Below are 230686 nucleotides of genomic sequence, written 5' to 3'. Positions count from 1 at the left end.
AAAATACTCTTCTATAAATTCCCTCTGTTCTTTCGTCAAATCGTGGAATGTTAAACGTTCAATCCCCTCTAACTCCAGCGCTGGCAACACATAATTTTTAAACGTATCATATTGTACAGTCATTAATTCATGGGCCTTTATCGCAATTTTATTTAATTGCTTTTTTGGTGTTAAGCCAGCCTTATTTTCTGGTTGGTTAAACCCAGCACTCACTTGATCCTTCAATCCTGCTACGCGTACCATAAAGAATTCATCTAAATTGGAACCGAAAATGCTAATAAACTTTAACCTTTCCAAGAGCGGATTTGTTTCATCCTGCGCTTCTTGTAGTACACGTTCATTAAATGCTAACCAACTTAATTCTCGATTATTGTAATAAGCTGTATCATTTAAATTCACTATATTCCCCATCAACATTTCCATCCTCTTCACACTTCCCCTGAAACTTTTTTACTATAATTTAGTTACTTTTATTTTAGCAAATTACAATATTCCAAGGTGTTAATTTTTTGTAAAGACATCCGTACAACTTAACGTTTTGATTCGAAGGATAAATTAATAGTCGTTTTCAACACTCTTTCCAGCTGCTTTTTTTGTTTTTCAGCTTGCACTTTTTCCGCTAATGCCGATTGCTCACATACAATTTTAAATGTTAATCCTTCTTTACTTTCTGTTATAGATATCGATTCAACAAGCGATCTTTGTCTTATATTCAGAGCTGCTGAAAACTGTAAAACAGCCCCTAATAGGCGGATTTTTTTTTGTTCATTTTTATCAAACCATCCTTCAAATGGGGACAAATGTTGTTTGAATAACATTTTTGATTTATAAGACGCAATAAGCGCTAATCTAACTCGCTCTTTATGCATCATCCCATCAATTGTTTTATTCGCTAATAAATAAAACGTATGTAAGCGGCTCGCTTCTTCGTCTATATATTTACCTATATTAAATACTTTCGCTGCTTGATGGAATACTTCCCAGTCTTTTACTGACATAGAAATCAGCCCTGTTTCTTCAAGTTGTTGACAAATGAGTCTTCCATGTTTAATAAGCTGCATTACAAATTCCATATCCATTTCATATTCATGTGATAATAAATACAAACTTTCTTCGACTACGTTCGGATAATATGAAATCCCCAAATCTTTTGTCAACTCTTCATAGAAAACACCTTCTCGTAACCCTTTTCTACTTAACACAAATGCTGGTGCCTCTATAACATTAACAAGCGTATGAAAAACTTCGACTGCTGGAATAATTGTATCTGCTCGATCTTTTGCCAATCCTTCCAATTTTTGAAGTTCTATGAACGACAATGCTTCCAATTCTTCTTTCACATTTTTAATATCTTCTTCTTTCATTTTATATAAATGTACCCCTGCTATAGGATAACAAATTAAATTTTGATGGATTTTCACTAAGTTCCTCGCACTACCACCAATTGCAATAAGAGGCAATTTCTTATCAATTAACCATGGTAATGTTCGAAATTGATATTCTAAGTACGTTTGAATCTTTTCCAACTCGTCTTCAGTAGGTATATCCTCTTTAATAAATTGTTGCTTTAAAGAAAGTGCTCCAAAGGGAAAGCTATGGTACTCTAGAATCTCTCTATTTCGAAAATATGTAACTTCTGTACTTCCTCCACCAATATCTACTGTAATTCCTTCAGAGAACGAAGTTGAATTCATAACCGCTAAATAGCCGTAACGTGCTTCTTCATATTCTGATAAGACTCTAAGAGTAAAGTCTGTTTGTCCTTCAACCAGTTTTTTAATTGCCTCTTGATTCTCAGCCTGTCTAATTGTTGCTGTTGCAACACAAAGTACATGATGCAACTGGTGGAATCGTGTACTTTCTTGAAATTGAAATAACGTTTGTAACAATACCTCTATTCCTTCTTCATTTAACACACCATCAATTAAGTAATTCCTTAGCCGAGCAACCACTTTCGTATTTTCAATCTCCTTATAAAAACCTCCGTTTTGCTTTTCATAAATAACTAAACGCATTGTATTAGATCCAATATCTATAATGGCATATTGCTGTTTTAATATTTCTTTCAAACTTCTCACTCTTTCATTATCAAATTTCTAAAACACGTTCTATTACTATTATACAAAATAGTTGTTTTTTGTAACAATATTGCTTTAATATTGAAAATATATACAATCACTTTTTGCATATAATAAAAACCTCTTTTATTTATGTTATAATAATGAAAAATTGAAAGGAGATTCAATATGAAGCCTTCACAACCACAATCTCAATTACAAAACCAACATTCTATTAATCGACTAGCTCAATCTATTTTCGTTGTGAATCGTCATGCTAAAGCTGCAACTAATCCGAAGTATTTATACTGGTTAAAAAAGACGGCTTTAGAACGCTTAATTGCTGAGAAAAAAGCTATTAAAGAAGGATTACATTTTTCTAGAAATCCACGTTTTAGCCAACAACAATCTGATGTTCTTATACGTTTAGGTGATTATTTTTTCCATATTCCTCCTACCAAAGAAGATTTTCGAATCCTACCACATCTTGGTCATCTTGAATCCTCCTATCGAAATCCGAAAACAACCTTATCTTTAACAGTAGCAAAAAAAACACTTCAAGATTATATTGGTCCTGAAGCATTGAAACAAGAAAAAAAATTAAGTGAACCTGTTCCATGGTATAGTCGTACTTATACAAAAAAATAAAACAGTTTGGCCAATTGTAGGCCAAACTGTTTTATTTTTTCTCTTCTTTAATTTTAATATTTGCTTGTTTATAAAAAGCTATTTTTTCTGTATTATAAGATTTCGTAAATTCATTAAACTTGTCTTTTTCTGATTCAATATCCTTATAAGATTGATTTACTACTTTTACCTTTTCACTAATATCTTTTAATTTTGTACCTTTATCTTGTAACATTGTATATAATTCTTTTTCTTGTTTTAACGATTTATTATAGCTATCATACATCTTGTTAAATGAATCTTGTCGTTTCTCATATGCGCTTTTCACTTTACCTGCTTGATCTTTCAATTTCTTATCTTCAATTTTCTTCACATATTTATCTACTGATTTCACTTCTTCTTGTGCCTTATTTAAAGATTCTTTTTCTTTTTTTAGCACTTTTTCTCGTTCATCTGTATTTTTCACTGCTTGGTTCAGTTTTTCCTTAACAGTTTGATTATTATCTTTTCCTTCTTGAACAATCTGGTTATATAATTCTTGTCCTTCTTTCTCTAAAGTTTCAAGTTTCTTTGCATCTTCAAACATTGTTTTTTCTTGCTTTGCAGCATTTTCAAACGCAACATATAATTCCTCTTCTGGTTTCGGCCCGAAACAACCAGCTAATAAAGTCATTGATAATGCAGTTACAATTGCTAATTTACTATACTTCAACATCTTTTTCCTCCTACTTATATACGATCATCGTGTAAAAAGCTATGAAAATTATATACCCTTCTATAAACTCCACACTCGCACCTTTTTTACGAAAATCATTGATATTATTTATTATACTTGTCAAATTGTATTACTTGAAATTACATTTTGCGTCTTTGAACTCAATAGCAGTTTCGTATCCATCTTTACATATACTTTTACTTGGTACTTTTTAAAACTTGTTCATACTATGTATTACATAAAAGTACAACGGAATTCATCACAGCCATAATAATTTGAAGAACAACAGTAATAATTCACCTGATAAAAGATGTTCGTTGTTCTCTCACGTCTATCATTCTATCATTCCCTTTCCGCTTTCTATCAAATAATTTCTTTGTTCATTTTACACAGTTTAAATGCTAACTTGCAACAACTTACAATTATTCTTGTCATTCCCTAAAAAGGAAAAGTGTAGAGCATGCTTCCCTCTACACTTTTAAAATGAAACACATTGTGCAAAATGCATTGACACATCCATCATAATTATATGCTTATTCCATATATTTTTAAAGACTTTTATTACAATAAAAGTTCTTTTTGTAATAAAAGTCAAAAAAATGTTACATTAAAAACTTCTTCATATCATATTTCTTTAAATCAAAGTTTCACTCATTTTCTTACAAATCCCTATGCTGGTACAATTGATTTTGTGCCTTTCTTAACAATTCTTCAAAAGTTTTTCCTCCTATTGGATAACTAGCAGCTCCAAATAATAGCGTCATACTTAACAAACCATTTTCTATTTCACTTTCAATATTTTTCATTAATCGATTTGTTATTGTCGACTTTTCATGTCCGTTATCAATCGCCACAATAACATACTTATTTTCATCCCACCTAGTAACGACATCTCCTTTACGAATTGTCTTTACAATCGTACTCTCCAATTTTTGTACTAACACCTCCAATTTTTTTTCTTGCACTGTTTCTTTTAGTTCTTTCCATTCTTTCACAGAAAGAATGTACACTGTAATATTATGAGAATCCCGTTCTGATAAAGCAGCTACTTTCTCAAAGAAATCAACTACAAAATCATTACTTGCCATTCCCCCTACTTCCGTATCCATACGCCCACTCGCTCTTTTATCATACCAATGTCCAAAATAATAGCTGAGTATCATTTGCAATATATAAATAATAAAGACGGTATAAAATGATCGCGAATCCAGTTTTGTAATTACATCCTGAAGCGCAATCCATTCTGTAACTGCCACTGTATTCCCAAGTAATAACCCACTAATTTTCCCTTTATGTTTCATACTTCCCCTCCTTTCTATACCAATATATGTTTCTATAACAATTATGTTTTTCTACAAAATAAAAAATGTACATATTGAGTGTACATTTCCGCTTAAGCTTGTCTACCATTTCTATTCTATTTCATATATATACTATATATCGTTTTAGAAAGAGGTGACTTATATGCTACAAAAAGAGAATCTATCAGATATTATACGTTTACTAGCAGGTTTTCTATTATCATTAAAATTACTGTTTAATTCTTTCGGAGTGAACTTTATTACAAACGATCAAATTGATGCTATTGTAAATGTTGCTTCCTTTCTTTTCATTTTATATTTTGGTTATAAAAATAATTATGTAGGAAAAAAAGGAATCGAGCAAAAAAAAGTACTCAAAAAACACAATCTTCATTAAAAAAGGAACCTTTCTTACAGGTTCCTTTTTATCATTGCCGCACAACAACTTCATTTGTTTGCAGTGGACCATATGATACTCCTTTATATTGAAATGTATATGTAGCCTGAAATAATGCGTTTTTAAGTGCTTTATCTTTATTTGCTTTTATTTTACAAATTAGTTCTACCTTCTCATTCGGTAATAAATTATCAATCCGCCACCTTACAAGCTGGAACAGGAACTCACTCATCCCCTTATCAGCCTTTAATGAGTTTGGAATATAGGCAAAATAATCTCGAATCATATGACTTACTACAACTCGTGAAATCATTTCCATTCCTTTATTTTCAACTTCAATTCGAATAATAAGTATGTCATTTACATCATAGGTCAGTTCATATGCAAATTTTTCTTTATACATACTACGGATTTGCAATGTAACTGCTACATTAGGACATTCGTTTTCTTTTTTTGAGCCATCAATCCATAACACCGGTTGTAGCGGCATTGAACGCCTACCTTGATCTGAAATTCGTTTCCAGATTTTCATAATAATATTCACCCCATTTCAGATGCATCATATCCATACGACCTTATTCTGCCTCTCCACACAATATTAATAAAGCTTGTTACAAACGATATATAGTTATTACTCTTTCTTTTATCCTATTCGACAATATAAAGAAAAAACCATTTTTCCTCTGTTAACAGAAGGTATTCTTACTGAAATATTTTTTTACAATTTCCTTCATTGACTTTAAACCAATACTAAGTATTGCTCACTCTTTCTCTGTCCATACAACAGAATATTTTGGCGGAAGAAAAAGTTTGCCTTTTAGTCAAATTTGACTATAATATTCTTTATGGCTTTGTCAGTGCACTTATGTAAATTAATTTTAAAAACTATATTTCAAATTTTTATGCGCTGCACTCAAAACTTCATATAGTTTACTTATTATTAAAGGAGGGTTATATTTGGAATCTCAATTATCAAAAAAAGACTCTAACAATACAAAATTTGTTGTTGCAGGTTTATTACTTGGTATTTTAATGGCGGCAATGGATAATACAATCGTTGCAACAGCAATGGCAACGATTGTTGGAGACCTAGGAGGATTTGACAAGTTTGTTTGGGTCACGTCTGCATATATGGTAGCAACAATGGCAGGGATGCCTATCTTCGGAAAACTTTCTGATATGTACGGACGGAAACGCTTTTATATTGGTGGTCTCATTCTTTTCTTATTCGGTTCTGCACTTTGCGGGACAGCATCTAGTATTGAGCAACTAAGTATTTATAGAGCAATTCAAGGGATCGGTGGCGGTGCTCTTATGCCTATCGCCTTCACGATTATGTACGATATATTCCCACCAGAAAAGCGAGGAAAAATGACAGGGCTATTTGGTGCGGTTTTCGGGACATCTAGTGTATTTGGCCCTTTATTAGGTGCTTATATTACAGACTATATAAGTTGGCATTGGGTCTTCTATATTAATATTCCATTAGGAATTATCTCCTTCTTCTTCATTACTAAATACTACAGTGAATCTCTAGAATTTAGAAAACAAAAAATTGATTGGGCTGGCGCTATTACACTTGTTATTAGTATCGTTTGCTTAATGTTCGCCTTAGAACTTGGTGGTAAAGAATACGCATGGAATTCCACTGTAATTATCGGTTTATTTACAACAGTTGTTATTATGCTTATTATTTTCTTCTTCGTAGAACGAAAAGCAACTGAGCCTATCATTTCTTTCCATCTATTTAAAAAACCTTTATTCGCAGCTAGCCAAGGCGTTGCCTTTTTCTATGGTGCCGCTTTTATTATCTGTACAGTTTATATCCCAATCTTCGTTCAAGGCGTTCTCGGTGGTTCAGCCTCCAATGCTGGATTAATTTTAACACCTATGATGGTTGGCTCTGTAATTGGAAGTCAAACAGGTGGACAGTTAGCTTCTCGAACAAGCTATCGTAACATCATGATGGTATCTGGCATTTTCTTCGTAATTGGTATTTATTTACTAAGCACTTTAACAATGGATACACCTCGTCTACTTGTAACGCTATTTATGGTTCTCACTGGACTTGGAGTTGGTTTCTCGTTCTCAGTTTTAAGTATGTCTTCTATCCACAAGTTAGAAATGCGAGACCGTGGTTCTGCTACATCAACAAACTCATTCTTCCGTTCACTCGGTATGACTCTTGGTGTAACGATTTTTGGTACAATTCAAAACCATATTTTTACTACTAAATTAAACACTGTGTTCCCTCCAGAACTAGCTAAATTAGCTCCAAAAGGCGGAGACACAAGTTTCTTATTATCACAAGGTGCTACCGAGAAGATTCCAGCTGAAATATTAACTGGTATTAAAGATGCTCTCGCTACCTCTATTGCCAGTACATTCTTCTGGGCACTGATCCCGGCTGTACTAAGTGTTATTTGTATTTTACTTATGGGAAATGAACGCCTCTTTACAGGTCCAAAAACGAAACAAAAACAAAAGCAAGTAAGTTAATATAGAGAAAAGAAACGGCATATCCCTTTATGAAAACGGATATGCCGTTTATACTATGTATAAAGTTTTTATTTATAGGAGTTGAGACAGCATGAGCATGAAACTAGTCATTCTCGGCTTGCTACTCGAAGGGGATAAACATCCATATGAAGTGCAGCACATCATGAAAGAACGACAAATGGATTGTTATATTAAATATGCAAAAGGATCACTTTACTACGCCTTCGAGCAATTAGAAAAGCAGGGTGCAATTCGTATTACCACGATTGTTCGGGATACGAATAGACCCGATAAAACAATCTTTCATATAACAGAAGAAGGTAAACGGTTATTTCACACGTTACTATTAAAACAATTCGAGGCAAAAAATCAAATATATAAACCAATTTATTCAGCACTCTCTTTCGCTCATTTTGGTGATGATCAAGAGTTAATTCCTATTTTAGAAAAAAAGAAAAATGATACCGTTCAATATTTACATAAAATGCAAACTATATATGATTGTAGTAAAGGACAAATTCCACGTGCACAACTATATATTTTACAAAGCGTTATTGAACATATTACAGTTGAATTGCAATGGTTAAACACCCTCCTTACAGATGCAGTTGCAGGGCGACTGTCGGAAATTGATATAGATACAAATTAAACTTATAAAGAAGAAACTGTAAAAAGACAATAAAGTTATTTCTTTTTACACCCTAAAACAAGCATAGCCCCGTTCTAATTTAGGACGGGGATGCTTGTTTTATTTTCGCTATAAGATACTTATTTCACTGCACTCAAAAATATAACAAAGATTTATTTATCACCGGCATCCCATAATAGAAGATTATTTCTTAAAATTCTATATAAAAAGGTTGTTGATTTTCATCCAAACTGTATTCAATTCTTTGTCTGAAATTCATAAAATTCACCATCTCTAACGCCTGCTCAATAGGATAGAACCCTACTTCCAAACTTTCTGGTGTAGTCGTTAGTTTACCTCCAACTGGTCTAGCTAAAAACAACGTATTACATATTGAATGGTTCACATTTTGGAATACTCCACAAAATTTTAAAACTTCAATATCAACACCTGTCTCCTCTTTAGTCTCCCTTATTGCAGCATCCTTCAAAGACTCTCCTTCTTCAACTTGTCCACCTGGCATTTCCCATCCTCTTCTAGGTCCCTTAATTAATAAGATTTCTTTTTGTTCATTAATTACAATTGTCGCTGCTGAAACTATATGTTTTGGTGGTGAATAAATATTTTGTGTACTTTGTTCCAATTGAAATTCCCCATTTCTATAAACTTAGTATATGTATCTTTATACAGAAACCTTTTTCTTTCTTGTGATAACTTACTATTTCAAAATGAACCATTCAATCCCCTTCCTTATTCCAGAATATGGATTAATTTTCAAGTAACATAACTAGCATCTTAGCTCTGTACAAGTACATACTTCTTTGTATGTTTAATCGTACTTACTTTCAATTCCTCTTACTTTTCTTCGCCTTATAAAAACCAGAATAATCCGAATAATAAAAATAAAAAACTTTAGAATTTTCTTATTTTAAAACAGTAGACAAAATTCCAAAAATTGTGTTAGAATTTGTTTCAATATCATATCGCTTGTTAACTTCCTTTCAAAAGGAAAATAGGTACACGAAAATTTTGTTTCGTGTTTAAAAGGGAAGCTTGGTGAAACTCCAACACGGTCCCGCCACTGTAAATGCTGAGATTTCTTTTCTATGCCACTGTGAAAACGGGAAGGTAAAAGAGATTATATGAAGCATAAGTCAGGAGACCTGCCTGTTTTAACAACACTGATAGATTCACGGATGATGATGAGGTGTTAAAACAAAAAGGAAGGCTTATTTTCTATGCCTTTATGCTTTTTGTTATAGGTATTTCCTAGTAAACGGAAATGCTTACTTTCAATTAGGGAGGAATTTAAAATGGCAATTCAAACAAGTAACTTAGGTTATCCACGTATCGGACTACAACGAGAGTGGAAAAAGACATTGGAAGCTTTTTGGTCCAATAAAATCGATGAAGAACAATTTTTAACAAAGATGAAAACAATTCGCCTTCAACACGTAAAAGTACAGCAAGAAAAAGGGATTGAACTCATTCCAATTGGCGACTTTACATATTATGATCACGTTTTGGATACTGCTTATATGCTAGGATTTATCCCATCACGTTTTTCTGAGTTTACATCTTACCTTGATGTATATTTCGCAATGGCGCGTGGCTCTAAAGATCACGTAGCTTCTGAAATGACAAAATGGTTTAACACAAACTATCATTATATCGTTCCTGAATATGAAGAGGGATTACAAATCTCTTTAAAAGATAATCGTCCACTTCGCTTATACGAAGAGGCAAAACAAGAATTAGGAGTAGATGGAAAACCTGTTATTTTAGGACCATATACTTTCTTAAAATTAGCTAAAGGCTACACACAAGAGCAATTTGCTACGATTTTAAAACAGTTAGTTGCACCTTACGTACAACTGATTTCAGAACTACATGCAGCTGGTGCACAAGTCATTCAAGTTGATGAACCGATTTTTGCTTCTTTAACGAAAGAAGAAGTTCAACAAGCAAAAGAAATTTATGAAGCTATTCGTAAAGAAGTTCCAAATGCGAATCTTCTTTTACAAACATATTTTGATAGTGTAGAAGAAAACTATGAAGAAATTATTACATTCCCTGTATCCGGTATTGGATTAGATTTCGTTCATGGTAAAGAAGGTAATCTAAATGCTATTTCAAAATATGGATTCCCAGCTGATAAAACTTTAGCTGTCGGTTGTATAGATGGCCGTAACATTTGGAGAGCTGACCTTGATGAAGTTCTTACGTTATTTACAACGTTACAAAAACAAGTCCAAACGAAAGATTTCATCGTTCAGCCTTCTTGTAGCTTATTGCATACGCCAATTGATAAAACAGAAGAAACTCACTTATCAACTGAGCTATTCGATGCGTTAGCATTTGCAAATCAAAAATTAGAAGAGTTAGTTCTTATTCATTCCGCTCTTACTCAAGGTACAGAAAGCATTAGTAATGAGCTGGAAACATACCGAAATGTACATCATACAATTCGTTCATCTGCTGCACGTAACCGAGAAGATGTTAAAGCAGCACGAACAGCACTAAAAGAAGAAGATTTTTCACGTCCTCTTCCATTTGAAAAACGATACGAATTACAACAAGTTGCCCTGGAGTTACCGTTATTACCAACAACGACTATTGGTAGCTTCCCGCAAACAACTGAAGTTCGTCAAACTCGAAAAGAATGGCGTAACGGTGTTATTTCAAATGAACAATATGAACAATTTATTGAAAAAGAGACAGAAAAATGGATTCGTTACCAAGAAGAAATTGGTCTTGATGTTCTTGTACATGGTGAATTCGAAAGAACTGACATGGTCGAATATTTTGGTGAGCGCCTTGCTGGTTTCTCATTCACTAAAAACGGTTGGGTACAATCATACGGTTCTCGCTGCGTAAAACCACCTGTTATTTATGGCGATGTTGCCTTTATTAACGGAATGACTATTAAGGAAACAGTTTATGCACAAAGCTTAACAGAGAAAGTTGTAAAAGGAATGTTAACTGGACCTGTTACGATTTTAAATTGGTCCTTCGTTCGAAATGACATTCCAAGAAAAGAAGTTTCGTATCAAATTGCATTAGCTCTTCGTCACGAAATTGAACTACTTGAATCTTCCGGAATTCGAGTAATCCAAGTCGATGAGCCAGCACTTCGTGAAGGAATGCCACTAAAAGAAAAAGATTGGGATGCTTATATTACATGGGCAGTACAATCCTTCCTTTTAGCAACTTCTTCTGTAGCAAATGAAACACAAATTCATACGCATATGTGTTACAGTAACTTCGAAGATATTGTTGATGCGATTCGCGCATTAGATGCAGATGTGATTTCTATCGAAACATCAAGAAGTCACGGTGAATTTATTGACACATTAAAACATACAACATACGAAAAAGGCATCGGTCTAGGTGTATATGATATTCATAGCCCACGTGTACCGAGTAAAGATGAAATGTATAAAATCGTAGAACAATCTTTAGAAGTATGTGATCCTAAATATTTCTGGATTAATCCTGATTGTGGTTTAAAAACGAGAAGAACGGAAGAAGTTATCCCGGCTTTAGAACACATGGTGCAAGCAGCAAAAGATGCTCGTTCCCTGCTAAAAACAAACGCATAACAAAAATGGGTTATCCTTTTTGAGGATAACCCATTTTTTATTCTTTACTTTCAAAAAAGAATTCGTATTGTATTTTATATAATTCATCATCCGTTGGTTCTTCAAGAGGAGTTGCCTGTAATACAACCGTATACTCACCATTCGGAATAGGGATTTGGAATTTATTCGAAAGAATACTTGTTACAACGATACATTCATTTTTAACTGTAAAAGGAACTGTAACCGTTCTAATCACCTCTTCTTTCTCAATATGTTTCCCAGGGGTCACTTTTACTTCACAAGTATAATCAGAGAGTGCTTCAAAAATAACAGTTCCATCCACCTTCGCATAACCTCTTTCAAAATCTTCATCCGTCCAGTCTACGTAAGGCTGATCACCGTCATAGTTCATCAACATTAATTGCGAATAAGAAATTGTTAACTCCATCGTTCCCCTTCTCCTTCATTATGAAATATGCAACTACTACTTTACGTCAAATTTCACACGCGTACCATCTGGGTATTTATCTAACTTATTTCCTACCCAAGACCCTGCTCCGCGGTTATCTGCTGGACTTATATATTCAATATGTGCCCCTTTTCCGCCTTCTTTACACATCGCCATTGGCCATTCATCACGATCATACCCTTTTTTTGATGGGTATGGAGCTAACGATAATTTTCTTCTATCCGCAGCACCACCACGGTCGATTGTACAAACTTCTGAATGTCCTTCTTTTATAGCATCCGTAATATGTTTCCCTGTCTCTGGATATCGCTCTTTCGGAAATTCTAGAACTTGATCATATGCATTCGTTTTTTTGATACTTGTTTCCTCTGGAACAAGTACTTCATAAACCGCTACTACAATAGAAAGAATTGCAATAATTGAAATGATAATACCTTTTAATTGCTTCATGTATACCTCCATGCTTCTACCAGTTTCTTTTCCTCAGTTATTATAACAAACTTCTCCTGTATATGTTTTCAGACATTATTTTAGCTCTTCTTCGCCATTCCGCCAAAAACTCTCATTTTTCTTCATCTTTTCACTAATGCTGTAGAAAACTAATAACCTTCCGACATTCTTTTTTAAAGGAAGTCCTCATAAAAGATTGAAATGATATATACGATACTTTTTGGGGAGGAAATAACATGGAAGCTATCTATAAAACGAAAGATGTCACGAATAAAACAGGCATCCCAAAACATATAGTCCGTAAATATAGCCAACTGTTAGAGGAACATGGTTATATCATTTCAAAAACAGCTGATGCTCGTATTTATAAACTGGATGATTTAAAACTATTGAAATCTATACATGAAAGAGCTGCTAAACTGCAAGAAGATATTTCAGAAACGATACCTATTATTTTAAAAGAAAAAGAGGCCCCGCCTGTACCCGCTATACAAGATAAGCAAGAAATACAAACGAAAGAAAAAGAAGATGGGCGTAACTTTGAGGAGTTCATGTTAAAACTTGAAATGCTCGCTCAATTAAATGAAGCAATTATTCATCAAAATTCTACCCTTATTACCCAAAATCGTTTAAAAGATGAAAAGCTAGATGAATTGATGCAACAAGTTTATGTAAAAGAAGGCTCTCAAGAAAAAATGCTACAAGAGTTAGTAGATCATGCCGCTCAAACAGATGCCCTGCAAAAAGAAAAGATGGACTTATTAATGAATCATATGTATAAACGAGAATCCAAGCAAGAGGAAAAAATGAATAAACTCGTAAATCAAATTTATAATAAAGACAGCAACCGGGATGCACAACTTATGCAAGTGATTCGCGAAATTCAAGAAACAAAAAGATTAGTCGCAGCTTCGAAAGAACAAAGTTTTTTTCAATCATTTAGAAGTTTATTTAGCCGATCAAAACAAGAAAAAACATCTGAATAAAATAATATTTTTTTCCTATATAAAATAAAAAGTTACCTTCCATCGGTAACTTTTATTCCTTATTTCTTACAGCTGGCAATATAATAATCGCTTCAGTTCCTTTCCCACTTTCGCTTTTATATTCCAGCGTACCATTATGCGCTTGTAAAATACTAAATGTTACCATAAGTCCTAATCCTGTCCCTTTTTCTTTTAAAGAATAATACGGTTGTCCCAGTCTTACTAACTGTTCTTTCGTCATTCCAACACCACTATCTTTAACTCTTATTACTATCGTTTCATCTTTTTGCATAGCCGTTACTTTTAAATATCCTTTATTTCCTTGGATTGCTTCAATACCATTTTTAACAACATTCATAATAGCTTGCTTCAATTTCGTCTTATCACCGATCGTATAAAGACTTTCAGAAATCTCAACTTGCAAATATACACCTTGCATCGCTGCAAATGATGACATAAGAGTTGTCATTTCAATTAATTGAGCGGATAAGCAAATGTGTTCTTTTTTCTCAATTTGCGGCCTTGCTAAATTCAAATAATCTGAAATAATTTGTTCTGCCCGATCCAATTCGGCTAATACGAGACGCATATAATCCTTATTCTTCACATCTTCCGTACTTTCTAACAATTGAATAAAACCACGAACAACAGTGAGCGGATTTCGAACCTCATGTGCAACACTTGCTGCCAACTCACTTACAATATTAAGCTTTTCTGACTTTTGCATCTCTGTACGTAATATTGCATTTTCGTTTAAATATTCTGTTAAGTACACTTGAAATACCATAGTCATAACCATAATAAGCGAAGCAAATATATATCCGCTATATAAGTGTGAAATGTGTGGTGTAAACCCCGTTTCTAACAGAACGTTAATCATACCAATCACTAAAGAAACAAGTACGTACAATGATGAAATCATAAATGCTAAAATTAGCTTCTTATCCCTTGAAAATAGAGACCATTTCTTTGATAAAAATAATGGAACTATCAATAGAAATATTACTTCTATGACCGGAAGAAGGCTCATTCCCTTTAGCGCCCATTCATATGCAACAAAAATAACGGCCGGGATTAAACCAACAATCCCACCATATAAAAAACCACTAACAATCGGGATTGGGTGAAAATTATACCCACAAATGTCACCAAAACAAATAGAGTATGTCATGGAGAGAATGAGTGTAATGCTGGATAAAAACATAATAAAGTAGCGGTTCGGCTTCGGAGGCATTTCTTGATAACGATTTAAACGAATCGCTTCATATAAAAATAGTGGCAAAATAATGATGGCAATTTGGATCATTAAATCACGGATCAGCTCCATAGCCTCTCATCCCCTATATGTATTTTGATATGATTATATCATTTTACGGGTTTATTTGTTTTAAAATTTTGATTTTTCTTAACATATTTGTTAATTCTTTGTTAACAGCACATAATAATTGTTACAGATTTTCGAAATGAATGTAAACCCTGTACCAAATTTCTGCCTGACAGTATACAATGAATACGGATTACAAAGAAAATAAAAAATACTTCATGAGACGGACAACTATAGCAAAATACAGCATATAATCCATACTATCTATGTTTACAAATAAGTGATCATTATTTTAGTAGGAGGAAGATAAATATGGCGGGTACTACGCTTGTTTTAAAAGAAGAAAATTTGGTCGTTCTAGAAAATGTTGAAAAATCAGTATATGAAGAGTTACAGCATAAAACCGGAGAAGAAAATTGCACATGTGCTGTGAATGAATCAGTTGTTCACCTTGGCAAAGTATCCTCTGTACTTTGGAATGAAGATGAAATAGATTGGGAGTACGGATATTAAAAAGTCGCTTACAGCGGCTTTTTTTCTATTATCCCTCTCTTTCTACATAACATATACGCAAGCGAAATCATAGAAAATATGTTAAAATGAACTTAATTTTCAAACGGAAGAAAGGGAGATACAATGGAACAATTCATTAATCCTAGAGTGAAAGACATCCAAATTTCTGGAATCCGTCAATTCTCTAACATGATTCAAAACTATGATAATCTTATCTCTTTAACAATTGGACAACCCGATTTCCCTACGCCTTCTCTCGTAAAAGAAGCGGCAAAACGGGCTATTACAGAAAATTATACAAGCTATACACATAACGCTGGTTTACTAGAATTACGCAAGGCAGCTTGTAACTTTGTAAAAGATAACTACGATTTACAGTATTCACCTGAAAACGAAACCATCGTTACAATCGGTGCTAGTGAAGCAATTGATATTGCATTCCGAACGATTTTAGAGCCAGGAACAGAAGTTATTTTACCTGCCCCTATTTATCCAGGATACGAACCAATTATTCGATTATGCGGTGCTACACCTATTTTTATCGATGTTCGTGAAACTGGCTTCCGTTTAACAGCCGAAGCGCTAGAAAATGCTATTACAGAAAAAACAAGATGCGTTGTACTGCCATATCCTTCTAATCCAACTGGTGTAACTTTATCAAAAGAAGAATTACAGGATATTGTAACTGTTTTAAAAGATAAAAATATTTTCGTCCTTTCTGATGAAATTTATAGCGAACTTGTATATGAACAAAAGCATACATCTATCGCTCATTTCCCAGAAATGCGTGAAAAGACTATCGTCATTAACGGTTTATCAAAATCTCATTCTATGACTGGCTGGCGTATCGGTCTATTATTCGCACCAAGCTATTTAGCAGGACATATACTAAAAGTTCATCAATACAACGTAACGTGTGCTACTTCAATCGCTCAATATGCTGCAATTGAAGCATTAACAGCTGCTAAAGATGCACCAAAAATGATGCGTCATCAATACAAGAAACGCCGCGATTATGTATATAATCGACTCATTCAAATGGGCTTAACAGTTGAAAAGCCAACAGGTGCATTTTACTTATTCCCATATGTTGGTCATTTAACATCTTCATCATTTGATTTTGCACTTGACCTTGTCAAAGAAGCTGGACTAGCTGTCGTTCCTGGAACTGCATTTTCTGAATATGGTGAAGGCTATCTTCGCTTGTCCTATGCGTATAGTATTGAAACTTTAAAAGAAGGCTGTGATCGATTAGAGGCCTTTCTACAACAAAAAGCTAAGAGTTAAACTCTCAGCTTTTTGTTGCATAATGATCGCAAGTTTGGCGCTTTAGTAATTTATGAGGAATAATAATACACTTTGCAGTAGACTCTGCATTCTCTACTTTATCCACTAAAGCTTTTGCTGCCTCATATCCTAGTTGATAAATATTCACATCAACTGTCGAAAGTGGCGGACTCGCAATTTCTGATAATAAAGCATTGTTAAAGCTTATAATGGAAACATCCTTTGGTACAACGAATCCTTTTTTAGAAAGAGCACTTAACACACCAAGTCCAATTAAATCATCCGTTGCCACAATTGCTGTCGGTGGTTGCTGTAGTCCCATTAACTCCTCAACGGCTTGTTGACCACTTTCCCTCGAAAAATCAAAATGTAAAATATACTCTTTTGGTAATACAATGTCCGCTAATTTTAAAGCATCACTCATACCAGCCAAACGATCTCTCGTTACAAGTAAATCTGATCCACCGCCGATGAACGCGATTTGTTTATGACCTAATGAAATCAAATATTCTGCTACTTCTCTTGCAGCTGTATAATTGTCATTATCTACATATGTAATTTCATCTTTTCGATCATACGGTTTCCCAATTAAAACAAACGGGAAATTTTGTTTATGCAAATATTGAATAATCCGATCATTCTCTCTTGAATATAAAAGAATAATGCCACCAATTTGGCGCCCCTGTACCATCTTTACAACACCATTAAAAATTTCATCTTCCGTCTCACCTGTCGACATATAAAGCGCATACCCTTCCACATGTGCAAATGAACTAATCCCTCTTATAACTTCTGGGAAAAACGGATTTTGAAAAGCTTTACTTGCAGAACTTGGCATAACAAGACCAAGTGTTTTTGTTGTTTGGTTAGCTAGGTTTCTTGCGTTTAAATTGGGATGATACCCTAGTTCACTCATTACTTTCCGAACACGACGCTTTGTTTTTTCACTTATACTTGGATTATCAGCAATTACACGAGAAACGGTAGATGGTGCTACATTCGCCTTCTTCGCCACATCTTTAATTGTAACTGTCATAAAAATCCCCCTCCTCTCACTTCTCTGCCATTTTGTTATATATTTTAATCTTGCACCCGTTGCAAGTAATAGGAGCAATCATAAACTTTCATTGATTCTATCTTGTAATACCTATCATATTCTCCCTCTCCATGTATTGTAAGGGATATAGCTCTTTTTTCCTATACTATAATATACTATTTATTTCACTTCTTTTCATATGTGATGTCAAATCTCTTTTCATCTCCCTATAAAGCTTTTTATAGGGAGATGAAAAGAAAAATGGGACATAATGTCCCATTTTTCATCCTTTCGTACCTCCAGCAGTTAAACCAGAGATAAAGTATTTTTGTAGTGATAGGAATAAAATTGAAATTGGGATTGCAATCAATACTGAACCCGCTGCGAACGTTGTGAATTCATTACCAAATTTCTTCGCTACCATTTCATATAACCCAACTGCTAACGTATAATTTTCTGGTGTGCGCAAAATAACACTCGCTAAAATGAAATCTGTAAATGGACCGATGAAAGTGAATAACGCCACAACCGCTACGATTGGCTTTGCAAGTGGCATAATGATTTGCCAAAAAATACGGAAATGTCCTGCCCCATCCATACGAGCTGACTCATCCAATTCTTTCGGAATCGTATCAAAATATCCTTTCATAAGCCATGTATTCATTGGAATTGCTCCGCCTACATAAATTAAAATTAATGCAAGGTGCGTATCGATTAACCCTGTTAACTGTGCTAATACGTATAGAGCGATTAGCGCCGCAAAGTTTGGAATCATTTGCAGAATTAAAAATGTTAATAAACCATTTTTTCTTCCAACAAAACGGTATCTTGAAAATGCATAAGCAGTAAAACTAATTGCTAACACTGAGAAAATCATCGTTATAACACTTACTTTTAATGTGTTTTTATACCATAGTAAATAATTACTATTCTCTAAATCTAATAACTTACGATAATGATCTAACGTTGCATTTTGCGGAATAATACTTGATCCAGATAAACTATCACCCGGATTAAACGATGAGCCAATAATCCATAATAATGGATAGAAAATGATGGCACACATTACGAAAATAACGAGATAACTTAATGAGAGACGTAACATCTTTTGTCTTTTAATATTCATTTACATCATATCCTCTTCTTGGAATGATTTTGTTCTCTTAAATTGCCATAACGCAACTGTAATAACGATTAACGATAAGATCATTGTAAGAGCTGCCGCTTTCCCGTACTGCGCCGAAGTCATCGTTAACTTATAAATCCATGAAATTAAAATATCTGTTCCACCTGCGTCTTGTCCAGCTACAGCAGGACCTCCGCCGTTAAATAGATAGATGATACTAAAGTTATTAAAGTTAAACGTATATTGCGTAATTAATATTGGTGCTGTTGCATATAGAACAAGTGGCAATGTAATTTTACGAAACTGTTGCCAAGCTGTAGCTCCATCTACTGTAGCAGCTTCATATAACTCCCCTGGAATCGATTGCAGTATACCTGTTGTCATTGCAAAGACGAACGGGAATCCAAGCCACGTTTGAATCATAATTAAAGCAATTTTTGCCCAAAATGGATCTGTCATCCAAGCAATCTTTTCGATTCCAAATAAAGCTAATACTTGATTGTTAATTGCTCCAAATGTCTCATTAAACATACCAGAGAAAACAAGAATAGATACGAATGCTGGAACCGCCCACGGTAAAATGAAGATTGTTCGAATAATTGCCTTCCCTTTAATACCAGGCTGATTTACGATAATCGCTAAGAAAATACCAAGCGCAACTTGTAATGTCGTTGCAACGAATGTCCAAATGACAGTCCAAGAAAATACGCTTAAAAATGTCTCTCTCCACATCGGTAATGTAAAGATATCAATAAAGTTTTTGAAGCCCACCCAATCTACTAATTTAGCTGGAGGAGAGTGGTATAAATCATAATTCGTAAATCCAATTAAAATTACGAAGATGATTGGAAATACAACTACAAAGATAAGTAATAGAAAACCTGGTGAAACCATTAAATATGGAAAACCTTGATCTAGTAAATTACGGTATTGCTCTTTTACAGAGTTTAAAGGTGTTCCTATATCACGCTTCTTCCCGTTTTGGTATGCATCATATAAATTAAATGCATATATTCCGAGTCCAAAAACGATGACGATGAGTGCCAAGATTCCTTCTACTAATAGAAAGACAGAATGATCACGTGGAACTTCTGTACCTAGCGTTACAATTCCCCATAATCCCATATTTAATAAATCAGCAAAGGCTACAATAAATGAACCTGTTAATACTAGAAAAATAAGCCCTTTTACAAATTGCTTATTATACATTTGGCCCACGCCTGGAATGATAGATAACATGGTTGCCATTTTCCTATGCTTTGAACCGTTTAAACCGTTTGCTGGTTCCATAGATGTTTGCATGTTCCTTCCCCCTTTTTTCTGGGAGAGAATTCATGCCCCTCATATGAGAGGCACGAATTTCACCTTATTTTTTCTTACTATGATTTGCCTCAATATTACCTTTAATTTGCTTCACTGCATTGTCAAGTGCTGCTTTTGGTGCCTCTTTTTCCGTAACAACTAATTGAAGCGCATCTCCAGCTGGTTTCCATACTTCTTGCATTTCTGGAATGTTCGGCATTGGAATTCCATTTTCAGATTGTGTTGCAACTGCTTTTGCAGCTTCATTATCTTTAATGATTGGATCTTCCATTACTGCTTTTACTGGAGGAATTTCTTTTGTTTTCTCAAATCGAATTTTTGCGTTCTCTTCATTTGTTACCCATTCAGTGAACTTTGTAGCTAAATCATTTTGTTTAGAGAAACTTGTTACATGCCACCCTTTAACCCCAACAAATGTTTTCATTGGTTGACCGTTTGGTAATTTCGGCATTGGAGCAACGCCATAATCAATTCCGTTCTTTTCCATTGCTTGGAACGCCCATGGACCATTCATGATAGATGCTGCTTTTCCTTCGTTAAATAGTCCATCAGCAGCAGGTCCACCCGATTCACCGATAATACCTTTCGGGAATAACTTTTCTTTGTACCATTTTTGAAGATATTCAGCACCTTGTACTGCCCCACTATTATTTAATCCAACATCACTTGCATTTGGCTTTCCATCTTTTTCACCAAACACATAACCACCCATACCTGCCATGAATGCATTAGCAAAGTAGAAGTTATCTCCTAGTGTTAAAAACCCATACTTGCCATCCTTCGTAAATTCTTTTGAGAAGTTAAACAGCTCGTCCATCGTTTCTGGTGCTTTTGGCATTAATTTTTTATTGTAAATAAAGACTGGTGTCTCAATTGCTTTTGGTAAACCATATAATTTCCCGTTATATGTCTGTGCTTCTATTGATGATTCAGTAAATCTACTCTTCACAGCATCATCAGCTTTCACTTCAGAAAGTAAACCTTCTGTTACTGCATTTCCAATTTGATCATGTGGCAATGTTACAACATCTGGTCCCGTCCCCGCTGGTCCATCAAGGCGTAACTTCTTCACTTGATCTGTCATTTGCATTTCAACGACTTTTACTTTTACTTTATATTTTTCCTCAAAACTTTTCACTGCTGGTTCTAAACCAACACCTTTTTTATCATCTTCCCAAACGAGAAGATCGTAATCTTTCTTCGCTTTACTTTCTTCTTTCTTCCCTGAATCTTTCGGTCCACATGCAGATAACATACCAATTGATAATGCTGAAACCGTTAATAATGATAATGCTTTCTTCATCCCAAAAACCTCCCTAAATTGTATATGTACCTTACTAATTGAAAACGTTTGCATTAAATGGTTTAATAGAAGCACAAACAATATCTCAATCTATGAAAACGTTTGCGCTATTTGTCTCTCATTATACATTCTTTTATTCATTTTGCAAATATTAATTTTAAAATATTATTACTACACTCCTTATACATTGACTTTATATGAAATGAATACTACTCTTATAAGCAATATTAAAGCTATGCAAAAAGCAATCGTTTGCAACATATACTTTATTATTATACTTAAGGTAACAATATGCATGGAGATATTAAAGGGGGATTTTCTATATGCTTAAAGAAGCTATTTATCATAGGCCAAAAGATAATTACGCATACGCTTATGATGAAAAAACGATTCATATCCGAATACGTACTAAAAGAGAAGATGTTCAAAGCGCCACTCTTATTTACGGTGATCCTTATGAATGGAAAGACGGGAAATGGATTACATCAAGCACACCGATGAAAAAAACTGGTTCTACTGCATTGTTTGATTATTGGTCCATTTCCATCGAGCCTAAATTTAAGCGCTTACGTTATGGATTCGAATTAAAAAATGATACAGAAACGCTTATTTATGCAGAGCGAGGATTTTTTTCCAGTATTCCAAATGATGACGTTGGTAACTTTTTCTGTTTGCCATTTATTCATGCAAATGATGTGTTTCAAGCACCTTCTTGGATTAAAGACACCGTTTGGTATCAAATTTTCCCAGAACGGTTCGCTAATGGAGATCGTGCACTAAATCCAGAAAACACTCTTCCTTGGGGAAGCGCTGAGCCAACTCCAACTAATTTTTTCGGCGGAGATTTTGCTGGTATTATTCAAAACCTCGATTACCTTGTTAAGCTTGGAATTTCGGGAATATACTTCACACCTATTTTCAAAGCACATTCAAACCATAAATATGACACAATTGACTACATGGAAATCGATCCGCAATTCGGGACGAAAGAAACGTTCAAAGAACTCGTTCAGGCATGTCATACACACGGTATAAAAGTAATGCTCGATGCCGTGTTTAATCATAGTGGATACTTTTTCGATAAATTCCAAGACGTACTAGAAAACGGTGAGAAGTCTGCTTATAAAGAGTGGTTCCATATTCATGAATTTCCAATTGTAACGGAGCCACTCCCGAATTATGATACTTTCGCGTTTACACCGTATATGCCTAAATTAAATACAGCACACCCAGATGTAAAAGAATACTTACTTGAAGTAGGGCGTTATTGGGTAAGAGAATTCAATATAGACGGTTGGCGCCTTGATGTAGCAAATGAAGTAGACCACAGCTTTTGGAGAGAATTCCGAAGTGAGATAAAGGCATTAAATCCTGAAGTATATATTTTAGGAGAAATTTGGCACGATGCACTTCCATGGCTACAAGGAGATCAATTTGATGCTGTAATGAGCTACCCTGTTACAAACGCTCTACTGTCTTACTTTGCTAATGATTCCATTAAAGCAAATGAATTTATGAAACAAATTACAGAATCTCTACATTCCTACTCTATGAATGTAAATGAAGCAGCGTTTCATTTACTAGACAGTCATGATACACCAAGAATATTGACAACATGTAACGGAGATAAAAATAAGTTACAGTTACTTTATGTATTCCATCTTTCCTTCATCGGCTCTCCTTGTATTTATTATGGAGACGAAATTGGTATGGACGGTGGTATGGACCCCGATTGTCGCAAATGTATGGTTTGGGATACGAAAGAACAAGATCATCTATTATTTACACATATACAAACATTAATTTCATTACGAAAGCAATATAAAGCATTTGGAGGACATGGTACTTTCCAATTCATCGAAGCAAATGATGAACATAATTATATTTCTTATACGAAAACATATGAAGATGAAACTATCTTTTTCGTTTTAAATCCGACTAATAGTGATGTTACAGCTTCACTCCCTCTCCATGTTACTGGAAAGAAAATTATTAACATTTATACAAACGAAGAATTTTCAGCGGAAGCAAGTGTATTACAAGTTACACTTCCTCCATACGGATTCTCAATCTTAAAATGGTAATAAAAAATCCTTATGCCAAGGTGTGGCATAAGGATTTTTCTTATTTTAATTTAAATACCATCGCTTCATATGGACGTAATACAATGTTATCTATCGATCCACTCTCTACGTCGTAATTGTGTATTAATAACTCTGATTCACTATAACTAATGTCCTTAGGCAATTCAAATACACATTCTTCCGCCGTAAAGTTTGCAATAACAAGAAGTTTTTCTTCTTCATATGTTCTTACGTATGCAAAAATAGAAGGATTATTATCTAATATTAAATCATATGATCCGTACACAACTATTTCATTATTTTTGCGTAGGTTAATTAATTTTTTATAGTAATAAAAAATTGAATCTTTATTTTGGATCGCTTGTTTCACATTGATTTCTTTGTAGTTAGGGTTTACCGTAATCCAAGGCTCACCTGTTGTGAATCCAGCATGATCTTTATCATTCCACTGCATCGGTGTTCTAGCATTATCTCGGCCTTTTACATAGATAGACTGCATCACTTTATCTATATCTTCACCGCACTCTATCACTTTTTCCTTATACATATTTAACGTTTCAATATCTCGATATTCATCAATCGACTCAAATCGAACGTTCGTCATTCCGATTTCTTCTCCTTGATAAATATACGGTGTTCCTTTCATCATATGAAGCACCGTCGCTAACATTTTCGCAGATTCAATGCGATACATTCCATCATTACCAAAACGAGATACAACGCGTGGCTGATCATGGTTATTCCAATACAGGCTATTCCACCCTGTATGCTCTAATGCTTTTTGCCACTTCGTTAAATTCTCTTTTAAAGTAAGAAGTGAGCATGGTTTTACATCCCATTTTCCGCCTTCTCCCGAATCTAAATCCATATGTTCAAATTGGAATACCATCTGCAGTTCTTTTCGTTCTTCTCCAGTATACATTTTCGCTTCTTCTGTCGTTACACCAGGCATTTCACCAACCGTCATAATATCATAATGAGACAATACTTCTTCATTCATTTCATGTAAATATTTATGAATGTTTGGACCGTTCATAAAATGCTTATGACCTGAAACATACCCCTCTTCTTCGGTTTCAACAGCTGGTAATCCCTCTTCTTTAGAAATAAAATTAATAACATCCATACGGAAGCCATCAATTCCTTTTTCTAACCAAAACTTCATCATTTCATAAACATCTTGTCTTACCTTTTCATTATCCCAATTTAAATCCGGCTGTTTTTTAGAAAACAGATGTAAATAATATTCATCTGTCATTTCATCATACTTCCATGCAGATCCACTAAAAGCTGCTCCCCAGTTGTTCGGCTCTTTTCCTTCTTTTCCAGGACGCCATATATAGTAGTCTCTATATTTATTATCTTTTGATTTACGTGATTCAATAAACCAATTATGTTCATCAGAAGTATGGTTAACAACTAAGTCCATCATAAGTTTCATATTACGTTCATGCATTTCATGTAATAGCTCATCCCAATCTTCCATTGTTCCGAACTCATTCATAATTTTACAATAATCACTTATATCATAACCATTATCATCATTTGGAGATTCATAGACCGGTGATAACCAAATGACATCAATCCCTAATTCTTTTAAGTAATCTAGCTTTGAAATAATCCCACGAAGATCCCCAATACCATCACCGTTACTATCCATAAAGCTACGAGGATAAATTTGATATACTACACTTTCTTTCCACCACTGTTTTTCCATTATGCTACCCCATTTCATTAATAATTCGATTTTCTCTATTTTAAGGCGCAAACGTTTTCATTAATGAATGATAACAGATTCTATCTTAATTTAAAATAGCGCTTACAACTTTTATTCTTATTTTTCTAAGAAAACATACGCAAATTACTAATATTCCTCTAATAAATGAAAACGTTTTATTTTTTTGTTTATTTTTTGAATCTATTAGTTTATAATGAACTCAAAGAAAACGTTTGCATAATTTTTTCTAGGGGGCAATACCATGGCAGAATTGAAATTAGAAAACATTTATAAAATATATGATAATAATGTAACAGCTGTAACAGATTTTAATTTACACATTCAAGATAAAGAGTTTATCGTATTTGTCGGTCCTTCTGGATGCGGAAAATCTACAACATTACGAATGGTCGCTGGACTTGAAGATATTTCAAAAGGAGAGTTTTCAATTGATGGTAAGCTAATGAATGATGTCCCTCCAAAAGATCGCGATATCGCAATGGTCTTCCAAAACTATGCTTTATATCCACATATGAGCGTGTATGATAATATGGCATTTGGATTAAAACTTAGAAAAATACCAAAAGATGAAATCGATCGTCGTGTGAAAGATGCAGCAAAAATTTTAGGACTGGAACAATATTTAGATAGAAAACCGAAAGCGTTATCTGGTGGACAACGTCAACGTGTTGCGTTAGGGAGAGCGATTGTTCGAGACGCGAAAGTATTCTTAATGGATGAGCCTTTATCCAACTTAGACGCTAAATTACGTGTTGCAATGCGCTCAGAAATTTCTAAATTACATCACCGTCTTGGAACGACAACAATTTACGTAACACATGATCAAACAGAAGCAATGACAATGGCTTCACGTCTCGTTGTTATGAAAGACGGAAAGATTCAACAAATCGGAACTCCAAAAGAAGTATATGAAACACCTGAAAATATTTTCGTTGGTGGATTTATTGGCTCTCCAGCAATGAATTTCTTCCGTGGTAAATTGACTGAAACCGATTTCGTTATAGATAATTCATTAAAAGTCAAAGTAACTGAAGGAAAAATGAAGATGTTACGTGAACAAGGCTATGTAAATAAGGAAATTGTTTTAGGTATTCGTCCTGAAGACATTCATGATGAACTATTATTTTTAGAAGCTTCACAATCTACTGCCTTCACAACAAAAATCGAAGTTGCTGAGTTACTAGGTGCTGAATCTATTTTATATATGAAACTTGGAGATCAAGATTTTGCAGCACGTGTTGATGCAAGACATACATTTTCACCTGGAGATCAAATTAAACTAGCATTTGATATGAATAAAGCGCATTTCTTTGATAGTCAAACTGAACAACGTATTCGTTAAAAAATAATTTTCCTCTGTATAACATACAAAAAAACCGTCCACATACTTTGAGGGCGGTTTTCATTATTATACGAGGGCTTCTACTGTATGAAATGATTGTCCTTTCGTGCCAATAATACCGAAAATCGGTAAGTCACTCAGCACCACTTCTTCTTGCTGTTTCATAAAAGATGACGTTAATTGTTTTATCTCTATCCAAACGTCATTAATACAAAGTACATTGGAATCGTTCTCTTGTTGGCGAGAAAAAATAGAATCTATTTTATATAAACCAGCATTTTGAAAAAGCATATCAATGCGACTAAATGCATTCAAAGTAATACTGATAACGCGTTGCCAATCTCCTTGCTTTCCCATATCATAGGATACAAAAAGTGCTTCTCCGCCTAGATTCGTAATTTCCTCCACTGTTGCTTGTCCACTTTCTTGATCAATGTCCGTCACAATTACTTTTGCGCCTTGTTTAGCCAACAAAAGAGCTGTATTACGTCCAATACCGATGCCACCGCCAGTTACGATAGCAACTTTTCCTGCAAGCTTCATTTTCATTACCCCTTCTATAAGTCTTACCGTCATTCAGTATACTCCTTTATGAGATTAGTCTGCAAGCAAGAAAAGTTGCTTATTAATTTGTAAGCGATTACTTTTTTACTCCTTCTTTTTTCTTACTATTACGCTGATCGAAAACTAAACCGATGAAAATTAAAATCCCCCAAAAGATTACGCTACCCCCAGTCATTTCAATTTCCCCCTTATTATATAATGATATTATTTTAATCATTATAACATTTTCTTAATTTTCAATCTATTGAAATCAAAAATGATATGGATTAACTTTTTCTTATTATATATCCTTTAAAATATATTTATATAATTAAAAAAGACCTTCTTATTTTATGTATAAAAAGGTCTCTGTTTTATTATACAAGACTTATCACTTTTGTTTTTGTAATTAAATCTTGAAAACCACAATTATCTTTGCGGAATAACATCATATATACGTTACATAATATCGGAATTCCAAGTAGCAATATGTTCGGTAATAACAATACAAAAAATCTTATAATTAATGTTTGTAATGTTAACTTTTCACTCTTCAATGAAATTAATTTTATTCTCGTTACCTTTTTACCAAGTGTAACACCGTTCCAAATAAAGGGTACCAAAATAAAATATATCGCCATTAATATAAAAACTACTGCGAGATCATATCTATAATCACCAAAACTAATATTAAAGCGATTAAAAATAGCACTATAATTTCCGGTCATAATAGCTACTACTGCACCATACATAACCGAGATTAAAAACATGTCAATTAGGGAAGCACCTATGCGATTCATTACAAGCGCTGGACGATGCATCTTTAACTTCATTTTATGTCGACTCCTTCATATCCTTCTTTACCCGTCTCATCGTACCACTTCTAAAAAACATTGTAAACTAGCGTTTCTCTTACTTTTCTTGTACAATGTGTTACAACAGCATTGTAAAGGAGGTTCCCATATTGAAAAAATGGATAATCCTATTCGTCGCATTCCTATTAGCCGGTTGTGCTGGAAATACAAATCATATAACTTATACGATTAACGATGAATACGAACTCATACGTACTTCTGGGAATGCATTTGAACTTTTCCCATCGCAAGATGCTGTATATGCCACACAATACATTCCTGCAAAAATTACAGACATAGCTTGGGATGATAAATACATTATTGCAAAACAAATTGAGGAAAAGTCAGATCCGAATAACCCTGACGGAGCAATTGCAAATAAAAAAAGTGAGCATTATTGGATTATTGACGTAAAGCATAATAAACGTTTTGGTCCTTATAATGAAAAGCAATTTAATGAACAAAAAGATGCATTTAAAATTAAGGTACCTTTTCAAAATGTAGATTCATACATAAAAGAAAAGAAAAAACAGTCAGCATAATATTTTTAACGCTGACTGTTTTTTCTTTTATGTTTTTAAAAATCCCCTACTCAGAAAGTGAGATATTAAAAGTTTGTGCCTCTTTTACAACATCTTGCGTTTCTGTATCTGCTGCGACTACATTATCTGTTGTAAACTTAATATCCTTTACCTTTTCTTTTCCATCATCAAGTATTAAGCCGATAATACCATCTCTTGTTTCACCAGGCTTATAGTCTTCCCTTGATACATTTTTTGTACCAACGAGCGTATCTTCATCATATAAAAAGTTTTGAGTTGCTACTTTAAAATGTTGCTTATCATTAATCGTAACATCATTCATAGAGAAAAATTGCATATTTTTATTCCCGCTATTTTCCACCTTATATGTAATTTCAACGTAACGAATCGTATCACTAATCTCTGTACCACTTATCGATGCATATAACTCCGCATCTTCTTGACTTACTTTATCTCCTAATCTACGCTTTACTTCTTCAGGAGTTAATGCCGTAAATACTTTTAATGCATTTTTTGCATCTTTACTCATCTGCGATAAAGAGATTACTTTTACATCTTGTATGTGAATTTTCATTGGTGCTACTTCAAATGTTTGATTTACAGATTGAATCTGTTCTAACTTAAAAGTACCCCACCCTGTTTCTTTCACTTTTTGTCCTACTTTTTTCAGCTCACGCCCACCATATTCTTTTGTTTCAGGAATAGATTCTTTCTTCTTCGGTTCAACTTTCTTTTCTTCTTGATGGAAGCAACCACTTAACATAAGAAGAAAACTACATAAAACAAAAATATTTTTCCATGCTTTCATCATATAATTTCTCCTAACACTATCATTCATTAATATAAATTAGTCCTTTGCTTTGTAGACTATAGAAACAATGAGAATTCCACAAAAGGAACTTGTCAGTCCAGATACTATTATACCCCCTATTTGGAAAATATGAAAATAGGGATCTACTAATGCGTGAACGATAAATACTAGAGCTGCGAAAATGATTGCCGAAACCCAATACTTCCTTTTTTCTGAAGCTATCATAAAATCTTTCCCTGTTTCATCTTTATACTTCCATAGTACGTATAATAGTAATAAGAAACCAACACATGTACTCCCGTGTTGCATATATTTATACACCGGGATACTATGTAATCCTCTTTGTAACAATGGTATCTTCGTAACAAAATAGCCTGTATTATGAGTAAATGCATCCCAAACGACATGCGTGAGCATACCAAATAAAGCAGAATAGCAAAATACAAAGAAATCCTTCCATGTATGAAGCCCCCACCTCTCATCTACTGCATATGCAAAATAGCCAGCAAATGGTTTAGGTAAATGTGTTATAAACGGCTTTTTTAAAATGTAATGATACATATATGCTAACAGAAATACAAGTGGTAAATTTAAATATAAGAATCCAAGCCATGTATGCCCAATAACACCATACGGTCTAAAGTGTAAAAAATATTCAAAATCAGGCGCCATACTGCCTAATATAAGAGCCGTTACTGAAATATATTGAGAACGCTTTTTCACAAAAGGAAGAACTGCTGCTGGATGCGCAAATGTAAACGGCATGTTTTAACTCCTTTTCATATCTTCAATAGAATACCATCTATCATAACGAGAGAATTGATCTTGATGCAATATTTATTTTCACATTGGAATATGATAGTTTACATGTTATAATCCACATGAAATATTCAGAAAATAAGGAGAGGTTCACGTGTCATTAACACTTGCCTTTTTTCTCATTCTGCTTATCTTCTTTGTACTTACATACATCGGCTTTTTTCTGTGGAAGCACTTAAAAATTATAAAATATATGCCTGCTCTCGTTGGTTTTATAAGCGTTTTTTTTATTTTCATATGGAAGAGAATGACTTTAGGCTGGGAAGGTCTTGGCTTTGGCGCACTTCAATATACAATACTATTTGCAAGCTGTCTTACCCTTGTATTTGCTGCTTTTTTAGAATCAAAATCCGTTATGAATTGAGGTTTATATATTGATTGACGTACCCTTTTTAAAAAATGTCACATTAAAAAAAGAAAATATCCCTAGTTTTTCCGCATATCCTTACTGTCTACCCGCTATCCGAACTTTACAATCACTTGCCTTCCATCCAAATGTAACATTCATTATTGGAGAAAACGGAACGGGAAAATCAACATTACTCGAAGCAATTGCAATCGCTTTAGGATTTAATGCAGAAGGTGGAACGAAGAATTTCCGCTTTAGCACAAACGATTCACATTCATCTTTACATGAATACCTTCGAATTTCTAAAAGTTTCAATACACCAAACGACGGTTTCTTTCTTCGTGCTGAATCATTTTATAACGTTGCTTCTTATATTGATGAGATAGACGCTATAAAATCTTATGGCGGTGTTTCACTTCACGAACAATCCCATGGTGAATCATTCTTTTCCTTATTTATGAACCGTTTTTCAGGACAAGGTTTATACATTTTAGATGAGCCTGAGGCTGCTCTATCACCAATGAGGCAACTTTCCATGCTTATTCGAATGCACGAACTAGCGGAACAAGGTTCACAATTTGTTATCGCGACGCACTCTCCTATTTTAATGGCTTATCCTGAATCCACTATATATTCTTTAACACAAGAAGGGATTCATGAATCCACATTAGAAGAAACCGAGCATTACCAAACGACAAAACTTTTCTTTGAAAATCGTGATCGATTATTTCATCATTTATTTGATTCTTAATAAAAAAGAAGCAGCGATTGCTGCTTCTTTTTTATAGTGCTTCTATAAATAATGCTACCCCAATACCGCCACCGACGCATAGAGAAGCAATTCCTTTTTCTAAACCGCGTCTCTTCAATTCATGAATTAAACTTACAGTAATACGAGCTCCTGTACAACCGATTGGATGTCCAAGTCCTACACCGCTACCGTTTACATTCACTTTTTCACGGTCTAAACCTAATTCTTTCTCTACAGCTAGGTATTGAGCCGCGAAAGCTTCATTAATTTCCAGTAAATCAGCATCTTCTAATGACCAATCTACTTTTTCTAACCCTTTACGAATTGCTGGTGCTGGTCCAATACCCATAATTTTCGGATCTACTCCAGCTACTGAATATCCAACAATTCTAGCTAACGGTTGTAAGCCTTTTTCTTTCGCTTTTTCTTCGCTCATTAATACTAGAACCGCACTTCCATCATTAAGGCCAGATGCATTCCCTGCCGTTACAGATCCATCTTTACGGAAAGCTGGTTTTAATCCTGCTAATTTTTCCGCTGTAATATCTGCACGTGGATGTTCATCCTTCGAAAATACTATTTCTTTTCTACGTTCTTTTATCGTAATAGGAACAATTTGCTCGTCAAAATATCCAGACTCGATGGCTTGCAGTGCCAATGTATGACTACGAAGCGCAACTTCATCTTGTTCCTCTCTTGTAATTTCATATTGGTCAACTAAATTTTCAGCCGTTTCACCCATCATAATATGATGAATCGGATCTTCTAGTACTTCCCACACCGTATCACGAATTTCTCCGTGCTGTAGACGTTGTCCCCAGCGGTGCTGTTTTAATGCATAAGGGCTTGAACTCATTGCTTCTACTCCACCTGCAATAACAACATCACTTACACCTAATTGAATTTGCATTGCAGCTGACATAATTGCTTGCATACCTGAAGAACATTGGCGTTGGATTGTATAACCCGTAACTGTGTCAGGAAATCCTGCCGCTAATGCAGCTGTTCTTGCAGTATTTGCTTCATCAGTTCTTTGAATACAATGACCTAAAATTACTTCATCAACTTCGTGTGGTTCTACCCCGCCTCGTTTTACAGCTTCCTGAAGTACAGGAACCGCTAATTCTACTGGCGTTACATTTTTTAGCGCTCCTCCAAAAGTTCCAATTGGCGAACGAACTGCAGCTGTAATAACAACATTATGCATTTTGCACTTGCCCCTCTCTTATGTACCCTAGTCAGTTTTTAGGTGAAATTCCATAAGATGTATGTCTGCATCTATCATACTATAAACATACTAAAAAATCAAAATATTTAATATAATAAAAATAGAAGGAATTAACCTTCTATTCTGTTAATGCATATAAAAATTTTTGTAAAATTTTCTCTGTCGTTTCATTCAATTTTGGTAACTTATCTACCGGAAAATATTGAAGCTTCAATCCCTCATGATCAAGCCTTAATTCTCCACTCACATGATGCCCCTGATACAGATGAATAACATTAAAAATTTCATCCCCATTAGGATAACGGAAATATACTTCCTTTCCTGATAAGACACCTAGAAATTGCATTATTTTTGCAGTTAATCCCGTCTCCTCGAATAATTCTCGGCGAGCAGTTTCTTCCGTCGTTTCTCCTAGTTCCATCGCGCCGCCAGGTACACCCCAATCATATGTATCTGAACGATATTGAAGCAATACTTCCTGATTATCATTTAGTATAATTATTGCTGATCCAACGAGAATAAGTGGTCTTGTCCCAACAACTTTGCGTAACTCTTCAATATACCCCATTATGTAAATTCTCCTTTCCTCACCCTCCCTTATCATAACAAAATTCTTCTCCTTTTGTTGATGTAATTTCCAAGAAAAAAAAGGAAGCTTTCGCTTCCTTTTTTCCATTTTTATTTCTTAAAACTTTCATATTTTACAGCTTCAAAAGCTTCTTCAATTTCATCATTACGATAATGAACATATGTAAAACGCCCTAATTCTACTAATCTTGCTATTTCTTGTAACGCTTTATGTTGCTCATATGTTTCCTCCAGCTTAATATGTACATAAAACTTCATTAATGGATGTTCATATAAAGGTTCTCCCACCTCTACATATACATCTTCAACCCCTTGTACAACTCTTACATAACTCGCAAATTGATAAAGTGCTTCTCTGTCTGAAACGATTTTTAATGTATACATATATTCTCCCCCTTTTCTTTACTATATCAAAAAGATGACCACACCATGTTATAGAACTATGAAATTTTTTCGACTTGTAATAAACAAGGCTTTTATCCATACATAGGGTCTTTTCCCAACATATATTATAGAAAGAATTTTTTCAGTTGAGGTGTTCCTTATGGATCCATACGTCAATATATGTATTTGCATTACTCCAGGCGCCGATATTTCTGATGACCGTATTGCAAAAGATTTAGCAGTTGCAGAATCAATTTGGCACCCCATTACATTTCAAATTAAAGACGTAATTATTTTAAATGAACTTTTTCGTTTTTCTGACCGTGAAATTAGTTATAAAAATTCTATTCAAAGTCAGGAAAAATTAGCATCCTTTTTCCAAACATGTGTAAATGAAGCTCCTGAATGCGACCTTTACATTTGTTATATTGGCAGTGATTATTTCAAAGAAACAGCCGTAATTGCCTGCGCGTACTCTTTAGCCAAACAACAGCAACTTACTGGTTATATCGTTTTAACAAATTCGGCTGCTCCCATGAAAAATATATATACGCTCGCTCACGAAGTCGGTCATATTTTATTTACAAGACGTGTTCATGGAAAACTTACTCACGCAGATCCTCATTCCCCAACTGGCTCGGAGCACCATCCTTCTCCAACAAATCTTATGTACCCTATCGTACCTCGTCCTGAAAACGTCCATATTCAATCCTTATTAACAAACGAACAAAAAGCACTCTCTTTACAAAGTTCTTTATTACAAAGAAAAAAACAGTAACTGTCATGTTACTGTTTAAAACAATTTATTCCAATTAATAAACGATATACCGGCTGCAAAGGATACACTATACACCTAAAACGAATCCCTCTAAAAATCAAAATATAGTATTTCTTTGGAAATAATTTTTTGTATATCCAGAGCAGCCACTTTTTTGAAATACTAGTTTACACTTTTTCTCTCTTCAATTTTTAAAGACCATCTCATTAACCCATATATACTTCCATACATAAGTAATATCTTTGCAATTCCCCAAAATACATTTTTTTCTTCTAATCCTTTAAATATAAACATAATCGCTAAAGGAACAATTAGCACCAAAACACCCATCCAACCAAGGACATACACTTCTCCAACGAAAAGTAATAAAAAGATACTTGCTGCTAATATATATGTTTGCATTGTCGATAATTGCAAAATAGGTGTACCGTACCATTTATCAACAAACATCAATAATACTAATAATAAAATGGGAACCATTACTATTATGTAAATAATTCCGAACTCTACAAATTTATTTTTAAAAGAAGACATTCTAAACGCAACAATGGTTCCAATAATCGTAATGATTAAGACGATAGGATAGCCAATTAACTGTATATTCGTTAGTGTAAATTGCTGATTTGGATTATTAAATAAAATATGAGTTAATATCCAATACCCGCCAATACCAATTATCATCGCAAGAATACTCTTTATACTCCCACCTTTATCCTTCTCCATCTCTTTCGCCAATTCTTCCGCATACTCTTTTGGTGAATCACCAAATATATCCGTTACCGTCTTTCCCTCTTTCTCACCTTCTATTAAATGAAGCTCTGCATCTTCTATAAAAGCGTCCACATCTTCTTCTTTCATTCCTTTTGTTATTAAATACACTTTCGTATCGATTAAAAACTTTTCTCCTTCTTTAGAAATCTGCATGATAACCCCTCCCTTATTTAACCGTTTCTCTTCTATTCGTCTTCATCATAATTTCAAGGAAAATTAAAATAAACAAACTTCCGTATAAACATATAACTTGAAATAACATTGGCACGAGATCTTCTGATGTAAATGTTTTAAACAGTAACATAATCGAAAATGGAATAATTAAATATAAGTTTTTAAACCATCCTTCAAAATATATATTTATCGCTACTGTGATCATAAAAATAGCTCCAGCTAATATATAACTTTGCGTTTGGGTGAATGTAAACGTTTTGGTAGGATAGATTACATCTAATATCGTAACAGCCCCCATTAAAAACATTGGCGCTACCATAACTAAAAACCACATAGAAAACCACGTTTTTGTAAAGCTTGTTACGAAGGTCATTTTGCGAAGTAAAAAATTAGGACCTATAACAACTAAAATCAATGACAAACTATACCCAACGCACTGAATAAGTGAGATCTGTAATACTCCGTTATTCACTATTAGGATAGAAGCAATAATCCAAAACGATACGATATTCATTACTGTAAAACCAATTTGTCTCCACGTTTCCTGTCTATCTCTTTCCATTACTTTTACAAGTTCATTTGCATATTCTTTCGGTGAGCTTCCGAAAATATCTTCTACACTTTTCCCATCACTCTCACCCTCGATTAAATGAAGTTCTGCATCTTCTATAAAATTTTCAATATCGCTTTCTTTCACACCCTTTGCTACTAAAAATAATCTCATATCTAATAAAAACTTTCGTGCTTCACTTGATAACATTATTTTTTCTCCCCTTCCCCTCAAGTAGACGCTCTACACTACTTTGCATCGTTTCCCAGCGATCCATAAATTCATTAAGTGCTTCCTCGCCTTTTTCTGTTAATGTATAATATTTCCGCTTTGGACCAGATGGAGATTCCTTCATTACACTTGTTATTAATCCTTCCTTTTGCATTCGTATTAATAGCGGATAAATACTTCCCTCACTCGCCATAGTAAAGCCATACTTCGCTAGCTTTTCACTCATTTCATAACCGTATATTTCACCTTCAGAAATAATAGCAAGTAAGCATCCTTCTAAAATCCCTTTCAGCATTTGACTTGTCGACATAATTCAAATCCTCCCACTATCTTGTTTTACAAGATAGATAAGCGTAAGTATCTTGCTTTACAAAATAGTATAGCAGAGGCTATTTTGCAAAACAAGATAGCTAACAATATTTTTCCAAATCTTTGCAGGATTTTTATTATCTACTCTCTAAATAGAGCAATATGAGAACTTTATTACGAAGGGATGTTTTTCACCATGGTTACAAATCGAGTTGTCTTTTTAACAGGTGCTGCAAGCGGTATTGGTTATGAAATGGGGAACGCTTTCGCAAAAGAAGGTGCAAAAGTTGTCATTACCGATCGTCTTGAAGAACGTGCAAAAGAAGCTGCTGAACAATTACAAAAAGAAGGCTATCAAGCTATCGGTTTAAAATGTGATGTTACATCTGAAGAAGAAATTACCGCTGCAATTTCTCAAACCGTTACTCATTTCGGTTCATTACATATATTAATTAACAACGCAGGAATGCAGCACGTTTCACCAATTGAAGATTTTCCAACTGAAAAGTTTGAACTACTTATTAAAATTATGCAAATCGCTCCTTTTATCGCAATTAAGCATGCCTTCCCAATCATGAAAAAACAAAAGTATGGCCGAATTATTAATGTAGCCTCCATTAATGGCCTCGTTGGATTTGCAGGAAAATCCGCCTACAATAGCGCGAAGCATGGCGTAATCGGATTAACAAAAGTTGCCGCTTTAGAAGGCGCTACTCACGGAATTACCGTTAATGCGCTTTGTCCTGGTTATGTCGATACCCCACTTGTACGTAATCAACTACAAGATTTAGCTACTACACGAAATGTACCACTTGAAAATGTTTTAGAAGATGTTATTTATCCACTTGTACCACAAAAACGCTTATTGCAAGTACAAGAAATCTCTGATTATGCTATGTTTTTAGCGAGTGAAAAAGCAAGAGGTATAACTGGACAAGCCGTTGTTATCGATGGTGGTTATACTGCTCAATAAAGTGAAGGCTTTTACTGCCCATTAATGCGGGGTAAAAAATAAAGTTTGCTCACGAAGAGCAAACTTTATTTTACTTTCTATCGCGAGGACCTTCCTACTTTAGTAATTGTTTAGGGAGTTTCTCGATTGCAACAATTACCCCATCTAATTTACTTTCAATACGATGGAGTAAATATAATGTTACAACAATCGGAAACCCTACATTACCTACCATCCTGATCCACTCTTCCATCTTTTCCGCCTCCTTCCATTATATAAATAAGAGAAAAGAAAACATTTAGGCATAAAAAAAAACAAGCTATTATGTATTAGCTTGTCTTTCAAATAATGATGCAATTTCCCGTTTATAATCTCCGTATATGATGCCTTTTTCAGTAATAATACCTGTAATTAATTCATTCGGTGTTACGTCAAATGCAGGATTATAAACATCAGTTCCAATTGGCGCCACTTGTTTTCCAAAAATTTTCGTAACTTCGGTTTCATCTCTTTCTTCAATAACAATTTCTGTACCTGTTTGTTTCGTAATATCAAACGTAGATAACGGAGCTGCAACGTAAAATGGAATATCGAAATAATTTGCTAATATAGCTAAATTCATTGTTCCGATTTTATTTGCTGTATCTCCATTTGCGACAATTCGGTCCGCTCCTACAATAATCGCGTTTATTTCTTTCGTTTGAATAGCATGAGCTGCCGTATTATCGGTAATAAGTGTTACATCAATATTTGCCTGTTTTAATTCCCAGGTCGTTAAACGCCCGCCTTGTAAAACCGGTCTCGTTTCACACGCATACGCATGTAAACGTACACCTTTTTCTTTCCCAATATAAAACGGTGCTAATGCAGTACCATATCTAGCAGTTGCAATGCTTCCAGCGTTACAAATTGTTAAAATGTGATCACCATCTTTAAAACATGTTAATGCATGTTCTCCAATACTCCGGCATACTGCTTCATCTTCTTGCTGAATGAGAAGCGCTTCTTCTTCTAATTTTTTTTGTGCTTCTTTTATTGTAGTAATTTCTCGAATTGATTCTCTCATATGATCGATTGCCCAAAATAAATTGACTGCTGTTGGGCGTGACGTTCCTAAATAATTACAATCTCTATTAAACTTCTTTTGAAATTCTTCCATATGTACAGTATTATATTTTTTTGATGCAAGTGCCAAGCCAAATGCAGCTACAATTCCAATTGCAGGTGCTCCTCGTACTTCTAGCATGACAATACTTTTCCATACCTCTTCAATCGTCGTTAATGTTTTGTATTCTGTACTATGCGGCAACTTTGTTTGATTTAATACTGCAATGGCATCACCTTTCCAACTGACAGATCTCGGAACAGTAACAATTGTACTCATGCTTTTATCCCTCCAGAAACTGTCTGTTGAAATAATGTTCGGAACAGTTGAATATCAGCACTCTTAGATTCATATTTTATTAGTTCTTTACCTAAGGATAACGCTTGTTTCTTAGCTTGAATTCTCGTTTCTTTATTTGCTATTCCATCTAAATCAGCTACATGCGCTAAGCCAATTGTTCTACGGATAAGCTCACATCCGGCAAATCCAACGGCATCTGTAAAAATATTTTGCAAAATAATTGGCAACCATTGTTTCTCTTTCGTATATGCTTCTACACCTTCTCCAATCCATAACTTCGTAAAAGCTTCTACAAAATAACTCCATGTTTTCTCAATATGGAAAAATAGCACACTTCTTTTTTCCTCTTCACGGGATAGTGCATTTAATAATAAATTTGCAATAAATTGGCCAAGATCAAATCCACATGGACCATATGTTGCAAATTCTGGATCAATTACTTTCGTTTCAGCAGGGGATGAAAAAATACTACCAGTATGTAAATCACCATGAATAAGCGCTTCTTTTCTCGTTAAAAATTTATATTTATACTGTGCTACTTTTAATTTTAAATTTTTGTCACTCCATAGTTCATCCACCGCTAGTTGTAACTCTGGTTCATAATCATTCGTATTATAATGACTAAACGGATCTGTAAACACTAAATCTTCCGTGATTTTACTAAGATCTGGGTTTACAAATGCACCTTCTAGTACCCTTTTCTCTTCTGATTGTAAACCGAAATCTGAAGTATAAAACAACACATGTGCTAGAAAGCGACCAATATGTTGGGATAAAAGCGGGTACTCCTCTCCATCTATTAATCCTTTTCTTGCAATTGTTAGCCTTGATAAGTCTTCTATGACTGTTACTGCTAACTCTTCATCATGACTGTACACTACCGGCACATATTCCGGCACATACTTCGCAAAAATTTGTAATGCTTTACTTTCAATCGTCGCTCTTTTTATAGACAGTGGCCAGCTCTCACCAACTACTTTCGCATATGGCAGTGCTTGTTTTATTATAATAGACTTCTCTCCATCATCTAATTTGAACACGTAATTTAAATTTCCATCTCCAATTTCATGACAAACTACATTTGCTTTCTTTTCAAAATAACCGTGTTCTTTCGCATATTGTATAGCTGTCGTTTCAGTTAATGAATAATATCCCATCGTCTTCTCCCCCTTTTTTAATTCAGAGGTTTTTCTGACGTAGAAAAACCTCTTTCCACAAAGAAAGAGGTTTGAAGTTTATCTTCTCCCCTCTTATCTGCCAGAAAGATTTACTTTCTGCTGGAATTAGCACCGTGCCTTTTGGCGTAAATAAACGCCCCATTTCACAATGGTATTACGGTCGGTTGCTGGGCTTCATCGGGCCAAATCCCTCCACCTGCTCTTGATAAGAGTTGTATAATTTTTTGAATTTTTAACTTTATGTTGAAGACTATACCAAGAATAAAAATCACTTGTCAACATTTTATTTGTATAATTCTGGACGACGATCTGCAAAAACTGGAATTCCTTTGCGTACTTCTTTAATTTTCTCAAAATGAAGCTCTCCCAATAAAATTGATTCTTCTTCATTCGCTTCTACAACAACTTCGCCCCAAGGATCGACAATTAAAGAATGACCGGCAAACTCATTATTCGGATCCTTTCCTGCCCTATTACATGCAACAACATAACACTGATTTTCAACTGCTCTTGCTTGCAATAACAAACGCCAATGCGCTAAACGAACCAATGGCCATTCTGCTACAACAAATAAAACTTTTGCACCTTTCGCAGTATGAACGCGCATCCACTCTGGAAAACGAATATCATAACAAATTGTGCCGGCGCACTCTACATCATCTAGCCTAAATTCACCTGTACTATTTCCCGCGATTAAATATTTATGTTCATCCATAAGCTGAAATAAGTGCACTTTACTATATTCATTGACTAGTTCTCCTTCCTTGTTTACCACATACATTGTATTTGTAACACCTTGTTCTGTTTGCTTCGCTATAGACCCACCGACAATATGTACACCATATTGCTTCGACCATTCTTTCAGCTTTTCTTTCGTTTGCAATCCATCCCTATCTGCAATTTCAGTAAGCCTCGTTAAATCATATCCCGTTGTCCATAGTTCTGGTAAGACAATCACATCTGGTCTTTCCTTCATCGCTTCGCTTATTTTATTTTTAGCATTCTCAATATTTTTTTCTACATCTCCAAAGACAATATCCATTTGAATACATGCGACTTTCATTTTGTCAGCCCCATTCTTAATTTTTTCTTTACAAAATACTGGAAAGATTATATCATTTGTCACTAGAATTGTAACAACTTTCAAAAGAGGTGGAAAGTATGAAATTATTTCAACCTTCTGAGATAGTAACATCATTGCCTACACAATTTTTTGCTTCACTTGTTGCAAAAGTTAACAAAGTCGTTGCAGATGGTCACGATGTTATTAATCTAGGTCAAGGTAATCCAGATCAACCAACACCGCAGCATATCGTAAAAGCTTTACAAGATGCTGCTGAAAAGACCATTCATCATAAATACCCACCATTTCGCGGACACGAAAGTTTAAAAGAAGCCGTGGCAACATTCTATCAACGCGAATATGATGTAGTAGTAAATCCAAAAACAGAAGTTGCTATTTTGTTTGGTGGAAAAGCTGGATTAGTAGAATTACCACTTTGTTTTACAAACCCTGGTGATACTATTCTCGTTCCAGATCCAGGCTATCCAGATTATTTATCAGGAGTTGCTTTAGCAAAAGCACAATTTGAAACAATGCCGCTTATTGCAGAAAATAATTTTTTACCAGATTATACAAAAATTGATGCCGCTACCGCTAAGCGTGCAAAGTTAATGTTTTTAAACTATCCAAATAATCCTACCGGTGCTACTGCATCAAAAGGTTTCTTTGATGAAACCATTCATTTTGCTAATGAACATAATATATTAGTCGTTCATGATTTTGCTTACGGTGCTATTGGATTCGATGGTCAAAAACCTGTTAGTTTCTTGCAAGCAGACGGTGCTAAAAATACAGGTATTGAAATTTACACTCTATCGAAAACTTTCAATATGGCTGGATGGCGCATCGCTTTTGCTGTGGGGAATGAAAGTGTGATTGAGACAATTAACTTATTACAAGATCATATGTATGTTAGTATTTTTGGTGCAGTTCAAGATGCTGCCCGCGAAGCACTATTAAGTTCACAGTCTTGCGTAATAGACCTTGTAAATAGTTACGAATCTCGAAGAAACGCTCTTGTTTCAGCTTGTCACTCAATTGGTTGGAATGTAGACATTCCAACAGGCTCATTCTTTGCATGGCTTCCTGTTCCGAAAGGATATACATCTGAGCAATTTTCTAATATTTTACTAGAAAAAGCACACGTTGCAGTTGCTCCTGGTGTTGGATTTGGTGAACATGGCGAAGGGTATGTCCGTGTTGGTCTCTTGCATACAGAAGATAGATTAAGAGAAGCCATTAATCGAATTGATAAATTAAATTTTTTCAAAAAGTAATTGACAACATGAAAAATATCTGACAAAATTCAGTTATCTTAAAAATTTAAACATTTCTAAATACTTCTTATCAAGAGCAGGTGGAGGGACGAGCCCGACGAAACCCGGCAACCGATCTACAATTGTAGACACGGTGCTAATTCTCGCAGCATTATGCTGACAGATAAGGAGCTGGTTGTAAAAAAACCTCTCCTTAGCTGAGAGGTTTTTTTATTTAACTAGGAGGTTTTAACAATGAGCGGAATTATAGCAACGTATTTAATCCATGATGATTCACATAACTTAGAAAAAAAAGCCGAGCAAATTGCACTCGGTTTAACAATTGGCTCTTGGACTCATTTGCCACACTTATTGCAAGAACAATTAAAACAGCATAAAGGCAACGTCATTCATGTTGAGGAACTAGCTGAACAAGAACATACCAATTCGTATTTACGTAAAAAAGTTAAACGCGGGATTATTAAAATCGAATATCCGTTATTAAACTTCAGTCCGGACTTACCAGCAATTTTAACAACTACATTCGGAAAGCTATCACTTGATGGTGAAGTGAAATTAATCGACTTAACATTTTCAGACGAGTTAAAACAATATTTCCCTGGTCCAAAATTCGGGATAGATGGTATTCGAAATCTTTTACAAGTGCATGAGCGTCCCCTTTTAATGAGTATTTTTAAAGGAATGATTGGACGAAATATTGGGTATTTAAAAACACAATTACGCGATCAAGCAATTGGTGGTGTAGATATAGTAAAAGATGATGAAATATTATTTGAGAATACATTAACACCACTTACGAAACGCATTGTATCTGGAAAAGAAGTTTTACAATCCGTATATGAAACATACGGACATAAAACGTTATATGCCGTAAATTTAACAGGACGAACTTTTGATTTAAAAGAAAATGCGAAACGCGCAGTGCAAGCTGGGGCAGATATTCTATTATTTAATGTATTTGCTTACGGACTAGATGTACTACAATCACTTGCAGAAGATGATGAAATCCCAGTTCCTATTATGGCACACCCTGCTGTAAGTGGTGCTTATTCATCATCCAAGTTATATGGAGTTTCCTCTCCATTATTACTAGGAAAGCTACTACGTTATGCTGGGGCTGACTTTTCATTATTCCCATCTCCATACGGAAGTGTTGCACTAGAAAAAGAGGAGGCTCTTGCCATCTCAAAACATTTAACTGAAGACGATGCATTTTTCAAGAAGAGTTTTTCTGTTCCGTCTGCTGGTATTCACCCTGGTTTCGTTCCCTTTATTGTACGAGATTTCGGTAAAGATGTTGTTATTAATGCTGGCGGCGGGATACATGGACATCCAAGTGGGGCGCAAGGGGGCGGTAAAGCTTTCCGTACTGCAATTAATGCTACTTTGCAAAATACACCACTCCATGAAGTAGATGACATAAATTTGCATAGTGCACTACAAATATGGGGAAATCCCTCTCATGGGGTGAAATTATGAGTATTCAAGTATTTTGTGATTTCGATGGCACGATTACAAATAATGATAACATTATGTCCATTATGGAAAAATTCGCACCACCAGAAGCCGAAGAAGTAAAGAATAGAATTTTATCACAAGAGCTGTCTATTCAAGAAGGTGTTTCTCAATTATTTCAATTAATACCTACTAGTCTACACGATGATATGATTCAATTTTTAATAAAAACTGCTGAAATCCGTAGTGGTTTTCATGAATTTATACAATTTGTAAATGAAAATAACATTTCTTTTTACGTTATATCAGGTGGAATGGATTTCTTCGTCTATCCACTCTTACAAGGAATCATTCCAAAAGAGCAAATTTACTGTAATGAAACAGACTTTTCAAGTGAATTCATTACAGTTAAGTGGCCTCATCCTTGTGATCATCATTGTCAAAATCATTGCGGATTATGCAAATCATCTTTAATCCGTAAATTAAGTGATACGAATGACTTCCATATTGTGATTGGAGATTCAATTACTGATTTACAAGCTGCGAAACAAGCAGATAAAGTATTCGCTCGCGACTTCCTTATTACAAAGTGTGAAGAGAATTATATTGCTTATACACCGTTTGAAACATTTCACGATGTTCAAACCCAATTAAAACATTTGTTGGAGGTGAAATCATGAAACAACTTTTTCGTCAATGGTATGACTTAAGCGAGATAAAAAAAGAATTAACAACACGAAATTGGTTTCCAGCAACGAGTGGTAATATTTCTATAAAGGTTAGTCATGAGCCACTTACTTTTCTTATTACAGCAAGTGGTAAAGATAAAACAAAAACTACTCCAGATGATTTTCTATTAGTAGATCATCTAGGGGTTCCCGTATTAGAGACTGAATTACGCCCTTCAGCAGAAACAATATTGCATACACATATTTATAACAATACGAATGCTGGGTGCGTACTTCATGTTCATACAACTGATAATAATGTCATCACAAATTTATATAGTGATGCAGTCACCCTTCAAAATCAAGAAATTATTAAAGCTCTCGATATTTGGGAAGAAGGTGCAACAATTCACATTCCTATTATCGAAAACCATGCCCATATCCCAACGCTTGGAGAAAACTTCCGAAAGCACATACAAGGAGATTCGGGAGCAGTATTAATTCGTAACCACGGTATTACCGTATGGGGCCGAGATAGCTTTGATGCAAAGAAAAGATTAGAAGCTTATGAGTTTTTATTCCAATTTCATATAAAACTATTATCAATTCAAGGAGGCGTTTCTAATGGCGCAAATTCGTATTCATGAAGTAAATACTCGCATAGAAAATGAAGTAGAAGTATCTAAATTTCTACAAGAGGAAGGCGTTTTATATGAGAAATGGAACATCTCTAAACTTCCTACTTATTTAAATGAAAATTATTCGTTAACAGATGAAAACAAGGCTGAAATATTAGCTGTGTTTTCAAAAGAAATCGCTGATGTTTCAGCGCGCCGAGGTTATAAAGCACATGATGTAATTTCACTTTCAAATAGCACACCTAACCTTGACGAATTATTAATTAATTTCCAAAAAGAACACCATCATACCGATGATGAAGTTCGCTTTATTGTTAGTGGACATGGCATCTTTGCCATTGAAGGAAAAGATGGCAAATTCTTTGACGTTGAACTTGAGCCAGGCGATCTCATATCTGTTCCAGAAAATGCAAGACACTATTTTACCTTGCAAGATGATCGTCAAGTTGTAGCTATTCGTATTTTTGTTACAACTGAAGGCTGGGTTCCAATTTATTAAGGTAGTTAGTTGAATAAAAGGACTTGGATCCCCTTTTCCAACCTTTTATTCACTCTACATATATACATCCTCCTATGGAACAGGCTTATTTCAAAAAATGAAATAAGCCTGATTTTTTATGTACCTAACCATACGATTCCTTTCGTTCAAAAAAACAACCTCCCCCTTCTATTTTTTAAGTGTATTTCTGAACACTTTTTGAACATTTATTGAACTTTTTTTGAATTTTTTCTGAAAATTCTGTTTTGCGTATGGTATACTACTATTAAATAAAAAGGAAAAGAATATCGCAAACAGAGGGGGATAATCATGAGTTTACTTATCGCACTTATACTAGGGGTTACGTGTGGAGCACTTCCTGTTATTCTAGGAGCTATTATGGAAGAGTTAGAAGTTGGTGTTTTAGGTTTTGTCGCATCTTGTGTAAGCGCTTTATTTTTCGGTTTATTCGGCGCTATTCCTGTTTCAATTCTGTGTGCATTTTATATAGTACGCCATGCTCGTGCAAAACAATTTGGTCCTAATCACATCGCGCAAGTTATTCCATTCCCAATTGAACGATGCCGCCGAGCTTCTAGCTTATAATTATAAAAATTAAATATACCTAAATAAATAAAAGTCCTCAAATGAGGACTTTTATTTATTTTCTTCTAGAAATTGAAACAATTCTTGTAAATGTAGGACATCTTCACTATAGCTAACAGATACGTGACATATACCGTCAATCTCTGCTTGCATATAAAGATCAACCCCATCTCGATCATATTTCAATGCCAAATAAAAATCCATTTCTTCTAACATCTTTTTTGAAGCTCGAATAACATAATGCCCCTTCTCATCTCTTCCATATTCGAATTCCGGCTCAAAATCATATTTTTGTTTAAAAGCTTCTTTTTGTTTTGCACTAATTTGTATACAAGTTGTTCGCTGAACAGTATCAATCATCTCATCAAATTTTTGAAGATCCATCTCATTTACCCCCTTATGTATTTTTTGTATAAAACTTGTGTTCCGCTATTCTCTTCCCCATCTTTCATTAACTCCTCATACAATTCCTTCGCCAAACTTAAACCTGGCACTGGCAATTGCAATTTTTCAGCCTCATCTAAAGCTATCTTCATATCTTTCATAAAATGCTTTACATAAAACCCTGGTTCAAAATCTCCCTTTAACATTCGGGGAGCTAAGTTACTCAATGACCAGCTACCTGCTGCTCCCGTTGAAATACTCTCTAATACTTTATCTGGGTCTAGTCCAGCTTTTTTCGCATAAGCAACAGCTTCACATACTCCAATCATGTTAGAAGCAATCGCAATTTGATTGCACATTTTTGTATGTTGTCCACTTCCAGCTGGTCCTTGCAACTGAATATTTGTCCCTAGTTTTTCAAATAACGGTAAACATTTTTCATATATTTCTTTTTCGCCACCGACCATAATTGCGAGCCTTGCTTCTTTCGCACCAACGTCTCCTCCAGATACAGGCGCATCTAACGTATATACATTCTTACTTTTACCGGTTTCGTTAATACGTTTTGCCAATGTTGGTGTAGATGTCGTGAAATCAATTGCTATCGTGCCTTCATTTGCATTCTCCAAAATTCCATCTATCCCAAAGTATACTTCTTCTACATCATGTGGATACCCAACCATCGTCATTACAACATCAACTTGCTTCACTAACTCTTTCGGTGTATCACACCAATGTGCACCATCTTGCACTAAAGAATCTGTTTTTGCTTTCGTTCTATTATATACATATACTTTATGACCATCTTGCATTAAGTGATAAACCATACTTTTTCCCATTACGCCAATACCAATGAAACCTATTGATAAAGTTTTATGTTCCATTTTCTCATCCCCTTTGTTCTAATAAATCATTTACCATCTTTCGGAACTCTTTATTAAAGTCATCATCCATACTATTTTTCACATTTGAAAATAACATAACAAAAGTTCCTTTTTCTTTATTAAAATTATTGAAAGTGTTCCAACCAGATAATACACCATGATTATGAAAATAATCTGGATATATATAAAAACTAAATGCATATTTCCGTTCTGCTGAAGGTGAAAACATTGCTTGTATACTTTGTTCAGAAAGAAGTTTTCCATTTATAATTGCTTCGTCTAATTTCTTCATATCTCCAACTGTCGTATACATCTCACCACAACCATATAGCCAATCCATGCCTAACTTCTGCGCTGGTACAAGCTCTTGATTTTTTTTCACATAACCCTTTGTAAAATTTTTATCTCCAGGTACCATATTTCCCATACCAGATTCATACATATCTGCTTTTACAAATATGTTTTCTTTTATGTAATCTCCTAAAGGTTTTTTCGATATATGTTCTATTATATAAGCAAGCACCATATAATTATAATCTGTATATCTCCAACCTGTTCCTGCAGGAAATTCTAAATTTTGACGTCCAATCCAATTAATTAACTGTAAACGGGAAGCAGCATTAACATTGCCTTTTGCATGTTCAGGTAAACCAGAGGTATGCGTTAATAAATGATACAGCGTAATATTTTTATTCTCCGGAAATGAAGGAATATATTTATTTACATTATCTTGAATATTCAATTTCCCTTGTTCTTGCAGCTGTAAAATAGATGTGGCAACAACTGTTTTCGTAATAGAACCGATACGATATTTTGTGTGAGGCGTATTTTCTATTTTATTTTGAACATCAGCATACCCATATCCTTTATTCAATATAACATGCTCTTTATCTGTTACCAAAACTGTTCCATTGAATTGCTTTCCGACTAAATATTGATCTAATTTTTGAGATATGCTAACATAATCAATTTGTTGCTCTTCTTTTTCTTCTATATTCCCTTGTACTTCCGTTTCAATAGTAGGATTCACTTTAGTTGTTAATACAGTGTTTTCCTTTATATTGGGGTTAACAAGAAAATAGTATACTCCGCCGCCAACTATAGCAGACAGTGAAGCCATGACCATTACTTTTTTTATCATATTAATCCTCCATAATTCCTTCGCTAAAAATTGTCCCCCTATTCTATTATCAAACAATAAAAAAAAATCGCAACAATTTGTTGCGAAAAATTACATTTTTTCTTTTCTATATACACACACTTGATTTTTTCCATTTTTTTTCGCTTCATATAATGCAATATCCGCTCGTTGCATTAATTCTTCTCTTGTAATCCCTTGTTCATATAACGCAACTCCAAAACTCGCTGTTAATTTCGAAATTCCGGAGAACTGCTTTGTTTCAATGAAAAATCGTAATGATTCCGCAACCTGAAATGCTTCTTTTTCTACTGTGTTAGTTACTAATATAATAAATTCTTCTCCTCCCCACCTTGCAAATACATGTTGCTGCTCCACTTTAGATTTCATAAGCTCTGCAAGCTGAATTAATGCTAAGTCACCAAAATCATGGCCATACGTGTCATTTACTATTTTAAAATTATCTATGTCAAATAAAATAAGTGCTATTTTTTCATCGTTACGCATTGCATTATCCCATTCTGCCTCTAGTATTTGTTGGAACTTCAAACGATTATAAATCTCTGTTAACGAATCTATCATAGCAAGCCTTTCTTGTTCTTGATAGATTTCATCTAATTCTGTAATCTCTGTACACTTCACAATAAATCTTGATAAATCTTCTGGCAGTGGTGTCGCGCGCAATAAAAAAGTTGACACTTCCCCTTCATAATTGGACATCTTAATTCTTCTATCATATGATAATGTATCATCTAACCATGTTATATCGTGAGTTGTTGAATAGTATCCGTTTTCTCTAATAAAATGTTCAGCAAATACTAAATGTTGCTCACGATAGGCAAATAAATTTTCATATCCGAAAAACTCTAAAAAATTTGTATTACAATCAACAATCTCATCGTCTTCTACTATAAATAATAGATCATTTTGAAAATCAAACATCGTTTGAAGTAATTCTTGTTGCAAACTTACTTGCCGCACTAAAGAAAGCTGATACAAACTCTTATTCACTTCCTCTAACACCATTTGTGGAGTCACAGGAGCTATCACAATATTACGTATTCCTAACGTAAGCACCTCTGCAAACTCGCTTGTTATCTGTTGATCCCAAATGACAATAAATGTACTCTGTGGATTATACATATTCTTTATATATTTTATTTGAGAAAAATCTGTTACATACATAATTACAATATGTGGTTTTGTTCTCTGAAACAATAATTCTCCTTCTTCAAAACTATTTGCTATAAACATACATTTTGGATGAATATTTTCTATCGTTTGTTGATGTGTACATCCATTTTCTATATAAAGGACATTTAACTGAAGATCTTGTAATACATTTTGGAAAACCGTATTCTCTAATAAAAAATGTAGTATGTTCATCACTAGTCTTCACTCACTTCATATATCTTGTTCTACTGCATTCCTCACAAACATTTTATAAAAAGACTGTTCTCTAAATACTTTAATGAGTGAGGGATACATATTAACAAGCTAATTGAGAATGCTCTCTTCGCTTTTTCTCTATAAATTCCTTTTCTAGTGTATGATTATAGGAATTGTATCGTTTGTATGAATGCCCTAGCTTCCTCTTTAAAACTTGACAATTAAAATAAAGATATTATATTCTTAAATTCGACAACTTACAAAATGTAAGTAGAATATATTACATGTATTTTTTTATAATTTGATATGTTACTTGGAGGATATATAATGACAAACGACAACTTTTTTAATGTTCTATACGAACGCACATCTACACGTGCATTCAACCCAGAGAAAGAAATTTCATCTACAGAGTTACACGAGATTTTAAAGGGAGCTGCTCAAGCACCTTCTGCTTGGAACTTGCAGCACTGGAAATTCCTTGTATTCCAAGGTGAAGATGTACAGAAACGATTGCATCCAATTGCTTATAACCAGCAACAAATACTTGATGCTTCTGCTGTAGTCGCTATTTTAGGTGATTTAGAAGCTTATAAAAACGTTGAACCAGTTTATGGTCCAATTGTAGAACAAGGATTTATGAAAGAAGAAGCAAAAGAGCGCTTAGCTAAAAATATTGAGTCTGCATATGCTCGTGAGCAATTCCCAAGAGATGCAGCCTTTTCAAATGCATCTTTAGCAGCAATGCAACTTATGCTTGCGGCTAAAGCAACTGGCTGGGATACTTGTGCTATTGGTGGTTTCAACCCACAAGCACTTACAGAAGAATTCAATGTTTCATCTCGTTACGTACCAATTATGCTTATTACAATTGGTGAATCAACTTTAAAAGGTCATCCTGCACCACGAATGAGCGTAGAACAAGTGAGTGAATGGGCAAAATAATAAAGTGAAAATATAATCGGTTTTTATGGACAGTTAATCCTCCGCCTAACTTCTTTGCTTTCGCTGAATTTTGAGGTGGGGGGGTTACTGCTCTTTAATACAGAATAAAAAAGAAACGAAGGTAATGAAATTACCTTCGTTTCTTTTTTATTCTGTCACACACCCGTAATATTACAATGTATTATTCGACATCTATACATAAAAAAACAGTAAACTTCATGCTATTCCCATACACATAAATGGCGTTTCGTGTCGAATTTTGTTAAAGTATCGAAATATAACCGTGTGTTTTTGTTACAATTATGATACAATGATAACAAATAGATAACAAGAGAGGGATTTTCATTGAGTTCATACGGAAGCTTTATCGCACTTTTAAGTTACATAGTAACTGTACTGCTGTTATATTTTATTGGCGATGCTACAAACATATCAGTGTTACAATTCCCAAAAGAAGAAGCGTTCAAATTAGACGCGGAAAAACATACTGCAAGATCCATTGCACCACTACTCTTAGCTCTCCCTGTATATATCATCGTTTTATATAAAAGTAAAAAAGTGTAAAGCCTACCTATTTCATTCATTTCGGTGGTCTTTACACTTTTTTGTGATATTTCCCCTATTTTAAACATCATTCCGTACTAAACACCCAGCTAGTCTTTTAAAATGAGAAAATCCCCCAGAAAAAATTCCACTCTCTGTCCAGTCACTCACTACCGAACTTACATAGATTATAAGTGTGAAGGGGGTGATGAGGATTATGTTTGGATCATTTGGATGCTGTGATAACTTTAGAGACTGTCATCATCGTGAAAGAGAGTGCGACCATCGTGACCATCGCGAGAAAGAGAGAGAGGTAAAACCACAACAACCAGCTGTATGTAACGTACTTGCTAGCATTTCAGTTGGAACAGAACTTTCTCTTTTAAGCATTAGAGGTAACGGAACATTCAACAATGTAATTTTTGAAGGTTTCGCTAACGGCGTTGCTCTTTTCTCTGCTTTAGCTCGTAATAACAAAGACGATAAAGATAATAATAAAGACGATAAGAACAATCAAAATCGAAATACTTTTACTGGTATTTTACGTGTATGCCCAACTGATATCGTTGCTATCGCTATCTAATTCCGTTCCTTATCCTCTATAGTAAGAAAATAAGATTTACTTTTCTCATAGAAAAAACCTGAGACCGATTTCAAATCGACTCAGGTTTTTTTATTGATTATATGCTTTTAACTAGTTCAACAACTTCTTCAGCAGTTGACATCATTAATGCTTTTTCTGCTAATGTTTCCATTTCTGCTTTTGACAACTTGCTTAGTTGTGTTCTTGCAGGAAGAATAGATGTTGCACTCATACTGAACTCATCTAAACCTAATCCTAATAATAATGGGATAGCAAGTGAATCGCCCGCCATCTCACCACACATACCAGCCCATTTGCCTTCTTTATGAGCCGCATCGATAACCATTTTTACAAGACGTAAAATAGATGGGTTATATGGTTGGTATAAGTAAGCTACTTGTTCGTTCATACGGTCTGCAGCCATTGTGTATTGGATTAAGTCATTTGTTCCGATAGAGAAGAAATCAACTTCTTTTGCGAATTGATCTGCTAATACTGCTGAAGCTGGGATTTCAACCATCATACCGACTTCAATTGAATCAGAAACAGTTGTCCCCGCTTCTACAAGTTTCGCTTTCTCTTCTAATAAGATTGCTTTCGCTTGACGGAACTCATCAAGAGTTGCAATCATTGGGAACATAATTTTTAAGTTACCGTATACGCTAGCACGAAGTAATGCACGAAGTTGTGTACGGAACACATCTTGCTCATCAAGACATAAGCGAATTGCACGGTATCCTAAGAATGGGTTCATTTCTTTTGGTAAATGTAAGTATGGAAGCTCTTTATCTCCACCGATGTCAAGTGTACGAACAACAACAGGTTGACCTTCTTTTACACCTTCAAGAACTGCTTTATACGCTTCGAACTGCTCTTCTTCTGTTGGAAGATTGTCACGGCCCATGTATAAGAATTCTGTACGGTATAAACCAACGCCTTCTCCGCCATTATCGATAATACCTTGTACATCATTTGGTGTTCCGATATTTGCAACAAGCTCAACGTGATGTCCATCACTTGTTACAGTAGCTTGGTCTTTTAATTTTGCCCATTCAGTTTTTTGCTCTTCAAATTTCGCTTTCTTTTCTTCAAAAGAACGAAGAGTTTCTTCTGATGGATTTACAATTACTTCTCCATCTAAACCGTCGATGATTACGATATCGCCGTTTTGGATTTTCTCCATAACAACTTTCGTACCAACAACTGCAGGAATTTCCATAGAACGAGCCATAATTGCAGAGTGAGATGTACGTCCACCGATATCAGTTGTAAAACCTTTTGCATACTTACGGTTTAACTGAGCTGTATCAGATGGTGTTAAATCTTCAGCAATGATGATTACTTCTTCAGAAATTGTACCAGGGTTTGAGAAGTTAATTCCTAGTAAATGTGCAAGAACGCGTTTTGTTACGTCACGAATGTCCGCAGCACGTTCTTTCATATATTCGTTATCCATATTTTCAAACATAGAAATAAACATTGATGCAACTTCATCCATTGCAAATTCAGCATTTACTTTTTCACTATTTACTTTATCTTTTACTGGGTTTACTAGTTCTGGATCATTTAACACTAATAAATGTGCTTCAAAGATCGCAGCTTTATCGGCACCCAGCTCAGCAAAAGCATGGTCCTTAATTGCTTCTAATTCAGTTTTTGCTTTCTCAAGCGCAGCGTCTAAGCGTGCAATTTCAGCAGCTTCGTTTGTAATTGATTTCTTTTCGATGTTAAATTCAGGATTCTCAAGTCTGAAAGCCTTTGCAATAGCAATCCCACTTGATGCAGCGATCCCTTGAATGTTAAGAGTCATTATTCTCCTAATCCTTCGTTTTTCATAGTTTCTTCGATAGCTGCTAGTGCTTGAGCTGCATCATCACCATTTGCAGTGATTTTAATTTCTGCGTTTTGTTGAATGCCTAAAGACATAACGCCCATGATTGATTTTAAGTTAACGTTTTTTCCGTTATACTCTAAGTTAATGTCAGAACCAAATTTGCTTGCAGTGTTTACAAGTAGAGTTGCTGGACGAGCATGAATTCCTGAGTCGCTAGTTACTTTAAAGATTTTTTCCATGATAATTTATCTCCTTTAAATTACAGTATTTTTTTAGTTGTATAGACGTGAGTACTACATCATCTATTGTATATAATAGGCGATGTTCGGTCAACCACATCGCCTATTATAATTATAAACATTTTGCGTCAAATTCCTACTGAATGTCAATAATAGCGTTTTCGCCCTTCTTAACATTTCCATCTTTTTTCAATTCGACTTGTTGTCCTTGTTGTAAATTCGTAAAGACAATTGGTGTAATGATAGATGGTGCATTTTCTTTTACAAATGCAAGATCTACTTTTAATAATGGTTGTCCTTGTTTCACTTTGTCGCCTTGTGCTACAAGTGCTTCAAAACCCTCACCATTTAATTTTACAGTATCAATACCGAAGTGGATTAAAATTTCTTTTCCGCCTTCAGATTGAATACCAATCGCATGCTTTGTAGGGAATACGTTGACGATCTCACCGTTAACTGGAGAAACTACTGTTCCTTCTGTTGGCTCGATTGCAAATCCGTCTCCCATCATTTTTCCTGAGAATACTTGATCAGGTACTTCTGTAATCGGTAAGATTTTCCCTTCAATTGGTGATACGATTGTTTCGTTTTCATCAACTTGTTTAGGAGTTTCTTCTACCTTTACAGGCTCTTCTTTTTCAACATGAGGTGTACGACCTGACATAATATCATGAATTTGTGATTTTAATGTGTCAGATTTCGGTCCAAAAATAGCTTGAATGTTATTTCCAACTTCAAGTACACCAGCTGCTCCAAGCTCTTTTAAGCGATCTTTGTTTACATTCTTTTGTTCGTTAACTTGAACACGTAAACGAGTAATACAAGCGTCTAAAGAAGCAATGTTTTCTTTACCACCAAGTGCTACTAATACTTCACGTGGAAGTTCTCCTGCTTCTGTTTTACCTGCGCCGTCATTTGCATTTGCTACTTCACGACCAGGTGTTTTTAAATCCCATTTACGGATTGCAAAGCGGAATCCGAAGTAGTAAATAACTGCTAGTACAAGACCAACAATAATTACCCACCACCATGCTGTACGGCCTGGCAGTACACCGAATAACATAAAGTCGATTAAACCACCAGAGAATGTCATACCAATTTTAACACCTAAAATTTGCATTGTCATAAATGATAGACCAGCGAATACTGCGTGAATTCCGAATAGTACTGGTGCTACGAATAAGAATGAAAATTCAAGTGGTTCTGTAATACCTGTTAAGAAAGATGTTAATGCAGCAGAACCTAAAATACCAGCTGCTAATTTTTTATTTTCTGGACGTGCTTCATGGTACATTGCTAATGCTGCTGCTGGAAGACCGAACATCATGAACGGATACTTACCAGTTGTAAATGTACCTGCTGTTAATTCTACACCGTCTTTTAACTGTGCCATAAAGATTTTTTGGTCACCACGGATTAATTCGCCAGCTGCATTTGTATACTGACCGAATTCGAACCAGAACGGTGAATAGAAAATATGATGTAATCCAAATGGAATTAATGAACGTTCAATTAAACCGAATATGAATGCTGCTAATGTTCTATTTGCATCAATCATTTGATGTGAGAACGTATTTAAGCCACCTTGAATATATGGCCAAATGAAACACATGATTATACCTACTACTAAAGAGAATGTTGCAGTTGCGATCGGTACGAAACGCTTACCTGCGAAGAAACCTAAGTATGATGGTAATTCAATGTTGAAGTATTTATTGTAGCAATATGCCGCTACTATACCGACGATAATACCACCAAACACTCCCGTTTGTAGCGTTGGAATTCCTAATACGTTTGCATATGCTGGATCTGTAAATCCAATTTTTACTGGGTCTGCTCCAGAACTTGTTACTTTTACTAGCTTATCTACTTCTAAGAACACACTCATCGTTTTGTTCATAATTAAGTAGCCGACGAACGCTGCTAATCCAGCTACTCCGTCTCCACCAGCTAAACCAATTGCTACCCCAACTGCGAATAATAATGCAAGGTTAGCGAAAATAATATCACCAGATTGTTCCATAATTTTTGCTACCATTACGAACCAATCTGCTTTTAAAGCAGGAATAACATTTGTTAACTGTGGATTTTGAAATGCATTACCAAATCCAAGTAAAATACCTGCTGCCGGTAAAATCGCTACTGGAAGCATTAACGCTTTTCCGACTTTTTGAAGAACACCAAAGATCTTCTTAAACATGGAAACCCTTCCTCTCTTATCTATATTGATACCTTCCGACAAACGCCAAAAAGACATGAGGAAAAAAAGATAGAACGATAGCTATACAAAGGGTAGTATATCCCTTTCTCAAGCTTACATTCCTTGCTTTTCTCCACTCATGCCTGATCGAATCAGTAACACGTGTCAAAAATAGGTTTACGTATAAGTTCACTATAATTAAGGCAAACGTTTTCGTTACTTACCTTAATGTGTTTGTCGAAATTTGTATAACTTTGCAATAGTTATTATACATAACTATTGTAAGCGATTCAATGATTTTTTTTAACGTTTTCATTTTAGACAAAAATATATGTCTTTTTACACATGCTCTGCTTTCACTAAGCGCTGCAGGTGCATCGTTAAATATATGCTCTCTGCTTCATACACAGGAAGTTGCAATTCTTTTTGCATGACCTTAACTAGCTTCCAAGCTAAATTATAACAGACAGGATATTCTGCCTTTAATAAATCAGCAAAACTTTGTGATTCCTCTACTTTTTCCCCTTTTTTTACCCGTTCAATTGCGTATTGTAAATGACGGATAAGGCGTAAATAGTGGATACTTTCTTGGTCTAATGTAATTTGTAAGTTTGTCTCAATTAAAGATACGAGCTGTGCAATGAGACGAGAGTTTTGATTAACTGAAGATAAATCTGAATTTGTAAGCGAACTGTAAATATGGAGTGCAATAAAACCAATTTCTCCTTCTGGCAATGTAATTTGTAAACGAGAATTTAAAAGGTCTACAACACCTTCAGCAATTTCATATTCCTCTGGATAGAGCATTTTCGTTTCAACTAAAAAAGGATTATCAATTGTAAGTCCTTGTTTTAACCGCTTAATCGCAAAAGAAATATGATCTGTTAAAGCGATATGAATATGTTCATTCAATGGTGATTTTGCTTTTTCTTGAATGTAGAACATAATATCATTCATTAATTCAATTAGTTTTTCACTCACATGCGGCACTAACAGTTTGTATTGTTCACGATCACGTTCATTTTTTAAAACAAACATTTTTTCAATTTGTTCTTGCTCCAATACATCTTTCGCTTTTTTCCCAAATCCAATCCCTTTACCAATCACTACTACTTCCTCATGTTCAGGATGGCTAGCAATGATGACATTATTATTTAAAACTTTTTTAATTTCTAGATAATTATTCATATAACACCACCCTCGTACTTAAATAGCCTGCTTTTATGTTACAGAACATTCTTCTTTGTCGTCAATGTAAAACATCTACCATTTCATAAAAATTCATTTTTTAGACATGTTTATATATGATGCGTATAATGTAAGAGCAACTGTACATAGAAAGGAGATAACAACATGATTAAAATGTTTGTAAGTGATATCGATGGTACAATGATGCAACACGGAGGGCTAATTGACGAACAAGATATTGTAGCACTTCGTAGTCTTGCTGAGCAAAATGTTATTCTTTGTTTCGCTTCTGGCCGATTGGATAATGAAATTGCAGACTTAATGAAAGCTGTAAATACAAATTTCCATCGTATTAGTGTAAATGGTGTTTTCGTGTACACACATGAAAACAAGCAACTATTATCCGCAACATTTGATTCGAGTATTCTACCTGATCTGTTAGCAATGACAAATGAAGATCCTTATTTTCGTTATGTAAGTGATGAGCATAATTATTACATTGAAGAGAAAACACCGTTCATTCATGAGCTTGAACAACAAGTAACGATGACTTCTGTTGAAGAACCGCATCTATTACAGAAAATTGATGATACAATTTTCCCAAATAAAATCTCTGTCGGTGGAACAAAGGAAAGCTTACAACTCCTTCAGAAAAAAATTGATGAAAAATTCCACGGAAAAGTTAGTACATTCATTTCAGCAGAACAATGTTTAGATGTAATGCCACCTAATATTAGTAAAGGGGCTGCTATTTCTGTTTTATTAAAAGAGTTTCAACTACAACCAGAGGAAGTTGCTTGCATAGGGGATTCTTATAATGATATCCCGATGTTTTCTTTAACTCCTCACAGTTTTGCTATGTCTCAAGCAGATGAAGCAGTAAAAGAACACGCTCACTATGTAGTAAATACAGTTAAAGATGCTGTTAACCACGTAATTACTCATAATAAAAATACGACTCACTCCTTGTAAGGATGAGTCGTATTTTTTCTTTACATGTTAAACAATTTGACATTAACTGTACTTCACGAACTGAAATATATTATTTGTTACGTGCGATGTTTGTAATAAACTTATAACGATCCCCACGATAAATACATTTCACATACTCTAACGGTACTTCACCTTCTGAATATGACCATTGACGCATTACAAGCACTGGCGCCTTTTTAGGAATATGCAGATGTTCAGCTTCATTATCCGTTGCAATTGAAGCTTCAATTGATTGAGTAGCGCTAACAAGTTTAAAGCCCAGTTTTTTCTCTAAATGTTCATATAAAGATTGTTGCAATATTTCTTCGTTAATATCTTTTACAAGAGCTGGCGACAAATATGTCGTCTCAAAAGCAATCGGTTCATCATCAGCTAAACGTATACGCCTCACTTCATAAACCGACTCTCCCTCCTGTATTCTCAACCGGTCTGCTATTTTCGCAGTAGCTGGAACTAGGCGGAAACTAAGTAATTGACTACTTGGGTTCATCCCACGAGAAATCATATCTTCTGTGAATCCCGTCATTCCTTGCAATTTTTGTTCCACTTTCGGAAGTTGGACAAACGTACCGATTCCACGTTTCCGATATAAATAACCTTGTTCCACTAAATTATTAATCGCCTGTCTGATTGTCATACGACTCACTTCGAACTTATCGCAAAGTTCATTCTCAGATGGGATTTTATCTCCCGGCTTCCATTCGCCGTCCTCAATTAGCTGTTTCACCCACTCTTGAATCTGATAATAGATCGGAAATGGTGAATACTTGTCGATGTTCATCAGCAATCGCCTCACTGCATAAAGATAGAGCTTCTTGATCAGCGATTACGGTTACATTCGGATGACGTTGTAAAACTGTAGCAGGACACGCTTCGCTATATTCACCTTGCAATAATTCTTTCACAGCTTCTGCCTTTTTAGAACCCATAGCAACAAGTAGAATTTGTTTCGCTTTCATAATGCTTCCAATTCCCATTGTAATCGCATGCGTTGGCACATCTTCTTCTTTTTCGAAGAAGCGAAGGTTTGCTTGGCGTGTAGATTCTGTTAATTCAACAATGTTTGTTGGAGAATTAAACAGTGTTCCTGGTTCGTTAAATCCGATGTGACCGTTTTCACCGATTCCAAGAATCTGTAGGTCAACTGGGTTAGCAGCTAGAATGCCCTCGTAACGTTTGCACTCTTCCTCTAAATCACTTGCCATCCCGTTTGGTACATAAGTTTGTTTAAATGGAAGATGATCAAACAACTGTTCTTGCATGAAATAGTGATAGCTGTTTTTATCTTCATGTGGTAAATTTACGTACTCATCTAAGTTTACAGTGGTTACACGGCTTGTATCAAGTTTATTTTTTCGCATTTCTGCATAAATACCTAATGGAGAGCTTCCTGTAGCCATTCCTAATGTTGGATTTTCTTTTGTTTTTACAACTTCTTCAATTAATTTATACCCTGCTTCTGCTAGTTCTTCTGGAGTTTTTACAACAAGAATATTCATTTAATTACTTCCCTTCCTTCATATGAATTCCTAAACGAACCGTATCATATACATGTAAATCTTCATTCATCACAACAAAGTCTGCATCTTTTCCTACCGCTAATGCACCTTTATGATTTAATCCAAACTCTTCTGCTTGGTTAACTGATGTCATCAGTACTGCATCTTCGATTGAACAACCTGTAAATTCAATTACATTTCGGAAAGCTTGATCCATTTTTAGAATACTACCAGCTAACGTTCCATCTTCTAATCGAGCACTACCATCTTTTACATGTACTGGCTGTCCGCCAAGCTCATATAATCCATCTTCAAGACCTTTTGCACGCATTGCGTCAGTAATAACACTTACTTTTTTCGGTCCTTTTAATTTATATGCTAATTTCACCATATCAGGGTGAATATGAATACCATCTGTAATTACTTCAACCATTACATCTGGATTTAATAACACATGACCAACAACTCCTGGTTCTCGGTGATGTAATCCACGCATTTGATTGTATAAATGCGTTGCATGTGTAATGTTTCTATTTTTTAGTTGCGCATCAATTGCATCTGTATGCCCCATTGTGCCAACAACACCAGTTTCAGCAAGATACTGCTCAAACTCTAACGCACCTTCTTCTTCAGGTGCATATGTTACTAATTTAATTAGATTCCCGCTTGCTTCCTGCCATTGTTTAAATTGTTCAATATTCGCAGGAACAATATGTTCAAGTGGTTGTGCACCTGCACGTTTTTTTGAAACATACGGTCCTTCTAAGTGAATATATTCGAAATGTGCTCCTTTTTCTTTTGCTTCCTTCGCAGCATGTAGTGCCGCTTCGATTGCTTCTGGAGCTTGTGTCATTGTTGTTGGAAAGTAAGTTGTAACTCCTTCTTTTAACATTTCTTTACCTAGAGTTACTAATCCATCGCTATTTGCATCCATCGCATCAATATCGTATCCACCATGAATATGAACATCAATCATACCTGGAATCACAATCTTCCCTGCTGCATCTAAAACCGCTTCATTTTCTTGTGATACATATTGAGCCATCAAACCAATTTCTTTAATTGTTTCTGCGTAACGAATAAATCCGTTTTCCACTACTTCTTGACCTGTATAAATTTTGGCATTGATGACAACTTGCGTTTTCATTTTCATCGATCCTTTCCCATGAAATACCTACTTGTTATTATTACCTTATTCGCCTAATTCCATCTTAATATATGCACGAGTAGTTGTCTAGACATTCGGATGAAATTTCCTCTTTGTTTAACAAAAAGGAAACTTAGTACGTCTCTTGCAATTATAATATATGTTATTCAGTTTTCCAAAAAGGGAGAATATCCCCTATCATATTACTCACTTAAGTAATGGCATTAATCCACTAGAGCCTATTGTAATATGCTCGCCGTCTGTTTCCATTTCTACTGTACGTTTATTTGTTCCATATATCATTATGCCATGCTGTTTTAAGCGTCTCACTACACTTTGATGCGGATGTCCATACGGATTTCTGCTTCCATATGAAAGAATCGCAAACTGTGGTTCTACTTTTTTTATAAACATTTCACTTGTTGAAGTATAGGAGCCATGATGTCCCACCTTTAACACATCTGCATGTACATCAAATTGCTTTAATATTTCAGTTTCCGTCCGCACATCAGCATCACCCATTAGTAAAAAATCCGCTTTTCCGTATCGTACCTTCAACACAATTGAAGATTCATTATTTTCATCTTTTGATTTCCCATTGTTTAATACTTGTATGGAAACATGCGGATCTAGCGGTATGTATTGTCCCTCTTTTACTGAAACGAAAGGAATTCCTCTTTTTTTAATATGATTCCGGTATGTGTGATACGTAAAAGAACTATATGTTTTTCCACTATCTAATATAAGCGATACCGGCATTTGCTCTACAATCGGAATAAGTCCTCCAATGTGATCCATATCAGGATGCGTACTGACGATAGCATCTAAATGGTTAATCCCTTTTTCGATTAGTTTTTGAATGATAACCTCTCCGGCTTCATAAGGTCCCCCGTCAATTAACATCGTTTGTCCATTTGGCAATGTGATAAGTGTCGCATCACCTTGTCCAACTTTTAAAAAACTCACTTTCATTTTACCAAAATGTTGCCGCTGCATATGTAAAGGAGACGCGGTATGAATAGACATCATATATCTTTTAGCCGATGCACTATTTAAAGAAAAGCATAACAAAACAGAAACTAACAATAAAATACCTCGCATACTTCTCATAACTCGTCTCCTTTTTTCAATTAGTATGGCACGGTATATAATTGATATACAAAAAAAGCTTAGCAAAATGCTAAGCTTTTATTTCGATATCTCCTGTAAAGAACCAAAGAATAAATCTGCTTCATTCATTTGTTCATTCTCTTCAGAAAGTGCCGGTAAATCATCTAATGTTTTCAATCCAAATGTATCCAAAAATTCTTTCGTTGTTCCATATAAAATAGGACGCCCTGGCCCTTCTGCTCTTCCCATTTCTTTTATAAGTAAGTGTGAAACTAACGTTTGTAACGCCTTATCGGTTTTCACCCCTCTAATCTCTTCCATTTCAGTCCTTGTAATAGGTTGACGATATGCCACAATCGCTAACGTTTCTAAAGCAGCCTGAGAAAGTGAAGCAGCTGTTGGGATATCTATTAATTTTTGATAGTACGAAGCATGTTCTTTCTTTGTAGCAAAACGATATACTTTTGCATACTGTACAATTTGCAAACCGCGGTGTGCACCTTCACATTCTTTTTGCATTTCTTCTAAAATATCGATTACTTCATTTCCTTCAATCTCAAGCACTTTCGCTATTTGTTCTGGATAAATCCCTTCATCACCAGAAACAAATAAAAGCCCTTCAATGATTGATTTCTGTTCTTTTCTATCCATTTTACGAGCTCCTTCCTCCAATTTTCTCCATAAAAATACACATCAAAAAACCGAATCACAATCAATGCGTTCGGTTCAATATTTTTTCTCTTGTTCCAAACGATACATTCAAACCTAGCATGAGATATATTATTCCCATCCCATTTTCCATACTAAATCTATGCAGATTTAGTAGAGCTTGATACGAAAATTTCATCAAAATTATGTTCTTGTTCAATTATGATTTGTTGATTTTTCATAAGCTCAAGAACCGCTAAAAATGTTACAACCATTATTTCCCGTTCATCATCAACAAACAAATCATAAAAACTTTGACGACCACCTTGTATTTCTAACTGTTTTAAAATATCAATCATGCGCTTTTCAATTGGTATTTCTTGACGAGTAATACGTGTTGTTACAGGTTTCTTTGCTTTTTTACGGCGCATTAATTTTTGAAATGCCGCTAGCATATCATATAACGTAACATCAAGAGGCAAGTTTGTCTCCTCTTCTTGTTGTAACGATGTAAAATCAATTGGCGGACGTGTATATAGCTGTGCTCTTTCTTGTTCTCTTTCTTTTAGCTCAGTAGCAACTTGCTTATATTTCTTATATTCAATTAACCTCTCCATCAATTCTTGACGAGGATCATCTATAAAGTCATCACCGTTATCAAGTACATCTTCTTCATGTTTCGGCAACAACATTTTACTTTTAATTTGTAATAAAGTCGCAGCCATTACTAAATACTCACTTGCAACATCTAATTGTAGTTCTTTCATCGTATGAACATAAGATAAATATTGCTCTGTAATTTCCGCTACAGGAATATTATATATGTCAATTTCATAACGATGTATTAAATGTAACAATAAATCTAAAGGCCCTTCAAAAGCCTCTACTTTAAAATTATACTGCACAAAGCATCCCACCACATTTTTTCTATAACAACATAAGTATAGAGCATACTCATGTTCTATCCAACCTTTTTAAGAAATTTAATTAAAAATAGACCTATGCCTATATCATCATGCCCACCGCTTCATATGATAACAGTGTAGTAAGAACAATGTAGGAGGTCAAAAAACTATGGGTCACGTTGATTGCGGTTTTAGCGGTGGGTTCGCATTACTTGTTGTATTGTTTATTTTACTAATTATTGTAGGGGCAGCTTGCTTCTGCTAATATGAACAATAACGACTAGGGACAATTCCCTAGTCGTTTATTGTTTATATTTCTATGATACACTTGTATTTATAACCGTTAAACAGGGGTGAAGAAAATGTATCCTACCGAATACATACAATTTTTAATTCATTTTCACGGAGATTATGATTATTTTGAATGCCACGAAACACTGGAAGAATTTTGGAAAACAAAACCGAGAGGAAATCGTGATAATTATTTAGTCGGTCTTATTCAAATTGCAGTTTCTTTATACCATCAAAGACGCTCTAACTGGAATGGCTCAGAAAAGATGATGAAAAGCGCCATAACGATTTTAGAAAAAAACAGTGCACCTTTACTACGTTTAGGAATAAATCAGACACAACTTCTATGCTTACTCCAGGATAGATTGCAATCTATACAGAAAGAAGAGAGTTTTACACCGTTATTTTTACCGTTATCGGATACAGCATTAGAAAAGCACTGCATGGAATTATGCCAGAAACAAAACCTTCCTTGGAAAGACGTGAATGCTACTTCTAATGAATATATAATACATAAGCACACATTACGTGATCGAACAGAGGTTATCGCTGAACGAAACGAACAATTACAAAAAAGAAAGCAGAGATAATAAACCACTTATCTCTGCTTTTACGAATGTATATTTTGTTCTAGCCCTTTACACTTTTTGCAAAAACTTGCTGTTTGCTCATTTCCGCAAATTGTAAACTCAAGAAATTTACTCTTTAACTCTTGAACCATCTTCGTTCCAATACCCATATGACGATGAGACGGGTTCACACTCAAATGCTGAATTTCCAACACTTGATTCTCTTTTTTTACAATCCCCATTATCCCAACAAAATCTTCGTTTTGTTTCCACAAATACAATTGCCAATCATCCTTTGCCTCATAATCTTTCATAGTCAATTGTAATGTTTTCACATCTTTTTCAGTTGGCATAAATGAAAGAAGCCCCATTGCAATCTTTTCATAACTTTTTTTAAAACGAATTAACATAACCCTTATCCCTTCTTACAAAAGTTACAAACTATTAATCCCCTCAACCACTCTTTTCATATCACATTCATTTTACAATATTTTCAACAGAGTGAGAAGGGCCTAAAACAACTTGATAATCATACAAAGCGAAAAGAAGAAAGTCAAATATATGTTTCAGTACTATTTTTTCTAAGTAGATTAACAAAGAAACGCTGTTATATGAAAGTAAAAAGAAACATCCACCGCTCATTACCACTCCAATATTCATCACCTGAGAGCAAATGAATTCTAGCAAAATTAATGTAATAAAAATATTTATTGAAACATGAAATCTAATGTATTCTATGTAATTTGTTAAAATTTTGTTCTTATAAGCGCCATATTTTCGCTACAATAACAGTACTACTTGTATCATGTACTGCAAACGAAATACCCGTTCCTATTAAAAAACAAAAAAGAGAGCCATAGCTCTCTTTTCCCATTAACTTATTCTTCCCAAACTTTAACTTCTTTCATTACATCGCCTTGACGCATGTTTAATACTGTTTCAATACCGCTTGTTGCTTTACCGAATACAGTATGTACACCATCTAAATGCGGTTGTGGCTCATGAACAACAAAGAATTGGCTACCGCCTGTATTACGGCCAGCATGAGCCATAGAAAGTGAACCTACAAGGTGTCTATGAGGATTTCCATCAGTTTCACATGGGATAGAGTAACCTGGGCCACCTGCACCTGTTCCTGTTGGATCTCCACCTTGGCTTACGAAGCCAGGAATAACGCGGTGGAATGTCACACCATCATAAAATCCTTGCTCTGCTAGTTTTTTAAAGTTTTCTACTGTTTTTGGTGCCTCTTCTGGGAAAAATTCTAACTCGATTTTTTCACCATTTTCCATTAATATGTATCCTAAAGTTTTCATACGTATATGTCTCCTTTCAACTATCTCAGCACTATATTACCACATTCATGACTAGAAACAAAAAGAATCCGACAATCTAGATACTTCTTTTTCGAAATGTGGAAAAAGCTAGGTGACAAATAAGAAATATATACTATAATAACTGTGTTGCCCGAAAATTTTAGAAAGAGAAAGGGAGCGATTTTTCGTGAAAACGAAATTACTAGCTCTGCTATTGGCTGTAACGGTATTTATGATGCCAACAGCTTCGTTTGCAGACATCATCGAAGGAGAATCAATTGTTACACTAGGAGAAAACTTGTCTGAACAACAAAAACAAGATCTGTTAAAAGAAATGAAAGCACCAAAAGATGCTACAATCATTACTGTGTCTAATGCGGAAGAACATAAATTTCTAGAAGGGATTGTTCCAAAAGCCCAAATTGGTACGAGAGCAATTTCCTCTTCTATGATTACATACACAAAGCCAGGTTCTGGTCTCATTGTACGTTCAAAAAACATTAATTCGATAACAGATGCAATGTACACAAACGCACTTATTACAGCAGGTGTGAAAGATGCAGAAATTCAAATTACTGCACCATTTAAAGTTTCAGGAACTGCTGCTTTAACCGGTTTAATGAAAGCCTATGAAACAACATCGAACAAAGCAATTCCTGAGGAAGTAAAAAAAGTAGCCAATGAAGAAATGGTGCAAACAGCCCAGCTCGGCGATAAAATTGGTGAAGAAAAAGCAGTTCAACTTGTTGCAAAAATTAAAGAAGAAATTGCCAAAGAACAGCCAAAAACGACTGAAGATTTACGTTCATTAATTAAAAAAATTGCGGATCAACTTGGTATTACATTAACGGATGAACAGTTAGATAACTTAGTTGCGCTATTTGATAAAATGAAAAATCTTAATATCGATTGGAATCAAGTTGGCAGTCAGTTAAATAAAGCAAAAGAACACGTTTCTGCCTTTTTAGGATCTGAAGAAGGGCAAGGTTTCCTAGATAAAGTTAAAGATTTCTTCTCAAGTATCATTGATTTTGTTAAATCGTTATTCAAGTAAAAAGAAGCTCGTCAGTGACGAGCTTCTTTTTTTATACAAGTAATGGCAATTTCATAACAGCTTCTTCGACCGAACGAACAATATGATTTGCCTTATTCTTCACATATGGATGAGCATGATGTAGAGTAAATGAATGCGGAGTTACTTCAAACATAGAAATATCATTGAAAGAATCTCCAATGCATGCAACTTCATTTGCTTCAATTTGTAAATGTTCCATTAGTCGCCTTAAAGCACTCCCTTTACTTACTCCCCTTGGCATAATGTCAACATAGCGTTTACCAGACATAAAAACTTCCGCTTCGCTCTGAAATGTATCTCGTAACTCTTGATCTAATGCTGCAATTGTCTCTTCTTCCCCAAAAACAAACAATTTCGCAGGATGTACAGTCTTACCAAATTCCTCTTCTAATGCTTCTATCTCAGCAATATGCACGCCCATATACGTTTCAAAAGTATGATGATGTTCATTTTTTCTTTTTGTATACCGTTGCTCATTTGCACAAACAATATCTGCTAGTCCCTTTTTATGGATATATCGATATATTTCCTGGGCAATCCCATCTTCAAAACTTGATTCATGAAATATTTTTCCATCCGGCAGTAACATCGTTGCTCCATTTAAACTAGTTGTGTAATACGGGAATGCAAACCTATTTACGACTTCATCAATTCGATGAGTAAAGCGGCCAGAGGCAAAACAAATATTTGTCCCTTTTTCAGCTAACCAACAAAGTGCACGTTCATCTTCTTTTTGCATATGATTCACATTGTAAACGAGCGTATCATCTAAATCACTTACAAATAATTTAATCATGTCCTCTTCCCCTTCCATACACAATATCTACTCTAAGTGTACACAAAAAATGTTTGATTTTTGTTAAAAAACAATAAATTTTTGCTAAAAAAATAAACGGGTGTATAATCCCGTTTATTTTTGTCTTTTTACATTTTGAGGTCTTACAATACTTGGTCGTACTTTTAAACTAGACATCGTCGGGCGAAGTAGAATTTTTGTTAATGCACCCCAATCAAATGGTAAAAACGGCCATAAATAAGGCGTTTGTAAACTTTTTATAGACGTTAAAAATAAAATCAATATCGTCATACCAATTACAAATCCCATCTCATGGAAGAGACCTGTTAAAATAATAACAAACAATTTTCCAACTTTATTTCCTAATCCTAATTCATAACTCGGTGTTGCATATGCACCGATCATAGAAACTGCTACATACAAAATAACTTCTGGTACAAACAAACCTACATCGATTGCTATTTGACCAATTAATATGGCGGAAATTAACCCTGCAGCAGAAGATAACGGCGTTGGCGTATGAATGGCTGCCATCCTTAAAAACTCAAGTCCGATTTCGGCCATCAACACCTGTAATAGAATTGGTAAATGTGTCATCTTAGTCGGTCCAATGAAAGCAAGTTTTTCTGGTAAAAGAGTTGGATCAAATACAAACACTAACCAAAATGGTAGTAAAAATAAGGAGAATAAGACACCTAAAAAGCGTACCCAACGTAAAAATGTACCGACAGCTGGATTTTGTCTAAACTCTTCCGCATGCTGTAAATGGTGGAAATATGTTGTTGGAGTAATCATAGCACTCGGTGATGTATCAACTAGTACTAACACATGTCCTTCTAATAAATGATTCGCCGCTACATCCGGTCTTTCTGTATATCGAATAAGCGGGAATGGATTATAGCTTTGCTTTACAACAAATTCTTCCACTGTTTTATCCGCCATCGTAATTCCATCGACATCAATGTTATTTAATTCTTGCTTTATAATCTTTACTAAATCTGGATTTGCAACATCTTGAACATATGTAATACAAATATCAGTTTGGGATCTATCTCCTACTCGAATCATTTCATTTCGAAGACGTGGATCTCGAATTCTCCTACGAATTAACGCTGTATTTACAACGATATTTTCAACAAATCCATCCCTCGCACCGCGTACTACTTTTTCAGTATCAGGTTCTGTCGGTGTTCGTCCTGGATAGCTGCGAACATCTATTGCGAACGCTTCCGTTTCACCTTCCACAAATATAACGATAAGTCCTGATAATACTTGGAGCATTACCTCATCCATCGTTTTCACTTTGCTTACTTGTTGATGGATTAAACGATTCTCTAAAAGCTTCACTGTATCTTCTTCTACATCCCTTATCTCATTTGTATCCACCGCTTCTTCTAAAATAGGGATAATATAATTTGTATCACAAAGTCCGTTTACAAATAACACACCAATTTCTTTATTTAAAATTTGAAATTTACGAATGCCAACGTCGTATGTAACACCCAGTCCAGCTGTTTGCTTTAAGTAATTTTCATTATCACTTATGAAAGATGAAATAGGGATATCCACTTTTTTAGGCTTCGTCATAAAAACCACTCCTTTCCAAAATTAATTGAATCGCTTTTCTAGTAATAGGTGATCCTCTCTCCCATTCATCGTTTCCACACATCTTACCAATATCACCAACTCCCACAATGACAGGAACATTCAGATCATCTAAACAATAAATTGTATCTCCGCTAATTCTGCCAATTTCACCATCTGGAAGTCCAAATTTATCAACACCGTATTCGGTTAAATTCCCGTTTCGATCTACACTGACATCTACACGTGCCCATTCCCAATGATGTGTATTAGACGCTACTGCCAAAATCCCCAGTACATCAATTTGTTTATGTGTGGCTACATATTTTAAAGCCTTTTCACCAGATCCTTCTCCAATAAATCCACTGTCATCAAACATGACAAATACAGGGTCATATGGCGTTTGCATAATAAGCTCAACAACTTTCTTCCCTGTCAATTTGGTTGGATTACTTTGTGATGCTGAAATACACCTTCCCCCAAATTCCTTCGTTAAAAGCTCAATTGTTCGCTTTGCATATTCATCTCCATCTGTGACCAAAACAACCCTTCGTCTCATTTGATTTATCCTTTCGGTTTACATATAAGTGCTACAAAAAATGAAAATAATATCGCTGCAGAAATGCCTGCAGACGTTAAACTAAACATACCCATACCAATCCCAATATATCCGTGTTTTTCTGCCGCATGCATTGCCCCATGTAATAGTGAATGTCCAAAACTTGTAATAGGAACTGTCGCCCCAGCACCAGCAAACTTTATAAGCTTATCGTACAATCCAAATCCATCTAAAACTGCTCCTATAACTACAAAGGTAGCCATTAAATGGGCTGGTGTTAACTTTGCGAAATCTAACAATACCTGTCCAATTACACAAATGGCGCCTCCTACAAGAAATGCATATATAAAATCCACAATTCACTCTCCCTTCACTCTCTCAAATACGACACCATGTGCAATTGTTGGAATGGTTTCTTTCTGCTGCATCATCATCGGACTTAATAACGCACCAGTAGCAACGACAAAAATTCGTTGTAAATTCCCTTTTTGCATCTCGCTTAATAAATGACCATATGTGACAACAGCTGAACAAGCACAACCACTACCACCGGCAAATACTTCTTCTTGACCGGGATTATAAATCATTAATCCGCAATCATTATATATATGCCCAAGATCATAACCTTCTTCCAGTAACAGTTGTTTTGCTATTGGTGTCCCAATAGCTGATAAATCACCAGTAACAATCAAATCATAATCTGCTGCACTTCTCTTCAAATCTTCAAAGTGTTGTTGAATTGTATGAGCAGCAGCAGGTGCCATCGCCGACCCCATATCTAAAGGATTCGCAATCCCTAAATCTTGCACTTTTCCAATCGTAGCTGCCGTAATTTTAATAGCACTTTTTTCTTTACTAATTAATATGGATCCCGCACCTGTAACAGTGGAATTTGCTGTTCCTGGTTTTTGTCCCCCATACTCTGTTGGATAACGGAACTGTCTTTCAGCCGTTGCATTATGACTACTTACCGTCGCTAAAACACGATTTGCGAATCCACCATCTATAAAGGCTGATCCAACCGCTAAAGTCTCCATCGAGGTTGCACAAGCGCTAAACATCCCTAAAAAGGGAATCCCCCACCTACGCGCAACATAATTTGCTGTCACTGTTTGATTTAATAAATCACCCGCTAAAAAGAAATCAATTTGTGATGTTTTTACATTTCCTTTTTGCAAGACTTGTTGAATTGAATCTGACATTAACCTTCGTTCAGCAAGTTCCCAGTTTTCCTCTCCGCAATGTAAATCATCATATGAAATATCAAAATCCTTCCCAAGAGGGCCCTCAGCTTCTTTTGGACCGACAGCAGTACCGGTTGCATTCACATAAATATCATTTTGAAATACCCACGTTTGTTTTCCGGTCAACCTCATACTAGCCCCTCCTTTAAGACATAAAAATGTTAAAAGTATATCTTATTAATCCAATAACGTATGCACCAACGACCCCAAAAACGATAACACTTCCCGCTAGCTTAAACATATTTGTAGCAACCCCAAGCACAATTCCTTCACTCTTATGTTCTAGCGCAGCGCTCGCCATAGAATTCGCAAATCCCGTAACAGGTACGGCCGATCCCGCTCCAGCAAATTGACCGATTTTATCATATACACCACAACCTGTTAAAATCGCCGATAATAATACAAGCGTTGCAACTGTCGGATTTCCTGCCTCTTGTTCACTGAAATGAAAATAATGTATATAAAATTTCATCAATACTTCTCCGACAGTACAAATGAATCCACCTACAAGAAATGCCTTGACACAATTTAGGAAATAGTTTGGTTTTGGATGGTACTCCTTCACTTTATTTATGTAATCATCCTTTAGTTTTCGCCCTGTCATTTATATACTGCCTCCTACTTTACGAAATAAATCCAATGAAACAATGAGCCTATTACTTTGCCAAGTACAAGAGCAACGAGTAAAACAACGATTTTCCCTTCTACCCCTACTCGTTTCGCTAAAATAGGTAAAACATTTAACACTTCTGTTAATGCGGCTGCAAGCATTCCAATGAATGTGCCACAAAATATTCCTAATATAACAAGCCAATATTGCGACGTTTGAAATGTAATGTTTTTCAAACTACACCAAGCTCCTGTTAACGTACCTGCAATAACCGCCCACTCAAAATATTGAATGTGCTTTCCACTTCTCGTTAATTGAGCTAGACGGGGGATTATACCAAGTACAGCTAAAAATGCGACATATCCGCTACCCACTGCAATTCCTCCCGCTAAACCAATTAAAATAACAAGCCCAGACTCAATCATCGGCAAGTTGTTTCATATTGTCCTTGTTTTCATGAACAATTACATATTGGTCAAGTGACTGCTGATATTGGAACATCTCCACTTCTAACGGACTCGGCTCTTCATTAATTCGCTTTTGAAATACATGATTAAAAAATAAGACCATACCTAACCCAAGACCTACTGAATAAGGAATTTGAAATAGCAGTGGCTGCGCCTTAAATTCTCCCGTAATCATGTAATATAACCGCTGGTGCACTTGTTGCATGCTTACATCTTCATGGAAATAAATGATCGCAAGAGCCGCTCCAATAAAAAGTAACAACCATACAAGTCCGAAGAAAACCGGATGTACTTTCTTTTTTTCATATATAATTTCAACAAGAGTTTGTCCAGAACCGAGTAAATTAATTTGTATATGAGCCGCTTTTCGCCTAATAATCTCAATAATTTTCATAACATCAATTACAACATGTGTCTTATCATGCGCTGTTATTTTGTAAACTACCTCATCCTGTAACGACTCAACTACCTCAGTATCTCCGGCAAGTTGAGCGACATCACGTAGTTTCACTTCATACGTAGGAGAAACTTTTAATCGATTACGCATTTTAATATAAATTGTTTGTTCCAATTTCTATTCACCTCTTCACTCTTCCTCGTAGTTGTAGTATGGTTATTGAATTTTTTTCTAATACAATTTTTTCATAAAAAAACATCTGTACCGTTTCGATACAGATGTTTTTTAGTTTATGCCTTTTTCTTAAATAAATTTGCAATACTTAATGCGAGTCCTCCCCAAATGACTACCATACCAATCACCATCATCATAATCGCTGATCCGCTCATTATGAAACACCCCGATCTTTCCATTCTTTTTCAAGCTTAGCAGAATCTGAATGTATTTGTGCATTCCATTTCTTTATACTAATGATTAGTGCAACGATAAGGAAGGCTGCTGCAATTGACCAACCATATGTTACGACAAACTCCGTTGGATAATCTCCGTAGTTCTTTTTAATATTTTGGATTGTGCCATCAATTAACATGTACCCTAACATAAGCGGGGTAATAACGAGTAAACTTACTCTCCAAAACGTCCCTAACTTAATATCAGATACGAAGTTTGCATGATTTTGGTAAACTGGTAAACGGCGTAGAATGAGCCCTATCGTAACCACTTCCGCTAATGCAATTGAAATTAATCCGAAGTTATTAGCGAAATAATCAACAACATCTAGGAACATAAGCCCGCCACGTGTTGCAAAAACAAGAGAAACTAGTACGAGAAGCGTCCCCATAATTCCAATTGTTTTTTGGCGACTTAAGCTGAACTTTTCAGATACGGCAGCAAAACATACTTCCGCAAGTGAAATGAGGGATGTAATTCCAGCAACCGTTAATGATAAGAAAAATAATACGCCAAATAACGGTGACATCGGTAACTCATTAATGATTTGCGGGAATACTACGAACGCAAGTCCTACACCAGCACTTGCTACTTTATCAACTGGTACTCCCATATTATTTGCCATAAATCCAAGAGCTGCAAAGACCCCAATCCCAGCTAACAATTCAAATCCTGAGTTTGCAAAGCCAGTAATAAAGGCATTATTTGTTGTATCTGAGTTTTTCGGTAAATAACTAGAATACGTAATCATAATTCCAAATGCTAAAGATAAGCTAAAGAAAATTTGACCATAAGCAGCAAGCCATACTTTCCCATCAAAAATACGACTCCAATCTGGTTTGAAGAATGCATCCAACCCTTGCATTGCACCTTCCATCGTCACTGCACGAACTACGATAATAAGGAACATAACAACTAATAAAGGGATGAAAATACGATTAACAACTTCGATTCCTTTTTTAACTCCTTTAAATGCTACACCGAGCACGATAATCCAAACGAGAGCTAATGGAATTAATACTTCCGGTACGAGCCCTCCAAACTGTCCAGGCTTATCTGCAACATGCAAATACTCTTTAAATAAAAATGATTGCGTGTCTTTCCCCCATGCTCCAGTAATTGCAAAGTACGTATAGGAAATAGACCAAGCAATAATTACTGCATAATATGTTGAAACGATAAACGTTACACACATTTGCCACCATCCGATAAATTCAGCACGCGGACTAATACGGAAGAATGTAAGTGGCGCCGAACCACGATGACGATGCCCAAGAGCAAATTCAAACGCCAATAATGAAATACCAGTCGTTAATAATGCGAATAAGTACGGTAAAAAGAATGCGCCTCCCCCATTTTCATACGCTGTATAAGGAAAACGCCATATGTTTCCTAATCCAACGGCAGAGCCGACCGCTGCGAAAATGAATCCGGCCCTCGTTCCCCATTGTTGCCTCGTTTCCATATTTCCTTCCCCCTTTGTGACAAGTTCATACTTGGATTATATTTTAAATTTACTAAATTATCAATAAATTCTGTTAATTTTTACGAAAGTTTACAATCCCTACTAAATTAAAGTTATAAAAAAAATCGAATAGATAGCTACTCATCTATTCGATCTTTCATCTGTTTTAATATTTTCTTTTCAAGTCTTGAAACTTGTACTTGCGAAATACCTATGCGCTCCGCTACTTCTGATTGGGTTTGGTCTTTATAGTAGCGTAAATATACAATTAAACGTTCTCGATCATCTAATTCTCTAATTGCTTCTTTTAAAGCAATTTTATCAAACCATTTCGTTTCAGATTGATCAGCAATTTGATCTAAAATAGTGATTGGATCTCCATCGTTTTCATACACCGTTTCATGTATGGATGAAGGAGCACGACTCGCTTCTTGCGCCAGAACCACTTCTTCTGGCGTTAGTTCTAACGCTTCGGCTACTTCGTTAATCGTTGGTGCCCTTCCGAATTCTTTCGAAAGCTCGTCTCTCATCTTTCGAATTTTATTTCCTGTTTCTTTTAAAGATCTACTTACTTTCACTGATCCATCATCACGTAAAAATCGTTGTATTTCTCCAATAATCATTGGAACTGCATATGTTGAAAATTTCACGTCGAAAGATAAATCAAATTTATCTACCGATTTTAAGAGCCCAATACATCCAATTTGAAATAAATCGTCTGGTTCGTATCCTCGATTAAGAAAACGCTGCACAACCGACCATACGAGACGCATATTACTTTGAACGATTGTATCTCTCGCTTGTTGATCTCCATCTTGACTTTGTTGAATTAACGCTTTTAGCTCGTGGTCCTTTAACTGAGGTTTCTTCTTCTCATTTTTGACCTCTATGTCCATAGGCTATTCTCCTTAATTGCATAGAGCGTTACTATTTGATAAGTATTTTGTCAAATGGATTGTTGTCCCGAAAGATTCGTTTGAAATAACTTCTACTTCATCCATAAAATTTTCCATGATAGTAAATCCCATTCCGGAACGCTCTAATTCAGGTTTAGTTGTAAAAAGGGGTTGTCTTGCTTCATCTAAATCAAAGATGCCAATCCCTTCATCTCGAATCGTGAGTTTCACCATTGCTTCTTCCAAAATTACAGAAATATAAACAACACCTTCTGCATTTCCATCGTATCCATGAATAATTGCATTCGTAACTGCTTCTGACACAACTGTTTTAATCTCCGTAAGTTCTTCCATCGTTGGATCTAGTTGCGCAATGAAAGCAGCTACTGTAACGCGAGCGAATGATTCATTTTGACTTAATGCTGAAAATTGAAGGTTCATTTCATTTCTCATTTATGCCACCCCCAACGTCGCGAGCGCATGCGCTTCACTTTCTTCTAAGCGAACAATTTTAAATAAGCCCGACATTTCAAATAAACGCTTAACAGGCGGTGAAATTGCACAAACAACCATTTCTCCACCTAATCCCTTTACATGCTTATATCGGCCTAATATAACACCTAAACCAGAACTATCCATAAACGATAAGTTCTCTAGGCTCAAAACAATATGATGAACACCATGTGTCTCAATCATATCTGTTACTTTCGTTCGCAACTCTTCAGCAGTATGATGATCTAATTCACCCGCTAGTCTCACACATAGGACGTCACGCTTTACTTCTAATTGCATGGAAAGACTCACACGATTTCCTCCTTATGCTCAAACTTTACTCATTTACATACATAAAGATTTTCGTGATACAACATAAGAATCCTTCCTGCTGACAAAAGAAGAACTATTTCGCCATAAAGTGAAAACATTCGGCAATTATTTACTTTCATACGAATAGAAAAGCGGCAAAATGTTTGCCGCTATTTTGATGTTGAAAACATCCCAAAACTTCTTTTAAATAACTCCCACCAGCTCGCTGCAGCAACATCTTCTTTTGCTACAATTGTTTGTTTTAATAAAACATCTTTATCTTTTTTAATAACAAGTGTACCCAGCGCGTCACCTTTTTTAATCGGCGCTTTCACTTTCTTTTCAGCAATTACTTCTTGCTTTACTTTGTCCATATTTTCGCCCTTCTTCATAAGAAGAGACACATTGTCTGACGCAACTAAATCTACTTTTTCTTTTTTCCCTTTTCCTACTTGTACAGTCTTAATTTTTTCGCCACGTGTATACAATTTCTTTGTCATATATTGTCCAAATGCATAGTCAAGAAGCTTTGTTACTTGATTATTCCGTTCTTTCGATGTAGGTGCTCCCATAACAACTGAAATAACACGCATGCCATTTTTTTCAGCCGATGCTGTTAAACAATATTTTGCTTCTGTCGTAAAGCCCGTTTTCACACCATCTACTCCAGGATAAAAACGTACTAACTTATTCGTATTCACGAGCCAAAACTTCTTATCCGTATCTTCTCGTAAATAGTCTTCGTATTTACCTGTATATTTGCGAATAAGTGGGTACTTCATCAATTCTTTTGCCATTATAGCCATATCATTTGCTGTGGAATAATGGTCTTTAGCCGGAAGACCTGTTGGATTTTGAAAATGAGTATTTTTCAGTCCTAAATCTTTCGCTTTTTTGTTCATCATATTTACAAAACCTTCTTCTGAACCCGCGATATGCTCCGCTACTGCAACAGACGCATCATTTCCAGATGCAATAGCAATACCTTTTAGCATTTCATTTACAGTCATCTCTTCTCCAGGCTCTAAAAAGATTTGTGATCCACCCATTGAAGCTGCATGCTCACTTGCTCTAACTTTATCGGTCAGTTTTAGTTTTCCTTTTTCAACTTGTTCCATAATTAATAGCATTGTCATAATCTTCGTCATACTAGCAGGTGGTAACTTCTCATTTGGATTTTTATCAAACAAAACTTTACCTGTATCTTGTTCAATTACAATTGCTGATGACGCTTGTTCCGCTAACTTCGGTGTTGTTTCTTCTGTTTTTTCCTGCTTCGTCTTCTCAGATTGTGCGAAACTAACTGAAGTACCAGAAAGCAATAACATGAAACAAACAAGTATTCCAAAAACTCGCTTCATGACTAACCCTCCATTCTATATCAAACCTATTTTTTCCAATTTATTATTTTTTAATACCATATTTTTCTAATATTTTCAGTTGACAAATATATTCATCACCTATATTGTATTAAGTGTATTACATACAGTAGTACACTTAATACAAGTCAGAAAGGAGACATTGCTCTTGCATATTCAACTTGATCCAAGAAGCAACACTCCGATATGGGAACAAATTGTTCAAAATATAAAAGAACTCGTATTGAAAAACATGTTAGCTCCAAGTGATAAACTTCCTTCTGTACGCGAACTCGCTTCTTTACTCGTTATAAATCCAAATACAGTAAGTAAAGCGTATCAAGAGTTAGAGCGACAAGGGATTATTGAAACATTACGAGGAAAAGGAACATTTGTATCCCAATCGATTACCCCAACATTAGACGAAAGGAAAATCGCTATGGTTGAAAAGCAATTTCATCAATTACTATTAGAAGCCTCTTATCTTGGTATTACGAAAGATAAAATTCATGATTGGATAGATTCATACTATAAAGAGATTGGAGGAAATACGGATGCTGAAAGTGACAAGCCTCAAGAAAACAATTGATAATCAAACAATTTTAGACGATGTTTCTTTCACATTACAAAAAGGAAGTATCATCGGATTACTTGGAAGAAACGGTGCGGGCAAAACAACTTTATTACGAACGATGGTCGGCATTTTAGACCCTGATGCAGGGACTGTTACATATGAGGATACAAACATTCATCATTGTCCTGAAATAAAGCAAAAAATCGTATATGTTCCGGATTCTACTAACATACTGAACGGATATACGGTAAAAGAAATTGTAAAGTTTTATAAAGAAGTTTATAACGCATTTGATGAAGCATATTTCTATGAACTGTTAGAACGTTTTAACTTACCAAACAAACGAATTCGTAGTTATTCAAAAGGGATGAAAGCATTGCTTGCCATCATTTTGGCCGTTTCTACAAAAGCAGAATATATCATTTTGGATGAACCGACAAACGGACTTGATCCTATCGTTAAAAGGCAGATTTTACAGTTTCTCGTTGGAGAAGTGGCAGAAAAAGAGATTACCATTTTCATCTCAACTCACCATTTAGATGAAGTGGAACAAATTGCAGATACAATTATTATATTAAAAGGCCATACTATCTCGTCTATTACATCACTAGACGATGCCAAATCACGATTTGCAAAAATACAAGTAGCTTACGAACGTTCATTACCTCAAAAACTAGAAAACTTAAGCAATATTAAAATATTAAATCAAACAGGAAAAGTATATACAATCTTAATTGAGGGAAATGTGGCTGCAACATTGGAGAAGTTTTATAAAGAACAACCTATACTCATTGAAGAATTAACAATGTCACTTGAAGATGTCTTCGTTACGACACTAGAGGAGGATGGTTATGTTTCATAAGGCGTTGTGGACGTGGAATTGGAAACGCGGGAAATATGCTGTACTACTGTTCTTCTTTTATACACTTTATCTTCTATCTTTCGGATACTATAAAGCAGCTCAGCAACAACTTGCTAATTATTATAAATTACATGAAAAGGGAACGTTCTATTATGATTATGCTTTTTGGTCAAATACAGGTAATAGTTTTTGGATAACTATCCTTATTATTTCTATTGCTTGTCTATTAATAGGGTGGGAACGTAGCAGCCAGTCTAATGCACTACTTTTAACAATGCCATTTAAAAGAAAAGATGTTTTCTTATCTAAATGGGCTTTCGGTTCATTTTGGATTATTGGGTCTCTCCTTGTAAACTGGATTCTTATGTACTTTATTTATAGAACAACGATTCATTTTGATTATCAATCATTCGGGCCATTTCATCGATACTTTCTTTATGCAATTGTTTCATATGTTGCAGTATATACAGCTGCATTATGTATCGGTGCCTTTACTGGAAGCGTTGTTTCACAAGTTGTTTTTTGTATTCCTTGGTTACTAATGGGTCTTACATTTATTTCATTGCTGTACAATTTTACAATAAATCATTTAAATGTTCAAAATAATAGAAACTCTCACTTATATGAAAGTCTTTCTGAAATAAATAATAAAACAAATATTGTTGCACCAATATATAATTTTTCTATTTATTACGATTATGATCCAAAATCACGTAAAAAAGAAAACGATCCAAACACTTTAAGAGATCCAGCATCTTATAGATATTATTCAGCTAAATCCATATTGGTCCCGATTTTTTATACAATATTTTACTTACTACTTGGCGCATATTTATATACAAGATCACCAAATGAAAACACTCAAAAGATATTTATTTTCCAAAAACATTTAAAAATATGGATATGGGGGACAACCATTTACTTTGCATTACTAGGTGGCTATAAAATAAATCAATTTTATTTCTTACCTAACTACTATATCAGTTTGTTTCTCGCTGGAATCATTACTTATGTTGTATTATCACGCCTAACAAATTATAAAGTTTTTTAAAGGAGAGATCCTATGTTTCAAAAAGCACTATGGCTAAGAACATATCAACAAAGTAAATATGTTGTATGGTTATTTTGGCTCGTCAGCTTCTATACTTTGTCATATAAATACTATATGACTTCTATTCAACAGCAATATTTTCTAAATATGAATAAAAAATGGAAAGTTATATATCATTACAGTTTTGATTTAACACTTCTAGATTCTATCATGCTGTTAGGTAGTGTGCTAATCGTTCTAGCTTGTACGTTAATTGGATGGGAAAGACAAAATAACGCTAGCGACTTGTTATGGTCTATGCCATTTAAACGTTCACACCTTTATATAACAAAGTGGTTGTTTGGAATCTGTAATATCGCCGCTGTTGTCGTTTTAAACTGGGGGCTATTTGCTATTATGAAAAAGTTAACTTTTCATAATAAATATCAAGTATTTTCCCCTTTTCATAGTTACTTTATATACATGTTAATTGTATTAATCGCTATTTATACACTTACCTTATGTGTAGGTACAATTGCAGGGAATATTATATCGCAAGGATTTCTTACTGCAGCTATATTAATCTTCCCAGTGTTACTTCCATCTCTAATATCAGGAGTCATTGCTGTTCACTCGAATGCCGACTTTCATGAGAACAATGGCAGTATACATGATATTATGGAAAACATACGTATTTCTGGTCCAGCAGAAGAGTTTACTATTAGCTTTAATTACGATCCTCAAAACGCTTATACTGATAAGGATGGAGTACGTCATAATGAACCAAACTTTACAACAATCCCGCCGGCAAAAACATTGATTGCACCTATTGCACATATTATTATTTTATTATCACTCGGTATATATTTATATGCCCGTTCAGTCAATGAGCGAAATGGTAACTACTTATTGTATCCGAAACTACAAAAAGTAGTTATGGCTTGTGCGATTTTCTTTGGTGGAATCGTTGGAGGCTTAATGCTAAGTCGCGCGCATTCATTGTCCAGCTTTTACATCGGATTTTTAGTTACTAGTTTAATTATGTATTTCTTCCTGCCAAAAATATTAAAATGGAAGTTTACTTGGAATATTAACTAAATTCAACATAATCACATGTTGGGCATTGGAGGAATAACATGTTTTATAAGGCTTTATGGTTACATCATTACAAGCAAAGTAAGTACATTCTTTTACTCTTTGCTTGTAGTAGTTTTTGGTTTTTACCTATTAGCTATTTTAATGATTTACAGATTCAACTAACAAGTCTTTCAGCAAACCAAGATAACTATTTCAGCTATAGTTTAAATGGGGATACTCTTATCATCCCCTTCATTCCAACTTTCATATTACTCGCTTGTTCATTAATAAGTTGGGAAAAACGAAATCAAACAGATCATCTGTTATTCGCAATGCCATTCACGAGAAAAGAACTTTTTCTTTCTAAATGGCTGTTCGGGACAATTGTAATTATATTCATAATGAGCCTTAATATCATCTTAATGTATTTTATCCTAACGGTTAATCTGTTTAACCAATATCAATCCTTCGGGCCAATACTTACATTATTATGTTATGTTACCATTACATGGATTGCGATTTTTACAATAGCAATTTTTATAGGAACAATTGCTGGTAATGTCATTTCACATAGTATATTAAGCTTAGTTTTTATTATATTACCATCTGGACTAAGCATGTTGCTGTTTCATTTCACTTGGATTCACACAAATATATCTACAACTGAATTTTTCCTTAAGAAAGCGAATTACACATCATATGTAGAGAACATTGAAGTTTTTGCACCTACTAATAATACTTATATATCTTATACATTTAATCCAAAAGTAAAAGAAGTAAACATTAATAATCTAAAAGAATCCGTTACGGTGCAACACCAATTCCAGCCCACCTGGAAACTTATCACTCCGATTCTATATATTCTTTTTCTTTTACCATTAGGAGTATTTTTCTATAATCGGACAAAAAATGAAAATAACGGTAAACTATTATTATTCACTAAACTACAACGTCTATTTATACCGTGTGTCACGATATGTTTCGCACTATTAGGAGGCTGGTTAACAGGTGAAAAAAACGATCCAATATTAAGTTATTACGCTGGATTCATAATAATAGGAGTATTTAGCTATGTAGTACTTAACTATTTCATAAATAAAAAATTTTTACTTCGCACGAAATAACCTCCTTCAAAAGGAGGTTATTTCACATTCTCTCTTCTTTTCCCATACTCTTTTTCTTGCTTCGTTCCAAAGCCGTCACCATTTGCCACGATTTGATCTGTTGGAGCGACTATGCTTTCAGCAATTCTCCATTCTCCCCCTTGTTGAATAAACACTTGCATAAAATAATTCATTCCATTTAACTGATACGGATTTTCTTTTTTCACTTCATAACGAGCTGCAACATAATACACTTGCACATTCTCAGCTTCAAACTTAGAAATATATTGCGATAATCTCGGGATGTACTGTGATGCTTTCTGAAGTGGAAGTTGTTTTACTTTTATAAGAGAAGACTTTGTCACATTGCTTATCGTATCTTCATGCCGAATGTTATCACTATGATGAAATAAAATAGCATTCTGCATAGAACGAATCCATAGTTTTGAATATAAAACAGGTTGCTTATTTGAAATATGTTGTAATTCTTTCTGAACGACTTGAAGAGGCGTTGCAGCGTCCACGAATTGATTAAAGCAGAAAAAACTTCCAATCATAATGAAAAGCATACAAATACGTTTCATAATTTTTCACTCCGATTCTTTTTAATTAAAGTATTGGAGTTTCAAAATGTTTTTATTCAAAAGAAAAAGGATAGGAAAGCTTTCGCTTCCTATCCTCATTTATTATAATACGCGGCCAAATAGCTCTAACACCATTTCGATTTCTTGGTCGCTCCAACCTTTAAATTTCTCTTTATAATATTCTTTACGCACAGCTTCAAGTTTTTCAGTTACTTCTCTTCCGTGTTCTGTAATTTCTAGGTACACGATACGACGGTCTGAATTTGAACGCTTTCTTTCTACAAACCCTTTTCGTACGAGACGATCAGTAACAGCTGTAATATGACTAGAGGTTACGTTTACTTCACTCGCAATTTGCGAAGCCATCTGTGGACTCTTTAAAAATAATGCGCGTAATACAGAAAATTCATTGTATGGCATATGTTCTGCAAAACGTGTATTAATATCATTTTGTAATAAACGTATCATCTTTCGAAATGATCCGGATAACTCTAAAATCAGTGTTTCTCTTTTTTCGTTCACTAGCCTCGTCCCTTTTTTATCATATTTACACATATTATAATCTATAAATACCCTTATTGTATATGCTTTCTTTCTTTAACATTCTCATTTATGTAACTTTTTCATACAAATTTCTTTTTTGTTCACACATATACATATAAATAAGGATGGTGATGGAAGATGCAAGGTGGAATGAATCCTTATTTACACAACGTACGTACAGCTAATACTGGTAAAGAAGCTACCATTACGGTGCAAGGTGAAGGCGTTATAAAAGCAAAACCAAATGTTGTTATATTAACGATTGGTATTCGTACAGATCATAAAAATGTAAAACAGGCACAAGAAGAGAATGCAGTGCAATCAAAACAATTATTGGATGCACTAAAACAACTAGGTATTGCCGAAAAAAATATAGAAACCATTTCATATACGATTACGCCCCAGTACGAATATGTAAATGATAAAGCATTACTACAAGGATATCGTGTGGAACATTTGTATGAAATTACCGTTTTAAATGTACAAAAAGCAGGGGAAGTATATGATATAGCCGTTTCAAATGGAGCAAACTTAGCAAAAGGGTTACGTTTTCGAATATCTCATCCAAATAAATATTATGAGCAAGCTCTTATTCAAGCTCTGCAACAAGCGGTAGAAAAAGCTCGTGCTATTGCGAGTACATACAATTTAAACATTAATCCAGTTCCACTCTCATTCGTTGAAGAATCCGCCCAATTACCACGGGAAGTGACGTCCTATGCTACTTTACATGCGCAAGCAGCTCCGCCCATTCAATCAGGAGAATTAGAAATCATTTCAACAATACGAGCCATTTTTACGTATTTATAAATAATTTCTTTTATAAGTAAACGTTATCATTTTCCTTGTTGTAAAAACATGATGTTCTGATATAATAAAGGACGGTGAGCTCTTACAAAAGAGATATCACGGGTGGGAGAGGGATATGAAAAAGAAGGTTTAACATGAAAGGAATACTTGAAAGAACATTTAAATTAGGTTTACACGAAACATCACCAAAACAAGAAGTTTTAGCTGGAGTTACGTCATTTTTCACAATCGTATATATTATGATTGTAAATGCATCAATTTTATCGGATGCTGGCATTCCTCTTGAAGCTGGAATTTTAGCAACTGTTTTCAGTTCATTTGTCGGATGTCTGCTCATGGCATTTTGGGCAAATGCACCTGCTATTCTTGTCCCTGGTATGGGCGTAAATGCATTCTTCACGTACACTGCTGTGCATACGCTCGGATTAGCTTGGCAGGAAGCATTAGCAGCTGTCTTCATCTCTGGTATTATTTTTGCAATTGCTGCGTTTACACCAATCGCTCGCTTGCTTTCAGTATCGATTCCAAAGTCATTAAAGGAAGCTATTACTGTCGGCATCGGATTATTTTTAGCATTTATCGGATTGCAAAAAGGTGGTTTAGTCGTTTCGAATCCAAATACTGCTGTTGCAATGGGTAAATTAAGTAACCCTGTCGTTCTTGCGACACTACTTACTCTTATCGTTGCACTTGTACTATTTATTCGTAACGTACGTGGAAGCTTTTTATGGACGATTGCAATAGGAACTGGTATTGCATGGCTATTTGGTCTTGTTGATACAAGTCAAATCGGAAATAGTTCATTCTCATTCGCTAATTACGGCGATGTGTTTGGAGCTATGTCATTTGGCAAACTTTCTTCCTTACCGTTTTGGATTGCAACATTCTCCTTAAGCATGGTGCTTATTTTTGAGAACATGGGACTTCTGCACGGTTTATTAGAAGATGACCGTAAATTCCCACGTGCTTACCAAGCCAATGCAATTTCAGCAATGACATGTGGTCTATTTGGCACAAGCCCTACCGTATCAACAGTAGAGAGTGCTGCAGGTATTACTGCAGGCGGAAAGACAGGTCTGACGTCTATCGTTACAGGGTTGTTATTCTTCGCATCACTGTTTGCACTTCCGTTTGTGAAACTAATTCCTGATAGTGCCATTGCACCAATCTTAATTATTATTGGCGGCCTGATGATTACAAGCATTCAGCAAATTCCTCTGAACGATTTTTCAGAAGGATTTCCAGCGTTCTTAATTATCGTCATGATCCCGCTCACATATAGTATCGCTGATGGCATTGCGTTCGGATTTATTGCTTATCCTATCTTAAAAGTTGCTCTTGGAAAGCGTAAAGAAGTCGCACCGTCTATGTATATCGTTACATGCTTATTCTTAGCCATGTTTGTATTACATGCTATTGGTTAAGTAAAAACACCGAGGAATTTTCCTCGGTGTTTTTTTACTTAAACCATCCTTTTTTATAAAACCAAGCCATCATCCCACCGCCAATTAGCGCCATTAGAAGTAGACAAATAAAATAACTATATTGTCCACCAAGCTCTGGCATATGCGTAAAGTTCATTCCGTATACTCCCGCAATAAATGTTAATGGCATGAAAATAGTCGAGAATACAGTTAATGTTTTCATAATGTTATTCATATGATGTGAGTTTAATGAAAAATAGCTATCCCGAATATCTGCCGTTAACTCGCGGCTTGCTTCAATCATTTCTGTCAGTTTAAGCAAATGGTCATGTATATCTTTAAAATAAATCTCATGATCACTTATACCGTAAAAACGAGTCGAATTTAAAATACGATACAATAAATCACGCATCGGAATGATTGTGCGCCTTAGCTTCGATAAATCTGTACGTATATCAAATACTTCTTCTAATACACTTCCTGCTGTCTCACCCGTTAAATTATCATCAATTGCATTTAAATGATCCTCAATGTAATATACAGGCGCAAAATAGTCATCTACAATTTGGTCGATAATTGTATGCGCTACGTGTAAAGGACTATTTTTAATACGCTTCTTTTCTCCAAGTGTTTTCCATACTCTTTCGATTGCATTGTTATGAGAAAAGTGGAAAGAAACAATAAAACGATCACTAATAAATAAATCAATCTCGTGCGGTTCTAATCCATCCTCACCAAATGCATGAAGAACTAAAAAGTTATATCCATCATAAAAATCAACTTTTGGTCTCTGTACATATTCTATACAGTCTTCAATTGCAAGGGGATGGAACTTAAAATGATCTTGTAAAATGTATGTATACTCTTCTTTCGTTGGCTTATATAAATCTAGCCAATACCATACAATATGGTCTTTCGATGTTTCTTCTAGCGAAACATCATATAATACTTCATCTGTTTTTGTTATTGCACAAATTCTAATCATAATTTCACCCATTATTATTATAAACAAAAAATAGCAAAAAAAGCCAAGGAGAAATACTCCTTGGCCCTTTTTTATTATTCGGTAACGATGCCGTGCACTAACGTTGGTGCATCTACATGTTCGTTAGCAATCTTCATGTTCTCATAAATTTTTGCTTTTACATCGTCCACATTTTCACGGTTTGCGTAAATTGTAACGAGGGATTCACCTTTTTTCACGCTGTCCCCTACTTTTTTGCGAAGCATTAAGCCAACTGCTAAATCAATTTCAGATTCCTTCGTCGCACGTCCTGCTCCTAAAAGCATTGCTGCTGTTCCGATTTCATCTGCAACGATTTCTGATACATAACCGTCTTCCTTCGCTTCTACTTCAATTTTAAATTGTGCTTGTGGTAATTTAGAAGGATCATCAACAACAGAAGCATCGCCGCCTTGCGCTGATAAGAACGTTTTAAATGATTCTAGCGCTTTACCGTTGTTCATTACTTCAATTAATTTCTCACGTGCATCTTCTAAAGATGAAGCTTGTCCAGCAAGGTATACCATTTGACTTCCAAGCGTTAAACATAACTCTTCTAAATCTTTCGGTCCTTTACCTTGTAATGTATCAATTGCTTCTTGTACTTCAAGTGCGTTACCAATCGCCTCACCAAGTGGTTGACTCATATCAGAAATAACAGCCATCGTATTACGACCAACGTTATTACCAATGCGCACCATTGCTTCTGCTAAACGTTTTGCATCTTCATCTGTTTTCATAAATGCACCTGCTCCAGTTTTTACATCAAGAACAATTGCATCTGCACCAGCAGCAATTTTTTTACTCATAATCGAACTTGCAATAAGCGGAATTGAGTTTACTGTTGCCGTTACATCACGAAGTGCATATAACTTTTTATCCGCAGGTGTTAAGTTTCCACTTTGACCAATAACTGCGATTTTGTTTTCATTTACAAGTCGCATGAATTCATCATTTTCGATTTCAACATGGAATCCTGGAACTGCTTCTAATTTATCAATTGTACCACCAGTATGTCCTAACCCACGTCCAGACATTTTTGCAACCGGTACACCTAAAGCGGCTACTAATGGACCTAACACAAGTGTTGTTGTATCACCAACACCACCTGTTGAGTGCTTATCTACTTTTACCCCTTCAATAGCTGATAAGTCGATTGTATCACCGCTATTTACCATTGCCATAGTTAAATCAGCACGTTCTTGATCGTTCATATCTTGGAAGAAAATTGCCATTGCAAGTGAACTTACTTGGTAATCAGGAATATCACCATTCGTATATCCTTCAACAATAAAGTTAATTTCTTCTGTCGTTAGTGCATGTCCGTCACGTTTTTTTGCAATTAGGTCCACCATTCTCATTGTGAGGTCACCCCTTCATTTGTTTTACGATTGCTTTTACTAATGCTAAGAAGTTAGCTTTAACACGTTCTGTCGTTTCGATTACTTCATCGTGATGAAGTGGCTGATCTAAAATACCAGCTGCCATATTTGAAATACAAGAAATACCAAGTACTTTCATACCAGCATGACGCGCTACAATTACTTCAGGTACTGTTGACATACCAACTGCATCTCCGCCAAGTGTACGAAGCATACGAATTTCAGCAGGTGTTTCATATACAGGACCTGTCATTCCAACGTATACACCTTCTTGTACTTTAATATTTAAGTCCGCTGCAACTTGTTTCGCCATTTCACGAAGTTCTGTCGTATATGATGTAGACATATCAGGGAAACGTACGCCCATTTCAGAATCATTCGGTCCGATTAATGGATTTGTACCCATGAAGTTAATGTGGTCTGAAATTAACATAAGATCGCCTGGCTCAAATGATGTATTTACACCACCAGCTGCATTTGTTACAACAACTGTTTCTACACCTAGTTCTTTCATAACACGAACTGGGAATGTTACTTTTTGCATGTCGTATCCTTCATAGAAGTGGAAACGTCCTTGCATTGCTACTACTGTTACACCTTGAAGTGTACCGAATACTAGTTGACCTGCATGACCTTCTACAGTTGATACTGGGAATTCAGGGATTTCACTGTAAGGTACTGTTACTGCGTTCTCGATTTCATCTGCTAATACACCTAGTCCAGATCCAAGGATTAGTCCTACTTGTGGCGTTTCTTGAAATTTCTCTTTTAAGTATGAAGCTGATTTTGTAATAAGTTCACGATTCATTTGTTTATCCCCCTATTTCTTTAGCTCGTTTAAGAAGCTTGTTCCGTGTTCTGGCATTTTCACGCCGAAGTTTTCTGCTACCGTTGCACCAATATCAGCAAATGTTTGGCGAATTGATAATTCTTGTCCGCCATCTTTCATGCTTGGGCTATATGCTAATAACGGTACATATTCACGTGTATGATCAGTACCGTGGTGAACTGGATCATTACCGTGGTCTGCTGTAATTAATAATAAATCATCTTCTTTTAGTTTTTCGAATACTTCTGGAAGACGAGCATCATACTCTTGCAGAGCTTCTCCGTACCCTTGTGGATCACGGCGGTGTCCAAATAATGCATCAAAGTCAACTAAGTTCAAGAAGCTAAGACCTGTAAAGTCCATATTTAATGTATCTACAAGCTTATCCATTCCATCCATATTAGACTTCGTACGAAGTGACTCAGTTACACCTTCACCATCATATATGTCAGAGATTTTACCGATAGCAATAACATCGTAGTCACTATCTTTTAATTCATTCATTACCGTACGGCCGAATGGTTTTAATGCATAATCATGACGGTTTGGTGTACGTGTAAAGTTTCCAGGCTCACCAACGAATGGACGAGCGATAACGCGACCTACCATGTATTTCTCATCTAATGTTAATTCACGTGCAATTTTACAAATTTTATATAACTCATCAAGCGGCACTACTTCTTCGTGTGCTGCGATTTGTAATACGCTATCAGCAGAAGTGTAAACGATTAAAGATCCTGTTTCCATTTGCTCTTGACCAAGCTCATCAAGAATCTCAGTTCCAGAAGCTGGTTTATTACCGATGATTTTACGACCTGTTTTTTCTTCTAATTCATCAAGTAATTCTTTCGGGAAGCCTTCAGGGAAAACTTGGAATGGTGTATCAATGTAAAGACCCATAATTTCCCAGTGACCTGTCATTGTATCTTTACCAGTAGATTTCTCTTCCATTTTTGTATAATATCCAAGTGGTTTTTCTACTTTAGAGATACCTTTCATTTCACGAATGTTACCAAGACCTAATTTCACCATGTTAGGCATTTGTAACCCATTCATATGTTCAGCAATGTGACCAATTGTGTCAGATCCTAAATCACCAAATTGCTCAGCATCTGGTGCTTCACCGATTCCAACAGAATCCATTACGACTAGGAATATACGTTTATATTTATTCATAACTGCGACCTCCTATAAGTTCAGTTCTACTTCTTGTAGTATGTTCAAAACGCTATAAAGTGAAACTGTTCTCCATAAGAATTCTCTTTCGTTCTCATTGTCAAACAGTACTTCTTTAATTGATTCTCTAACCTATTTCGTTTACTTCGAAACGACTCAAAAACATTTCTAGTTTTTTCTAAGTCAGATGTCAGACATCTGATACAGATATCATAACATGTTTACGCTTTCTTTTTAATACATTTTCGTAGAATTTCTCATTTTCTTCACACTTCTATTGTAATCCATTATGCAAATAAGTGCTAATTATTTTATGATTTATTTCTTCATATAAAGTGAAACTTTGATTAGTAGGAGTTTAGTTCTTCTCCACTGATTATAAGCCCTCATCAATTGGACGTTTACGGAATAAAAATAAAAAGCAGCTCTAAAGAGCTGCTTTTTATTTTACTTCTACTGTTTCTTCTTTATGTTCATGTAGTTCGCCTTTTTTAACATGAACTTTCACTTTGTAAGAACCATTTTCTTTGAAAGTATGTTTCGTTTCATACTCTCCTTTATTTCCTTCTTTCGCTGGAATAAATTCGTGTTTTTCAACACCATCTTTCCAAATCTCAAGTTGTACTTCAGCACCAGTTAACGCTTCTTCTTTTTGTTTTAAATGAACTTTCATAGTCGATTCAGCATTTGCTTTTATATCACCAGCCATAAGATGGATCATTGTATCGCTTTTATGATCGCCATGCCCTGCACCGTGATGACTATTTTCTTTTTTCGCATCTTCTACTTTCGCATTTCCTACAGCCACTTTTACTTCTGGCATAACATGCATTTCACGTGCATTTGTGTGAGCGATAATATGGTATACTCCATCCGTCTCGAACGTTTTCTCTACTGCATAAACACCTTTTCCTTTATGCTTACCATCTAACATCTCGTGCTTTTCGTCGCCAGCTTTCCAAATTTCAAACTTTACATCATCAGCATCTGTTACTTTTTCTTTTCCTTGTGTAACAAGTGCTTGTACTTCTGTTTTTTCACCAGGTTTAATTTCTTTCGGATTTGTTTGAACTGCTACTTTTACAGCTTCTAGTTTCTGTTCTTTTTTCGGTTCTTCTTTGTTTGTATTACAGCCAGCCAATGCTAGCATCGCGATAAATAAAGTCATAATAAGTTTTTTCATCATCATTTCCTCCTTCATACCTTATTTAGTATAGAGGAAATACATTGTAATATTCTAGTCTTCTGCTGAAAACAATGTACGAAATGTTTGTGAAGTTTTTGTGAAGTACTGTAGCCTTTTGAATCTATGAAAAAAGAGCATAGTAACTATGCTCTCGGATGAAACTGTTTATATACATCTTTTAATCTAGCTTTTGAAACATGCGTATAAATTTGCGTCGTTGAAATATCTGCATGTCCAAGCATTTCTTGCACAGCACGCAAGTCTGCTCCATTTTCTAATAAATGCGTAGCAAAAGAATGGCGCAACGTATGCGGTGTAAGCTCTTTTTCAATATTTGCTTCTTTCGCCAATCGTTTTAAAATTTTCCAAAATCCTTGTCTTGATAATCGATTCCCATGATGGTTTAAAAAGAGTGCATCTACTACTTTTTTCCCCATCAATTCTCTTCTTCCCTTTTCAATATACTTTTGAATCGCTTCCGTCGCTAAACTTCCTAGTGGAATAATTCTTTCTTTATTCCCTTTCCCTATGCAACGAACAAATCCCATCGTTAAATGTACATCTTCTAAATTTAAGGCAATTAATTCCGAAACACGAAGTCCTGTTGCATACAATAACTCTAGCATCGCCTTGTCACGAACCCCAAAAGCACTCGTCATTTTCGGTGTCTGAAGTAACGCCTCTACTTCATCGATTGATAGTACTTTCGGTAATTTCCGTTCTCCTTGCGGCGTTTCAATATGTACGGATGGGTCGTGCTCTACCGCCCGTTCACGAAGTAAAAATTGGTGAAACGAACGAATCGATGCAATATGACGTGCTAATGTTTTCGAAGATTTTCCGTTTTCTTTTAAGTGCTGCAGAAAATTAACAATGTGCAAGCGTGTTACTTCATGAAAGCTTTTCGCCTGTTCTACATTTTGCAAATACTTTACATAACTTTTTAAATCACGTTCATAAGATACTACTGTATTTTTCGCTAGCCCTTTTTCGACAACCATATAATGAATAAAATCTTTTAATTGATCTTCCAATCTACACTACTCCCCATTTTCATAGAAAAACATCATTCTATTTACGAAAGCATCCTTTGCCGGCTCTTCATTCCCTGATACTTTTTCTACAGTCTCTTCTTTTGGCTTTTCATAACGATGATAGCTTTCATATTCTTCATTTATCCATAGTATAGCGAAATAAAACAAAATCGTACAACTTGTAAATAATAAAAATACTTTTATCCCATCAAAAGTTAATTTTAAAGCTCGGCGCATTGTAAATTCCTCCAAAATATAAGTTATTACAACATATGCCAAGCTTTCACCAATTTATACCTTATTCAAATAAAAAACCTCTTCCTAGTTAAATAGGAAAAGGTTATTTTTCATCCGTTTCATTTTCTTGACAATTTTTACAAATCCCATGGAATGTTAAACGATGATCCTTCACCTTAAAGCTCCAGTCATGTTCTACTTTCCTTTCCACTTCACCAAGTAAATCTTCTTGTATTTCTTGTACAGCACCACATTGTGTACAAATCAAATGATGGTGGAAACGCTGCGCACCTTCTTGGCGTAAGTCATAGCGTGAAACACCGTCTCCGAAGTTAATCTTATCGACAACTTTTAACTCAGATAATAGTTCTAAAGTTCGATAGACGGTTGCTAATCCGATCTCTGGCGACTTTTCTTTTACAAGGAGGTAAACATCTTCTGCGCTTAAATGATCTTCTTCATTTTCTAGCAGCACACGAACTGTTGCTTCACGTTGCGGTGTTAATTTGTAGCTCGCTGCATGTAATTGCTTCTTAATTCGTTCAATTCTTTCTTCCATTCGGTACTACTCCCTCCTCGCCACTCTTACACCATTATATCAGAAGAAGGGCTTCTGTCAAAAGAAAAACAATAAAAACAAATTGATAATTATTCTCAAAAAGTATTTATTGTTTATTAATAGCCTCAACGACTTCTTTCATTAAAACTGGTGATGCATAAGCTTCTACACTAGAAGCAAGAGCTAACACTACTCCGATTACAAGAAAGAAGCATGTATAACGAATTAATAATGGTAATAGCGGTTCGGTTATTTTCCGAATAAATTGATGTCTAATCATGCGTAAGGAAAAGCTTGCAGCAATTGTTGTCATAACGAGAAATACTGGAATAATAATGAGATTTTGTGGCAATACAGAAACGAATGCTAATAATAATCCATTCCATCCATGCTGACTTACTAAAAAACCTACTGTAAATCCGACAACTACTCCTTTTACAAATAATAAAATAAAAATAAGTGGCAATCCAATAATTGAAATCCCCAAAATCCAAATAAATCCAATGTATTTTAATTGCGAAAAGTAACTTTCTCGAAACATTTCGCTCGCAACAGCAAATTCTCCTTTAGAAACTTGTCCAAAAAAACGTTGTAAATAAAATGATAAATCTTGTTTTTGATTTAATTGTAAACTATTTACAAGAATGGCCCCAAATATTACTCCCATCAATAATAAAACAGCGTTAAATATATATAATGAAGAGTTTTCCTGTATGTGAGACATTACACGGTCTTGCCAAGTTTTTCTCCACATTTTTCTTCCCTCCGTTCACACTCTTATTAAAAATGTATGAAAGAAAGAAAAAAGTATGACGAATTAACATTGAAATTCCGCTCTACTTTGCTAAACTAAAAAGTAGAGAATAGGAGGGATTTCTCTTGAAACCATTATTATTAGATTTTCCAACATTATTTCAAACTGAACGCTTACAAGTTCGTAAGCCATTTCCAGGTGATGGTGCAGAAGTGTATGAAGCAATCCAAGCTTCTCTAGAAGACTTAGTACCGTGGATGCCAATTAACGCTGAAACAGAAGAAAGTGCTGAAGAAATCGTTCGTAACGCTCACGGGCAGTTTTTACTTCGTGAAACACTTGATTTTCACTTATACGATAAAGTATCTGGTACATTCATCGGAGCTATAACGCTCAAGCCTGAAAACTGGGATATTCCAAAGTTTTCACTTCACTTCTGGCTGCATAGTGCTTATACAAAACAAGGCTATATGACTGAAGCCATTAAAGGTGCCATTCAATTTGCCTTTGATAAGCTAAGTGCTAGAAGAATTGAAATTCGTACTGATGCAACAAATGCAAATGCATGTAACCTAGCAGAACGTTTAGAATTTATTCTAGAAGGTACAATGGAAAATGATTTTATAGCACCAGATGGTAGCTTACGTGATGCACGCGTATACGCAAAAATCAATTAAAAAACACTCGCCTTTGGCGAGTGTTTATTTTTGTAGTTGTAAATATTGTACTGCAAACATCGTCTTCGCATCATGAATACGAAGATCTTTCATAAGAATAATCGCTTCTTCTAACGATACTTCCATCAATTCTACGAATTCATCTTCATCTAACTCGGCTTTATTTTCTTTTTTCGTCAAACCTGTCGCTTTATATACATATAAAATTTCATCTGCAAATCCTGGAGATGTATAGAAAGAAGTAATAAGCTCCATATTTTCACATACATATCCTGTTTCCTCTTCTAATTCACGAACTGCTGTCACCTCAGGTTTTTCACCAGGTTCTAACTTGCCGGCCGGAATTTCTATAATCGCCTTTTCAAGCGCTTTACGATACTGCTCGACAAGCACAATTTTCCCCTCATCAGTAATAGCAATAATAGCAACTGCACCAGGGTGATTTACAATTTCACGTTTACTCATTGCTCCATTTGGTAATACTACATCATCAACACGAACTTTTATAACTCTACCATCAAAAATCGGTTCAGTTTTTACTGTTCTCTCTGCAAGATTACTCATACTACTTCATCTCCCTGTTCTATTTCCTATTCTTTCCTCATACATTTTACCACATTGAAAGGAGCGTGATAGAAATGAAAGTTTATATTTTACCAAATCGCGTCACTTTAGTCGGAAAAGCATGGCAAATTCGCCATAAGCTAAAACAATATGGAAAAGAGTATACAACTGTACAAGAGTGGATTACAGCAAATAAAAAGTAAACGTTTGTCAACCTCTTTTCCCTTGCGTACAATAAAGGTAAGGAGGTTGACCTATGAAAAAACGTCAATTAGGAAACTCAGATTTGTTTGTGACAGAAATGGGACTTGGCTGTATGTCTCTCGGTACATCTGAAACAGAAGCTATGCGTATTATCGATGAAGCAATCGATTTAGGAATCAATTTTTTTGATACAGCGGATTTATATGATTATGGATTAAACGAAGAATTTGTTGGAAAAGCCTTAAAAGGGAAACGAGACCAAATTGTTCTTACAACAAAAGTTGGAAATCGATGGACAGAAGAAAAAAACGGGTGGTCTTGGGATCCTTCTAAAAGTTACATAAAGGCTGAAGTGAAAGAAAGTTTACGTAGACTTCAAACTGATTATATTGATCTTTATCAACTTCACGGCGGGACGATTGAAGATCCAATAGATGAAACAATTGAAGCCTTTGAAGAATTAAAAAAAGAAGGTATTATTCGTCATTACGGTATTTCTTCTATACGTCCAAATGTTATCCGTGAATATGCTAAACGTTCCAATATCGTTAGTGTGCTAATGGAATATAGCCTTTTAAATCGTCGCCCTGAAGAATGGTTCCCACTTCTAAGTGAACATCAAATTAGCATTATTGCTCGTGGGCCACTTGCAAAAGGAATTTTAACTGATAATAATGCAAGAAAGATAGAAAGAGTAAAAGAAAAGAATTATCTTTCTTATTCTTACGATGAATTATATGCGACACTTGCGAATGTAAAAGAAATAATCGGAGAAAGCTCTTTAACAGGAACAGCTATTCAATATTGCTTACATAACGAAACTGTTGCAGCTGTTATACCTGGTGCAAGCTCTATTGGGCAATTGAAAGAAAATGGCCAGGCTAGTAAACAAACACAGTTAACAACAGCTCAATATATACAACTTCAGCAAATTGCTAAATGTGATACTTACGCTTTACATCGTTAAAAAGACGCTACCATACTGGTAGCGTCTTTTTATAGCGTATCATATTTATCCGGATTCGTTCCTACATGTAAATTACGATTTAACGTATTAATTTGAGCCATCTCTTCTTCCGTTAATGAAAAATCAAAGATAGAAAAATTCTCCTTAATGCGAGATGGTGTAACAGATTTAGGAATCGTCACTACCCCGCTCTGAATATCCCATCTTAATATAACTTGCGCAGGTGTTTTTTCATATTTCGTAGCAATGGCCTGAATAATCGGGTTCTCGAATACTTCCCCGCCTCTCATTAATGGGCTCCATGCTTCCATTTGAATTTGCTCACCTTGACAGAAATTACGCAATTCAAATTGCGCTAACATCGGATGAAGTTCCACTTGGTTGACCATCGGCTTCACTTTACAATTTGGTAATAACAGTTCTAAATGATGTTTATGAAAATTTGAAACACCAATTGCGCGCACTTTACCTTCTTCATACAGTTTTTCTAGCGCTCGGTACGTATCGACATACTCCCCTCTTATTGGCCAATGTATTAAATATAAATCTACATAGTCCATTTGTAATTTCTTTAAGCTTTTTTCAAACGCCTCAAGTGTTTCCTCGTATCCTTGATCGTCGTTCCAAACTTTTGTTGTAATAAATATGTCTTCTCTCGGAATCCCTGATTCACGAACCGCTTCTCCGACACCGCTTTCATTTTCATATACAGTTGCTGTATCAATCGAACGATATCCAACTTCTAACGCTGTTTTTACTGCTTGTTTTACTTCATCGCCTTCTTTCGCTTTATAAACGCCTAGACCAATCATCGGCATTTTTACGCCATTATGAAGTGTAGTTGTTGGAATGTGCACAGTCGTCTCCCTTTCATTCTTACATTTTTTATAAGCCACCACTTTATTTCAACAAGATTCAACCAAAAAGTCAAAACATATGTACAGTTTACATAATAATTTTATACACTAAAACTCAAACTCAATTATTCATATTTCCTTCTCTCCATTCTTTCGCTTTTTCATCAACACTACGCACAAACTCATTTTTTCCTTCCGTATATAACGTGCCATCATATGTATATTTTTCGGCTAATTCTTTCTTTAAGGTTGCATATGCCTCTGCTTCTTCACAATGAGCCATCATATAATCACGAAACGCTAAATGCCTTACTATCTCAGGATTTCCTTTTTCAAAAACGTGTAAGTGATACGAGCGTTTTTCCTCAGTTCCATGAATAAAATAACGACGTCTTGAAATACCATTTTCCCCTTTTACGATATAACCAAGCTCTTCAAAACGTTCATTCCAATGATCTACTCTGTCGATACACTCTACTTCCATAATCATATCTATAATTGGTTTAGCTGCCAGTCCTGGCACTGATGTACTTCCAATATGATGGACTTTCACCATTTCTGGCATCGCCGATTTTAATCGTTCGGCCTCTATTTGAAATTTTTCATTCCAATGATTTTCATGCGGAACGACTACAATTTTTCTCATTAAAACTCCCCTTTTCTTACAAGCTCGTCAAAAAAATGATCAGCGGTATGCACTGATCATTTTTTATATTATTTAAAGTCTTTCCAAGTAAGGCTACTTTCACTTAACAGTTCTTCAAATGATTTATTTTTTTCACGTTCTTTTTGTTCTCGGCGCTTTCTTTCCAGTTCAGCTGCCTCTTTTTCTTCTTCTCTCACTTGCAATTCTTTCTTCTTATTCTTTAATTGCTGCATGAGTGAATCATTTAATTGATCGCCTAATGTAAGCGACTCTTTCTCTGGTCTATTCACTTGCGATTGTCTTTGGATTTGTCTTTGTTTCTTTTTCTTCATGCTACTCACCTTTTACTTTTTTCTCCATTATAGTAGATACACAATGAACTCGACAATAAAAAAGGTTCGTTACTCTATTATTTACTTTTTGTAAATATGTTAATTTTTCGAAAAAACTAAATTTTTATATAGATATAATCCTATGAATCTATTAAAATTATGTCGTATGATGTCAGATTATAAAAAAGGAGAATTAAATTATGTGGAAAAAAATCATTCCTGCTGTTGCCGTTTTAAGCACCATTACTTTTTCAAGCGTATTTGCCGCTCCCCCATCCCAGACTCCAGCTGAACAAAACCGCTACGTAGACGTACAAATGCTTGGTATTAATGATTTCCATGGACAACTAGATACTGTTAAAAAAATTAATAACAAAGAAGCTGGTGGCGCTGAGTACTTAGCTACTTATTTAAAAGAACGTAAAAAACAAAACCCTAATACACTTCTCGTACATGCTGGCGATATTGTCGGAGCTAGTCCACCAGTTTCAGCGTTGTTACAAGATGAACCAACAATTGAATTTTTAAATGACTTAAAATTCGATGTTGGTACAATTGGAAACCATGAATTTGATGAAGGTATCGATGAAATGAAACGCCTCATTTACGGTGGATATCACGAGAAAACAGGTAATTTCAAAGGTGCTAACTTCCCTTATGTCGCTGCTAACTTCTATAACAAATCAACTGGTCGCTTATTTTTACCACCATTTACTGTAAAAATGGTAGATGGTGTTCCTGTAGGATTCATTGGCGTTGTTACAACTGATACGCCAAATGTCGTGATGCCTACTATGCTTAAAAATGTACAGATCACTGACGAAGTAGAAGCAATTAATAAATCAACGCAACAATTAAAGCGTCTCGGTGTTAAATCCATCGTCGTCCTTGCCCATGTCGGCGGAACAACTGATGAGTCTGGCGTGACAAATGGAGACCTTACTCGAATTGCAAATGAAACAGACTCGGAAGTTGATGTTATTTTCGGTGGACATAGTCACACGTATGTAAATGGTACTGTAAATAATAAACTAATCGTCCAAGCGAACTCTTATGGAACAGCTTTCTCAGACGTAGATGTAACAATTGATCGTAAAACAAAAGATATTGTAAAGAAAAAAGCTGAAGTGATTACAACATATCATGAAGGTGTGGAACCTGATAAACAAGTAAAACAAAAAATAGATCAATATAAAGAAACAATCGCACCACTTGTAAATGAAGTTGTAGGAAAATCTACAGCACCTATCGACCGTAAACAAAATGATGCTGGTGAATCTACTCTTGGGAATGTAATTGCCGACGCACAGCGTCAAACGATGCAAGCTCAAATCGCACTTATGAATCCTGGTGGCATTCGTAATGACTTAAATGCTGGCGATATTACTTGGGGCGAATTATATGGCATTCAGCCTTTTGGAAACCAATTGATTAAAGTAGATTTAACAGGTCAAGATATTCGCGACATTTTAAATCAACAATGGCAAAAAGGAACAACAAGAATGCTTCAAATTTCAGGTATTCAATATACGTGGGATGCAAATAAACCAAGCGGTGAAAAGGTTACGAATATACGCTTAACAAATGGCGAAGAGTTATCTCCATCTAAAACGTATAGCGTAGTTGCGAATGCTTTCTTAGCTTCTGGCGGTGACGGATTCGTATCATTTAAAAATGGGAAGAATTCAGAAACTGGTCCAAACGACTTTGAAGCGCTAGTCGATTATGTAAAACAATTAAAAGAACCAATTCAGCCAGTTATTGATGGAAGAATTCAAAAGATAAATTAAGTATTTCCCTCATATGCGACCCAGATTTTTATTGTAAAGGATACGCACTTATACTTAATCCACAACATTAGTAAAACCTAAAAAGGATACTCGTTCTTACAATGAACATAGTATCCTTTTCTTTAGTTATCAAAATGTGATGTTTTGTTAAAATCATATTGTTGTAAAAATTGTTGTAACGCCTCTTCTACAAGTTTAGATTTTTGAATTCCTTTCGCTTCTGATATAACGTCTAGTTTTGCTAATATTTCTTTATTAATAGAAAAGGTACGTTTCTTTTTTTCTGTACTTATACTCATAATGGGCACAATTACTTCTTCTCTCTTTCTTAATAACTCATAAATACTTTGTAATTGCTCATAAATTAATAATTGATAATCCGTTGTCGCATATTGAAGGGCTGTCGCTTCTTGGAGTTGTAAGTGACGCGGTTCTTCTCCATCTCCTACAAAAATACGTTTCTTCTGTTCTCCATCATATTCGTATCCAATCAATCTTAATTTCTTTGATAATGTATATGGGCTTATTTCAAGACGTTTTGCTATAATAGCGATGGATTCACGTCTATTTAAGCAATCTATAATTTCTCCAATCGTCACAATTTCCCTCCTCCCGTGTTGAAATGACACTAGTATGGTATGTTACAATGATTTTCTAACAGTATATGCAAAACGAATAGCCTGTGCGATTCATACGATTTCAGAAAAGGAGGATTTCCATATGCTTTTTCGTAGCTATACCCCACAGTTTTATAATGAAAATAAACAACTCATTCCTAATAGTATTGCTACGATGGAAAGCGTTATGATCCATAATCGAAAACAAACTCTCCTTATGCGCGGGCAAAACATAGAGCAGCCAATTTTATTATGCTGTCATGGCGGACCTGGCATGGCACAAATTGGATTTATTCGTCATTTTCAAAAAGAATTGGAGAAACACTTCATCGTTATTAATTGGGATCAGCGCGGGGCAGGTAAATCCTTTTCAATGAAAGATTTCGGAGCAAATTTTACAATCGAACAATTCGTTTCCGATGCAAAAGAAGTGATTCAATATGTACTTAAAAAGTTCAATAAACAGAAACTATTTCTCGCTGGTCATTCTTGGGGAAGCATTATTGGGCTTAACATAGCACATCAATATCCACAGTATATCGAGGCTTACATCGGTATTGGGCAGATTGTACATATGAAACAAAACGAAGAATTGCTATATCAGCATTTAATTCGTTCTGCAAAAAAACATGATCATAAAAAAGCATTAGCGTCCCTTTTGAAATTAGGCAAACCACCATTTTTAGATACAAGACGCCTTATTATTCAAAGAAAGTGGCTTGGCACATTCGGCGGAGCAATCCAAAACGGATCTTCCTTTTCTTTCATACGAAAAGGCTTCTTTTCCCCTGAATATACGCTATTAGATTGGTTCAAGTTTCTCGCAGGAAATTTAAAATCTGGCGTTTTATGGGAAGAAATGTTGACAATCGATTTCTTTTCTTCTATTTCAAGCTTATCTATTCCGGTTTATTTTTGTTCTGGTCGCTATGATTATCAAACTCCTTATGCTCTCGCTCAGGAATATTGTGATGTGATAGAAGCCCCCATAAAAAAAATGATTTGGTTCCCAAATTCAGCACATTCTCCTGATTTAGAAGAACCAGAATTATTCGCCAATTCTTTACAATCAATTAAACAAGAGCTAGCTTTTCAACATTAGTAACAAAAGGCTCTTTTACATTTCATAGAAAACAATTTATAATAATATGTCGCAACTATGTATAAATCTAGCAAAGTGCTTCATATTTACTTGCCTTAACACAATAAAATTTTAGGGAGATTACATTTATTATGAATGCTGTACTCGTCGCAGTAGCAGTTATGCTATTGCTTAGTTTGTTACGTGTCCAGGTCATTGTCGCCATCATTGTTGGAGCTTTAACAGGCGGAATTATCGGTGGACTCGGTATTTCAGAAACTATTAACACTTTTACAACTGGCCTTGGAAACAGTGCTCCAATCGCTTTAAGTTATGCAATGCTTGGCGGTTTCGCTATTTCCCTTTCCAAAACAGGACTTCCAGATGCCATGATTCAAACTGCACTAAAATGGATTGGCAATGAACAAGACACGAAAAAACAAGTTTATTCTAAAATACTTATTTTATTCATCATTTTAACGATGGCTTGTTTCTCACAAAATGTGATTCCTGTTCATATCGCTTTCATCCCTATCTTAATTCCAGCACTTTTAAAAGTATTAAATGAGCTGAAAGTGGATCGCCGACTTGTTACATGTATTATTACATTCGGATTGATTACTCCTTATATGTGGATTCCAGCAGGGTTCGGAAAAATTTATCATGACGTATTGCAAACAAATGCTGCGCAAAGTGGTCTTACATTTGATGTCGCACTTATTCCAAAAGCAATGACTATTCCAGCAATCGGTATGATTATTGGATTATGTGTAGCGGTATTCATTACGTACCGGAAACCTCGTACGTATGAAACAGAACAAGTTCATACTACCGCAATTGAAATCGTTCCCTATACAAAACGTAGCATTACTTTCGGATTGTTATCTATCATAGCCACATTAACTGTTCAATTAGCAACAGAATCAATGATTTTCGGTGCTTTAGCGGGGATTATCGTCTTATCAGTAAGTGGTAGTCTACCTCTTAAAGAAGCAGATGCGATATTAACAAGCGGAATGCGCATGATGTCCTTTATCGGTTTTGTTATGATCGCTGCCGCTGGATTTGGCGCTGTTCTTCGAAAAACAGGACATGTTGAATCTCTTGTGCAAACGAGTGCACATATAATTGGAAATAACAAACCACTCGCTGCATTTCTTATGCTTGTGATTGGACTTCTCGTTACGATGGGAATTGGTTCATCCTTTTCAACCATCCCTATTTTAACAACAATTTTTGTGCCTCTTTGCATGCAGCTTGGATTTAGTCCAATGGCCACAATTGCAATTATCGGTACAGCTGGAGCGCTAGGCGATGCGGGATCTCCAGCATCAGATAGTACACTTGGGCCAACATCCGGTTTAAATGCTGATGGTCAACACCATCATATATGGGATACATGTGTACCAACTTTTCTGCATTATAATATACCGTTACTTATATTCGGCTTTATTACCGCAATTACATTATAAAAGGTGCGTTTTATACGCACCTTTTACTTTTTTATTTTTTCTTTTAATTGTTGTAAAGCTATTTTCCCATTTTCTTCGGCGCAACTTTCAATTTTCATGAGTGACGAGCCTATCCATTCACTGTCTATGCTCCCGTTCGGTCCAATAATTTTCAACTTATCCGGTATACGGATATTGAAATTTTTCGCTGCTTGAATTAACTCAAAAGTAACCTTTTCACTTGAAGTTACAATTCCATCTATATACGGGTAAGTTTGTAAGAATGTAATAAACTGTTTATTCGTATACCCTTGTACACATACTTCTCGATAAGAGATCCCTTCCTCCCAAACAGCGTCTAAAAATCCTGATATGCGCTCTTCCATTTCTTCACTATCTTCTCCCTCATCGAAATAAGCAAGAAATTGACAGCCTTTTTCTTTTAATAAAGAAACCGTTCTTTGTCCACTTTCATAATAATTTGCATGGGATTTTTGTTCATCAATCACAACAAATGGAAGTGGAATTTCTCCTATACTTTTAAAAACGGATCTTGTTAAAATAACACCTGCAACGTTATTTTCCTTCAACATATATATGTATCTATCTTTATTCTCTATATTACAAACAATGATTTGATATCCTTCTTTATATGCTATTTCCTCAATACAATGTAGCAAAGGGATGTTTGATAGGTCATATAGATTATCTACAAGTAATGCAATTATCGTTGAATTCTCTTTAAATAATGGCTTTGCTGCATTATTTGGCCTATAACGTAATTCCCCAATTGCTTCCTTTACTTGTTTTACTGTGTCCTCATGAACGTATCCTTTTTCATTAATAACTCGTGAAACGGTTGCGACTGAAACACCTGCCAATTTTGCAACATCACGTATAGTTGCCACATCGTCACCCCTTAATATGGTAATAGATTACAATTTTACGGTAACCTAAATTACAATATTCGTCAAGGTTAATAACTTATATTTCTGAAAATTGTTACATCAATTTATTAAACGATACTCCAACTGTATTTCATGTAAAATTGGGATGTTATCATATCCGATACGCGGAATTTCTTTCTTTATTTTTCGTGCCTCTTCCACTGCATTCACATATAAATTAGTCATCACAAAATTACGTTTTTGGTAAAAACGTAACGCATTCATATTATCATTTGTTGTTATGAGCCAAACCCGCCCGCACCGTTCTTCTTCTGCAAATTGTAATACACAATCTACAAGTTTCGTCCCTATTCCTTTTCTTTCTTCAAAGCTATCTAACGATACAATTTCACAAATATTTCCGGTCACTTCATACGTTATAATTCCGATTATTCTGTCATCCAAGAGCGCAACAAATCCTGGCAACTCTTCTAACTGATGCCCCTTACCACGTGAAACCATCAATGAACTCCCCCAGTTCTCACACATGAACATTCGGATTGTTTCTTTCATCGCTGGCGTAATTTTTTGTATATACACCATTTCCTATTTCTCCCCTTTTCTATCATTGTGATACAATGTAAGTGTATCACATGTAACGGTATTTGGAGGATGAGGTAAAGTATGAAACGTTTTTTTGCAGCATTGTTTACTATACTAGGTGCGATAACTGCCCTTGGGATTTTCTTTACAAATAAAGTGATGTACTTAAAGAAAAAAACAGAGGAAGAAGTACTCGAAAGAGAAACGAAAAAACATTTTCGTTTAGAGGATTTTGATGCTCTTCATAAAGAAGAAATTCATATTCCTTCGCAATTCGGATATGATCTTCACGGATATTACATTCCTGCTGGTCATTCCAATAAGTTTATGATTTTTTGTCACGGCGTAACTGTAAATAAAATGAACTCTGTAAAATATGCAAGGTTATTTTTAAACAGAGGGTATAATGTCGTTATTTATGATCATCGTCGTCATGGTAAAACTGGTGGAAAAACAACAAGCTATGGATACTATGAAAAACATGATTTAAAATCTGTAGTTGACTGGCTAAAAAGTCGCTTTGGAACAAATATAACACTCGGTATTCATGGTGAATCTATGGGAGCTGCAACACTTCTTCAATACGCAGGACTTGTAGAAGATGGTGCTGATTTCTATATTGCAGATTGTCCTTTTTCTGATTTCTACGGGCAATTACAACACCGTTTAAAGGTTGAATTCCATTTACCTAAATGGCCTTTATTACCTTTAGCAAATGCTTTTTTAAAAGTACGTGACGGTTATACGATTCGCGAAGTTTCACCAATCGATTGTATAAAAAATATTAATAATCCCGTCCTCTTTATTCATAGTAAAGATGATGATTATATTTTAGCTGATATGACGAAATCACTATATGAAGCAAAAGAAAACAATAAACAACTTTATATTGCAGAACGCGGTGCACACGCTTGCTCTTATAACGAAAATAAAGAAGAGTATGAAGCAGCCGTTGATCAATTTTTAAACTCATATGTAAAAGAAACAAAAAACAGGCTTGCATAAGCCTGTTTTTTTATTGCGCTAAAACGTCTGTAACTTGTTCCATATTTACAGAAATCCATTGCATTGCATCATCTAACGTTGGAAATTCTGTCGTTTGAAATGTTACTTCATCTTGAAGTAACCAAACATCCTTTGCCTCTTGCCCTACACCTGCAATGGACCAATGTAACAAACTATATGGATGATTATCATTCAAAAATGATGCCCACGTGCGCTCATTTGCAATGTTTCGTAATGTATGTAATTGTTTATCCATCTCTCGTCACCTTACTCTAGTCAGTTATAAAAAACATTATAACACTCTCTTCTCTCCCAAAGAAAGTGCTCATTTTATATTGTCAAGTACTTCTCTTAATTATATGATGAAATTAAGCGTTTGGGAAGGAGGGATAGCGTTGGCGAAAGTACAAATTAAAGTAAATGATAATGGCTCTTTTCGCGTTACAGGGGACGTGGAATTAGTCGATTCACAAGGGAATGTATTCCCAGCAAAACCGGCATTTTCTTTATGCCGTTGTGGTTTATCAAAAAATATGCCTTATTGTGATGCTTCGCATAAAGGGAAATTCGAGTCTGTCGTTAGAGCACCAGAGGCAGAATAATTTTACATGTGACATGCACATTTTTTTGTGCATGTTTTTTCTTTTCATTAACTCTCGTCCCCCTTTTCCTTACAACATTCCTCGTACTTTTGTCCTCATTCCAACTTACATATATTTCCACACAATTCTTCACATTCGAATATTTTTTTCTAGCCTTTTATTTTTTTTGTGCTATAATTTGAGCAAACAACATCCTTCGGGGTCGGGTGAAATTCCCAACCGGCGGTGATGAAGTGCAAACTTCTAAGTCCGTGACCCGTTTTCAACTCGAAAACGGTGGATCTAGTGAAACTCTAGGGCCGACAGTATAGTCTGGATGGGAGAAGGATATGTTTTCTAGTAATTTTATATAGCGAATACACTTTTATTTCAGTATGCATATTTTTAAAGTTTCGTTTTGAATCTTTATATATGTTTTATTTTGTATACTTATGTTTCTATACTGAAATAAAAAGATACGACTAGCGTTTGAAAAATTCGATATTTTTGCTAGGTTTTTTCCTTATGCAAAAATACCAATCAACGTTAGGTTTCTTTCCTGTACTTTCGTATTCGAACTATATTTCTAGAAATCACGTCTCCCAAACCCCAAGGATATAAAATCCTTGGGGTTTTTTGATTTTTTCAGGAGAGGTGAAGAGAATGACAGATCAAGAATATATGAGGATTGCCCTACAGTTAGCAGAAGGGACATCTGGACAAACAAGTCCAAACCCTATGGTTGGTGCTGTTGTTGTAAAAGAAGGAAACATCGTCGGTATTGGCGCTCATTTACGTGCTGGTGAAGAACACGCAGAAGTTCACGCGCTTCATATGGCTGGTGAAAAAGCAAAAGGAGCTACCGTGTATGTAACACTTGAACCGTGTAGCCATTTTGGAAAAACACCACCTTGCTGTGAATTACTCATCAAAAAAGAAGTTAAGCGCGTTGTAATCGCTACTCTTGATTGTAATCCGCTCGTTTCTGGTAATGGAAAAAGGAGATTAGAAGAAGCTGGAATCGAAGTAACGACTGGTGTTCTTGAAGCGGAAGCAGTTTTACTAAATCGTTTCTTTTTTCACTACATGAAAACGAAGCGTCCATTTGTAACAATAAAAACAGCGATGAGCTTAGATGGAAAAACAGCAACTGTCACGGGTGAAAGTAAGTGGATTACAGGTGAAGAAGCACGAGCTGATGTTCACCAATATCGTCATACACATGATGCGATTCTCGTTGGAGTGAATACAGTTATAGCTGATAATCCGCATTTAACGACAAGAATTCCTAACGGAGGTAAAAATCCTATTCGTGTTATTTTAGATACCCATTTACGAACGCCACCATCTTCTCATGTCATAACAGATGGTTTAGCACCGACATGGATTATTGTCGGTAAGGATGTAAATAAAGAGAAAATAGCTTCTTATGAATCTGAAAATATAGCTATATTCCAAATGAAAACAAAACATATAGAAATCAAAGACCTCCTTTTCTTTCTTGGAGAGAAGCAAATTCTTTCTCTATTCGTTGAAGGTGGTCAAACAGTTCACGCAAGCTTCTTACAAACAAAGCATTTCAATGAAATTATAACTTATATAAGCCCGATATTAATTGGTGGGAATGATGCCCCTACTTTATTTGGTGGAAATGGTTTCGCAGCATTGCAAGATGCACTTTCCTTGGAAATTCAAGAGATGAAACAAATTGGTGATGATATAAAAATCGTTGCGAATGCCCGAAGTGAGGTGACGGAATGTTTACAGGAATTGTAGAAGAATTAGGAACGATTGCAAACATGCAACAAAGCGGAGAAGCGATGAAGTTAACGATCCATGCAAATAATATTTTATCAGATGTTCACTTAGGTGATAGTATCGCGGTTAACGGTATTTGCTTAACTGTAACGAGTTTCACAACAGCTTCATTCACAGTGGATGCAATGCCTGAAACGATGCAATCAACATCACTTCGCATGCTTACACAACACTCTAAAGTAAATTTAGAGCGGGCGATGGCTGCAAACGGACGATTCGGTGGGCATTTCGTTTCAGGACATATTGATGGCATTGGAACGATATTAAACAAAAAACAGCACTATAATGCCGTCTATTACAAAATAGCTATTTCTGATGAATTGCTGCGCTATTGTTTGCATAAAGGTTCCGTTGCTGTTGATGGAACGAGTTTAACAATATTTGATATAGACGAATCTTCCATCACAATCTCACTCATCCCGCACACAGTAAGTGAATCTGTTATCGGAGCAAAGAATGCCGGTGACATCGTAAACATTGAGTGTGACATGATCGGTAAATATATCGAACGCTTTATTTCTAAACCTGTAAAACGAACAGGTTCAATGAGCGAAAGCTTTTTACAAGAAAACGGATTTCTATAAGGGGGAAGCATTATGTTTCATCGTATTGAAGAAGCTCTAGAAGATTTAAAACAAGGAAAAGTCGTTATCGTATGCGATGATGAAAACCGTGAAAATGAAGGCGACTTTATCGCTTTAGCAGAGTATATTACGCCAGAAACGATTAACTTTATGATTACACATGGGCGTGGTCTCGTTTGTGTACCGATTACGGAAGAATACGCAGAACGTCTACAATTAGAACCAATGGTAGCTCATAATACAGATTCGCATCATACTGCATTTACAGTGAGTATTGATCATGTTTCTACAACAACAGGGATTAGCGCTCACGAACGGGCAACTACGATACAAGAATTATTAAACCCTGCATCAAAAGGTGCTGATTTCAATCGTCCTGGACATATCTTTCCATTAATCGCGAAAGAAGGCGGTGTCCTACGCCGAGCTGGTCATACAGAAGCTGCTGTCGATTTAGCCAGACTTTGCGGAGCAGAACCAGCTGGAGTCATTTGCGAGATTATTAATGAGGACGGTACGATGGCACGCGTACCTGATTTACTACAGTGTGCAAAACAATTTGATATAAAAATGATTACAATAGAAGATTTAATTGCTTACCGCCGCCACCATGAAACACTAGTGACGCGAGAAGTGGAAATTACATTGCCTACAGATTTCGGTACTTTCCATGCAATTGGCTATTCTAATTCATTAGATACGAAAGAACATATCGCACTCGTAAAAGGTGATATTTCAACAGGAGAGCCTGTACTTGTACGCGTTCATTCAGAGTGCTTAACAGGAGATGTATTTGGCTCGTGCCGCTGTGATTGCGGACCACAACTCCATGCTGCACTTGCTCAAATTGAGCGTGAAGGAAAAGGCGTTCTTCTCTATATGAGACAAGAAGGACGAGGCATTGGCCTTCTTAATAAGCTTCGCGCTTATAAGTTACAAGAAGAAGGATTCGATACTGTAGAAGCAAACGAAAAACTTGGGTTCCCAGCTGATTTGCGTGATTACGGTATTGGCGCTCAAATTTTAAAAGATTTAGGTTTACAACATTTACGATTATTAACGAATAATCCACGAAAAATTGCTGGCTTACAAGGTTACGATTTAGAAGTAATCGAGCGTGTACCATTGCAAATGCCAACAAAAGAAGAGAATAAAACGTATTTACAAACGAAAGTAAACAAATTAGGACATTTATTAAACTTATAATTAAGGGAGAGGTTTATTATGGTATTCGAAGGTCATTTAGTTGGTACAGGATTAAAAGTTGGGGTTGTTGTTGGACGTTTTAATGAATTTATTACAAGTAAGTTACTCGGCGGAGCTTTAGATGGATTAAAGCGTCACGGTGTAGAAGAAACTGATATCGATGTTGCTTGGGTTCCTGGCGCATTCGAAATTCCTTTAATCGCTAAAAAGATGGCTAATAGCGGAAAGTATGATGCTGTAATTACGTTAGGTACTGTAATTCGTGGTGCTACAACACATTACGATTACGTTTGTAATGAAGTAGCAAAAGGAGTTGCATCTTTATCACTACAAACAGACATCCCAGTTATTTTCGGTGTATTAACGACTGAAACGATCGAGCAAGCGATTGAACGCGCGGGCACGAAAGCAGGTAATAAAGGCTATGAATCCGCCGTTGCTGCGATTGAAATGGCTCATTTATCAAAACAATGGGCATAAAAAATAAAAAAGAGGCTGCGGCCTCTTTTTTATTTTTTTACTTTTTTCCGTACATCTTTTATTAATTCATCCATTGTTTTTCCTTCTGTTTGTATACGAAGCGTTTGTGCTGTTCTCCATACATTCTCTCTTTTCTTCGCTTCTTCTATAATAGTAATTTCTTTTCGCACTTCCTTTAAATCTTTCCCTTCTGTTTTCAATCCAAAATGTTCAGCTTTCGTTCGAAAATGTTGTTCAATTCGTTGTTGCATTTCTTTTTGTTCAGGATTTTCGGCAGCCTTAACTGGATCAGCACTTATTGCTTTTAGTAAAATTAGACAAGTCATAATCGCTAATATATATTTGTGCATGTAAAATCCTCCAACCCAATATAAATTACATATTTACTATGTACAATTGGGGCTTGGAAAATTCGTCCACCAAAATTCTTTTTTTCGCTCAAAAACCAATAGTATCAAGCTTTCAAAACTATTTATTACATTTTATTTACAAAAAAAGCAAACTCTTTTACAAGTTTGCTTTTTATCTATCTTATAATGCACATTCTTCAATCTCAAACCCTAAATCTTCAATCATACCCCAGTCTGCAGTCGGTTCTTGTCCAGCTGTCGTTAAGTAATCTCCAACAAAAATAGAATTTGCTGCAAATAAACCGATTGGCTGCACAGAGCGTAAATTGATTTCACGTCCTCCTGAAATACGAATTTCTTTCGTTGGGTTTACAAAACGCATCATCGCCAGTACTTTTAAACATTCTATCGGCGTTAATTCTTTTTGTCCTTCAAGCGGCGTACCCTTTACAGCAACAAGGAAATTACATGGAATTGAATCTGCATCTATACGTTGTAATTCAAATGCAATTTCAGCACGTTCTTCTATTGTCTCCCCCATTCCAAAAATTGCCCCAGAGCATGGTGAAATGCCTGCTTGTTTCGCTTTTTGAACTGTATCAACACGATCGTCATACGTATGAGTGGAGCAAATACTTTCGTAATTATTTGCATGTGTATTTAAGTTGTGGTTATAACGATGTACACCCGCTTCTGCTAAACGTCCTGCTTGATCTTCGTTTAAGAAACCTAAACAACAACAAATCTTCAAATCTGTCGTTTCACGAATCTCCTTAACTGCTCCAATTACGTGATTCACCTCTTTATCCGTCGGGCGACGACCAGATGCTACAATACAATATGTACCCGCTTTACGGCGAATTGCTTCGTGTGCTCCTTCTACAATCTTTTCCTGCGTTAGCCATGCATATTTATCAATCGGCGCCTCTGAAATAATAGACTGTGAACAATATCCGCAATCTTCAGGACATAATCCAGATTTCGTATTAATAATCATATTCAATTTTACTTTCTTACCAAAGTGATGATGGCGAATGATGTAAGCTGCATTCATAATTTCTAACACTTCTGTATCATCAGCTTCTAATATTGCAATTGCATCCTCTTTCGTAATCATTTTCTCTTCTACTACGTCATGTGCAAGTTTTTTCCAATCCCTTTTTGTTTGTACTTGTTTCATTTCATCTCTTCCCCTCTTTTGTTATATGCATAAATAAAGCATGATACGTCGCCATTATCCCTTCATTTTCCGTGAAGTCTCTTTCGTATATGCGAAGCATCGCACGAAAGAGTGAGGGACTTTGACAATATGATTCTTCATTACTATTGGTCGCTCCTACTTTTCGAATAGAGTGTAGAAACTCCCTAACTTCTGTAAATCTCTCTATGTAACATGTTTCAGAAACATGCACATCCCCTGTTTCTATTTCACACATATGGCGCAACTGATTTTTCGAATAAAAAAGTTGCCCAATCGATGTTTCATTTTGTATATTTTTTTCTTCTTTCGCCCGCTGGAACGAAGCATGCAATTCTTGAAATGTTTCCTGTCCAAACGTTGAAAAGAGTAATATCCCATCTATAGACAAATGATGAAATAAATTTCTTATCACTTGTTTTAAATCATTTAGCCATTGAAATGTGGCATTTGAAATAATGACATCATATGTTTCTTCTAGTCGTAATCTTTCGATATCCTCACAGTAAAACGTTACATTTTTTACATTTTGTCTAGTTTTCGCAACTGCAATCATACTTTCAGCAAAATCAATGGCTGTAATATGTGCTTTCGGAAATAAGTTTGATAATTGCTCTGTAACATATCCTGTTCCGCATCCAAGTTCTAAAATACGTATCGATGAATTTGCACTATATCGCCGATTCAATGTAGAAAGTAATGAATGTGCCATCTTTTTTTGTACATTTGCATATTGATCGTAGGATACAGATGCCGCGTTAAACCGTTTTTGAAGTAACGTTTTGTTGATCATGTCGTATCCCCTCTACAAATTGAATTATCTCATTTCCGCAATATTCGAAATTCGTTACGCATAATGCGTGTCCAGCCTCACTTACTACCTTGAGCGTGGCAGTCTCATTCTCAGCCATACTACGCGCTGCAGACAATGGACAAATTACATCCTGCTCTCCGTGAATAAGTAGTATAGGGACTTTAATTTCTTTCAGTTCTTCTCTCATATCTGCTTCTATTAAATACTCCAAACCTAATTGCAAAGACTGAATAGAATCACCTTTAAAGCGTTTTATCATATCTTCAAACCTTTTATTCTCTTTCAGCTCATCTTTTGTAAACATATTTTCATAAAACCGCTTGAGCGTATCTTCTTTCTTTCTCGCTAAATTCTTTTTCAGCCGTTCTACATGCAGAGTATTCCATCCACTCGTATAATCGCTCGTATTTGTAAATTTGGCAGTACCACCAATTAGTACGATACCTTTTGCCTTAACCTTTTTATGAGCTTGAACTGCTGCTAACGCTCCTAATGACCATCCAACTAAAATTACATTTTCATCTTTTGCTACATCTATTATTCGCCCCGCAAATTCACTTTGTTCTTTCACATTACGCCAATTGATACATTGAACAGAATATCCTTTAAAATACGGCAGAACTAAAGTCCAAACACCTTCTTCCATTCCCCATCCAGGAATAAAAATAACCTTTAGCTCTTTCATACGAAAAACCCCTCTTCTTTACCAATGCGTATAATATGCTGAATAGCCCATTTCAAATCAGCTATTGTATGTTGGGACGTAACTGCAAAACGGACCCGTGAACTATTAACTGGAACCGTTGGTGGACGAATTGCAATTGCTGCAATACCTACCTCTTGCAGCCTTCTACTAAACCGTAAAGCTGCTTCATTTGAACCGACTACAATCGGTACAATATGAGTTGAGCTATTCCCAATATCAAAACCAGCTCCTTGCAAATGTGTCCTAAAATATGCTCCATTCTCTATAAGCCTCTCTCTTCTTTCATTATCTTCTTTCACAATTTCAATTGCTTTTTGCACTGCTCCTAACGTTCCTGGTGGTAAAGCTGTTGTAAAAATAAAGCTTCTCATCATATTTTGTAAATACTCTATATACATTGCATCACCTGTCAAATACGCGCCATAACACCCTAGAGCTTTGCTAAACGTCCCCATATGTATATCAATTTTTTGAGCAATATCTTTTTCTATATGAGACAACCCTGCTCCATCAATTCCATATATTCCACTCGCATGTGCTTCATCGACTATAATGATTGCCCCGTATTTCTCTTTCAGCTCCACTAACTCTCTCAAATACGCAGTATCACCATCCATACTAAAAACAGTATCCGTTACGATTAATTTCTTCTTTTTGGGCGGCGCTGCTTGCAACAGCTTCTCTAAATGATCTAAATCATTATGACGATACCTTTTATGCTCTGCTCCGCTTAATATAATCCCATCAACGATGCTTGCGTGATTTAATTTGTCACTAAACACAATATCGTGACGACAGGCTAATGAAGAAATCACTCCAACATTTGCGGTATATCCACTATTTACAACTAAGGCTTTTTCAGTGCCTTTCCATTCGCATATACTTCTCTCAACCTCTTCATACAGTGAATAATTTCCTACAACGAGCCTTGATGCTGTCGCTCCAGTTCCATATTTTCTTGTGCATGCAATAGCAGCTTCTTTTAACCTCTCATCTCCAGCTAACCCTAAATAATTATTTGACGCTAAATTTAGCATCCTTTTTTCATCTCGAATAAGCCATGTCTCTTCTGCTTGTTCTGTTACATGCAAATTGCGATACTGTCCTTGTTCATTTAATTGTTGCAATTTAGATTGAAGATGTGTGCGCCACGTTTGATTCATTTCGGATGAACTCCTCTAATTTTGAAATCATTATATACTCTTTTGCAGATTCCAAGACTTCTTCTTTTGTAAACGCACCTTCAAAGAATGGTAATAAACCTAAAACCGGTACCCCACTTAGCTCTTCAATCATTTCTTTATTTTCTTGTACTCTTTCCATTTCACATTCTTTGCAGCCGGATAAAATTACACCTGCTACTGTTAAGCCCTGTGCCTTTGCATAAGCAATTGTTAAAACTGTATGATTTACTGTTCCTAATATAGGGCGTGCGACTATAATAAGAGGAAGCTGTAATTCCTTTGCGAAATCAATTACTAAAGCGTCTTCTGTATATGGAACAGCCAGTCCACCTGCTCCTTCTACAAATAGGCTATTAAACTCTTTCAATAGTTCATTATAATGATCCATAATGTCTTTTAAATGTACTACTCTTCCAGCTCTTTTCATGGCAAGTCTCGGAGCAAGAGGTTCTTCAATAGAATAAGGGCAAATTTCATCTTCTTTTGTTGGTACACCCGATAATGCTTTTAACCTTGCTGCATCTCCCTCTGGATTTGATGCAACATGTCCACTTTGCAACGGTTTATATACCCCGATGTTATATCCCAATTCTCTAAATACACCTGCTAATGCACCCGCAACTACAGTTTTCCCCACTTCAGTATCCGTTGCTGTAACAAAAAAACCGCCCATTATTCTCCCTCCGTAACATCCGAGATTGCTTTATACAAAATACGTAACATATCATCAATCTCATCAATTGTAGAAGCAAGAGGAGGCATAAATACAATCGTATTACCGAGTGGTCGCAAAATCATGCCCAGCTCTCTTGAACGTTTACATACTTGAACACCGACTCTCTCTGTCCATTCAAACGCTTCTTTCGTTACTTTATTCTTCACAAGTTCAATTCCAACCATTAACCCGCACTGACGAATATCCCCTACATGTTTATACGCAAAGAGCGATTCTAATTGCGTCGCTACATATTCTGTCTTACTTGCCACTTCTTCTATTAAATTTGTTTTCTCGTATAGCTCTAGATTCGCAATGGCTACCGCACACCCTAACGGATTCCCTGTATAACTATGACCGTGGAAAAATGTTTTTTGTTCTTCATAGTCTCCTAAAAAGGCATTATAAATTTCATCTGTCGTTACGGTGATTGCAACTGGTAAATATCCACCTGTTAAACCTTTTCCGGCTGTTAAAATGTCCGGCGTTACATTTTCATGTTCACATGCAAACATTTTCCCGGTACGCCCAAATCCAGTCGCTACCTCATCTGTAATAAATAAAACATTATATTTTGTACATAAATTACGGAGCCCTCTTAAGTATCCTTTTGGCATTGTAATCATACCGCCAGCACCTTGCATTAAAGGCTCTACAATAATCGCCGCAATTTCTTCATGCTTTTCTTTCAGCAGCTCTTCCATTTCTTCTAAATGTTTTTTCACAATTTCCTCCTTATTATTTCCATAAGGAGAACGATATGTATATGGATACGGCATTTTAATTGCCTCAAATAAAAGTGAACTATACACTTGGTGAAACAAGTCTATCGCTCCTACTGAAACAGCTCCAATTGTATCACCGTGATACGCTTCTTTTAATGTAACAAATCTTTGTTTCTTCGGTTTTCCTTTATGCTGCCAATATTGAAAGGCCATCTTAATTGCAATTTCAACGGCGCTAGAACCGGAGTCTGAATAGAATACTTTCTTCAAACCTTCTGGCACAACTTCAATTATTTTTTCTGCTAATAAAATAGATGGAACGTTAGCAAGTCCTAACATAGTAGAATGGGCAATTTTATTTAATTGCTCACGAATTGCTTCATCTAATTCTGGTACTTGATGTCCGTGAACATTTAACCAAATAGATGAAACACCATCCCAATATTCATTTCCATTTACATCGTATAGCTTTCTTCCCTCTCCACGTTCAATAATGACAGGGTCTTCTTCTAAATAATCTTTCATTTGTGTAAACGGATGCCATACATAAGCTTTATTTTTCTCCGATAATTCTTCATATGTATAAGACGATTTTTCAGTCGTATTACTATTAACAGTCACAATTGTCACCCCTAATGTTAACTAATTTATAAATAAAGTTAACATTAAATTTAAATGACTGTCAATTATTTTTAAATCAAATAGTTCTTAAAAAAGAACAACTTATCATACGATAAGTTGTTCTACTTTCCGTGTTGTACCTTTCCAATTTCTAAAATAATCTCTTCATCTTTTTTTCCTTCTGTATCAATTCCAAGTTGTTTTGCATGTTCAATTAATAAATCATGGCGCTTCTCAAATCTTGCGGTATTTACTTCTTTCGTAACCTCTTCTTTTGTTTTCCCTTCAGTAGAAACTCCTAGTTTCTCAGCTGCTTTTTCCATCGACTTCTTCTCTTCCGTTTCTTTCGCTTTCTTCACTTCTAACTGCTGTATTTGCTTTTGTTTCGCCTGCTCTGATTCAGCTGCAAAAGCTGTGTAAATTCCAGCACTTCCGCCAATGACTAGTAAGGTGGTAAAAAGAATTATTTTTTTCTTCACTCTTTCCTCCCCTTTCAAATTCATTATAACGTACAAATTTAGAACATTAAAAACATTTAACCTTTATTTCCCTAAAAAAATATTGAATATTTTTATTGACATATAAGATGAAAATGTGATAAAAATTTAACTAACATCATATGAATCGGCATTGATAGGATTTAGTAGTATTTCGATTTCTGATTTCAGAGAGCTGGTGGTCGGTGCGAACCAGTACAGAGCGAATTATGAATTACCCCCTGGAGCTTCTTTTGCGAAACGTAAGGAGTAGTGAAAGACGGTTATAGACCGTTATATCTAAAGAGTGGTGAAACGAAACTGTTTCACAATTTAGGGTGGTACCGCGAATTTTTCGTCCCTGCATATATTGCAGGGGCGTTTTTATTTTATTAGCGCATATCATACGACCCTTTATTTTGTGATACATTCATTTCACAAGCTAGGGTGGTACCGCGATATCTTCGTCCCTGCATAATTATATGCAGGGACGTTTTTTTATCCAATCATTTCCGTATCATATTGAAGGACCAACAATTACCGATAATTTGTCACAAAATTCTAAATTTTAGAAGGAAATACACAATATTGGCGAATTTTATATAAAAAAGAGCTATTTTAAATTACTTAGGAGGGGAAAACAATGGTTTCAAAAATTGAATCTGTTCTTTTAACATTATTTATCTTTTTCTGTATTGGCTTTAGTGTTATTCAATTAGAAGTTTCACCACACATCCCAATTTTATTTGGTATCGTTCTTTTATTAGCATTTGGATTTATGAAAAAAATCTCTTGGTCTACTATGGAAAAAGGGATGATCAGTAGTATTTCAGCTGGTATTCCATCTATTTTTATTTTCTTGCTTGTAGGCGTATTAATTAGTGTTTGGATCGCTGCTGGAACAATTCCAACTTTAATGGTATACGGCTTCCAGCTTGTATCTCCAAAGATTTTCGTTCCAACTGTTTTTGTTGTTTGTGCAATTGTTGGAACAAGTATCGGTAGTGCCTTTACAACTGCCGCAACTGTAGGACTTGCCTTTATGGGTATGGGTAGTGCTCTCGGATACGATCCAGCTCTAATCGCTGGTGCAATTATTTCTGGTGCATTCTTTGGAGATAAAATGTCTCCTTTATCTGATACAACAAACTTAGCTCCTGCTGTAACGGGTGTAGATTTATTTGAGCATATTCGTAACATGCTTTGGACAACAGTTCCAGCTTTCATTATTGCTTTTATCGCATTTTTCATTTTAGGAGGCGGTACTAGCGGAGACGTTGACTTCACAAACTTTATTAGCACTTTAGAGAAAAATACGACGATTTCTATCGTTACACTAATTCCAATTTTATTACTGTTCCTATTCGCATTTAAAAAAGTTCCAGCAGTTCCAACATTACTTGCAGGAATTGTGGTAGGAATTATTATTCTCTTTATTTTTAAACCTAGCACTTCTTTAGCTGATTTAATGAAAATTATGCAAGACGGATACGTTTCTAAAACTGGTATTAAAGACATTGATAGCTTACTATCTCGCGGTGGTCTACAAAGTATGATGATGTCGATTGCACTTATTTTCCTGGCTCTTTGTATGGGAGGATTATTACAAGGAATGGGTATTATTACGCAGCTCATGAATATCATCTCTAGCTTCGTAAAAAATAGCACACGTTTAATTATTTCTACTGCTTCAACTGCAATTGGTGTAAACTTCTTACTTGGTGAGCAGTACTTATCCATCGTTTTAACAGGACAAGCATTTGCTAATAAATACGATGAAGTCGGTTTAGAACGTCGGAATTTATCACGAGTACTAGAAGATGCAGGTACAGTTATTAACCCTCTCGTACCATGGGGAGTAAGTGGTGTATTCTTATCGAACGTCCTTGGCGTTCCGACATTTGATTACCTTCCATTCGCAATTTTCTGTTTAGCTTGCCCAGTCTTAACAATTATTGTTGGTTTCACTGGATTTGGCCTTTCATGGAAGAAAGAAAAAGCTGTAACACTTTCATAATATATTAAAAAGGATTACCTGAATCGGTAATCCTTTTTATATTTCTCCACTATCTATTTGCTTTCTTTCTTCTAAATAACAGAAGTAATCCCGCTCCAACAAACGCCAAGCCTGCTCCAATTGTAGAAGCAACACTTGTACCTGTTTTCGGTAAATCACGGTCTTCTTTATTTTCACTTACAGTTGTTGTTTCTTTTGAGTTTTGATTATCCGTTGTAGTTTGTCCAGATCCTGCATTATTTGCTTCATTTGTTGGTGGTGTCGTTGGATTTTCTCCATTACTACCTTCATCTGTTGGTGGTGTCGTTGGATTTCCTCCATTATTTCCTTCACCTGTTGGTGGTGTCGTTGGATTTCCTCCATTATTCCCTTCACCTGTTGGCGGTGTCGTTGGATTCTCTCCACCAGTTTCCTTATCATCATCGTTCTTCTTCGTTATATCAATTGCATATTTAGCAAATTCATTTTCAGATGGTCCAACATATGATATTTTCCCATCTTTCTTTATATACTTTTGTGCATTTGGTGAAGAATCGAATGTTGTATGTAATTTATCTGCAACAATCGGTTTAAACGTCCAATTTTTATCTGCTGCTGGATTAATAACTGGTGTTTCTTGCATATACTTCACAATGATTTGACGTGTTTCATCTTGTGATTGGTATACAACTTCGCCTTTACTTACACCTGGGAACGTTTGGCTACTTCCGCGATAGTTATTTGTAGCGACGATGAACTCTTGATTGTCAGCTACTGGCTTACCTTCATATGTCATATTTATAATACGATTCGTATTTGCATTTACAACTTTTCCATCTTTATCGTATTTCGTTGGTTGTGTTACATCAATTTCGTATTTTAAGCCATCTAAAATATCGAAGTTATATGTAGGATAGCTTATATTTACTAACGGCTGTTCTTCTGTTTTCTTTGGATCAATTTGGTTAAACTGACCTGCAGACATTTCAAGCCATTCTTTCACTTGTGCCCCATTTACTTTTACAGCATATAACGTATTTGGATATACGTATAAATCTGCAACGTTTTTAATCGCTAACGTTCCAGCTGGAATATCCGTATAATATGTAGCACCGTTTCGGCCACCTGCTTTAAATGGTGCGCCTGCAGATAAAACTGGAATTCCTTTATATTTGCTATACTGTCCATTTTCAGCAAATAACTTTTCTACATACCATTTTTGTGCATTTGTCACAAGTTGTACAGAAGGATCATCTTGTACTAATGAGAAATAACTATTAATTGGCGCTGTCGTTTTTCCTACAGCTGTATTCACATAATCAATTGTCGCTTGATGATCATCTTTAATTTCATTAACTAATTCTTGATCAGATTGTACTAATGGGTTCCCTTTACTATCAGCAATCGGACGAAGTTGCGGCTTCGATTGCTCTTTTTGTATTTCCCATTTTCCGTTTACCTTTTTCAATTGCATATCAATAATACCTAAGTTACTTCCAAAGACACCAGGCATTACAACTGGAACACCATTAAATACATCCTTCACTTCAGTATGTGAATGTCCCATTAATACTGCATCTACACCAGGAACTTCTGTTAAATAATACGAAGCGTTTTCCATGCCAACGTTGTATCCACTCTTATCAACGCCCGAATGCGCTAGTGCAACGATAACATCTGCACCTTCTGCTTTCATTTTTGGCACCATTTTCTTCGCTGTTTCAACTATATCTTTCGCTTTCACTTTTCCTTCTAAATTTGCTTTATCCCAGTTCATAACTTGAGGTGGAACAAATCCCATTACGCCAATTTTCACTTTTTGTTTTTGTCCTGATTCATCTTCTACTTCTTTTTCAAAAACATGATATGGTTTAAAGTAATTTTGGTCGTTCTCTTCATTAGTATCTTTATCATCTTTATAGACGTTGGAGTTAATAACCGGGAACTCTGTTTTACTAATTACTTTGTTTAAATAGTCTAAACCGTAGTTAAATTCATGATTCCCAAGAGAGATGACGTCATACTTCATTAAATTCATTAAACGATATAATGGATGTGTATAACTAGGATCCACAGGCTTCTTCGGATCATTTATTTTATTCGCTACATAATCTCCAAGTGGTGTCCCTTGCAATGCATCCCCATCATCAAATAGGACAGAGTTCTTCGCTTCTTCACGTGCTTTATTAACAAGTGTTGCCGTTTGCACGAGACCTACTTTATTATCTGTTTTCGTTTGATAATAATCGTAATTCATTAAGTTAACGTGAATATCTGATGTTTCTAGAATTCGTAAGTTAACCGTACTCTCCCCGTTGTTCTCATCCGCATGAGCTGTTGCTGGCAATACTTGCGGCGCTATTACACCTATAGCAAGAGTTGCTCCAGCTAGCATTTTTTTTGACTTTTTCACAAAAAATCCCCCTTATACAATTACCAAAAATAATGAAATAAACTTTTATTTGCCTCTAACCACATACCTTTTTTCTTCTATTAGAGACAAGATTTTCATTTCATCCTGCGCTAATGAGTAGTCCCCTTAAACGCCTGATTAGTGAAACTTTAATTAGTGGGAAATAAAGCCCTACTCATTAAAATTTCACCTTATCTGACATTATCATATATAATGTACTTTCATATCGTCAATATTTTTTGACATACTTCTACAAATTTTCTGTAAAGTTGTTGTAAACTTTTCATAAACATATAATATGCCCTTACATTGTTAATACTGCTGAATATGATACAATTACCAATTACAAGGAGGATGAATATATGAAAAAAGTCATCTTAACAATTGTTTGTCTCCTCCTTCTAATCATTTCTTATTCTTATTTTGAAAAGAACGATGAGACAAAACAAAATGAACCCGAAGAAAACACAGAAAAAACATCTACTCCAAGTTGGATTGATAAGCAAACAAACGATTCCTTTTATCATCTCGTACTAGGTGATTCACTCGCCAAAGGATATGGATCGACACAAGGGGGATTTGCTGAATTAGCTTCTAGACAAATAGAAGCACAAATTCATAAGCCAATTACAGTAGAAAACCTTGGGATAAACGGTCTTACAACAGATCGTCTCGCTAAAAAAGTGCAATCAGAAGATGTAAAGCAAAAAATTAGAGCAGCAAATATCATTACAATTAATATTGGAGGAAATAATTTATTCCGTTTAAATCGTGATGTCGGTGTTATAGATGGTATTAAAATGTTAAATAAAGAAAAAGCTCATTTTGAAGCGGATATAAAAAATATTGTAAAGACAGTTCGAGATCAAAATCCGAACGCTTTACTCATTCTCTCAGAACTCTATAATCCGTTACAACTCGATGACTCCATCGCCAGTTATGCAGATATGTTTTTAGATGGATGGAATGAATCCGTTTATTCCATTTCAAAAGCAAATCAACCATCTATCGTTTTACCAATTCGTAAATTAATATCAAATGATAAAAAAGATTTACTCTTTGACCAAGTGCATCCAAATGATAATGGCTACGCGATTATTGCCGATTCATTTACAAAAAAAGTGTTGGCCTACAAATATTAAAATTTCCATGAAACAATTCTATTTTTATAACATGTCTTTTTTGTTACAATGATAGTGGAAGGGGGCCTTTATATGGAATCACGCGAGTGGGAACGTATTGTTGATCATCTTCTTTCGCTAGTGCCTCTTTTTTATCGCAAATTTATGCTTCCTGGAGAATTTTCTTCTCAAAGACATATGCCGCCATCACATACACAAGTATTGCTACTTCTGCATGAAAATGGTACATTAGCAGTTTCCGAAATCGGCAAGCGGCTAGCGATTTCACGGCCTAACATGACACCTCTATTAAACAAACTGATTCAAGAAGAACTAATAGAGCGTCATTATAGCGAAAAAGATCGACGGGTCATTTTAATTTCCCTAACAGCTGAAGGGAAATTGTTAGTAAATCAGTATCAACAATTCATTTTAGACAAATTAAAAGAAAATTTCCAAACATTATCTGAGGAAGAGCGCGAAAAGCTCATTCACTCTCTTCAAACCATTCAAAATTTAATTTTGAAAACAAACGCATAAAGCTGCTTCTACATAGAAGCAGCTTTATGATTCGTAATAATTACCATAGTATACATTTGAATATGGCCATGTCGTTAAATATGGTTTTTGTTCTTGCGTAGGCTGTTGTTGTGGTATTTGTGGTAATTGCTGCTGCTGATACACTCCAAATTGCTGCCTCATATCATTTACCGGATAATAATTTACATATGGATATACTTGCGGTACGTAATAATAATACATTCATTCTCTCCTCCTTTTTCTTAAACATATTCCAAGGAGAAAATGAATGTGACACTCTTTATATTTGCACGAGTGGTTCTCTCACTCGTTTCTTTCTGTTCTTCAAACGTAGCTTACGGTTCTTTTCATATAAATAATGCACAACAAAATATGAAATTACCCCAAACACAACTCCTATTATCGTCATACCAATTAATACATACACTTCACTCTGTAACAAGCTCTTTAACATTGTGAAAATATGGCTTGAAAACAAGTCAGAGATCGTAAATGGTTCATGATGTATCTTTTTCACATGAAATGGATAAATCATTTTTCCTAACGCATATGCAAATGGAAATAAAAATACTGGTAAAAATGATATTTTCCCAATAATATTGCCAATAACCGCCGCAGGAAAAGATCCCTTTGCCAATCGAACGATCGGATAAAATATTACATATACGAGCGATGCCGTATATAGGACCAGCATCTCTAAACCAAAACCTATCGCAAAGCCTAATGATACTTTCTTTGCTCCTTCTGGTGATCGAAGCAACTTATAATATTGAAACTTTAATATTCTCCACATCCGCTGGAAAAACGAATATGTTTTCTTAGTTGTTTTCACCCTCATCATCTCTTTAACTATATTTTATACCTAGTATGCCCTTACACACTCTGAAAAACAAATTTCATTTTCTCTTTCATTATAAATGATATCAAAATGGTTAACCAAATATACATACGACATTTCAATATAAAAAGCACACCCCAATTGTTATTCGTGCTTAACAATTGGGGTGCACATCATTTAGGAAGGCTCTTCTACATTTTTAAATAAGCTTACTAATAATGCTTTTTGCGCATGTAATCGATTACCAGCTTGCTCAAATACGATAGACTGCGGTCCATCTATAATTTCTCCTGTTACTTCCTCTTCACGATGGGCAGGTAAACAGTGTAAGAAACGATACGTTTGCTTCGCATGCATAACAAGTTCGGTATTAATTTGGTACGGTTGAAATAAAGTATATTTCTCTTCTTCTCCCTCTTGCCCCATGCTCATCCAAACGTCAGTATAAATGAAATCTGCTTTACTCACTGCTAATTCAGCGTTATGCAAAATTTCAATTTCAGCTCCTGTTTCTTCAGCAATCGTTAACGCTTTTTTTACAATTTCCTCATTCGGTTCATACCCTACAGGCGTTGCAACAGTCATATTCATTCCAACTTTCGCACTCGCTAACAACAATGAATGACATACGTTATTCCCATCACCTACATAAGCTAATTTAATTCCTTTAAATGTCTTTACTTCTTCATAAATCGTCATTAAATCTGCTAACGCTTGACAAGGGTGGTGATCGTCCGTTAATCCATTAATAACAGGTATGCTCGATTCTTTTGCAAGCTCTTCTACATCGGCATGTGAGAATGTACGTATCATGATCCCGTCAATATAATGAGATAATACTTTCGCAGTATCTGAAACGCTCTCCCCTCTTCCAATTTGCATCTCTTTCCCACTTAAAAACATACCATGTCCCCCGAGCTGTACCATTCCCGCTTCAAAAGATACACGAGTACGAGTTGAATGTTTATCAAAGATAAGCCCTAATATTTTGCCTTGTAATAAAGGCTCCTGCTTATTCTTTTTTAAATATATAGCGAACTCAATTAAAGAAATGATTTCTTCTTTCGTTAATTCTTCTAGTGTTAAAAGATCTTTCGTATTTAATTTCGGTACTTGTACAGTTGACATGAAATTTCCCCCTTATATGATTGATACGTTTTTTGTACAAACTACTTTTTTTATCATATATACTGCCTGTTCTAACTCTTCATTCGTTACAATGAGTGGCGGTAATAGTCTTATAACATTAGGCCCTGCTTGTAATACGAGAAGTCCCTCTTTTTCTAGTTGTTCTATAAAACTTGCAACTTCATGCGTACATTCAATTCCAATCATAAGCCCCTTACCACGTATATTTTGAATACAGTCGACATGTCGTAACTCCTCTCGCAACTTCTGTAATACGTATTCGCCCTTTTCCTTTACTTCTTTTAAAAACGATGGTCTCTTACTTACTTGCAATACTTCTTTCGCTGCAGCCATCGCAATATAATTCCCGCCAAACGTTGAACCGTGTGATCCTGCAGTGAACGACGTTCCGAGTTCCTTACGGCCGATCATCGCTCCAACAGGAATACCATTTCCTAGTGCCTTTGCAACGGTAACGATATCAGGTTTTATTCCCATTTGTTCGTAAGCAAATAGTGTTCCTGTTCTTCCTATCCCCGTTTGTACTTCGTCTATAATAAATAAGGAGCCGAACTTATTACATAATGTTTCAATCTCTTCCAAAAAAGATAGATTAGCAGGTATGACTCCTCCCTCTCCTTGAACAACTTCTACCATTACCGCCGCGACTTCTTCATTCATTACTTCCTCTAACACCTTCACGTCGTTAAAAGGGATATGTAAAAATGACGGAAGGAGTGGACCAAATCCTTCCTTCACTTTATTTTGCCCCGTCGCACTCATCGTTGCGAATGTTCTACCGTGAAAAGACTGCTGGCATGTTACGACGAGAGATTTTCCAGCATGCTTACGAGCCAGCTTCAACGCAGCCTCATTCGCCTCTGCCCCGCTATTACAGAAAAACACAGAATCTAATGCTATATTTTTTGTTAATAATGACGCGACTTCTTCTTGTAAGCTGTTTGTAAACAGGTTAGATATATGCCATATATCATGAAGTTGCTCTTGTACAGCTTTCATAACAGTAGGGTGACAATGTCCTAAATTACATACACCAATTCCTGATGTAAAATCTAAATATTGCTTACCATTTTTATCAATAACTTTCGTTCCACTTCCCTTTACAAACTCAATATTTCTTCTCCCATATGTTTGAAAAAGATGACTTGTCATACGATACTTACTCCTTTCGTTACCGTCGTTCCGATACAATCTCCCGTAACTTCAGTAAAATCTTTTGTACCGTTCACAATACTTATCTTTTGCACTCCCATTTTTAATGACACTAGTGCCGCCTGTACTTTCGGAATCATCCCGCCTGTAATAACTCCTTTTTCTATTAAAGTAACAATTTCAAATTCATCCGTTTTCTTTACTAATTTCCCTTCATGTAATATCCCATCTACATCCGTAATAAAAATGAGTTCTTTTGCGGATAACGCCGCCGCAATTCCAGCTGCAGCGGTATCCGCATTTATGTTATAAATCTCATTATCATTTATCCCGATTGGAGCAATAACAGGAATATAATTCAAATTTATCAATCCTTTTAGTAAGGCTGTTTCGACATAACTTACTTCTCCCACATATCCTATTTCTTCACTGACAGGTTGAACTTGAAGTAAATTGCCGTCACACCCTGAACAACCTACCGCAAGTAAATTATGCCTTTGCAACTTCATTACAAATTTTTTATTCGTACTTCCGCATAGCACCATTTGAACAATATCCATAACTTCTTTTGGTGTTACTCGTAACCCATCTCTTTTTTCTACTTTGATGTTACAATCTTTTAATTGCGCATCAATTTCTGGGCCGCCACCATGGACAATCACTACTTTATACTTCTGTTGCAATTTCTTTATACAATCAAAAAACACATCATTTAATTGATCCAACATACTACCGCCGCATTTCACTACAATATAATCGCTCATCTTCCCTCTCCTTATGTACGATAACAAGCGTTTATTTTCACATATTCATAGCTTAAGTCACAGCCCCAAGCTGATCCGGTTTCTTCTCCTAAATGTAAATACACATCAATCATAATTTCATGTTCTTTTAATTTCTTTTTCATTTCCTCTTCAGAAAACATTTGAGGTTCACTATTTTTTAACACAGCGATAGATTGAAGAGTAATATCAATTGTATTTGGATTAATCGCTACTTCACTTTGTCCCATACTGCTAATAATTCGCCCCCAATTTGGGTCTTCACCATGTATTGCTGTTTTCACAAGACTCGAACCGACTATTTGCTTTGCAATTTTCTTTGCCTCTTCATTCGTTCGAGCTCCTAGCACATTTACTTCTATTAACTTCGTAGCACCTTCACCATCTTGTGCAATTTTTTTTGCTAAATCTTCACATACCTTCTGTAAAGCAAATACGAAAGTTTCCCAATCTGCATGTTCCATATTGATTGGTTTCGTTTCTGATAATCCACTTGCCATAACGATGACCATATCATTCGTAGAAGTATCTCCATCCACCGTAATTTGATTAAATGTATGATTCGTTATTTGTGATAATGCTATTTGCAATACATCATGCTCTATATGAGCGTCTGTCGTAATAAAACTCAGCATCGTTGCCATATTCGGATGAATCATCCCTGAACCTTTAGCAACACCAGCAAGCACCACTTTCTTCCCATCAATCATCATCTCATAGCACGTTTCTTTCGTTATAAGATCCGTCGTTAAAATCGCTTCAGAAAAAGAATGAGCTTCACTTACTTCCTTCGTCGGGATAAGATTTGCAACTCCCTTTCGGATTATATCCATCGGTAAAGGAACACCAATTACACCTGTTGAAGCTACTGCAACGTAATTTTCTTTCACTCCAAAATGTTCCGCCCCTAATGCACGCATCTCGTAGGCATCTTGTAATCCTTTCATTCCTGTACAAGCATTTGCATTTCCACTATTGACGATAATCGCTTGTAATTTCCCCTCAGCTGCTATACTGTCTTTCGTTACTTGCAGCGAGGCTGCTTGTATTTGATTCGTTGTATAGACAGCGGCACATGATGCTGGCACTTCACAAATGATCACACCTAAATCTCTTTGTTCTTTTTTTAAACCATTTGCAGTACCGATTGCCGAAAAGCCTTTTGGCGTTACAATTGAACCATTTTCTAATTTTGTAATAGACTCTACTTTAATCATCATGTCCCCCTTATAGATAAAGCGGCATATGTTGTAAACCTGTTGTTTCTTCTAGTCCCGCAACTATGTTTGCATTTTGAATCGCTTGCCCAGCCGCACCTTTCATCATATTGTCTATAACAGAAACGACTGTCACTCTTCCTGTTCTTTCATCGTAAGCTATCCCCATATCACAATAATTTGAGCCCCTCACTTCTTTCGGACTTGGAAACTCTCCTTGCGTGCGAATTCGAATAAAAGCCGATTGTTCATACGTTTCTTCATATAATTTTTGAAGTTGTTCTATTTCCATTTCTCGTTTTACTTTTGCATAAAGTGTAACCATAATCCCCCGTGATATCGGTATTAAATGTGTACTAAACGTGATTGGCTTCGTTTCCCTATTCCACTCTGCAAGCATTTGCTCAATCTCAGGAACGTGTTGATGCTCATTTACTTTATAAATGTGCAAGTTATCGTATAACTCGGGAAAGTGAGTCATTGTTGTTGGCGTTTTGCCCGCTCCAGATACTCCTGATTTCGCATCAATAATAATTGAATCTTCTTCAATCATGCCGCTACGTACTAACGGCAATATCGCTAATAATGCAGCTGTAGCAAAACATCCTGGGTTTGCAATTAAATTTGTATTTTGAATCTCGGACCTTTTCCATTCACTTAACCCATATACAGCTTCACTAAGAACTTCTTCTTTTGCAGCTGCCCTTTTATACCACTGTTCATATATGAAAGGATCTTTCATACGAAAGTCTCCAGATAGGTCAATTACTTTTAAACCTACTGCTAATAATTTTGGAGTTAGCTCTGCTGATACTCCTGCTGGGGTTGCCAAAAATACAATTTCTGCTTCTTTCACTATTTCTTCCGCATCAATTTCTTGTAACGTATGAACAAGAACATTTTGAAAATGCGGATATACATTTGTTATACACTCGCCAACTTGCGAAAAAGAATGAAGAGATGCTATCGAAAAATATGGATGTTGCTCTAATAACCGAATTAACTCAATACCTCCATACCCAGTTGCTCCAATAATCGCGACTTTCATATGCTCCTCCTCATATCGATTCTTTAAATTAAGTATGATTATAATATTGTATATTTATAGAGTCAACTAAATATTTATAAATTTTACAAACTTAAAAAACTTAATTTTACTAGAAAAACAATATACACAATTGAATTTTTATACAAAAATAATGTATAGTAGTTTTTTCATTTCACTTCAAGTACAATAAAGTGAAACTATAATCAGTGGGGTTTTGTTCATCCCCACTGATTATTAGCCCACACCAATCGGGCGTTTAGGGGCAGTCGATCTCCCACCTAACTTCTTTGCTCTAGCCGAATTTTAAGGTGGGAGTTTTACTGCCCGGCAAATAGCCGGGTAAAACAATACATATGTACATACAGGCAGGGAAAAACATGAATGAAAAATTAATTGAGAAAATGATCATAAAAAGTTTTCAACAATATCAATGTAATCCTATGTCAAATGAGGATCAGGAAATGCTAATTAAACATATTCAAACGATAATTCATTCAAATACTGAAATTGATGTATACGAGGCAGTTGAGGATATCGTTTACGATTATGTGACTGGAAAATAAAAAAATAGGAGATTTCCATATGGAAATCTCCTATTTTTTACTTAATGATTTACCTGCAATACGCTCAAATAAACCTGGGAATAGTACATAAAGTTTCGGACCAATGCCCATCCACTTCGGTAAGTTTACTTCACGCTTTTTCGTTTGCATCGATTTTACGATTTGCTCTGCTACATATGTTGGTTTTAACATGTACCGTCCCATATTTTTCACATATGTACCGGATTGATCCGCTATTTCAAAAAAGTTTGTATCTATCGGACCTGGATTAATCGCTGTTACGAAAATATTTGTACTAGACAACTCCATGCGTAAACTATTCGTAAATCCTAATACTGCATGTTTCGTCGCTGCATACGCACTCGATTTTGGAGTTGCAATTTTCCCAGCAAGTGAAGCAATATTAATAATATGTCCTTCGTTTCTTTTCACCATATAGGGTAGTACCGCTTTCGTACAAGCTACTAATCCAAATACATTTACTTGGAACATATCTTTCACTTCATCCATTGACGCATCTTCAAATGTTTTAAAAATACCAAATCCCGCATTGTTTACTAATATATCAATACGTCCCACTTCTTGTAATACCTTTGAAAAAATAGATTGTACTTCCATCTCTTCACTTACGTCTAATACATAATAATAGCAAGGCGTATTATAAGTTTCTTTAATTTTCTCTGCTAACACTTTTAATTTCTCTTCTGTTCTAGCCATTAATACTGGAGTCGCCCCCTGCTCTGCAACTTGCATTGCAACTTGCTCTCCAATTCCACTAGAAGCACCTGTAATGACGATTACTTTATCTTGTAAACGTCCCGTCATTGCTGTCACCTACTTTGCATAATAAATCAATTGTTGCGAAGATTCATCAATCATCACTTGTTGATTATATGCTAAAAAGTCTAATTGTCCAACAGTTTCTGAAATAGTAAGCGGCAATTGCTCCTTATATAATACCGGAAATAGTTTTACACATACTTCAAATGCTGTCATTGGTTTTTCCTTTAATAACTCAAGCACTTTAAACGCACGTGTTTCTTGCTTTTGTAATCTCGTTTCAATAAGTTGTTTCACATTTAGAACATCTTCTCCATGTCCTGATAAAATGCGCGAAATATTCATTTCACTTAAACGCTTTAACGTTTGATTATATTGTAATAACGGGCGCGCCCTTTCTGTTTGTCCTTCATATGGTGGTTCTAATATGGGATTCGAAGAAATATGGCTAATGAGAGCATCCCCGCCAATTAATATTCCATCAGATTCTCTATATAATGAAATATGAGTGGAAGCATGACCTGGTGTTTCGATTACTGTAAACCCAGGTAAAGAATCAATACGATCTCCCTCTCTCACAGTATGCGTTAACGATCTATTACAAGAATATTTAAGTGTCTTCGTCGTCAATAACGCCTCGTCTTTCAAAAATGCCGCTGGAACACCAAATTGCAAAGCTGTCTCTCTAAAAAACTCATGATACCGCTTTAAAAATTCTGGATTTTGCGTGATCCAAGGCTCATTCCAAGGATGTCCAATAATGTTCGTTTTCTCAGAAAATATATTTAAAAGCCCACAATGATCCGCATGATGATGCGTAATGACTACTGTTTTAATATCTTCTATCGCATATCCTAATGTACCTAATTGCCTTTCTAACGCACTTCTTGCCTCTTCTGTATTCGTCCCTGTATCAATTAATGTTAATGTCTCCCCCTCAACTAAAAACACATTCACAGTTTCAACTGCAAATGGCACAGGAATCTCCATTCGGTGAATCGCCGTCATGCTTAGCCCCCCTGTCTCTTTCCGGTTCAAAAATGAATACTTCTTCAGTTTACAACTTCTATATATATTTGTCATTATTTTCAGATAAAAAGAGGTGTTTCCTATAAAAAAACGAATGTATGTACATTTATAAGAATTTCTAACCAAATTTAAAGGAGGAACATCATGTCTATTCAAAACATTTCCTTTCTCGGTGCAGGCTCTATTGCTGAAGCTATTATTGGTGGCTTGTTACATGCAAATGTTGTGAAAGGCGAACAAATTACCGTAAGTAATCGTTCTAACGAGACAAGATTGCAGGAGCTACATAAAAAATATGGCGTCAAAGGTACGCATAATAAAAAAGAGCTACTTACTGATACAACTATTCTTTTTCTAGCAATGAAACCAAAGGATGTTGCAGAAGCACTTACTCCTTTTAAAGAAGATATACATAATAACCTGCTTATTATTTCCTTATTAGCAGGTGTTTCTACTCACTCGATTAGAAACCTGCTTCAAAAAGATGTTCCGATTATTCGTGCGATGCCAAATACATCTGCAGCTATTTTAAAATCAGCTACTGCTATCTCGCCTTCAAAACATGCAACAGCGGAACATATTCAGACTGCCATAGCTTTATTTGAAACAATCGGTCTCGTCTCTGTTGTAGAGGAAGAAGATATGCATGCTGTCACTGCATTATCTGGAAGTGGGCCTGCTTATATTTATTACGTAGTGGAAGCGATGGAAGAAGCCGCAAAAACAATTGGTTTAAAAGAAGATGTTGCAAAGTCACTTATTCTTCAGACGATGATTGGTGCTGCTGAAATGCTAAAAGCAAGTGAAAAACACCCTTCTGTTTTGCGAAAGGAAATTACTTCTCCTGGCGGAACGACCGAAGCAGGCATTGAAGTATTACAAGAACATAAATTTCAACAAGCACTTATTTCTTGTATTACACAGGCTACACAACGATCACATAATCTTGGGAAAACATTAGAACAACTAACAAAAGAAAAATAAAAAATGGAGCTCAATTTTACTTGAGCCCCATTTTTTTATTAACATATATTGTTTAGTTATTAGTCTTCCCAAAAATCTCTTCTTGCAGACGGCGACCAGTTGGTGTTGCTGCAAGTCCACCTTCAGCTGTTTCACGAAGTGCTACTGGCATCGTTTGTCCGATTCTAAACATCGCCTCAATCACTTCATCACATGGAATTGTACTCGTTACGCCAGCTAATGCTAAATCAGCTGAAATCATCGCATTCGCAGCTCCTGCTGCATTACGTTTTACACAAGGTACTTCTACAAGCCCTGCAACAGGATCACATACTAAACCAAGCATATTCTTTAATGAAATCGCCATCGCTGTAGCTGCTTGATCTTGTGTTCCACCAGCCATCTCAACTGCTGCTGCTGCTGCCATTCCACTTGCTGAACCTACTTCAGCTTGGCAACCTCCTGCCGCGCCGGAAATACAAGCATTATTCGCAACAACCATACCGAAAGCTCCTGCTGTAAATAAAAATTCGATCATCTCTTCGCGTGTCGGCTGTAATTTTTCTTGCAGTGCAAACAGTACACCTGGCACTGTTCCAGCAGACCCTGCTGTTGGTGTTGCACAAATAATTCCCATCGCTGCGTTTACTTCATTTGTTGCAACAGCTTTACTCACCGCGTCCAAAATCGTATCTCCAGATAAGCCTTTTCCGCTATTCATATACGCCTGAACTTTTACAGCATCTCCGCCAGTTAAACCAGTTGGTGATTTCACTCCGCGAATACCACGTTCTACTGCTTGCTCCATCACGACTAAGTTCTTTTCCATACCAGCAATTACTTCTTCACGTGAAATACTTCTTGTTTTCATTTCACATTGAATCATAATTTCTGCGATTTTTACATTTTGTTCTTTAGCTTGCGCCACTAGTTCCGCTGCGTTCCGAAACATGGTGTGTCCCCCCTGCAATTATTCCATAATAGTTACTTGACAAATATTTTGTTGCGCGTTTATTTCTTCAATCACTTCATCTGCTAATAATTCATCTGTTTCGATAACCATAAGCGCTCTTCTTCCTTTTTCTTTACGAGAAACACTCATTGTACTAATGTTAATTTCATGTTTCGCAAGGATTGAAGCTACTGCTGCAATAGCACCGAAGCGATCGTTATTTACAATAAGTAGTGCTGGACTCGTGCCTGTTAATTGAAGATCGAATCCGTTTAATTCTACAACTTCAATTTTACCGCCACCAATTGAGCAAGCAACAACTTCAATTTCTTCTTCACCTTTATACAAACGAATTCTCGCTGTATTTGGGTGAGGTGCATTTGCATCTTCTTCAATGAATTCTACTTCGATTTTGCGCTCTTTTGCTATGTCTAGCGCCTCTGGAATACGTAAATCATCTGTTTCAAACCCTAATATTCCACCGATCAATGCTACATCCGTACCATGCCCTCGATACGTCTTTGCAAATGATCCATATAATGAAATGCTTACTCTTTCTGGTTCATGACGAAACAGCTGGCGAGCAACTTGCCCCATTCTTGCTGCGCCTGCTGTATGTGAACTTGATGGACCAATCATAACTGGACCAATAATATCAAATACTGAGCGATACTTCATCATAACTCCCCCTAAACCTCTATGCAAAAATTTTTTACTATTCTATTAAGCTACCGAATCGGTTGCTTTTCCAGTTGTACGACGAATTTGTTACGCTATACGAATTGGATAGTTTTTGAATAACAGTGAAACAATATATCCTGAAATAATACCAATTATCATAATAAATAAGAAACTTAGCATTACCTTCATTTAAAAATAATATAAGCTAATCCAGAATAAAGTCTGGTGGCAATCCAAAGTTTAACACAGAACCCCTTACAAGGATAGCATAAACAAGTGAAACTCCCATTGCTTTCATGCCTTTTAGTGCTTTAAAGCTAAAAAGTGAAAAAAGACTTAGTACAAATAATAGTAATATCCTTCTTATTTATAATTCTCATGTTTCCCTCTCACGATTTAGTCAACTCCACTTGTTACGACAAATGGCTAAAACGCATGTAGCCTACAATAAATTATAATCTGCCCTCATTATAGCTTGTTTTTAATAAAACGCTTACTTTTAATAAATTTTAAAAGTTCTGAATAACAATACATTTTTGCTATTTGTACCACTCGTATGTCGTCTGACTTATATAACAGTTTTTCTAAACAATCGGTACTATGTATTTTTATCCTATCTCTTCACATCATTAAAACTTTCTGTTTCATCCAATATAAACATAAAATGATAACAGTTTTATTTTAAATTTTTTTTAGAAATAAAAAAATGGCAACCTTTCGTCACCATTTTTTCACACCATTATTATCTATCTACTGGAAATGATTTCAAATCCGTAGCTATTTCTGTATTAGAAAATAGCTCTCTTGCCTCTTTCCATAATTCCTTATATGTATCTCCTTGATAACGAGAACTAATATGAGTCAATATTAATCGTTTTGCATTTGCCTGAAGTGCAATACTCGCAGCTTGCTTAGATGTAGAATGAAAATAATCATACGCTTGTTGTTCATCTTCTGCTGCAAAAGTGGCTTCATGAACAAGTACGTCAGCGTCTTGTGCCAGCTCTCTACTCGCTTCACAATATCTTGTATCACCTAAAATGGTAATAATTCTTCCCTTTTGAGGTGGACCAATAAAGTCTTTTCCATTTAGTATCGTACCATTTTCTAATTCAACTACTTCTCCATCTTTTAAACGTTTAAAGAGCGGGCCAGGTTTCACACCCATCTCCAGCAATTTATCGACTAAAAGAGCACCTTGTATATCTTTCTCTACAATACGATACCCAAAACATTCAATACCATGTGACAATCTTTTCGTTTCCACGTGAAATTCATTATCTTCAAATACAGTACCTTCTTCTGTTATCTCCACAATTTCAAGTGGATATTTTACATGTGTCGTACTTACTGATAATGCCACTTCAATAAATTGTTTAATTCCTTTTGGTCCATACACTGTTAAAGGTGTAGTCCCTCCTTGAAATGAACGGCTTCCTAATAAACCAGGCAAGCCAAAAATATGATCACCATGTAAATGCGTAATAAATATTTTTTCAATGCGGCGTGGGCGTACTGATGTATGTAATATTTGATGTTGCGTCGCCTCGCCACAATCAAATAACCAAGTCTGTCCTCGTTCTTCTAACAATTGCAAAGCAATTGCCGAAACGTTCCTTCCTTTCGAAGGAACACCTGCACCAGTTCCTAAAAATACAAATTCCACTTTCTTTCCTCCAGCTCTTTATATAATCTACCTTTCATCTTACGGAATGTTATTTCAAATGGCAAATCGAATTTACATAACCAATCATCTAGACAACTATATATCACGAACGTTATACTCAAAAAACTTAGTAATCGTTCGTGTTTTATGTTAAAATGATTATACTACATTTTAAGGGAGCGTTTTATTATGAAAGAAGCATTTCGTTTACAAACTGATTTTTCATCTTCATTTGATCGCTGGGTAAGTTCTTTCGTGTCCGATCACCCAGCACAATTAGAATGGACGACTTTGAAAGAATTAATCCATGAATATACAACAACACATACAAATGATTCATTACCAACATATATTTCTTCAGCTTTAACATATTACGCACAACGCGTTTCAACAACAAACAGTTCAGAAATTGTTATTTTTGAAAATGTTACAATCTCTTAATCTATCATAAAAAAGCACTGGTTACAGTGCTTTTTTATTTATACTTATTTAGCAAATCGGCATATTCCGCCCCAAGATCTTTATACATACTTCTATCAAACTCATCTAAATTTATCCTTTCACTTAATTTATTTAATAATTCCTTTGCTTGAAGTGCAAAAGAAACAATTTATTTTCTATAAAAACTTTATAGTAAAAAATTTCATAGTTAATTGTAAAAATAAAAGGTGTCATGATATTTACTACGTCATGACACCTTCTACATAAACTTATTTTCTAATTTTTGCTGAAAAGACTTTTCTTGCTTACGTAATAATTGACTACCTCGTTGTAAAATCGGCATTCCATACTTATCATTAATTTGATCGATGACAGCAAGTAGCGGCTCTTCTTTCGCATCTTCTTCAAATGAAAACAAATCTAATTGTTTCACCGATTCTGTCTTCCACTCTATTTCAGTAGCTGTAACACCTAGTAAACGAACGGAATCACCGTCCCAATGTTGCTTCCATAAACGAGATGCTGCCTGAAAAATATCTCGTTCTTCACAAATCGCATTTTTCAATTGCTTACTCCGCGTTACTGTCCGCCTATCATGATATTTAATCATAATTTGAATATTATAGCTGACAAGAGTTCGCTTTTGTAATCTTTTACTCACTGATTTTGATAGCCGTTCTAACATATCAAGTAATTCTTTCTCTTCATCCATATCCTTTGAAAAAGTCATCGAATTACCGACACTTTTATGTTGTCCCATTTGACTCGGATCAACTTCCCTATCATCCATACCTTTTGCCCGCTGTTGTAAATCAACACCATGCTTTCCAATTTTAGCGCGAATGATATGTTCGTTTCCTTTTGCTAACTGCTCAATTGTTTGTATATGAATATCATTTAATTTTTCAGCTGTTTTTTCTCCAATTCCATGCATCGCTCCAACCGGAAGTGGCCAAATCATTTCTGGAATATCTCGTTTTCGAAGCACGGTAATACCGAGAGGCTTTTTCATATCAGAAGCTGTTTTTGCTAGGAAAAGGTTAGGAGCAATTCCGATGCTACACGGAAGTTGTAACTCTGTTAATAACGCCTGCTGAATCATCTTTGCTATTTCAAGAGGTGAACCGAGTGCGTAGCAATCTGTAATATCTAAATACCCCTCATCTATAGAGACTGGTTGTATTTTTTCCGTAAAACGGGAAAGAATTTGAAACATTTGAAATGAAGCTTCACGATATAATGTAAAATTAGGACGCATTACAACTAATTGCGGGCATAACCTTTTTGCTTCCCAAAGAGGCATCGTTGTACGTATTCCATAGTCTCTTGCCTCATAACTACATGTTATGATAATTCCTTTTCTTTCTTTTTCATTTCCAGCAACTGCTAACGGCTTCCCTTGTAATGATGGGTCATGAGCAATTTCAACAGATGCGAAAAAACAATTCATATCTACATGCAAAATAACACGACCATTTTTCGGATACATTTCTCGCATAGTACTCACTCCCTAATCAGAACGTTCGTTCTTTCATTATATCAAATTTTGCATAATAGTTATAATAATTACTTGTTCTTTTCCTTTTATACATTTGATATAATTTACATAAAATGTATAAAACTACAAAAGGGGTGATTATGATGAAATCAACTAATAAACTCAACTATACGTTCCTTGTGATTATATTAATCATAGCCATTAATTATTTACTGCTTCCTATTTTTAATATTAATACGTTTGGATTCTTCCCTCGCCTAGTACATATAGCAACAACTTATATATTGCCATGGATTTTCTTGTATTGGCTGATCCGCCTTGTAAAAGCAATCGAATCAAAATAAAAAGCGTGTAAATCAATTGTGATTTACACGCTTTTTCTATTACATTACTTTGCTACTTCTTCAATAATTGCGACAACTAATTCCGCTGTTTTTGCTAATTCTTCAACAGGAATCTTTTCGTTTGTTGTATGAATTTCTTCATAACCAACCGCTAAGTTAACTGTTGGAATACCGTGTCCTGCAATTACGTTTGCATCACTTCCGCCACCACTTTGGTGAAGAGAAGGTGTACGACCAATGTTTTCAGCTGCACGTTTTGCAACTTCTACAACGTGATCGCCCTCAGCAAATTTAAATCCTGGGTACATAACGTTTACTTCAACGTCTGCATGACCACCCATTTCTTTTGCAGTTGTTTCAAATGCTTCTTTCATTTTCGCAACTTGTGCTTCCATTTTTTCATTGATTAAAGAACGCGCTTCCGCAAAGATTTGTACATGATCGCAAACGATATTTGTTTGTGTACCACCTTCAAAACGTCCAATATTTGCCGTAGTTTCAGAATCAATACGACCAAGTGGCATCTTCGCAATTGCTTTCGCTGCGATAGTAATTGCAGATACACCTTTTTCTGGTGCTACACCAGCATGAGCTGTTTTCCCACGAATAATCGCATTCACTTTCGCTTGTGTTGGAGCTGCAACAACGATTTCACCAACTTTTCCATCGCTATCTAATGCATAGCCGTATTTCGCTGTAATGCGCTCACGATCTAATGCTTTTGCACCAACAAGACCAGATTCTTCTCCAACTGTAATAATAAATTCAATTGTACCATGAGGGATATTTTTCTCTTTTAAAACACGGATTGCTTCGAACATGGATGCTAATCCTGCTTTATCATCCGCACCTAAAATCGTAGTACCATCTGATACGATATATCCATCTTTAATAGAAGGCTTAATTCCATTACCAGGAACTACTGTATCCATATGAGAAGTAAAGTAAATTGTATCAACACCATCTTTTGTTGCAGGTAATGTACAAATTAAATTACCCGCACCATGCCCAGTAACAGCCATTGTGTCATCTTCAAATACTTCTACACCTAAATCTGTAAATTTCTTTGTTAATACTTTGCAAATTTCTGCTTCAAATTTCGTTTCAGAATCTACTTGTACTAATTCCATAAATTCATTTACTAAACGTTCTTGATTAATCATAAGACTGCGCCTCCTGCACTACCATTATGTATGTAACACTATTAATTATAACAGAATTTCGCAAAAGTTTCGAAATACAAGACAAAAAACAGACGGTTTATATGTCTAGATAACCATCTGCTTTCTATTACTCATTTAACAATACCCAGCGCATATGATCTTCCCATACTCCATTAACCATTAACATTTTCCTAGACACGCCCTCATATTGAAAGCCTATCTTCGTCACTACTTGTATAGATGCTAAATTTCGTGGCATAATCGGTGCTTCTATACGATGTAACTGAAATTCCTCAAAAGCAACTTGAATCGCTTTTCTAAGTGCTTCTGTCGTATAACCTTTGTTTAACTCAGCCTTATCTAATTTATAGCCGAGTACACAAGATTGATAAATTCCGCGAACAATTAAATTAAATGAAATACATCCAATTATTTTCGTATCATCACCCTTTTTAAAAATCCAAAGCCTAATGATTTTACCTTCTGCAAACTCTTTTCTATCCTTTTGTAACTTTTTCTTCTGATAATCTAACGTAAAAAAATCATCCGGTCTATACTCTTCCCAAGCTTTTAAAAATTCACGATTTCTGTCGTAATATTGAAGAACTTTTTCAGCATACGACTCATCAATTTCCCTTAAATGTAAACGATTTGTTTCATATATTTTCATCATCGTATCTCCATTCTTCAGCTTGCATAACAAAAAACTTATACTCTATCATTAATTATATATTCTCTACATACATACAAATTTCCTGTTATACTTTACACGCACTTCTCGAATTTTGTCACTTCTCTCCCCTTGTCCACAATATCATTTCTCGTTACAATGATATTGTACTGATTTGCAAGGAGGTTTAACGATGCATAAAAAAGCTCAAAAAGTTATGATTTATGTAATGCTAATTTCTATGCTTGTAACAACATTACTTGCTGGCGCAAGTATGTTTTGGTAAAAAGGACGATGTGTTCGTCCTTTTTTTACTTTTTACACATAACATAATAAAATAAACCATCTCGATATCGAGATGGTTTATTTTATATAAAGCACAATCGCTACAATACTAAAGGAAAATGACATTACAAGTGCTGTTATAAAACTTGTATATTGTTTCTGCTGAAATGCTCCAATAACAAAAGTAAGATTGAGTAATGCCATACATACAATTGCTACAAGATAAGAACATATATTAAAAGTTGCCAATATGAATGTAATAACAAATAGAAATCCCATAAAAAATTGCATATACGAAATTTTTGGATTCAAGTACATATGAGCAACCCCTTTATCTAATTTTTTATCCCGATTGGTGAGGGCTGATAATCCGCGGGTAATAAACATCCCACTGATTAAAGTTTCACTTTATCTTTCTATACTCTCATTAACTCATGGTTATGTACACATGTCAAGACAACTTATTACAGTAGAAAAAGCCAACCTTTTCGTTGGCTTTTTCATATGCAATGGCTCCTTTTTGTTTTGCCAATTGCTGAAATGATTTTTTCGACTTCACAATCCATACTTTCGTTCCAATTGGAATGCGGTCAAATAAATACTCCACATCGTTTTTCTTCATTCTTATACATCCTTGTGAAATATACTTTCCAATTGAACTAGGTTGGTTTGTTCCATGTATTCCATATTTACTTCCATCAGTTCCTCTTGCATTAAATCCAATCCACCTTGACCCAAGTGGATTTTTCGGTGACCCACCTGGAATATCCTTCGCAATATAATACGGATCCTTCGCTTTCATTACAACATCAAAAGTTCCCTCTGGAGTTAATTCATTTGTTTTCCCTGTCGCTACTGGAAAAACCTTTTGAATCTTTCCATCGTCAATATAAGCTAGTTTATTCGTCGCTTTATTTACAATAATAAAAGGATCTCCGGCACGTGGATTGTCACCAAGAGGCCAAATAGGCGATAAAGAAAGACATAATATGAAAGAGAGAAGATACGGCATAATAATTCCTACCTTCTATATAAGTTCTTTTATATTATCCTTTCCCTTAAAACGGCTTTTAATGAGTAAATATTGTTCCATTTCATATACAAGTTGAACAAGCTTCGCACGTATCTCAAATTCTTCACGTGTAACGGGCAATGGCATGTCTCTAAATAATTCTCTCATTTCTTGAAGCTGTCTTAAGGAAATAACCCCAGTACTCTCAGGGCTAATAGCATTTCCAATGTTTTCAACCACATCCGCAATCATATCAGCTTGTTCATATGTCCATGATAAAGAAGCTGCTAATGGTATCATCCGTTCTAAAATTTCGAATTGTTGCATGCGCATATTAAAATAACGATAGTAATAGCCATCTTCTCGCATAAATGCATTCTCAAGTTTCTTAAACGATAAATCCCTTGCTTCATTTAGCATATTTTCAGTTTCAATAAGTTCTGCCCCGCTCCAGCTACTTTCTCTGTTTCGTAAATACACGACCATTTCAAACAAAATTGTTTTAAAATTACTTTCTATTGTATCCTGATACTCTTTTAGCTTATTTTCACTACTTGGCATATACATATTCACTAATAAAGCCACGCTAATTCCTATCGTTAATATCGCAATTTCATTCCCAACAATAAGCCATGTAATTTGTTTCAATGAATATAGATGCATCACAATAACTGAACTCGTGACAATACCTTCTTGAATTTTAAGCATAACTGCAGTCGGAATAAATGTAAGTAATAATATACTAATTGCAAGTGGTGTATATCCAATTGTTTCAAAAATACAAAACGCGAATACCATTGATAATACACAAGCTAAAAAACGATGTAACGACACTTGAAGTGATTTACGTTTCGTATTTTGTACACATAATATAACTAAAATGCCCGCTGAACTATAAAATTCTAATCCTAATAACTGCGCAATAAAAACTGCTGCGCCTGTCCCTATTGCTGTTTTTACTGTACGGTATCCAATTTTGAACATAGCATTGCTCCTATATGTATAAACGTATTTACAGTTAGTATAAAAAAAGGATGACACAATGTCATCCTTTTCTACTTATTATTCACGCAACCTTTACATATTACAATATTTTTTGTAAAAATTGTTGCGCACGTTCACTTTTCGGTGCTACAAAAAATTCTGTTGGCGCGCTATCTTCTACAAGCTTTCCACCATCTAAAAAGAGCACACGATCTGCTACTTCTTTTGCAAATCCCATTTCATGTGTAACAATCACCATTGTCATTCCTGTCGTAACTAATGATTTCATAACTTCTAACACTTCTTTTACCATCTCTGGATCTAGTGCTGATGTTGGTTCATCAAATAACATAACTTCTGGTTCCATCGCTAACGCTCTCGCAATTGCTACACGTTGCTTTTGTCCTCCTGAAAGACGATTGGGATACGTATCTTTTTTATCTAATAAACCGACCTTTTCTAAAAGTTTCTCGGCTTTCTTGTCAGCTTCTTGTTTCGTTACTCCTTTTACATTGATAGGAGCATACGTAATATTTTCTAATACAGTCATATGAGGAAATAGGTGAAAATGCTGAAATACCATTCCGACATTTTCACGAACGTGCATAATATTCGTTTTCGGATTCGTTACTTCTTCTGTTCCAATCCAAATGTGACCATTTGTCGGTGCTTCTAGCACATTCATACAACGTAAAAATGTTGATTTCCCTGATCCAGACGGTCCAATAATTGCTACTACTTCCCCTTTTTCAATCGTTGTTGTAATCCCTTTTAATACTTCGTTTTTTCCAAATGATTTATGAAGGTTTTCAATTTTAATCACTTTTCTTCATTCTCCCTTCAATTGCCTTCCCGACTAATGTAAGAATAATGACTAACATATAATAAATTAGTCCAACAAAAAGTAATGGTTCAAGATATTTAAACGTCTCACCGCCTACAATGTAAGCACGGCGCATTAAATCGGTCGCTCCTATTACTGTTACTACAGCCGATTCTTTCGTAAGTGTCGCAAACTCGTTCACAAGCGCTGGTAATATATTTTTTAATGCTTGAGGGAAAATGATATTTCGCATCATTTTCCCGTAAGGAATCCCTAAAGCCATCGCTGCTTCTGTTTGTCCTTTATCAACCGCTTGAATGCCGGCACGAATTACCTCTGACATATATGCACCTGAATTTAAGCTAAATGCTAATACAGCTGCTACGAATGCTGGTATTTCATAACCAATTATTTGCGGGACACCGAAATAAATAATCATTAATTGCAATACAAGTGGTGTACCACGGAAAATTGATGTATAAAAATCTGCCGCTATATTTAATGCTCGTATTCTAGCAATTTTGCAAAGCGCTAATAACGTTCCTAAAATAAACCCAACTAACGCTGATACTGCTACAATTTTTAAAGTAACTTCTAGGCCTTTTAGTATATATGGTATCGAAGGCGTAATCGCCGAAAAATCTAAGTTCATTCTTTTCATTCCCCTCACAGAAAAGTGAAAGGCAGCTTACTTCTCGCTGCCAAACCATTTCTTCACTAATTTATCCATTTCTCCATTTTCTTGCATTTTTTTAATTACTTTATTAAATTCTGCTGTTTTATCACTGTTTTTCGGAAGGGCAATTGCTGCTCCTACTTCTTCTGGTGCTTCTTTAATTTCAATTCCTTGTAATTCTTTCATTTTTTCTAAATAATTTTTAGCAACTGTGTCTTCTATAATTGCAGCGTCAAAACGACCAGCTTTAATTTCTTGTACGATTTCTGGTATACGGTCACGTCCCTCAACTTTGAAATCTACTTGTTTTTTAAATTCTGCTGCTTTCTCTTCTTGGATAGATCCTGTTTGTACCCCTACTTTTTTCCCTTTTAAATCCTCTACAGATTGAATATTAGAATCCTTTTTAGAAACGACCATGTTTTTCGCAACAAAATATATATCCGTGAAATCAACATTATTTTTACGCTCTGCCGTTGGCGTCATACCTGCCATTACGAAATCAACTTTTCCTGAGCTAAGAGATGCTAATAAACCACCAAAATCCATATCTTTCACTTTCACTTCATAACCAAGTTCTTTTCCGATATATTTAGCAACATCAACATCAAAGCCGATAATTTCATCACTTTTTGAGGCTTCTACGTATTCATATGGTTTATAATCTGCTGAAGTCCCCATAACCAGTACTTTCTTATTTTTTCCAGTAGCCTTTTCTTCCCCATTACTACAAGCACTGAACATACTTACAATTAAAATAAGTGCAAACGATATTGATAATAACTTCTTCATCTTTCTTCCCCCTAATAATGTATATTTAAAAGTTTAATAGAATATTTATTCGATGTTTGTATTGTATCAGCACTTTCATTTTTATGCAATATATAAAATAAAAATAAATAAAATAACAATATTAATAACGTTTATAATGCATAAAACAATGCATAAAATAACACAACTATGCATGTCCTATAAATTTTAATACTAAATAAAAAAAGGCGGTACATCCACTTCATTGTGGATGTACCGCCTTTTCATTTATATTTCCCTCGCTATTTGTGGGCAGTAAAACCCCCACCTCAAAATTCAGCGAAAACAAAGACGTTGGATGGGGAATCAACTGCCCGTAGAAGCCCGATTGGTGAGGGCTGATAATCAGTGGGGGGATGCGCCCCACTGATTAAAGTTTCACTTTATAGTTCTTCACAATTCTCTTCGAAATAAGATTGTAGTTTTGCAATAACTTGCATTGGTTCATGACCTTCAATTTCATGACGTTCTACCATCGTTACAATTTTTCCATCTTTTAATAAAGCGAATGATGGAGAAGAAGGTGGATATCCTTCGAAATATTCACGAGCTTTTGCAGTTGCTTCTTTATCTTGACCTGCAAACACCGTTACAAGATGGTTAGGACGTTTATCATAATGTACGGAATGCGCAGCAGCAGGACGAGCAATACCACCTGCACAACCACATACAGAGTTTACCATTACAAGTGTTGTTCCATTTCTTTTAAACGCTTCTTCTACTGCTTCCGGCGTCGTCAATTCTGTATATCCAGCAGAGACAATCTCTTCACGTGCTTGGCGGACAACATCATTCATAAAAAAGTTAAAATTAATCAATCTTTTCCCTCCTCTAAAACTATCTATTTGTATCTTACCAGTTAATGTTTATGAAATACAAGTAAGTTTACTTGTATTTGGGTATAGAAAAGGTGTTAGAGCTCTTGCTCTAACACCTTTTCTTAATGGCCACGATGCTTTTGCTTTGCTTTTTGTACTTTAATTAAACGTCTTCTTTGTTTTTCAGCTTCTCGCTTCTCTTTAGACTGCACTTTCTTTTCTTGTTTATGCAGTTCATAAGATAAGCTAATTGCCTCTTGTGCCTTAGTAAAACGTTTTACATTTACTTCTTTTGCCGCTTGTCGTATGATACGTTTTATATTTTTTGGACGCTGTTTTTCTTTCACTTCCACACCGCATTTTGCAACGTGCTGGAAATATGCTAACATTGGACCATTCACAAATATAAGTACTTCTTCGTCTGACGGCTCCGTTCCAAAAATATACCTTGCTCCATACAATTTTCCTTTTTCTTTATGCGTAATAATTCCTACGAAAAATTGACCATCGTGATATACTGTCAAATCCATTGACAGCCCCTCCTTTAAAAAAATTAGAAATACTGGACATCCCGGAGGGGAAGGTTACTGACATGAAATCATGCGTCTGGACTACCGACCAGAACTGTGTTTTTGTATTTCTTTCACTATTATTATATCTCTTTTTCCATAATCTTCATATATTCACCAATCATTTTTTTATGCGATCCTACAATATAGTCAGGTAGTTCTGTTAGCGGGAAGAATGTAAGCTGAACCGCTTCTTCTTTGTTCATAACAAAGTTCCCTTCGTATTCATCCGTATAATAAGCTGTTGTGACAGATTGAAACTCATCACCATTTGCTAGTTTTGTAAAATAGTTCGCTCCCGAAAATACATTAATTAATCGCAGGTTCTTCACTTCTATTCCTGTCTCTTCATATACTTCACGGCAAGCTGTTTCTTCTGGTGATTCGCCAAGCTCCATTAATCCGCCAGGCAATCCCCATTTTCCGTAAGGCTCTGTTCTTTGCTGCAATAAAACATCCCCATTTTCATTTATAACGAGTACAACAGCACCAACTAAAATTAAAGGGCGATGACCAACTACTTTTCGTAACTCCTCTACATATCCCATCGTATCCCTCCTTTTTCGTTGTCCACACTATTGTATCATATGTATGAAACGACAAAATGCGTATATTTTTCATTTTTTTAACAAAATATTTATTTTATGAGCTTCATCTACTGTAGCTAACATAATGGATTCGACTTCTGCACTCTTCTCTAGAAATTCTCTCGCCCACTCTTCTGTTTTTCCTACTAAAGCTAGAACATCTTGCTGAATCCTTCCATCCTTTACTAATACAAAAGAAACTGGAGATCTTCTTCCCGCCACTTTCAGATCAAGCCGCGAAACTGCTTCATATTCTGGATACTGAAATATAGAAACAACACCATTCGCTTCCCACAATGCTAATTTAATCGTTTGAATATCGCTCACATTTCGCATACGAAGTTCCGAAAATAAATATTCCACCGTAATTCTCGCTTTTTTCAAATTGCTAAAATCAATGGAACCATTGTGTATAAGAATAATAGGTGCTGGCTCTAAAAAGCGTCTCCATCTATCCCATTTCAACATTAAGACTGAGCTTATAATGTGAAGTACAACGAGTATGAACGTTGTAATCATCGAACCGAGTAATCCCACTTTTTCATCAGATAATGCATTAGAAATATTCCCACCAAGCAATAACACTAATACAACATCTAAAAAACGAAGTTGTGCGATGGATCTTTGACCCATCGCCTTCGCAACTAATATTAAAAATATGTATGCTATAATAGCCCGAATAACCCATTCACTATTAGATAGATGCCGTGCCCCTTCAAAAATATGCATATGCATCACTTTGCACTCCTTACCCGTCTCAAACTGCTATTCTGTTTTAGTTTGCAACGTTTAAGAGCATATATGTAAAAAAGCTGGTTCGTTTTTACACGAACCAGCTTTTTTACTTAACAGAAAACATATACTTTTTATACGTTTTCCGTACCGATAATATAAGACCCATCATAATCATATTTGAGAATAAGGAACTTCCCCCATACGATAAGAAAGGTAATGCAATCCCTTTTACAGGCATTAATCCAACGATCATACCGATGTTTTGGAATATTTGAACCGTTAATATTCCGATTGATCCAGCACATAATAATGTACCGAATAAATTATCAGCAGAATAACCGATAATAATTGTTCGATATAGTAGTAATAGGAACAAGAATACAACTAACGCTGCTACGATAAATCCACCTTCTTCGGCAATTGTAGCAAAAATAAAGTCAGTATGCTTCTCAGGGATATAGACGTTCCCTTCGCCAAATCCTTTCCCTTCCATACCGCCACTACCTACAGCTAAGATCGATTGCTGTGTTTGATAACCTTGATCTGTATGTTCAAATGGATCTAGCCAACCTAAAATACGTGATTGTTGGTGAGGTTTTAGTAAAGTAACTAAATTATTAAAGAAGAAATCCTCATACCTTACGTAAATAAATATTAACGCAGATACTATGGTCACCGGAATAATTGTACATAACGCTATCAATTTCTTCTGAATACCTGACATAAATAAAATACATGCAATTGCAGCAGCATATAAGAACACCATACCTGTATCCGGTTGGCTATATACAACAGCCGTAGGAGGAATAGCTACTAACATTACCTTTCCTATTAATATTAGGTCTGTTTTAAATGTTCGAACCATATACTGTGCATTATGCTTTACTGCTAAATTTGCTACTAACATAACCAGAGCAATTTTGAAAAACTCCGACGGTTGAATAGATCCAATTACCGGAAACCTAAACCATCTTTTCGCCCCAAGTATTTCAGGTGTAAAGTTTGAAACTGGTAATATCTTCAACAAAATAATCGAAGCAAATGTAGCAATATACAATGGCCAAGATAGTTTTTGTAGCTGATCTGAATCAACACTTGCAACAAGAAGTAACATTACAATCCCAATTATGTAGTTAACACCTTGTTTCAGAGCAAAATTCTCAGCCCCATATTGCCCAGTTTGCTGACTGCTATATATAGCAGTTATACTTGTAACACATAATGCTAACAAAATTAATATTAATTTTACATCTAAACTTTTTAGAAACTCGGTACTTCTTTTCATGACATCCTCCTGAAACATTGTTACAGCAAAATAAAAAACCAGGAGTCAACATTCTTCATGTTTTGACGACTGATTACACATTATCTATAAAACACTTATATAGAATAACTCTCTTTTTCATACAATACAATATATTATACTACAGTTTCGTCAGTAAGATTTGCCAAAAAAATTATTCTTTTCTTATTTTATATCCATATACCATATATCAGCAATGTATTTTCATAAATTCCTAATACATAATCGTTCATTGTAAGATTACTGGGGAAGATATTATACATATAGTAGGATGTAGATGAAGAAATAAGATGATAAAAAGCTCGCATAAGCGAGCTTTTTATTAATATACAGATGTATTATTTTCTGACGTATTTTCTAAAATTTCTTTTACACGTCCTAAGAACTTACCACAAATTAAGCCATCTAGTACACGATGATCAAGTGATAAACATAAGTTAACCATGTCGCGAGCACCGAACATACCATTATCCATAATTACTGGGCGTTTTACAATTGATTCAACTTGTAAAATAGCCGCTTGTGGATAATTAATAATACCCATAGATTGAACAGAACCAAATGATCCTGTGTTATTAATTGTAAATGTTCCACCTTGCATTTCGTCCGCTTTTAACGATTTCGTACGTACTTTTCCTGCAAGCTCTGTAATTTCACGAGCGATACCTTTAATCGTCTTCTCATCCGCGTGTTTAATTACTGGTACAAATAGTTCGTCCTCTGTTGCAACAGCGATAGAAAGGTTAATATCTTTCTTCTGAACGATCTTATCGCCAGCCCACATTGAATTGATTTGAGGATACTCTTTTAACGCTTGCGCTACTGCTTTTACGAAGAAAGCAAAGAACGTTAAATTAAAGCCTTCGCGCTTTTTGAAATCACCTTTAATTGAATTACGGTATGACACAAGGTTTGTCACATCTACTTCAATCATCATCCAAGCATGTGGCGCTTCGTGTTTACTACGTAACATGTTCGCTGCAATTGCTTTACGCACACCTGTTACTGGAATTTCGATATCGCCAGGCATTGTTGGTACAGAAACTGGTTTTGCAGTTTCTACTTTTTGTGCTACTGGCGCTGCTTTTGGTGCTTCTGGACGCTCTTCTACTACTGCTGCTACCGCTTCCTCTTTCTTCGCACCTGCTTGCGGAATATTTCCAGATTCCACTAGCTTTAAAATATCTTTACGAGTGATACGGCCATTTGCTCCCGTACCTTCTACTAAATCTAAATCAACATTATGCTCACCTGCAAGTTTTAAAACAGCTGGTGAAAAACGTGGTTTTCCATCAGTTGGTTGTTTTGCTTTCGGTGCTTTTTCAGACGTAGCTACTTCTAACTTTGGTTCTTCTTTAGTTTTTTCCTCAACAGCTGTCGCTGCTACTTCATCTGCGCCTTCTACTTGAATAACACAAACTACTTCACCTACAGCTAACGTCTCACCTTCACCAGCAATTAATTCTTTCACAATACCAGTGAAAGAAGATGGTACTTCAGCATTTACTTTATCAGTCATTACTTCTGCAAGTGGATCATACTTGTTTACATGATCGCCAACATTAACGAGCCATTTACTAATTGTACCCTCTGTAACGCTCTCCCCGAGCTGAGGCATTGTGATATTTTCTACAGCCATGTATAGTCCCCCCGATTAAAATTCCGCAAGTTCACGCATTGCTTTTTCAACTTTATCTGGATTTACCATAAAGAATTTTTCCATTGTTGGTGCATATGGCATTGCTGGAACGTCTGGACCTGCAAGACGTGCGATTGGCGCATCTAAATCAAACAGACAGTTTTCAGCAATAATTGCTGCCACTTCACTTATAATACTTCCTTCTTTATTGTCCTCTGTTACAAGAAGAACTTTACCTGTTTTAGAAGCTGCTTCAATGATTGCTTCTTTATCTAATGGATATACAGTACGTAAATCAAGAACATGTGCAGAGATGCCATCTTGCGCTAACTTTTCAGCTGCTTGAAGAGCAAAGTGAACACATAATCCGTATGTGATAACAGTAATATCATCACCTTCGCGTTTTACATCTGCTTTTCCGATTGGTAATACGTAATCATCCTCTGGCACTTCACCTTTAATTAAGCGATATGCACGCTTATGCTCAAAGAATAATACTGGATCTTCATCACGAATTGCTGCTTTTAATAAACCTTTTGCATCATACGGTGTAGAAGGAATGACAATTTTTAAACCTGGTTGGTTCGCAAACATCGCTTCCACAGATTGTGAATGATACAATGCACCGTGAACACCGCCGCCAAATGGCGCACGAATTGTAACTGGACAAGTCCAATCGTTATTAGAACGATAACGAATTTTTGCTGCCTCAGAAACAATTTGGTTTACTGCTGGCATGATGAAATCAGCAAACTGCATTTCAGCGATTGGACGCATACCATACATTGCCGCACCAATTGCTACCCCAGCAATTGCAGATTCTGCAAGCGGTGCATCAAGCGCACGATCTTCACCAAATTGATCATATAATCCGTGTGTCGCTTTAAATACGCCACCTTTTTTACCAACATCTTCACCTAAAACAAATACTTTCTCATCGCGTTCCATTTCTTCGCGCATTGCTAATGTAATAGCATCAATATAAGACATTACAGCCATGAAACGTTCCCCCCTATTCTGCGTATACGTGCTTCAATGCATCTTCAGGTGCTGCATACGGAGCATTTTCTGCATATTCTGTTGCTTCATTTACGATATGCATAATTTCGTCTAACATTTGTTTTTCAAATTCCTCAGTTAACACGCCAGCTTCTTTTAAATAAGCTGCAAATGTTATGATTGAATCTTTTTTCTTTGCTTCTTCTACTTCTTCTTTATCACGATAAACACGATCATCGTCGTCACTAGAATGTGCTGTTAAACGATATGATACTGTTTCAATTAAAGTTGGGCCTTCACCACGACGGCCGCGGTCTGCTGCCTCTTTTACAGCTTTATATACTGCAAGTGGATCGTTTCCGTCTATTGTATATCCAGGCATACCGTAACCAATTGCACGGTCTGATACGTTTTTACATGCTAATTGTTTTTCAACTGGAATAGAGATTGCGTATTTATTATTTTCACACATGAAAATAACAGGTAGTTTGTGTACACCAGCAAAGTTTGCCCCTTCATGGAAGTCACCTTGGTTTGAAGAACCTTCTCCAAATGTAACAAACGTTACTAAATCTTTCTTTTCCATTTTTCCAGCTAATGCAATACCAACTGCATGTGGTACTTGCGTTGTTACTGGAGATGATCCTGTCACAATACGATTTTTCTTTTGACCGAAGTGACCAGGCATTTGACGACCACCAGAGTTTGGATCTCCAGCTTTCGCGAAAGCAGACAACATAAGCTCTTTAGCTGTCATACCGAACGCTAGTACAACTCCCATATCACGGTAGTATGGTAATGCATAATCTTTCTCTCTATCAAGAGCGAATGCTGCTCCAACTTGTGCAGCCTCTTGTCCTTGACAAGAAATTACGAATGGAATTTTACCCGCACGGTTTAATAACCACATACGTTCGTCGATTTTACGTGCAAGTAACATCGTACGGAACATTTCTAATACTTGCTCATCACTTAAGCCAAGCTCTTCATGGCGCTTTTCTTTTACTTCTGCCATTTTTCATAACCTCCTAAATCCACATTTTTATGCGTGTAACGCTTTTCCATCTACAGCTAATGCTGCTTCACCAATCGCCTCAGATAATGATGGATGCGGATGAATTGTATGTGCTACTTCCCACGGTGTTGCATCAAGTACTCTTGCAAGACCAGCTTCAGAAATCATATCTGTTACATGTGGTCCAATCATATGAACACCAAGAATGTCATTTGTTTCTTCATCAACTACAAGTTTTACGAAACCATCTGATTCGCCGTATACAAGTGCTTTTCCGATTGCACGGAATGAGAACTTACCTACTTTTAACTTATAGCCTTTTTCTTTCGCTTCTTGTTCTGTTAAACCGACAGAAGCAACTTCTGGACTGCTATATACGCATTTTGATACCATAGAGTAATCAATTGGTGTAACTTCTTTACCAGCAATATGTTCCACTGCAACAATTCCTTCATGAGAAGCAACGTGAGCAAGTTGTAAGCCGCCGATTACATCTCCGATTGCGTAAATATGAGATTCTTTCGTTTGATAAAACTCATTTGTTTGAATGTATCCTTTTTCCACAACGATATCCGTATTCTCTAAACCAATATTTTGCGTATTGGCTTGTCTTCCTACAGATACAAGCATTTTTTCTGCTTTAAATTCTTTATTCTCACCGTTATGTTCAGCTTGAATTGTTACTCCGTTATCTTTTACCAATGTTTCTGGTAATACTTTTGCACCAGTTACCACTTTAATACCTTTTTTCTTGAATAGACGTTGCATTTCTTTTGAAACGTCCTGATCTTCTAGTGGTAATATCGTTTTCGCATACTCTAATACTGTAACTTCTACACCGAAGTCAGCAAGCATAGATGCCCACTCAATACCGATTACACCGCCACCAACGATAATAATTGAGCTAGGAAGCGTTTCCATTTTTAGGGCATGATCGGAAGACATTACATACTCTCCGTCTAATTCTAAACCTGGTAACGAATTCGGACGAGAACCTGTTGCAACAAGTACATTTTTTGGAATTAACATTTCATTCTCTTCTCCACTTGCAAGTTCAACTGAAATTGTCCCTGGCATTGGAGAGAAAATAGATGGGCCAAGAATACGGCCGATACCTTCAAACACATCAATTTTACCTTGTTTCATTAAGTGTTGAACACCTTTATGAAGTTGCGTTACAATCTTCTCTTTACGCTCTTGCACTTTCGCAAAGTTTAGTTCTACATTACTTGCAATAACTCCGAACTCTTCGCTTTTTTTAGCAGTTGCGTATACTTCCGCACTACGTAAAAGAGCTTTACTAGGAATACATCCTTTGTGCAAACAAGTACCACCAAGATTTTCTTTTTCAACAAGTGCAGTTTTTAAACCTAGTTGTGATGCTCGAATAGCAGCAACATATCCACCAGTACCGCCGCCAACGATGACTAAATCATATTCTCTTGCCATTATCTCAACCCCTAGCTACTGTTTGTTTTTCTCGTACAACATACTCTTTCGGCGCTTCTTCTTCACGTAATACACGAAGTGCTCCTTCTGCTAATGCTTGTAATTCATCTTCCCCTGGATGTACGATAACATCTGCAATCCAGTCAACACGTTCTTTTATTTCATCAACAAGAATTTTACTGTACGCAAGCCCACCAGTTAAAACGATTGCATCAATTTTCCCGTGAAGTACAGCGCTAGCTCCGCCAATCTCTTTTGCAACTTGATATGCCATTGCTTTATAAATAAGAGTTGCTTCCGGATCACCTTTTTCAACCATTTGTTCTACTTTGATCGCATCATTTGTACCGATTAGGCTTACAAGTCCACCTTGTCCAACAAGTTTTTTAACCATTTCGTCACGGTAATACTCACCAGAGAAACACATCTCCACTAATTGCCCTACCGGTACTGTACCCGCACGCTCTGGACTAAATGGGCCTTCTCCGTTTAAGCCGTTATTCACATCAATAACTTTTCCTTTTTTATGAGCACCAACTGTAATACCGCCACCCATATGTGTAACTAATAAATTTAAATCCTCGTATTTGTGATTTAATTCTTCAGCCACTTTACGAGCAACTGCTTTTTGGTTTAATGCATGGAAAATACTTTTACGTTCCATACCAGCAATACCACTTATACGAGCAACCGGCTCCATTTCATCTACAACGACAGGATCTACTATGAATGCCGGAATATTTAATCCAGAAGCGATTTCATATGCTAAAATACCTCCAAGGTTTGAAGCATGATGACCGCTAAACCCATTTTTCAAATCTTCTAACATCGAATCGTTTACTGTGTATGTTCCGCCTTCGATTGGACGAAGTAATCCCCCACGCCCACAAACTGCGTTTAACTTTGAAATGTTAATACCGTGAGAATGTAGAACTTCTAAAATCGTTTCTTTGCGAAACTCATATTGATCGATAATTCTCTTATATTTTCCAATTTGTTCTTCGTCATGACGAATAGTTTCTTCTAAAACGGGCCTTTCATTATCAAAAACACCAATTTTTGTGGATGTACTACCCGGATTAATAACAAGAATTCGATTTAAAGACACTGTTGCTACCTCCACTAATAAATTCAAAAGGAGGTGGAAACCTCATAAGAGGTAACCACACCTTTTGTAAAAGTAATATATGAATGATTAGCGACGGCTAATAATGTCGTGACCGTTGCGTAAGTATGTGCTACGAGAGTTTTTCAAGCTTGCAATGCGCTCTTCAGCTAAACGATCTGCTGCTACATAAGTTGCAATGCCATCACGTTTTGAAATTTCGATTACTTTTGCAATTGTGTCATAAATAGACTCAACACGTTTTAGTGCACGTTCTCTATTGTATCCATATAATTCGTCTGCTACGTTAATTACACCACCAGCATTAATAACATAGTCTGGTGCGTATACAATACCCATTTCATGAATCATGTCGCCGTGACGATTTTCTTTTAATTGGTTATTTGCAGAACCTGCGATTACTTTTGCTTTAAGTTGTGGAATAGTTTCGTCATTAACTGTTGCGCCTAATGCACATGGTGCGTAAATATCACATTCAACACCGTAAATTTCATTTGGCTCAACTGCTGATGCACCGAATTCTTCTACCGCGCGTTGTACAGCTTCTTTATTAATATCTGTAACGATTAATTTTGCTCCTTCAGCATGTAAATGTTTGCATAGGTGATATGCTACATTACCAACGCCTTGAACCGCAATTACTTTTCCTTCTAAATTATCAGTACCGAAAGCCTCTTTCGCAGCTGCTTTCATACCACGGTAAACACCGTATGCAGTTACTGGAGATGGGTTACCAGAAGAACCGAATGATGGTGAAATACCTGTTACAAAATCAGTTTCTTCGTGGATAATATCCATATCATCTACTGTTGTACCAACATCTTCAGCTGTAATGTAACGTCCGTTTAGTCCTTGAATGTAACGTCCTAATGCACGGAACATCGCTTCGCTCTTATCTTTACGTGGATCACCGATAATTACTGTTTTCGCACCACCTAAGTTTAAGCCAGCTGCTGCGTTTTTGTATGTCATCCCTTTTGCAAGACGCAATGCATCTTCAATCGCCGCTTCTTCAGAATCATATGTCCACATTCTTGTTCCTCCAAGAGCTGGTCCAAGTGTTGTATCATGAATTGCGATGATTGCTTTTAAACCAGATTCTTTATCTTGACAAAATACTACTTGCTCATAATCATATTTTTCTAAGTATTCGAAGATTTCTAATGTCATTGTCGTTTCCCCCTAGTGTTTTACCCTTTTTGGTTTATTTTGAAGCAGTCGCAACTGCCAATGCTAATGAATATACTTTTGTTTCTGCTGAATCAGCACGAGATGTTAAAACAATCGGTGCTTTTGCGCCAGCAATCATAGCTCCTACTTTTGCATCCGCAAAGTATACGAGTGATTTGTATAGCACATTTCCAGCTTCAATCGTTGGGACGAGTAAAATGTCTGCCTTACCTGCTACATCACTTACTATGCCTTTATGTTCTGCTGCAATTTGTGATACTGCATTATCTAAAGCAAGTGGTCCATCAACGACACAATTTTTAATTTGTCCGCGGCGATTCATTTGAGTTAACATCGCTGCATCAATTGTCGCTTGCATCGCAGGATTAACAACCTCTACCGCTGCAATTGGTGCTACCTTTGGCAAATCCATTCCTATTGCCTGGGCAACTTCTACAGTATTCTGTATAATAGCAGCTTTTTGTGTTACATCAGGTGCAATGTTCATCGCTGCATCTGTAACAAAGATAAGACGATCGTAATTTGGAACTTCAAATGCTGCAACGTGTGAAAGTGTGCTACCTTTACGAAGTCCCCACTCTTTATTTAATACAGCTTTCAAAATATTTGCTGTTGGGATGTTTCCCTTCATAAGCACATCTGCTTCGCCATTTCTTACAGCTTTAACAGAAAGTTCTGCAGCTTCAGCATTTGACTGGGCTGCAATCACTTCAATGTGTTCTGAAGTTTGTAAACCATGTTCTTGTAGCATCCCCATTATTTTTTCTTGATTTCCATATAGACGAAATTGAGCTAGCTGTAATTTAATTGCTTTCGCTACAGCTTCAATTACTTCATGATCTTCAGCTACTGCTACAGCCACAGTTTTTTTAGGCTGTCCTGCTGCTTGATCAATTAAGTGTTCTAACTTCATATTTTGTAATCAACCCTTTCCGTCGTCCCTCGTCTATTTATAAAGCAAATACCGTGCCAACTTTTAAAAGTGGTCTTACCAATAATGAAAACGCATTCAAAATGCAGTAAAATCAATACTTTGGAAAATAACAAAACATTCTGTCTTGTTTTGTCGCATTTTGTATACCATGCAATAAATTGCACGGTACGCAATTTATTGCATGCTATTTTTTGCACACTCATACTTTTCTAGCTTGTAATATAAATTTCGAACCGAAATTCCTAATGCTCTTGCAGTTTTTGTTTTATTTCCATCAAACCTCTCTAAACATTCATGAATGATGTGCCCTTCAAACTCTGTCACTAATTGTTCAAGTGGCTTTTCTTCTAATTCAGGTAATAAGTTATTTTGTTTTACCTCAGTCTGCTCTTCTGTATGTAAAGGTGGTAAATGATGGACATCAATATATATTTCGTTATAATTCATAAAGATAATAGCTCGTCCTAAAATGTTTTCAAGCTCCCTCACATTTCCTGGCCATTCATATGATTGTAAATATGAAATAGCCGAATCAGTGAGCCCCTCTACATTCCGACCATAATCTTGGTTAATTTTTTGAATCAATCTGTCTGCAATTGCCGGTATATCTCCTTTTCGCTGACGAAGAGACGGAATGTGAATTGGAATTTTATTTAATCGATAATATAAATCCTCTCTAAACTCTCCTTCTAGAATGCCCTTTTCTAAATTCACATGTGTCGCTGCAATTACCCGGACATTTATAGGTATCGCTTTCGTTCCACCAACTTTTACAATTTCTTTTTCTTGCAACACGCGAAGGAGTTTCGCTTGCGTATTTGCAGACAATTCTCCTATTTCATCTAAAAAGATACTACCGTTATTCGCTTCCTCAAAAAAACCTCGTTTTCCGCCTCTTTTTGCTCCTGAGAATGCACCTTCCTCATAACCGAATAATTCACTTTCTAATAAAGTCTCGGAAATAGCAGCACAGTTTACCCGGACGAATTTATTATATTTTCGATTACTTCCATTATGAATTGCATGTGCAAACAATTCTTTACCCGTTCCAGATTCTCCGCGTAGTAATACTGTTGCTGGTGTATTCGCTCCAAGTTTCGCCTGTTCAATAGCAGCCGTTGTTTCATCTGAATTTCCGACAATGTCATCAAATGAATATTTCGCTTCTAACGTTCGAATAATTTGCCTTGCTCTATTCAATTCATTTGTTAACTTTTGAATTTCTGATACGTCACGAATTACACCAACGCTTCCTTTCAATATCCCATCCACTATAACTGGCGCTACGTTTACAATTACATCACGCTTCTTTTGTCCAATCTTCATATGTATTCCGCGTACCGCCCTACGCGTTCGAAGTACTTTCATATGCATACTTTCACCTTCTACAATATCAGTTGTAGCCGGTTTCCCAATAATGTCCTCTTCTGTTAAACCTGTTAATTTCGTATAGGCAGGGTTAATTACTAATCCTCTTCCCTTTTCATCCACGACCGAAATTGCTTCCTCAGACGAGTTGATAATCGCCTCAAGTAACGTTTGAATCTCCTTTAAATCTGTAACTTCTTCCGCAAGATCTACAACCTCTGTTATATCTTTAAAAATCGCAAATGCTCCTTGTACCTCTCCTCCCTCTTTTAATATTGGAATACGGGTTGTAATAATTTTCTTTTCATTTTCTAATGTCAGTTCATAATTTACTTCTATTTGTTTCGTACGTATAATACGAAGCAACTTACTAGTCGGAATAACTTCTAAAATATATTTCCCTACCGCATCTTCTTTTTTATATCCGGTAATACGCTCTGCACTTTTATTAAATAGGCGTACTTGTCCCTCTCGATCAATCACAATCATACCGTCATGCGTAGAATTTAAAATTAAATCCCCTTGCTGCGTCTGTTCTTCTAACTTTCCAATTAAACCTTCCTTCTCATGTGCTAATCTCGTAACAATTTTCGCAATATCACCTGGTATAAGAAGAGTATCTTTATGCTTTTTCTTTATTAAATCTTTATGTAAATCATCGTCACCCGTCATATCAAACATTACATCAATATGCATAGAAAGAAACGGCGTTACACTCTCTCCAATTGTAACCCCATATTCCTTAGCCATTTGTAATCCCTTTGCTATCGGATTTATATCAATAATTCCTATAATTTGAAATATATTTGAACTTTGTAACAGATTCAGCAGTGTACTACCACCTTCACCTGCACCAACAATTAAAACTTTTTGTTTCATATATTACACTTCCTCTCGAAGTACTTCTGCAAAATTTTTCACACCCTTATCTTACTCGTTCAGCCCCCTCTTGACAAACCCCCTTTTCATATAACATCATTGAAATAAACAAAATAATCTGAAAAGGAGCGTTTATATGCAGCGTTACCTTGCTCTATCATTAGCACTCATCCCTATTTCATTAGCTGTGTTTGGCATTAAGTTAATGAGAGATACTGTATTCGGGATTCTATTTCCTCCACTCTCTATACTGTGGTTACAATTTTTAATTGGCGCTCTTTGCTTCGCGCTCGGGTTTTATATTTTTGGCGGCTTCGTCTTACACCGAGACCGTAAACGAAATAAAGTACAAGCTCGCTTTAAAAGATAGGAAAGCTCCACTATTTATAAATAAAAAATGAGACCGTTACATGCGGTCTCATTTTTTTATTGGCAATAACATTCTTGCCGTTTCAGGATAATCAGTAATAATCGCCGAAATATTCATATCAAAATATTTACGCATAAGCGTTTCTTCATTAATTGTATAAGGGCGAACCTCTATACCACTCTCCATCGTTAATTCAGCAACAGCATCTTGAAGATAACGATAATTAGGGTGCACTGCTGTAGCGCCCATTTTTTTCGCATACGCCCACGGACTATGTAAACCTTCGCGATATAAAATCGCTGTTTGAATATCAGGAGCCATCATATGACACCTTTTCATACTGTAGTGATTAAATGAAGAAAATATAACACGATCTTCTAGATTACATTTCCGTACAAGCGTTATAACTTCTTCCTCTAAACCTCTGTATGGAACTTTATTATTTTTCAGTTCAATATTAAGTAGCAACTCTGTTTTATCAATCCATTCTAACACCTCTTCTAAAAGAGGTATTTTACAAAAGCCTACTTTATCACCGAATTTATAGCTCGCATCTAATTTACATAAATCCTCATATAAATAATTACGAACCGCACCTTTTCCATTTGTTGTCCGGTCCACTGTTTCATCATGAATGACGACAACTTTTCCATCTTTCGTTAATTGAACATCAAGTTCAATTCCATCTGCTCTAAAAGATTCAGCTGCTTCAAATGAAATCATTGTATTTTCTGGGTACGTTCCCGCTGCACCACGATGTGCAAATATAAGAGTCATCCTCACTCCCCCAATCTTATGCTATACTATACGAAAAAGGAGGTACTTCTATGAGACCATTACAAATTTCTCCAGACACTGCAGTCCGCCTATCAAAAGCATTAGGTGTTCCACTTGAACAACTTATGCATATGCCGCAGCACATTCTAATTCAAAAGTTAGTTGAATTAGAAAAACAAAATAAAGACGAAGAATAATACAGTCCTGTTTTGCAGGGCTTTTTATTATTTTCTATTATATCACGGATGACTTCCCTACTAAAATCCTTTAACAGATATACTATGATTCCATTTAATCTTTTTTTCAAACATTTATAATCAATAAATTAAAACCCCTCTTTTAATAAAAGAGGGGTTTCTTACTACTCATTTCAGTTACTCAAATTATGCATGTTTCTTTTCTTTATTAAAAATCATAAACAATTTATACAACCCTAAAGAAGCTGGAATATTTATAAATGCAAATGCTTCATAAGTATAATGAGGAGCTGTTTCCCATAGTAATAAGAAAGTAAACACCCCTAACGTACTAATCATCGCAATTCGTATAACTTCCGATTCATTTTCATCTTTCTTTTTATAAAGTATAACAGCCGCCAGAACAGCTACATAAACAAATAATTTGATAACATACGAATATACAGTAACGATTTTATACTTCGTTGTACTATAGTTCGATACGTAATTAGTTATCGTGTCGTTCTTCTGCTCAAACCATTGTCCAATACGGTACATGGAGAACTGACTTGATACCCATTCTCTAGTTATTTTTTCATTTAAATGGTGTACATAACCCGTTACACCAAATTCACTGAAACGCTGCACTATAACTTCTTTATTGTGTTCATTTAAATCCTTCGTATTCTTTATGTTTTCATCATCAATATAATCTGCATCTGCCTGATTCCACACACCGTACGTATCTTTGTTCAACCCCATTTTCACCCAATGAGTGAATGGAATTTTTTCAATTTCATTATCGGTACTGAGATTTAGCTTTGTCGTTATACTTTTAAAACTTACAATAAGGATTAAACAAAATAAAACACTACTTAACACCTTTACAGAATACTTCTTACGAAATTTAAAAATATTCTCAATTAAAATCGCTAACGCTAACGCCAATGCTGTCGGTCTTATAATATAAGTACAAGCCGCAAAAACTCCTAATAAAATCCATAAAATAATCTTCAACCTTTTTGTTTCCGCTGTTTTCAAACATAAATATGTATACATCGTTGCTGAAATAAAAAATATTACTAATGTATGCGTATAGAAAACTGGCGCCTGCCAATATATAAAAACGTTTAGCACAGATAACACGATCGATATGTGAGCAACTTTAAAGTTTGTAATTTTCCTTACAATCAATACATTTAAAATAATACTACCTGTTATACATACTATTGGTAATATTTTTATCGCCACATCTACGCTTCCTACCAATTTAGCAAAATATCCTCCTAATAATACAATATGTGTATTATATGGATAAAATAGAAGCTGTCCCATTTCTAAAAATTGATTATCTCCATTAAACACAGAGACAATTCCTTGTTTAAGGATGGCATAATCTCCTACAACAGGGTTAAATGCGATAGAAGTAATCATTATTTCCGTCGTCAAAATGATTACGATACCTAAAGCAATCATAATATTTGTGTACGTTCTTTTCATTTTATTAATAACCCATTTATAATACATAAAGAAGAGCGCAAATAAAAGCAACGTCGCCGCTAGAACAGCACCGACTTTTTTGGGAGTGTACTCCTCAGTCGGATAAGGAAATTCACCACTCATCAAAATTGTTTTGGGGATAAAAAATTTACTTACTATCATTGAAAATATAGATAAAAACACCGTCATAACAATGATTGGGTAAGCTCGATTCACTATTTTTTTTAAAGTCATTCATCCATTCTCCTATATCTCTAACTTTCCAAATATAACTGCAACAGCAAGAACTCCCATAGCTGCTACTATTCCTAGCCAAGTTAATATTTTATTTTTCATTCCCCTTCTCCCTATCTATACCTATTTAATTATCTTATAAAAAACTCACTTATATGTAATATTACTAAAAACAGGATTTATCTTCCATGATATCAAATGATCTCTTGTTCTCAATAAAATAAAAAGACCAACGAATTCTAAAATTCATTGGTCATTAAATAAAAAGTTCATTGGTTTTACATTTAATATCGAGTATAAATTTAAAGAATGATTAAGCTTTACTAAAACTTAAATCCCTTACTATCTTTACTCTCAGCTAGCCTTATGTTCAAGTCTCAGCTTATCCGCAACCATTGCGATGAACTCGGAATTCGTAGGTTTTGCTTTTGACATGGATACTGTATAACCGAATAAGGACGAAATAGAATCAATATTCCCACGACTCCATGCTACTTCAATTGCGTGACGGATTGCACGCTCGACGCGGCTTGCTGTTGTATTATATTTCTTCGCGATATCTGGATACAATACTTTCGTAATAGATCCAAGTAATTCGATATCATTGTACACCATAGAGATTGCTTCCCTTAAGTACATATACCCTTTAATATGAGCAGGCACACCGATTTCATGAATGATACTCGTAATGCTCGCGTCTAAGTTTTTCGGTTTTCCATCTATTGTAGTTGCTGAACGGAAAGATGGAAGTGGACGTTTAATGGTAGCGTTCGCCTTACCGCTCACTTGACGAATATGACTCGTTAAATTCTCCATATCAAATGGTTTTAATATGAAATATGAAGCACCTAAATCAACAGCTTTTGTCGTCACATCTTCTTGTCCAAATGCTGTCAACATAATTACGCTAGGCTGTCTTAGCCTTTCAATATTTCGCATTTTCTCTAGTACAGCTAAACCATCTAAATGTGGCATAATAATGTCTAAAACAAGTACATCCGGCTGCTTATCATTTAATAAATTTAAACACTCTTGACCATTATAAGCAGTACCGATTACTTCCATATCATCTTGAGCAGCTACGTAACTCTCTAGCATTGATACTAATTCTTTATTATCATCTACAAGACAGACTTTAATTTTCTCCACAGCTTTTCCTCCCTTACCGAATCGATTCTCCGACATGTGTATCCTTCTAGGCTACATGAATTGTTCGACAATTGTGTGAAAATTCCCTTTTAAAGTTTGTTACTTTCCGATAAAATCACAAAAAAATATGTTTATCGTTCATTTATTCCCTTTCGCAACACATTCCATCATAGAAATACAACGAAACGTTCAACCCTTTTCTTTTATTTTACAACAAAAAACACCTCTTGCGGAGCTTTTACAAAATTTCAACGAATTTTTCAAAAGAAAAGCGAGCTAATTAATAATTAGCTCGCTTTTCTTTCTTGTTCATAAATGTTAATTCCAGCCTCATGTAACATCCATTCAATATGAACACCATATCCTGACGTTGGATCATTTACAAATACATGTGTAACAGCACCAATTACTTTCCCGTTTTGTACAATTGGACTTCCGCTCATGCCTTGTACGATACCACCCGTTTTCGCTAATAAACGTTTGTCTGTTACTTTTATTACCATGCCTTTTGTAGCTGGAAACTTTTGCGGTACTGTACTTACAACTTCAATATCAAACGCTTCCACTTTATCTTTATCAATAACTGTTAATATTTTTGCCGGTCCCTCTTTTACTTGATGAGATAGTGCAATAGGCATCGCTTTATCCATTACGCCATTTGGTATATTTGTATTCAATTTCCCGAATATACCAAATGGACTATTTATTGTAATATTACCAATCACTTCACGATCTGGTGAGAACCTCGCTAATTTCTCTCCTGGATTCCCATGACTACCTCTTTCAATTGATGTAACTGTCGAACGCATAATTTGTCCATCTTCGACTTGAATCGGCTTTTTCGTATCGTTATCAGAAATGACATGACCAAGTGCCCCATATTTCATAGAATCAGGATGAACAAATGTCATTGTTCCGATTCCAGCTGCCGAATCACGAATATATAAACCAATACGATAAGACGATTCTCCACTGTCTTTTTGTGGTGTTAACTTAGTGCGGATATGTTTTCCATCTCTTAACAAAACAAGATTAAGCGGTTCACCTGTCTCACCACTATTATGAATAAATGGTGCTACATCACTCATTCTTTCAATTGTTTTACCATTAATTTCAGTAATCATATCTCCAATTTGCACACCAGCTGTTTCACCAGGAGATACTTTCCCTTTTTCAGTTTGAATTAAATGATGGCCTACAACAAGTACCCCTTTTGTATTTAACTTCACACCAATTGATTGTCCACCTGGAATAACTTTAAAATCTTTCAATACTTTCACATTTACTTTTTTCACTGGAAAACCAGCAAGCTGAAACACCATATCTGCTTCACCATTTTGATGAGGATTTACCATAAGTCCTTGTTTTTGTTCATTGGAACTTACTGTAAACACATGACGATCTGTAGATGAAGCGTGAAAAACTGGTAATGAAGCTATTTCTGATTGTTGCCCTTCAAAAACAACAAGTTGCTTCGGGGATGAAATAAACGTCCGAAGCGGTTTAAAACACCCAATAAAAACTAAAGAAACAAGGAGACAAAGACCTATTATTTTGCGAAATCTTTCTAATCTCAATTTGTTCACTCTCCTCGCTCCTACCCCACATTCAGCCTCTTGGCTTCACTTTTTAATCTCTCCTTGCAGTGCTTTATTTATAACCGGAAGAATTAAGAAATCATTATTTGAGAAAAAAAGCTATCCATTACTGGATAGCCTCTGCTGTCTGTTTAAAATGATGCGCTTGCGTAAGTAATTCTTTCGCATGTTCTGTCGTTAAATCTGTAATTTCCACACCAGAAATCATTCGAGCTATTTCTGTTACTTTATCCTCCATAGTTAAAACGGTAACTGATGTAATTGTCCGATCATTCGCTACTTGTTTTCGAATAAATAAATGTGAATCCGCCATTGAAGCTACTTGAGGTAAGTGCGTAATACAAAGTACTTGCGAGTTTACTGATACTCGATAAATTTTTTCCGCAATAGCCTGTGCAACCCGACCACTTACACCAGTATCCACTTCATCAAAAATAACAGATGCAACACCTTGATGCTTAGAAAAAATGCTTTTTAAAGCCAAAATAATACGAGATAACTCTCCGCCAGAAGCGACCTTTGAAAGTGGTTTTAGCGGCTCACCTGGATTTGTTGAAATATAAAATTCCACATGATCGTAGCCATCCGCCGTAAGTCTTACCGGGGCACCCTCAACAAGAGGCTCTTCAGCATTTCCTTCTCTCTTCATGATTCTCACTTCAAATTTTGTTTTCTCCATATATAATTCTTTTAATTCCTGATGAATGGCATTTGTAAGATGCTCTGCAAGCTCATGACGCATATTACTTAACGACGTTGCTTCTTGCAGAATAACACTTTCTAATTCCTTTAATTGCTTCTTCGTCGTTTCAATATGAACGTCTTTATTTTCAATCGTAAAAATTTCTTGTTCAATTTTATCAGCATACGCTAAAATCTCTTCTACAGTATTTCCATATTTTCTCTTTAGCATACGAATTTCATTTAAACGCGTTTCAATTTCGTCTAAACGCTTCGGATCATATTCCATCATATCGAGCTTTTCTCTAAGTTGATATGCAACTTCTTCTAATAAGTAGTAGCTATTTGCAATTGAATCATGATTTTCTTGATAAACTTCATCTAAATGTGTAATACTCTCCATTTGTCCCATTGCGCTTCGTACATTATCTAACCCTTGTCCGTCAGCGCTTAATGAGCGATATGCATCGCCTAATGCTTTGTAAATTTTTTCGAAATTAGAAATTTGCAATCGTTCTTCAGTTAATTCAATTTCTTCATCCATCTTTAAATCCGCCTTACTGATTTCTTCATGCTGGAATTGAATTAAATCTAAGCGATGCGCCATTTGTTGTTCATTTTCACTTAACGATTTTAACTGTTTTTTTAATTTCTCATAGTCAGCGTATACATTTTGATATATACCCAATTGTTTAACAATGCGATCTCCATCAAAATGATCAAGCATAAACATATGACGCTCTTCATTCATTAAATCTTGTGTTTCGTGCTGCCCATGAATATCAACAAGTGTTTTTCCAATTTCCTTTAATATACTAAGGGTGACCAGTTTCCCATTTACACGACATACACTTTTTCCGTTTGCAGCGATATCACGCTTCAAAATAATCATGCCGTCTTCTATTTCTATATCCAACTCTTCTGCCTTTTCAATACACGGATGCTTATCATCTTCTACATAAAATAGCCCTTCTATCTCAGCTTTTTCTGTTCCGTATCGAACAAATTCCGCTGAACCACGGCCACCTACAAGTAAACTAATCGCATCAATAATAATCGATTTTCCGGCCCCTGTTTCACCACTTAAAACCGTTAACCCTTTTTGAAAAGAAATATTTAATGCCTCAATAATAGCAAAGTTTCTAATCGATAATTCCGATAACAATGCCCCATTCACCTCGTTATAAACTAATCCCCTATTAAGGGCTTTTCTCAGTTCTTCATTCAAATAGTCAAACTATATGTTTGTATGTATAAATTACTTTTCTAACCGCTCCATTGTACCAAACATTCGTTTTACGGGTCAATCCACCTATTTTCTAATTTTATTCAAAGAAAATATTATATTACAATTAAGAATTCACATTTTTAACCAATAAAAAAATCCTGTTCACTTTCCACTTTACAGAGGAAAGCAAACAAGATTTTTTTTACAACATATTTAAGAAACGATCAGAGACAACACCTGTATCTTCAGGTGTACGGCAAATAATTAAGCAAGTATCATCACCACAGATGGTTCCGATGATCTCATCCCACTCTAAATGATCAATAAGTGCTCCAAGTGAATGAGCGTTACCAGGCAATGTTTTTAGCACAAGCATATGTCCTGCCGTGTCTAATTTTACAAATGAATCCACTAGATTGCGTTTTAATTTTTGTAACGGGTTAAATCGTTGATCTGCTGGCAAGCTATATTTATAGCGCCCATCATGTAATGGCACTTTCACTAAGTGCAGTTCTTTAATATCGCGCGATACTGTTGCTTGCGTTACATTAAATCCCTCATTACGTAAAATATCAACTAATTCATCTTGTGTTTCAATTTCTTTGTTCGCAATAATTTCCCTGATTTTAATATGGCGCTGACCTTTATTCATACATTTGCACCTCACACTATCTCTTACCATAGTTTAAACATTGGTATACTTCACTTATTTATGTTAACTTATAATTCGTTGCTTGTACACAATTGTTTTTACAATCATTATACAATTACAACAAAAAGAGGAACAACATATGTTATTCCCCTTTTCCTTTTTGTTTTAGGACATCATGCGCCTCTGTAACTACTTGCTCAACAGAAACTGGAGAATGATTTTCGCCATTCTCACGTTCACCATGCCATTTCAGATGAATTAAAAATTCAATATTACCATCCCCGCCCGTAATTGGTGAGAATGTTAAACCTTCTACGTCGTATCCTTCTTTTATAGCAAAGTCGACAATCATTTCTACGACAGCCTCATGTACTTTTCGATCACGAACGATACCTTTTTTCCCAACTTGCTCTCTTCCAGCTTCAAACTGTGGTTTAATTAACGCTGCTACATCCCCATTAGGCATAAGCATTGTTTTTAAAACCGGCAGTATAAGCTTTAATGATATAAATGAAACATCGATACTAGCAAATTGCGGTAAACCACGTTCTAAGTCTGCTGGTGTCACGTAACGGAAGTTTGTCCGTTCCATTACGACAACACGCTCATCTTGACGCAATTTCCACGCAAGTTGATTGTATCCTACATCTAATGCATAAGATAATTTCGCTCCGTTTTGAAGCGCACAATCTGTAAAGCCACCAGTTGATGAACCAATATCTATCATAACTTTATCTTGTAAATCCAGGTGAAATGTCTCCAATGCCTTTTCAAGTTTATAACCACCACGGCTTACATACGGCATAACTTGTCCCTTCACCGTAATCTCTGTATCTTGTGGGATCTTCTCTCCTGGCTTATCAAGTCTCATCTCATTCGCATATACAAGTCCGGCCATAACGGCGCGTTTTGCTTTCTCACGTGTTTCTATAAGTCCTCGCTCTACTAATAGTACATCTACTCTTTCTTTTTTTGCACTCATTTGTTACGCCCTTTTTTGTTTTGATGGAATCATTGTATGAATACGGTCTACAACAGCATCTGTCGTTAAACCAATTTCTTCTAATAATTTTGTTACACTACCGTGCTCTATGAAACGGTCTGGAATACCCATTCGTTCAATTAACGCACTATGGTACCCGTTCTCAGATGCAAATTCAACTACTCCCGTTCCAAAACCACCAATTAAGCAAGCTTCTTCAATCGTTAAAATCGGTATATTTTTCCCTAAGAGATCATGTAAATATGCTTCATCCATCGGTTTAATAAAGCGAGCGTTCACTACTTTCACTGAAACTCCAGCCTTTTCAAGACGCTCAGCTGCTTCCATTGCCATTGGTATTGTCGTACCAAATGTTAAAATAGCCGCTTGTGTACCTTCTTTTAACGTTTCCCAAGTACCGATTGGAATCGCCTTTAATTCTTCATCCATATGAACACCAAGTCCATTACCGCGCGCATAACGTAATGCGATTGGTCCATCTTCATATTGCATCGCCGTATATACTAAATGTTGCCCTTCATTTTCATCTTTCGGCATCATAAGTACCATATTCGGCAAATGACGTAAGAATGAGATGTCAAATACACCTTGATGCGTTTCACCATCTGCTCCTACTAAACCAGAGCGATCGATTCCGATGAAGACGTTTAAATTTTGGCGACATATATCATGAACAACTTGATCATATGCTCTTTGTAAAAATGTTGAATAAATCGCTAAGAATGGCTTCATTCCTTGCGTTGCCATACCCGCCGCCATTGTTGTAGCATGCTGTTCTGCAATACCTACATCAATCATACGATCCGGGAATTCTTTTTGGAATTTCTCAAGTTTCGATCCAACAGGCATTGCAGGTGTAATTGCAACGATACGCTCATCCGTTCTCGCTAGCTTAAGTACTGTATCACTAACAACAGCACTCCATGCTGGTGCAACTTCTTTCGGTTTAACGAAGTCACCTGATTCAATTTTATAAGGTCCTGTTCCATGCCAAGTTCCAATAACATCACTCTCAGCTGGTTTATAACCTTTTCCTTTTTTCGTAATAACATGAACAAGCACTGGGCCTTTTGTTTTCTTTGCATATTGCAACGTTTCGAATAACTTTTCATAATCGTGCCCATCAACTGGACCTAAATATGTAAAGCCTAATTCTTCGAAAAAGACACCGGATACTAGTAAATATTTAAGACTATCTTTTATTTTCTCTGCTGTCGCAGCAACTTTCCCACCGACTGCTGGGATTTTCTTTAATATATACTCTAGTTCATCTTTTACCCAATGGTATTTCCCTGCGGTACGTAGACGTCCAAGTACATTATGAAGCGCACCAACGTTTGGTGCAATTGACATTTCATTATCATTCAAAATAACAATCATGTCTGTTTTTTCATGTCCAATATGGTTCAATGCCTCTAAAGCCATTCCGCCGGTTAGAGCACCATCTCCAATGATTGGTATAACATATTCTTTCGTTTTCTTTAAATCACGTGCTAGAGCCATTCCCATTGCAGCAGATAATGATGTCGAGCTATGGCCAGTTTCCCATACATCATGCTCACTCTCGCAACGTTTTGGGAAACCACATAGACCTTGATATTGCCTTAATGTACCGAATTCCTTTGCACGTCCTGTTAAAATTTTATGTACATAGGATTGATGTCCTACGTCCCATAAAAATTTATCTTTCGGACTATCAAATAATTTATGCAGAGCAATTGTGAGTTCTACTACACCTAAATTAGGTGCAATATGTCCACCTGTTTGAGAGAGCTCTTCAATTAAAAACTTACGAATATCCTCACTCAATCCCTCTAGTTCACCGATAGACATATCTTTCAAAAAACTAGGGTTTTGAATTTGCGTTAGATCCACATGGATCACTCACTTTCATTTCATAATCTGTCAACATGTCAAATATTATAAAAAACATTTACACAAAACAAGAAATTATCTTTTTTTATTTTTCACCTTGTCCTGCAATTAACCAGTCTATTGCGCCCTAATCCTATTATAAACCATATTTCTTTAGGCGATGAAAAAAATAGCCGCTAACACGAAGTGATAACGGCAATGTAATCTACATATATTTTTGCCAATAACAAGAAAAGAAAAACCTTTTCCTACATTTATATCATAAAATGATGAATGACTCAACAAATGGAAACGCTGTTATATTAGTTATTACGTTTTGCAATCAAATCGCAAATAGATAGTAAATATTCATCTTGTAATTGCAAGGAACCAATAGCACCTTTTGCTTTTGCAATTGTTTCTTCTAAAATATCCTTCGCTCTATCTACAGTAAATAACGTCGTATATGTGCTCTTTTCGTTGGAAACATCACTACCAATCGGTTTTCCAATCTCTTCTTCGGTTCCTTCCACATCTAAAATATCATCTCGAATTTGGAAAGCTAGGCCGATATATTTTGCAAACGCAAGTAACTTTTCTTCTTGTTCTTCTGTGGCATCAGAAAGTATCGATCCTGCAAGTACAGCGAATTCAAGTAGTTTCCCAGTCTTATGCTTATGAATATACTCCAACTCATCAATCGTAAGCTGTTTCCCTTCAGCTTCCATATCTGCCACTTGTCCGCCAACCATTCCTTCTGGTCCTGCCGCTTTTGCAAGCTCAAGTACAAGTCTTACTTTTTTTTCAGCAGAGATTTCCTTTTGTTCATATGCCATAATAACTTGAAAAGCATACGTCAACAAACCATCGCCTGCTAAAACTGCCATCGCTTCACCAAATACTTTATGATTTGTGGGCTTACCTCTTCTTAAATCATCATCATCCATACAAGGTAAATCATCATGAACTAACGAGTATGTATGTATCATTTCAAGAGCACAAGCTGCACCTATTCCAAGATTTCTTTCTTTACCAAACGCTTGTAATGTCGCAAATAAAAGTAACGGGCGGAGACGCTTTCCACCCGCTTCCAAAGAATATGCCATCGCTTCACGAAGTACATTTGGACATTGTAATTCATTTGCATAGCTTACAAGCTTCTCTTCTACGAAAGTTTTACTTTCTTTCAAAAAAGTATCAAAAGCAATAGTCACTATGCTTCATCTCCTAAAGCAGTAAACGGTTCAAGCTCTCCATCTTCCCCAAGAATAACTGCCATTTGTTCTTGTACGTTCTTCAACTTCTCATCACAAAGCTTAGATAATTCCATACCCTCTTTAAAATAAGAAATTGCTTCTTCTAAAGGTACGTCACCTTTCTCTAGCTTAGAAACGAGGTGCTCAAGTTGCGAAATTGCCTCTTCAAAGCTTAATTTATTTTCCATTATTCAATTCACGCTCCTCTATGCCTGATACGCTACAATCTAGTATTCCATCTTGTAATTGAACTGAAACAGCATCTCCAAGGCTGACATCTTTCACACTTTTTAACACTTGCTTCTCTTCATCATATACAAGCCCGTACCCTCTCATCATTACTTTAAGCGGACTTAACGCTTCAAGTTTTTGAGCAGCTCTTACAAAGGCAAATTCTTTCGTTTGAAGTAATGTTTGCATTTCACGTTGCAATTGCTTTTGCAATGTTTCAACCGCTACCTTCGTTTGCATAATTTTTTGAGCTGGGTGGTGCTTCTCTAAATAAAATGAAAGCTGTTTTAACTGATTTACCTTTTTATCAATATAGCGCTCTTTCGCTAAAACAAGCTGTTCTAACGCTCTATCTAATTGCTCTTCTTTTTGCTCATATACTTGTCTTGGATAACGGAACGCATAAGATTTTTGCAATACTTGTAGTTTTTCTTCTTTTTTATGTACTAACTCTCTCATTGCTCTTTGCAATCTTAGAGTTCTTTGTAATACCTTTTCTTGTAACTCTATAATGTTAGGCGCTGCCAGCTCAGCTGCTGCAGTCGGTGTTGGCGCACGTAAATCGGCAACAAAATCCGCAATTGTAAAGTCCGTTTCATGGCCTACTGCCGAAATAATAGGGATCTCACTCTTAAAGATTGCCCTTGCTACCATTTCTTCATTGAAAGCCCATAACTCTTCAATAGAGCCTCCCCCTCGCCCAACGATTAGGACATCTATCTCTCCCATTTCATTCGCTGTACGAATCGCTTGTACAATTGAGGGAGCTGCTGACTCCCCCTGTACAAGTACCGGAAACACAATAACATTTCCAATTGGATAACGACGTTTAATCGTTGTTATAACATCACGAATCGCTGCCCCTGTTGGCGACGTAATCACACCTATTGTTTTAGCGTAAGGAGGAATTGTTTTTTTATAAACTTGAGAAAACAAACCTTCTTCCTCTAAACGAACCTTTAATTGTTCGTAAGCTAAATGCAGGTTTCCGACTCCGTCAGGCTGCATGTCTTGAATATAAATTTGATAAGAACCACTCGCCTCGTAAACGGAAATTTTCCCTTTCACAAGTACCTTCATCCCATTTTCAGGTCTGAATTTAATATTACGATTATGACCCGCAAACATAACCGCTGCGATTCTTGCATTTTCATCTTTCAATGTAAAGTACATGTGGCCACGACTATGATTTTTAAAGTTGGAAATTTCACCTTTTAACCAAACAGACTGCAAATGCGGATCATATTCTATTTTTGTTTTTATATAGCGTGTTAACGCTGTAACGGTTAAATATTGTTTTTCCATTTCTCTCTCCTCATAGCCGACTCAAATTATTTACAAACGACACCTGCACGCTTAGCAGATTCAACAGTATTATGAAGAAGCATTGTGATCGTCATTGGACCAACACCCTTTGGCACAGGTGTAATGTAACCTGCAACATCTAACACGTTGTCAAAGTCAACATCACCACAAAGTTTACCTGTTTCTAAACGGTTCACACCAACGTCGATTACAACCGCTCCTTCTTTAATATAATCAGCTGTTACCATTTTAGGTCGTCCAACAGCTACGATTAAAATATCAGCTAACTTCGTTAACTCTTTCATATTTTGCGTTTTAGAATGACAATATGTGACAGTTGCATTTTCATTTAAGAACAATTGCCCCACTGGCTTGCCGACAATATTACTTCTTCCAATTATTACAACATGTTTTCCTGAGATATCAAGATTTGTTTCTTTTACTAATTCTACGATACCGTGCGGTGTACATGGAAGGAATGTATCTTGTCCCGTCATCATACGTCCCACGCTGATTGGGTGAAATCCATCTACATCTTTTTCTGGTGAAATTCTTTCAATGATAGCTTTTTCTTCAATATGTTTTGGTAAAGGTAATTGCACTAAAATGCCATTAATACGGTCATCGCCATTTAAGCGATCGATTTCAGCAAGCAAACGCTCCTCAGTAATTGTTTCAGGAAGTTCAATTAGCTCTGAATAGATTCCTACTTGTTCACAGCCCTTTTCTTTTCCTTTTACATAAGAACGAGATGCTGGATCTTCTCCAACTAGAATAACTGCTAATCCTGGTACAATCCCTTGCTCTTTCAACTTCACAACTTCTTCTGTTAATTGTGCTCGTTTTTTCTCCGCAACTTCATTTCCTTTGATGATTACTGCTACCATTTTAAGATTCCCCCTTAAAGAAATTACAGTGTATCTTTTATATTAGATAAAACGCCGTTAATAAAACGACGAGATTCCTCATCCCCAAATGTTTTAGCAATTTCAATCGCTTCGTTAATTGTTACGTTGTGTGGAATTTCTTCCATGTATTTCATTTCATACACAGCTACACGTAAAATACTGCGATCAACAATACTAATACGCTCCAGCTTCCATTTTTTTAAGTTTTGACGAATCGCTTCATCAATTACTTCTTTATTTTCTACAAAACCTACTACAAGTGATTCTAAAAAATCATTTGTTTCTTCACCTTCATCTAGCGTGTTTTCCACCGCTACTTTCGGTTCTAATTCACCTGTAATATCCATTTGGTATAATGCTTGCATAGCTCTTTCTCTAGCCGTCCTACGTTTCATTGTAACTCTCCTTTATGCTTCAAGTCTTTCCTTATGCTTTGTTATATTATTATAATTTATAAGCCGTCAATTCACTTACTCTTACAGTTTTCATTGATTTTCCAACCTTATAATACAATGATAATAACACAATTTATCGTTTCACACACGGGTTACAAGGCTGAAAAATAATAAAAAGATTAACTTCAAGTTCCATATCTTATCACAATGTACGTTTTTTGGAAAAACGAAACATCTTCTTTTTGATTTCTTATTTTTTGAAATAGTATAATAATTAGAGGGTTTTAATTTGTGAAGAAATGAAACGATAAAAAAGATGCCTATGTTACTAGGCACCTTTTTCATTCTTACACTGGTTCAATTTCTGTTTTTTGTGTTTCGAATGTTACGCCAACGATGTGAACATTCACTTCTTTTGGCTCAAGCCCTGTCATTGTAAAGAGTGCCTGGCGAATGTTGTCTTGAATCTTTTGTGCAACAACTGGAATTGCTACGCCAAAATACATTACAACATAAAGGTCAACGATAATATCTTCGTTTGCTAATTCAACCTTTACACCTTTACCATGATTTTTCTTACCTAACTTCTCAACAACATCTGTAGCAAAATTACCACGCATTGCCGCTACACCTTCTACTTCAGCAGCTGCAATACCTGCGATTACTTCAATTACTTCTGGTGCAATTTCTACTTTACCAAGAGTTGTATCTTGACCCATATCTAACATATGTTCAGCCATGAAAAAAAACCTCCTTTAATGTATCACTGCGTCACAAGTTCATGCTCTTCCAAAAACTTCGTATTAAACTCACCTTTTACAAAATCAGGATGATCTAGCAATTGCAAATGGAACGGGATTGTTGTATGTACGCCTTCAATGACAAACTCACTGAGTGCACGCTTCATTTTTGCAATTGCCTCTTCACGTGTTTTTCCGTGAACAATTAATTTAGCAACCATCGAATCATAGAAAGGTGGGATTGAATATCCCGGATATACAGCTGAATCGACGCGAATACCAAATCCGCCTGGTGGCAAGTACATTTCTACTTTACCTGGGGATGGCATAAATTTTTTGGCAGGGTTTTCCGCATTAATTCGGCATTCAATTGCCCAACCATTAAATTGTACTTCTTCTTGCTGTAACGATAACTTTTCTCCAGAAGCAACACGAATTTGTTCTTTAATTAAATCCATCCCTGTTACCATTTCAGTAACTGGATGCTCAACTTGAATTCTCGTATTCATCTCCATGAAATAAAAGCTTTTCGTTCTATATTCATAAATAAACTCAACCGTACCAGCACCTGTATAATCAACCGCTACCGCCGCTTTAACTGCCGCATCACCCATCTGCTTGCGAACATTTTCATCAAGTGCAGGTGATGGACTTTCTTCTAGTAGTTTTTGCAAGCGGCGCTGAATTGTACAATCACGCTCTCCTAAATGAATGGCATTTCCATGTGTATCTGCCATTATTTGAATCTCAACATGGCGGAAATCTTCAACGTACTTTTCTAAGTATACACCAGGGTTCCCAAAAGCGGTACTAGCTTCTTGCTGTGTAATTTGAATTCCTTTTACAAGCTCTTCTTCATGGCGTGCAACACGAATACCTTTTCCGCCGCCACCTGCAGTTGCTTTAATAATAACTGGATATCCAATTTGATTAGCAAGCTCGATCGCTTCTTCGGTATTTTTAATAATCCCTTGTGAACCTGGTACAATCGGAACCCCTGCTTCTTTCATTGTATCACGAGCAACGTCTTTTGTGCCCATCTTTGAAATAGCTTCTGGACTTGGACCGATAAAAATCAAGTTACATTCACGGCATAGCTCTGCAAAATCTGCATTCTCTGCTAAAAATCCGTATCCTGGATGAATAGCATCGCAGCCTGTTAACTTCGCAACACTAATAATGTTCGTCAAATTTAAATAGCTTTCTTTCGAAATCGTTGGTCCTACACAATACGCCTCATCAGCAATTTGTACGTGAAGTGACTCTTTATCTGCTTCTGAATAAATTGCGACTGTTTCAATATCCATTTCTTTACAAGCACGAATAATTCGTACAGCAATTTCCCCACGATTGGCTATTAATACTTTTTTTATCATCACAAAGACTCCCTTATTACGCTTTTACAAGAAATAGCGGTTGTCCATACTCAACAAGCTGTCCATTATTAACAAGAATCTCAACAATTTCCCCATCTACATCTGCATCGATTTCATTAAATAACTTCATAGCCTCAACAATGCATACGATAGAATCTTTTGATACTCTGTCTCCTACACTTACATATGCAGGTGTATCAGGCGAAGATGAAGAATAGAATGTACCTACCATCGGTGATGTAATTTTATGTAGGTTTTCATTTTGAACCACTTTTTGCTCTTCTTGTTTTGGTACTTCCACTTGTGCTGCCGCTACTGTTGTTTCAACTTCAACAGGTGCTACTGGTTGCACGACTTGTTTTGCTACAGGTGCTTGCACCGCAACAACTTCATTACCACGCTTTTTCATTTTGATTGTCGTACCATCTTTTTTGTATTCAAATTCATCAATATTAGAGCTATCAATTAATTTAATTAATTCACGAACTTCTTGAATTTTAAACATGTAAAATCCACTCCCATACTCTTGTTTGTCCCGTTTTTACAGATTATCGTCACTAAAACTAGATTGACTGTAAAAATACGATGTACTCTATTAGAAAATGCATTTCATTTACTAATAGAAATAATTGCTATTTCCATCTTACGATAAATTTTTTAAACATTCCAATTTATATTTCTTTATAATAAATCGAAACTCCTGTAAAAATATTATTCCAATAAAAATTTATTACCTAGTAATAATACCAAGTTTCACACAAAATTGGCAAGACCACTTCTAAAAAAACATTCCTTACTTTTTTCACAATGCTACAAAATAAACAAATCATTACCACTCCACTCTTCACCTCATCTATAGTCAACAACATATTTTTACCAAATATTATTTTTTTGTTTACACACCGTTCATCATTCCTTCATATAAGAATAGTATGTTCAAAGTGTAGAAAATATATCGTATCGAGGTGTGGACATATGATATGGCTCATTCTCTTCTTACCTGCCGTAATGGTCTGGGCATTCGTTCTCTTCATCCACGTCAAATCCGGAAAAAGTAATCATCATTACCATGAACCGCTAATCTTTTACTCACAGCGTATTTCTCCGTTCCGAGTTGAACATAATAAAAACAACTACAAAGACGAAACAGAAAAAAGCTATCGAAAATGATAGCTTTTTTTCTATAACTATTTTCAAACAATCCGATTCGTAAAAACTAATAATCCGCGAGGGATTCCCCCGCGGATTATTAGTTTTTATTTTGTTGGTGGATCAAATTTCACACCTACATCTTTTGATCCGCCTTCACTTCTTACAAGCTGTATAATTTTATTCGCTTCTTTTTGTGAATGCTTTGCTGCTTTCACAGTTACTTTAATGTCAGTTCCATCAGCTCTTACAAGGGCATCTTTATATCCTCCTTGAGACTTAATCACTGTCTCAAGTAATTCTTGCTTCGTTTCCATTGTAGTAATTGCATCAAAATTATCTTTCGCTTTACTCTTTTCTGTTGCTGAAGATTTTGCTGAATTCATCACTTCTTGTAATCTTGATTTTTGTTCACTTAGCTGATCTTCCATTTGCATACGTAACGCTGTGAAATTTTCATCACTTGATTGAACTGTTACGTTAGCATCTTTTTTACTTGTTTCTTTGTTTGTTTCTTTATTTGATGTTTCCTTGCTTGTATTTTCTTTTTTTGGCGTTTCTTTAGGTGCTTCATTTGTTACTGCTTTGTCAGTACCTTGTTTTTCTTGTCCAATCTTTTCACCTGTTGCCGGCGATGCTGTATTCATTTTGTCAGGAGTTGTTACGTAATAAACAGATAGTACAACAACTAAACTTAACATCGTTAATAGCCAAACCGTTTGTTTTTTTAACACTTTATTTCCTCCCTATCAATTTTTCGGTGAAACTGAAACGCGATGGGCTGGTACATCTAGCAGCCGTATGACAGCTTCTTTTACCATCGCTTTAACTTGTATATTATCCACTCCCTTTGCTACGACAAGAACACCTCGCACTTTCGGTTTCTCTGTTCGTAAAACAACGGGAGTTTCTTTATCCCCTTCACGTATAATGACGGTCTTTTCATCAAGGGACTCATCTTCTACTTTCCTCTGACCGCCTGTTTTATCTGTTTCACCTGTTGTTTGTGAACGTTTCACTGTATTTTTTTCTAATATTTTTTCTTCAGATGAATCTAAATTTACTTTAATCGTTACATTTTTTACTCCCGCTATTTCTTCTAAAGCTGCTTTTAATTCTTGTTCATACGCTTTTTCATACTTTTCTACATTTGACATACTATCATTATTTTTTTGTCCAAAAGTTGGTACGTCTTTTTCTTGGTTTTGCGTTTTTTGTTCTTTAAATACAGGTACTTCTTCTTTTTTACTTGAAAAAAGACTACTAGAAAACATAAGCAAAATCCCAAGTATGAGTAGGACAAGTAAAAACTTAGGTGTTATCTTTTTTCCCTTCTCATTGCTTTCTTTTTCATCCCCATTCAATAAGTTTCGAAAAAATGAGAACTTCGAATTTTTATCTTTATTGTCCATTTACTCTACCTGTCCTCCCTTCCATTTGAACTTGGATTTGTTTATTCTCTAGTTGCCATCTGCTTGAAAAGAAATCTTTCATTTCCACATTCGTTTCTTCTACTTTTTTCGGAGGTTCCTTCGTGTTAATTTCAACTGGTTTTACTGTTTCGATTGCATCATTTTTACTACGTTCTTTTTCTTTCAACGTCACAACAACAGTTTGAATATCTTTTGCTGACTTTACTTCCGCTGTACTTTCCGCTGCGACTATTTGTATTTCAGAGACTGTCATACCATACTTTTTCTCGAATTCTTTTCCTACTTCTTTTTTCATTTTGGTAGCCATCTCTTCTAAACTATATGCACGTGTTAGAGCTTGTATTTCTTTTTTCTTCGAATCTATTGAATTTTTTACAGATCCTTCTGCTACGTACTTCTCTTCATTAAAATTTGCGATTACTTCATTCACATCTGTTTGCAGTAGTTTAAAAAGAGGCGTTAAGATTAAAACAACTAATAATAGACTTACAACGAATTTAACGTACTTTTGCAAATTTGAATTTGGAAGAATAAGATGAAGCATTGTCGCTAAGAGTAAAAAAACGATAATATTTCTAATCCACTCTGTAACAAATTGCATACCCTTCACCTCCTACCGCATCATAAGTGTAATGTTCCCCGCAGCAATAATAATTGTGATACTTAAAAAGAACATAAATGATACGATAGCTAAGCAAGCAAATACATAAATGATGCTTCGCCCGATAATATCTAAACATTGAATAATTGCTCCGCTGCCAACTGGCTGTAATACTGCTGCTGCGAATTTATAAATAAACGCGATACAAAAAATTTGAATCGCTGGAAAAGCAACAATTAAGCATAGAATGACGAGCCCGATAATTCCGACTGTGTTTTTTAATAATCCCGATGCACTAATAACAGTATCCGCCGCCTCTGTAAACATTCTTCCTACTACGGGAATAAAGTTCCCTGTTACAAATTTAGCAGTTTTCACAGCTATTCCATCAGCAACAGCTGTCGCTGTTCCTTGTACAGATAATACCCCTAAAAAAATCGTTAAAAAAATACCGATAATCCCAACGCTAACATTTTGCAGAAGCTTGGACAATTTCGTAACTTTATATTGATCACTCATCGTACTTACAATACTTAATATCGTTGCAAGTAATAAAAGTGGTAGAACGATATAATTCATCAAAAGCCCGCTCGTGTTCATTAAAAAGATGATAATCGGATGAAAAAACGATACAGATACAACACCACCTCCAGTTGCTATGAGTGCAAGCAAGATTGGCAATAGCGCTAATATGAAATCTACCATTGTTTGTATCGTTTCTCTTGCATATGTCATGACGACATAAAAACTATTTAAAGCGAAAATAATAAGTACCATATATACAACTGCATCCGCAATTTTACTTACACTACTCTTTGAAAATGCAGATTGCAGTGATTGCAACAATGCACTAAAAATTGTAAGCATAATGAGCGTTCCCAGCAGCTTCCCATTTGCAACAAGCTCGTGAAATAAATACTTTAATAAACCTAGCATCCACTCTTTTATAGAAATTTCTTTTTCTCCCTTTACAAACTCCATAAAACTACCTTTTTGACTCTCTGGTAAATAACCTCCATATTTTGTAACAAGCCCGTCCCAAAATTGCTTCACATCTTCAATTCCGAGCTTATCCAATTGTTGATCAACGACGTTTGTTTCTACAGGAGAAGCTTGTACAACAACCGGTAAAGAAAAGAAAAGGAAGCAAGCAAATAGCAGCTTAGCTCCAAACCCCCTCAACATTCACTCCCCCTTATCCCGTCGGTAAAAATCCGAGAATAGTTTCAATGACAACCGTCAAAATAGGAATCGCCATTACTAAAATCAAGATTTTTCCAGCTAATTCAATTTTCGAAGCGATTGCCCCCTGCCCTGCATCTTTTGTAATTTGTGCTCCAAACTCAGCAATATAAGCAATTCCAATAATTTTTAGCAACGTTTCTACATATACGTTGCTAACTTTTGCTTCACTCGCTACTCTCTCAATCATTTGTAAAATAGAGTGAATTTGATCAATTAAAAGAAGAAACATCACGCTACCTACGAACACAATAAATAACGACGTAATGCTAGATTTATGCTGATTCAATACAGCTGCTAAAAACGTAGCAACGAGGCCTAATCCGACAATTTGTATAATTTCGATTCGAACCGCCTCCTTTACTGGAAGAGAAAGACACTCTTAATCTTGTCGAATAGCGTATTAATTAAAAATGCCACATGAAATAAAATAACGACAAAACCGACAAGGATAACCCAATTTGCAATATCCTCTCGCTTTAATTCTTTTAGTACGGTATGAATAAAAGCTAAAACAATGCCGATTCCGGCGATTTGAAATATTAATCCAACATCAATGGACATCGCCTTTCTCCCTCCTATAGCAGTAAAATTACGATAAGTAGACCCGCTAGTACCCCTAAGCTCTTGATCATTTTTTCGTATTGCAGTTGTAATGCTTTCGCTTCCTCTTCTTCTCTCTCTAAATGTGTAATACATAAGCGAATATGTTTTTGTTGTGATTCTCGATCATGTTGTCCGAGCGTTTCGCCAAATTGCTGCAAAATTTCGTACTCAGTTTGTTGAAATGCTGTTAGCTTCCAATTTTCTTTCAAACTATCTATCCAAGCTTCTCTTACTGTTTGTTCTCCGCCTTCTAGCCTTCTAGCAAAACTTTGAAATATCCAATTTAACGGCTTAGGCATTTGTTTCACTAATCGCTCGGCAGCTTCAGACAAAGGTGTGTGCCCATACATAATTTCTGCCTCTAATGATTGAAGTGCCGCTTTTAATAATCTAAGTTGCCTTGGTCTCTCACTGTATCTTTTAGCGTATGAAAATCCGAAAAAGGTGCTGACCGCAACGATTAACACTGCACCAAATATTTTTACCATACGCCCTCAGCCTTTCTATGAGGTAATACCGATTTTCCATATTTATCTTTTACTTGCATAACTGTTCCTGGCCCTCTTGCTTTTGATAGCTCCACAAACCTATCAAATATACCGAGCTCCAGCACCGCTTTTAGTGATGGACGTTTCACAACATCATCATAAGAAAATCCATGTGCGCTTATAAAAAGCTGAACCCCAGCATGCACCGCCTCCATAATTGCTTCACTATCTTCTTTACGTCCAATTTCATCTACAATCAAAACATCTGGACTCATAGAACGAATCATCATCATCATTCCTTCAGCTTTTGGACATGCGTCTAACACATCTACTCGTGTGCCGAAGTCATATTGCGGAATACCTTTCACGCAGCCTGCAATTTCTGACCGCTCATCAACAATCCCCACTTTACAAGAAGGAATTTTCGAAGCACTTACACCTTGACTCATGCAACGTGCTACATCTCTTAAAAGTGTTGTTTTCCCCGTTTGCGGTGGGCCAATTACCATCGTGTTTAACCATCGTGATTCATACAAATACGGCAAAAGTGATTCAGCAATTCCTATTTTTTGACGAGCGATACGAATATTAAAGGAAGAGACATCTCGAATCATTTTCACTGCGCTTTTTTCTGTAATGACTTTTCCAGCTAAGCCGATTCTATGTCCTCCTCGAAGTGTCACATACCCACGTTTTAATTCCTCTTCCATCGTATAAATTGAGAATTGACTTAACTTATTCAATAAGTAAATGGCATCCTCTGCTGTAACGATATAGTCATAAAAAAACACTTCGCCATGAGCAATACACTCTAGCGGTCTTCCAATTCGAACACGAATTTCCTCTAGAGCATCGTATTGCTTACAACTTTCCACTAGCTGCTTCATCGTTTTCGGTAAAACTTCTAATACTTCTTTCATCAGCTTCTCCCCACTATACTCGACTTACTATTTCAACAACGCGATAAAAATGCAGCCAATTCCAAGCGCTAGAAAAAAGAGTTTCAAGAAAGAAATCTCACTTGCTACACTCGCTATGCCTATTGTCATTGTTAAAATTAATACGGTCGGTCCAACAAACGCCAACATACCATTTATAAACAATGCTTTCTTCGCATCATTCACATAAAGCATAAGCAAAGCGGCGAATATTTCCGCGCTACCTGAAAACAACCGAAGTAACCCCATTACAAGCACGGATGTTTCCATTGACGCTAGCCACTGTTTCATTCTCCCACCTTCTCCCATAACGGTTACTATTGCTACATTCCAAAAAAGAATATATTTGTACAACCATATGCAGGGGTTGTCTATTTCAGAATTAAAAACATAACTTTTCTCTAACACTTTTATTAAATCTGAATATTCCTATTATTTTATGATATATTTAATTTAAAAGGGGTATAGACGATGCAACACGTTACTTTAGTACCACTCGATTTACGCTATGCAAATGTGATTTTCAAGCTATCAAGTGATCCACACATAAAAAATGCATTAGGAATAAAAGTAGAAAAGATCGAAGACACGAAAGCATTTCTTCTTTTCGCAATAGAAGAAGAGCGCCAAAAGAGGTCTTTATCGAGAATGATTGTAAATGAAGAAAACGAAATAATTGGTCTCACCACACTTAAACATATTAATTATGAGAAGAAACAATCTCACATTGGTAGTTGGCTCGGCTATCCATACTGGGGAAAAGGATATAATGAGGCTGCTAAAAAAGAAATCTTTAAAATTGCTTTTTTGGACTTACAACTTTCCTACGTATTTGCTGGAGCTAAAACGAATAATGTCCGCTCGTTAAAAGCACAAGAAAAACTGCCTTATATTTCATTGCATGTGGAAGATAGATTCCCTGGTGAACATTCTGCCTTAGAGAATGAAGTAAAATCTTCTTGTGTACTACATGTCGTGTCACGTGAAAAATTTCTAAATTGGCTAGACCTACAAAAGGAGAAGGAAAAATATGAAGGTAGTAAAAATTAGTTTAACAGTCGTAGTAGAATTAGCTCTTATTTATCTTTTTTCAAAATTGGTCGGTTGGTCATTTATGGAGACCTTTTTCCTTGGTAGTTTAGCGATATTTGCAATTATGTGGTTAATTATTATGAATACTCATAGAAACAACATTACGGATCACGCAATAAGTAAAACACTGACTGGCGTTGAGACTGGCGAAATAAAACCATTTCAAATTGTTTTCACTCCATATATGGCGGGTACTCTTTCACTTGTTTTAGTTAGTTTTATTATCACTGCTATTTACTATCTACCCTATTTCCTATAAAAAAAAGCACTCGTGATGATCACGAGTGCTTTTCTACTATGCACGAGAAACGTATTTACCTTCACCAGTGTTGATGATAAGCATTTCGCCTTCGTTAATGAAGATTGGTACTTGTACAACAAGACCAGTTTCTAATGTAGCTGGTTTTGTTACGTTAGAAGCTGTATCGCCTTTAATACCAGGCTCTGTTTCTGACACTTTTAATTCAACTGTGTTCGGAAGTTCAACACCAAGTACTTCATCTTGGTATGTCATAATAGATACTTCCATGTTTTCTTTTAGGAATTTAAGTTCGCGCTCGATTTGGTTTTCACCAAGTTCGATTTGCTCGTAAGTTCCGTTATCCATAAATACGTGAGACTCACCGCTCGCGTATAAGTATTGCATACGACGGTTTTCGATGTGTGCTTTTTCTACTTTTTCACCTGCACGGAATGTTTTCTCTTGAACAGATCCTGTGCGAAGGTTACGTAGTTTAGAGCGAACGAATGCAGCACCTTTACCTGGCTTTACGTGTTGGAAATCCATTACTTGCCAAAGGGCATTGTCCACTGAAATTGTTAAACCTGTACGAAAATCGTTTACTGAAATCATGTAAAAAAATCCTCCTGTATATTACAAAATAATAAGTTCTTTTGGTGATTTCGTAATTACTTCATTACCTTCACTTGTTACAATGATATCATCTTCAATACGTACGCCGCCAATACCTGGAATATAAATACCTGGTTCTACTGTTACAGCCATTCCTGGTTCAAGTACTGTATCAGAACGGAACGCTAAACCTGGTGCTTCATGGATTTCAAGACCAATTCCATGACCAGTAGAGTGTCCAAAGTATTCACCATATCCTTTTTCCGTTATGTAATCGCGCGTTAACGCATCCGCTTCACGGCCTGTTAAACCAGCTTTAATACCGTTCACACCACGTAATTGTGCTTCTAAAACGATATTATAAATTTCTTTCAATTTATCAGATGGTTCACCAACTGCAATCGTACGAGTAATATCAGAACAATATCCTTTGTAATAAGCGCCGAAGTCTAATGTAACGAAATCTCCTGTTTCTATCACTTTTTCAGATGCCACGCCGTGCGGTAATGCCGAACGAAGACCTGAAGCAACGATAATATCAAACGAAGAAGATGTTGCTCCTTGTTTTCTCATGAAAAATTCAAGTTCATTTGACACTTCAATTTCAGATACTCCCGGGCGAATGAATGATAGAATATGTTCAAAGGCAGCATCTGCAATCTGTGCAGCTTCCTTTAATATCTTAATCTCTGAATCAGTCTTTATCAAGCGTAACTTTTCTACAAGCCCAGAAGTTGGGATAAATTCAGCATCGATTACTTCTTTATGCGCTGAATAAGAACTATATGTAAGAGTATCTTGCTCAAAGCCAAGCTTTTGAATTCCCAGTTCCTTCACTTGCTTTGCAACTTCATCAATGATTAATCCTGCATGCTGTACAATCTCGTATCCAACCGCTTGTTTACTAGCCTGCTCTACATAACGGAAATCTGTAATAAATTGAGCACGATTTTTCGAAATCAGTACAACACCAGCTGTTCCTGTGAAGTTAGCCATATATCTACGACTATGTTCATTTGTTAACAAAATACCGTCAATACCAGCCTCATCAAATGCACTTCTTACTCTTTCGATTTTCTCCATTACTTTATGCCTCCCTCAATTTCTCCATTAATGCAAATAACGCTAACTTATAGCCATAAAAACCAAATCCAACAATTTGTCCCGCACAAACAGCTGCCGTCACAGATTCGTGACGGAACGACTCACGCTGGTGAATGTTAGAAATATGTACTTCAATAACAGGAATCGAAATGCTCGCAATTGCATCTCGAATCGCATAGCTATAATGCGTAAATGCTCCAGGATTTAAAATGATCCCTTCATATATATCTTCCGCCTCATGAATACGATCGATAATCGCACCTTCATGATTCGATTGGAAACATTCTAACTCCACTCCCATTGTTTCTGCTTCTTGCTTCATATCTGCTTCAAGTGTCGCTAGCGTGCCCTTTCCATATACATTTACCTCCCTGACACCGAGGCGATTTAGGTTAGGACCGTTTACGAGGAGTACCTTTTTCATATGTTTAAAACTCCTTAATATTAAATATCTATACAACATTTTAACATAGGAGTCACTTATTTGAATAGTTTGTCTTCTCTTCCCCTTCTCGCTCAGCTTTATTGGTATTTACTGCGTAGGAAACAGAGTATGCTATAAACACACCATACAATATAAAAATACATATCGTCGTCACAATTGTTTCTTTCGGTAAATGGAGTGCACTTTTAATGGCAGGCGCTATTAATCCCATTCCGAAAAATAGTAACGCCCACCAAAATAGCCCATAAATCATCCCTGGAATAATTCCTTCAAACTTTGCCAAAAACGCTTTATACAAAAAGGCAATTAAAATCGAAAGTAGTCCCATACAAACAATTCCTGACAAATTGCCCCATACCCCTTCTTTCCAGCTTCCAAAGGCAAATGGTAAAAGTAAATAGTTCGGTCCTGCTTCCGTAAATGAAAATATATGAAGGAAATACCATATCCCCCCCCAAAAGATTCCACCAAATAAACCAATTTGTACAAAATTCCTTGTTCCTAATTGTTCTTGACTCACATCGACACCTCCGCTCAATAGTATGCCCGAAACTATTTTGAACCATGTTTAAATACTGCGAAATTTGTCTATAAAAAGAATAAGAAATGTCCGACTCTCGTAACATTTTTCCTTGTCATATACTTGTATTTGTCGATAAAATAAAGGAAACTCGGTGATTGTCTTATTTCAAAATGACAGAACCCAGTATGACAATTGCCTCTTTTTCTACATAAGAGAGAAACAAATACAGGTTGGTGTTAACATGGCAGAAGAGTCAAAACAAATATATGGCGGGCAAGCAGTCATAGAAGGAGTTATGTTTGGCGGTAGAGAATATACTGTTACAGCGGTTCGTCGTAAAGACAAATCGATTGAATTTTATCGATTACCACGCGTTCGTAATAAAGCATTATCTATCCTGAAAAAAATTCCATTTTTACGAGGGATTGCCGCTATTGTGGATGCAAGTGCGAATGGAGCAAAACATTTAAACTTTGCTTCAGAACGATTTGATGTCCACCCAGAAGAAGACGAACAAATTGCAAATAACAAAGAAGAACAATCGAAATTAACGATGGTATTAGGAGTTGCAGCAGTTGGCGTTTTATCTTTCATATTCGGTAAAGTCATTTTCACAGCAGTTCCTGCACTACTAGCTGAATTAACGAGACCGATTTTCCCTTCTCATACAGGGCAAATCATTGTCGAAAGTGTCATTAAGCTCATGCTATTATTGAGCTATATATACTTTATTTCTTTAACCCCACTTATTAAGCGGGTATTTCAGTACCATGGTGCGGAGCATAAAGTAATTAATGCCTATGAGAATAATCTTCCAATGACTGTAGAAAATGTTCAAAAACAAACTCGCCTTCATTATCGCTGTGGCAGTAGCTTTATTATATTTACAGTCATTATTGGAATGTTTGTTTATTTCCTTGTCCCTACAGATCCACTTTGGGCCAGAATCGTAAACCGAATTTTATTAATTCCAGTCGTTCTCGGCATTTCTTTTGAAGTGTTACAATTTACAAATCGATTACGCGATATTCCAGTATTACGCATACTTGGATATCCCGGATTATGGCTGCAACTATTAACAACGAAAGAACCAACAGATGATCAAGTGGAAGTAGCCATTGCATCGTTTGAAGAATTATTACGTTTAGAAAACAAACAATAATTATTTAAAATTGGTGTTCAACTCCTTTCCTCATCGTTAATATACTAATTTTAATATATGTTTTTAGGAGGTGTCCCTTATGAACGGTCGTTCGTTTACATTCGCTATAGTTATGCTTATTATCGGATTAGCAATATTCGGCCTTGTCTCATCTGTCATTACAAATCCAATGGGTGTATTAAGAAATATTGGGTACATGTTACTTGTTGTCGGTATCTTTTATTTGCTATACAAGATGTTTACAAATTCTAGTGGTTCTGCAAATTCGCAAAGCTCTTATAAGCGTGCAGCGAAACAATCGAACCGCAAACATGGGAAACAAAATGTAGCACCCCTAAGCAATTCTTTCTTGAAATCAAACGCTTCTAATGACAAAGGTAAGAAAGGCGCTCCTTCCACTTTGAAGCGAAAAAGAAAACAATCTCATTTAACTGTCATTGAAGGTAAAAAAAACAAAAAGAAAGACCGTGCTTCCTTTTAGGAAATACGGTCTTTTTTTATATTTTGTAGTACTTCTTTCAAACTTTTATCTTTCATACTTTCAATTCGAAGATGATGATTTTCAAATGGTAAATTCCGTGTCACATCATTAGGTACAACAACGCACTTTAATCCTGCTGCAATCGCTGCTTTTAATCCGTTTAACGAGTCTTCAAATACAACAGCTTCAGACGGATCAATCCCTAAATCTTCTATCGCAATTCGATAAAGTGCTGGATCCGGTTTTACCTTCTCAACATCTTCCCTTGTTTTAATGACTTCAAAATAATCTCGAATTTGTAGCTCTTCCAAAAAAGAAGTAACCCATTCTCTAGATGAACTGGAAGCTAATGCGATTTTCAATCCCATTTCTTTCGCTTCCTCTAAATATTCTTTTACCCCGTCGCGAGCTTCTGGTATTTTCATTTTCTCTTTATGTAAAGTTTTCACTTTTTCTTTTAATGCATCCTTGTTAAACTTCTCTTTTAATTGCTCATTTAAATATGCATATAGTACATCATCTGTCGTTCCAATACATTTTGCAAATCCCTCTAAAGGTAACTCCCCACCGTACTCACGAACGGCGTCTCTGAAAGAGTGAAACCATATTGTTTCTGTGTCCACAATTAATCCATCAAAATCAAAAATAATTGCTTTCATAATTTCCCCATCCTTTTCGGTTGAAATAAAAAAGGAAACGACATACGTTCCCCCTTAATTACTTTTCTCTTCATTTGCTTTTTGAACGCCACGAAGTGTTTCCACTCGAATCTCATCTTGTTCAAAATATTGCACTAGATCACCAATGCGGTCAATTGCTTCCCAACTTAAATGATGTTCAATTCCTTCTACATCATTGTAAATTTTACTTTCATCCAAACCGATAATACGCATAAATTGCTCTAGCAAGTCATGACGGTATACGAGACGCTCTCCGATTTTTTTACCTTTTGATGTTAATACAAGCCCTCTATATTTTTCATAAATTAGATATTCATCTTTGTCTAATTTTTGCACCATTTTTGTTACAGAGGATGGATGTACACTCAGCGCTTCAGCAATATCAGATACGCGGGCATAACCCTTTTCATCAATCAACAAATAAATTTGTTCAATATAATCTTCCATACTAGGGGTAGGCATCGGTTTCCTCCATCCAATTTCATTTTGCTCATTCCGTACGAAGCAATCAATAAAATGATACACCAGAAAGAATAACGTGACAAGTTGAAAACAAGCCTAAATATTTAAAAGAAAAAAGAACTTGCATTCCAGTACAAGTTCTTTTCATGTAAAATATTGAATTTCTGCGTTAGGAAAAAAGTGATGAATATATTCTCTAATCGTTTCTTCCAATACTTCTGCATCATCTTTTTTATATACGTATTTCCCGATGCCGTATCTTCCCCATTTATATTTGCGCTTCTCTTCATCCATTTCAAGCTTCGTATTCGGATAACGCTCTTGAATGACCTTTTTTGCTGGTTTTGTAAAGCGATGTTGAATTAATTCAAATGTTAAATTCGGTATCGACAAATCTTTTAGCGCATTGTACAGTCGCTCAAATAGTTCACGGTATCCTTCTTCCCATCCTTCATGCATATAAAGTGGTGCAACTATAAACCCAAGTGGATAACCCGCGCCCGCTACTTTACGAGCTGCTTCAATTCGTTCTTCAAAAGGTGATGTCCCCGGCTCAAAATTTTTGATTACATACCGTGAATTAATACTAAACCGAAAACGAGTTTTCCCATTATGTTTTGCATCTAATAAATGATCAACGTGCGAATATTTCGTAACGAAACGTAAACGCCCATGCTCACTTTCTCCAATGAATTCAATCGCCCGCTTTAATGCATGTGTTAAATGATCAATTCCAACAATATCTGATGTACAAGCCGCTTCAAACCTTGTTATTTCTGGTGCTCTTTCATCCATATACTGCTTTGCCTTCTCAAATATTTCATCAAGATTGACATATACGCGAACGTAAGGCTTACTCCCAAGTGTTGTTTGCAAATAGCAATAATGACAATGTCCCATACACCCCGTTGCGAGCGGGATTGCATATTCAGCTGACGGTTTTGACGTATCAAACTTTAATGTTTTCCTCACCCCAACGACAAGTGTTGCCTTTGCATTACGATACTTTTGCAAATCATTTTCACCTGGCAAATTTCTAATTTGATTATGGGATGTCGTTTCACGAATTTCTAATCCCATCTTCGTAAACTTCTCATACAGCTCTTTTCCAAGCGGATATTCGAGTGCCTTCGGTTCAAAGTAAACGAGTTTTGGCATAAATGGTTTCATATACTTCCCTCCTCTCGTTAGTATGGGAAACGATGAAAAATTAACACTCATTAAAGTTTTCCACTTCAGTAACTTGCGTTGCAAGTTACTGAATGTTATAATTTGGATAACAGCTACCTTGCAACGCAAGTTACCTGAGTAAAAGGTGGTGAAATCATGCTCAGCCAAATGTTAAAAGGTGTGCTCGAAGGTTGCATCCTATACATCATTTCACAAGAAGAAGTGTACGGATATGAACTGAGTACAAAATTAAATAAACACGGATTTACATTCGTAAGCGAAGGAAGCATATATCCGTTATTGTTACGTATGCAAAAAGAAAAATTGATTGAAGGAACATTAAAAGCCTCCTCACTCGGTCCAAAACGTAAATATTATCACGTAACCGATAAAGGATTAGAACAGCTTGAAGAATTTAAACAAAGCTGGGGAATGGTTTCAACAACGGTGAACAATTTATTACAGGGAGAGTGATGAGGATGAATGCGCAAGACATGATTAAATTGAACAACAAAAAACGCGAACTTCTAACACCTGAAAATGAAGTCGTTTATAGCGATATGTTAGTTTATCTTCGTTTATCTAACGTGCCAGAACAACAAGTAGAAGAACTATTACTAGAAATATTAGACCATCTCATCGAAGCACAAACAGAAAATAAAAATGCTTATGATATTTTTGGTGATGACTTACAATCTTATTGTGATGAACTCATATCGGCTTTGCCGGTTCAAACAATGTTAGAAAAAACTTCTTTAATCGGCTTTGTTATTAGCTTACTTCTCGCTATACAGTTTGGAATGGACACCATTGCTTCTCTTTTCATTTTCTTTTTTGAAAAGAACACCGAAATAATAAGTCCACCTTTTAGTATCCTTGGAACTACTTTGTCGGTTTCAATAATTATACTAGGTATACTATTCATTTTATATTTATTAAAGCGGTACTCCTTTGATCAGAAAATGAATTGGAAAAGAAGAATTCTATTTGGATTCGCATTTGCTATCCCATTTTGTTCCGCTATATTCTTAAATATTTATTTTAAAAAACAACCTTATCTCATTTATCATCTAACCTTTTGGCAAAACGCCTTAATCGCTATCTTATTTTTTGTTTTATATAAATTACTATATAAAAAATCAAATTTTTAACAGCCTTTCAAAAGGCTGTTTTTCTTCTGTCTAATTTTACAAATTGAAAAATTTCATAAAGAAAATAAGAAAAATGCAAAATAATTAAAGTTAATTGTTGACGTGATGCTTTTATTATCGGTATCATAAATCTTCGTGAGCAATTATTTTTCGTTATACGATTTTTTTATTATTACTGAATTTTTGAGAGGAGAAATTAAATGTCAGTTAAGAAGAAAACGCAAGTACGCACCGGCAAAATGGTACGTGAACTAATGTTAGCAGACGAAGATGTAAATGCTTCGCTAATTATGGTATATAGTGAAAACGGTGTAAACGCAGAAATTAAAATCGAGGGCTTAACGCCGAAATGTAACGAAGAATTATTTTTGAGCGGAAACGTGGATTGGAACAAGAGTGTTATTTATAAAATTGTTGATTTCACTGGGAACGCTGAGGTTGGTAAAGTTACATTAACAGCGATGAACAAAAATAATGTTTCTCTAGAAGTTGAACGCGTTATGTGGAGCAAAGAAAATAAAGAAGCTGCTGAGCAAGAAGAAACTGTTGTAGAAGCTACTCCGAAAAAAGAAGTAGTTGTAGAAGCTCCAAAAGCAGTTACACCTGCTCCAAAACCTGTTACGCGAGTAGAAACACCTGCAGCATCTAAACCTACTCCGGTACCGACACCGAAGCCAGTAAGTGTAGAAGCAGCTGTGGAATTATCTACTCCAGCACCTGTGAAAAAAGCAGCACCAACTCCAGTTACAAAGCAAGAGACAGCACCGGTCGCTCCTGCAAAACCGAAGCAACCTGCTTTGACTGAAACAAATACAAAACTACAAGAAAATTATGTGAAACTTGTGAAAAAGACAATTGAAGTTTGTCAAGATTACGAGCTTGGCATCGACATAGATGATTCTATTGAAAGCTTAAAAAAAGAACTACAAAGCCAAGGTATTAGCGTTACATTTGACAAAGAAATTATGGACGTTGTAAATCGCCTTCGTTCTTTACAAGATAAAGGAATCAAAGTAGAAAAAGTACTTAATTTACTATAAAATAATAAGAGGTGGCAATTGCCACCTCTTATTTTTTATAATTCCATTCCTTACTCTCATACTTCTCTTTTGCTAATGTTTGCACTTCATGTAACTGTTCTTCTGTTAATTCATACGGAACAAGCTCTACATCTAATCCTTTTTCAAACCCAACCTCAAACGCTTTAATTAACTGTTCAATTGTAAACGTACGGTCTGTTAATTCATTAATTGCTACCGCTTTAGAAGAGAACATACTCTTCATACGCTCTTTTACACGTTCATTCGGGAATAAAAACAGATCGTATAATTCATCTAAATCTATTTCTAACGGAATCGATCCGTGCTGTAAAATCACACCTTTTTGACGTGTTTGAGCACTACCTGCGATTTTTCTTCCCTCTACTACAATTTCATACCAAGATGGTGCATCAAAGCATACTCCTGAACGTGGATTTTTTAAATTTTCACGGTCTGCTTCTGTTTTTGGAACTGCATAATATGCTTCTAATCCTAATGCCTTAAAACCGTCTAATAAACCTTGCGAAATAATACGATACGCTTCTGTAACTGTTTTTGGCATATTTGGATGATCTTCAGACACAATAACACTGTACGTTAATTCTTTATCATGTAGTACACCCCTGCCGCCTGTTTGACGACGAACGAATCCATATTTCTTTTCGTTAACTACATCCATATTAATATCTTTTTCAACACGCTGGAAATACCCAACTGTTAATGTTGGTACTTCCCATTCATAAAAACGAATGGTTGGTGGCATTTTCTTTTCACTTTGCCAATTTAATAAACATTCATCTAACGCCATATTAAATGCCGGTGAACATTGACCAGAGTTAATATAACACCATTTTTCTTTTCCCATCCTGCACCTCATATAACCAATTATTTTTCACATTCTCTAGTCTACCAAATTCGACAAAATTTGTGAAAGAATACGAAATTTCTTCTTATATGCAAATGAATCTGTTGCATAAATACATACGGGCATTATAATATTGAAAGTAGGATAAGAAAAAAGGGAGCGATAGAACCGTGTCAACAACTTGGATTATTTTATTAGCCGTAATCGTAGCGTTCATCGGCTACACTGTATGGATGTATTTCTATCAGAGAAAATTAATTAAAACACTTTCAGAAGAAGAGTTTCGCGCTGGCTACCGTAAAGCACAGCTTATCGATATTCGCGAAGCAGACGAATATACTGCAGGACATATTTTAGGCGCACGTAACATTCCGTTATCACAAATTCGCCTTCGTCATAAAGAACTTCGCAAAGATCAACCAGTTTACTTATACTGCCAAAGCGGATTCCGTACTGGTCGTGCAGCTCAATACTTAAAAAAACAAGGCTACAAAGATTTCTACCAATTACAAGGTGGATTCAAAACGTGGACTGGAAAAATTAAAAAGAAATAATAACATACAAAAACTAGCTGAATCATTCAGCTAGTTTTTTCATTCCATATTATTTGCAATGTATAATAAATTTTGCTTAATCACATCTTTATCATTCTCTTGTGCATTACGATACAAAATCTGATATTCAAGTCCTTTCTCTTTCCAAATAAGCGTAGCGAATTCATCTCCTCGCCCAGAGTCATCTTTATTTTTAAAATAAGCGAATGCTCCACTATTCAATTTCATTTGTTCTTGAAATCGTTTCTCTTCCACGAGATCCGGAAAACTATAAGGAAAGTTCGCAACATTTAACTCAATATACTCATTTCTACCTGGCTCCCGCTGTTTATATTTAATCATTAAAACAGCCTTCTTTTTCCCAATCGTTCTGACTTCCCCCTTCACATCACTCGTAATGTCATACGGTAAAAACTCCGGAACTTTAAATTTCACCGGAAAATATTTCGGAAGCTCCTTTAGCGGAATAGGATCCGTAACACGATCCATCACTCCCCCTGTTGTTCCCACAAAGTTTTTTTCTTCTTGCATCGTTTGCTGAAACGAACATGAACTTAGCACTAGACTAGAAAACACGAAACAAATGATTCTTTTTTTCAATTTGTTTCCGCCCTTTCATACCGCCCTCTTAACGAACGCAGCGTTTATATGCTCTTCATATTCGCTTCGCTACCAAACTCCACCTTTGAAAACTTTCCACGTTATTCTCACACATTTTGACAAAACTATTTTGCAAACAAAAAGACCCCTATCATTCTTACGCCCAAGTGAAAAGGTTACGCGAATAAAAAGAAGCCTTATTCATACCATAGTTTGTGAAAAGCTTTTCAGGTCAAGATTTTTTCATTCTTATTATTTTCCCCTTATAATAAGGGAGAGAGGTGATACATATGGCCAATATAAAACAAATTGCAAAAACCGCTGGTGTATCCATATCAACTGTTTCCCGCGTCCTTAATAATCACCCTTACGTAAAAGAAGAAAAACGTAAGCGTGTTCTAGATGCTGTTGAAGAATTGAACTATGCAAAAAATATAAATGCTATTCATTTAATAAAGGGAAAAACATATACAATCGGGGTTATGCTCCCTTTCATTAATCTTCCATACTTCAGTACAATTATTGAAGGAATCGGAAACGAAGCGTTAACAGCTGGATATCACATTAATTTATGTCAAACAAATTACGATAGCCTCGAAGAGATTCGTGTTCTTGAAATGATGAAAATGAAACAATTCGACGGAATGATTATTTGCTCTCGAACGAGTTCTTGGGAACAAATTGAACCTTTCGCAAAATTTGCCCCTATTATTTCATGTGAAAAGATAAAGCATCCCCTCATTTCATCCGTCTACGTAGATCACTATGAAGGCTTCCGTCTCGGCACTGCCTATTTACTCAGTAAAGGCCATGAAAAAATCGGAATCTGTTTAGCAAGAAAAACGAGTGCAAATTCTATGGAGCGCGAAAAAGCATTTGCTGATACGCTGCATAACGAAGGTAAAACGGTACATCCAGATTGGATTTTTCATCAATGCTATACGATGCAGGATGGTGCAAAAATACTTCATCGCATTTTAAACATGAAAAATCGCCCAACCGCTATTTTTACAGCGAACGATCAAGTTGCAGCTGGTTTATTAACAGAGGCGCGAAAACATGGCATTCGGGTCCCTGAAGAACTTGCTATCCTTGGATTTGATAATCATGAAATTTCAAAGGCGTTAGAAATTTCCACAATTGAACACCCCGGTCTCGCAATGGGCTCACATGCTTTTTCTTTATTCCATAAACAAATCCAAAGCGAGCAAATTGCCGGGAAGGCAGAAGAGCTTTCATTCCATTTAATTGAGCGAGATACTGTCTAAAAAAAGAGCGTTACCTGTAGCGCTCTTTTTCAGCTCTTCACCTATTGACTTTATATTTTCCATCTCATATAATGAACCTAACGAACGGTAGGTAGGGGATGAAAATGACAGCAAACCGCATTAAAGCTGTAGCACTTTCTCATTTCGCACGCTACGGCTACGAAGGAACTTCATTGGCAAATATTGCTCAAGAAGTTGGGATTAAAAAACCATCGATTTACGCACACTTTAAAGGAAAAGAAGAGCTATATTTTATATGTTTAGAATCTGCTCTTCAAAAAGATTTACAGAGCTTCACAGACGATATCGAAAAATTTTCAAATTCGTCTACTGAAGAATTGCTCTTACAGTTACTAAAGGGCTACGCAAAACGATTTGGTGAAAGTGAAGAATCAATGTTTTGGTTACGAACTTCTTATTTTCCGCCTGATGCATTCCGCGTACAAATTATCAAAAAAGCGAATGCACACATTGAAAACGTCGGAAAACTTTTATTCCCTATATTTAAACAGGCAAACGAGCAAAGTGAACTGCATAACATTGAAGTAAAAGACGCTCTAGAAGCTTTTCTATGCTTACTGGACGGACTTATGGTGGAACTACTATTCGCAGGTTTAAATCGCTTTGAGACTCGTTTAAACGCCTCTTGGCAAGTATTTTGGCGAGGTCTTTCAAACTGACGGATTGCTCCTTTGCAATGCGTCGTTTTTAAGCCCTTTACCTAACGACTGGTAGGAAGGAGAAATGACATATGGCATGGATTTATGTAATCATAGCTGGTATTATTGAAATCTTTTGGGTTATTGGACTTAAAAAAGCGGAGGCACCACTTGAATGGGCTGGTGTTGCGTTATTAATTACAATTAGTTTCGTCTTATTATTTAGAGCTTATAAAGATTTACCTGTCGGCACTGTATATGCAGTCTTTACAGGAATTGGAGCTGGTGGGATCGTTCTTACAGAGATTTTCGTCTTCGGAGAACCTTTCTCTATTGTAAAAGTTTTATTAATCGGTTTAATCTTCTTCGGAGTAATTGGGCTAAAACGAGTAACAGAAGAAAAAGAAGCGAAGGAGGCCGCATAAAATGGCTTGGGTATTTTTAATTCTAGCTGGTATTTGTGAAATTATTGGTGTACTCTTTATGAAAGTAGCCACTGAAAAGAAAGGCTGGGCACCAAAAGTTATTTTAATCGCTAACTTCGGCGTAAGTTTCTTCTTCTTATCCCTTGCGATGAACACGTTACCGATGGGAACTGCTTACGCGATTTGGACTGGAATCGGAACTGCGGGAAGTGCACTTCTAGGTATTCTTATTTTCCGCGAATCAGCGGATTGGCGTCGTCTTGCCTTCTTAAGTTGCATTCTATGCGGCGCTGTTGGCTTAAAACTATTAAGCTAACGTGAGGTGAATGTCATGTGGAAAGAAAAAGGAAAACAAATGTTAGCATGGATTACACTCGGGAGTGTCATTCTATTGCAAATCAGTTTTCATATAATAGAATGGTTGTTTCATAAAATAGTATCCATTCTTACCTTCCTTCCTAGCATGGCACTTGAAATTGCATCTATTGCTTGGTCAGTTATTGCCTCCATTGCAATCGTCATTATATGGAGTATCGCCAAACTATGGAATAAATTATTTAAAAAGGACAGTACTTCTGAAAAAGAGTAACTGTCCTTTTTTACATTCATTCAGACTTTCTGTAGAAGTTTGATGTGATAAGACAAAGAAGACCAACTATGACAATACTTATACCAATTCCTTTATGTAAATTAGGAATTGGTGATGGTATATCTGAATAGAAATTTGCTAATATGAGACCGATTGAAAATAAAAGTACCCCTATTCTATATAACCATTTTCTTTTGTTCATCATTCTCCCCCTAACATTTTTCATACACTCCTTTCTTTTGGACATACTACCTAAAAAAGGAGTGGATAATATGCAAAATTCTATACATAAGCAGATCCTATTTTTATTTTTCTTCTTTCTCATTCTCGTTATCATTTTCAGCTTTATATTACATACTCCAAAAGATGTTGTACCGAATAGCCTCTCTGTTTATAAACTTTTACTTTCATATTGTCGTTATTGAAGAAGGTGCCTTATATAAGGCACCTTTTAAAATTCTCTTTTCTCATACAATTTGACTGAAACGAAGATAGATATTATGAACATGCATATTGAACTAACGAATAACATGCTGTTATATAGTTGAATTTGTTCTAGGTTGATTCCAAAGAAAATAGAGGAAACAGCCATAGGTGCTATCAATATAAAAATCGCAATAAAAATAGTTTTTTTATACGCTAACCAAAACGATATTGGTAAAACAAAACTTAAATACATTAAAATAAAGCTAATACTAGCAACCATTGTCGTTTCAATAAATTCAAATAGGTTAACCCCACTCTTCATTCCCATCGTGAAACAACCGACCGTTGCGCTTATAAAAAGAATAATCATTGCTACTATATATTTTGCATACACAATTTGTTTTCTCCATATTGGTAAGCTATTTACTATAACTTCACTCTCATTTTTACTATCTGCTTCAAATGTTTTTACTGTTGCCCCAATTGTAAAAATTACTGACATAATTATGAACAGATTTTTCGTATCTGTTAAGGCCATATAAAAGAAAACAGGATACAGTATGTACCAAATTAAAAATTTCCATTGAATGATGAAATCTTTTAAAATTAGTTGTTTCAATGCTATTCCCCCCTCACAGATCACGCTCATTATAAAAATGAATTGAGAAAAACATGGACATAACATATAAAAGAAGCAGCCCTGCTATAAAACAAATATTTACGACTAAACTCGTGTTCCAAGCATTTTCTACATCTAACCAGACGTTACTTACAATCAGTCCACTTAAATACCCCAACGCAAGTCCGGCAAACGGAGCAATTTGTTTTGCACTGCTATATCCTACTAAAAATTCAATTGGGAGTACGATTATGCTACAAACCAATCCTCCCGTTATTCCGCCAAGAACAGCTCCCCACAGCATAAGTCCAGTTATATATTCATTTTGTAACTGAATTAAACCAATCACTAGCGAGAAACCTCCACCTAAAGCAACTAAAATACTTACAAATATGTATTTCCCTATGACAATATCTTTCCGCTCAAACGGTAAACTATTTACTATTATTTCACTTTTATTTTTCCCCTCATAGCTCATTGACAGTACCATACCAAGAAAAGGTATAGATACGCTAATCGTCATAAGGAAACTATCACTATGAAAATCAACAATAGCAAGGAAAAACAAACATATAAGATAAACAAATCCTAACTTTCTTTGCAACATCATATCTTTTAAGACTAATTGCTTGATCATGTTTTACCCTCCTAATATGAAAATGCCCTTTCTATAACTCTGCCTCCTGAAACATTTTCATTGAGAGCAACATTGATACGACTATACTTACTAACACTCCGATACCAACAACACTCATTGCTAGTGTAGCCTCTTGAGAGTGGAGTACTTTTAACATGATTATTTCATCACCAAAAATATTGCACATAAGGCCAATCATACCCATTAAAGGAAAAATCATAATCACATTCAAGACAGTAATAGCTTTATATCCCCCAATGTAATTAGTAGGTATCGTTACTACACAATAAATCAAGGTTGCTACTATTGCTGAAAATATTGCATATCCAGGCATAACTATATCTCTGTTCAACAAAATATTTCCTAATATTACGACTATAGAGGTTATACTCAAACCGACTATAATAAATAATGTGGTTGAAATATATTTAGCTATAACTATCTCTTTTCTCATTATAGGCAAACTCACTAATACTTTTTCTGTTTTACTTTTTTCTTCATAATAAAAAGAAATATATATAATCGTACTACATGTTATAAATAATCCTATTGCAATCCCCATTGGTTCTACAGAATTTCTAAAAACAGATAAAATAGGTATTAAAAAATAGAAAGGAAACATCTTCTTCTGTAAGAAAAACTCCTTCAAAATCAACTGTTTCATATGAATTCTCCTCTCTACAAATCACGTGCTTCATAAATTTTAATTGTAAGAAACATAGAAGCGATATAAATACTGACTAATGCAATGAATCCAACTATAAATACACCAATATGCATAGGATTCATAATCCACTCCATGAATGAAGGTGTTGTTTCATTCAGCCCATCACTAATAAATATCCAAAGTATCCCCCCGACTCCTATTGATGCTGCTGATACTAGACTTCTTACTACATTCGATTTTATAGCATAATAACTAGGGAAAAAGGTGACAACTAAAAATACGGCGTAAACAAGCCCATTTACTACTCCATACCATGGAATTTCAATGTATAGATTAGGATGATATGCACCGATATCACCAATAACAGCGATACCTCTTATAAGGAAAATAAGCAACAACGTAGAGAACATGCCACCTACAATAAATATTGCGCTAGATATATATCTAGCAATCACGATATCCTTTCTACTTAACGGTAAACTATTCATAACAATGTCGCTTGTATTCCGTTCATCTATTACAATTAATATCGTAACTGAGGAAAGAGTTATAAATAAACAACTCATAGGAAACAGCATTTCACCACCGTTTTCAAACAAAAAGAATACAAAGGGTATAGTAAGATACACTGACCATATCCCCCGAAAAAAGAACAAATCTTTATAGATGAGCTGACGCACAGGCACCTCTCCCTTTTGCGGTGTAAACGATAATATCATCTAATGTAGGCTTTTCTAGTACAACCTCATTTCCAAACCAATCGATAATTGCTTGTTTATCCTTCGCTAAACCTTCGAAACCAAATTTATTTTTTCGTAATCCAATAAATAATTCTTTTCCTTCTCGGTCTAATAAATCATTACTTCCTTTTACGATTACGTAGTTCTCCATTAGTTCATCTTTCTCACCAGTAAATATAATTTCTCCATCATTGATGAACGTGATATAATCTGCGATGCGCTCTAAATCTGTTGTAATGTGCGTTGAGAATAATACAGATACTTCATCCTCCATTACAATTTCTTGCAAAATATCAAGTAATTCACTTCGAACAACTGGATCTAATCCTGCTGTCGGTTCATCCATAATGATAAACTCTGCGTGATGTGAAAGTGCGATAGCAATCGCAAATTTCATTTTCATCCCTTTTGATAGTTCTTTAATTTTTTTATACTTCGGAACTTGTAATCTGTGCATATACGATTGATACTGCTCTTCATCCCACTTTTTATATAATGGTGCAATAATACGTTTCATTTGTTCACACGTTAAATCTTCGTAGTAATGATTTTCATCATATACAAAACCAATATTTTGTTTTATTTCCTTTTCAGCTTTCTTATTGTCTTTGCCAAAAATTTTTATATCGCCGCTATCTTTTCGAATTAAATTCATAATCATTTTGATTGTCGTACTTTTCCCTGCGCCATTCGGTCCGACAAATCCCATAATATATCCGCGTGGTAACGTAAAACTTATATTTTTCACTGCAAAATCTTGATAACTTTTACAAACATTTTTTAGCTCTAACATCTCTTATTCCCCCTCATATAAACACGCAATCATCTGCTGTAAATCTTCAAGTGAAAGCTGCAACGCTTTACTTTCATTTACAATCTCTTCCGCTTTACTTTCCAATAGACGAAGCCTTTGTTCTTTTAGTAGTTCATTATTTTTACGTGAAACATAAGTCCCCTTCCCAGCAACAGTTTCTATATATCCTTCTTTTTCAAGCTCCTCGTACGCACGCTTCGTTGTAATTACACTAATTTGTAATTCCTTCGCTAAGCTACGAATAGACGGTAATTGGTCTCCACCCTTTAAACCACCATTTAAAATAAGCTGGCTTAATTGTTTTCTTATTTGTACATAAATAGGGTCTTGGGAAGAATTCGAAATAATAATATTCATGTTTTCCTCCAGTGTGTATATACTGTATATACCTTATATACACAGTATATACACACCATCCTATTTTTGGCAAGAAAAAAAGACCAACATTTTCCTGTTGGTCTTTCGTATATGTATCACTTTTCAAAGCGATCTAACATCTCATCTCTCATTCCGAAACTCACTACCGCAATTCCTACATACATAAACAGAAGGAACGCCGGATGAACTGTGTTGTACCAAGTGCTATCAACAATTAAATAAATCGTTAATGCTACAACAAGAACAAACGCTAAGATAAACATATAAAAGTGTCTTGTACTACCCATAATAAACTCCTCTCTTCTCTCGTCACCATTCAACAGTATATTGTATCGAATAATTCGATATGACTCAAGGTTAACTTTCTGTTATGTAATCAAGTTCCACCTTTACAATGTCCTCACATGCTATTGAAATGATTGTTCCTTTCTTATCAATTGCCGTCACTTCTCTATTATCCATTACACGATGTGCTACTCTTTCTAATACTTTTCCTTGATCTCGATAACAAAATTCTTTTACATCTTTAATCGTTTTTCCGTTTTCTAAATGGTATATCATTCTATAACACCGATATCCCACATTTTCACCCCCAACTTGCTCGTTTTTTCACATATACATAAAAATGAGTCATTCCTATCTCATTGCATCTTCTTAATTTCAATAAAATTCTAACAAAAATAAATACTTTTATCAAACTGACTTTTTCAACAAAATCACCTATGAAACTACTTCTTTACACCATTATGAAACAAAAAATATAAAATTTTAACATTTTCTTCACTAGTTCTGCATAAAGTGAAACTTTAATCAGCGGGGGATTTTTGTTCATCCCCATTGATTATCCGCCCACAAATCGCGGGACAAATTCTCCATACAAAAAAAGAACCCGCATATAGCGAGTTCTTCCTTTTTTATTCTAATTAAACTTGTACAGGAGCTAGCTTTTCATAACGTAAAACTGGTTTACGAGCAGCCAATGTTTCATCCAAACGTTTAATTACCGTTGTATGTGGCGCTTCTTGTACAACTTCTGGATTTTCTTCTACTTCTTTAGCAATTTGAATCATCTTATCAATGAAACCATCTAATGTTTCTTTTGATTCTGTTTCTGTCGGCTCAATCATAATACATTCTTCCACATTTAATGGGAAGTAAATTGTCGGTGGATGGTAACCGAAATCAAGCAGGCGCTTTGCGATATCTAATGTACGTACGCCAAGTTTCTTTTGGCGACGACCTGATAATACAAACTCATGCTTACAATGTCTATCGAACGGAAGATCATAGAATGGTGCTAATCTTCTCATCATATAGTTCGCATTTAATACCGCATACTCCGTTACTGCACGTAGTCCATCTGGACCCATAGAACGAATGTATGTGTATGCACGAACGTTAATTCCGAAGTTACCATAGAATGGTTTTACGCGCCCAATTGCTTCTGGACGATCATAGTTAAAGTGATAGCCATTTTCCGTTTTCTCTAAAATTGGTTTTGGTAAGTACGGAATTAAATCAGCTTTCACACCTACTGGACCCGAACCTGGGCCACCGCCGCCGTGAGGACCTGTAAATGTTTTATGAAGGTTTAAATGCACAACGTCAAATCCCATATCTCCTGGGCGCGCTTGGCTTAATACCGCATTTAAGTTTGCACCATCATAGTATAATTTACCGCCTGCGTTATGGACGATTTCTGCCATTTCTAAAATATTTTCTTCGAATAGACCTAATGTATTAGGATTTGTTAACATAAGTGCTGCTGTTTCTTCGTTTACAACACGTTTTAAATCTTCTAAGTCAACAAGACCATGTTCATTTGATTTTACTGTAATTGTTTCAAAACCAGCTACAGTTGCAGATGCTGGATTCGTTCCGTGAGCAGAGTCAGGAACAATTACTTTCGTACGGTTAAAGTCACCATTTGCTTCATGGTATGCACGAATTAACATTAAACCTGTCCATTCTCCGTGTGCACCCGCTGCTGGTTGCAATGTAACAGTATCCATACCTGTAATCTCAATTAAGTGCTCTTGTAAGTCGTACATTAATTCCATTGCACCTTGTACTGTCTTTTCATCTTGTAATGGATGAATATTTGCAAATCCTGCGAAACGAGCTACATTCTCGTTAATTTTCGGATTATATTTCATCGTACAAGATCCAAGTGGATAGAATCCAGAATCTACACCGTGGTTACGGTTTGAAAGTGCTGTATAGTGGCGCATAATGTCAAGTTCAGATACTTCTGGTAGCTCTGCATCTTCTACTCGAATATAATCGCTCTCAAACACATCTTCTAGTTTCACTTCTTCTACATCTAATTTTGGTAGGCTATATCCTATGCGTCCTTCTTTACTCACTTCAAAGATAAGTGCTTGGTCTTGGTTCTTCATTGGATAGCCCCCATTTCGTTTACAAGTGTGTCAATTTCCTCTTTTGTACGAAGCTCAGTTACTGCTACAAGCATATGGTTCTCATGCTCTTTATAATCACGGCCTAGGTCGTAACCGCCGATAATATTCTTTTGTAATAATGCATCGTTTACTTCTTTCACTGGACGCTTGCAATCTACAACAAACTCATTGAAGAATGGTCCAGCAAATGTTACAGTGAAGCCTTTCGCTTCAAATTGACGTTTTGCATATTGTGCTTTAGAAATGTTTTGACGTGCCATTTCTTTCACACCTTGTTTACCAAGTGCCGTCATTGCAACTGATGCTGCTAATGCATTTAACGCTTGGTTTGAACAAATGTTAGACGTCGCTTTATCACGGCGAATATGCTGTTCACGTGCTTGTAACGTTAATACAAATCCACGTTTACCATCTGAATCTACAGTTTGTCCAACAAGACGTCCTGGAATTTTACGCATAAATGCTTTCGTTGTTGCAAAGTAACCACAGTGTGGTCCACCAAACTGCGTTGGAATACCAAATGGTTGTGCATCACCGATTACAACATCAGCACCAAATTTTCCTGGTGGTGTTAATGCGCCTAATGATAATGGATTTGAAGAAACGATAAATAATGATTTTTGTTGATGAACGATTTTTTCAATATCAGCTAATTTTTCAACTTGTCCGAAGAAGTTTGGATATTGAACGATTACACAAGCAACTGTATCATCTACTTCACTTTGTAATACGTCTAAATCTGTTACACCATCTTTATGATTAATTTCAACAACTTCAAGATGTTGACCTTTTGCATACGTTTCAAGTACTGCTCTTGATTCTGGATGAACTGCACTAGATACAAGAATTTTCTTTTTGCGAGTATGGCCAGCTGCTAGCATTGCCGCTTCAGCTAAAGCTGTACCTCCGTCGTACATAGAAGAGTTTGCTACATCCATTCCTGTTAATTCACAAATCATTGTTTGGAATTCAAAGATCGCTTGTAATTCCCCTTGTGAAATTTCTGGTTGGTATGGCGTGTAAGCTGTATAAAATTCCGAGCGAGAGATAACGTGATCTACAATTACTGGAGCGTAATGATCGTATACACCTGCTCCTAAGAAAGAAGCGTATTCTTTTAAGTTAGCATTTTTACTAGCCATTTGAGTTAACTCTTTTAAAAGCTCTGGCTCTGATTTTGCTTCTTTAATTTTTAAATCCCCTTTAAAACGAACACTCTCTGGAATATCAGAGAATAACTCATCGATCGTTTGAACGCCGATCGTTTGTAACATTTCTTTTTTGTCTTCTTCTGTCATTGGAAGATAACGATGCAACATGAAATCTACCCCTCTCCCCGTTACTTTGAACGTTTATAAAATGGTGTTGGAACAACTACTGCTTTGACGCGTTTATTACGAATTTCAATTTCTACTTCTGTATCAACTGCTGCGTATTTTACATCAATTAGTGCTAAACCAATGCTTTTCTTTAACGTTGGAGATTGTGTACCACTCGTTACTTCCCCGATTTTTTCTTCTCCAATAAATACAGGGTAATGTGTACGAGGAATTCCACGTTCGATTACTTCGATGCCGACTAATTTACGAGGCGCACCGTTTTCTTTTTGCTCTTTTAACGTTTCTTTTCCAAAGAAGTCTGCTTCTTTATTTGGTTTTACCGCAAAGCCGATGCCAGCTTCAATCGGTGTAATATCTTTTGATAATTCTTGACCATAAAGTGGTAATGTTGCTTCGAAGCGAAGTGTATCGCGAGCACCTAAACCACATGCTTTTAAGCCTTCTTCTGCTCCAACTTCAAGAAGTTTTTCCCAAAGTTTTGCAGCATCTTCACTCTTACAGTAAATTTCAAATCCATCTTCACCTGTGTAACCTGTACGAGATACAAGTGCTGGAATTCCATCTACAAGAATATCGTTTTTAAATTTAAAGAACTTAATTTCTTTCAAATCTTCTGACACAACTTTTTGTAAAATGCCTTCTGCTTTTGGACCTTGAATTGCAAGCTGTGCAACTTCACTAGAAACATTGACTACTGTCGCATCGCCAATTACATGGCTAGCTAACCATTCGTAATCTTTCTCGATATTTGATGCATTGATTACTAATAAATAGTCTTCTTCACCACGTTTGTAGATTAATAAATCATCTACTGTACCACCATTTTCGTAGCACATAGCTGTATATTGTGCGCCTCCTACCTTTAAGGTAGAAACGTCATTTGTAACAACACGTTGTAAAAATGCTAAACTATCTACACCTTTTACCTCAACTTCTCCCATATGAGACACATCGAACAAACCTGCAGCCGTACGTACAGCTTCATGTTCTTCTTTAATGCTTGAAAATTGAACTGGTAATTCCCAACCACCGAAGTCGATTGTTTTTCCACCATACTTCGCGTATACATCAAATAACGGTGTACGTTGTAATGTAATCATGCTCTCTCCCCCTTATGCTTTGACAAATCAATAAAAGTTGCTCGCCATATCTAAACATTTTCACTCTGAAAAGATAGGATATACGGAATCTCATTATATTTTTTTATGAAAGCGTAAATAAAAAATCACTTTCTTGGATAAAATACGAAAGATTCCACACATTTCACACCATTATCCTAACATTATTCGCTATATTTCATCAATATTCTAGCATAAAAAATAATTTAGAATTTTTCATTCTTAATCTTATTAAATACAATTTTCAAAATTTAGCCCTTTATCTTTTCCTATTCTTTAATTTTCAGCAAGTGTAATAGAGCCTTATTACAAGGCTTATATAATAAAGATTTTTTTAATAATTACTTTAGTTTATAAAAGGTGGGAGAGTCGTAATGAATGTCGATATTTCCGTAGATCGAACGTGGCAAAACAATTTTTTAAATAGAATTAACGAAGATGGTCCTTGGACAAATTGGGATTTATATCATTTAGCTTATAAAACAGAAAAATCGTTACTTGTTCCTACTTTCGATGGATTACAAGCACCGAAGCATTTATCTCATTTCACACCACTTCCTCATCAATTAGAAGTCGCTCAAAATGTCATTGAACAAATGAATGGTAAAGCGATACTAGCAGATGAAGTGGGACTTGGGAAAACGATTGAAGCTGGGCTGATTTTAAAAGAATATATGGTCCGCGGCCTTGTGAAAAAAGTACTTATACTCGTCCCTGCCTCTCTCGTATCACAATGGGCATACGAATTAAATACAAAGTTTTTTATTCCAGCTGTAGCTCAAAAGAAAAGCTACTCGTGGGAACAAGCCGATGTGATTGTATCATCAATTGATACTGCAAAACGTTCACCGCATCGCGATATCGTTTTGAATTTAGAATATGACCTTATTATTATCGATGAAGCACATAAACTTAAAAATAATAAAACAAAAAACTATGAATTTGCACAACGATTAAAAAAGAAATTTTGCTTATTATTAACCGCTACGCCTGTTCAAAATAAGATTGATGAAATTTTCAACCTCGTTTCTTTATTAAAGCCAGGACATTTAGGCAATCAATCCAACTTTGAAGAATATTATGCTTCAAAAAATCGTTCCGCCGAATCTGATGAAGATTTAAAATCTCTTATTAACAAAGTGATGGTCCGAAATCGACGTCATAATACCGGAATTGATTGGCCAAAGAGACATGTACGTACAATTTTTGTTGAGTTTAATGAAGAAGAGCAAGCTTTGTATAATGGTATTGAAAATTGGCGAGGACAAGATGCCTTCACATCTGCTTTCTCATCGTTAACTTTAAAACGGGAAGCGTGTAGTAGTCGTGAAGCTGTTTACTATTCATTAAAAAAACATGTGGAAAAAAGGCAGAAAGAAAATGAGCATTACATAAAAGACCCGCATATTGATGTGCTAATGGACAAAATTAATCATATTCCTTTCAACTCAAAAGCGAATAAAGCACTAGAACTTATAAAAGAAATTGACGATAAAGTCATTATTTTCACTGAATATAGAGCTTCACAAATGTATTTACAATGGTTTTTACAACAACACGGTATTTCTTCCGTTCCATTCCGCGGCGGGTTTAAACGTGGGAAGAAAGATTGGATGAAGGAGCTTTTCCAAAACCACGCACAAGTATTAATTGCAACCGAAGCTGGTGGTGAAGGGATTAACTTACAGTTTTGTAGCCATATGATTAATTATGACTTACCGTGGAATCCAATGCGTCTTGAACAAAGAATCGGACGTATTCACCGTCTTGGTCAAAAGAATGATGTTCATATTTATAACTTAGCTACAAAACATACTGTTGAAGAACATATTTTGAAACTGTTATATGAAAAAATCAATTTATTTGAGCGTGTTATCGGTGAACTTGATGAAATTTTAACGAGAATTAATATGAAAAACATCGACGCACATATTCAAGAAATATTTGCGCAATCAAAAAGCGAAGGAGAAATCCGAATTAAGATGGAAAACTTAACATCTATTATCGACTTCGCGAAACGAAATGAAGCTGAGGTGCAAGGCTATGCAGCAACATGAAATTCATAATTACTTATACAATTTTTTTGAGGCGAATAACTGCGAAATTTTAAAGCGCTCCCCTCATCTATTAGATGTGCAGTTAACAATTGAGATGGATAAATTATTAATGAACCGTCCTTTTTATTGGCACTATCTTGAGAAAACAGGAGGCGTACCGAATCCGATGCGCCTTACTCTTCTTACAAATCCAGAAAGTGAAGAAAGCGATGGTGAGCTTATTCACTACGGTTCACCACGTCTTCATCAAATTTTCCAAACGACAAAAGAATTAGGCTCTTACATACGTTTATATGAGGAAGTACGGCATAGCGGGGCAACGCATACACCGCTCCATCCGTGGCTCGGTGTAAATATTAAAGTTTCCTATCAATGTGATCGAAAAAAAGACATCCTTCACTCCATTGGGATTCATCTCATTTCTGGCACAATGATCGCAAACTTTCATGAAACATTAGCTAAAATTAAACTTACACCGAAAATACCTGACTTTTGCTTTACGCTCTCGCCTATCATTAAACCGCAAAGCGGTTTACAACGTATAGAGGATGCTTTAAAAAATATTATTGCAGAAGATGACCATACGTGGGCGAAAGAAGCAAGAGTGCGCTGGAATCACGATTTAGATCTTTTAAATCGTTTTTATGAAGAAAGTGATGAACTCCCCGAAAGCTATGAAATTGAAAAACAAGCCTTGCAAGAGCAATATGAACCACGCATTACAGTACAAATTATTAACGGCGGACTCTTTTATGTTACCGCGAATCATTTTCTTTCTTAAAAAGCCCCTTCTGTTTTAGAAGGAGCTTTTTTGGGGTTATCCTCTATCGCCATTACGCTCTTGTTGTTTTTGCTTTGCCATACGTTTTTGATGCGCACGATCCTTTGCGCTCACATGATTAGCATCAGTTGGAAGATTTTCTTTTGAACGACCAATTCCATTGCTCATCTTTATCACTCCTTTTTATATCTTTCAAAATACATCCTTATTTTCAGCTAGAGATACAATCCTTATACAAAAAAATAAGAGCAGCCATTGGCTACTCTTACTCACTCACATATTTTTGAAACATATCATGGATGCCTTTATTTACGAGGTTCGAGATCTGCTCGTCAGATTTATTCGGATAACGATCACGCAATCTGATAGATGCCTTCACCATTAAATTTTCTAATACAGAACGGCCACCTTCTCCATAAATAATTTCAGCATACTTAACAAGCCTTCCATCCTCTACTGTTGCTGGATTATGATTGAAGAAAAATTTACTCATTGTCTCCACCTCTCTATTTTGATAACGTTTACATTTATATAGATTATTTATGTTATTTATTTCACAATATTGTATGCATGTATATTTAATTAGTTTCATTATAAAGCAACATATCGATAGTAAATATGTGATTTTCCGTCCATTTTGTGAACAAACCAAAAAATGAAAGCGTTTCCTTTATTATATACTAAAAAAACTTACTACGCTAGGGGCAATTTTTTCAATCTACTAATCCCTCAAAAAGTGATATATTTTTTCTTTTCCCATTAAACATTATACAATTTTCAGAAATTATATTATAAAATATATGTATGACTTAAGGAGGATTTATATGAATCAAAATAAAAAAGCTATATTAGATCTTGTCTTTTATCTCGTAATCCCATTCCTCATTTGGAAATTTGCAAAACCTTATATCGATCCTTATTACGCGATGTTACTTTCCTCTGTTCCGGGGATTATTTATACACTGTATACCTTTAAAAAAGAAAAACAGTTTAACGTAACAGGATTCTTTATTTTAATTACACTCATTTCTAATACAACGGTAGACCTATTATCTGGATCAGCTGAACGAATGTTATGGAACGATGCGTATTATCACATCGTGCTCGGTATTATCGTTATATGTACCATTTTTATAAAAAAACCACTTATGTTATATTTCGCAGCAGATATTGCCGCATTGCAAGGCCATGACCGTGATAAAAGTCGTGAACTGTATCGTGATAGTCGTATCTATCCAGCACTAAAATATTTAACGCTATTTTTCGGGCTACAATTCATATTAAAAAGCTTCTTAAAAATTTATTTCATCTCTGTTTTCGGTGTAGATGGCTATGGTGAAATGAGAGCGATTATGACCGCTGTTGGATGGGGCATTTCCATTTGTATCGGAATTGGATTTGTTTGGGTAAACAACAAAATACATGCTGTTACAGAAGAAAAAGAATCTGTACAGTAAATGAAAATCCCCTAGTAGCATCATACTACTAGGGGATTTTCATTTTACTACACATATTACGAAATCGTTAACTTGATTTTTTTCTTTTATTTTTTACGTTTCGATAAAACAAAGCAGCACTAAGCGGCATAACACCAAACCACTTATTCATAAATGGCTCTTTTTCAGCACGGCGTTGTTCTTTCTTTTGTTTACGATCTTCTTTTGGAGCATCCATATACGACACAAACTGCTGTGTCACAAAGCGAACATAATCATTAGTAGACATATTATCATCACCTCTACTTGATTAGTATGTCCACTTTTTTATTCATTAATCTTTTCTTTTAATTCATTCATGATTTGTTTTACCGATTTATTCGTCGTATCGATATGAATATGAGCCTCTTCATAATGAGCTCGGCGCGATTCAAATTTTGCCACAAATGCCTCTATATCTTTCTTCTGAAATAGTGGACGTGTCGTATCTTCACGAAGCCTTTCTGCAATTACATGTGGATCACAATATAAATACACGACAGTTCCATTTTCCTTCATCCACTTTCGGTTTTCCTCTCGCTCAATGATTCCACCACCAGTTGTAATAATTACATTACAACTGGGTAGTGAACGTAACATTTCACTTTCATATTCCCGAAAAGCGATTTCCCCTTCTTCGGCAAAAATATCACGAATTGCCTTCTCTTGCTTCTCTTCAATCTTTTGGTCGGTATCGACAACATCCATATGAAGTTCTTTACTTAATTCTTTTCCAATTGTTGTTTTCCCAGCTCCCATATAACCGGTTATGTATATAGATTTCATGTTCGTTCCTCTCAATCATCCGTTATTATTTGTTATTATAACGAAAGATTACATTATTTAATAAAAAAACGTTTTGTTCTCCTTGTACAATGAAGAACAAAACGTCACATACACGTTTTTACTTATAAGTGCCTCTTCTCACCCACTGCGTTGCAATCCATTTCTCACCTTTCGTTACAGGTGCCCCTCCATGTAACGTAAGCTCATTTAGTGATTGATCTTGATAAAAATACTCAAAGTATACTGCCATTCCCTTTCTAGGGTGCACAGAAAGATTTAATTTCGGGAAGAACGTTTCTCCGCCTTCTTCTACATCATTTAAGTACATGATAAGCGTACTGATACGATTATTAGCAGCTGATCTACTATGTTCCGCAAAATAATCATAGTGCGCTTTATATTGTTGATCCACTTCATAATTTAAAATGTGCAATCCTTCTCCATGCGCTACAGGAACATTCATGATAGATGAAATTCGTTTTTCAATCTTTACAGTAAGCTCATTGTCTTCCAAAAATGCACCGCTACTCGTTCGAATATCATTTACATCACGTGATGAACCAACTTTAGAACGTTTCATTTTACTTTTAGACAATTCAATCAATTCGTCGCATTCTTCATCACTTAATACATTTCCTAACACGACAATAAGAGGTTCTTCGAATTTTGAAATAATGTGTATTTCCCTATCTTCCGTCATAATTGCATTTCCTTTATGATCAAAAATAGTTTGTTCCTTATTTTCACCTATTTGATTGTTATTTGTCATTTCCCTATTCTCCCTAAAAAAATATGTTTGGATAGCTTGAATATATCATATTCTTTCTACCTTTCTCTTTTTTGAGAAAATTTAAACTTTCAATTGTTTTATTTATCCATTTCCTATAAAAAAATAACCTATTTTAAAATAAGAAATTATGGTTTTCATCCGTATATTTTACATGCTATCCTTCTATCCAATCGAATATTTTCTCATCCTATTTTCTATACCGGAAACTAACCTTGTAGAAAACTTCTTGTTTTATTTTGCACTGCAACGAAACGAGTATAACATCGTTTTCAAAGACGTAATTCCCACTTGCTTCGCCCTTTTCATATTGAAAGAAAAAAGTATCTTCCTTTTCTTTTTGCTGTAAGTCTTTTTTTATATTTGTAATAGATCGATTTAGTAGTTCCTCCAGTACAAACTTTTGCTCTATTTCAATATAAAATTTTTTATCTATAAGCAACATATTCGTTTCGTATACAAAGAACGAAGTTAATAATACAAGAAAAATGATTGTTCCTGGCATCGTAAATCCATCTTGTTTTCTCATATATTTATTTCCATTTCGCTATACCTGACAGCTACACCTTCATATATTTTCCCACTCATATCTTTCACATTTATAAAGAGCAAATGAGGTGTTACTTCATACGAAACCATTTCAACATTTTGCAATATAACTTCTCTTCCGCGCATATTCACTTTTCTTATAAGATGATTATTCAATTTTTCATACGTCACTTCATCTCCAGTGCGAAGACGGAAGCGCAAAAGATTATCTTTATTTTCAGGGACTATTTTTTCTACAAAAGATACTTTACGAAACTCTAACTGTACTTGTCCTATAAACACATCCCATTCCCAATTATTTAATCCTTTTGATTGGTTGTTTTCTATTCCAATAAAATTTAAACGTGGCAAGAGTAAAAAGAACAGTGATAACAGAAAAAAACATACGATCATTTCTATTAATGTAAACCCAACTTCTAATTTATTTTTTCTCCTGCATAAAAGCATTGTTCCATCATTCTTCCTTTCACATCTTTCCACATAGCACAAACTTCATTTCCTCCCCAATATGTGTAATATACATTTCCGTTTACGACTTTTTCTTGCGGTCGTTTCGCCCCATTCTCATACATATATAAAGCTGCTTCCCTTTTTAATAATACAAATGCTTTATAACGAATTTGTATGTTTTTTCGTTCTTGCATAACCAATACTGTTTGCGGAAGTAGTAAAGATACTGCCATCATTACTATACTTAATGCTACAAGCATCTCAGCCATCACTGACCCTTTTTGACATTTCACGATACGTAAATCTCCCTCTCCCAAGCTGAAATACAATCTCATATTTATAACTTCGATACGAAAGTAAAATAGTGCCACCTCTATTAATATTTCCACTCGGATTATATGTCATCGGATTTGGAAAAGTATTCAAATCAATTTGTATATCGCTATCATATTCTCTTTTAATGATAGTAAGATTCTCACTTAGCTCCCCTATATAATACGTATGTCTATCTTTATACCATCGTAATGTATAGTGTTTTTGACGGTTTATCGCTAATTGTTGCATATACAAAATATCGTTTGAAAACTGTCTTAAAAATTGTTCCACTTTTTGTTTTTCATGTAATGAATGTACGTTAAAATACGTGACCATACTTAGTACAGAAATTGCAAATAGAACGAGTAGCATTTCTAACAGAGTAAAACCTTTTTGTTTCACAGTTTCCCAGTTGTTACTGTGCCATCATTTGAAATATGAATGGCTTCACCATTCGGACACTCATCAGCTGTAATATATTTTTCATCCCTTAGCTCTTTTAGCGAGGGAATTTTATTATGTTGTAAATGGTATGCTTGTATTTGAGCTTCTATAGATTTCACATAGGCTTTACATCCTTTTCCTTCGACGGATGAACGCTGTGTAACTACATTCGGAATAATTAATAGTAATAGTACAGTTATGACGACCATAACTAATAACATTTCTAAAAGGGTAAACCCTTCTTCATTCTGCATGTAAATGCCTCCTAAATAGAATTCATCATTTGAAACATTGGCATAATCATCGCTAAATACATAAGAACGACTATTCCTCCAATACACGTAAATAAAATTGGTTGAATGATCACTAACATACGTTTAACTTTTTGCTCCATCTTTTCCATAATAAGATCGCTATAGTCACCTAATTCAAGCTCCAAATTACCGTTTGCTTGTCCATGCGTAATAATATAAGAAAGTTCTTCCTCATAATATCCGCTTTTAGCAATAATAGATTGCAACGGTTCTCCTGCAATTAATTGGCGTTCAATTCGACCCGCTTCATATTGAAAGAACGGATGATAATTTTGCTCCATCATTATTGTTAGGGCCTCAAGTACTGATAGTCCACCTTGTAATAAACCGCTCAATTGAGTGGCGAAATAATGTGAATGCTTTAAAATAAGAAATGTTTTTACGAGGGGGATACGAAGCATAATTTTTACCTGCTTCATATGCGGGAGTTTCCGAAAGTAAAACATATATACACTACATCCAATCATAATGATAAAAATAGTGCTAAAAATAAGGCTGGGTAGCAGCTTAATTGCACTTAATATTTGTTCTGTAAGTAACGGTGCTGTAGAACCGAATGAACTATATACCATGTCAACCTGCGGTAATAAAATGCGGTTAAAAACAAAAATCATGATTATTAAAAAGAACGCCAAAAACATAGGATACTGCATTATTTTCATCATATCTTTCCTATACTTATCCTTTTTATAAAGAAGTGCGCTCCCTTGTTGCAACGCAAAAGAAATATCACCATGTTGCTCAGCATAAAATAAATAACTTAACACCTCCTGATGAAACATTAATTGATGAAAAGAATCATGTAGACTTTTTCCATCTTTTAATCCATCAATCATGCGCTGCAATTGTACTTTCTTTTCTAAAGGTAATTGAAACTGTAAAAATTCTAATGCCTGCAAAAGGGAGTATCCTTTTTCTAATAGTTCTCCTAATCGTTTCAGCAATACTACTTGATCACTTAAACTCCATATTTTCTTAAACATACACATCCTCTTCTAAAAATCCTAAAGCGTATCCTTTTCGTATCGAAGATTCTAATGTTTCGTGCTTGTACGTGACACATTCCCCGTTTGCTTCTTTAATTGCTTGTTTTAACTCATATCCATATAACAACTCATAAATACTCGCTTGTCTTACCTGCCTCATTGATTTACATAAAGTTGAGCACTTTCTTTGGCAAAACGGACATTTCAATTCGACAAGTCGCTGTGCAGCTATAGCCAATAAAGATTGTTCAATCTCTTGCCTCGTTATACCGAAATCCATAAATCGGAGTATCGCCCCTTTCGCATCACTAGTATGCAGTGTCGTCATTACTAAATGTCCAGTCAAACTTGCTCTTATAGCGATTTTCGCTGTTTCTTCATCACGAATTTCACCGACTAAAATAATATCTGGATCATGACGTAAAATGGCCTTTAGTCCCGCCTCATATGTGATACCTGCTTTTTCATTTATTTGAATTTGTAATACATCGTCATTTCTTTTTTCAACTGGATCTTCAAGTGTAACGATGCGACGTGTTTTCTTTTTTTTAATTACCTCTAATAATGCATACATTGTTGTTGTCTTCCCCGAACCAGTCGGTCCAGTAAATACGAGTAACCCATGTGAATAGTGTAAAAAAGAGAGTAGTTTTTTCACTGTACTTGGAAATAACGAAAGATGAGATAACGGCTGAATAGATGCTTGTAAATGAAGACGAATAACGAGACTTTCTTGGTATACGGTTGGAAGCGTGGAAAGGCGTAAATACACTTCTTGTCCATCCATTTGTAAATACAGTGAACCATTTTGTGGCTTCCGTCTCTCCCCTATATCCATGGATGCTAAAAATTTAAAGTGTGAAACAAGTTTTTCTCCAAATTCCTTTTCGATACAGTGTTTCGTCATTAAATCTTTTCCTATACGCAGTTGAACCGCTACATCCTTCTTCCGGGGCACAATATGTAAATCCGAAGCTTGTACCCTGCACGCCTCTTTCAAAATCGTATTCGCAAAAATTTCAATTCCATTCATCATTTTTCCCTCCCCACTATGTATATAGCATGAAAAAATTCATAAGAAAAATCGGTATTTTTGTATTTTCAATAGAGGAAAAAGGAAAAATATGTTTGTGAAATTATGAACAATTTCCGAATTATTGTCTGAAATTACCTATACTTATGTTTATCTGTATTATAATGTTATTATCTTGGATAAAGTGATAAAGGTGGAGATCCTCATGGAACAAGCTTTAAAAATTACAGGTGTATTATCTGACCCAACTCGTTATTACATTTATAAATATATTTCTCAAAAACATAGTTACGTAACTGTACAAGAAATTGCAGATGAGTTTGACATTCATCCAAACGTAGCACGTTTACATTTATCTAAATTAGAAGATGTTCATATGCTGAAATCGGAAACGAAGAAAACTGGAAAAGGCGGAAGACCAAGTAGATTATATGTATTATCTGAAGATGTGATTCAATTACAATTTCCATTCCGCGATTATCAATTGTTAGCAAGAATAGCATTTAATTCTTTACTTAGCCTTGGCGCCGCTGGTGAAAAAGCGCTATACGAAACGGGAAAACAATTCGGGGCCGAGTTAATGCAACAACATATGCAGCGTTTACATGTGAACGAAGATGCTTTAACAGTAGAGCAAAAAGTCCAAATTGCAAAAGAAGCTTTCTCAACAGCTGGTTTATCACCTGCATTTGAATTAAGTGCAGATGGAACGAAAATTTTCTATGATGTGCACAATTGTCCATTTAAAGAAGTTGCTGTTCATCACCCAACTGAAATTTGTAATATGCACGGAGATATGATGAAAGGGATTTTTGAAATCCTATTCCCTAACACGGAATTAACTCGAAACGATAGTCTACTAGATGGATGTAAATCTTGTAATTATAAACTAACAATTTAATTTCTCATATAAAAAGAAGCCAATTATAATTGGCTTCTTTTTATATGAATGAATATTTACAATAGTAAGAAAAATAAACTATAATGAGGAGAGGTTTACTTTTTTTAGAAAAGGAGGGAGATGGCATGGAGCGCATGTTTCGCGTTCTCGGCTTTTGGACTGGAATTTTCTCGGTTATGTTTTACGTAGGGGATATGCAACAGGCCGCACTACTATTTTTAGGACAAACAGGTTTCTTCGTACTTTTAAGCTATTTAAATTTAACAGAGCGTATGTATATATACGTATTCGGGGCATATTTAACTGTTTTCTTCATAGGATTTACATACTACACGACGTTTTTACTTGTCCCTGGAGCTGGACATTAAAGATGGCATTTTGCCATCTTTTTTTTAATTCCGCAATTCCCTAGTTGACTTATAGGTTTTATTACCTTATATTCTATATAACAGATTGGAATTAGGGGGAATCAACATGAATACACTGCTTGTCGGAATTAACGTTGCAGTCATGCTCATCTTAGTTGGCGTATTATATTATATGCAACGTAAGCATGTATCTTTTAATAAACGTGTATTTACTGCTTTAGGAGTCGGAATTATATTCGGTCTTATATTACAATTTATTTATGAGCCAACTTCTAAAGTAATTATTGAATCAAATACTTGGTTTAGCTTGATCGGTAACGGTTATGTGAAATTACTTCAAATGATCGTTATGCCACTTATTTTAGTATCTATTATTTCAGCCTTTACAAAATTACAGTTAACGAAAAACCTTGGTAAAATTAGTGGTCTTATTATCGGAATTTTAATTCTTACTACAGGAATCGCTGCAGCTGTCGGTATCGCCGCAAGTGCAGGATTTGATGTATCTGCAACTGGCCTGCAACAAGGTGATGCAGAATCTGCTCGTCTGAAACTAGTTGAAGAAAGATTTACTTCTATTGAAAAAACAACAATTCCAGATAAATTATTAGAGCTGTTACCTACAAATCCGTTTCTTGATTTAACAGGAGCTCGTCCAACATCAACAATTTCTGTTGTAATATTTGCAGCCTTTATCGGTATCGCCTTTATAGGTGTAAAACGAAAATATCCAGAACAAGCAGAACTATTTAAGAAAATGCTTGATGCTGTATATGCAATCGTAATGCGTATGGTAACATTAATTTTACGTCTTACTCCATACGGCGTATTAGCTCTTATGGCAAAAACAGTTGCTGGTAGCGACATTAATGCTATTTTAAAACTTGGTAACTTCGTGTTAGCGTCTTACGTGGCACTTATCGTAATGTTCGTTATCCACTTATTATTAATTGCTCTATCTGGTTTAAATCCAATTCAATATTTAAAAAAGGTGTTCCCTGTATTAACATTTGCATTCACATCTCGCTCTAGTGCTGGTGCAATGCCATTAAATATTGAAGCGCAAAAAGAAAAGCTTGGTATTTCCGAAGGGATTGCAAACTTCGCAGCATCATTTGGAGTATCTATCGGACAAAACGGTTGCGCAGGTATTTATCCAGCAATGCTTGCAATGATGGTCGCTCCAACTGTAGGAATCGATCCATTACAACCACAATTTATTTTAACTTTAATCGCTGTCGTTGCGATTAGCTCATTCGGTGTTGCCGGTGTTGGTGGTGGTGCAACATTCGCAGCGTTAATCGTACTATCTACAATGAACTTACCAATCGGTATTGTCGCTCTTGTTATCTCAGTTGAACCATTAATCGATATGGGTCGTACAGCTCTTAACGTAAGTGGTTCTATGACAGCAGGTCTTATTTCTAGTAAATGGCTTGGTGAATTAGATCAAGATACGTACAATCAAGATGATACAAAAACTGGTGAAATTGCTTCATAATAAAAAGGACGCTAACAAAAACTGTTAGCGTCCTTTTTTAGTTCTTTTCATCTTCCTCTTTGTCTTTTATACATAAGGCATAACATATTGTTTCAAACACTATGTAAAATCTCGTTCTTTATACTTCATTTCTATCTCCTTACACATAGAAAAAGAGAATACAATAACATATTCTCTTTTCTCAAATATACTTCATTATCTCACAGCCCGTCCTTTTCACAAATAACCATTTTGTTCGCACCATTTATGAAATTGTCCTACGTCTACTCCAACTAACACGATATCCTTTAGCTCTACATCAATGATTTGTTCTCCAATTACAATAGCAAACTGCGATTCTAATTTTGTCTCGCTGTTCTTTACAATTCCAATTCGGTTCCGATGCGGTCCATCTTTTATATATGCTTTTTGTCCTACAATATCAAAGTTCAAGTCTCTCACCTCTTTTATTGCGCTTAAATTTGAAATACGAACTCAAATTCGGAAATTTTCCTTTCCTTGCACTATTTCTCTATATATATGACGAAACAATAAAAGAGTCCTCCCTTCTTTACAATTATTTTTTCTTTGTTTCATTTTTGTGATTGAAACGTAAAGTTTATAATAAAATACACTTGGAAGCGCTTTCTATGTAATTTTTTATGTTATAATATATAAGTAGAACTTCGCAAAGAGGGTTAAAAAAATGAATACAAAAATGATTAAAAAAGTAATTGACGCATTAAAAGTATATGGCTTTCAGAATGTATCATTCTGTGACAAAACGAAACAATTTTTATTTCATAACGAAATGGATATTATGAGCGGCTATGCAGAAATAACATATAGTAGTCAATTTGAAAAATTCAACGTACAAATTCATCCGATTGAAACACATCACCAAGCAGAGTTACAAGAGGTTGAAAGACATATACAGGCCTGTATAAGAAAAGTGGAATATTTAAACGCACTTCTTAGCGGACAAACAAAACTAGATGACAAAATTATTATAATGTAAAAAAAAGAACGTGAGAATATCACGTTCTTTTTTTTACATTATACGTTCATCTTTTCCTTCAGTTGTAATCCTGTAATGGATTCTAATACATCCATTGCTTCTCCAAATGTCATATCAAATATCGTCTTATCCTCTATGTATGGAAATTGTCTAAAGCGCTTTTCTAACATTTTCACGGCGTCCGACGTAAAGTGTACACTATCAATGCCAAATTCTGTTTCAAGAAGAACGATCCAATCTAACACATGAAAACCTAATCCGTTTACGAATGAAATAAGTTTTTCTTCTGGCTGTGAAGATAAGAATACGTGTCGTTCCATCTCATCGAAAAGTTCTTCACCTAAAACTTCTGCTAATTCATCATCATGTTCGCGTTCAATAATCTCTTCATATCCGTAATCATCCACAAGCTCTTCTACTTCTTCACTATCCTCACAAAGCAATTGACTAAGAACGGCCTCTTTCTTAAATTCACTATTTTGTACAACTTCTAAAAAGCTCGTTTCCCATCCATTTTCTAATTTCATATTATATACTCCTTTATATACGTTTCTTATCATCACTGTTCCCAAAAGATCACTTTTATAACCTTTTAGGTCGTTACTATTATTTCACATGATTCATAACATAAGATGCAAATTCAGTTGCATCTCCTTCAAAAATATTTATTTCTGGCAAATGATAGAACGTTGTTTGAAGCGGGTTTCTTTCATGATATACATATATCTTTTTCTCTAGCGCAATCGCCATCTAATATAAGTAAAAAGACATCCGCTTCTTTAATAGCATTCTTTTCTGCCTGCCCAATTTCTCTTAATTGATCTTGATTCACTGCTCTTTCGTTTCTTGTCCAATCATATGTATGGTGCCATCCTGCATGTTTCAGTTCATTTGCTATAGAACGTACAAGATGTTTATTTTGGAATCCTGAGGCGACATAAAAATTCATTTATATACACTCCTTCATTATGTACGGGAAACTCCTTTTAGCGTTACTTGCTATAAACATAATAAAGAACGACTTCAAAAAAAAATCCCCATCTTTAAAACTTATTTGCGTTTAAATGATGGGATTCTTCATGCTCTTCTTTTATTTTCTTCTTTTTATAACTTTCATCAGCTAACATTTCTAGTTCAGCTGTTATTTCTGATTTTTCAAGCTCTCTTTCTTGCGAAAATTTCCTTGAAATATAAACAATAACACTACCAACGTACAACACAAAGCATATAATAAGTGCAGTATTTTCATAGAGACTTAGCTCCAACACAGTCACTCCTAATCCATTCGTATTTTCACGCTTCATTAATTGGAATTTCCCTACTAATCCATTTGTTATTGTAACATAAAAATATCAATCCTTGGAATCTTTCATCCTACTAAAAAAGACATGATTGTTTCATCATGCCTCTGAAATATGTTGAATGATTGTTTGAATTGCTTCTTTTCCATTATATTTTTTTAGTGCTGTTTTATACATCTCATTATTTTGATTTAATTCTTCGACATGCTTTATAAGTGATTTCACAGTCACATCTTCCTCATACAATACGGAAGCATATCCTTGTCTTTCAAAAGACTCTGCATTTAGTATTTGATCTCCACGACTTGCAAATTTCGATAGCGGAATTAAAACCATCGGCTTTTGCAATGTTAAAAACTCAAAAATGGCATTAGAGCCCGCACGTGAAATAACAAAATCTGTTATCGCTAATATGTCTGGCAGTTCCCCATGTATATATTCAAATTGTTTATATCCTTCTTTATTTTGTAAGCTTTCATCAAGATTACCTTTTCCGCAAAGATGAACAATTTGATATTTTTTCAGAAGTTCTGGTAACGCTTCTCGAACCGTTTCATTAATTTTCTTTGCGCCCAAACTTCCTCCCATAATTGTAATAACTGGCTTTTTACGTGAAAAACCTAAAAACACTAAACCTTTTTCACGATTTCCCTTTAGCACTTCTTCACGTACAGGAGATCCTGTATAGATTACTTTTTCTTTCGGTAAATGTTTCGCAGCTTCTTCAAATGTAACAAATATTTTCGAAGCGAAACGGAGCGCAATTTTGTTTGCTAGTCCTGGCGTCATATCAGATTCATGTAATAAAACAGGGACTCTATTTAGCCAGCCTCCAATTACGACTGGTACAGATACGAAACCACCTTTTGAAAAAATCACATCCGGTTTTAGTTTTCGAATCCTTACATACGCATCCATAACACCCTTCATTACAAGAAAAGGATCTTTTATATTTTTTAAATCAAAATAACGACGTAGCTTTCCACTTGAAATACTATAGTACGGAATGCCTTCCTTTTCTATAATCGTTTTCTCAATCCCTTGATGAGAACCAATATACGAGATATCCCAATTCTGTTCTTGTAAATGTGGAATGATGGCTAAATTAGGTGTTACATGCCCTGCCGAACCGCCACCTGTAAAGACTATTTTCTTCATACGTCTCCCCCTTCTACACTATAATACACTAAAATATCTTGCCTCAGGGTGAGAAAATACCATAGCCGTCACAGATGCTTCTGGCTCCATCATAAATCCTTCTGTTAATGAAATACCTATTTCTTCTGGATGAATAAGGCGAAATAACTTTTCTTGATCCGCAAGTTCTGGACATGCTGGATAACCGAAAGACACTCGTATCCCTCTATATTTCGTACGGAAACGTTCTTCCATCGTCAGTTCTAGTGAATCTGGAATACCCCAGCGATCACGAATGAGCATATGTGTTTTTTCAGCAAGACCTTCTGCTAGTTCAAGCGCTAACGATTGGATCGCATGGCTGCGTAAATAATCACCCTTCGCCTTCCACTCTTCAGCAATGTCCCGAACGCCTTCCCCAACCGTAACAGATAGGAAAGCAACATAGTCCATCTCATCTCCAACTGGTCGTAAATAATCACCTAAAGTACGATATGGTGCTTTTCCTTGTCTTGGGAATGTGAAACGCTCTATAACACGCGTATGATCTTCTGGATCATATATTACAATGTTTTGTCCGTCACTTTGCGCTGGGAAAAATTGATACACCGCTTTCGGTTTTAACCAAAATTGTCCTTCCTGCAATAATTCATCTATTAAATCATTTAATTCGTGTGCTCTCTTATCTCCCTCTCGCAAAAGCTTCTTCACATTTCCCTTTAATCCAAGGTGATGTCCAAGTAGCATTTGTCTATTTAAAAATGGAGCGAGATGTGCAACTGGAATATCACGTAATACAATTCGTTTTGTTGAATCAGGTATCATAACCTCTGCCTTCGCTAATGGCTCAATTACTGCTGGAATTTCTACTTTCTTCTCCTCTTTTTTTACGATATGAAGATGACGCTCTTTTTTATCTTGTTTCATCTTCTCACGCTCTTCTTTTTTTTGAAGCTTATTAATAATATCAAGACCAGTCATCGCATCACTCGCATAACATACGAGCCCTTTATATGATGGTGAAATACGATTTTCTGTAAATTTTCTCGTTAACGCTGCCCCGCCTACAACGATTGGAACATCAATATTTGCAGCTTTTAAATCTTCAGCAGTCGTTACCATTTGTTGCGCTGATTTTACTAATAAACCAGAAAGACCAATAATGTCAGGCTTCTTTTCTTGTACTTCTTGAACAATTCGATCCGAACGAACATTGATTCCTAAATTAATAATCTCATATCCGTTATTCGATAAAATAATTTCAACGAGGTTTTTCCCAATATCATGTACGTCACCTTTAACAGTTGCTAATAATACTTTCCCCTTTTTCGCACTCTCGCTAGATTCCATATGTGGCTCTAAATAGCTTACGGCAGCTTTCATACTTTCAGCACTTTGCAATACTTCGGCAACGATAAGCTCATTATTATTAAATAATCGTCCCACCTCATCCATTCCTGTCATAAGTGGGCCATTAATAATATCCAAAGGTTTTCTTCCTTCTGTAAGTGCAAGGCTTAAATCTTCTTGTAGTCCTTGTTTCGTACCTTCTACAATGTAATTTGCCAGCCTTTCATCAAGAGTTAATGTTTCTTGGGTAACGACATCTTTCTTTTTTGCCGCGCGATAAAAATTTGTAAATTCTTCTAACGTCTCTTGCGTCGTTTCAAAAAGTAGTGCATCAGCAAGACGTTTTTCTTCCTCTGGAATTGACGCATACCGTTCTAATTTTTCCGTATTCACAATTGCGTAATCTAATCCTGCTTTCGTTGCATGGTATAAAAAGACGGAATTTAATACTTCTCGGCCAGCTGGTGGTAAACCAAAAGATATGTTACTTACACCTAAAATCGTTAAACACTCTGGCAAGGCTTCTTTAATAAGGCGAATTCCTTCTATCGTCGCTGCCGCTGAACCAATATATTCTTCATCACCTGTACCTACAGGAAATACAAGTGCATCAAAAATAATATCTGACGGGCGTATACCATATTTCGTCGTCAATAACTCATAACTTCTTTTCGCGATTTCGAGTTTTCGTTCTGCACTAACCGCCATACCATCTTCATCAATTGTTCCTACAACAATAGCAGCACCATATTTCCGAAGAAGCGGCGTCACTTTTTTAAATCGTTCTTCTCCATCTTCTAAATTAATTGAATTAATAACAGCTTTTCCTTGAATATAAGTAAGAGCTCGCTCCATCACATTTTCATCTGTTGAATCAATCATAATTGGTACTTTTAACACTTTCGTAACTTCTGCCAAGAAGTTTTCCATATCTTCTATTTCATCGCGATCAGGATCTGCCATACAAATATCAATAATATGAGCATTTTTCTTCACTTGCGCTCTTGCGACTTCAGCAGCCTCTTCAAATTTCCCTTCTGCTACTAATCGTTTAAATTTACGTGACCCAATAACGTTTGTTCTTTCACCAACAAATAATGGTCTCATAGAGTCATCATATTGAAGTGCCTCTAATCCACTAACCCCGTGTCCAGCTCTTTCGTGGTGTTCACGTGGATTAAGAGAAGCTAACGCGGATTTTATTGCTTTTATATGTTCTGGTGTTGTGCCACAACAACCACCGATAATATTAACCCATCCTTCTTCAGCAAATCGCTTCACTTTTTCAGCGAGAGAAGATGGAGATTCATGATAATGTCCATCTTCATCAGGAAGACCTGCATTTGGATAACAAGAAATGTAACACTCCGACAACTCAGATAGTGAACGAATATGGTCTCTCATAAACTCCGGACCGGTCGCACAGTTTAATCCAACAGATAATGGCTTCATATGTTCTACTGATAAGTAAAAAGCCTCAATTGTTTGCCCGGCCAGAGTCGTTCCCATCGGTTCAATCGTTCCTGAAATCATAATAGGTACAATTTTATTTAGCTCATCAAAAGCTGCTTGAATTCCAATATAAGCAGCCTTCACGTTACGCATATCTTGACTCGTCTCAACGAGTAATACATCTACGTCGCCATTCAATAAGCCTCTAGCCTGCCGTGTATAGGCTTCAATTAATTCTTCAAACGTCACACCACCTGTAACACTAATCGCTTTCGTTGTTGGTCCCATTGCTCCCGCAACATATACTTCCTTCCCGCTTGCTTTGACCGCTTGCTTCGCTAAACGTGCTGCCTTCTCATTTAATTCCTCATCTAAATGAGACAACTCATAATCACTTAATACAATGTTTGTCGCCCCAAATGTATTTGTTTCAATAATATCTGCTCCAGCTTCAATATAAGCTTTATGAATCTTTAAAATGACATCAGGCCTTGTTTCTACTAAATATTCATTACAACCTTCGTACTCTTCTCCTCCGAAATCTTCCGCAGTTAAGTCCTCTTGCTGGATCATTGTTCCCATTGCACCATCTAATATTAAGATGTTATTTTGTAATTTTTCTTCTATACATTTCATCAATTAATACCTTCTTTCACTTCTTGCTTTTCTCTCACATATTTAACAAGATGTTCTGTAATTTCATATTTTAGAAATGGTGTAATAAGATAAATGCCGTTAAAATATTTCATCGCCGCATCGATCAATTCTTGTGAAATGCGAATCCCTTCTTCAATTGCTGCCTCTTTCGTTTCATGTCCATCCATTCTCTCCCTTATTTCTTCAGGTAGAGTAATACCCGGTACCTCAAAATGAAGGAAATCTGCATTCCTTTTACTTATTAATGGCATAATCCCAATAAAAATAGGTTGTTCCAAATGCTTTGTCGCTTCATACACTTCTTCAATTAACGCGATATCATAAATTGGCTGAGTTAAGAAATATTCCGCTCCAGCATCTATTTTCCGTTCCATTCGCTTAACCGCTGCTTTTAAATGTCTTACATGCGGATTAAACGCACCTCCCACTGAAAACCTTGTTGCTGGACCAATTGATTTCCCTAAAATCGAGCGCCCGTCGTTCATTTCTTTAATCATTTTAATGAGCTCAATAGAGGACAAATCATATACAGAAGTGGCACCTGGAAAATCACCAACGCGTGCTGGATCCCCAGTTAAAGCTAACACCTCTTCCATACCTAACGCTGATAGGCCTAGTAAATGAGATTGTAGTCCGATGACGTTATGGTCTCTACACGTTAAGTGCGTCAATACCGGAATATCGTGCTTCGTTAATAATGCCCCCATTGCCATATTCGAGATGCGAGGCGATGCTAATGAATTATCTGCTAGAGTAATAGCATCTGCCCCAGCTCTTTTCAATGCTCTTGCGCCTTCAAAAAATCGCTGCGTATCTAACGTTTTCGGTGGATCTAATTCCACTACTACTGTCGTTTGTTTTTTTGCTTTCTCTGCTAATGTGACATGAGCTTTTGAACGTTTCTCGTGTGTATGAACTACTTTCGGTCTTTGAATCGTATCCTTTTCTATTACAGGTGTAACATTTGCAATTGCACGTTTCATACTTTCAATATGTTCTGGAGTCGTGCCACAACAACCACCTAATAACCGAATACCTTGCTCAATAAATTTCGGTGTCATCGCTTCGAAATAAGCTGGACTTCCCTCATATACGTAACGTCCCTCCACATAATTTGGGAGACCTGCATTCGGATATGCTGACAAGTAGCCATTTTGCGGAATCGATATCATTTTAAAAGCTTCCGTCATGTGAAGTGGCCCTAGTTGACAGTTCAATCCAACGACATTTGCACCGTAATCTAAAAGCTGTTTTAATATTTCATTTACATCATTTCCATTTTGAGTTGTACCTGCCTCATGCAATGCTAATTGAGCTACAATTGGAATATTCGTTTGTTTTCGTAACACCTGAACAGCATGAAGTAATTCAAACTCATCATAGAAAGTTTCTAATAGCAGTCCATCAACCTGTTCTTCTAGTAATGCACTTGCCTGTTCCAGTAACATAAATTCTCTTTCCATATCAGTTGTCGTAACAGCTCCGATATGTTTCATACCACCAATTGTTCCTAAAATTGCATTTCTGTCTGTAACAGATGCTTTCGCCAGTTTTACTGCGGCTCTATTAATTTCAGTAACTTGATTTTCTAAACCATAAATACGTAATTTCGCTTCATTTGCTCCGTACGTATTTGTTTGAATCACATCAGCCCCAGCAGCTACATATTGCTTATGAATCGATATAATTAAATCTGGATCAGATATATTCAATTCTTCAAAACTACTTTGCAAACCATGTGAATGTAATAACGTCCCAACCGCACCATCACCTATTACAATTCCTTTTGATAATAAATCTAGTAATTTCACAAATCTCCCTCATTTCTATCAATATAAAAACCCCCTCTTCACTTTGAAGAGGGGGACATAATTGTTCCTCCTCTTATTATGCAAAACATTCGTTTTGCAGGTATTAGCACCGTTTCAAACATTTCGTTTGAAGGTTGCTGGGTTTCACAGGGCCTTTCCCTCCACCGCTCTCAATAAGAGTTTGTCTTTATTATTTTATTTATGTAGCTAAAAGGAAATACGTTCCCCTTTTAACAATGTTTGTTAATTTTTTAATAAATTTAGCATGCACAAATGCAAAAGTCAATGACACTTGCGGAAAAATAAAAATTATTTAAAATAAAGTTGCAATTCAATTATCTTTTGTTGTAAAGTTAAAAACATAATAAAAATTTCATACGAACATTCTTATCTAGAGAGGTAGAGGGACTGGCCCTATGACGCCTCAGCAACCATTAACATTTGTTAATAAGGTGCTAATTCCAGCAAATTGTGAAAGATTTGACAGATGAGAAGAAGACTCTATTCAAACCGAAAGCCTTCTTCTTTAGAAGGCTTTTTTTATTTTACCCCGATTGGTGAGAGCTAATAATCAGTGGGGGATGCCCCCCTCACTGATTAAAGTTTCACTTTACATTCACTTAATTGTTAATTTAAAAAGGAGGAATTTTCACATGTCAACTATTGAAACAAAACTAGCACAAATCGGAAACCGGAGCGAAACTACAACAGGAACTGTTAACCCACCTGTTTATTTTTCAACTGCTTATCGTCATGAAGGAATTGGTAACTCTACTGGCTTTGACTATTCACGAACTGGCAATCCAACTCGTGGTCTTTTAGAGCAGGCAATCGCAGACTTAGAATATGGTGAACAAGGTTATGCCTGTAGTTCAGGGATGGCAGCTGTTCTCCTCGTCCTCTCCCTATTCCGTTCTGGAGACGAACTTATTGTATCCGAAGATTTATACGGGGGCACTTATCGATTATTTTCTGAGCACGAAAAAAAGTGGAATGTTCGATGTAGATACGTAAATACACAATCTATTAAACAAATTGAGCAAGCTATCACAACTGAAACGAAAGCTATTTTCATAGAAACTCCAACTAATCCGTTAATGCAAGTTACTGATATTGCCGCTGTCGCAACTGTAGCGAAAAGACACGGACTACTTCTTATTGTAGACAACACATTCTATACGCCTTATATACAGCAGCCATTAACAGAAGGTGCCAACATTGTACTTCATAGCGCAACGAAATATTTAGGGGGACATAACGATGTCCTAAGCGGACTTGTCGTTGCAAAAGGAAAGGAACTTTGTGAGGAAATCGCTCATTATCATAATGCCTCTGGTGCGGTCTTAAGTCCATTTGACTCATGGCTATTAATTCGTGGTATGAAAACGTTAGCGCTTCGCATGAGACAACATGAAGAAAATGCAAAAGCAGTTGTTGCTTATTTAAATGATGAAGACGGGGTGACAGATGTATTTTATCCTGGAAGAGGTGGCATGATCTCATTTCGTCTGAAAGATGAAACATGGATTAATCCATTCTTACAATCTTTATCCTTAATTACATTTGCTGAAAGTCTTGGTGGTGTTGAAAGTTTAATGACGTATCCAGCAACGCAAACACACGCTGATATTCCTGAAGAAATCAGAACAGCAAACGGTGTATGTAATCGTCTTCTGCGATTTTCCGTTGGCATTGAAAATAGTAACGATTTAATTCAAGACTTAAAGCAAGCCATTAAACTTGTAAAAGAAGGTGTAAGAATATGAGTTATTCTATAGATACACTCTTACTGCACAACCAATATAAACATGACTCACAAACAGGAGCTGTTAACGTTCCCATCTATAATA

At 35.6% G+C, this 230686-nt stretch carries 265 protein-coding genes, 4 pseudogenes, 6 riboswitches and 1 other annotated feature (2 of these 276 only partly in view); of the genes and pseudogenes, 81 read left to right on the top strand and 188 right to left on the bottom strand.

Annotated elements, in window-relative coordinates:
- Window positions 1-423, bottom strand: the 5' portion of a protein-coding gene (locus RBB48_RS03455) for a polyphosphate kinase (RefSeq protein ID WP_088064322.1). 1686 nt of this gene lie to the left of the window's left edge; the window shows 423 of its 2109 coding nt (coding positions 1-423); it begins with the start codon at window positions 421-423; its stop codon lies beyond the left edge, outside the window.
- A 107-nt stretch (window positions 424-530) separates the two neighbouring features.
- A complete protein-coding gene (gene ppx / locus RBB48_RS03450; RefSeq protein WP_046956440.1) occupies window positions 531-2069 on the bottom strand; it encodes an exopolyphosphatase in 1539 nt (512 codons plus the stop codon).
- 177 nt (window positions 2070-2246) lie between these two features.
- Here ppx and RBB48_RS03445 point away from each other — a divergent pair, with 177 nt between their 5' ends.
- Entirely contained in the window at window positions 2247-2705 is a 459-nt protein-coding gene (locus RBB48_RS03445) for a YkyB family protein (RefSeq protein WP_000804864.1), read from the top strand.
- A 31-nt stretch (window positions 2706-2736) separates the two neighbouring features.
- Here RBB48_RS03445 and RBB48_RS03440 read toward each other — a convergent pair whose 3' ends face one another.
- On the bottom strand, window positions 2737-3399 hold the full coding sequence (locus RBB48_RS03440; protein ID WP_088064323.1) for a YkyA family protein: 663 nt from the start codon (window positions 3397-3399) through the stop codon (window positions 2737-2739).
- A gap of 659 nt (window positions 3400-4058) precedes the next feature.
- Window positions 4059-4700 carry a diguanylate cyclase domain-containing protein gene (locus RBB48_RS03435; RefSeq protein ID WP_087985096.1) on the bottom strand — a complete coding sequence of 214 codons (642 nt, stop codon included), beginning with the start codon at window positions 4698-4700 and terminating at the stop codon, window positions 4059-4061.
- Between the two features lie 163 nt (window positions 4701-4863).
- On the opposite strand from RBB48_RS03435, the gene RBB48_RS03430 reads away from it, so the two are divergent.
- Window positions 4864-5097, top strand: a complete 234-nt coding sequence (locus RBB48_RS03430; RefSeq protein ID WP_000939452.1) for an SPP1 phage holin family protein — start codon at window positions 4864-4866, stop codon at window positions 5095-5097.
- Between the two features lie 31 nt (window positions 5098-5128).
- Here RBB48_RS03430 and RBB48_RS03425 read toward each other — a convergent pair whose 3' ends face one another.
- Window positions 5129-5629 carry a hypothetical protein gene (locus RBB48_RS03425; RefSeq protein ID WP_088064324.1) on the bottom strand — a complete coding sequence of 167 codons (501 nt, stop codon included), beginning with the start codon at window positions 5627-5629 and terminating at the stop codon, window positions 5129-5131.
- Window positions 5630-6054: 425 nt separating this feature from the next.
- Here RBB48_RS03425 and RBB48_RS03420 point away from each other — a divergent pair, with 425 nt between their 5' ends.
- Window positions 6055-7596, top strand: coding sequence for an MDR family MFS transporter (locus RBB48_RS03420; RefSeq protein WP_088064325.1), 1542 nt, complete (start codon window positions 6055-6057; stop codon window positions 7594-7596).
- Window positions 7597-7687: 91 nt separating this feature from the next.
- On the top strand, window positions 7688-8245 hold the full coding sequence (locus RBB48_RS03415; RefSeq protein ID WP_060488391.1) for a PadR family transcriptional regulator: 558 nt from the start codon (window positions 7688-7690) through the stop codon (window positions 8243-8245).
- Between the two features lie 190 nt (window positions 8246-8435).
- Here the strand turns inward: RBB48_RS03415 and RBB48_RS03410 are convergent, their stop codons facing one another.
- Complete coding sequence (locus RBB48_RS03410) at window positions 8436-8867, bottom strand: NUDIX hydrolase (RefSeq protein ID WP_046957439.1); 432 nt, start codon at window positions 8865-8867, stop codon at window positions 8436-8438.
- A gap of 354 nt (window positions 8868-9221) precedes the next feature.
- Window positions 9222-9409: riboswitch (cobalamin riboswitch) on the top strand.
- Between the two features lie 128 nt (window positions 9410-9537).
- Between RBB48_RS03410 and metE the strand changes: the two genes are divergently transcribed.
- Complete coding sequence (metE, locus tag RBB48_RS03405) at window positions 9538-11826, top strand: 5-methyltetrahydropteroyltriglutamate--homocysteine S-methyltransferase (protein ID WP_088064326.1); 2289 nt, start codon at window positions 9538-9540, stop codon at window positions 11824-11826.
- A gap of 37 nt (window positions 11827-11863) precedes the next feature.
- On the opposite strand, the gene comJ is transcribed toward metE, so the two are convergent.
- Window positions 11864-12253, bottom strand: coding sequence for a competence protein ComJ (gene comJ / locus RBB48_RS03400; protein ID WP_048546163.1), 390 nt, complete (start codon window positions 12251-12253; stop codon window positions 11864-11866).
- A gap of 36 nt (window positions 12254-12289) precedes the next feature.
- The gene (gene nucA, locus RBB48_RS03395) at window positions 12290-12724 is read right to left on the bottom strand and encodes a DNA-entry nuclease (RefSeq protein ID WP_000811502.1); all 435 of its coding nucleotides are present in this window, start codon (window positions 12722-12724) and stop codon (window positions 12290-12292) included.
- Window positions 12725-12960: 236 nt separating this feature from the next.
- On the opposite strand from nucA, the gene RBB48_RS03390 reads away from it, so the two are divergent.
- Entirely contained in the window at window positions 12961-13710 is a 750-nt protein-coding gene (locus tag RBB48_RS03390) for a DUF3967 domain-containing protein (protein ID WP_000387495.1), read from the top strand.
- Between the two features lie 52 nt (window positions 13711-13762).
- Here the strand turns inward: RBB48_RS03390 and kinB are convergent, their stop codons facing one another.
- Complete coding sequence (gene kinB / locus RBB48_RS03385) at window positions 13763-15037, bottom strand: sporulation sensor histidine kinase KinB (protein WP_000420378.1); 1275 nt, start codon at window positions 15035-15037, stop codon at window positions 13763-13765.
- A gap of 309 nt (window positions 15038-15346) precedes the next feature.
- Here kinB and RBB48_RS03380 point away from each other — a divergent pair, with 309 nt between their 5' ends.
- Together RBB48_RS03380 and RBB48_RS03375 are read left to right on the top strand one after the other, a co-directional pair.
- Window positions 15347-15547 carry a hypothetical protein gene (locus RBB48_RS03380; RefSeq protein ID WP_000929285.1) on the top strand — a complete coding sequence of 67 codons (201 nt, stop codon included), beginning with the start codon at window positions 15347-15349 and terminating at the stop codon, window positions 15545-15547.
- A 123-nt stretch (window positions 15548-15670) separates the two neighbouring features.
- Entirely contained in the window at window positions 15671-16834 is a 1164-nt protein-coding gene (locus RBB48_RS03375) for an aminotransferase A (protein WP_000434595.1), read from the top strand.
- 4 nt (window positions 16835-16838) lie between these two features.
- On the opposite strand, the gene malR is transcribed toward RBB48_RS03375, so the two are convergent.
- The 4 genes from malR to RBB48_RS03355 form a co-directional block, all read right to left on the bottom strand.
- On the bottom strand, window positions 16839-17870 hold the full coding sequence (malR, locus tag RBB48_RS03370; protein WP_048546170.1) for a maltose operon transcriptional repressor MalR: 1032 nt from the start codon (window positions 17868-17870) through the stop codon (window positions 16839-16841).
- 283 nt (window positions 17871-18153) lie between these two features.
- Window positions 18154-18996 carry a maltosaccharide ABC transporter permease MalD gene (gene malD, locus RBB48_RS03365; protein ID WP_001022607.1) on the bottom strand — a complete coding sequence of 281 codons (843 nt, stop codon included), beginning with the start codon at window positions 18994-18996 and terminating at the stop codon, window positions 18154-18156.
- Window positions 18997-20298, bottom strand: a complete 1302-nt coding sequence (gene malC, locus RBB48_RS03360) for a maltosaccharide ABC transporter permease MalC (protein ID WP_001194989.1) — start codon at window positions 20296-20298, stop codon at window positions 18997-18999.
- Between the two features lie 64 nt (window positions 20299-20362).
- Complete coding sequence (locus RBB48_RS03355; protein WP_000709925.1) at window positions 20363-21622, bottom strand: extracellular solute-binding protein; 1260 nt, start codon at window positions 21620-21622, stop codon at window positions 20363-20365.
- A gap of 323 nt (window positions 21623-21945) precedes the next feature.
- On the opposite strand from RBB48_RS03355, the gene RBB48_RS03350 reads away from it, so the two are divergent.
- Entirely contained in the window at window positions 21946-23706 is a 1761-nt protein-coding gene (locus tag RBB48_RS03350) for an alpha-glycosidase (protein WP_088064328.1), read from the top strand.
- A 40-nt stretch (window positions 23707-23746) separates the two neighbouring features.
- Here the strand turns inward: RBB48_RS03350 and malL are convergent, their stop codons facing one another.
- A complete protein-coding gene (malL, locus tag RBB48_RS03345; protein ID WP_097889648.1) occupies window positions 23747-25423 on the bottom strand; it encodes an oligo-1,6-glucosidase in 1677 nt (558 codons plus the stop codon).
- A gap of 262 nt (window positions 25424-25685) precedes the next feature.
- Here malL and RBB48_RS03340 point away from each other — a divergent pair, with 262 nt between their 5' ends.
- Complete coding sequence (locus RBB48_RS03340; RefSeq protein WP_000818929.1) at window positions 25686-26786, top strand: ABC transporter ATP-binding protein; 1101 nt, start codon at window positions 25686-25688, stop codon at window positions 26784-26786.
- Between the two features lie 66 nt (window positions 26787-26852).
- Here the strand turns inward: RBB48_RS03340 and RBB48_RS03335 are convergent, their stop codons facing one another.
- From RBB48_RS03335 to RBB48_RS03325, 3 genes are all read right to left on the bottom strand, one after another.
- Window positions 26853-27362 carry an SDR family NAD(P)-dependent oxidoreductase gene (locus tag RBB48_RS03335; protein ID WP_000218424.1) on the bottom strand — a complete coding sequence of 170 codons (510 nt, stop codon included), beginning with the start codon at window positions 27360-27362 and terminating at the stop codon, window positions 26853-26855.
- Window positions 27363-27426: 64 nt separating this feature from the next.
- Complete coding sequence (locus tag RBB48_RS03330; RefSeq protein ID WP_000145657.1) at window positions 27427-27525, bottom strand: hypothetical protein; 99 nt, start codon at window positions 27523-27525, stop codon at window positions 27427-27429.
- Window positions 27526-27706: 181 nt separating this feature from the next.
- Complete coding sequence (locus RBB48_RS03325) at window positions 27707-28162, bottom strand: RDD family protein (RefSeq protein ID WP_000769076.1); 456 nt, start codon at window positions 28160-28162, stop codon at window positions 27707-27709.
- A gap of 131 nt (window positions 28163-28293) precedes the next feature.
- On the opposite strand from RBB48_RS03325, the gene RBB48_RS03320 reads away from it, so the two are divergent.
- Window positions 28294-28725: a DUF3997 domain-containing protein gene (locus RBB48_RS03320; protein ID WP_000758773.1), complete on the top strand. Its 432-nt coding sequence runs from the start codon at window positions 28294-28296 to the stop codon at window positions 28723-28725.
- Between the two features lie 46 nt (window positions 28726-28771).
- On the opposite strand, the gene RBB48_RS03315 is transcribed toward RBB48_RS03320, so the two are convergent.
- Both RBB48_RS03315 and RBB48_RS03310 read right to left on the bottom strand, forming a co-directional pair.
- Window positions 28772-29536, bottom strand: coding sequence for a CREC-EF hand family protein (locus RBB48_RS03315; RefSeq protein WP_048546181.1), 765 nt, complete (start codon window positions 29534-29536; stop codon window positions 28772-28774).
- Window positions 29537-29572: 36 nt separating this feature from the next.
- A complete protein-coding gene (locus RBB48_RS03310; protein WP_088064330.1) occupies window positions 29573-30301 on the bottom strand; it encodes a DUF4184 family protein in 729 nt (242 codons plus the stop codon).
- A 148-nt stretch (window positions 30302-30449) separates the two neighbouring features.
- On the opposite strand from RBB48_RS03310, the gene RBB48_RS03305 reads away from it, so the two are divergent.
- Entirely contained in the window at window positions 30450-30719 is a 270-nt protein-coding gene (locus RBB48_RS03305; RefSeq protein ID WP_088064331.1) for a hypothetical protein, read from the top strand.
- 10 nt (window positions 30720-30729) lie between these two features.
- Complete coding sequence (locus RBB48_RS03300) at window positions 30730-31455, top strand: AAA family ATPase (protein WP_000567976.1); 726 nt, start codon at window positions 30730-30732, stop codon at window positions 31453-31455.
- A gap of 31 nt (window positions 31456-31486) precedes the next feature.
- Here RBB48_RS03300 and RBB48_RS03295 read toward each other — a convergent pair whose 3' ends face one another.
- The 3 genes from RBB48_RS03295 to RBB48_RS03285 all read right to left on the bottom strand — a co-directional run bounded on the left by RBB48_RS03295 (window position 31487) and on the right by RBB48_RS03285 (window position 33655).
- Window positions 31487-32662: an acetyl-CoA C-acetyltransferase gene (locus RBB48_RS03295; RefSeq protein WP_000552069.1), complete on the bottom strand. Its 1176-nt coding sequence runs from the start codon at window positions 32660-32662 to the stop codon at window positions 31487-31489.
- A 139-nt stretch (window positions 32663-32801) separates the two neighbouring features.
- Window positions 32802-33251, bottom strand: coding sequence for an NUDIX hydrolase (locus tag RBB48_RS03290; protein ID WP_000540530.1), 450 nt, complete (start codon window positions 33249-33251; stop codon window positions 32802-32804).
- 110 nt (window positions 33252-33361) lie between these two features.
- Window positions 33362-33655 carry a DUF3928 family protein gene (locus tag RBB48_RS03285; RefSeq protein ID WP_000288327.1) on the bottom strand — a complete coding sequence of 98 codons (294 nt, stop codon included), beginning with the start codon at window positions 33653-33655 and terminating at the stop codon, window positions 33362-33364.
- A gap of 160 nt (window positions 33656-33815) precedes the next feature.
- Here RBB48_RS03285 and RBB48_RS03280 point away from each other — a divergent pair, with 160 nt between their 5' ends.
- Window positions 33816-34433 (top strand): DUF955 domain-containing protein, encoded by a 618-nt coding sequence (locus RBB48_RS03280; protein ID WP_087985107.1) that lies wholly within the window; start codon window positions 33816-33818, stop codon window positions 34431-34433.
- A gap of 15 nt (window positions 34434-34448) precedes the next feature.
- On the opposite strand, the pseudogene RBB48_RS03275 reads toward RBB48_RS03280, so the two are convergent.
- The 4 genes and pseudogenes from RBB48_RS03275 to RBB48_RS03260 form a co-directional block, all read right to left on the bottom strand.
- Window positions 34449-34585: pseudogene (locus tag RBB48_RS03275) on the bottom strand (DNA-binding protein); the annotation flags it as partial.
- A 10-nt stretch (window positions 34586-34595) separates the two neighbouring features.
- Window positions 34596-35357 (bottom strand): DUF1129 domain-containing protein, encoded by a 762-nt coding sequence (locus RBB48_RS03270; protein ID WP_088064332.1) that lies wholly within the window; start codon window positions 35355-35357, stop codon window positions 34596-34598.
- A 13-nt stretch (window positions 35358-35370) separates the two neighbouring features.
- Window positions 35371-36138: a DUF1129 domain-containing protein gene (locus tag RBB48_RS03265; protein ID WP_097907173.1), complete on the bottom strand. Its 768-nt coding sequence runs from the start codon at window positions 36136-36138 to the stop codon at window positions 35371-35373.
- Window positions 36125-36469, bottom strand: coding sequence for a PadR family transcriptional regulator (locus RBB48_RS03260; RefSeq protein WP_088608096.1), 345 nt, complete (start codon window positions 36467-36469; stop codon window positions 36125-36127). Before RBB48_RS03260 ends, RBB48_RS03265 begins: the two co-directional genes overlap by 14 nt.
- 195 nt (window positions 36470-36664) lie before the next feature.
- Here RBB48_RS03260 and RBB48_RS03255 point away from each other — a divergent pair, with 195 nt between their 5' ends.
- A complete protein-coding gene (locus RBB48_RS03255) occupies window positions 36665-37441 on the top strand; it encodes a 3-hydroxybutyrate dehydrogenase (RefSeq protein WP_000258444.1) in 777 nt (258 codons plus the stop codon).
- A gap of 94 nt (window positions 37442-37535) precedes the next feature.
- Here RBB48_RS03255 and RBB48_RS03250 read toward each other — a convergent pair whose 3' ends face one another.
- The 4 genes from RBB48_RS03250 to RBB48_RS03235 form a co-directional block, all read right to left on the bottom strand.
- A complete protein-coding gene (locus tag RBB48_RS03250; protein ID WP_000393345.1) occupies window positions 37536-37673 on the bottom strand; it encodes a YvrJ family protein in 138 nt (45 codons plus the stop codon).
- 69 nt (window positions 37674-37742) lie between these two features.
- Window positions 37743-38804 carry an S-methyl-5-thioribose-1-phosphate isomerase gene (mtnA, locus tag RBB48_RS03245; protein ID WP_097889644.1) on the bottom strand — a complete coding sequence of 354 codons (1062 nt, stop codon included), beginning with the start codon at window positions 38802-38804 and terminating at the stop codon, window positions 37743-37745.
- Window positions 38801-39982: an S-methyl-5-thioribose kinase gene (gene mtnK, locus RBB48_RS03240; protein ID WP_097889643.1), complete on the bottom strand. Its 1182-nt coding sequence runs from the start codon at window positions 39980-39982 to the stop codon at window positions 38801-38803. The genes mtnA and mtnK overlap by 4 nt, the downstream gene beginning before the upstream one ends.
- A 90-nt stretch (window positions 39983-40072) precedes the next feature.
- Window positions 40073-40215, bottom strand: a riboswitch (SAM riboswitch).
- A gap of 71 nt (window positions 40216-40286) precedes the next feature.
- A complete protein-coding gene (locus RBB48_RS03235) occupies window positions 40287-41150 on the bottom strand; it encodes a carbon-nitrogen family hydrolase (RefSeq protein WP_141542705.1) in 864 nt (287 codons plus the stop codon).
- A gap of 14 nt (window positions 41151-41164) precedes the next feature.
- Between RBB48_RS03235 and RBB48_RS03230 the strand changes: the two genes are divergently transcribed.
- From RBB48_RS03230 to RBB48_RS03205, 6 genes are all read left to right on the top strand, one after another.
- Window positions 41165-42343, top strand: a complete 1179-nt coding sequence (locus RBB48_RS03230) for a pyridoxal phosphate-dependent aminotransferase (protein ID WP_087985113.1) — start codon at window positions 41165-41167, stop codon at window positions 42341-42343.
- 64 nt (window positions 42344-42407) lie between these two features.
- Window positions 42408-42513: riboswitch (SAM riboswitch) on the top strand.
- Between the two features lie 64 nt (window positions 42514-42577).
- Window positions 42578-43822 (top strand): 2,3-diketo-5-methylthiopentyl-1-phosphate enolase, encoded by a 1245-nt coding sequence (gene mtnW / locus RBB48_RS03225; protein ID WP_087985114.1) that lies wholly within the window; start codon window positions 42578-42580, stop codon window positions 43820-43822.
- Window positions 43819-44478 (top strand): 2-hydroxy-3-keto-5-methylthiopentenyl-1-phosphate phosphatase, encoded by a 660-nt coding sequence (locus tag RBB48_RS03220; protein WP_000027484.1) that lies wholly within the window; start codon window positions 43819-43821, stop codon window positions 44476-44478. Before mtnW ends, RBB48_RS03220 begins: the two co-directional genes overlap by 4 nt.
- Window positions 44475-45113, top strand: coding sequence for a methylthioribulose 1-phosphate dehydratase (locus RBB48_RS03215; protein WP_000811328.1), 639 nt, complete (start codon window positions 44475-44477; stop codon window positions 45111-45113). Before RBB48_RS03220 ends, RBB48_RS03215 begins: the two co-directional genes overlap by 4 nt.
- Window positions 45091-45603, top strand: a complete 513-nt coding sequence (locus RBB48_RS03210; RefSeq protein WP_000057324.1) for a 1,2-dihydroxy-3-keto-5-methylthiopentene dioxygenase — start codon at window positions 45091-45093, stop codon at window positions 45601-45603. Before RBB48_RS03215 ends, RBB48_RS03210 begins: the two co-directional genes overlap by 23 nt.
- Before the next feature lie 309 nt (window positions 45604-45912).
- Window positions 45913-46188 carry a hypothetical protein gene (locus RBB48_RS03205; RefSeq protein ID WP_000054671.1) on the top strand — a complete coding sequence of 92 codons (276 nt, stop codon included), beginning with the start codon at window positions 45913-45915 and terminating at the stop codon, window positions 46186-46188.
- A 51-nt stretch (window positions 46189-46239) separates the two neighbouring features.
- On the opposite strand, the gene RBB48_RS03200 is transcribed toward RBB48_RS03205, so the two are convergent.
- From RBB48_RS03200 to RBB48_RS03185, 4 genes are all read right to left on the bottom strand, one after another.
- On the bottom strand, window positions 46240-46572 hold the full coding sequence (locus RBB48_RS03200) for a DUF3909 family protein (RefSeq protein ID WP_087985115.1): 333 nt from the start codon (window positions 46570-46572) through the stop codon (window positions 46240-46242).
- 5 nt (window positions 46573-46577) lie between these two features.
- The gene (locus RBB48_RS03195) at window positions 46578-47456 is read right to left on the bottom strand and encodes an NAD(P)-dependent oxidoreductase (RefSeq protein WP_088064338.1); all 879 of its coding nucleotides are present in this window, start codon (window positions 47454-47456) and stop codon (window positions 46578-46580) included.
- Window positions 47457-47460: 4 nt separating this feature from the next.
- Window positions 47461-48597: a serine hydrolase domain-containing protein gene (locus RBB48_RS03190; RefSeq protein WP_141542696.1), complete on the bottom strand. Its 1137-nt coding sequence runs from the start codon at window positions 48595-48597 to the stop codon at window positions 47461-47463.
- Between the two features lie 90 nt (window positions 48598-48687).
- The gene (locus tag RBB48_RS03185) at window positions 48688-49980 is read right to left on the bottom strand and encodes a GGDEF domain-containing protein (RefSeq protein WP_141542697.1); all 1293 of its coding nucleotides are present in this window, start codon (window positions 49978-49980) and stop codon (window positions 48688-48690) included.
- Window positions 49981-50310: 330 nt separating this feature from the next.
- Between RBB48_RS03185 and RBB48_RS03180 the strand changes: the two genes are divergently transcribed.
- The 3 genes from RBB48_RS03180 (at window position 50311) to RBB48_RS03170 (ending at window position 52054) form a co-directional block, all read left to right on the top strand.
- A complete protein-coding gene (locus tag RBB48_RS03180; RefSeq protein ID WP_000180385.1) occupies window positions 50311-50928 on the top strand; it encodes a nitroreductase family protein in 618 nt (205 codons plus the stop codon).
- A gap of 345 nt (window positions 50929-51273) precedes the next feature.
- Window positions 51274-51492, top strand: coding sequence for a hypothetical protein (locus RBB48_RS03175; protein ID WP_088064340.1), 219 nt, complete (start codon window positions 51274-51276; stop codon window positions 51490-51492).
- 196 nt (window positions 51493-51688) lie between these two features.
- Window positions 51689-52054 (top strand): DUF3915 domain-containing protein, encoded by a 366-nt coding sequence (locus tag RBB48_RS03170; protein ID WP_000468033.1) that lies wholly within the window; start codon window positions 51689-51691, stop codon window positions 52052-52054.
- 97 nt (window positions 52055-52151) lie between these two features.
- Here the strand turns inward: RBB48_RS03170 and ptsP are convergent, their stop codons facing one another.
- The 4 genes from ptsP to glcT form a co-directional block, all read right to left on the bottom strand.
- Window positions 52152-53864 (bottom strand): phosphoenolpyruvate--protein phosphotransferase, encoded by a 1713-nt coding sequence (ptsP, locus tag RBB48_RS03165; protein ID WP_000174214.1) that lies wholly within the window; start codon window positions 53862-53864, stop codon window positions 52152-52154.
- Window positions 53864-54127 carry a phosphocarrier protein HPr gene (ptsH, locus tag RBB48_RS03160; protein ID WP_000411080.1) on the bottom strand — a complete coding sequence of 88 codons (264 nt, stop codon included), beginning with the start codon at window positions 54125-54127 and terminating at the stop codon, window positions 53864-53866. Before ptsH ends, ptsP begins: the two co-directional genes overlap by 1 nt.
- A 136-nt stretch (window positions 54128-54263) precedes the next feature.
- Window positions 54264-56327, bottom strand: a complete 2064-nt coding sequence (gene ptsG, locus RBB48_RS03155; RefSeq protein ID WP_000473194.1) for a PTS glucose transporter subunit IIABC — start codon at window positions 56325-56327, stop codon at window positions 54264-54266.
- A 339-nt stretch (window positions 56328-56666) separates the two neighbouring features.
- Complete coding sequence (gene glcT / locus RBB48_RS03150) at window positions 56667-57515, bottom strand: glucose PTS transporter transcription antiterminator GlcT (protein WP_001067321.1); 849 nt, start codon at window positions 57513-57515, stop codon at window positions 56667-56669.
- A 165-nt stretch (window positions 57516-57680) separates the two neighbouring features.
- Between glcT and RBB48_RS03145 the strand changes: the two genes are divergently transcribed.
- Window positions 57681-58487 (top strand): Cof-type HAD-IIB family hydrolase, encoded by an 807-nt coding sequence (locus RBB48_RS03145; protein ID WP_046956417.1) that lies wholly within the window; start codon window positions 57681-57683, stop codon window positions 58485-58487.
- Window positions 58488-58557: 70 nt separating this feature from the next.
- Here the strand turns inward: RBB48_RS03145 and phnF are convergent, their stop codons facing one another.
- The 6 genes from phnF to scpA all read right to left on the bottom strand — a co-directional run bounded on the left by phnF (window position 58558) and on the right by scpA (window position 63817).
- Window positions 58558-59289 (bottom strand): phosphonate metabolism transcriptional regulator PhnF, encoded by a 732-nt coding sequence (gene phnF / locus RBB48_RS03140; protein ID WP_002194085.1) that lies wholly within the window; start codon window positions 59287-59289, stop codon window positions 58558-58560.
- Window positions 59219-60007 carry a glucosamine-6-phosphate deaminase gene (gene nagB, locus RBB48_RS03135; RefSeq protein WP_001024205.1) on the bottom strand — a complete coding sequence of 263 codons (789 nt, stop codon included), beginning with the start codon at window positions 60005-60007 and terminating at the stop codon, window positions 59219-59221. Before nagB ends, phnF begins: the two co-directional genes overlap by 71 nt.
- Window positions 60008-60011: 4 nt before the next feature.
- The gene (gene nagA, locus RBB48_RS03130) at window positions 60012-61154 is read right to left on the bottom strand and encodes an N-acetylglucosamine-6-phosphate deacetylase (protein ID WP_002107769.1); all 1143 of its coding nucleotides are present in this window, start codon (window positions 61152-61154) and stop codon (window positions 60012-60014) included.
- Window positions 61155-61361: 207 nt separating this feature from the next.
- On the bottom strand, window positions 61362-62264 hold the full coding sequence (locus tag RBB48_RS03125) for a ComEC/Rec2 family competence protein (protein WP_001257286.1): 903 nt from the start codon (window positions 62262-62264) through the stop codon (window positions 61362-61364).
- A 78-nt stretch (window positions 62265-62342) separates the two neighbouring features.
- A complete protein-coding gene (gene scpB, locus RBB48_RS03120) occupies window positions 62343-62915 on the bottom strand; it encodes a segregation/condensation protein ScpB (protein ID WP_000375162.1) in 573 nt (190 codons plus the stop codon).
- Window positions 62916-63073: 158 nt separating this feature from the next.
- Entirely contained in the window at window positions 63074-63817 is a 744-nt protein-coding gene (gene scpA, locus RBB48_RS03115) for a segregation/condensation protein A (protein ID WP_001199757.1), read from the bottom strand.
- Window positions 63818-63986: 169 nt separating this feature from the next.
- Between scpA and RBB48_RS03110 the strand changes: the two genes are divergently transcribed.
- Both RBB48_RS03110 and RBB48_RS03105 read left to right on the top strand, forming a co-directional pair.
- Window positions 63987-64082, top strand: a complete 96-nt coding sequence (locus RBB48_RS03110; protein ID WP_000510194.1) for a YjcZ family sporulation protein — start codon at window positions 63987-63989, stop codon at window positions 64080-64082.
- Window positions 64083-64179: 97 nt separating this feature from the next.
- A complete protein-coding gene (locus tag RBB48_RS03105) occupies window positions 64180-64698 on the top strand; it encodes a DUF309 domain-containing protein (RefSeq protein WP_097889641.1) in 519 nt (172 codons plus the stop codon).
- A gap of 20 nt (window positions 64699-64718) precedes the next feature.
- Here RBB48_RS03105 and ribT read toward each other — a convergent pair whose 3' ends face one another.
- On the bottom strand, window positions 64719-65087 hold the full coding sequence (ribT, locus tag RBB48_RS03100; protein WP_000908397.1) for a GNAT family N-acetyltransferase RibT: 369 nt from the start codon (window positions 65085-65087) through the stop codon (window positions 64719-64721).
- Between the two features lie 468 nt (window positions 65088-65555).
- Window positions 65556-65993, bottom strand: coding sequence for a peptidylprolyl isomerase (locus RBB48_RS03090; RefSeq protein ID WP_000853789.1), 438 nt, complete (start codon window positions 65991-65993; stop codon window positions 65556-65558).
- Window positions 65994-66180: 187 nt separating this feature from the next.
- Between RBB48_RS03090 and RBB48_RS03085 the strand changes: the two genes are divergently transcribed.
- Window positions 66181-67047, top strand: coding sequence for a DUF1002 domain-containing protein (locus RBB48_RS03085; protein ID WP_000850509.1), 867 nt, complete (start codon window positions 66181-66183; stop codon window positions 67045-67047).
- Window positions 67048-67078: 31 nt separating this feature from the next.
- Here RBB48_RS03085 and RBB48_RS03080 read toward each other — a convergent pair whose 3' ends face one another.
- The 14 genes from RBB48_RS03080 to dacF form a co-directional block, all read right to left on the bottom strand.
- Window positions 67079-67882 carry a Cof-type HAD-IIB family hydrolase gene (locus tag RBB48_RS03080; RefSeq protein WP_002008448.1) on the bottom strand — a complete coding sequence of 268 codons (804 nt, stop codon included), beginning with the start codon at window positions 67880-67882 and terminating at the stop codon, window positions 67079-67081.
- 96 nt (window positions 67883-67978) lie between these two features.
- Complete coding sequence (gene spoVAF / locus RBB48_RS03075; protein ID WP_087985122.1) at window positions 67979-69451, bottom strand: spore germination protein SpoVAF; 1473 nt, start codon at window positions 69449-69451, stop codon at window positions 67979-67981.
- Window positions 69438-70007: a stage V sporulation protein SpoVABEA gene (spoVAEA, locus tag RBB48_RS03070; RefSeq protein ID WP_001254416.1), complete on the bottom strand. Its 570-nt coding sequence runs from the start codon at window positions 70005-70007 to the stop codon at window positions 69438-69440. The genes spoVAF and spoVAEA overlap by 14 nt, the downstream gene beginning before the upstream one ends.
- A gap of 5 nt (window positions 70008-70012) precedes the next feature.
- Window positions 70013-70363 (bottom strand): stage V sporulation protein AE, encoded by a 351-nt coding sequence (spoVAE, locus tag RBB48_RS03065; protein ID WP_000345909.1) that lies wholly within the window; start codon window positions 70361-70363, stop codon window positions 70013-70015.
- A 3-nt stretch (window positions 70364-70366) separates the two neighbouring features.
- Complete coding sequence (gene spoVAD, locus RBB48_RS03060) at window positions 70367-71383, bottom strand: stage V sporulation protein AD (protein WP_097889640.1); 1017 nt, start codon at window positions 71381-71383, stop codon at window positions 70367-70369.
- A 13-nt stretch (window positions 71384-71396) separates the two neighbouring features.
- A complete protein-coding gene (spoVAC, locus tag RBB48_RS03055) occupies window positions 71397-71855 on the bottom strand; it encodes a stage V sporulation protein AC (protein ID WP_000147730.1) in 459 nt (152 codons plus the stop codon).
- 14 nt (window positions 71856-71869) lie between these two features.
- On the bottom strand, window positions 71870-72286 hold the full coding sequence (gene spoVAB / locus RBB48_RS03050) for a stage V sporulation protein SpoVAB (protein ID WP_000572948.1): 417 nt from the start codon (window positions 72284-72286) through the stop codon (window positions 71870-71872).
- Window positions 72279-72899: a stage V sporulation protein SpoVAA gene (spoVAA, locus tag RBB48_RS03045; protein ID WP_087985124.1), complete on the bottom strand. Its 621-nt coding sequence runs from the start codon at window positions 72897-72899 to the stop codon at window positions 72279-72281. Before spoVAA ends, spoVAB begins: the two co-directional genes overlap by 8 nt.
- A gap of 116 nt (window positions 72900-73015) precedes the next feature.
- Entirely contained in the window at window positions 73016-73114 is a 99-nt protein-coding gene (locus RBB48_RS03040; protein WP_000016829.1) for a methionine/alanine import family NSS transporter small subunit, read from the bottom strand.
- Window positions 73114-74640, bottom strand: a complete 1527-nt coding sequence (locus tag RBB48_RS03035; RefSeq protein ID WP_000450092.1) for a sodium-dependent transporter — start codon at window positions 74638-74640, stop codon at window positions 73114-73116. Before RBB48_RS03035 ends, RBB48_RS03040 begins: the two co-directional genes overlap by 1 nt.
- Before the next feature lie 137 nt (window positions 74641-74777).
- The gene (sigF, locus tag RBB48_RS03030) at window positions 74778-75536 is read right to left on the bottom strand and encodes an RNA polymerase sporulation sigma factor SigF (protein ID WP_000350733.1); all 759 of its coding nucleotides are present in this window, start codon (window positions 75534-75536) and stop codon (window positions 74778-74780) included.
- 12 nt (window positions 75537-75548) lie between these two features.
- On the bottom strand, window positions 75549-75989 hold the full coding sequence (gene spoIIAB / locus RBB48_RS03025) for an anti-sigma F factor (protein WP_048546248.1): 441 nt from the start codon (window positions 75987-75989) through the stop codon (window positions 75549-75551).
- Window positions 75990-76340, bottom strand: a complete 351-nt coding sequence (gene spoIIAA, locus RBB48_RS03020; RefSeq protein WP_000059133.1) for an anti-sigma F factor antagonist — start codon at window positions 76338-76340, stop codon at window positions 75990-75992.
- A gap of 170 nt (window positions 76341-76510) precedes the next feature.
- The gene (gene dacF, locus RBB48_RS03015; RefSeq protein WP_000831992.1) at window positions 76511-77701 is read right to left on the bottom strand and encodes a serine-type D-Ala-D-Ala carboxypeptidase DacF; all 1191 of its coding nucleotides are present in this window, start codon (window positions 77699-77701) and stop codon (window positions 76511-76513) included.
- Window positions 77702-77867: 166 nt separating this feature from the next.
- On the opposite strand from dacF, the gene RBB48_RS03010 reads away from it, so the two are divergent.
- The 5 genes from RBB48_RS03010 to RBB48_RS02990 are packed head-to-tail and all read left to right on the top strand — an operon-like array spanning window position 77868 to window position 82365.
- A complete protein-coding gene (locus RBB48_RS03010) occupies window positions 77868-78287 on the top strand; it encodes a GntR family transcriptional regulator (protein ID WP_046957464.1) in 420 nt (139 codons plus the stop codon).
- On the top strand, window positions 78253-79134 hold the full coding sequence (locus RBB48_RS03005; protein ID WP_087985125.1) for an ABC transporter ATP-binding protein: 882 nt from the start codon (window positions 78253-78255) through the stop codon (window positions 79132-79134). Before RBB48_RS03010 ends, RBB48_RS03005 begins: the two co-directional genes overlap by 35 nt.
- On the top strand, window positions 79124-80185 hold the full coding sequence (locus RBB48_RS03000; RefSeq protein WP_088608112.1) for an ABC transporter permease subunit: 1062 nt from the start codon (window positions 79124-79126) through the stop codon (window positions 80183-80185). The genes RBB48_RS03005 and RBB48_RS03000 overlap by 11 nt, the downstream gene beginning before the upstream one ends.
- Window positions 80186-80197: 12 nt before the next feature.
- Complete coding sequence (locus tag RBB48_RS02995; protein ID WP_088608113.1) at window positions 80198-81262, top strand: ABC transporter permease subunit; 1065 nt, start codon at window positions 80198-80200, stop codon at window positions 81260-81262.
- A gap of 38 nt (window positions 81263-81300) precedes the next feature.
- On the top strand, window positions 81301-82365 hold the full coding sequence (locus RBB48_RS02990) for an ABC-2 transporter permease (protein ID WP_088608114.1): 1065 nt from the start codon (window positions 81301-81303) through the stop codon (window positions 82363-82365).
- A 17-nt stretch (window positions 82366-82382) separates the two neighbouring features.
- Here the strand turns inward: RBB48_RS02990 and RBB48_RS02985 are convergent, their stop codons facing one another.
- Both RBB48_RS02985 and RBB48_RS02980 read right to left on the bottom strand, forming a co-directional pair.
- A complete protein-coding gene (locus tag RBB48_RS02985) occupies window positions 82383-82928 on the bottom strand; it encodes a hypothetical protein (RefSeq protein WP_000820916.1) in 546 nt (181 codons plus the stop codon).
- A 102-nt stretch (window positions 82929-83030) separates the two neighbouring features.
- Window positions 83031-83450, bottom strand: a complete 420-nt coding sequence (locus RBB48_RS02980) for a MarR family winged helix-turn-helix transcriptional regulator (protein WP_001003308.1) — start codon at window positions 83448-83450, stop codon at window positions 83031-83033.
- Window positions 83451-83609: 159 nt separating this feature from the next.
- Here RBB48_RS02980 and RBB48_RS02975 point away from each other — a divergent pair, with 159 nt between their 5' ends.
- Both RBB48_RS02975 and RBB48_RS02970 read left to right on the top strand, forming a co-directional pair.
- On the top strand, window positions 83610-84281 hold the full coding sequence (locus RBB48_RS02975; RefSeq protein ID WP_060488353.1) for an SIMPL domain-containing protein: 672 nt from the start codon (window positions 83610-83612) through the stop codon (window positions 84279-84281).
- Window positions 84282-84415: 134 nt separating this feature from the next.
- Complete coding sequence (locus tag RBB48_RS02970) at window positions 84416-85705, top strand: NCS2 family permease (RefSeq protein ID WP_060488352.1); 1290 nt, start codon at window positions 84416-84418, stop codon at window positions 85703-85705.
- A 34-nt stretch (window positions 85706-85739) separates the two neighbouring features.
- Here RBB48_RS02970 and corA read toward each other — a convergent pair whose 3' ends face one another.
- The 9 genes from corA to spoIIM all read right to left on the bottom strand — a co-directional run bounded on the left by corA (window position 85740) and on the right by spoIIM (window position 93835).
- On the bottom strand, window positions 85740-86702 hold the full coding sequence (corA, locus tag RBB48_RS02965; protein ID WP_141542698.1) for a magnesium/cobalt transporter CorA: 963 nt from the start codon (window positions 86700-86702) through the stop codon (window positions 85740-85742).
- Window positions 86703-86764: 62 nt separating this feature from the next.
- The gene (locus tag RBB48_RS02960) at window positions 86765-88069 is read right to left on the bottom strand and encodes a pyrimidine-nucleoside phosphorylase (RefSeq protein WP_087985129.1); all 1305 of its coding nucleotides are present in this window, start codon (window positions 88067-88069) and stop codon (window positions 86765-86767) included.
- Between the two features lie 7 nt (window positions 88070-88076).
- A complete protein-coding gene (locus RBB48_RS02955; RefSeq protein ID WP_001078444.1) occupies window positions 88077-88898 on the bottom strand; it encodes a purine-nucleoside phosphorylase in 822 nt (273 codons plus the stop codon).
- A 12-nt stretch (window positions 88899-88910) separates the two neighbouring features.
- On the bottom strand, window positions 88911-90095 hold the full coding sequence (gene deoB, locus RBB48_RS02950) for a phosphopentomutase (RefSeq protein ID WP_048546267.1): 1185 nt from the start codon (window positions 90093-90095) through the stop codon (window positions 88911-88913).
- A 442-nt stretch (window positions 90096-90537) separates the two neighbouring features.
- On the bottom strand, window positions 90538-91281 hold the full coding sequence (locus RBB48_RS02945; RefSeq protein WP_137013664.1) for a FixH family protein: 744 nt from the start codon (window positions 91279-91281) through the stop codon (window positions 90538-90540).
- A 143-nt stretch (window positions 91282-91424) separates the two neighbouring features.
- Entirely contained in the window at window positions 91425-92315 is an 891-nt protein-coding gene (gene xerD, locus RBB48_RS02940) for a site-specific tyrosine recombinase XerD (RefSeq protein WP_000390083.1), read from the bottom strand.
- A gap of 6 nt (window positions 92316-92321) precedes the next feature.
- A complete protein-coding gene (locus RBB48_RS02935) occupies window positions 92322-92552 on the bottom strand; it encodes a YqzK family protein (RefSeq protein WP_001250432.1) in 231 nt (76 codons plus the stop codon).
- A gap of 103 nt (window positions 92553-92655) precedes the next feature.
- Window positions 92656-93111 carry a ferric iron uptake transcriptional regulator gene (gene fur, locus RBB48_RS02930; RefSeq protein ID WP_000392655.1) on the bottom strand — a complete coding sequence of 152 codons (456 nt, stop codon included), beginning with the start codon at window positions 93109-93111 and terminating at the stop codon, window positions 92656-92658.
- A 106-nt stretch (window positions 93112-93217) separates the two neighbouring features.
- Entirely contained in the window at window positions 93218-93835 is a 618-nt protein-coding gene (spoIIM, locus tag RBB48_RS02925; RefSeq protein WP_223261357.1) for a stage II sporulation protein M, read from the bottom strand.
- Window positions 93836-93990: 155 nt separating this feature from the next.
- Between spoIIM and RBB48_RS02920 the strand changes: the two genes are divergently transcribed.
- The gene (locus RBB48_RS02920) at window positions 93991-94542 is read left to right on the top strand and encodes a GNAT family N-acetyltransferase (RefSeq protein ID WP_000803489.1); all 552 of its coding nucleotides are present in this window, start codon (window positions 93991-93993) and stop codon (window positions 94540-94542) included.
- A 24-nt stretch (window positions 94543-94566) separates the two neighbouring features.
- Here the strand turns inward: RBB48_RS02920 and RBB48_RS02915 are convergent, their stop codons facing one another.
- Entirely contained in the window at window positions 94567-95106 is a 540-nt protein-coding gene (locus RBB48_RS02915; protein WP_000067040.1) for an NUDIX domain-containing protein, read from the bottom strand.
- Window positions 95107-95180: 74 nt separating this feature from the next.
- Here RBB48_RS02915 and mciZ point away from each other — a divergent pair, with 74 nt between their 5' ends.
- Window positions 95181-95309, top strand: coding sequence for a Z-ring formation inhibitor MciZ (mciZ, locus tag RBB48_RS02910; RefSeq protein ID WP_000870295.1), 129 nt, complete (start codon window positions 95181-95183; stop codon window positions 95307-95309).
- A gap of 53 nt (window positions 95310-95362) precedes the next feature.
- The gene (gene lolS, locus RBB48_RS02905) at window positions 95363-96277 is read left to right on the top strand and encodes an aldo/keto reductase (RefSeq protein ID WP_088064351.1); all 915 of its coding nucleotides are present in this window, start codon (window positions 95363-95365) and stop codon (window positions 96275-96277) included.
- Window positions 96278-96306: 29 nt separating this feature from the next.
- On the opposite strand, the gene RBB48_RS02900 is transcribed toward lolS, so the two are convergent.
- The 3 genes from RBB48_RS02900 to RBB48_RS02890 form a co-directional block, all read right to left on the bottom strand.
- Window positions 96307-97134 (bottom strand): aldo/keto reductase, encoded by an 828-nt coding sequence (locus RBB48_RS02900; protein WP_306007373.1) that lies wholly within the window; start codon window positions 97132-97134, stop codon window positions 96307-96309.
- A gap of 121 nt (window positions 97135-97255) precedes the next feature.
- Window positions 97256-97780, bottom strand: coding sequence for a GrpB family protein (locus RBB48_RS02895; RefSeq protein WP_001227178.1), 525 nt, complete (start codon window positions 97778-97780; stop codon window positions 97256-97258).
- 68 nt (window positions 97781-97848) lie between these two features.
- Complete coding sequence (locus RBB48_RS02890) at window positions 97849-98112, bottom strand: YqkE family protein (RefSeq protein WP_306007372.1); 264 nt, start codon at window positions 98110-98112, stop codon at window positions 97849-97851.
- A 200-nt stretch (window positions 98113-98312) separates the two neighbouring features.
- On the opposite strand from RBB48_RS02890, the gene RBB48_RS02885 reads away from it, so the two are divergent.
- On the top strand, window positions 98313-99902 hold the full coding sequence (locus RBB48_RS02885; protein ID WP_306007371.1) for a bifunctional metallophosphatase/5'-nucleotidase: 1590 nt from the start codon (window positions 98313-98315) through the stop codon (window positions 99900-99902).
- 122 nt (window positions 99903-100024) lie between these two features.
- Here RBB48_RS02885 and RBB48_RS02880 read toward each other — a convergent pair whose 3' ends face one another.
- Window positions 100025-100501, bottom strand: coding sequence for a ribbon-helix-helix domain-containing protein (locus tag RBB48_RS02880; RefSeq protein ID WP_060488345.1), 477 nt, complete (start codon window positions 100499-100501; stop codon window positions 100025-100027).
- A 121-nt stretch (window positions 100502-100622) separates the two neighbouring features.
- On the opposite strand from RBB48_RS02880, the gene RBB48_RS02875 reads away from it, so the two are divergent.
- Complete coding sequence (locus RBB48_RS02875) at window positions 100623-101621, top strand: alpha/beta fold hydrolase (protein ID WP_306007370.1); 999 nt, start codon at window positions 100623-100625, stop codon at window positions 101619-101621.
- Between the two features lie 131 nt (window positions 101622-101752).
- Window positions 101753-103072, top strand: a complete 1320-nt coding sequence (locus tag RBB48_RS02870; RefSeq protein ID WP_306007369.1) for a Na+/H+ antiporter family protein — start codon at window positions 101753-101755, stop codon at window positions 103070-103072.
- 23 nt (window positions 103073-103095) lie between these two features.
- On the opposite strand, the gene RBB48_RS02865 is transcribed toward RBB48_RS02870, so the two are convergent.
- Window positions 103096-103959 (bottom strand): LacI family DNA-binding transcriptional regulator, encoded by an 864-nt coding sequence (locus tag RBB48_RS02865; protein WP_060488343.1) that lies wholly within the window; start codon window positions 103957-103959, stop codon window positions 103096-103098.
- Window positions 103960-104058: 99 nt separating this feature from the next.
- Window positions 104059-104541: a GNAT family N-acetyltransferase gene (locus RBB48_RS02860; RefSeq protein WP_060488342.1), complete on the bottom strand. Its 483-nt coding sequence runs from the start codon at window positions 104539-104541 to the stop codon at window positions 104059-104061.
- 81 nt (window positions 104542-104622) lie between these two features.
- Between RBB48_RS02860 and RBB48_RS02855 the strand changes: the two genes are divergently transcribed.
- Window positions 104623-105546 carry an alpha/beta hydrolase gene (locus tag RBB48_RS02855; protein WP_000819238.1) on the top strand — a complete coding sequence of 308 codons (924 nt, stop codon included), beginning with the start codon at window positions 104623-104625 and terminating at the stop codon, window positions 105544-105546.
- Between the two features lie 10 nt (window positions 105547-105556).
- Here the strand turns inward: RBB48_RS02855 and RBB48_RS02850 are convergent, their stop codons facing one another.
- Window positions 105557-105802 (bottom strand): DUF2552 family protein, encoded by a 246-nt coding sequence (locus RBB48_RS02850; RefSeq protein WP_000360794.1) that lies wholly within the window; start codon window positions 105800-105802, stop codon window positions 105557-105559.
- Between the two features lie 139 nt (window positions 105803-105941).
- Here RBB48_RS02850 and RBB48_RS02845 point away from each other — a divergent pair, with 139 nt between their 5' ends.
- The 5 genes from RBB48_RS02845 (at window position 105942) to ribH (ending at window position 110215) form a co-directional block, all read left to right on the top strand.
- The gene (locus RBB48_RS02845; RefSeq protein ID WP_001151582.1) at window positions 105942-106148 is read left to right on the top strand and encodes a CDGSH iron-sulfur domain-containing protein; all 207 of its coding nucleotides are present in this window, start codon (window positions 105942-105944) and stop codon (window positions 106146-106148) included.
- A 188-nt stretch (window positions 106149-106336) separates the two neighbouring features.
- Window positions 106337-106480: riboswitch (FMN riboswitch) on the top strand.
- Between the two features lie 310 nt (window positions 106481-106790).
- Complete coding sequence (gene ribD, locus RBB48_RS02840; RefSeq protein ID WP_060488341.1) at window positions 106791-107903, top strand: bifunctional diaminohydroxyphosphoribosylaminopyrimidine deaminase/5-amino-6-(5-phosphoribosylamino)uracil reductase RibD; 1113 nt, start codon at window positions 106791-106793, stop codon at window positions 107901-107903.
- Complete coding sequence (gene ribE / locus RBB48_RS02835; protein WP_306007368.1) at window positions 107885-108529, top strand: riboflavin synthase; 645 nt, start codon at window positions 107885-107887, stop codon at window positions 108527-108529. Before ribD ends, ribE begins: the two co-directional genes overlap by 19 nt.
- 12 nt (window positions 108530-108541) lie before the next feature.
- Window positions 108542-109735, top strand: coding sequence for a bifunctional 3,4-dihydroxy-2-butanone 4-phosphate synthase/GTP cyclohydrolase II (gene ribBA, locus RBB48_RS02830; RefSeq protein WP_060488339.1), 1194 nt, complete (start codon window positions 108542-108544; stop codon window positions 109733-109735).
- Between the two features lie 18 nt (window positions 109736-109753).
- On the top strand, window positions 109754-110215 hold the full coding sequence (ribH, locus tag RBB48_RS02825) for a 6,7-dimethyl-8-ribityllumazine synthase (protein WP_000230900.1): 462 nt from the start codon (window positions 109754-109756) through the stop codon (window positions 110213-110215).
- 29 nt (window positions 110216-110244) lie between these two features.
- Here ribH and RBB48_RS02820 read toward each other — a convergent pair whose 3' ends face one another.
- From RBB48_RS02820 to RBB48_RS02785, 8 genes are all read right to left on the bottom strand, one after another.
- Window positions 110245-110565, bottom strand: a complete 321-nt coding sequence (locus RBB48_RS02820; RefSeq protein ID WP_000549778.1) for a hypothetical protein — start codon at window positions 110563-110565, stop codon at window positions 110245-110247.
- 181 nt (window positions 110566-110746) lie between these two features.
- Complete coding sequence (gene bioB, locus RBB48_RS02815) at window positions 110747-111745, bottom strand: biotin synthase (RefSeq protein ID WP_000815838.1); 999 nt, start codon at window positions 111743-111745, stop codon at window positions 110747-110749.
- A gap of 1 nt (window position 111746) precedes the next feature.
- Window positions 111747-112556 (bottom strand): malonyl-ACP O-methyltransferase BioC, encoded by an 810-nt coding sequence (bioC, locus tag RBB48_RS02810; RefSeq protein WP_306007367.1) that lies wholly within the window; start codon window positions 112554-112556, stop codon window positions 111747-111749.
- Entirely contained in the window at window positions 112522-113262 is a 741-nt protein-coding gene (locus RBB48_RS02805) for an alpha/beta fold hydrolase (RefSeq protein ID WP_087985143.1), read from the bottom strand. The genes bioC and RBB48_RS02805 overlap by 35 nt, the downstream gene beginning before the upstream one ends.
- A complete protein-coding gene (bioF, locus tag RBB48_RS02800; RefSeq protein WP_097907240.1) occupies window positions 113259-114446 on the bottom strand; it encodes an 8-amino-7-oxononanoate synthase in 1188 nt (395 codons plus the stop codon). The genes RBB48_RS02805 and bioF overlap by 4 nt, the downstream gene beginning before the upstream one ends.
- Window positions 114412-115140 (bottom strand): dethiobiotin synthase, encoded by a 729-nt coding sequence (gene bioD, locus RBB48_RS02795; protein WP_098133916.1) that lies wholly within the window; start codon window positions 115138-115140, stop codon window positions 114412-114414. The genes bioF and bioD overlap by 35 nt, the downstream gene beginning before the upstream one ends.
- A complete protein-coding gene (gene bioA, locus RBB48_RS02790; RefSeq protein ID WP_088064365.1) occupies window positions 115140-116528 on the bottom strand; it encodes an adenosylmethionine--8-amino-7-oxononanoate transaminase in 1389 nt (462 codons plus the stop codon). Before bioA ends, bioD begins: the two co-directional genes overlap by 1 nt.
- A gap of 122 nt (window positions 116529-116650) precedes the next feature.
- Window positions 116651-117007, bottom strand: coding sequence for a hypothetical protein (locus RBB48_RS02785; protein ID WP_137011333.1), 357 nt, complete (start codon window positions 117005-117007; stop codon window positions 116651-116653).
- Between the two features lie 142 nt (window positions 117008-117149).
- Window positions 117150-117370, top strand: a binding site (T-box leader).
- Between the two features lie 277 nt (window positions 117371-117647).
- Here RBB48_RS02785 and nhaC point away from each other — a divergent pair.
- Entirely contained in the window at window positions 117648-119021 is a 1374-nt protein-coding gene (gene nhaC, locus RBB48_RS02780) for a Na+/H+ antiporter NhaC (RefSeq protein ID WP_000253742.1), read from the top strand.
- A gap of 49 nt (window positions 119022-119070) precedes the next feature.
- On the opposite strand, the gene cpdB is transcribed toward nhaC, so the two are convergent.
- Window positions 119071-121413: a bifunctional 2',3'-cyclic-nucleotide 2'-phosphodiesterase/3'-nucleotidase gene (gene cpdB / locus RBB48_RS02775; RefSeq protein WP_088608122.1), complete on the bottom strand. Its 2343-nt coding sequence runs from the start codon at window positions 121411-121413 to the stop codon at window positions 119071-119073.
- 362 nt (window positions 121414-121775) lie between these two features.
- Here cpdB and RBB48_RS02770 point away from each other — a divergent pair, with 362 nt between their 5' ends.
- Window positions 121776-122555, top strand: a complete 780-nt coding sequence (locus tag RBB48_RS02770) for a GDSL-type esterase/lipase family protein (protein ID WP_087985149.1) — start codon at window positions 121776-121778, stop codon at window positions 122553-122555.
- Window positions 122556-122627: 72 nt separating this feature from the next.
- Complete coding sequence (locus RBB48_RS02765) at window positions 122628-123074, top strand: MarR family winged helix-turn-helix transcriptional regulator (RefSeq protein ID WP_000445817.1); 447 nt, start codon at window positions 122628-122630, stop codon at window positions 123072-123074.
- A gap of 24 nt (window positions 123075-123098) precedes the next feature.
- Here the strand turns inward: RBB48_RS02765 and RBB48_RS02760 are convergent, their stop codons facing one another.
- From RBB48_RS02760 to argC, 7 genes are all read right to left on the bottom strand, one after another.
- On the bottom strand, window positions 123099-123296 hold the full coding sequence (locus tag RBB48_RS02760) for a hypothetical protein (protein WP_060488332.1): 198 nt from the start codon (window positions 123294-123296) through the stop codon (window positions 123099-123101).
- 58 nt (window positions 123297-123354) lie between these two features.
- Window positions 123355-123915 (bottom strand): DUF2062 domain-containing protein, encoded by a 561-nt coding sequence (locus RBB48_RS02755; RefSeq protein ID WP_087985150.1) that lies wholly within the window; start codon window positions 123913-123915, stop codon window positions 123355-123357.
- A gap of 174 nt (window positions 123916-124089) precedes the next feature.
- Window positions 124090-125040 (bottom strand): ornithine carbamoyltransferase, encoded by a 951-nt coding sequence (gene argF / locus RBB48_RS02750; protein WP_306007366.1) that lies wholly within the window; start codon window positions 125038-125040, stop codon window positions 124090-124092.
- Window positions 125041-125052: 12 nt separating this feature from the next.
- Window positions 125053-126213, bottom strand: a complete 1161-nt coding sequence (locus tag RBB48_RS02745) for an acetylornithine transaminase (RefSeq protein WP_306007365.1) — start codon at window positions 126211-126213, stop codon at window positions 125053-125055.
- Window positions 126210-126977, bottom strand: a complete 768-nt coding sequence (argB, locus tag RBB48_RS02740) for an acetylglutamate kinase (protein ID WP_097915887.1) — start codon at window positions 126975-126977, stop codon at window positions 126210-126212. The genes RBB48_RS02745 and argB overlap by 4 nt, the downstream gene beginning before the upstream one ends.
- An 11-nt stretch (window positions 126978-126988) precedes the next feature.
- Window positions 126989-128212, bottom strand: coding sequence for a bifunctional glutamate N-acetyltransferase/amino-acid acetyltransferase ArgJ (argJ, locus tag RBB48_RS02735; RefSeq protein ID WP_306007364.1), 1224 nt, complete (start codon window positions 128210-128212; stop codon window positions 126989-126991).
- A 10-nt stretch (window positions 128213-128222) separates the two neighbouring features.
- Window positions 128223-129260 (bottom strand): N-acetyl-gamma-glutamyl-phosphate reductase, encoded by a 1038-nt coding sequence (argC, locus tag RBB48_RS02730; protein WP_306007363.1) that lies wholly within the window; start codon window positions 129258-129260, stop codon window positions 128223-128225.
- A gap of 377 nt (window positions 129261-129637) precedes the next feature.
- On the opposite strand from argC, the gene RBB48_RS02725 reads away from it, so the two are divergent.
- Window positions 129638-129823: a YqzH family protein gene (locus tag RBB48_RS02725; RefSeq protein WP_001003210.1), complete on the top strand. Its 186-nt coding sequence runs from the start codon at window positions 129638-129640 to the stop codon at window positions 129821-129823.
- 30 nt (window positions 129824-129853) lie between these two features.
- Here the strand turns inward: RBB48_RS02725 and RBB48_RS02720 are convergent, their stop codons facing one another.
- Both RBB48_RS02720 and RBB48_RS02715 read right to left on the bottom strand, forming a co-directional pair.
- Entirely contained in the window at window positions 129854-130648 is a 795-nt protein-coding gene (locus tag RBB48_RS02720; protein WP_097915881.1) for an SDR family oxidoreductase, read from the bottom strand.
- A gap of 9 nt (window positions 130649-130657) precedes the next feature.
- Window positions 130658-131611, bottom strand: a complete 954-nt coding sequence (locus RBB48_RS02715) for an MBL fold metallo-hydrolase (protein WP_000125142.1) — start codon at window positions 131609-131611, stop codon at window positions 130658-130660.
- Window positions 131612-131776: 165 nt separating this feature from the next.
- Here RBB48_RS02715 and proI point away from each other — a divergent pair, with 165 nt between their 5' ends.
- Complete coding sequence (proI, locus tag RBB48_RS02710; protein ID WP_000027261.1) at window positions 131777-132616, top strand: pyrroline-5-carboxylate reductase ProI; 840 nt, start codon at window positions 131777-131779, stop codon at window positions 132614-132616.
- Window positions 132617-132668: 52 nt separating this feature from the next.
- Here the strand turns inward: proI and sdaAA are convergent, their stop codons facing one another.
- The 3 genes from sdaAA to rnz form a co-directional block, all read right to left on the bottom strand.
- Window positions 132669-133547 carry an L-serine ammonia-lyase, iron-sulfur-dependent, subunit alpha gene (gene sdaAA / locus RBB48_RS02705; RefSeq protein ID WP_000489470.1) on the bottom strand — a complete coding sequence of 293 codons (879 nt, stop codon included), beginning with the start codon at window positions 133545-133547 and terminating at the stop codon, window positions 132669-132671.
- An 18-nt stretch (window positions 133548-133565) separates the two neighbouring features.
- Window positions 133566-134225: an L-serine ammonia-lyase, iron-sulfur-dependent subunit beta gene (sdaAB, locus tag RBB48_RS02700; protein ID WP_000877441.1), complete on the bottom strand. Its 660-nt coding sequence runs from the start codon at window positions 134223-134225 to the stop codon at window positions 133566-133568.
- Window positions 134226-134970: 745 nt separating this feature from the next.
- A complete protein-coding gene (gene rnz, locus RBB48_RS02695) occupies window positions 134971-135894 on the bottom strand; it encodes a ribonuclease Z (protein WP_000397451.1) in 924 nt (307 codons plus the stop codon).
- A 189-nt stretch (window positions 135895-136083) separates the two neighbouring features.
- Between rnz and RBB48_RS02690 the strand changes: the two genes are divergently transcribed.
- Complete coding sequence (locus RBB48_RS02690; protein WP_000656497.1) at window positions 136084-136335, top strand: DUF3932 family protein; 252 nt, start codon at window positions 136084-136086, stop codon at window positions 136333-136335.
- Window positions 136336-136369: 34 nt separating this feature from the next.
- On the opposite strand, the pseudogene RBB48_RS31610 reads toward RBB48_RS02690, so the two are convergent.
- Together RBB48_RS31610 and RBB48_RS02685 are read right to left on the bottom strand one after the other, a co-directional pair.
- A pseudogene (locus RBB48_RS31610) lies at window positions 136370-136504 on the bottom strand (DNA polymerase IV); the annotation flags it as partial.
- A 90-nt stretch (window positions 136505-136594) separates the two neighbouring features.
- Complete coding sequence (locus RBB48_RS02685) at window positions 136595-137833, bottom strand: DNA polymerase IV (RefSeq protein WP_046957502.1); 1239 nt, start codon at window positions 137831-137833, stop codon at window positions 136595-136597.
- 143 nt (window positions 137834-137976) lie between these two features.
- On the opposite strand from RBB48_RS02685, the gene RBB48_RS02680 reads away from it, so the two are divergent.
- Window positions 137977-138177, top strand: coding sequence for a hypothetical protein (locus RBB48_RS02680; RefSeq protein WP_046957503.1), 201 nt, complete (start codon window positions 137977-137979; stop codon window positions 138175-138177).
- A gap of 44 nt (window positions 138178-138221) precedes the next feature.
- Here the strand turns inward: RBB48_RS02680 and RBB48_RS02675 are convergent, their stop codons facing one another.
- Window positions 138222-139340 (bottom strand): tripeptidase T, encoded by a 1119-nt coding sequence (locus RBB48_RS02675; RefSeq protein WP_046957504.1) that lies wholly within the window; start codon window positions 139338-139340, stop codon window positions 138222-138224.
- A gap of 127 nt (window positions 139341-139467) precedes the next feature.
- Entirely contained in the window at window positions 139468-140013 is a 546-nt protein-coding gene (locus RBB48_RS02670) for a GNAT family N-acetyltransferase (RefSeq protein ID WP_002008488.1), read from the bottom strand.
- A gap of 190 nt (window positions 140014-140203) precedes the next feature.
- On the opposite strand from RBB48_RS02670, the gene prli42 reads away from it, so the two are divergent.
- The gene (gene prli42, locus RBB48_RS02665) at window positions 140204-140296 is read left to right on the top strand and encodes a stressosome-associated protein Prli42 (protein WP_000549038.1); all 93 of its coding nucleotides are present in this window, start codon (window positions 140204-140206) and stop codon (window positions 140294-140296) included.
- Window positions 140297-140373: 77 nt separating this feature from the next.
- Here the strand turns inward: prli42 and RBB48_RS02660 are convergent, their stop codons facing one another.
- From RBB48_RS02660 to RBB48_RS02570, 19 genes are all read right to left on the bottom strand, one after another.
- Window positions 140374-140613, bottom strand: coding sequence for a DUF3894 domain-containing protein (locus RBB48_RS02660; protein WP_000281162.1), 240 nt, complete (start codon window positions 140611-140613; stop codon window positions 140374-140376).
- A gap of 133 nt (window positions 140614-140746) precedes the next feature.
- Window positions 140747-141307, bottom strand: a complete 561-nt coding sequence (locus RBB48_RS02655; RefSeq protein WP_001146549.1) for a L,D-transpeptidase — start codon at window positions 141305-141307, stop codon at window positions 140747-140749.
- A 15-nt stretch (window positions 141308-141322) separates the two neighbouring features.
- Window positions 141323-142291, bottom strand: a complete 969-nt coding sequence (locus tag RBB48_RS02650; RefSeq protein ID WP_000472675.1) for an aromatic acid exporter family protein — start codon at window positions 142289-142291, stop codon at window positions 141323-141325.
- A gap of 100 nt (window positions 142292-142391) precedes the next feature.
- A complete protein-coding gene (locus RBB48_RS02645; RefSeq protein ID WP_087985156.1) occupies window positions 142392-143114 on the bottom strand; it encodes an amino acid ABC transporter ATP-binding protein in 723 nt (240 codons plus the stop codon).
- Window positions 143107-143766: an amino acid ABC transporter permease gene (locus RBB48_RS02640; RefSeq protein ID WP_001046922.1), complete on the bottom strand. Its 660-nt coding sequence runs from the start codon at window positions 143764-143766 to the stop codon at window positions 143107-143109. The genes RBB48_RS02645 and RBB48_RS02640 overlap by 8 nt, the downstream gene beginning before the upstream one ends.
- Window positions 143767-143802: 36 nt before the next feature.
- Window positions 143803-144582, bottom strand: a complete 780-nt coding sequence (locus RBB48_RS02635; protein WP_000735475.1) for a transporter substrate-binding domain-containing protein — start codon at window positions 144580-144582, stop codon at window positions 143803-143805.
- A gap of 401 nt (window positions 144583-144983) precedes the next feature.
- Window positions 144984-145397, bottom strand: coding sequence for a BrxA/BrxB family bacilliredoxin (locus tag RBB48_RS02630; RefSeq protein ID WP_002003484.1), 414 nt, complete (start codon window positions 145395-145397; stop codon window positions 144984-144986).
- Between the two features lie 143 nt (window positions 145398-145540).
- Window positions 145541-145948: a YjdF family protein gene (locus RBB48_RS02625; protein ID WP_306007362.1), complete on the bottom strand. Its 408-nt coding sequence runs from the start codon at window positions 145946-145948 to the stop codon at window positions 145541-145543.
- Between the two features lie 122 nt (window positions 145949-146070).
- A complete protein-coding gene (locus RBB48_RS02620) occupies window positions 146071-146535 on the bottom strand; it encodes an NUDIX hydrolase (protein ID WP_087981839.1) in 465 nt (154 codons plus the stop codon).
- 69 nt (window positions 146536-146604) lie between these two features.
- Window positions 146605-147309, bottom strand: coding sequence for a DUF421 domain-containing protein (locus RBB48_RS02615; protein ID WP_097915873.1), 705 nt, complete (start codon window positions 147307-147309; stop codon window positions 146605-146607).
- A 106-nt stretch (window positions 147310-147415) separates the two neighbouring features.
- Complete coding sequence (locus RBB48_RS02610; protein ID WP_002143095.1) at window positions 147416-148594, bottom strand: FtsW/RodA/SpoVE family cell cycle protein; 1179 nt, start codon at window positions 148592-148594, stop codon at window positions 147416-147418.
- Window positions 148595-148934: 340 nt separating this feature from the next.
- Window positions 148935-150251, bottom strand: a complete 1317-nt coding sequence (locus RBB48_RS02605) for a dihydrolipoamide acetyltransferase family protein (RefSeq protein ID WP_088064380.1) — start codon at window positions 150249-150251, stop codon at window positions 148935-148937.
- Between the two features lie 15 nt (window positions 150252-150266).
- Window positions 150267-151250: a 3-methyl-2-oxobutanoate dehydrogenase subunit beta gene (gene bfmBAB / locus RBB48_RS02600; protein WP_000290073.1), complete on the bottom strand. Its 984-nt coding sequence runs from the start codon at window positions 151248-151250 to the stop codon at window positions 150267-150269.
- A 13-nt stretch (window positions 151251-151263) separates the two neighbouring features.
- On the bottom strand, window positions 151264-152265 hold the full coding sequence (gene bfmBAA, locus RBB48_RS02595; RefSeq protein ID WP_000852549.1) for a 3-methyl-2-oxobutanoate dehydrogenase subunit alpha: 1002 nt from the start codon (window positions 152263-152265) through the stop codon (window positions 151264-151266).
- A 27-nt stretch (window positions 152266-152292) separates the two neighbouring features.
- A complete protein-coding gene (gene lpdA / locus RBB48_RS02590) occupies window positions 152293-153714 on the bottom strand; it encodes a dihydrolipoyl dehydrogenase (RefSeq protein ID WP_000090438.1) in 1422 nt (473 codons plus the stop codon).
- 4 nt (window positions 153715-153718) lie between these two features.
- Window positions 153719-154822, bottom strand: coding sequence for a butyrate kinase (gene buk / locus RBB48_RS02585; RefSeq protein WP_000056197.1), 1104 nt, complete (start codon window positions 154820-154822; stop codon window positions 153719-153721).
- 87 nt (window positions 154823-154909) lie between these two features.
- On the bottom strand, window positions 154910-156010 hold the full coding sequence (locus tag RBB48_RS02580; RefSeq protein WP_000171359.1) for a leucine dehydrogenase: 1101 nt from the start codon (window positions 156008-156010) through the stop codon (window positions 154910-154912).
- A gap of 34 nt (window positions 156011-156044) precedes the next feature.
- Window positions 156045-156944 carry a phosphate butyryltransferase gene (gene yqiS / locus RBB48_RS02575; RefSeq protein ID WP_046957509.1) on the bottom strand — a complete coding sequence of 300 codons (900 nt, stop codon included), beginning with the start codon at window positions 156942-156944 and terminating at the stop codon, window positions 156045-156047.
- 195 nt (window positions 156945-157139) lie between these two features.
- Window positions 157140-159212 carry a sigma-54 interaction domain-containing protein gene (locus RBB48_RS02570; protein WP_046957510.1) on the bottom strand — a complete coding sequence of 691 codons (2073 nt, stop codon included), beginning with the start codon at window positions 159210-159212 and terminating at the stop codon, window positions 157140-157142.
- Window positions 159213-159348: 136 nt separating this feature from the next.
- Between RBB48_RS02570 and RBB48_RS02565 the strand changes: the two genes are divergently transcribed.
- Window positions 159349-159582, top strand: a complete 234-nt coding sequence (locus RBB48_RS02565; protein WP_001190196.1) for a DUF2627 domain-containing protein — start codon at window positions 159349-159351, stop codon at window positions 159580-159582.
- A gap of 48 nt (window positions 159583-159630) precedes the next feature.
- Here RBB48_RS02565 and RBB48_RS02560 read toward each other — a convergent pair whose 3' ends face one another.
- A complete protein-coding gene (locus RBB48_RS02560; RefSeq protein WP_046957511.1) occupies window positions 159631-160359 on the bottom strand; it encodes a glycerophosphodiester phosphodiesterase in 729 nt (242 codons plus the stop codon).
- 50 nt (window positions 160360-160409) lie between these two features.
- On the opposite strand from RBB48_RS02560, the gene RBB48_RS02555 reads away from it, so the two are divergent.
- Complete coding sequence (locus RBB48_RS02555; RefSeq protein ID WP_001247671.1) at window positions 160410-160556, top strand: YycC family protein; 147 nt, start codon at window positions 160410-160412, stop codon at window positions 160554-160556.
- A 186-nt stretch (window positions 160557-160742) separates the two neighbouring features.
- On the opposite strand, the gene RBB48_RS02550 is transcribed toward RBB48_RS02555, so the two are convergent.
- From RBB48_RS02550 to accB, 15 genes are all read right to left on the bottom strand, one after another.
- Entirely contained in the window at window positions 160743-162269 is a 1527-nt protein-coding gene (locus RBB48_RS02550; protein ID WP_306007361.1) for a glycosyltransferase family protein, read from the bottom strand.
- 354 nt (window positions 162270-162623) lie between these two features.
- Window positions 162624-163418, bottom strand: a complete 795-nt coding sequence (gene spo0A / locus RBB48_RS02545; RefSeq protein ID WP_033658812.1) for a sporulation transcription factor Spo0A — start codon at window positions 163416-163418, stop codon at window positions 162624-162626.
- A gap of 287 nt (window positions 163419-163705) precedes the next feature.
- Window positions 163706-165004, bottom strand: a complete 1299-nt coding sequence (spoIVB, locus tag RBB48_RS02540; protein WP_048546381.1) for a SpoIVB peptidase — start codon at window positions 165002-165004, stop codon at window positions 163706-163708.
- A gap of 118 nt (window positions 165005-165122) precedes the next feature.
- Complete coding sequence (recN, locus tag RBB48_RS02535) at window positions 165123-166862, bottom strand: DNA repair protein RecN (protein ID WP_000947743.1); 1740 nt, start codon at window positions 166860-166862, stop codon at window positions 165123-165125.
- 265 nt (window positions 166863-167127) lie between these two features.
- On the bottom strand, window positions 167128-167577 hold the full coding sequence (gene argR, locus RBB48_RS02530) for an arginine repressor ArgR (protein WP_001032581.1): 450 nt from the start codon (window positions 167575-167577) through the stop codon (window positions 167128-167130).
- Window positions 167578-167719: 142 nt separating this feature from the next.
- Window positions 167720-168559: a TlyA family RNA methyltransferase gene (locus RBB48_RS02525; protein WP_001274751.1), complete on the bottom strand. Its 840-nt coding sequence runs from the start codon at window positions 168557-168559 to the stop codon at window positions 167720-167722.
- 3 nt (window positions 168560-168562) lie between these two features.
- Window positions 168563-170455 carry a 1-deoxy-D-xylulose-5-phosphate synthase gene (gene dxs, locus RBB48_RS02520; protein WP_046956368.1) on the bottom strand — a complete coding sequence of 631 codons (1893 nt, stop codon included), beginning with the start codon at window positions 170453-170455 and terminating at the stop codon, window positions 168563-168565.
- A 302-nt stretch (window positions 170456-170757) separates the two neighbouring features.
- The gene (gene ispA, locus RBB48_RS02515; RefSeq protein ID WP_000150365.1) at window positions 170758-171648 is read right to left on the bottom strand and encodes a (2E,6E)-farnesyl diphosphate synthase; all 891 of its coding nucleotides are present in this window, start codon (window positions 171646-171648) and stop codon (window positions 170758-170760) included.
- Entirely contained in the window at window positions 171648-171878 is a 231-nt protein-coding gene (xseB, locus tag RBB48_RS02510; protein ID WP_306007360.1) for an exodeoxyribonuclease VII small subunit, read from the bottom strand. The genes ispA and xseB overlap by 1 nt, the downstream gene beginning before the upstream one ends.
- On the bottom strand, window positions 171868-173226 hold the full coding sequence (gene xseA, locus RBB48_RS02505; protein WP_000415269.1) for an exodeoxyribonuclease VII large subunit: 1359 nt from the start codon (window positions 173224-173226) through the stop codon (window positions 171868-171870). Before xseA ends, xseB begins: the two co-directional genes overlap by 11 nt.
- Window positions 173227-173252: 26 nt before the next feature.
- Entirely contained in the window at window positions 173253-174113 is an 861-nt protein-coding gene (gene folD / locus RBB48_RS02500; protein WP_306007359.1) for a bifunctional methylenetetrahydrofolate dehydrogenase/methenyltetrahydrofolate cyclohydrolase FolD, read from the bottom strand.
- 23 nt (window positions 174114-174136) lie between these two features.
- The gene (nusB, locus tag RBB48_RS02495; RefSeq protein WP_000830244.1) at window positions 174137-174529 is read right to left on the bottom strand and encodes a N utilization substance protein NusB; all 393 of its coding nucleotides are present in this window, start codon (window positions 174527-174529) and stop codon (window positions 174137-174139) included.
- 347 nt (window positions 174530-174876) lie between these two features.
- On the bottom strand, window positions 174877-175269 hold the full coding sequence (locus RBB48_RS02490; protein WP_000807630.1) for an Asp23/Gls24 family envelope stress response protein: 393 nt from the start codon (window positions 175267-175269) through the stop codon (window positions 174877-174879).
- A gap of 23 nt (window positions 175270-175292) precedes the next feature.
- Window positions 175293-176645, bottom strand: coding sequence for an acetyl-CoA carboxylase biotin carboxylase subunit (gene accC, locus RBB48_RS02485; protein ID WP_000592872.1), 1353 nt, complete (start codon window positions 176643-176645; stop codon window positions 175293-175295).
- A 16-nt stretch (window positions 176646-176661) separates the two neighbouring features.
- Window positions 176662-177150: an acetyl-CoA carboxylase biotin carboxyl carrier protein gene (accB, locus tag RBB48_RS02480; RefSeq protein WP_000472875.1), complete on the bottom strand. Its 489-nt coding sequence runs from the start codon at window positions 177148-177150 to the stop codon at window positions 176662-176664.
- A gap of 470 nt (window positions 177151-177620) precedes the next feature.
- Here accB and RBB48_RS02475 point away from each other — a divergent pair, with 470 nt between their 5' ends.
- Entirely contained in the window at window positions 177621-177815 is a 195-nt protein-coding gene (locus RBB48_RS02475) for a hypothetical protein (RefSeq protein WP_002107729.1), read from the top strand.
- Window positions 177816-177901: 86 nt separating this feature from the next.
- On the opposite strand, the gene RBB48_RS02470 is transcribed toward RBB48_RS02475, so the two are convergent.
- Genes RBB48_RS02470 through RBB48_RS02430 form a run of 9 tightly spaced genes read right to left on the bottom strand, consistent with a single transcriptional unit; the run spans window position 177902 to window position 183393 of the window.
- Window positions 177902-178528: a SpoIIIAH-like family protein gene (locus RBB48_RS02470; protein WP_306007358.1), complete on the bottom strand. Its 627-nt coding sequence runs from the start codon at window positions 178526-178528 to the stop codon at window positions 177902-177904.
- Window positions 178529-178543: 15 nt separating this feature from the next.
- Window positions 178544-179206 carry a stage III sporulation protein AG gene (gene spoIIIAG / locus RBB48_RS02465; protein WP_087985167.1) on the bottom strand — a complete coding sequence of 221 codons (663 nt, stop codon included), beginning with the start codon at window positions 179204-179206 and terminating at the stop codon, window positions 178544-178546.
- Window positions 179196-179828 carry a stage III sporulation protein AF gene (gene spoIIIAF, locus RBB48_RS02460; RefSeq protein WP_001161039.1) on the bottom strand — a complete coding sequence of 211 codons (633 nt, stop codon included), beginning with the start codon at window positions 179826-179828 and terminating at the stop codon, window positions 179196-179198. Before spoIIIAF ends, spoIIIAG begins: the two co-directional genes overlap by 11 nt.
- Window positions 179829-179840: 12 nt before the next feature.
- Complete coding sequence (spoIIIAE, locus tag RBB48_RS02455) at window positions 179841-181013, bottom strand: stage III sporulation protein AE (protein ID WP_000943696.1); 1173 nt, start codon at window positions 181011-181013, stop codon at window positions 179841-179843.
- Between the two features lie 10 nt (window positions 181014-181023).
- Window positions 181024-181407: a stage III sporulation protein AD gene (gene spoIIIAD / locus RBB48_RS02450; RefSeq protein ID WP_079998460.1), complete on the bottom strand. Its 384-nt coding sequence runs from the start codon at window positions 181405-181407 to the stop codon at window positions 181024-181026.
- Window positions 181408-181430: 23 nt separating this feature from the next.
- Window positions 181431-181634 (bottom strand): stage III sporulation protein AC, encoded by a 204-nt coding sequence (spoIIIAC, locus tag RBB48_RS02445; protein WP_000020914.1) that lies wholly within the window; start codon window positions 181632-181634, stop codon window positions 181431-181433.
- 14 nt (window positions 181635-181648) lie between these two features.
- Window positions 181649-182164, bottom strand: a complete 516-nt coding sequence (spoIIIAB, locus tag RBB48_RS02440; RefSeq protein ID WP_000238693.1) for a stage III sporulation protein SpoIIIAB — start codon at window positions 182162-182164, stop codon at window positions 181649-181651.
- A complete protein-coding gene (spoIIIAA, locus tag RBB48_RS02435; RefSeq protein ID WP_306007357.1) occupies window positions 182158-183084 on the bottom strand; it encodes a stage III sporulation protein AA in 927 nt (308 codons plus the stop codon). Before spoIIIAA ends, spoIIIAB begins: the two co-directional genes overlap by 7 nt.
- Before the next feature lie 27 nt (window positions 183085-183111).
- Window positions 183112-183393: a YqhV family protein gene (locus RBB48_RS02430; protein ID WP_306007356.1), complete on the bottom strand. Its 282-nt coding sequence runs from the start codon at window positions 183391-183393 to the stop codon at window positions 183112-183114.
- Window positions 183394-183573: 180 nt separating this feature from the next.
- On the opposite strand from RBB48_RS02430, the gene RBB48_RS02425 reads away from it, so the two are divergent.
- Window positions 183574-184152 (top strand): GNAT family N-acetyltransferase, encoded by a 579-nt coding sequence (locus tag RBB48_RS02425; protein WP_097889623.1) that lies wholly within the window; start codon window positions 183574-183576, stop codon window positions 184150-184152.
- A complete protein-coding gene (locus RBB48_RS02420) occupies window positions 184133-184453 on the top strand; it encodes a hypothetical protein (RefSeq protein WP_088064392.1) in 321 nt (106 codons plus the stop codon). Before RBB48_RS02425 ends, RBB48_RS02420 begins: the two co-directional genes overlap by 20 nt.
- Window positions 184454-184489: 36 nt before the next feature.
- Here RBB48_RS02420 and efp read toward each other — a convergent pair whose 3' ends face one another.
- The 4 genes from efp to RBB48_RS02400 are packed head-to-tail and all read right to left on the bottom strand — an operon-like array spanning window position 184490 to window position 187116.
- Complete coding sequence (gene efp, locus RBB48_RS02415; RefSeq protein WP_000626521.1) at window positions 184490-185047, bottom strand: elongation factor P; 558 nt, start codon at window positions 185045-185047, stop codon at window positions 184490-184492.
- Between the two features lie 21 nt (window positions 185048-185068).
- The gene (gene pepQ / locus RBB48_RS02410) at window positions 185069-186130 is read right to left on the bottom strand and encodes a Xaa-Pro dipeptidase (RefSeq protein WP_048562330.1); all 1062 of its coding nucleotides are present in this window, start codon (window positions 186128-186130) and stop codon (window positions 185069-185071) included.
- A 4-nt stretch (window positions 186131-186134) separates the two neighbouring features.
- On the bottom strand, window positions 186135-186575 hold the full coding sequence (aroQ, locus tag RBB48_RS02405; RefSeq protein WP_000757087.1) for a type II 3-dehydroquinate dehydratase: 441 nt from the start codon (window positions 186573-186575) through the stop codon (window positions 186135-186137).
- Between the two features lie 52 nt (window positions 186576-186627).
- Window positions 186628-187116, bottom strand: a complete 489-nt coding sequence (locus RBB48_RS02400; protein WP_306007355.1) for a YqhR family membrane protein — start codon at window positions 187114-187116, stop codon at window positions 186628-186630.
- A 244-nt stretch (window positions 187117-187360) separates the two neighbouring features.
- On the opposite strand from RBB48_RS02400, the gene RBB48_RS02395 reads away from it, so the two are divergent.
- Both RBB48_RS02395 and RBB48_RS02390 read left to right on the top strand, forming a co-directional pair.
- Window positions 187361-188281, top strand: coding sequence for a DUF1385 domain-containing protein (locus RBB48_RS02395; RefSeq protein ID WP_306007354.1), 921 nt, complete (start codon window positions 187361-187363; stop codon window positions 188279-188281).
- 79 nt (window positions 188282-188360) lie between these two features.
- On the top strand, window positions 188361-188762 hold the full coding sequence (locus RBB48_RS02390; protein WP_001014467.1) for an SA1362 family protein: 402 nt from the start codon (window positions 188361-188363) through the stop codon (window positions 188760-188762).
- On the opposite strand, the gene RBB48_RS02385 is transcribed toward RBB48_RS02390, so the two are convergent.
- The 3 genes from RBB48_RS02385 to splB all read right to left on the bottom strand — a co-directional run bounded on the left by RBB48_RS02385 (window position 188759) and on the right by splB (window position 191074).
- Window positions 188759-189421 carry an HAD family hydrolase gene (locus RBB48_RS02385; protein WP_137010963.1) on the bottom strand — a complete coding sequence of 221 codons (663 nt, stop codon included), beginning with the start codon at window positions 189419-189421 and terminating at the stop codon, window positions 188759-188761. The two genes, RBB48_RS02390 and RBB48_RS02385, sit on opposite strands and share 4 nt — an antisense overlap.
- 54 nt (window positions 189422-189475) lie before the next feature.
- On the bottom strand, window positions 189476-189904 hold the full coding sequence (mntR, locus tag RBB48_RS02380; RefSeq protein WP_001143070.1) for a transcriptional regulator MntR: 429 nt from the start codon (window positions 189902-189904) through the stop codon (window positions 189476-189478).
- A gap of 144 nt (window positions 189905-190048) precedes the next feature.
- On the bottom strand, window positions 190049-191074 hold the full coding sequence (gene splB / locus RBB48_RS02375) for a spore photoproduct lyase (RefSeq protein WP_137010964.1): 1026 nt from the start codon (window positions 191072-191074) through the stop codon (window positions 190049-190051).
- Between the two features lie 156 nt (window positions 191075-191230).
- Between splB and RBB48_RS02370 the strand changes: the two genes are divergently transcribed.
- The 3 genes from RBB48_RS02370 (at window position 191231) to RBB48_RS02360 (ending at window position 193265) form a co-directional block, all read left to right on the top strand.
- Entirely contained in the window at window positions 191231-191548 is a 318-nt protein-coding gene (locus RBB48_RS02370) for a PadR family transcriptional regulator (protein WP_306007353.1), read from the top strand.
- A 5-nt stretch (window positions 191549-191553) separates the two neighbouring features.
- On the top strand, window positions 191554-192225 hold the full coding sequence (locus RBB48_RS02365) for a DUF1129 domain-containing protein (protein WP_000993595.1): 672 nt from the start codon (window positions 191554-191556) through the stop codon (window positions 192223-192225).
- A gap of 200 nt (window positions 192226-192425) precedes the next feature.
- Entirely contained in the window at window positions 192426-193265 is an 840-nt protein-coding gene (locus RBB48_RS02360; protein ID WP_000111931.1) for a hypothetical protein, read from the top strand.
- Between the two features lie 28 nt (window positions 193266-193293).
- Here the strand turns inward: RBB48_RS02360 and RBB48_RS02355 are convergent, their stop codons facing one another.
- The gene (locus RBB48_RS02355) at window positions 193294-194130 is read right to left on the bottom strand and encodes a lipoate--protein ligase family protein (protein ID WP_000514071.1); all 837 of its coding nucleotides are present in this window, start codon (window positions 194128-194130) and stop codon (window positions 193294-193296) included.
- Window positions 194131-194300: 170 nt separating this feature from the next.
- On the opposite strand from RBB48_RS02355, the gene RBB48_RS02350 reads away from it, so the two are divergent.
- Window positions 194301-194684, top strand: a complete 384-nt coding sequence (locus RBB48_RS02350; RefSeq protein ID WP_000108656.1) for a rhodanese-like domain-containing protein — start codon at window positions 194301-194303, stop codon at window positions 194682-194684.
- A 39-nt stretch (window positions 194685-194723) separates the two neighbouring features.
- On the opposite strand, the gene RBB48_RS02345 is transcribed toward RBB48_RS02350, so the two are convergent.
- Window positions 194724-195260 carry a DNA polymerase III subunit delta gene (locus tag RBB48_RS02345; protein WP_306007444.1) on the bottom strand — a complete coding sequence of 179 codons (537 nt, stop codon included), beginning with the start codon at window positions 195258-195260 and terminating at the stop codon, window positions 194724-194726.
- A gap of 314 nt (window positions 195261-195574) precedes the next feature.
- Here RBB48_RS02345 and RBB48_RS02340 point away from each other — a divergent pair, with 314 nt between their 5' ends.
- The 5 genes from RBB48_RS02340 (at window position 195575) to RBB48_RS02320 (ending at window position 198225) form a co-directional block, all read left to right on the top strand.
- Window positions 195575-196552 carry a LacI family DNA-binding transcriptional regulator gene (locus RBB48_RS02340; protein ID WP_001273975.1) on the top strand — a complete coding sequence of 326 codons (978 nt, stop codon included), beginning with the start codon at window positions 195575-195577 and terminating at the stop codon, window positions 196550-196552.
- Window positions 196553-196650: 98 nt separating this feature from the next.
- Window positions 196651-197232, top strand: a complete 582-nt coding sequence (locus RBB48_RS02335) for a TetR/AcrR family transcriptional regulator (RefSeq protein WP_141474868.1) — start codon at window positions 196651-196653, stop codon at window positions 197230-197232.
- Between the two features lie 71 nt (window positions 197233-197303).
- Window positions 197304-197636 (top strand): DMT family transporter, encoded by a 333-nt coding sequence (locus RBB48_RS02330; RefSeq protein ID WP_000312344.1) that lies wholly within the window; start codon window positions 197304-197306, stop codon window positions 197634-197636.
- 1 nt (window position 197637) lies between these two features.
- Window positions 197638-197952, top strand: coding sequence for a DMT family transporter (locus RBB48_RS02325; RefSeq protein WP_000312623.1), 315 nt, complete (start codon window positions 197638-197640; stop codon window positions 197950-197952).
- 15 nt (window positions 197953-197967) lie between these two features.
- Window positions 197968-198225 carry a DUF3975 family protein gene (locus tag RBB48_RS02320; protein ID WP_087985176.1) on the top strand — a complete coding sequence of 86 codons (258 nt, stop codon included), beginning with the start codon at window positions 197968-197970 and terminating at the stop codon, window positions 198223-198225.
- Between the two features lie 16 nt (window positions 198226-198241).
- On the opposite strand, the gene RBB48_RS02315 is transcribed toward RBB48_RS02320, so the two are convergent.
- From RBB48_RS02315 to gcvT, 12 genes are all read right to left on the bottom strand, one after another.
- On the bottom strand, window positions 198242-198427 hold the full coding sequence (locus RBB48_RS02315; RefSeq protein ID WP_141542702.1) for a hypothetical protein: 186 nt from the start codon (window positions 198425-198427) through the stop codon (window positions 198242-198244).
- 249 nt (window positions 198428-198676) lie between these two features.
- Complete coding sequence (locus RBB48_RS02310; protein ID WP_033662759.1) at window positions 198677-199300, bottom strand: ABC-2 transporter permease; 624 nt, start codon at window positions 199298-199300, stop codon at window positions 198677-198679.
- Window positions 199284-199907 (bottom strand): ABC-2 transporter permease, encoded by a 624-nt coding sequence (locus tag RBB48_RS02305; protein ID WP_000595368.1) that lies wholly within the window; start codon window positions 199905-199907, stop codon window positions 199284-199286. The genes RBB48_RS02310 and RBB48_RS02305 overlap by 17 nt, the downstream gene beginning before the upstream one ends.
- A 31-nt stretch (window positions 199908-199938) precedes the next feature.
- Entirely contained in the window at window positions 199939-200571 is a 633-nt protein-coding gene (locus RBB48_RS02300; protein WP_149213037.1) for an ABC-2 transporter permease, read from the bottom strand.
- Window positions 200572-200585: 14 nt separating this feature from the next.
- Entirely contained in the window at window positions 200586-201254 is a 669-nt protein-coding gene (locus RBB48_RS02295; protein ID WP_262719685.1) for an ABC-2 transporter permease, read from the bottom strand.
- Window positions 201235-202107 (bottom strand): ABC transporter ATP-binding protein, encoded by an 873-nt coding sequence (locus tag RBB48_RS02290; protein WP_149213035.1) that lies wholly within the window; start codon window positions 202105-202107, stop codon window positions 201235-201237. Before RBB48_RS02290 ends, RBB48_RS02295 begins: the two co-directional genes overlap by 20 nt.
- A 3-nt stretch (window positions 202108-202110) precedes the next feature.
- Window positions 202111-202485 (bottom strand): GntR family transcriptional regulator, encoded by a 375-nt coding sequence (locus RBB48_RS02285; RefSeq protein ID WP_001021351.1) that lies wholly within the window; start codon window positions 202483-202485, stop codon window positions 202111-202113.
- A 116-nt stretch (window positions 202486-202601) separates the two neighbouring features.
- A complete protein-coding gene (locus RBB48_RS02280) occupies window positions 202602-202793 on the bottom strand; it encodes a hypothetical protein (RefSeq protein WP_000535935.1) in 192 nt (63 codons plus the stop codon).
- 70 nt (window positions 202794-202863) lie between these two features.
- Window positions 202864-203067, bottom strand: a complete 204-nt coding sequence (locus tag RBB48_RS02275; RefSeq protein ID WP_000639158.1) for a DUF3929 family protein — start codon at window positions 203065-203067, stop codon at window positions 202864-202866.
- Window positions 203068-203429: 362 nt separating this feature from the next.
- Window positions 203430-204905 carry an aminomethyl-transferring glycine dehydrogenase subunit 2 gene (gene gcvPB, locus RBB48_RS02270; protein WP_000795689.1) on the bottom strand — a complete coding sequence of 492 codons (1476 nt, stop codon included), beginning with the start codon at window positions 204903-204905 and terminating at the stop codon, window positions 203430-203432.
- Entirely contained in the window at window positions 204902-206245 is a 1344-nt protein-coding gene (gene gcvPA, locus RBB48_RS02265) for an aminomethyl-transferring glycine dehydrogenase subunit 1 (RefSeq protein WP_000903246.1), read from the bottom strand. Before gcvPA ends, gcvPB begins: the two co-directional genes overlap by 4 nt.
- 20 nt (window positions 206246-206265) lie before the next feature.
- The gene (gene gcvT, locus RBB48_RS02260; RefSeq protein ID WP_000631766.1) at window positions 206266-207366 is read right to left on the bottom strand and encodes a glycine cleavage system aminomethyltransferase GcvT; all 1101 of its coding nucleotides are present in this window, start codon (window positions 207364-207366) and stop codon (window positions 206266-206268) included.
- Window positions 207367-207758: 392 nt separating this feature from the next.
- Between gcvT and RBB48_RS02255 the strand changes: the two genes are divergently transcribed.
- Both RBB48_RS02255 and RBB48_RS02250 read left to right on the top strand, forming a co-directional pair.
- Entirely contained in the window at window positions 207759-209441 is a 1683-nt protein-coding gene (locus RBB48_RS02255; protein ID WP_046956347.1) for a DEAD/DEAH box helicase, read from the top strand.
- On the top strand, window positions 209428-210222 hold the full coding sequence (locus RBB48_RS02250; RefSeq protein WP_001183978.1) for a YqhG family protein: 795 nt from the start codon (window positions 209428-209430) through the stop codon (window positions 210220-210222). Before RBB48_RS02255 ends, RBB48_RS02250 begins: the two co-directional genes overlap by 14 nt.
- Before the next feature lie 36 nt (window positions 210223-210258).
- Here the strand turns inward: RBB48_RS02250 and RBB48_RS02245 are convergent, their stop codons facing one another.
- Window positions 210259-210390, bottom strand: coding sequence for a hypothetical protein (locus RBB48_RS02245; protein WP_000064661.1), 132 nt, complete (start codon window positions 210388-210390; stop codon window positions 210259-210261).
- Window positions 210391-210487: 97 nt separating this feature from the next.
- Window positions 210488-210715: a hypothetical protein gene (locus tag RBB48_RS02240; protein WP_000032702.1), complete on the bottom strand. Its 228-nt coding sequence runs from the start codon at window positions 210713-210715 to the stop codon at window positions 210488-210490.
- Window positions 210716-210788: 73 nt separating this feature from the next.
- Here RBB48_RS02240 and RBB48_RS02235 point away from each other — a divergent pair.
- A pseudogene (locus tag RBB48_RS02235) lies at window positions 210789-210906 on the top strand (GTP pyrophosphokinase).
- A gap of 140 nt (window positions 210907-211046) precedes the next feature.
- Window positions 211047-211679 (top strand): VC0807 family protein, encoded by a 633-nt coding sequence (locus tag RBB48_RS02230; protein ID WP_088064402.1) that lies wholly within the window; start codon window positions 211047-211049, stop codon window positions 211677-211679.
- A gap of 67 nt (window positions 211680-211746) precedes the next feature.
- Here the strand turns inward: RBB48_RS02230 and RBB48_RS02225 are convergent, their stop codons facing one another.
- From RBB48_RS02225 to comGA, 10 genes are all read right to left on the bottom strand, one after another.
- On the bottom strand, window positions 211747-211947 hold the full coding sequence (locus RBB48_RS02225) for a YqzE family protein (protein ID WP_000106081.1): 201 nt from the start codon (window positions 211945-211947) through the stop codon (window positions 211747-211749).
- 38 nt (window positions 211948-211985) lie between these two features.
- Complete coding sequence (locus tag RBB48_RS02220) at window positions 211986-212483, bottom strand: shikimate kinase (RefSeq protein WP_088123393.1); 498 nt, start codon at window positions 212481-212483, stop codon at window positions 211986-211988.
- A gap of 118 nt (window positions 212484-212601) precedes the next feature.
- Entirely contained in the window at window positions 212602-213252 is a 651-nt protein-coding gene (locus RBB48_RS02215) for a 2OG-Fe(II) oxygenase (RefSeq protein ID WP_046957539.1), read from the bottom strand.
- A 208-nt stretch (window positions 213253-213460) separates the two neighbouring features.
- Window positions 213461-213799: a competence type IV pilus minor pilin ComGG gene (gene comGG / locus RBB48_RS02210; protein ID WP_306007352.1), complete on the bottom strand. Its 339-nt coding sequence runs from the start codon at window positions 213797-213799 to the stop codon at window positions 213461-213463.
- Window positions 213796-214266: a competence type IV pilus minor pilin ComGF gene (gene comGF, locus RBB48_RS02205; protein ID WP_097907746.1), complete on the bottom strand. Its 471-nt coding sequence runs from the start codon at window positions 214264-214266 to the stop codon at window positions 213796-213798. Before comGF ends, comGG begins: the two co-directional genes overlap by 4 nt.
- The gene (locus RBB48_RS02200; RefSeq protein ID WP_000829516.1) at window positions 214236-214538 is read right to left on the bottom strand and encodes a hypothetical protein; all 303 of its coding nucleotides are present in this window, start codon (window positions 214536-214538) and stop codon (window positions 214236-214238) included. The genes comGF and RBB48_RS02200 overlap by 31 nt, the downstream gene beginning before the upstream one ends.
- Window positions 214531-214986, bottom strand: a complete 456-nt coding sequence (gene comGD, locus RBB48_RS02195; protein ID WP_000810391.1) for a comG operon protein ComGD — start codon at window positions 214984-214986, stop codon at window positions 214531-214533. Before comGD ends, RBB48_RS02200 begins: the two co-directional genes overlap by 8 nt.
- Complete coding sequence (comGC, locus tag RBB48_RS02190; protein WP_088064405.1) at window positions 214983-215282, bottom strand: competence type IV pilus major pilin ComGC; 300 nt, start codon at window positions 215280-215282, stop codon at window positions 214983-214985. Before comGC ends, comGD begins: the two co-directional genes overlap by 4 nt.
- Window positions 215283-215293: 11 nt before the next feature.
- The gene (gene comGB, locus RBB48_RS02185; RefSeq protein WP_306007351.1) at window positions 215294-216325 is read right to left on the bottom strand and encodes a competence type IV pilus assembly protein ComGB; all 1032 of its coding nucleotides are present in this window, start codon (window positions 216323-216325) and stop codon (window positions 215294-215296) included.
- Window positions 216318-217361 (bottom strand): competence protein ComGA, encoded by a 1044-nt coding sequence (gene comGA / locus RBB48_RS02180; protein ID WP_088064407.1) that lies wholly within the window; start codon window positions 217359-217361, stop codon window positions 216318-216320. The genes comGB and comGA overlap by 8 nt, the downstream gene beginning before the upstream one ends.
- A gap of 205 nt (window positions 217362-217566) precedes the next feature.
- Between comGA and RBB48_RS02175 the strand changes: the two genes are divergently transcribed.
- The 3 genes from RBB48_RS02175 to RBB48_RS02165 all read left to right on the top strand — a co-directional run bounded on the left by RBB48_RS02175 (window position 217567) and on the right by RBB48_RS02165 (window position 220131).
- Window positions 217567-218262, top strand: coding sequence for a helix-turn-helix transcriptional regulator (locus RBB48_RS02175; protein WP_000434122.1), 696 nt, complete (start codon window positions 217567-217569; stop codon window positions 218260-218262).
- A 125-nt stretch (window positions 218263-218387) separates the two neighbouring features.
- Window positions 218388-218630 (top strand): DUF2626 domain-containing protein, encoded by a 243-nt coding sequence (locus tag RBB48_RS02170; RefSeq protein ID WP_000440719.1) that lies wholly within the window; start codon window positions 218388-218390, stop codon window positions 218628-218630.
- Between the two features lie 106 nt (window positions 218631-218736).
- Window positions 218737-220131, top strand: coding sequence for an L-cystine transporter (locus RBB48_RS02165; protein WP_048562307.1), 1395 nt, complete (start codon window positions 218737-218739; stop codon window positions 220129-220131).
- Window positions 220132-220347: 216 nt separating this feature from the next.
- On the opposite strand, the gene RBB48_RS02160 is transcribed toward RBB48_RS02165, so the two are convergent.
- Complete coding sequence (locus tag RBB48_RS02160) at window positions 220348-220563, bottom strand: DUF3912 family protein (RefSeq protein WP_001008334.1); 216 nt, start codon at window positions 220561-220563, stop codon at window positions 220348-220350.
- A gap of 253 nt (window positions 220564-220816) precedes the next feature.
- Between RBB48_RS02160 and RBB48_RS02155 the strand changes: the two genes are divergently transcribed.
- The gene (locus RBB48_RS02155; protein ID WP_001093232.1) at window positions 220817-221128 is read left to right on the top strand and encodes a hypothetical protein; all 312 of its coding nucleotides are present in this window, start codon (window positions 220817-220819) and stop codon (window positions 221126-221128) included.
- A gap of 38 nt (window positions 221129-221166) precedes the next feature.
- On the opposite strand, the gene RBB48_RS02150 is transcribed toward RBB48_RS02155, so the two are convergent.
- The 6 genes and pseudogenes from RBB48_RS02150 to RBB48_RS02125 all read right to left on the bottom strand — a co-directional run bounded on the left by RBB48_RS02150 (window position 221167) and on the right by RBB48_RS02125 (window position 228836).
- Window positions 221167-221655: a hypothetical protein gene (locus RBB48_RS02150; RefSeq protein WP_000764275.1), complete on the bottom strand. Its 489-nt coding sequence runs from the start codon at window positions 221653-221655 to the stop codon at window positions 221167-221169.
- Window positions 221656-221734: 79 nt separating this feature from the next.
- A pseudogene (locus RBB48_RS02145) lies at window positions 221735-222077 on the bottom strand (group-specific protein).
- A 94-nt stretch (window positions 222078-222171) separates the two neighbouring features.
- Window positions 222172-222432 (bottom strand): DUF3966 domain-containing protein, encoded by a 261-nt coding sequence (locus RBB48_RS02140; RefSeq protein ID WP_000817963.1) that lies wholly within the window; start codon window positions 222430-222432, stop codon window positions 222172-222174.
- A gap of 96 nt (window positions 222433-222528) precedes the next feature.
- The gene (murG, locus tag RBB48_RS02135) at window positions 222529-223587 is read right to left on the bottom strand and encodes an undecaprenyldiphospho-muramoylpentapeptide beta-N-acetylglucosaminyltransferase (RefSeq protein ID WP_088064408.1); all 1059 of its coding nucleotides are present in this window, start codon (window positions 223585-223587) and stop codon (window positions 222529-222531) included.
- A gap of 18 nt (window positions 223588-223605) precedes the next feature.
- Window positions 223606-227004, bottom strand: coding sequence for a methionine synthase (gene metH / locus RBB48_RS02130; RefSeq protein ID WP_306007350.1), 3399 nt, complete (start codon window positions 227002-227004; stop codon window positions 223606-223608).
- Window positions 227004-228836, bottom strand: a complete 1833-nt coding sequence (locus tag RBB48_RS02125) for a bifunctional homocysteine S-methyltransferase/methylenetetrahydrofolate reductase (RefSeq protein WP_088064410.1) — start codon at window positions 228834-228836, stop codon at window positions 227004-227006. Before RBB48_RS02125 ends, metH begins: the two co-directional genes overlap by 1 nt.
- A 70-nt stretch (window positions 228837-228906) precedes the next feature.
- Window positions 228907-229016: riboswitch (SAM riboswitch) on the bottom strand.
- A gap of 204 nt (window positions 229017-229220) precedes the next feature.
- A riboswitch (SAM riboswitch) is annotated at window positions 229221-229330 on the top strand.
- A 159-nt stretch (window positions 229331-229489) separates the two neighbouring features.
- On the opposite strand from RBB48_RS02125, the gene metI reads away from it, so the two are divergent.
- Together metI and metC are read left to right on the top strand one after the other, a co-directional pair.
- Window positions 229490-230602 carry a cystathionine gamma-synthase/O-acetylhomoserine thiolyase gene (gene metI / locus RBB48_RS02120; protein WP_088064411.1) on the top strand — a complete coding sequence of 371 codons (1113 nt, stop codon included), beginning with the start codon at window positions 229490-229492 and terminating at the stop codon, window positions 230600-230602.
- Window positions 230599-230686, top strand: the start of a protein-coding gene (gene metC, locus RBB48_RS02115) for a cystathionine beta-lyase (RefSeq protein ID WP_088064412.1). The gene runs 1076 nt beyond the window's last position; the window shows 88 of its 1164 coding nt (coding positions 1-88); the start codon lies at window positions 230599-230601; the stop codon falls past the right edge of the window. Before metI ends, metC begins: the two co-directional genes overlap by 4 nt.

This window comes from Bacillus sp. MMSF_3353 (assembly GCF_030733445.1).
Classification (GTDB): Bacteria; Bacillota; Bacilli; order Bacillales; family Bacillaceae_G; genus Bacillus_A; species Bacillus_A wiedmannii.
The sequence above is the reverse complement of the archived record's forward strand: the minus strand, read 5'-3'. Positions and strand labels throughout refer to the sequence as shown.

Coding starts and splice junctions, on each gene's coding strand:
- RBB48_RS02430 (WP_306007356.1), bottom strand. CDS start 183,393: ATGAAACAGTGGCTAGCGTCAATGGAAACATCCGTGCTTGTAATGGGG.
- spoVAC (WP_000147730.1), bottom strand. CDS start 71,855: ATGACAGGGCGAAAACTAAAGGATGATTACATAAATAAAGTGAAGGAG.
- RBB48_RS02640 (WP_001046922.1), bottom strand. CDS start 143,766: ATGAACTTAGATTTTTCGGCGATTACGCCTTCGATACCATATATACTA.
- RBB48_RS02280 (WP_000535935.1), bottom strand. CDS start 202,793: ATGGGTAGTACAAGACACTTTTATATGTTTATCTTAGCGTTTGTTCTT.
- xseB (WP_306007360.1), bottom strand. CDS start 171,878: ATGGAAAATAAATTAAGCTTTGAAGAGGCAATTTCGCAACTTGAGCAC.
- ribT (WP_000908397.1), bottom strand. CDS start 65,087: ATGTTAATTCGTTTTAAAAAAAGTTATGAAAAGATTGCAATGGGGCTT.
- comGB (WP_306007351.1), bottom strand. CDS start 216,325: ATGTTTAAGAAAATATGGAGTTTAAGTGATCAAGTAGTATTGCTGAAA.
- RBB48_RS03285 (WP_000288327.1), bottom strand. CDS start 33,655: ATGTATACATTAAAAATCGTTTCAGACAGAGAAGCACTTTATCAATTT.
- ptsH (WP_000411080.1), bottom strand. CDS start 54,127: ATGGAAAAAATCTTTAAAGTAACTAGCGACTCAGGAATTCATGCTCGT.
- RBB48_RS02805 (WP_087985143.1), bottom strand. CDS start 113,262: ATGAAAGAGCTAAAGGTTATTTTTATTCCTGGATGGGGAATGGAAGAA.
- RBB48_RS02570 (WP_046957510.1), bottom strand. CDS start 159,212: ATGAAACAAAAAGTTTTAATTGTTGGTGCAGGTGAAGGTGGTAGTACA.
- murG (WP_088064408.1), bottom strand. CDS start 223,587: ATGAAGAAAATAGTCTTTACAGGTGGCGGTTCGGCAGGGCATGTAACA.
- RBB48_RS02615 (WP_097915873.1), bottom strand. CDS start 147,309: ATGCATATGCATATTTTTGAAGGGGCACGGCATCTATCTAATAGTGAA.
- RBB48_RS02175 (WP_000434122.1), top strand. CDS start 217,567: ATGGAACAAGCTTTAAAAATTACAGGTGTATTATCTGACCCAACTCGT.
- RBB48_RS02850 (WP_000360794.1), bottom strand. CDS start 105,802: ATGGATAAACAATTACATACATTACGAAACATTGCAAATGAGCGCACG.
- bfmBAB (WP_000290073.1), bottom strand. CDS start 151,250: ATGGCTGTAATGTCTTATATTGATGCTATTACATTAGCAATGCGCGAA.
- RBB48_RS03255 (WP_000258444.1), top strand. CDS start 36,665: ATGGTTACAAATCGAGTTGTCTTTTTAACAGGTGCTGCAAGCGGTATT.
- RBB48_RS02220 (WP_088123393.1), bottom strand. CDS start 212,483: ATGAAATCTATATACATAACCGGTTATATGGGAGCTGGGAAAACAACA.
- nagA (WP_002107769.1), bottom strand. CDS start 61,154: ATGAAAACGCAAGTTGTCATCAATGCCAAAATTTATACAGGTCAAGAA.
- corA (WP_141542698.1), bottom strand. CDS start 86,702: ATGGGTGAAATTATGATTAGAATTTGTGCAATAACAAAAACAGATGAA.
- RBB48_RS02770 (WP_087985149.1), top strand. CDS start 121,776: ATGAAAAAAGTCATCTTAACAATTGTTTGTCTCCTCCTTCTAATCATT.
- comGA (WP_088064407.1), bottom strand. CDS start 217,361: ATGAATGGAATTGAAATTTTTGCGAATACGATTTTGAAAGAGGCGTGC.
- RBB48_RS02955 (WP_001078444.1), bottom strand. CDS start 88,898: ATGAATCGTGAACTTATTACAAAATCAGCTTCATACTTAAAAGAGAAA.
- RBB48_RS03170 (WP_000468033.1), top strand. CDS start 51,689: ATGTTTGGATCATTTGGATGCTGTGATAACTTTAGAGACTGTCATCAT.
- RBB48_RS03190 (WP_141542696.1), bottom strand. CDS start 48,597: ATGATAAAAAAAGTAATGGTCATGGCTTCACTGTCTGCTATAGTTGGC.
- RBB48_RS03390 (WP_000387495.1), top strand. CDS start 12,961: ATGGAAGCTATCTATAAAACGAAAGATGTCACGAATAAAACAGGCATC.
- metI (WP_088064411.1), top strand. CDS start 229,490: ATGTCAACTATTGAAACAAAACTAGCACAAATCGGAAACCGGAGCGAA.
- RBB48_RS02970 (WP_060488352.1), top strand. CDS start 84,416: ATGAAAGGAATACTTGAAAGAACATTTAAATTAGGTTTACACGAAACA.
- RBB48_RS02855 (WP_000819238.1), top strand. CDS start 104,623: ATGAAACGTTTTTTTGCAGCATTGTTTACTATACTAGGTGCGATAACT.
- RBB48_RS02560 (WP_046957511.1), bottom strand. CDS start 160,359: ATGACTCTTATATTTGCACATCGTGGTGCAGCGGGAACGTACCCAGAA.
- metH (WP_306007350.1), bottom strand. CDS start 227,004: ATGAAATGTATAGAAGAAAAATTACAAAATAACATCTTAATATTAGAT.
- RBB48_RS02715 (WP_000125142.1), bottom strand. CDS start 131,611: ATGACGGCGATTCACCGAATGGAGATTCCTGTGCCATTTGCAGTTGAA.
- accC (WP_000592872.1), bottom strand. CDS start 176,645: ATGATAAAAAAAGTATTAATAGCCAATCGTGGGGAAATTGCTGTACGA.
- RBB48_RS02995 (WP_088608113.1), top strand. CDS start 80,198: ATGTTTCAAAAAGCACTATGGCTAAGAACATATCAACAAAGTAAATAT.
- RBB48_RS02890 (WP_306007372.1), bottom strand. CDS start 98,112: ATGAAGAAAAAGAAACAAAGACAAATCCAAAGACAATCGCAAGTGAAT.
- scpB (WP_000375162.1), bottom strand. CDS start 62,915: ATGGATAGAAAAGAACAGAAATCAATCATTGAAGGGCTTTTATTTGTT.
- RBB48_RS02670 (WP_002008488.1), bottom strand. CDS start 140,013: ATGATGAAAATATATGAAACAAATCGTTTACATTTAAGGGAAATTGAT.
- mtnA (WP_097889644.1), bottom strand. CDS start 38,804: ATGAGTACAATTGTTACTGTTCCGAGATCTGTCAGTTGGAAAGGTGAT.
- RBB48_RS03280 (WP_087985107.1), top strand. CDS start 33,816: ATGGATCCATACGTCAATATATGTATTTGCATTACTCCAGGCGCCGAT.
- RBB48_RS03445 (WP_000804864.1), top strand. CDS start 2,247: ATGAAGCCTTCACAACCACAATCTCAATTACAAAACCAACATTCTATT.
- RBB48_RS03435 (WP_087985096.1), bottom strand. CDS start 4,700: ATGAAACATAAAGGGAAAATTAGTGGGTTATTACTTGGGAATACAGTG.
- RBB48_RS02240 (WP_000032702.1), bottom strand. CDS start 210,715: ATGAGTAAATTTTTCTTCAATCATAATCCAGCAACAGTAGAGGATGGA.
- spoVAD (WP_097889640.1), bottom strand. CDS start 71,383: ATGAGGTTGACCGGAAAACAAACGTGGGTATTTCAAAATGATATTTAT.
- RBB48_RS02285 (WP_001021351.1), bottom strand. CDS start 202,485: ATGAATATTATTATTTCGAATTCTTCCCAAGACCCTATTTATGTACAA.
- RBB48_RS03355 (WP_000709925.1), bottom strand. CDS start 21,622: ATGAAGAAAGCATTATCATTATTAACGGTTTCAGCATTATCAATTGGT.
- proI (WP_000027261.1), top strand. CDS start 131,777: ATGTCTATTCAAAACATTTCCTTTCTCGGTGCAGGCTCTATTGCTGAA.
- gcvPA (WP_000903246.1), bottom strand. CDS start 206,245: ATGTTGCATCGTTATCTTCCAATGACAGAAGAAGACAAAAAAGAAATG.
- RBB48_RS02250 (WP_001183978.1), top strand. CDS start 209,428: ATGCAGCAACATGAAATTCATAATTACTTATACAATTTTTTTGAGGCG.
- RBB48_RS02420 (WP_088064392.1), top strand. CDS start 184,133: ATGAAGGTAGTAAAAATTAGTTTAACAGTCGTAGTAGAATTAGCTCTT.
- RBB48_RS03350 (WP_088064328.1), top strand. CDS start 21,946: ATGCTTAAAGAAGCTATTTATCATAGGCCAAAAGATAATTACGCATAC.
- RBB48_RS02525 (WP_001274751.1), bottom strand. CDS start 168,559: ATGAGTGCAAAAAAAGAAAGAGTAGATGTACTATTAGTAGAGCGAGGA.
- sdaAA (WP_000489470.1), bottom strand. CDS start 133,547: ATGTTTCGGAACGCAGCGGAACTAGTGGCGCAAGCTAAAGAACAAAAT.
- RBB48_RS03105 (WP_097889641.1), top strand. CDS start 64,180: ATGTATCCTACCGAATACATACAATTTTTAATTCATTTTCACGGAGAT.
- bioB (WP_000815838.1), bottom strand. CDS start 111,745: ATGAAACAAGTACAAACAAAAAGGGATTGGAAAAAACTTGCACATGAC.
- RBB48_RS02690 (WP_000656497.1), top strand. CDS start 136,084: ATGAAAGAAGCATTTCGTTTACAAACTGATTTTTCATCTTCATTTGAT.
- RBB48_RS02755 (WP_087985150.1), bottom strand. CDS start 123,915: ATGATGAGGGTGAAAACAACTAAGAAAACATATTCGTTTTTCCAGCGG.
- RBB48_RS03110 (WP_000510194.1), top strand. CDS start 63,987: ATGGGTCACGTTGATTGCGGTTTTAGCGGTGGGTTCGCATTACTTGTT.
- gcvPB (WP_000795689.1), bottom strand. CDS start 204,905: ATGAAGAACCAAGACCAAGCACTTATCTTTGAAGTGAGTAAAGAAGGA.
- metE (WP_088064326.1), top strand. CDS start 9,538: ATGGCAATTCAAACAAGTAACTTAGGTTATCCACGTATCGGACTACAA.
- RBB48_RS03080 (WP_002008448.1), bottom strand. CDS start 67,882: ATGGAAGGGGAAGAGGACATGATTAAATTATTTGTAAGTGATTTAGAT.
- RBB48_RS02215 (WP_046957539.1), bottom strand. CDS start 213,252: ATGACAAATAACAATCAAATAGGTGAAAATAAGGAACAAACTATTTTT.
- yqiS (WP_046957509.1), bottom strand. CDS start 156,944: ATGAAGTTAGAACACTTAATTGATCAAGCAGCAGGACAGCCTAAAAAA.
- RBB48_RS02650 (WP_000472675.1), bottom strand. CDS start 142,291: ATGTTCAAAATTGGATACCGTACAGTAAAAACAGCAATAGGGACAGGC.
- RBB48_RS02960 (WP_087985129.1), bottom strand. CDS start 88,069: ATGAGAATGGTGGACCTAATTGCAAAAAAACGTGACGGACATGCACTA.
- RBB48_RS02625 (WP_306007362.1), bottom strand. CDS start 145,948: ATGGATTTGACAGTATATCACGATGGTCAATTTTTCGTAGGAATTATT.
- RBB48_RS03425 (WP_088064324.1), bottom strand. CDS start 5,629: ATGAAAATCTGGAAACGAATTTCAGATCAAGGTAGGCGTTCAATGCCG.
- RBB48_RS03250 (WP_000393345.1), bottom strand. CDS start 37,673: ATGGAAGAGTGGATCAGGATGGTAGGTAATGTAGGGTTTCCGATTGTT.
- RBB48_RS02370 (WP_306007353.1), top strand. CDS start 191,231: ATGCTCAGCCAAATGTTAAAAGGTGTGCTCGAAGGTTGCATCCTATAC.
- RBB48_RS03380 (WP_000929285.1), top strand. CDS start 15,347: ATGGCGGGTACTACGCTTGTTTTAAAAGAAGAAAATTTGGTCGTTCTA.
- RBB48_RS03215 (WP_000811328.1), top strand. CDS start 44,475: ATGAAACAACTTTTTCGTCAATGGTATGACTTAAGCGAGATAAAAAAA.
- RBB48_RS02685 (WP_046957502.1), bottom strand. CDS start 137,833: ATGCGAGAAATGTATCCGAAAAATGGTCGTGTTATTTTGCATGTAGAT.
- RBB48_RS02975 (WP_060488353.1), top strand. CDS start 83,610: ATGCAAGGTGGAATGAATCCTTATTTACACAACGTACGTACAGCTAAT.
- RBB48_RS03415 (WP_060488391.1), top strand. CDS start 7,688: ATGAGCATGAAACTAGTCATTCTCGGCTTGCTACTCGAAGGGGATAAA.
- fur (WP_000392655.1), bottom strand. CDS start 93,111: ATGGAAGAAAGAATTGAACGAATTAAGAAGCAATTACATGCAGCGAGC.
- RBB48_RS02675 (WP_046957504.1), bottom strand. CDS start 139,340: ATGATTAATCAAGAACGTTTAGTAAATGAATTTATGGAATTAGTACAA.
- RBB48_RS02860 (WP_060488342.1), bottom strand. CDS start 104,541: ATGGTGTATATACAAAAAATTACGCCAGCGATGAAAGAAACAATCCGA.
- argF (WP_306007366.1), bottom strand. CDS start 125,040: ATGTCAACTGTACAAGTACCGAAATTAAATACGAAAGATCTTTTAACA.
- comGG (WP_306007352.1), bottom strand. CDS start 213,799: ATGAGAAAACAAGATGGATTTACGATGCCAGGAACAATCATTTTTCTT.
- RBB48_RS03005 (WP_087985125.1), top strand. CDS start 78,253: ATGCTGAAAGTGACAAGCCTCAAGAAAACAATTGATAATCAAACAATT.
- spoIIAB (WP_048546248.1), bottom strand. CDS start 75,989: ATGAGAAATGAAATGAACCTTCAATTTTCAGCATTAAGTCAAAATGAA.
- RBB48_RS02565 (WP_001190196.1), top strand. CDS start 159,349: ATGCAGCGTTACCTTGCTCTATCATTAGCACTCATCCCTATTTCATTA.
- spoIIM (WP_223261357.1), bottom strand. CDS start 93,835: ATGTCTCACATACAGGAAAACTCTTCATTATATATATTTAACGCTGTT.
- argR (WP_001032581.1), bottom strand. CDS start 167,577: ATGAATAAAGGTCAGCGCCATATTAAAATCAGGGAAATTATTGCGAAC.
- RBB48_RS03205 (WP_000054671.1), top strand. CDS start 45,913: ATGAGTTTACTTATCGCACTTATACTAGGGGTTACGTGTGGAGCACTT.
- nagB (WP_001024205.1), bottom strand. CDS start 60,007: ATGAATATTCTTGTTGTAAAAACTCCAGAAGAACTAGCAGAAGCAGGG.
- ribD (WP_060488341.1), top strand. CDS start 106,791: ATGACAGATCAAGAATATATGAGGATTGCCCTACAGTTAGCAGAAGGG.
- RBB48_RS02255 (WP_046956347.1), top strand. CDS start 207,759: ATGAATGTCGATATTTCCGTAGATCGAACGTGGCAAAACAATTTTTTA.
- RBB48_RS03200 (WP_087985115.1), bottom strand. CDS start 46,572: ATGGATCTTCAAAAATTTGATGAGATGATTGATACTGTTCAGCGAACA.
- pepQ (WP_048562330.1), bottom strand. CDS start 186,130: ATGGAGAAAATCGAAAGAGTAAGAAGTGCATTTGATGAGGCTGGTATT.
- RBB48_RS03145 (WP_046956417.1), top strand. CDS start 57,681: ATGATTAAAATGTTTGTAAGTGATATCGATGGTACAATGATGCAACAC.
- RBB48_RS02155 (WP_001093232.1), top strand. CDS start 220,817: ATGAATACAAAAATGATTAAAAAAGTAATTGACGCATTAAAAGTATAT.
- spoVAB (WP_000572948.1), bottom strand. CDS start 72,286: ATGATTGAGTCTGGGCTTGTTATTTTAATTGGTTTAGCGGGAGGAATT.
- RBB48_RS02170 (WP_000440719.1), top strand. CDS start 218,388: ATGGAGCGCATGTTTCGCGTTCTCGGCTTTTGGACTGGAATTTTCTCG.
- RBB48_RS03375 (WP_000434595.1), top strand. CDS start 15,671: ATGGAACAATTCATTAATCCTAGAGTGAAAGACATCCAAATTTCTGGA.
- malR (WP_048546170.1), bottom strand. CDS start 17,870: ATGACAGTTACAATTAAAGATGTGGCGAAGAAGGCGAATGTAGCACCA.
- RBB48_RS02140 (WP_000817963.1), bottom strand. CDS start 222,432: ATGAAGCGTGAAAATACGAATGGATTAGGAGTGACTGTGTTGGAGCTA.
- dacF (WP_000831992.1), bottom strand. CDS start 77,701: ATGAAGCGAGTTTTTGGAATACTTGTTTGTTTCATGTTATTGCTTTCT.
- sdaAB (WP_000877441.1), bottom strand. CDS start 134,225: ATGAAGTATCGCTCAGTATTTGATATTATTGGTCCAGTTATGATTGGT.
- RBB48_RS03310 (WP_088064330.1), bottom strand. CDS start 30,301: ATGCCGTTTACATTTGCGCATCCAGCAGCAGTTCTTCCTTTTGTGAAA.
- deoB (WP_048546267.1), bottom strand. CDS start 90,095: ATGAATAAATATAAACGTATATTCCTAGTCGTAATGGATTCTGTTGGA.
- RBB48_RS03270 (WP_088064332.1), bottom strand. CDS start 35,357: ATGCAGATTTCTAAAGAAGGAGAAAAGTTTTTAATCGATACGAAAGTG.
- RBB48_RS02150 (WP_000764275.1), bottom strand. CDS start 221,655: ATGAAATTAGAAAATGGATGGGAAACGAGCTTTTTAGAAGTTGTACAA.
- RBB48_RS02870 (WP_306007369.1), top strand. CDS start 101,753: ATGAATGCTGTACTCGTCGCAGTAGCAGTTATGCTATTGCTTAGTTTG.
- RBB48_RS03330 (WP_000145657.1), bottom strand. CDS start 27,525: ATGACTGGGGGTAGCGTAATCTTTTGGGGGATTTTAATTTTCATCGGT.
- RBB48_RS03430 (WP_000939452.1), top strand. CDS start 4,864: ATGCTACAAAAAGAGAATCTATCAGATATTATACGTTTACTAGCAGGT.
- RBB48_RS02305 (WP_000595368.1), bottom strand. CDS start 199,907: ATGATCAAGCAATTAGTCTTAAAAGATATGATGTTGCAAAGAAAGTTA.
- RBB48_RS02620 (WP_087981839.1), bottom strand. CDS start 146,535: ATGGGATATGTAGAGGAGTTACGAAAAGTAGTTGGTCATCGCCCTTTA.
- RBB48_RS02365 (WP_000993595.1), top strand. CDS start 191,554: ATGAATGCGCAAGACATGATTAAATTGAACAACAAAAAACGCGAACTT.
- RBB48_RS03335 (WP_000218424.1), bottom strand. CDS start 27,362: ATGACGGTAAGACTTATAGAAGGGGTAATGAAAATGAAGCTTGCAGGA.
- ribBA (WP_060488339.1), top strand. CDS start 108,542: ATGTTTCATCGTATTGAAGAAGCTCTAGAAGATTTAAAACAAGGAAAA.
- comGF (WP_097907746.1), bottom strand. CDS start 214,266: ATGCTTTTATGCAGGAGAAAAAATAAATTAGAAGTTGGGTTTACATTA.
- xseA (WP_000415269.1), bottom strand. CDS start 173,226: ATGGAAAAACAATATTTAACCGTTACAGCGTTAACACGCTATATAAAA.
- RBB48_RS03440 (WP_088064323.1), bottom strand. CDS start 3,399: ATGTTGAAGTATAGTAAATTAGCAATTGTAACTGCATTATCAATGACT.
- RBB48_RS02300 (WP_149213037.1), bottom strand. CDS start 200,571: ATGAAACAGTTGATTTTGAAGGAGTTTTTCTTACAGAAGAAGATGTTT.
- ptsG (WP_000473194.1), bottom strand. CDS start 56,327: ATGTTTAAGAAGATCTTTGGTGTTCTTCAAAAAGTCGGAAAAGCGTTA.
- RBB48_RS02760 (WP_060488332.1), bottom strand. CDS start 123,296: ATGTATTATTATTACGTACCGCAAGTATATCCATATGTAAATTATTAT.
- prli42 (WP_000549038.1), top strand. CDS start 140,204: ATGCATAAAAAAGCTCAAAAAGTTATGATTTATGTAATGCTAATTTCT.
- RBB48_RS03125 (WP_001257286.1), bottom strand. CDS start 62,264: ATGAGAAGTATGCGAGGTATTTTATTGTTAGTTTCTGTTTTGTTATGC.
- phnF (WP_002194085.1), bottom strand. CDS start 59,289: ATGAACATCGACAAGTATTCACCATTTCCGATCTATTATCAGATTCAA.
- RBB48_RS02320 (WP_087985176.1), top strand. CDS start 197,968: ATGTGGAAAGAAAAAGGAAAACAAATGTTAGCATGGATTACACTCGGG.
- RBB48_RS02475 (WP_002107729.1), top strand. CDS start 177,621: ATGATATGGCTCATTCTCTTCTTACCTGCCGTAATGGTCTGGGCATTC.
- malL (WP_097889648.1), bottom strand. CDS start 25,423: ATGGAAAAACAGTGGTGGAAAGAAAGTGTAGTATATCAAATTTATCCT.
- RBB48_RS02275 (WP_000639158.1), bottom strand. CDS start 203,067: ATGATATACCATTTAGAAAACGGAAAAACGATTAAAGATGTAAAAGAA.
- RBB48_RS03325 (WP_000769076.1), bottom strand. CDS start 28,162: ATGAAGTTAAAGATGCATCGTCCAGCGCTTGTAATGAATCGCATAGGT.
- RBB48_RS03340 (WP_000818929.1), top strand. CDS start 25,686: ATGGCAGAATTGAAATTAGAAAACATTTATAAAATATATGATAATAAT.
- RBB48_RS02230 (WP_088064402.1), top strand. CDS start 211,047: ATGAATCAAAATAAAAAAGCTATATTAGATCTTGTCTTTTATCTCGTA.
- RBB48_RS02655 (WP_001146549.1), bottom strand. CDS start 141,307: ATGCCGTATCTTCTCTCTTTCATATTATGTCTTTCTTTATCGCCTATT.
- spoIIIAE (WP_000943696.1), bottom strand. CDS start 181,013: ATGTTGAGGGGGTTTGGAGCTAAGCTGCTATTTGCTTGCTTCCTTTTC.
- ribE (WP_306007368.1), top strand. CDS start 107,885: ATGTTTACAGGAATTGTAGAAGAATTAGGAACGATTGCAAACATGCAA.
- argJ (WP_306007364.1), bottom strand. CDS start 128,212: ATGATTAAAGTAGAGTCTATTACAAAATTAGAAAATGGTTCAATTGTA.
- lpdA (WP_000090438.1), bottom strand. CDS start 153,714: ATGGCAAGAGAATATGATTTAGTCATCGTTGGCGGCGGTACTGGTGGA.
- comGC (WP_088064405.1), bottom strand. CDS start 215,282: ATGCAGAATGAAGAAGGGTTTACCCTTTTAGAAATGTTATTAGTTATG.
- RBB48_RS02200 (WP_000829516.1), bottom strand. CDS start 214,538: ATGGCTGAGATGCTTGTAGCATTAAGTATAGTAATGATGGCAGTATCT.
- lolS (WP_088064351.1), top strand. CDS start 95,363: ATGAAAAAACGTCAATTAGGAAACTCAGATTTGTTTGTGACAGAAATG.
- malD (WP_001022607.1), bottom strand. CDS start 18,996: ATGAATATTAAAAGACAAAAGATGTTACGTCTCTCATTAAGTTATCTC.
- splB (WP_137010964.1), bottom strand. CDS start 191,074: ATGAAACCATTTATGCCAAAACTCGTTTACTTTGAACCGAAGGCACTC.
- RBB48_RS02820 (WP_000549778.1), bottom strand. CDS start 110,565: ATGCACAAATATATATTAGCGATTATGACTTGTCTAATTTTACTAAAA.
- mntR (WP_001143070.1), bottom strand. CDS start 189,904: ATGCCTACCCCTAGTATGGAAGATTATATTGAACAAATTTATTTGTTG.
- RBB48_RS02725 (WP_001003210.1), top strand. CDS start 129,638: ATGAATGAAAAATTAATTGAGAAAATGATCATAAAAAGTTTTCAACAA.
- RBB48_RS02245 (WP_000064661.1), bottom strand. CDS start 210,390: ATGAGCAATGGAATTGGTCGTTCAAAAGAAAATCTTCCAACTGATGCT.
- nucA (WP_000811502.1), bottom strand. CDS start 12,724: ATGAAGCAATTAAAAGGTATTATCATTTCAATTATTGCAATTCTTTCT.
- efp (WP_000626521.1), bottom strand. CDS start 185,047: ATGATTTCAGTAAACGATTTTCGTACAGGTTTAACAATTTCAGTGGAC.
- spoIIIAB (WP_000238693.1), bottom strand. CDS start 182,164: ATGGTAAAAATATTTGGTGCAGTGTTAATCGTTGCGGTCAGCACCTTT.
- RBB48_RS02765 (WP_000445817.1), top strand. CDS start 122,628: ATGGAATCACGCGAGTGGGAACGTATTGTTGATCATCTTCTTTCGCTA.
- RBB48_RS02610 (WP_002143095.1), bottom strand. CDS start 148,594: ATGAAAAGAAGTACCGAGTTTCTAAAAAGTTTAGATGTAAAATTAATA.
- mtnK (WP_097889643.1), bottom strand. CDS start 39,982: ATGGGATATTATTCATTAACTGAAACGACAGCTATACAATATGCGAAA.
- RBB48_RS03220 (WP_000027484.1), top strand. CDS start 43,819: ATGAGTATTCAAGTATTTTGTGATTTCGATGGCACGATTACAAATAAT.
- RBB48_RS03260 (WP_088608096.1), bottom strand. CDS start 36,469: ATGTCGACAAGTCAAATGCTGAAAGGGATTTTAGAAGGATGCTTACTT.
- RBB48_RS02310 (WP_033662759.1), bottom strand. CDS start 199,300: ATGAGCGTGATCTGTGAGGGGGGAATAGCATTGAAACAACTAATTTTA.
- RBB48_RS03290 (WP_000540530.1), bottom strand. CDS start 33,251: ATGGGGTATATTGAAGAGTTACGCAAAGTTGTTGGGACAAGACCACTT.
- RBB48_RS02225 (WP_000106081.1), bottom strand. CDS start 211,947: ATGTCTACTAATGATTATGTTCGCTTTGTGACACAGCAGTTTGTGTCG.
- RBB48_RS02875 (WP_306007370.1), top strand. CDS start 100,623: ATGCTTTTTCGTAGCTATACCCCACAGTTTTATAATGAAAATAAACAA.
- RBB48_RS02680 (WP_046957503.1), top strand. CDS start 137,977: ATGAAATCAACTAATAAACTCAACTATACGTTCCTTGTGATTATATTA.
- RBB48_RS03315 (WP_048546181.1), bottom strand. CDS start 29,536: ATGATGAAAGCATGGAAAAATATTTTTGTTTTATGTAGTTTTCTTCTT.
- mciZ (WP_000870295.1), top strand. CDS start 95,181: ATGAAAGTTTATATTTTACCAAATCGCGTCACTTTAGTCGGAAAAGCA.
- spoIIIAC (WP_000020914.1), bottom strand. CDS start 181,634: ATGTCCATTGATGTTGGATTAATATTTCAAATCGCCGGAATCGGCATT.
- kinB (WP_000420378.1), bottom strand. CDS start 15,037: ATGGAGCTGATCCGTGATTTAATGATCCAAATTGCCATCATTATTTTG.
- RBB48_RS02630 (WP_002003484.1), bottom strand. CDS start 145,397: ATGAATGATGTTGTCCGCCAAGCACGTGAAGAGATTGTCTCTGCTGGA.
- RBB48_RS02720 (WP_097915881.1), bottom strand. CDS start 130,648: ATGACGGGACGTTTACAAGATAAAGTAATCGTCATTACAGGTGCTTCT.
- spoIIIAG (WP_087985167.1), bottom strand. CDS start 179,206: ATGGACAATAAAGATAAAAATTCGAAGTTCTCATTTTTTCGAAACTTA.
- RBB48_RS02325 (WP_000312623.1), top strand. CDS start 197,638: ATGGCTTGGGTATTTTTAATTCTAGCTGGTATTTGTGAAATTATTGGT.
- RBB48_RS03265 (WP_097907173.1), bottom strand. CDS start 36,138: ATGTTATCAAGTGAAGCACGAAAGTTTTTATTAGATATGAGATTATTT.
- RBB48_RS03035 (WP_000450092.1), bottom strand. CDS start 74,640: ATGGAAACGAGGCAACAATGGGGAACGAGGGCCGGATTCATTTTCGCA.
- bioC (WP_306007367.1), bottom strand. CDS start 112,556: ATGATCAACAAAACGTTACTTCAAAAACGGTTTAACGCGGCATCTGTA.
- accB (WP_000472875.1), bottom strand. CDS start 177,150: ATGTTTAAAATTCAAGAAGTTCGTGAATTAATTAAATTAATTGATAGC.
- glcT (WP_001067321.1), bottom strand. CDS start 57,515: ATGAATAATTATCTAGAAATTAAAAAAGTTTTAAATAATAATGTCATC.
- RBB48_RS02915 (WP_000067040.1), bottom strand. CDS start 95,106: ATGAGTAATCTTGCAGAGAGAACAGTAAAAACTGAACCGATTTTTGAT.
- bioF (WP_097907240.1), bottom strand. CDS start 114,446: ATGAATCAAACGTGGCGCACACATCTTCAATCTAAATTGCAACAATTA.
- spoIIIAA (WP_306007357.1), bottom strand. CDS start 183,084: ATGAAAGAAGTATTAGAAGTTTTACCGAAAACGATGAAGCAGCTAGTG.
- RBB48_RS02635 (WP_000735475.1), bottom strand. CDS start 144,582: ATGAAGAAGTTATTATCAATATCGTTTGCACTTATTTTAATTGTAAGT.
- RBB48_RS02335 (WP_141474868.1), top strand. CDS start 196,651: ATGAAAATGACAGCAAACCGCATTAAAGCTGTAGCACTTTCTCATTTC.
- RBB48_RS03000 (WP_088608112.1), top strand. CDS start 79,124: ATGTTTCATAAGGCGTTGTGGACGTGGAATTGGAAACGCGGGAAATAT.
- nusB (WP_000830244.1), bottom strand. CDS start 174,529: ATGAAACGTAGGACGGCTAGAGAAAGAGCTATGCAAGCATTATACCAA.
- sigF (WP_000350733.1), bottom strand. CDS start 75,536: ATGGACATAGAGGTCAAAAATGAGAAGAAGAAACCTCAGTTAAAGGAC.
- RBB48_RS02660 (WP_000281162.1), bottom strand. CDS start 140,613: ATGTACTTGAATCCAAAAATTTCGTATATGCAATTTTTTATGGGATTT.
- RBB48_RS02605 (WP_088064380.1), bottom strand. CDS start 150,251: ATGGCTGTAGAAAATATCACAATGCCTCAGCTCGGGGAGAGCGTTACA.
- ribH (WP_000230900.1), top strand. CDS start 109,754: ATGGTATTCGAAGGTCATTTAGTTGGTACAGGATTAAAAGTTGGGGTT.
- RBB48_RS02355 (WP_000514071.1), bottom strand. CDS start 194,130: ATGGGAAAAGAAAAATGGTGTTATATTAACTCTGGTCAATGTTCACCG.
- RBB48_RS02555 (WP_001247671.1), top strand. CDS start 160,410: ATGAGACCATTACAAATTTCTCCAGACACTGCAGTCCGCCTATCAAAA.
- argC (WP_306007363.1), bottom strand. CDS start 129,260: ATGAAAGTCGCGATTATTGGAGCAACTGGGTATGGAGGTATTGAGTTA.
- bfmBAA (WP_000852549.1), bottom strand. CDS start 152,265: ATGGCAGAAGTAAAAGAAAAGCGCCATGAAGAGCTTGGCTTAAGTGAT.
- RBB48_RS03040 (WP_000016829.1), bottom strand. CDS start 73,114: ATGAGCGGATCAGCGATTATGATGATGGTGATTGGTATGGTAGTCATT.
- RBB48_RS03210 (WP_000057324.1), top strand. CDS start 45,091: ATGGCGCAAATTCGTATTCATGAAGTAAATACTCGCATAGAAAATGAA.
- RBB48_RS02390 (WP_001014467.1), top strand. CDS start 188,361: ATGAACGGTCGTTCGTTTACATTCGCTATAGTTATGCTTATTATCGGA.
- RBB48_RS02290 (WP_149213035.1), bottom strand. CDS start 202,107: ATGTTAGAGCTAAAAAATGTTTGTAAAAGTTATCAAGATTTTGCAGTG.
- aroQ (WP_000757087.1), bottom strand. CDS start 186,575: ATGAAAAAGGTACTCCTCGTAAACGGTCCTAACCTAAATCGCCTCGGT.
- RBB48_RS03185 (WP_141542697.1), bottom strand. CDS start 49,980: ATGAACATACTACATTTTTTATTAGAGAATACGGTTTTCCAAAATGTA.
- RBB48_RS02550 (WP_306007361.1), bottom strand. CDS start 162,269: ATGACTTTAAAAAAAATAGTGAATCGAGCTTACCCAATCATTGTTATG.
- spoIIIAF (WP_001161039.1), bottom strand. CDS start 179,828: ATGCAATTTGTTACAGAGTGGATTAGAAATATTATCGTTTTTTTACTC.
- RBB48_RS02895 (WP_001227178.1), bottom strand. CDS start 97,780: ATGAGAAAAATTGTAGTCGTTCCGCATGAAAATCATTGGAATGAAAAA.
- RBB48_RS02330 (WP_000312344.1), top strand. CDS start 197,304: ATGGCATGGATTTATGTAATCATAGCTGGTATTATTGAAATCTTTTGG.
- RBB48_RS02340 (WP_001273975.1), top strand. CDS start 195,575: ATGGCCAATATAAAACAAATTGCAAAAACCGCTGGTGTATCCATATCA.
- gcvT (WP_000631766.1), bottom strand. CDS start 207,366: ATGATTACATTACAACGTACACCGTTATTTGATGTATACGCGAAGTAT.
- RBB48_RS02395 (WP_306007354.1), top strand. CDS start 187,361: ATGGCAGAAGAGTCAAAACAAATATATGGCGGGCAAGCAGTCATAGAA.
- RBB48_RS03230 (WP_087985113.1), top strand. CDS start 41,165: ATGAAATTATTTCAACCTTCTGAGATAGTAACATCATTGCCTACACAA.
- RBB48_RS02425 (WP_097889623.1), top strand. CDS start 183,574: ATGCAACACGTTACTTTAGTACCACTCGATTTACGCTATGCAAATGTG.
- RBB48_RS02945 (WP_137013664.1), bottom strand. CDS start 91,281: ATGATGAAAAAACTTATTATGACTTTATTTATCGCGATGCTAGCATTG.
- mtnW (WP_087985114.1), top strand. CDS start 42,578: ATGAGCGGAATTATAGCAACGTATTTAATCCATGATGATTCACATAAC.
- RBB48_RS03295 (WP_000552069.1), bottom strand. CDS start 32,662: ATGCATAATGTTGTTATTACAGCTGCAGTTCGTTCGCCAATTGGAACT.
- RBB48_RS02490 (WP_000807630.1), bottom strand. CDS start 175,269: ATGGCTGAACATATGTTAGATATGGGTCAAGATACAACTCTTGGTAAA.
- malC (WP_001194989.1), bottom strand. CDS start 20,298: ATGCAAACATCTATGGAACCAGCAAACGGTTTAAACGGTTCAAAGCAT.
- RBB48_RS03195 (WP_088064338.1), bottom strand. CDS start 47,456: ATGGAACATAAAACTTTATCAATAGGTTTCATTGGTATTGGCGTAATG.
- RBB48_RS02990 (WP_088608114.1), top strand. CDS start 81,301: ATGTTTTATAAGGCTTTATGGTTACATCATTACAAGCAAAGTAAGTAC.
- bioD (WP_098133916.1), bottom strand. CDS start 115,140: ATGGGCGGTTTTTTTGTTACAGCAACGGATACTGAAGTGGGGAAAACT.
- argB (WP_097915887.1), bottom strand. CDS start 126,977: ATGAGCGATTATATTGTAGTGAAATGCGGCGGTAGTATGTTGGATCAA.
- RBB48_RS02315 (WP_141542702.1), bottom strand. CDS start 198,427: ATGAACAAAAGAAAATGGTTATATAGAATAGGGGTACTTTTATTTTCA.
- spoVAF (WP_087985122.1), bottom strand. CDS start 69,451: ATGACGAAGCCTAAAAAAGTGGATATCCCTATTTCATCTTTCATAAGT.
- RBB48_RS03180 (WP_000180385.1), top strand. CDS start 50,311: ATGACAAACGACAACTTTTTTAATGTTCTATACGAACGCACATCTACA.
- RBB48_RS02885 (WP_306007371.1), top strand. CDS start 98,313: ATGTGGAAAAAAATCATTCCTGCTGTTGCCGTTTTAAGCACCATTACT.
- RBB48_RS02360 (WP_000111931.1), top strand. CDS start 192,426: ATGTCAGTTAAGAAGAAAACGCAAGTACGCACCGGCAAAATGGTACGT.
- RBB48_RS02165 (WP_048562307.1), top strand. CDS start 218,737: ATGAATACACTGCTTGTCGGAATTAACGTTGCAGTCATGCTCATCTTA.
- ptsP (WP_000174214.1), bottom strand. CDS start 53,864: ATGACTCTTAACATTCAAGGGATCGCTGCATCAAGTGGGATTGCTATT.
- nhaC (WP_000253742.1), top strand. CDS start 117,648: ATGGTTTCAAAAATTGAATCTGTTCTTTTAACATTATTTATCTTTTTC.
- comJ (WP_048546163.1), bottom strand. CDS start 12,253: ATGGAGTTAACAATTTCTTATTCGCAATTAATGTTGATGAACTATGAC.
- RBB48_RS03090 (WP_000853789.1), bottom strand. CDS start 65,993: ATGAAAACTTTAGGATACATATTAATGGAAAATGGTGAAAAAATCGAG.
- RBB48_RS02385 (WP_137010963.1), bottom strand. CDS start 189,421: ATGAAAGCAATTATTTTTGATTTTGATGGATTAATTGTGGACACAGAA.
- RBB48_RS02985 (WP_000820916.1), bottom strand. CDS start 82,928: ATGAAACGTATTTGTATGCTTTTCATTATGATTGGAAGTTTTTTCTGC.
- RBB48_RS02935 (WP_001250432.1), bottom strand. CDS start 92,552: ATGCGCCGAGCTTTAAAATTAACTTTTGATGGGATAAAAGTATTTTTA.
- RBB48_RS02580 (WP_000171359.1), bottom strand. CDS start 156,010: ATGACATTAGAAATCTTCGAATACTTAGAAAAATATGATTATGAGCAA.
- RBB48_RS02745 (WP_306007365.1), bottom strand. CDS start 126,213: ATGACAAGTCATCTTTTTCAAACATATGGGAGAAGAAATATTGAGTTT.
- spoVAEA (WP_001254416.1), bottom strand. CDS start 70,007: ATGAGACGAAGGGTTGTTTTGGTCACAGATGGAGATGAATATGCAAAG.
- folD (WP_306007359.1), bottom strand. CDS start 174,113: ATGGTAGCAGTAATCATCAAAGGAAATGAAGTTGCGGAGAAAAAACGA.